The following is a 227,648-nucleotide window of genomic DNA, read 5'->3' on the forward strand; positions in this document are numbered from 1 at the left end:
TCGGACACCGCCGAACCCCCGGTCGTCGCCGCGATCTCGTTGGCGCGGGCGAACATGGCCTCGTCGGGCACGTAGCCGTCGGGTCCGCTGATCCGCACGTGCATGCCCGCCGTTGCGCCCGCGAGCAGCCACGAGTTGCCCATGTTGCAGGCACCGTCACCGAGGAACGCGACGGTCAGGCCAGCCAACGTGCCCTTGTGCTCCTGCACGGTCAGCAGGTCGGCGAGCAGCTGGCAGGGGTGGAAGTCGTCGGTCAGGGCATTGATGACGGGCACGCCCGACATGGCTGCCATCTGGTCGAGGCTCGACTGCGCGTAGGTGCGCCACACGACCTGGGACGCCTGGCGGCCGAGCACCCGGGCCACGTCGGCGATCGACTCCCTCTTGCCGATGCCCGCGAGGCCTCCGTCGACGAGCATCGGGTTGCCACCGAGCTCGGCGATGCCGGCGGAGAAGGACGCCTGCGTGCGGAGCGTCGCCTTGTCGAAGATCATCGCCACGGTGCGCGGACCGGCCAGCGGCTTGTGGTCGTACGGCGCGGCCTTGAGCGTGGCCGCGAGGGCCAGCACCTCGGCCTGCTCGGCCGGGGTCAGGTCGTCGTCGCGCAGGAAGGACCGCGTCATGCCGACACCCCCGCGTCGTCCAGGATCTGCGCCCACGCAGCGATGAAGGCGTCGGCGTCCGCCTCGGTGAGAATCAGCGGCGGCGCCATCCGGATCCGCTCCGGCGTCGCGGCGTTGATGATGAAGCCGGCGTCCTGGGCAGCCGCCGCGACCTCGGCCGACCTCGGCTCGGCCAGGGTGAGCCCGACGAGCAGTCCTGCGCCGCGGGTCTCGGTCACCCGGGAATCGGCGGCCAGGCCGACGCGCAACCGTGCACCCAGCGCCGTCGCATGGGCGAGCAGGCCGTCGGACTCGATCACGTCGAGCACCGCCAACGCTGCCGCAGCGGCGACCGGGTTGCCCCCGAACGTGGTGCCGTGGTTGCCGGGATCGAACAGCTTGGCCGAGCCGTGCGTGGCGATGCAGGCGCCGATCGGAATGCCGCCGGCGAGGCCCTTGGCCAACGTGACGATGTCGGGCACCACCGGTGCGTCGACGAGGTCGGGGTGCTGGTGGGCGAACCATGCTCCGGTCCGGCCGACGCCGGTCTGGATCTCGTCGAGCCACAGCAGGGCGCCGTGCTCGTGGGCGATCCGCTGCGCGGCCGGCAGGTAGTCGCGGGGCGGCACGATCACACCGGCCTCGCCCTGGATCGGTTCGATCAGGACAGCGGCCGTCTGGTCGTCGACCGCCGCTTCGAGGGCCGCCACGTCGCCGTACTCGACGAACACGACGTCGCCCGGCAACGGCTCGAAGGGCTCGCGGTACGCGAGCTTGGAGGTCAGCGCCAGCGCGCCCATCGTGCGGCCGTGGAACGAGCCGGTCGTCGCGACGATCTTCGTCCGGCCCGTGCGGCGGGTCAGCTTGAACGCCGCTTCGTTGGCCTCGGCGCCGGAGTTGGTGAAGAACACCCGGGTCTCGACAGGCTCGACCAGCTTGTTCTGCAGCAGGTCACCGAGCTTCTCGGCGAGGGTGATCTGCGGGCCACTCGCGAAGAAGTTCGAGATGTGGCCGAGCGTCTGGAGCTGCTCCGTCACGGCGGCGACCAGCCGCGGGTGGGCGTGGCCGAGCGCGTTGACGGCGATGCCGCCGAGCAGGTCGACGTACTCCCTGCCGTCGGCGTCCCAGACGTGCGCACCCACGCCGCGGGTGAGGACGAGCTTCGGCGGGCCGAAGGTGTTCATCAGTGCGCCGGCGTACCGCTCGGTCCACTCGGCCTGGCTCCGGGGCGTGCTCATGACTGTGTTCATGACTGGGCCTCCCTGACCTTGCGCGTCTTGGTAGTCACGCCGGGCAGCACCTGGGTGCCGATGCCCTCATCGGTGAACAGCTCGAGGAGTACGGCGTGCGCCTGGCGCCCGTCGACGACGGTCGCGCGCTTCACTCCCCCGCGCACCGCCTGGAGGCAGGCGTCCATCTTCGGGATCATGCCGCTGGCCAGCGTCGGCAGCAGCTCCTCGAGCGCCTCGGGGCTGATCTCACCGATGACCTCCTCGACGTTGGGCCAGTTCAGGTACAGCCCCTCGACGTCGGTGAGGACGAGCAGCTTCTCGGCACCGAGCGCGGCAGCCAGGGCCGCCGCCGCCGAATCGGCGTTGACGTTGTGGATGACGCCATCAATGTCGGGTGCGACGCTGGAGACGACGGGGATCCGTCCGGCCTCGATCAGGTCGAGGACGGCCTCGGGCCGGACCTTCGCGACCTCGCCGACGAGGCCGAGGTCGACCTCTTCGCCGTCGACGACGGTGCCGGTCTGTTCGGCCGTGAAGAGCCCGGCGTCCTCACCGGACAGGCCGACGGCCAACGGGCCGTGCTCGTTGATCAGGCCGACCAGCTCACGCTGGACCTGGCCGACGAGCACCATCCGGACCACGTCCATCGCCTCGGGGGTGGTGACCCGCAGGCCGCCCCGGAACTCGGACTTGATGCCGAGCCGGTCGAGCATCAGCGAGATCTGCGGTCCGCCGCCGTGCACGACGACCGGGCGGAACCCGGCGAAGCGCAGGAAGGCGATGTCCTCGGCAAAGGCACGCTTGAGGGTGTCGTCGGTCATGGCGTTGCCGCCGTACTTCACCACCACGATCTTGCCGTGGTACGCCTTCAACCACGGCAGCGCACCAGCGAGGGTGGCTGCCTTGAACGGGTCTGCGGCGGGCGGCCGCACCTGGTCGGTGTTCGACATCTTCTGACTTTCCCGCTGGGGGTCCATGTGGTCGGTCATGAGCTGTAGGCGCTGTTCTCATGCACGTAGGCATGGGTGAGGTCGTTGGTCCACACGGTTGCCTCGGCGTCACCGGACTTCAGGTCGATGGTGACCGTGACGGCCCGCGGTGACAGGTCGACGAGGTCGCGGCTCTCGGCCGGGCCACTGTTACGGCAGACCCACACCCCGTTGATCGCGACGTCGAGGTTGGCCGGGTCGAAGACCGCGCTCGTCGTACCGACGGAGGCGAGGACGCGTCCCCAGTTGGCGTCCTTGCCGAACACGGCCGCCTTGAACAGGTTGCTCCGGGCGACACTGCGACCGACCTCGACCGCCTCGTCCTCGGTCGCGGCGCCGACCGTCGTGATCGTGATCTCGTGGTCGGCGCCCTCGGCGTCTGCGAGCAGCTGCTTCGCGAGTGACGTGCACACCTCGGTGAGGGCGGCGGTGAAGGCCTCGAGAGAGGGCGTGACACCCGAGGCACCGCTGGCCATCAGGGTCACCGTGTCGTTGGTGGACTGGCACCCGTCGGAGTCGAGCCGGTCGAAGCTCACCCGGGCGGCCGCGCGCAACGCGGTGTCCAGGTCGCCCGCGGGCACGACGGCGTCGGTCGTGATGACCACGAGCATCGTGGCGAGCGCGGGAGCGAGCATCCCGGCACCCTTGGCCATGCCGCCGATGGACCAGGCCGCATCGTCGGGGCCCTGGACGACGACCTGCTTGCTGACGGTGTCGGTGGTCATGATGGCCTCGGCCGCGTCGTTGCCACCTTCGGCGGACAACTGGCCATGGACGGTGTTGACGCCGGCGAGCAGCACGTCGCGGTCGTTGGCCAGCCCGATCAGTCCGGTCGAGCAGACCACGACGTCGATCGCGCCGATGCCGAGCAGGGTGGCGACCTCTTCGGCCACCCGGTGGGTGGTGATGAAGCCTTCCGGACCGGTGTAGCAATTGGCGCCACCGGAGTTGAGGACGACCGCGCGGACGGTGCCGTCCTGGACGGCCTGCTCGCTCCACAGGACCGGGTTGGCCTTGCAGCGGTTGCTGGTGAACACGGATGCGGAGTCGAAGGTGGGGCCCTGGTTGACGACGAGGGCGAGGTCCTTCTTGCCGGTGGACTTGATGCCGACGGCAGCGCCGGCGGCGACGAAGCCGGCGGGATGGGTGACGCTCATGGTGGTGGCCTCTGGAGGTGTGCGACTACTTGGCGGGGACGGCGAGGGCAACGGTGTGCCCCGATCGTCGCCACGCCTCTTCGGCACGATTGGCCTGCGAGGCCGGCACCAGGATCCAGTCGGTGTCGAAGGTCGAGAGGGTGAAGACGCTGATCCCGTCCTCGGCGAGCGGGGTCAGCAACGCGACCAGCACGCCGGCGAGACCGAAGTCGAGCGGACCGTTGACGCTGAAAGCGGTGAAGGGCTTCTCGTGGCGGGCCTTCTTCGGCACGCTCCGTCCAGCGCACACGAGCGAGGTCTCGGTCGCGGTGGCAGTGATCGAGAAGATCGAGGACGACTCGGCCCACTCGGGGATCTCGGCGCCTGCGGCCAGCCGTACGACGGCGAGCGTCTCGGGGAACCTCGAGATGCCGTACGACGTCGCGGACGTCTCGTCTGCCTGGTCGGTCGCTTCGGTCTGCTCGGTCATGGCGCCAGTCCTACCGTGGTGAGGCCCGTGGTCTCATCGAGACCGAGGGCGAGATTCATGCACTGCACGGCGGCGCCGGCGGTGCCCTTCGCAAGGTTGTCGATCGCGCCGACGGCAACGAGCCGGCCGGCGACGGGGTCGACGGTGACCTGGATGTGGACGGCGTTGGAGCCGAGCACGGACTGGGTCTGCGGCCAATGGCCGACGGGCAGCACGTGCACGAACGGCTCGTCGGCGTACGCCTTCGCATAGACGGCGTGGGCCTCGTCTGCGCTGACCTCACGGGCGAGCGGCGCCGAGCAGGTGGCGAGGATGCCGCGTGACATCGGCACCAGCAGCGGCGTGAAGCTCACCTTCACCGAGGCCGGGCCGCCGGGGACGAGCTTGCCGAGGTTCTGGGTGATCTCCGGCGTGTGCCGGTGCACGCCACCGACGCCGTACGCGCTGGCGTTGCCCATCACCTCGCTACCGAGCAGGTGCGTCTTCGCGGCCTTGCCGGCACCACTGGTGCCCGAGGCGGCCACCACGACGACGTCGGGAGTCACCAGCCCTGCAGCGACTGCCGGAGCAAGGGTCAGTGAGGAGATCGTCGGGTAGCAACCGGGTACGGCGACCCGCCGCGCGCCGCGCAGCGCATCCCTGTTGCCGGGGATCTCCGGGAGTCCGTAGGGCCAGGTGCCAGCGTGAGCCGAGCCGTAGAACCGCTCCCAGTCAGCAGCGTCCTCGAGCCGGAAGTCGGCTCCGCAGTCGATGACCACGACGTCGGGGTCGGCGGCCGAGAGCTCCTCGGCGAGCGCGCCGGACTGACCGTGGGGAAGTCCCAGGAACACGACGTCGTGACCCGCCAGGACCTCAGCGGTCGTCGGCTCCAGGATCCGTTCGGCGAGCGGCACCAGGTGGGGCTGCAGCGAACCGAGGGCCTCCCCTGCGTTGCTGCCCGCGGTGAGGGCCCCGATCTCGACGTCGGGGTGGCCGAGCAGGAGACGCAGTACCTCGCCGCCGGCGTACCCACTGGCGCCTGCAACGGCGACCCGAACCTTCTTCATGTGCATGAATATACAGACCTATGCATGTTTTGGTGAATGGGGGGTCGGTCCTCGGGTCACCGCGAGCCCCAGACCGGCGGTGCACTCACCGGCCCCGGCAGACCAGTGAGCTCGTGCGCAGCGCCCAGCTCGTCCCAGGGACCGATGAAGAGCCGGCCGTCGCGGAGGAACGCGATCTCGCTGCCGTCCGGCGACCAGGTCGGGTAGAGAACGGGATCGGCCAGCAGCACCTGTTCATCGGAACCGTCCGGCTTGACCGCGACGATCGCACTGGGCTCGAGCCGCTTGGCCCCCACCGCAAGGAGCAGAAGGCCACGATCACTGGAGTAGTCGGGCTGGCCGTGGAACAGGCCGTCCTCCTCGGTGATCCGGCGCGTCTCCCCGCTGTCGAGGTCGACGACGTGCAGGCCGCTGCCCTTCGCGGTGTCGTACTGCTGGTAGACCAGCTCACTGTCGCTGACCCAGGAAAGCGCACCTTTCAGCGAGCCCGCTGCCGGGACATCGACCTCTTCCGGCTCGGCCACCGTGCCCTGGTCGTCGACGAGGCCCACGAAGAGACCCAACGGCGCATTGGTGGCGTCCACACACACCGCAGCCACCCGGGACCCGTCCGGGCTCCAGCCGACCCGATCGGCCCGCGCGCACGGCCCGGACTCGGGAAAGAGTCGTCGGGCCTGTCCCTTGCTGGCCACGTCGACGACGTAGGGGACCTTGCCACCCGAGTCACCGAGGAGCGTCACGATCCAGCGCCGATCCGGCGAGATCGCCGGGTTCTGGTCCAGCGGCCCGGACGTGATGGGGGTGGCGTCACCCGTCTGGGCGCCAACCCGGTAGACACGGGTCAGGCCGTCCACCTCCATCGCCAGCACCAGCTCGTCGTCACCGATGGCGCCGGGCGCACGGGCGGAGCTGTTGTCGTCGCCCGAGCCTGTCTCGTCAGCATTCGGATCGTCCGTCTTCCCGTCCCCGGATCGCCACCACCACACGCCACCCGCGATCGCCGCCACCAAAGCGACCACGAGCAACGCCGCGAGCAGCCCACGGCCACGGCGAGCCGGCCGCCGTGCATCGAACGGAACCGGGGGCGGCGGCGGGGCCGGGACGGGACGCTGCGCCACGGGCTCCACCGGAAGGGCTGCGGTGCTGGGCGCGACGACCGTCGTGGGCCGGGGTGGACCCGAGTCCGGTGGCGGAGGGGTGCCTGCCCGAGGAGTGACGGCAGGCGGAGGTGGTGGCGGCGTGGGTTGTGTGGACTCCGAGATGATCAGGTCGTTCACCACGGACATCGGCGCCCTCCCCAACGCGTAGCCGATGACGGCCACGGCCCACCGGGATCGGCCGGGGTCGTCGGTGCCGCGGTCGCGAGCAAGGCTCAGGCCCGCTTCGCGTACGGCGGCCGCTGGATCGGCGCCTTGGTCCACGACCGTCAGGAAACGCTGGACGGCGCCGAGGCGAACCGCGTCCACGAGCAGGTTCAGCTCACCGACGGTCGCCTCGTCCTCGCGCAGGAAGTCATCGAGCGCGCCACGGAACTCCTCGGCGTCGGCGATGACTCCCGCGCCCCGCGCAACGATCAGTTCCCGAAGCGATTCGTGCAGCACAGCGCGAGCCTAGTGGGCATCGCTCGTGGCGCGGGGTCTGCTCAGCGCTGCACGGCTCCCGTGCGTTCACCAGCGGCGGCCACGGCGGCAGTCCGGGCGGCGCTGGTCTCGGCCTCGGTCAGGGTGCGATCAGGCGCGCGGAAACGCAGCGCGAAGGCCAGCGACTTGTGGCCCGCACCGATCTGCTCACCGGTGTAGACGTCGAAGAGCCGCACCGACTCGAGCAGCTCCCCCGCACCAGCACGCAGGGCTGCCTCGACCTCCGCCACCGTCACCGTCTCCTCGACGACCAGGGCGACGTCCTCCTTGGCGACCGGCATGGTCGAGAACTTCGGGCCGGGCGTGACGTCGGGAGCAGCAGCCATCAACGCGTCCAGGTCGACCTCGAGGGCCGCACTGCGCGCCGGCAGTCCGAAGGCCTTGCAGACGGAGGGGTGCAGCTCACCGGCATGGCCGATCTCGACCTCGTCGATCGTGATGAGCGCGCAACGGCCAGGGTGCCAGGGCATGCGTGCAGCCGCGCTCACCTCGACGCTGACGCCGATCTCGTCGGCGAGGCGACGGACCACGGCCAGGGCGTCGGACCAGCCGGCCTCGACACCGGCGCCCCACCAGCCCGAACGCGTCCGTTCCCCCGCGAGTACGACGGCGAGGTGCTGTGGTTGCACAGGCAGGGCCTCGAGCAGCTTCTCGAGCTCGGCCTCCGACGGGCCGGCGTGCACGCCGTAGATGGGCGCCGGTCCGTTGTCGGACGGGAACGCGACGGTGCCCGTCTCGAACAGCGCGACGCTGGAGGATCCGCGACCGATGTTGCGTCCCGCGGCGTCGAGCAGGCCCGGCAGCAGCGTGGTGGTGTAGCCCGGTTCCTCGCTGGAGATCGGGTTCGCGAGGGCGACGGTCGAGCGCAGCGGGTCATCCGCCGGCAGCCCGAGCTTGTCGAAGGTGGCCTCGCCCACGAACGGGAAGCTCACGACCTCGACGCAACCGGCTCCGGCGAGGGCCCGGCCGACCTGCCGGCGCAGGCGCTGGGTCCGGGTCAGTCCGCGGCCCGTCGCCCGCCGCGGCAGCACGCTGGGCACCTGGTCGTAGCCGACGATCCGGACGACTTCCTCGACCAGGTCGTAGGGCTCGTTGATGTCCGGGCGCCAGCTCGGGCCGGTGACCTCGATCGTGTCGACACCGTGCTCCGTGACGACGGCGCCGATGGCACGCAGGTGCTCGACCGTCGTCATCGCCGAGATGTCGATCCCGCTCAGGCGGGCGGGCAGGTCGGTGGCCACCTGGATGGTCGGACGCTCAGGAGCGGTGCCGACGAGGGTGAAGCCGGGCTCGGCGGTCGCGCCGCCGTACTCGACGAGGAGCTCGACCACGCGGTCGGCCGCAGCAGCCGGGAGCAGCGGGTCGACGCCGCGCTCGAAGCGCTTCGACGCCTCTGACGGCAGCTTGTGGCGCTTCTGCGCACGGAAGACCGTGGTCGGGTCGAAGTGCGCGGCCTCGATCACGATGGCGGTGGTCGTGTCGCTGATCTCGGTGTCGGCGCCGCCCATCACGCCCGCGATGCCGATCGGTCCGTTGTCGTCGGCGATGACCAGGTCATCCACGGTCAGCTCACGCACGACGTCGTCGAGGGTCGTGATCTTCTCGGCAGCCTGCGCGCGACGGGCGCGAATCGGGCCGGCCAGCTTGTCGCGGTCGTAGCAGTGGGTCGGCTGCCCGAGCTCGACCATGACGTAGTTGGACACGTCGACGGCAAGCGAGATCGAACGCATGCCGTACTGCTCGAGGCGGCGCTTGATGAAGTCGGGCGACGCGGCCGCGGGGTCGAACCCCGTCACCACGCGGGTGGTGAACACCGGGCAGCCGGCCGGGTCCTCGATCAGGACCGGGTAGGCCTTGCCGTCGACCTCGGGGACCACGCGTTCAGCAGGGTCGGTGAACGGCAGGCCGAAGCCGAGAGCCGCCTCGCGGGCAACGCCGCGCAACGACAGCGCGTAGGCGCGGTCGGGGTTGATCTCGAACTCGATGACCTCTTCGCCGAGGCCGAGCAGGTCGAAGGCGTCGTCACCGGGCGCACCGGCATCGGCGGGCAGCACGATGATGCCGTCGTGGTCGTCGGACAGGCCGAGCTCGGCGGCCGAACAGATCATCCCGGCCGAGAGGTGGCCGTAGGTCTTGCGCTCGCTGATCGCGAAGCCACCCGGCAGCACGCCGCCGGGGAGCACGACGACCACGAGGTCGCCGGGCTCGAAGTTGTGGGCGCCACAGACAATTCCCTGCGGCTCACCCGAGCCGTTGGCGGCGCCGACATCGACCGTGCACCAGTTGATGACCTTGCCGTTCTTCTGCGGCTCGGGGTCGCGGGTCAGCACGCGGCCGATCACCAGCGGGCCCTGGATGTCCGCGCCCGCGGCGTGGATCCCCTCGAGCTTGAGCCCGAGCGCGGTCAGCCGGTCGGTGAGGATCTCGGTGGTGACGTCACCCGGCAGGTCGACGTACTCGCGGATCCAGGAAACGGGGGCCTTCACTAGAGCTCACTTCCGAATGCAGTGGTGAACCGGACGTCGCCCTCGAACAGGGTGCGCAGGTCCTCGAGACCGTGGCGGAACATCAGGGTGCGGTCGATGCCCATGCCGAAGGCAAAGCCGGAGTACTTGCTCGAGTCGATGCCGCAGGCCTGCAGCACGCGCGGGTTGACGATGCCGCAGCCGCCCCACTCGATCCAGCCCTCGCCGCGACAGGTGCGGCAGGCATCGCTGTCGACTCCTCGACAGACGAAGCAGATCAGGTCGACCTCGGCCGACGGCTCGGTGAACGGGAAGTACGACGGCCGGAACCGCGTCGTGATGCCGTCGCCGAACATCTGCGCAGCGAAGTGGTCGAGGGTGCCCTTGAGGTGCGCCATCGAGATGTCCTTGTCGATGGCGAGACCCTCGACCTGGTGGAACATCGGGGAGTGGGTGGCGTCGTACTCATCGGTGCGGAAGACGCGACCGGGGCACACGACGTAGATCGGCGCCTCGTCGGTGACGCCACGGGCGAGCATCGTGCGCGCCTGCACCGGGCTCGTGTGGGTGCGCAGCACGAGGTGGTTGTCGGCCGGGGCGGTCCAGAACGTGTCCTGCATGGTGCGCGCCGGGTGGTCCGGGCCGAGGTTGAGGGCGTCGAAGTTGAGCCACTCGGCCTCGATGACCGGGCCCTCGGCGACCTCCCAGCCCATCGCGACGAAGATGTCGGCGATCAGCTCGGCGCCGGTCGTCAGCGGGTGCCGGGCACCCACCGGGTCGCGGTCGGTCGGCAAGGTGACGTCCACGGCCTCCTCGACGAGGATCCGGGCCTCGTTCTCGACCTCGAGGACGGCCTGGCGCGCAGCGAGCGCCTGGTTGACCGCACCGCGGGCCTGGCCGATCCGCTGGCCGGCCTCCTTGCGGGCCTGGGGCGGCAGCGCACCGATCTCGCGGTTGGCGAGGGCCAGCGGCGAACGGTCACCAGCATGCTCGCTGCGCACCGCCTTCAGCGCCTCGAGATCGGGGGCGGCAGCGATCGCGGCGAGAGCGGCGTCGCGCGCAGCCTCGAGCTCAGCAGGGCTCACGGCGGCGACCTCCACGGGGTCAAAGTCAGTGTTCGGTCCAGACATCAGGGGGCAAGTCTAGGAACCGGAGGTGCTCCCCCGCGAACCGGTAACGGTTATGGGAACTGATCGGCGATCGCGGTGAGTCGTGCGACGTAGCCCGGCCAGTCGAATGCATCGGGGATGTTGGTCGATTCGCGGAGCATTCCCGTCGCACCGTCGATCTCCTCGCGGAGCACGTCGGCGTGACCTGCATGACGTGCCACATCGCTCATCACGTGGATCGCGATCCGGTGCAGCGAGGTGGTCGCCCGCTCCTCGGGCCACCACGGCACCCGGCCCAGGGTGTCGAGTGGCAGCTCGTCGAAGGCAGCGTCCGCGAACGCGCCCACCCGGCGGTAGAAGTCCAGGAGGTGGGCCGTGCTGACCTCGGCAGGCACCCACCAGTCGGCCTGCGGGTCGTCGTCGTAGACGTCGAGCGTGAGATACGCAGGATCGTCGGTGTCCGGCCACTCGCGGCCGAAGGTGGGTCCGAAGTAGCCGATCTCGACATTCGCGCAGTGCAGCACGATGCCGAGCAGAGTGGTGCCGGTCCGCGTCCGCGGCAGGCGGACCTCGCGTTCGCTGAGCCCGTCGAGCTTCCACACCAGCGCATCGCGTGACCGTTGCAGATAGGTGCGGAGGACGTCGACTGGTTGCTCGAGATCGGCCACCCGGCCATTGTGCACTCAGGCGTGGACAGCGACCGGCCACGCCGTGAGCACGCTCGCACCGCCACCCGGGCGGTCGTCCACGACAACGGTCCCTCCGTGCGCCTTCACCAGGCCGGCCACGATGTAGAGGCCCAGCCCCGATCCCCCGCCCGTGGCGGCGGTCCAGAACTTGGTGAAGATCCGCTTGCGGAGCTCGAGCGGGATGCCGTCACCTTCGTCGGTCACGGTGACCGCGACGTACGACGGGTCGACCGACCAGAGGCCGACGTGGACCCGCACGGTCCCGCTGCCGTGGCGCACGGCGTTCTCGATGACGTTGGTGATGACCTGCAACACCTTGTCGGGATCGGCGTCGACCAGCGGCAGGTCCTCGTCACTCTCGACCTCGATCGGCGTCGAGGTGATCACCGCGAGCGACCGGTGCACCTGCTCGGTCTTGGCCGCCAGGTCCGTGGGACGCCGGTGCAGCTGGAGCCGTCCGGTGTCGATCCGGGCGACGTCGAGGAGCTCGGTGATCAGCCGGCTCAACCGGTCCGCGTCGGCACCTGCCGTCGTGAGCATCAACAGCTTCTGCTCGTCGGTCAGCTTGTCCCAACGGTTGAGGAGCGCGTGGACGAAGCCCTTGACGCCAGTGAGCGGCGAACGGAGCTCGTGGGCGAGGGTGGCGACCAGGTCGGAGCGGTCGCGGTCCAGGCGGGCTCGCCCGCGGCCCGAACGCAGCGAGATGGCAACCGACTCCACCGCCCGGATCGGACTGGCACCGGAACGCACCGGGCGATGGAGTCGGGCGGCGACGAGGACCTCGGTCCCGTTCGGCAGGAGCCAGGTCTGCTCCGGAATCCCGGTGCGCGTCGGCAGGCCGCCGTAGGGCGCATTGGCGTCGGTCCACGCCTGCGCGTCGTGGTCGGTCAGCGCGAGCACGTCGCCGAGCGGCTTTCCGATGGCCGTGTCCGCATCGGCGTCGAGCATCTGGGCCGCGACCACGTTGAGTGCCGTGACGAGTCCTGCACCGTCGGCAATCACGACGCCGTCAGGCAGCAGGTCGAGGGGGTCGCTCACCCTGCCATCATGGCGCGGGTGCTGGCGTAGAGACAGACCGCCGCTGCCGTGGCGAGATTGAGCGACTCCGCGCGGCCCAGGATCGGGATGCTCACCCGGTGGTCGGCCAGCGCGGCGAGCTCGTCGGGCAGACCCCACGCCTCGTTGCCGAAGAGCCAGGCAGTCGGCTTCGCCAGCACGGCCTCGGCATCGAACAGATCGAGCTCTCCCCCACCGACGGCGGCCAGGACCTGGTAGCCGGCCGCGCGAGCTGCCGCGACGGCAGCCGCGGGATCGCGCTCGAGCGCGATCGGGACGTGGAACGCACTGCCCACCGAGGCGCGAATGGTCTTGGGGTTGTGCAGGTCGACCGCGTCGCCGGCGAGGACGACGCCAGCCGCACCGGCTGCGTCGGCGCAGCGGATCACGGTGCCGGCGTTGCCGGGGTCGCGGACGTCGGCGCAGATGGCGAGCAACGGGAGCGCGGAGGTTTCGAGGCTCGTCGCTTGCGCTCCTCGCACCTCAACCACCGCTGACAGCGGGACGTCGAGGAACCGGCAGACAGCCACCAGCCCGGCCGGGCTGACGCTGTCGCTGAGCCCACCCATCGCCCGGTCATCGACAAGAGTGACGGGAGCGGCGCCGAGCAGCTCGGCGTGCTCGGAGGCTGCCGCGGGAGTCGCGAAGACCTCGATCACGCAGTCGGGGACGCCGAGTGCCCCTTCCACGGCCTTGGGGCCGTCGGCAAGGAAACACCGCCGCCCGGATCTCTCCGGACGGCGGTGCAATTTCCGTGCGTCCTTGACCCTGGTGTTACCAGCGGTCAGGGGAACCATTCGTCAGGCTCCGAGACTCAGGCAGAGACCTTGGGCGCGTTGACGTCCTCGGGCAGAGCAGCCTTGGCCTGCGCAACGATCGCGGAGAAGGTCGCCGGCTCGTTGACGGCGAGGTCGGCAAGGATCTTGCGGTCGACCTCGATGCCCGCCAGGTTCAGGCCCTGGATGAAGCGGTTGTAGGTCAGGCCCTCCGCGCGGGCAGCGGCGTTGATGCGCTGGATCCACAGGCGGCGGAAGTTGCCCTTGTTCTTCTTGCGGTCGTTGTAGCTGTAGACCAGGGAGTGGGTGACCTGCTCCTTGGCCTTGCGGTACAGCCGCGAGCGCTGGCCGCGGTAACCGCTGGCCCGCTCGAGGGTGGTACGACGCTTCTTCGCCGCGTTCACTGCGCGCTTGACGCGTGCCATGTTGTGCTCCTTGTTTCAGTGATCAGTGCGAAGGGCGGTCAGAGACCGAGCATCTTCTTCGCGCGCGGGACGTCGTTCTTGGCAACCTCGACCGTGCCGCTGAGGCGGCGGGTGACCTTGGAGGCCTTCTTCTCGAGGTTGTGGCGCTTGCCGGCCTTCTCCCGAAGGATCTTGCCGGTGCCCGTCACCTTGAACCGCTTGCTGGCACCGGAGTGCGTCTTGTTCTTCGGCATGTCTCTCGTCTCCTTGTTGCGAAGTCAGGTGGTCCCGGTGTGAACCGGACCAGGGGTGTTGCTCAGGCTTCGATCTCGGGGTCGAGGTTCTCCGAGCGACCCCGTTCCTTCTTCTGAGCAGCAGGCTTGATGGCCGTGCGCTCTGCCTGTGCGGCGCGGTCCTCGGCCTCTTCGGCCTCCCGCTCGGCACGACGCTCTTCCTTGGCCGCCTTGACCTCGGCCTTGGCCTCGGCCTTCTTCTTGTGCGGACCCAGGACCATCACCATGTTGCGGCCGTCCTGCTTGGGGTTGGACTCGATGAAGCCGAGCTCCCCGATGTCTTCGGCCAGTCGCTGCAGCAGGCGGTACCCCAGCTCGGGGCGGTGCTGCTCGCGACCACGGAACATGATCGTGATCTTGACCTTGTCGCCAGCCTTGAGGAAGCGCACCACGTGACCCTTCTTGGTCTCGTAGTCGTGCGCGTCGATCTTCGGCCGGAGCTTCATCTCCTTGATGACGACGTTGGTCTGGTTCCGTCGTGCTTCACGGGCCTTCTGGGCGTTCTCGTACTTGAACTTCCCGTAGTCCATGAGCTTGCAGACGGGGGGCTTGCCCATGGGGGCGATCTCCACCAGGTCCAGATCGGCCTCTTGCGCGAGCTTGAGTGCCTGGTCGGTGGAAACGATGCCCACGGTCTCGCCGTTGGGTCCAACAAGCCGGACCTCGGGAACCCGGATCCGCTCGTTGATGCGCAGCTCGGTGCTGATGTGTCCTCCAAACTCGTTCGGTCGGGAGTCCGTCACCGTTTTTCCCGGATGGATCTGGGAAAAGGAAAAGGCTCCCGCTAAAACAAGCGGAAGCCAGTCACGAGCCCCGAACTGCCACTCCGCCCGTTTCACGACACTGTGGTGAAACAACGGAGCTTGGGGCTCTCCATGGACCGGACCCGACAGCCTGGCGGCCGTGCGGGTGGGAGACGATGGTGCTGGTCCCCGCTTGTGGATCTGCCACCTCGTGCGAGGCAGCTGATCGGTCAACACCCGATGGTATCGGAGATGTTCCGCCTGCGACTAATCCGCAACGTGGTCGTTCGAGGCAGTGCCGAGCCAACCCCAGCCGCCGTCCTCGAGCTGGACCGTCGTCCAACCCGAAGCGACGCGGTGGAGGTCGTCGTCGGCCAGCGCGAACGCGTGCGGTCCAGCGACGTCGACGACCACGGCAGCGGCACCTTCCTGGACCGCTGTCGCTGCCGCGAGGTGTGCCGCGACCGGCACCGGTCGGGCCTGCGGGTCCCAGCTGGCGAGCGCTTCGAGGTCGGTGAAGGCGAGCAGCGCGAGCCGGCCGTCGGCTCCGGTCAGCAGTACGGCGGCCATGTCGCTCGACTTGTCGGTGACCAGTGCGGTTCCGTCGGCGCCGACAGCTCCCTCGCCGGTCTCGCCGAGAAGGGCGATCACCGGAACGATCAGGCGCGCGGGTGTGAGGGCGGCGATGACCGCGGGATACGGCGCCGACCCTTCGTCGTACTCCCTGAGGGCGGTGGCGAGTGCGGCATCGGCACTGCCGTCGTCATCGACGTAGGCCGATCCTTCGAGACGGCGGGCATCCGGTCGCTCGTTCGGCGGTTCGGTCACCGGAGGATCATGGCACTCGTGGAACCATGACGACGTGCATCACACGTCTGTCGCGCGCAACCGGCTCGCCGCGCGCCTTGCCACGGCCGTCCAGGCCTGGCCCGACCCGCTGTCCACCCCGACGTTCGTCGTCGACCTCGACGCCTTCGACGCCAACGCCGCCGACTTGGTCCGCCGGGCAGGCGGTACACCGATCCGGGTGGCGTCGAAGTCGCTGCGGGTCCCTGCGCTGATCACCCGGGCACTGGCGATCGACGGCTTCGCCGGGGTGCTGGCCTACACGCTGGCCGAGGCCCTGTGGCTGGCCGACCAGGACATCAGTGATGACGTCGTGGTCGCCTACCCGAGCGTCGACCGACGCGCGCTGTCCGCCCTGGTGGCGTCGCCTCGCGCGGCGTCGCGGATCACGATCATGATCGATGACGTCGCCCACCTCGACGCGGTCGACGCCCTGCGCGCCTCCACGGCGGTCCCGGTCCGGGTGGCGATCGACATCGATGCCGGGCTGCGGTGGGGTGGCCAGCTGGTCGGACCCAAGCGTTCTCCCCTGTACGACGTCGGCTCGGTGAGCGAGCTCGCCCGCACCGTGATCGAACGCCCGGGGTTCCAGCTCGTCGGCGTGATGACCTACGAGGGCCAGGTGGCCGGCGTGCCCGATGCGGTGCCGCACCAGCGTGCGAAGTCGGCCGTGGTGCGCAAGCTCAAGCAGATGTCGGTCGCCCAGCTGACGGTGCGCCGGACGGCGATCAACGAGGCACTGACCGCTCTCGAGGGCCACCGCAACCACACCGGCCCGATCTTCTGGAACGCCGGAGGGTCCGGATCGCTGGAGTCCTCGGCGTCCGACCCGGTCGTCACCGAGGTCACCGCGGGGTCCGGGTTGCTGGGACCGACGCTGTTCGACCACTACGAGTCGTTCCGTCCTGCACCTGCCGCGTTCTTCGGCCTGCCGGTCACTCGCAAGCCGACCAGCGACATCGCGACCGTGCACGGCGGCGGCCTGATCGCCTCGGGCCCGTCGGGCGCCGACCGTGCTCCCACACCGTGGGCTCCAGCCGGGCTGAACCTGACCGGGCTCGAGGGTGCCGGCGAGGTCCAGACGCCGCTGGTCGGCACCAACGCGGCGACCCTCGCGATCGGCGATCTCGTGTGGTTCCGGCACGCGAAGTCCGGTGAGCCGTTCGAGCACGGCACGACCGTCCTGCTCGCCGACGGTGAACGCTTCGTCGACGAAGTCCCGACCTACCGGGGACATGGCCTCGCCTTCTGAGGTCCTGGCTGCCGCACTGGCTCGACCTGTGTCGCTGGGCGCGGGACGGCTGATCTGCATCGACGGCCTCGCCGGGTCGGGCAAGACGACGCTCGCAGCCGGGATCGCTGCGCTCGCTCCCGAAGCCGTCGTGATCGGCACGGACGAGATGCTCGAGGGCTGGCGCGGGCTGCCCGGGCTGGGCACCAGCATCGAGGGGCTGCTCCGTCCGCTCGCTTCGGGAGCGACCGGCCGCTGGCGTCGATGGGACTGGCTGGCGAACGGCTGGGCCGAGACGCGCGACGTCACCCCCGGCCCGCTGTTGGTCCTCGAGGGCGTCGGCTCCGCCGCGGCGTCGTACGACGACCTGGTGACCTTGCTCGTCTGGGTGGAGGCCGACCGGGAGACCCGGCTGGCGCGCGGGCTCGCACGCGACGGGGACGACCAGCGCGGCCACTGGCTGACGTGGCTCGACGACGAGGCTGCGCTGCATGCCCGCGAGGACACCCGCGCTCGTGCCGACGTCGTCATCACCACCTGATCTGGCACCGCGCCCCCGCTAGTGTCCGATGTCGTGAAGCCACCGAGCGGGGACCAGTACGCCATCGAGTCCGCGGGCTACCGGGCCGTGATCACCGAGAGCGGTGGCGCCCTGCGCGGCCTCACCTTCGAGGGGCGCGCGCTGATCGAGGGATTCGCGGAGGACGCGATGGCCGACGGCGGCCGAGGCCAGCTGCTGATGCCCTGGCCGAACCGGATCCGGGACGGCCGCTACTCCTTCGGCGGCAAGGAGCACCAGCTCGCGCTCACCGAGCCGTCGCGGCAGAACGCCTCGCACGGATTGGTGCGCTGGGTGGCGTGGTCGGTCGTCTCACACGAGGTCGATCGACTGGAGCTCGGCTACTTCCTGCCGGCCCAGACCGGCTACCCGTGGGCGCTGGACCTGCGGGTCACCTACGAGGTCGGCCCGGACGGGCTGCAGGTGACCCAGGCCGCGACGAACCTGGCTGACTCCCCCGCTCCTTATGCCTCGGGGGCACATCCCTACCTGGTGGCGGGCCCACCTCCGTGTGACGGTTGGCGCCTGGACGTCGCGGCAGCGACCTGCCTCACCGTCGATGAGGAACGACTCCTGCCGACCGGCCGGGCATCCTTCGACGGGGTCCTCAGCGATCCGCTCGCGAGCACTGTCCTCAACCACGCCGTGACCGACCTCGACCGTGACGACGCCGGTGTCACGACCGTGCGGCTGACGGCCTCGGACGGTGGCGTCGAGCTCTGGGTCGACGAGAACCACCGCTGGCTGCAGGTCTACACCGGTGACGACACGAAGACGCCGCGCGCTTCGGTGGCCATCGAGCCGATGACCGCTCGCCCGGACGCCTTCAACTCGGGTGACGACCTGGTGGTGCTTCAACCCGCCGAGACCTTCGCGGCGACGTGGGGAATCCGCGCGCTCTGATCAGACCTTGTGCTCGGCCACGACGGCCCGCAGCTCGCGGATCGCGATGGCAGCCCGCTGCCCGTCGGAGGAGTGGATGCCCATCAGGGACAGCTTCTCGTCCTCGCCCTGCAGCAGGTGCGGCCACGGTGCGCCCTGCGGGAACCTCACCGCGCCCACTTCGGACCAGGCCAGCTCCCGTTTGCGATAACCGTTGACAACCGTGAGCCCCTCGGCACGGGCGGTGACCCGGGACCGCGCGAGGCCGTTCATCAGGACCAGGCCGAACAGGATGATGCCGATGACGGTGGCCTTCTGCAGGAACCCGACCGAGTCCTTCGTCTCCTGGTCGAAGCCGACCCAGAGCCACGCGAACGCACCGACCAGGAAGACACCGAAGACGGCCGCGGCCATCCGTGGACCGAACGGACGCCAGGTCCGAGGCAACGCAGGTGCTCCCTGGGGCTCCGCCATCAGAGCCGGCAGGCGTGGATGTCGGTGGTCAGGATCGCCCGGGCGCCGAGCGCCCAGAGATCGTCCATGACGCGCTGGGCGGCGGCACGCTGCACCATCGAGCGAACCGCGACCCAGCCTTCACGATGAAGTGGGCTGACCGTGGGGCTCTCGATCCCCGGCGTCAGCGCGATGGCCTGCTCGACCTGCTGGACCGGGATGTCGTAGTCCATCATCACGTACGCACGGGCCACCAGGACGCCCTGCAGGCGGCGGGTGAAGATCTCCAGCGCACCGGCGTCGGCACCCACGCGGGTGATCATCACGGCCTCGGACTCGAGGATGACGTCTCCGAACACCTCGAGGCCCGCAGCACGCAGGGTGCTCCCGGTCTCGACGACATCGGCGATCACGTCGGCCACGCCGAGCTGGATGCTGGTCTCGACCGCACCGTCGAGGCGCACGACGCTGGCGTCGACACCACGCTCGGCGAGGTACCGCTTCAGGACGCCGTCGTACGACGTCGCGACCCGGAGGCCACCGAGGTCGGACAGGTCCTTCGCGGTGCCGGGCACGGCGGCGAAGCGGAACTTCGAGCGGCCGAAGCCGAGCTGCAGGGCCTCGGTGGCGTGCGCGTGGGAGTCGAGGAGCAGGTCGCGCCCGGTGATGCCGGCGTCGAGGGTGCCCTCGCCGACGTACAACGCGATGTCGCGCGGGCGGAGGTAGAAGAACTCGACACCGTTGTCAGGGTCGAGCTTGGTGAGCTGCTTGGAGTCCGAGCGCTGGGCGTAGCCCGCTTCGCGCAACATCGTCGAGGCGGCCTCGGACAGGGCCCCCTTGTTGGGGACGGCGATCTTCAGCATGGTGACCCTTAACCGGGAGAGACTCAGAGGTGGGCGTAGACGTCGTCGAGCGAGAGTCCGCTCGCGATCATGAGGACCTGGGCGTGGTAGAGCAGCTGGCTGATCTCCAGCGCGGTGGCCTCGCGGCCCTCATGCTCTGCGGCCATCCACGACTCGGCGGCTTCCTCGATCAGCTTCTTGCCGATCGCATGGACGCCGGCGTCGAGGGCCGCCACGGTGCCCGAGCCCTCGGGCCGGGTCTGGGCCTTCTCGCTGAGCTCAGCGAACAGCTCGTCGAACGTCTTCACGGGGGTGGAGCCTATCGGTCCCTACTGTCCGTAACCCCGGCGGATGCGCTTGAGCGTCGCCGCGGTCTGCAGAGCGGCCGATGCGGCCTCGTAACCCTTGTCCTCCGAGGAGCCCGGCAGGCCGGCCCGGTCGAGCGCCTGCGCGTCGTCGTCGCACGTCAGTACGCCGAACCCGATGGGCGTCGTGTGGTCGAGCGAGACACGCGTCAGACCGTCCGTCGCCGCGTTGCAGACGTAGTCGAAGTGGGGCGTACCTCCGCGGATGACCACGCCGAGCGCGATCACTGCGTCGTACGACGGCGCGAGGGCCGCCGCAGCCACGGGCAGCTCGAAGGTGCCCGGCACACGTACCACGACCGGCGCCTCGAGCTTGTGGGCCGCGAAGGCGCGCTGGGCGCCGGCGATCAGGCCGTCCATCACCTCGGTGTGCCAGCTCGCGGCGACGACCGCGACCCGCAGGTCGTGGCAGTCGATGGGCGCGATCTCGGGGGCGCCGTGTCCGGCCATGTCAGATGCTTCCTTCTCGTTCGGTCTCGGCGAGTGCGAGATGGGGCAGGTCGTGACCCATCCGGTCCCGCTTGGTGAGCAGGTAGGCCAGGTTGTGGTCGTTGGGGTGCGGCGTGAGCTGCACCCGCTCGGCGACCTTGATGCCGTAGTCCTCGAGGTCGTTGACCTTCTCGGGGTTGTTCGTGAGCAGGCGCACCTCCTCGACACCGAGGTCCTTGAGGATCTGGGTCGCGGCGCCGTAGTGGCGCGCGTCGGCCGGCAGGCCCAGGTCGAGGTTCGCGTCCACCGTGTCGCGACCGCCGTCCTGCAGCTGGTAGGCCTGCAGCTTCGCGACCAGCCCGATCCCACGGCCTTCGTGACCGCGCAGGTAGACCAGCACGCCACGGCCCTCCTGGACGATCCGGTCGAGCGCCTCGTTGAGCTGGGGACCGCAGTCGCAGCGGCTGCTGCCGAACACGTCGCCGGTGAGGCACTCGGAGTGGACCCTGGTCAGGACGGGGCCCTGGTCGTTCAAGGAGTCGAGGTCGCCGTACACGAGGGCGACGTGCTCGCTGCCGTCGACGGTGATCGTGTAGCCGATCGCCGTGAACTCGCCGTGGCTCGTGGGCAGGCGGGTCTCGGCCTCGCGGACGATGTGGCGCTCGACGCGGCGGCGGTACCGGACGAGGTCCTCGATCGAGATCATCGCGACGCCGTGCTCGTCGGCGAACTCGCGCAGCTCGGGCGCCCGCTTCATGGTGCCGTCGTCGTTGACGACCTCCACCAGGACGCCGGCCGGGGTCAGCCCGGCCAGGCGGCACAGGTCGACGGCGGACTCGGTGTGGCCGCGACGGACCAGGACGCCGCCCTCGCGGTAGCGCAGCGGGAACACGTGACCGGGACGGGTCAGCTCCCACGACTCGGTCGCCGAGTCGGCCAGCACCCGCACGGTGTGTGCGCGATCGGCCGCCGAGATGCCCGTGGTGACCCCGTCGCGGGCGTCCACCGAGAGCGTGTACGCCGTGCGGTAGGCGTCCTTGTTGTGCGGGGTCATCAGCGGAATTTCGAGGCGATCCAGCATGTCGCCGGGCATCGGGCAGCAGATCACGCCGCTGGAGTGGCGGATCGTCCACGCCATCAGCTCGGGCGTGGCCTTGCTCGCGGCGAAGATGATGTCGCCCTCGTTCTCGCGGTCCTCGTCGTCGACGACGATCACCGCCTTGCCTGCTGCGATGTCGGCGATCGCTCGCTCGATGGAATCCAGCCTGACGGACATGTCAGTTCTCCTTCAGTGCTGCAGGGGCCGCAGGGGTTGTGTAGGCGCGAACGAGCTTCTCGACGTGCTTGGCGATGACGTCGACCTCGAGGTTGACCCGGCTGCCGGGTGTCCGGAATCCGAGGGTGGTGCGGGCGAGGGTCTCGGGAATGAGGCTCACGGTGAACGAGGTCTCCCCCGCCTCCACGACGGTGAGGGAGATGCCGTCGACGGTGATCGAACCCTTGTCGACGAGGTAGCGGCCCAGCTCGGCCGGCATCGCGATCTCCACGACCTCCCAGTGCTCGCTGGGGGTTCGGGCGATGACCTCGCCGACGGCGTCGACGTGGCCCTGGACGATGTGGCCGCCCAGGCGCTTCTCCGCCGTGACGGCGCGCTCCAGGTTGACCTGCTCACCCACGGCGAGGCCACCGATGCCGGTCTTCTCGAGGGTCTCCGCCATCACGTCGGCAGTCCACGTGGTGTCGGTGCGCTCAGCCACGGTCAGGCAACAGCCGTTGACCGCGATGGAGTCCCCGAGACCTGCGTCGGACAGCGTGATGTCGGATGCGATGGTGAGGCGGATCGCGTCGCCCTGGTCCTCGATGGCGGCGACGGTGCCGAGCTCCTCGACGATGCCGGTGAACATCTGGTCAGTTCCTCTCGGTGGTGGCGGGTCGCAGGGTGAGGCGGACGTTCGCCTCGGTCCCTTCGCCGATGACGGCGGTGTCGACCAGCTCGAACCGCAACGCCTTGGTGATCGTGCCGATTCCCAACCGCCCCACCGCGGCCTTGCCCGCACCGAGCAGGAGCGGCGCGACATAGGTGACGATCTCGTCGACCAGGCCCGCCTTGATGAACGCGGCGGCAACGGTCGGTCCGCCTTCGAGGAAGACGTGGTGGCGGTCGTGCTCGGTGTAGAGGGTCTGCAGCGCCTCGAGCGGATCGCGGGTGCGCAGGTGCACGGTCTCGGCGACGTCGTCGAAGATCCGTCGGTCCTTGGCGAGCTCACGCCGGCCGAGCACCACCCGCAGAGGTTGTACGGCGACGGGCTGGTCGTCCTCGTCGCGCACGGTCAGCTGCGGGTCGTCCACCTCGACCGTGTTCGTGCCGACCAGCATCGCGTCGCAGAGGGCACGGAGCAGGTGGGTGTCGTGGCGCGCGGGGAGTGAGGAGACCCAGCGGGACGTCCCGTCGCTGGCGGCCGACCGACCGTCGAGGGTGGTGGCGAACTTCCAGGTGACGAACGGACGTCCGTGGACGTGGGCGAAGGTCCACGCCGCGTTGAGTGCGACCGCAGCGTCCTCGAGCGTCCCGGAGTCGGTCTCGATGCCCGCTTCGGCGAGCGTCTCCAGGCCACCCCCCGCGATCGGGTTGGGGTCGCGCTGGGCGACCACCACCCGTCGTACGCCGGCAGCGATGAGGGCCTGTGAGCACGGGCCCGTGCGACCGGTGTGGTTGCACGGTTCGAGGGTCACGACCGCGGTGGTGCCCGCAGCACGCTCGCCGGCGACGGCCAGTGCCTCGACCTCGGCGTGCGGGTTGCCGGCGCCGCGGTGGAAGCCCTCAGCGACGATGGTGCCGTCGGGAGCGAGCAGCACGCAGCCGACGCGGGGGTTCGGATGGAGCGGCACGCCGGGGCTCGCCGCCAGCGCGAGGGCGCGACGCATCGCGTCGTACTCGCGGGTGAAGGTCTCTGCCACTGCCGCCTCTTCGTCATCCGTCTTGTTGCTTCACGGACTCCGGGGTCTGGCAGGGCGTACGACTGCGGCAGACCTGCTCCGCTGTCGACGCTCGTGCGTGCACTTCCCATCCGGACTTTGACCGTCGGTCCAGGAATCACACCTGGTCAACCGATCACTGGCTGCGATCGGGTCGCGGACTGTTACCGCCGGCTCGGATTTTCACCGACCCCAGAGCACGCGAGCTCTTGGGGCCCATCGTCGCACAGCGAGGACGTGTGCTGGTTGTGGGTCCCGTCACGCGGAACCGGCTACCGTCGACCGGGTGAACCGCCTCGCGCTCGGTCTCTCCTGCCTGGCTGGCGTGCTGCTGTGGTTCGCCACCGACCGGATCATCCTGCTCATCCTCGGCGTGCTGCTCGGCGTGGCCCTCGGCATCGGCCTCGGCGGCCCCAAGGCCCCGAAGGTGGAATGACACCGGAGGTAGCGTGGCGCCATGTCGTATCCCCCACCCCTGTACGACGGCAACGGCGAGGTCTCGGCCCGCGTCCGGCTCGGCACGGACGCACCCGATGTGGTCTACCCCAACGGGAATCGCGTCCACCACCTCGCTCGCGGCGAGAGCACCGGAGGCCTCTTCGGGCTCTATCGCTGGGAATTCTCCGAAGCCGTCAGCGGCCCCGGCCCGCACTTCCACAAGACCATTGCCGAGTCGTTCTACGTCCTCGACGGCGAGATCCAGATCCACAACGGCGAGCGCTGGACCACGACCAGGTCCGGCGACTTCGTCCACGTGCCACCCGGCGGACTGCACGGCTTCCGAAACGAGTCCCGCGCCACCGCCTCGATGTTGCTGCACTTCTCCCCCGGCGCTCCCCGCGAGCCCTACTTCGAGGGCCTCGGCCGACTCGCCGCCGGCGAACAGTGGACACCCGAGGAGTACGACGCCTTCATGGCCGAGCACGACAACTTCTGGGTCCCCGAGTAGTCCTTGTCCCGCTTCCTCACGCAGCTGGTCCGCTTCGGCTGGCTCGAGCTGCAGTCGTGTGCGTTCGCCATCGGTGTCTTCGCGGGCCTCGCGCTGGCCTTCGTCGTCCCGTTGCCGATCGATCGGTACGACGCCCTGCTGCTCTGGTGCCTGGCCCTGACCTTCGGCTTCTGGGCGATCGGCCTGGAGACGTGGCGCGAGGTGCTGGTGATCTTCGCGTTCCACGCGCTCGGTCTCGGCCTGGAGCTCTTCAAGGTCGCCGAGGGGTCGTGGACCTATCCCGGCGAAGCCTGGACGAAGGTCGGCGGCGTGCCACTGTTCTCCGGGTTCATGTACGCCGCGGTCGGCTCCTACATCTGCCAGGCGTGGCGGCGCTTCGACCTGCGGGTGTCGCACTATCCGGCCCTGCTCACGACGTTGGTGGCCGTGGGGATCTACGCGAACTTCTTCACCCACCACTGGATCGTCGACCTGCGGGTGGTCCTGGCCGTGGTCGGGCTGTGGGTGCTCCGGCGGTGCCAGGTGCACTTCACGGTCGGCGACGCCCGCTACCGGATGCCGCTGTCCCTGTCGTTCCTGTTGATCGGCTTCTTCCTCTGGCTCGCCGAGAACATGGCGACCTTCCTCAACGCCTGGCGCTACCCCGGCCAGGCCGACGTGTGGGAGGCCGTGCACACCTCGAAGCTCGGCGCGTGGGCACTCCTCGTCACGATGAGCTTCGTCCTGGTGGCGACGGTGAAGGCACAGGAGGGGCGGCTCTATCACGTGCCGGGCGAGCCACATGTGACGCGCTGAGGGGCTCGGTCATGGCTCCGAAAGCGTCAGGTCAACGCTCCGCAGGCGGCCCCGCACGTCTGCAACCAGCACGAGGGCGAAGTCGCTCGCACAGGTGCGCGAGTCGTTGACGGGCCTGAGCACGACCAGTCGTCCGCGAGGGGACGGCCCGCTCCTCGTCGGGGCACAGATGACGTCGCCGTAGTCCGCCGTATAGACCAGCGGGTCGTCGTTCACCGCTGCTTCGTCGATCGGACCGAGGAGGTCCACCGGACACAGCGAAGCGCCGTACGCAGTCCAGCCCTCCGGACAAACCTTCCAGGTCGTGCGCTGCACCAACGCTGCCCCGATGTCGTGAACCGAGGCCACCACCTGGCCACTGATCGACAGCGAGACCAACTCACGGTGGGGGAAGGAATCAACGTCGCCGACCGCATACCTGACGAACAACTTGGCCAACAGTTCAAGATCTGGAGTGACCGGTGCCTCCGCGTCCGCCACCAGCCGGGGGCTTCGGTTCGGGCCGTCCTCGGGTGGTTCGACGGAATCCGCCGGCCCGGCGCTCACCTGGCCCTGCTGTGGATCTGAGGGTGCGCCAGTCGGGTCCGTGGTGCGTGACGATTCCGTGGCACAGGCGGACAGCACGCACGCCAGGACCGCGGCTGTCAGCGATGGCTGAACATTGCTGGCCCTCACGATGAACCTCCCGCTGTGCGTCTGCGACGTACGACGTTGACGCCATCGCGGCGTGCTCGGTTGACACGCGGACGCGCGCACCACTGCACCGAGTGGGCGGAAATGGCAGGCTCAAGACGATTCTGGCTGCCATTGGTGCCCAACGTGTGAGGCAGACAAGCCATCGGCTGCGGCCCGGGCTGAGATCCCGATGACGACAGGACCAGCGCATTTTCTCGCGCTCGCGGCATGTCGGTGGCCGCTGGCAGCATCGCTCGCATGACCCAGCTCGCACTGATCATCCGCCACCAGACGCAGCCGGGACGGCGCGACGACGTACAGAAGGTGTGGGAGGCGCACATGGCGCCCGCCGTCGCCGACAACCCCGGCCACGTCGCGTACTTCTACTGCTTCGACAACACCGACCCCGACGCGATCAGCGCCTTCCAGGTCTACGACAGCGCCGAGTCCTCGCAACGGTTCCTGGAGACCGACGCCTACGCCGCCTACCTGCGTGCCGTCGAGCCGTTGCTGTCCGGCCCTCCGCAGGTGACGGCACTGACTCCGATGTGGGCGAAGGGGCCCGTCAGGCGCTGAGGATCAGCCCGCTCGTCGGAACCCCGGTCCCGGCGGTGACCAGCACGTTCTGCACGTCATCGACCGGGTTCACCGAGGTGCCGCGAACCTGGCGGACGCCTTCGGCGATGCCGTTCATGCCGTGGATGTACGCCTCGCCGAGCTGACCACCGTGGGTGTTGATCGGCAGCCGCCCACCGACCTCGATGGCGCCGTCGGCGATGAAGTCCTTCGCCTCGCCGCGGCCGCAGAAGCCGAGCTCCTCGAGCTGCATGAGGACGTACGGCGTGAAGTGGTCGTAGAGGATCGCCATCGGCAGGTCGGCCGGGACCAGGCCCGACTGCTTCCACAGCTCGCGGCCCACGACGCCCATCTCGGGGATGCCGATGTCGTCGCGGTAGTACGACGTCATCACGAACTGGTCGCGACCCGACCCCTGCGCTGCAGCAGTGATGTACGCCGGCTTCTGCTGCAGGTCACGGGCCCGTTCGGCCGAGACCACCACCAGTGCGACCGCGCCGTCGGACTCCTGGCAGCAGTCGAGCAGGTGCAGCGGGTCCGCGATCATCCGCGAGGCCTGGTGCTGCTCGAGCGTGATCGGCTTGCCGAAGAAGAATGCTGCCGGGTTGGTGGCGGCGTGCCGGCGATCGGCCACCGCGACGCGACCGAAGTCAGCCGACGTGGCGCCGAACTCGTGCATGTAGCGCCGGGCCTGCATCGCCACCGTGGCAGCGGGGGTGCTCAGGCCGAGCGGGTAGGTCCAGGCGTTGTCGAGGCCGTTGGTGTTGACCTGGGCGGCTGCCCACGCCGACACCTGACCGAAGCGGTCGCCGGAGCGCTCGTTGAAGCCGCGATACACGACCACGACGTCGGCCACACCAGTGGCGACGGCCATCGCCGCCTGCTGGACGGTGGCGCAGCCGGCGCCACCGCCGTAGTTGATCCGGCTGAAGAAGCGCAGCTCGGGAATCCCGAGCTCGCGGGCCACCGCGATCTCGGAGGAGGAGTCCATGGTGAACGTGACCAGGCCGTCGACATCGGATGGCGCGAGGCCGCAGTCAGCGAGCGCGTGCCTGATCGCCTCGATGGAGAGCTGGAGCTCGGAGCGACCCGAGTCCTTGGAGAACTCGGTGGCGCCGATGCCGACGATGGCGGCCTTGCCGCTCAAGGTCCTGGTCATGCGACGACCTTGACGGTGCCGGTGACGTGGTCACCGAGCGACACCCGACCCACGACAGCGATCGTCGCGATCCCATCGGTCACCTCGGTGACGGTGCCGGAGAAGGTCAGCGTGTCGTAGGGATGTGCAGGAGCGCCCAGACGGATCGCGATTCCCCTGAGCTGGCAGTCGTGACCGACCCAGTCGGCGACGAACTTCTCGACCAGCCCGTTGGTGGTCAGGATGTTCATGAAGATGTCCTTCGACCCAGCGGCCTGCGCGACGTCGCGGTCGTGGTGGACGTCCTGCCAGTCACGCGTCGCGATCGCTGTGCTGACGATCGTCGTCGGGGTCATCGGCAGGCTCCACTCGGGAATGACCTGCCCGGCCTCGAGGGATCTCATGCGTTCCTCTTCTCGATTGCCTCGGTACGACGCCAGATCGGCAGGGTCAGGTCGTCGTCGACGACATTCCAGTCCACGGTGAGCCGGTCCCCGATCGCCAGGCCATCGGGACCCTCGGGCGGAACGCCCGTCACCTCGGCGACCATCCGGACGCCTTCGTCGAGGTCCACGAGCGCGATCACCAGCGGCAGCTGCTTGCCGGGCACCTGGGGTGCGTGGTGGACGAGGTAGGAGAACACGGTGCCGGTACCAGCGGCGACCACCCAGCCCCGGTCGAAGGCACCGCAGTCCGGGCAGGACGGACCGGGTGGGTGCCGCAGCTCGCCGCAGGCGTTGCACTTCTGGATGCGAAGCTCACCGATCGCCGTACCGGTGAAGAAGTAGGCGTTGTCCCGGCTGACGACCGGACGCACGGGGCCGCTCACGAGGAACCCCTCGGGATGAACTTGAGCACCCGGAACAGCATCGTCGCAACGAGCTCGTCGCCCACGTACCAGCGGTTGCGTGAGGTCACGAAGTACCCCAGGCCCATGCCGGTGTTCTTCGGGCCGACCACGGAGTCGAGCGAGGTGGTGACGCGCAGCTGCTCGTCGACCCGGAGGTAGCGCTCGTAGGTCTGCTCGCAGTTGGTGCCGAGTACGGCAGTGAAGCCGGCCCCGGTGAGGATGCCCATCATCGAGTGCAGGGGGTCGTCGTCGGCCCGCTTGCGACCGAGGCCGGGCATCGTCCAGACCTGCGCCATCGACGGCGGCGCCTCGCCGGTCCGGAAGCGCTCGTTGTCGTACTGCATCGCGTCGAGCCAGGCACTGATCGTCGGCTGGTTGACCGGGTGCGGTGCCCAGGTCTCTGACGCCTCGCCGAGCGCCATGATCCGGTCGGCCTCGGCCATGATCTGATCGTGGACCTCGGTCTCGACGAGCTCGACCACCGGGTCGGGCGCACTCATCGGGGCACCCGCGGCAGGCCGAGACCGAACATCGAGATCAGCTCTCGCTGCACCTCCTGCACGCCACCTCCGAAGGTGAGGACGAGGTTGCGCTTGGCCTGCCCGTCGAGGTAGTCGAGCAGCTTCCTGGTCTCCGGCTCCCCCGCGTCACCGTGGCGGTGCACCAGCGAGATGAGGTCAGCCAGCAGGTGCTGCACCTGGTCGGAGGCGAAGACCTTCGAGGACGACGCGTCGGCGACCTTGAGCTCTCCGGTGGCTGCGGCCCGGGCGACCTCCCAGTTGAGGAGCTCATTGATCCGGAAGACCGCGGTCGTCCTGCCGAGCAGGTCAGCCACGTCGGGCAGCTCACGGACCCCTGCGGCGTCGGCCCACCGCACGACCCTGTCGCGCAGTCCTTCGATCCGGCCTGCGGGCCCGAGCATCACACGCTCGTGGTTGAGCTGGGTGGTGATCAGCTTCCAGCCCTGGTTCTCCTCCCCGACCAGCATGTCGACGGGCACGCGGACGTCGTTGAAGTACGTCGCGTTGACGTGGTGCGAGCCGTCGGCCGTGATGATCGGCGTCCAGCTGTAGCCGGGGTCCCTGGTGTCGACGATCAGGATCGAGATGCCCTTGTGCTTGGGGGCGTCCGGGTCGGTACGGACCGCGAGCCACAGGTAGTCGGCCTGGTGGCCGCCGGTGGTCCACATCTTCTGGCCGTTGACGACGTAATGGTCGCCGTCGAGCTTCGCCGTCGTACGCAGGGACGCGAGGTCGGTGCCTGCGTCCGGCTCGCTGTAGCCGATCGCGAAGTGCACGTCGCCGGCGAGGATGCGTGAGAGGAACAGGTCCTTCTGCTTCTCGGTGCCGTAGCGGATCAGGGTCGGGCCCACGGTCTGCAACGTCACCGACGGCAGGTGCACGTCTGAGTACTGCGCCTCGTTGGCGAAGATCGTCTGCTCGATCTCGCCGAGGCCGTGGCCGCCGTACTCCTTGGGCCAACCGACGCCCATCCAGCCGTCGGCGCCGAGCTGGCGGATCAGGCGCTCGTAGGTGGGTCCGTGACGGTTCCACGCCCCCTCGACCGGGTCCGGGTCGTGCAGCCCCTCGAACGCGGCCGCGACTCCCCCGAAGTAGGTCCGCAGGCGGTCCTTGAGGACCCGCTGCTCCTCGGTGAGCTCGAGGTTCTTGGATTCGGCGGTCTCGACAGGAACCTGCGCGGCGGTGGTGTCGAGCGCGTGCGCGAGATCGGTGCCCCAGGTCGTGTAGGCGACGAGGGGGTAGGTGATGTCGACGCCCATGCCGCCGTGCAGGTGGTGGCAGGTCCGGAACGAGCTCGGCGCGACCTGGCTCACCCAGTAGCCGGCGACTGCGAGGTCGTCGCCGGCCGGCAGCCTGGACGCGACGCGCCACACGGCGTTGTCGGCGGCGAGGTCGAGGGTGCGGGAGGTGACGTAGACGTCGGCCATCTGCAGGGACACGGCCTGGAACTCCGCCAGCGAGCGACCGAACTGCTGGCGACCCTTGACGTAGTCGGCGGTCAGGTCGCGGGCTCCGGCGAGCACCCCGGCGGCGGTGACAGCAAGACCCGCCCGTGCGACATCGGAGAGGTACGCCGCCGCTCCGTCCTCGAGGGCTTCGGCAGGGGCGTTGTCGAGCACGATCGTGTACCGAGGCGTGGCACTGGACGCGCTGGCCGGCAGCAGGTTCACGCCAGGGCCGGTCGGGTCGACGAGGACGACGACGTCGCGATCACCTTCGCGGGCGATGACGAGCACACGTGTGGCGCTCTCGGCGTAGGACACGGCGAGTGCGCGGCCGGTCACCGTGCCGTCGTCGTACGACGCCATGCCGCGCAGCGCGGCCGTCAGGATCACGTCGCCGGCGACGATGCCCGGCAGCAGCTCCTTGCACTGCGCCTCGGTGCCGTACGACGCCAGGGTCAGCGCGCCGCAGCAGAGGGTCTCCCACGCGGGGACCTGCACGGCGGCGCGGCCGGCTTCGCGCAGCAGCACGGCGACCTCGGTGAGCCCGAGTCCCTCACCGCCGTACTCCTCGGGAACCGGGAGCGACGTCAGGCCGGCGGCGGCCCAGGCGGACCACTCCCGGGCGTCCGACTCGCGTTCGAGCACCTCGCCGACGACGGCGCGGACAGCATTGATCGCCTCAACATCCACGGGACAAACTGTAACGTGTTCTAGTCTGCTGCGCATGGGGGTCGTCTCACTCACCGATGTCACGCGTCGCCGCGTCCACCTTCCGGCGATCGACGTCCCGGTCGGCCGCATGGTCGACCTGCCGGGTCGCGGCGGTTCGACGTACGTCACCGACACCCCGGGGCCGACCCCCGAGGCGCCGACCATCGTGCTGCTGCACGCCCTCGGCACCACGGGGCTGCTCACGTTCTTCCCGGTGATCCACCCGCTCGCGCAACGCTTCCGCGTGATCACCCTCGACCAGCGCTGGCACGGCCGCGGCATCCAGAGTGAGGAGTTCTCGCTCGTCGACTGCGCCGACGACGTGGCCGCCCTGCTCGAGGTCCTCGAGATCGAGAAGGCGATCATCGGCGGCTACTCGATGGGCTCGATCATCGCCCAGCGCGTGTGGCGCCAGCACCCCGACAAGGTGAGCGGACTGGTGCTGGGCGCCACCACCGACCGGTTCCAGCTCAATCCCGCCGAGCGGGGGTTCTTCCTCGGGATGGGCGGCACCATGCTCGCCCTGCGTGGCCTGTCCCGCTCCCGCACTGCCGTCAAGGCAGCCCGGGCGGCCGGCCGCGGCGTCGACCTCGTGCCCTCGGACATGCACGAGTGGGCCCTGCGTGAGTTCCGCTCCACCAGCCCCTGGGCCGTCGGCCAGGCAGTGGCCGCGCTCGGCCAGCACCACTCCCGACCGTGGCTGGGCCGCATCGACGTCCCGACGGCGGTCGTGGTGATGATGCGGGACCGGGTGATTCCGACGGCTCGTCAGATCGCCCTGGCCCGTTCGATCCCTGGCGCGACCATCCACGAGGTCGACGACGGCCACGCTGGCTGCGTGCTCGGGTCGGGGAAGTTCGTGCCGCGGTTCGTCGAGGCAGCGGCCACCGTCAACGCCCGGAGCCGGGACTTCCGCCAGCGCTAGCGTCTCGATACGCCGCTCACACCTCGCGGCTACTCGACGACCAAGGCTTTCTGCAGGCGTTCCAGCTCGGCCGGGAAATGGCGGACCAACGCGTCTGCGTCCGGCATCGACTCGCGGCACGCGATGACACCGACGTGCATCTTCCCGGCGTTCGACATCACGGTGACGTTGAGGCCGGCACCGTGGAACACCGGGCCGAGCGGGCACAGCGCGTCGATCCGCGCTCCCATGAAGTAGAGCGGGATCGGTGGGCCCGGGACGTTGGAGATGACCAGGTTGTGGACCACCGGGTGCTTCTCGGCGAGCCGCAGGTTCGCATAGGTGCGCACCGCCAGCCCGAAGGTGCGCGGGGCCGCGAACTCAGCCCAGTCCTGGAGGGCGTCCGCACTGATCGCGTTGTGGTGGTCCTTCGCGACCTGGTTGCGCTCGGCGAGCATCTGCAACCGCTCGAGCGGGTCGGCGATGTCGGTGCCGAGCTTGGTGAACATGGCCGAGACCTTGTTCGCGCCGGTGGAACGACGAGAGCTGTCACGCACGCTCACCGGCACGGTCGCCAGCAGGGAGGACGCGGGCAGCTCGTCGCGCTCGGCCAGGTACTCACGCAGCGCTCCCGCCGCGATCGCGAGCACCACGTCGTTGACCGTCGTACCGGTGTCCTTCTTGATCGCGCGGATGTCGTCGAGCGGCAGGTCGACCATCGCGATCGAGCGGTGCGAGGTGATCGTGCCGTTGAAGGACGTTCGTGGAGCGGAGAACGGCGCGGCCATCGCGGTGCCCTGCCGGGCGCGGCCGATCGTCTTGGTGACCAGCTGCGCCGACGGCGCGATCACCTTGGCGAGCGTGATGGGGCGGGTCGCCGTACCGAGGACGGCACGGCCGAACAGCTCCCGACGTCCCGGGCTGCGCGAGTGGCCCTGGCGCTCGGGCAGCGTCGGCGCGATGGCGGCGTCGATCGTGCACAGGTGCGACAACAGGCTCGCGCCGGAGACGCCGTCGACGGTGGCGTGGTGCATCTTGGTGAAGACCACGATCTTCTCGTCCCCGCCGTCGGGGCGATAGCCCTCGATGACCCACATCTCCCAGAGCGGCCGGGAACGGTCGAGCGGCAGCGAAGCCAAGTGGGCGCAGTGGTCCATCAGCTCGCGGTAGCCACCCGGCGTGGGCAGCGCCTGGCGGTGCACGTGGCGCTCGATGTCGAAGGACGTGTCGCGCACCCAGACCGGGTGGTCGAGGCCGAGCGGCACGCCGCGCACCTTGCGGGTGAACTCCGGGACGTCGCGCACGCTCCGGTTGATGCCGCCCTGGAGCGCGGCGAACGAGTAGGGCTCGGTCATCGTCGCCGGGTCGAGCACCATCACCGCGCACACGTGCATCAGCTGATCGGGCGTCTCCAGGTAGAGGAAGCTCGCATCCAGTCCCGAAAGCCGATCCATGACATCCCCATCTCGTCCGGCGACCGTCTGGCCACCACATCTGCAAATCTAGAACACGTATCAGTCTTCACAACGACCCGGATAGGCTCCGGTCATGGGATTCGTACGGCGACAGGCGATCACCGCGGCACTGACCGCGAACGCCATCAGGCCACTGCCAGGGTTTCGTGCCGGCATCCCGGCGTTCTTCGCCGGCTGGATCACCGGTGAGCTCGCGCCTCACGTCCTCGGCCTGACCGTGGCCGACGCGGCCGCGCACGCCGTCGGTCCGCGCCGGAACCTTCTCGGGCTCGCGCTCGCCGGAGTGTCCTCGGCCGGTCTCGCGTACCTGATCCGCCAGAGCCGGCAGGCCGTGACCGAGGCCGAGGACGCCCTCCTCGAGGGACTCGGTGTCGACTACGTCGAGCAGCTCGACGCCAAGCCGTCGCCCGCCGACCTCGCCACTCCCTGGGGCCGGGTCGCGAACCCGTTTGCGTTCGGCCGCGCCGCCCGGAAGGCCGGCATCGAGGTCCACCGTGACATCCGGTTCGCGCCGCACGGCGGGCGCGGCCTGCTGGACGTCTACACCTCCGAGGTGACGCCGGCGTCGGGCGCCCCTGTGCTGCTCCAGGTCCACGGCGGTGCCTGGACCATCGGCAAGAAGGACCAGCAGGGCCTGCCCCTCATGCAGCACCTCGCCGCGCGCGGCTGGGTGTGCGTGGCGATCAACTACCGGCTCGCGCCCCGCGACCCCTGGCCCGCGCAGATCATCGACGTCAAGGCCGCCATCGCGTGGATCCGCGAGAACATCGAGGAGTACGGCGGCGACCCGGACTACATCGCCATCACGGGCGGGTCGGCAGGCGGCCACCTGACTGCTCTGGCAGCCGTCACCCCGAACGCACCGGAGTTCCAGCCCGGTTTCGAAGCCGCCGACACAGCCGTGCAGGCGGCCGTCCCCTACTACGGCGTCTATGACCTCGCCGCGTCCACCGGCCTGCGCAGCGCCGAGCTGATGCGCGAACGCTTCCTCGGCCCGCGGGTGTTCAAGAAGCGCTTCTCACAGGCGTCCGACGTCTTCGAGCAGGCCTCGCCCCTCCTGCGTGTCACCGCCGACGCTCCGGACTTCTTCGTGATCCACGGAGCCCAGGACACCCTGGTCGACGTGCGGCAGGCCCGCGCCTTCGTCGAGGCGCTGCGAACCACCTCGAAGCGCACCGTCAGCTACGCCGAGCTCGCGGGCACCCAGCACGCGTTCGACATCTTCCCGTCGATCCGGTCCCAGCACCTGGTGCGTGCCACCGAGCGGTTCCTGAACTGGCACTGGAACCAATGGCGCCGAGAGCACGCCGCCCCGCTCTCCACAGGTGCCGGCGACCCGGTCGCCTCATCGTCCCGGACGACCTAGATTGGAATCCCAGCCCCTTCCCGGTGAGGAGCCTCCCGTGCCCCTGTCGAATGCCAACCTCGAGCGCCGCATCGAGCGGAACACGAACGACATCGAGGCGATCTACGACATCCTCACCGATCACGGGTCGCAGCTGACCGACATCAAGGACAAGCTCGAGCAGCACGACCGGCGGTTCGACGGCATCGACGGTCGACTCGACGGCATCGAAGGCACCTTGGCCGAGGTGCTCCGGCGCCTGCCCGAGCAGCCTGCGCCCTGACGAGGCCGCTGGCCTCAGCGGGGCAGCCCGAGGATCCGCTCGCCGGCCACGTTGCGCAGGATCTGCGTCGTACCACCGGCGATCGAGAGGCAGCGGGTGTTGAGCTGCTCCCATACGTCCGCGGCCAACGGGTCCTCGGAGAGCTTCCCGATCGGCCCGAGCACGGCGAGGTCATCGCCCTGGAGCTTCACGACCAGCTCCGAGGAGTCCTGGCGGCTACGAACGCCGAGCAGCTTCGCCACGCTCGACTCGGCCCCCGGGCCGTGGCCGCCGAGCGCACGCAGGGTCGTGCGCACGCCCAGCAGGGCGCACACGGTGGCGAGCGCCACCTGGTGACCGATCTGGGTCCGGGCAACCGGTCCGAGGTCGCGCGACGCCGCGATCTCGACCGCCCGCTCGACGCTCTTGGTGAGTCGCGCACTGGCCATCGCCACCCGCTCGTTGGCCAGCGTGGTGCGGGCCAGCTTCCAGCCGTCGCCGGGTTCGGCCACGACACAGTCGTCGGGCACGAAGACGTCGTCGAGGAACACCTCGTTGAACAGCGCCTCGCCCGTGATCTCACGGAGCGGCCGGACCTCGATCCCGGCCGACTTCATGTCCACGAGGAAGTAGGTGATCCCCTTGTGCTGGGGGACGTCGGCGTCGGTACGGGCCAGGCAGATGCCCCAGTCCGCGCGCTCGGCCATCGAGTTCCACACCTTCTGGCCGGTGAGCCGCCAGCCTCCGTCCACACGCACGGCACGCATCCGGAGCGACGCCAGGTCGGAGCCGGAACCCGGCTCCGAGAACAACTGGCACCAGACGAGGTCGCCCAACAGGGACGGCAGCGCGAAACGCTCGCGCTGCGCGTCGGTGCCGTGAGCCAGGATCGTCGGAACCGCCCAGCCGGCGATCACCAGGTCCGGTCGTACGACGCCCGCCCGGCCGAGCTCCTGGTCGATCACGATCTGCGTGGTGGCATCGGCGCCGAGCCCGTAGGGCGCGGGCCAGTGCGGCGTCAGGTAGCCCGCCTCCACGAGTGCCGCGCGCTGGTCGCCCGCCGGCAGGGCGGCGATCCGTTCGGCAGCGGCACGCGCCGCCGGGCGGATCACCTCGTCACGCCCTTCGAGATCGACGTCCACCTGGCGTCGTACTCCGGCAACGGCGGCGGCGGTGAGCCGCTCGGCAGCCTCGTCGGCCGAGCCCACGAGGGCACGCAGGCTGAGCGCGCGGCGGTAGTAGAGGTGGGCGTCGTGCTCGTGGGTGAAACCGATGCCGCCCAGCACCTGGATGCAGCCCTTGGCCACCTCCACGGCGCCGTCGAAGCAGGTCGCCTGCGCGACGTCGACCGCGAACGACCACTGCTCCGGGTCGTCACCGTCGGCGGCGGCCGCGGCGTCCCAGGCGGCGACCGTGATGCTCTCGGCGGTCTCGAGCATCTGCGCGCACAGGTGCTTGATCGCCTGGAACGCCCCGATCTTCTGGCCGAACTGCTCACGCACCTTGGCGTAGTCGACGGCGGTCTCGAGGCACCAGCGCGCGACTCCGGCGGCCTCGGCAGCGGCAAGGGTGACGGCCAACCGACGGCGACGCTCGTCCACGTCAGCCACCTGCCCGGTGACGCCGGCCGGCGCAGCGTGACGTGTGCTGAGGTCGATGCCCGCGTGATGCGTCATCCCGTCCACCGTTGCTCCGGGCGCGAGCAGGAACAGCTCGTCGTCCGACGTACCGCCGTCCCAGACCACCCCACCGGGGCGGACCTGCACGCCGTAGCGACCCGGCCGACCCGTCAGGATGCTGCCGATGGCAGCGCTCAGCAGGCCACCGGGAACGAGTTCGTGGGCACACGCCTCGAGCGCGACCGCTTGGTCGAGGACCGTTCCTCCCCCGCCACCGGCCGACTCGGGCACAGCGATGGCTGCCACACCCATGGCCTCGGCCGCCGACCAGACCTCGTCGAACCGGGCATCGACGTCGCCCTCGGCGGCGCGGGCAGCCGCGATCGGGTCGAGGCTGGCCGCCCACTTGCGCAGGCTGTCGGCCAGCTCGACCTGGTCGTCGGTGATGCCGAGGGACATGAGACTCCTTGAAGTAGAACGTGTTCTAACTCTACTAGAATGAGCCCGTGCCCGACACCATGCCGTCCGACCTGCTGGAACACGCGCGCCGAGCCAAGGGCTTCATGCCCGAGGACGAGGGCGACCTGCTCTACCGCGTGGCCCGCGAGCGCCTTCCGCACGGCCCCGCCCTCGAGGTCGGCACCTACTGCGGGAAGTCAGGGATCTACCTCGGCGCGGCCGCGCGCGAGGTCGTGGCGTCGACAGGCGCGCCCGCCACGGTCTTCACCGTCGACCACCACCGTGGGTCGGAGGAGAACCAGGCCGGCTGGGAGCACCACGACACCAGCGTGGTCGACCAGGAGCTCGGCCTGATGGACACCCTGGGCCAGTTCCGCAAGAACATCGCGCGCGCCGGCCTCGAGGACCACGTCGTCGCGATCGTCGGCCAGTCCACGACCGTCGCCGCGCACTGGCGCACCCCGCTGTCGTTGCTGTTCATCGACGGCGGACACGGAGAACAGCCTGCTCGCGACGACTTCCTCGGCTGGCCGAGGTGGGTCGACGCGGGTGGCCTGCTCGCCATCCACGACGTCTTCCCCGACCCCGCCGAGGGCGGTCGCCCGCCCTACGAGCTCATCTACCTGCCTGCGCTGGCCAGTGGCCAGTTCACCGAGGTCGACGTGGTCGGCTCGATGCGCATCCTGCAGCGGACCTCAGGATCGGCTGGAGACCCGGTCGCCTGAGGGGCAGTCGCACTCGAGGGCGATCTCGTCGAAGTGCGGGGCCAGTGAGGTCCCGCGCATGATCCCGGAGCCCGGCGTCGAGTGCCCGTAGGTCTCCCCCAACGCGTCGACGGCGAGCACCACCGCGGCAGCGGTGTACGTCGTGTGCTCCACCGGCCAATGCACGTTGCGGGGTTCACCGTCCGACGGACGCTTCGGGTCGTCGTACACCCAACCGGTCCAGTACCGACCGTCGTCCTCACGCAGGTGCTGCATCTGCATGAGCAGCGTCAGCGCCCGCCGGACCGATGCGGGGTCGCCGATCACGTCGAGCGCCATCGCGAGCTCGCAGGTCTCGGCACCGGTGACCCAGGGGTTGCTGTCGACGCAGTGGATGCCGAGGCCGGGCACGACGAAGTCGTCCCAGCGCCGGTCGATCAGGTCGCGGGCGGCGTCGCCACGGACGGCTCCCCCGAGGACCGGGTAGTACCAGTCCATGGAGTACGTCGACTTGTCGGCGAACAGATCAGGGTGGGCGCGCACGGCGTGACCGAGACGGCCACCCGCCAGCTCCCACTCCGGCTGCGGGTCGTCCATCAGGTCGGCGAGGGCAACCCCCGCGCGGAGCGAGTGATAGATGCTCGAGTTGCCGGTGAGCAGGCAGAAGTCGTCGACAGGGGTCCAGCGGATCCCGCCGAAGCTCTCCTGGAGCGAGACGACGAAGTCCAGTCCGGCGCGGACCGACGGCCAGTACTTCTCGACGAAGCCGAGGTCGCGGCGCACCAGCCAGTGGTGCCACAGCCCGACGGCGAAGTACGCCGACATGTTGACCTCGCCGCGCTCGTCGTCGGCCACGCCGCCGACCAGCTTCATCGGCCACGAACCGTCGGCGCGCTGCACCGTCGGGATCCACGCGTAGGCACGCTCAGCGGCCTCCACCTGACCTCCGACGAGCATCGCCATGGCGGCCTCGACGTGGTTCCAGATGTCGACGTGCTCACCCGTGGTCCACGGTACGGCGCCCCACGGCTCCTGCATCGCTGCGATCGCCGCGGCGGTGTCGGCCACCTGCTGCGCACTGAGCACGCCGTCGACGTACGGCAGGCGGCTCAGCGGCACCTCGGAGGTCACGCCGGTCACCCCGGTCACCCCGGTCACACTGCGTCCGGCTTGCGGAAGTACAGCACCATGCTCTTGCCGATCATCGGGTCGAGCACCTTGCCGGCCACCTGCAGTGCCTTCGGCTGCTTCATGATCTCCCACACCAGCAGCTTGTGGTACGCCTTCGCGAGCGGGTGGTTGTCGTTCTCGACCCCGACCGCGCACTTGATCCACCAGTACGGCGCATGCAGGCCGTGCGTGTAGCTCTTGCCCTCGAACAGCATCGCCTCACCGGGTGTGCCGTCGTTGAACCGGCCGCCCTTGGTGACCTTGTCGACCAGCTCGTGGTCGGTGTAGATCCTGATGTGGCCGCCCTCGGCATTGTGGTAGTCGGCCGAGAGGCTCCAGTTGATGACCTCGGGCAGCCAGCGGGGCACGGTCACGGCCAGGGTTCCGCCGGGCCGCAGGACGCGGATCAGCTCGCGGATCGCCGCGACGTCGTCGTGGATGTGCTCGAGCACCTCGGAGCACACGATCCGGTCGAACTCACCGTCAGCGAAGGGCAGCGCGAGCGCGTCTCCCTGCTTGACGTCGGCCTCGGCGCTCTCGGGGACCTCGCCGGCCTCCTTCATCGCGACGAACAGGTCACGCACGCCCTCGAGCTCATCGGCGTCGAGGTCGAACGCGATCACGTCCGCACCGCGGCGGTACATCTCGAAGCTGTGGCGACCGGCACCGGCGCCCATGTCGAGGACGCGGTCACCGGCCTGGAGGCCCAAGCGGTCGAAGTCAACGGTCAGCATGTCAGTTCTCCTCAAGCCTTCTTCTCGGCCATCTCGGCCTTGTAATCAGCGATCACGTCCTCGAGGACGGCCGCAGTGCTCACGGCGACAGCGGTCCAGCTGAACAGCTCCTTGACGCGTCGGCGTCCCGCAGCGCCCATCTCGGCACGACGAGCGGGGTCGTCCAGCAGCGCGCCGAGCGCGGTCGTCAGCGCTCCCACGTCGCCAGGCTCCACCACGTCCGCGCAGAGGCCGTCGGGGCCGACGACCTCGGGGATGGCTCCTGCACGCGAGACCACGAGCGGCGTCTCGCAGGCCATCAGCTCGGCGGTCGGGAGCGAGAAGCCCTCGTACAGCGAGGGGACACAGGCCAGCTCGGCCGAGCCCATCAGTGCGACGAGCTCGTCGTCAGTGAGGCCGCTCGCGAACGAGACCCGATCGGCGATGCCGAGGCGGTCGATCAGCTTCTCGGTGACGCCGCCCTCCTTGGGCTTGGTCACGAGCACGAGCTCGAGGTCGCGCTCGACGACCAGCTTGGCAAATGCCTCCAGCAGTACCGAGATGCCCTTCAGGGGCGCGTCGGCGCTGGCCATCGCCAGGACACGGCCGGGCACGCGGGGCTCGGTGGGCGGCACGAAGCGATCGTCGACGCCCAGCAGGATCGTCTCGATCCGCGCCGGGTCGACCTTGAACTCACGCACGATGTCGCGCTTGGACGACTCGGACGGCACCATCACCCGGCGCAGGCGCGGTGCAGTCCGCTTCTGCTGGGCGAGGAAGGAGTACCAGCGCCACACGCCGATCTTCGGCAGCTCGACACGCCACTTCGAGCCGGTCTTGCGCTTGGCCCAGACGGCAGCGGCGAGCTCGATACGGCGGTCCATGGTGATGGGGTGGTGGATGGTCGCGGCGAGCGGGAGGCCGACCACCCCGGGGTCCTCGATGGCGAGCAGGGGCATCGCCAGGGTCTGGTTGTCGAAGACGATGTCGAAGTCGTCACGACGACCCTTGAGCACCTTCACCACGCGCTTGCTGAAGGTCAGCGGCTCCGGGAAGGCGCCGCTGCGCATCGTGAGCCACTCCTCGACGTCGATCAGGTCGCGGTACTCGCTCGGGCGCGGGTTGCGGAACTCGTCGCCGGGCCGGTAGAGGTCGAGGCTCGGCACCTTGGTGAGGGTCACCCCCTCGTCAAGGTCCGGGTAGGGCTGGCCGGAGAACACCTCGACCGTGTGACCCAGGGCAACGAGCTCCCGGGTCAACCGGCGGATGTAGATTCCCTGCCCGCCCACGTGGGGCTTGCTGCGGTAGGACAGCATTGCGATCCGCATTCGGATCTCCTATCTCATCTCACTGGGTACTGCTCAGGCGCTGGCTCATTTGCGCTGAGTCACGGCGCCGAGCTCCCGGTGGAGCAGGGCCGAACAAAACTGGAACGTGTTTCTAATTATGCGCTACCTGCCAGTAGCCTATATCTGTGGTCCCCAGCGGACCGCAACGTCAGACCCACACAGGAGACACGGTGACCATCGCGAACTCGACGTCGACAGACGACCTTGGTTCTGCCGCGCAGCGTGATCGCCGCAAGCGGATCCTCGACGCAACCTACGACCTCGCCACAGCCGGCGGCTTCGACGCGGTCCAGATGCGGGCGGTGGCCGAGCAGGCCGACGTCGCTCTGGGCACGCTGTACCGCTACTTCCCCTCGAAGATCCACCTGCTGGTCTCCGCCCTCGGTCGTCAGTTCGAGGAGACGGCCACGCGGTTGAACGAACGAGAGATCCCGGGCGACACCCAGGCCGACCGCGTCCTGTACGTCCTCAAGCGGATGGCTCGGGGCATGCAGGGCGACCCGAAGCTCACCGAGGCACTCACCCGGGCCTTCATGTTCGCCGACAGCAGCGTCGCCAACGAGATCCACGTCGTCGGCATGTCCATGACCTCGATCGTCACCCACGCCATGCACGGCGGCGTGCCCGTCGAGGGCTCGATCACCGACCGAGACGTCGCCGTGGCGCGGGTCCTCGGTGACGTGTGGCTCTCGGCGCTGGTCGCCTGGGTGACCGGCCGCTCCACCGCAGCGGAGACCGCTGCTCACATGGACACAGCCATTCATCTAATCCTCCGCGACTGACTCAGGCGCCGAAGGCGTGCGTGCTGGTCACGCCGCCGTCGACGGCGATCTCGGCGCCGTTGATGTACGACGACTCCTCGCTGGCCAGGAAGACGTAGAGCGGCGCGATGTCCTCCGGCACACCGACCCGGCGCAGCGGCACCTTGGCGGCGCCGTACTCCATGGCTGCGTCGCCGCCGTGGACACGTGTCATCGGGGTGTCGATCATGCCGGGGTGGACCGAGTTGACCCGGATTCCCTTCGGGCCGAGCTCCATGGCAGCGCACTTGGTCATGCCCCGGATCGCCCACTTGGTGGCGGCGTAGGCGGTGCAGGACGGCATGCCGGCGAGACCCTCGACCGAGGACGCGTTGATGATCGAGCCGCCGCCGTTCTTGCGCATGGTGCGGGCAACCGACTGCATGCCGAGGAAGACGCCGAGCTGGTTCACGCGCCACAGGAGCTCGACCTCTGCCGCCGGCATCCGCTCGATGTCTCCGAAGCGGAGGATGCCCGCATTGTTGGCGAGCACGTTGACCGGGCCGAATCGGGTGTTGGCGTCCTCGACCACCGCGGTCCACGACGCCTCATCGCTCACGTCGTGGTGCATGAAGTGGGCGTTCTTGCCCAGCTCCTCGGCGAGCGCCTGACCGGCTTCCTTCGCCACGTCGGCGATGACGACCTTGGCGCCCTCGGCGACGTAGGCGCGGGCGATGGCCGCGCCCTGCCCCTGCGCGCCACCGGTGACGATGGCGACCTTGTTCTCCAGACGACCCACTGTGTGCTCTCCTAAACCGTCAGCTGCATGATCGAGTCGGCCGCGAAGCCGATGGCGGGGTCGCGCTCGGCGAAGAAGCCACCGAGCTGCTTGTCGAGGTCCTCGCCGGTCCAGAGGTCACCGGCCATGTCGAAGCGCTGCTCGACGACCGGAGCGGCCACCAGGGCCACCATGCCGCCGTACACGACGAAGACCTGGCCGGTGATCCGCTCGGCAGCCGGTGAGGCGAGGTACGCCACCACGGGTGCGACGTGATCGGGCGAGTACGGGTCGACCTTCAGGCCGGACTGGTCCTCACCGAAGACCTGGGCCGTCATCGCCGTGCGCGCCCGGGGGCAGATGACGTTGGCGCGGACACCGATCTTGCCCAGCCCACGGGACGTGGACAGCGTCAGCGCGGTGATGCCGGCCTTCGCGGCCGCGTAGTTGGCCTGTCCCGGCGAGCCACCGAGGAACGCCTCGGAGGCGGTGTTCACGATGCTGCCGTAGGTCGTCCCGGACTCGCTCTCCTTGGCCCGCCCGCGCCAGTACGACGCCGCGTTGCGCGAGAGCAGGAAGTGACCGCGCAGGTGGACGGCGATGACCGCGTCCCACTCGTCATCGGACAGGTTGAACAGCATCCGGTCGCGGGTCATGCCCGCGTTGTTGACGACGATGTCGAGGCTGCCGAATCCGTCGACTGCTGCGGTCATCAAGGCGTCCGCGGTCGACCGCTGGCTGACGTCGCCCTCGACGACGACCGCCTCACCACCGAGCGCCCGGATCTCGTCGACGGCGTCGTCCCCCGCTCCCGCGAGGTCGTTGATGACGACCTTCGCTCCCGCGGCGGCCAGGGCAAGCGCTTCTGCACGACCGAGCCCGGCACCTGCTCCGGTGACGACGGCGACCTTTCCTTCGAGCGAGGTGGCCTCGCCCATGCTCACTCCTCCACCAGCGTGATGGCGGCGCGCGGGCAGGCCGCAACCGCCTTCCGGACGTTGTCGATGTTCTCGTCCGTGGTCTGCTCGGTGTGCATCTGAAGGAAGTCGTCGTCATCCAGCTCGAACACCTCAGGCGCCATGGCCTCGCACAGCCCGTTGGACTCGCAGAGGTCGAAGTCGACCTTGATCTTCATGTCAGTCATGCCTTTCAGGTCATCTTCCGGTGGTCCCAGGAGGCGACCTTGTCCGGGTGGATGATCACGCCCACCCGCTTGGTCGCCTGCTTCTCGACGGTCTCGCGACCGAAGTCTCCGAGCGCCTCGAACGACTCCGCGTTGAGCATCCGGGTCGCCACGGCAGAGCCGATCTCGAAGATCGTTTCGTAGTCGCGCACGATCTCGGCCCGGCCCTCGATCGACACCCCGCGCAGCTCGAAGTAGTCGACGCCGTCCTCCACGAGGGCGGTGACTCGCGGGTCCCGCTCGAGGTTGAGGATCTTCTGGCTGCGACCGTAGGTCCAGAACGCGATCTTGCCCTCGCGCACGACGTAGAAAAGGGTGGTGAGGTGCGGATGGCCGTCGTGGCCATTGGCAGCGACCTGGACCTTGAGGTTCTCCCCCAACAGGGCGGTGACCTCGTCATCGGTCAGCTTCACCTTGGTGCGACCAGTGCTCATGGTCAGCTTCCTTCCGAGGAGTGGCCCGGGAACACGTGGGCACTCGGGTCGATGACGACCGCGGCGTTGTTGACCGCAGTGGCGGCCTCGCCGAATCCGACCGCGATCAGGCGGACCTTGCCGTCGTACTCGGTGATGTCACCGGCGGCGAAGACCCGCGGCAGGCTGGTGCGCATTGCTCCGTCGACCACGATGTGGCGCCGATGGGTCGCCAGGCCCCACTGCTGGAGCGGGCCCAGGTCGGCGACGAAGCCGAGGGCAGCGACGACCGCCTGCGCCGGCCAGGTCTTCGCCACGCCTTCGACGGTGATCTCTACCTCGGCGAGCTGGCCGTCCGTGCCGCCGTCGGCGTCCCGCAGCGCGGTCACCTCCGCCTTGGTGACGAACTGGGTCGAGGAGGCGCGGACCTGCTCGACGGTGCGTTCGTGGGCGCGGAACGCGTCGCGGCGGTGCACCAGCGTCACGGACTTCGCGATCGGTTCGAGGTGCAGGGCCCAGTCGAAGGCGCTGTCACCACCTCCGACGATGACGACGTCCTTGCCGGCGTACGGCGCGAAGCTGGGCACGAAGAACTCGACACCGCGTCCGATCCAGCCCGCGGCGGCGGGCAGCGGGCGGGGGCTGAATTTGCCGATGCCGGCCGTGATGATGAGGGCCTTGGCGTTCACGACCGTGCCGTCGTCGAGAGTCAGGCTGACCCCGGATTCCTCGTTGGTCACCAGATCGAGCGCGGTTCGCCCCAGCAGCTGGATCGGGTCCGCCGTCAGTGCCTGGGCCACCAGACCGTCGACGAGGTCCCGTCCCTTGACGTTCGGGAAGCCCGCGACGTCGAGGATCGCCTTCTCGGGGTACATCGCGGTGATCTGGCCGCCGAGCTCCGGCAGCGAGTCGATCAGCGCGACCCGCAGGCCACGGAAGCCGGCGTAGTAGGCTGCGAACAGCCCGGTGGGTCCGGCGCCGACGATGACGACGTCGCATTCGACGCTCTCGGAGGTGGCCACCACAGAACTGTAACGTGTTCTAGTTGTTCTTGTCTCGCCGCTGGTCCGTGTCGAGCTTGTCGACGAGCCAGCCCTGGTCGGTGTGGACCATCGTGACCAGCACCTTGAAGGGTGTGACCACGGTCTCCGGCTTGCCGTCGCGTTCCCGGGACGTGACCTGATTCAGGAAGACCAGCGCCTGGAGCTTCGTCCGGTTGGCCCGCACGACACCCTGCGCCACGACGTTGGCCTGGACCACCGTCTTCTGGAGCACGAACTGCTCCTTGATGTCGCGAGTCGTGGTGCGGTACTGGGCTTCGAACTTCGCCGTCATCAGCTTCGCTGCGGCGTCGATCTCGGCGTCGTACTTCTGGAAGTCCACCGCCACGATGTCCTGCGCCGCCTTCGCCGCTGCCTCGACACCCTCGACGGTGGCGATCTCGGACGCGACGACCGGACGGCCGGAGGGCACCGTGATCTCGCCGGCCACGTCCTCGGCCTTCGGCGCGGGGTCGTCCTCGGTCAGCTTCAGGATCCCGAACCACACGGCCTGCGCGAAGAGGACCAGGGCGACGACGACAAGCGCGATCACCAACCGGCGAGTGGTCCGCGGGCGAGCCAGCAGGCCGCCGCCGCCGTCGATGCCGTCGATGCCGTCGATGCCGTCGGCCCCGTCGGCGTCATCGGTGCTGGCGTCGACGTCGGGGGTCGGTACGTCTGGCGCGGTGACCCGCTCCTTGCGCAGCCTGAGCCGCGGCTCGCGGACCGCCTCAGCCTCCGGCTCGACGGCAGGGACGATGTCCTCGGCGGCGCCATCCGGGCGCGTCGTCGTCTGGCCGGCCAGCTTGCGCGGACGAGGGGTGGTGCCCCGCGAGCTCGCGGGACGTCGGGATGTGGGGCGACTCATGGCGTGACTCCTCAGCCCAGCTGCACGTACTGGAGATCGCGGGTGAGCCAGCGATCCTTGACCAGGGCCAGTTCGACCTGGATCCGGTAGTTGCGCGCCTCTTCCTTGAACTCCGTGGTCTTGTTGGTGACCGTTCCGCTGGTGGCGACGATGACGGTGGCCGAGTCGTTGTCCCCGGCCACGAGACCCGCCCAGACCACCTCGGCGACCATGCTCGACTGCGCCTCGCCAGCGAGCTTCCTCAGGCCTGAGACGCCCTTGTTGTACTCCTTGAGGAAGTCTCCGGTCGACATCGACTGCACCGACTTGATGGTGGCGTCGGGCTCCTTGTAGCTGAAGTTCATGAACGCGTTGACCATCTTCGTCGCGGCCTCGAGCTGCGCGGCGACGCGCTCCTGCTCGGCGTCCTTGGCCAGCGGGACCGCCTGGACGATGCCGCGGCCGACATCCTGGCCGGCACCGGGCACCACGTCGACGCCGTCGACGCGCGAGTCCAGCTCGGACTTCAACGCGATCGCGACCAGGACAGCCATGCAGGCGAAGATCACGATCGCGGCGTAGAGCGCGATGTTGAGTCTCACGCGGCTGCGTTCCTCGGTCAGAGCCGGGATCACCGGCTCGCCACCGGACCCACCAACAGCCACTTCCACGCATCCCCTCCCAGGACGGACAGGTCCGCCGGCTGCATCAGCTTCACCGGGTTTCCTGCTGTGTCGACCAGTCCGGGCACTGCGCCGGTGGACGGGTCGTAGGTGCCACTGTAGACGCGGCCCGGGGACGCCTTGTTCCCGCGGTTCGCTGGCGCGTACCTGCTGCCGCGCATGGCGTACGGCGGCGGCGCCGTACAGCTCACGTCGGCCGCCTTCACGTCGGTCAGGTCCTGCGTGGATCGCCAGTCCTTGGGCGGTACGTAGCCCTTCGTGCACGGCGGCACGCTGTAGTCGAACTGGAGGTTGACGTGCCCGTAGCCGTCGGCCGTGCTGCCCGACGGCCCACCCGCGATCAGGGCCGGATAGGTGACGAGCAGCTGCTCGATGCCGTCGAGCTCGGTCACCATGATCTGGTCGATCGTGACCAGGTCGCCGAAGAGCACTGGCAAGGTCGGCTCGAGCTCCTTGAGAAGCCGGGTGAGCTCGCGAGCCGCGCCGGGCGTGGCGCTGAGGACGGTGCGCAGGCTGCCGTCGTTCTCGCGCAGCATCGTCGTCACCGTGTTCAGGTCGGCGGCGAACTTGCGGATGTTCTCGTGCTGACCCTGCTGGGTGCGCAGGACGGTGAGGCCGTCATTGAGCAACGCGATCGTCTCGTCGGTGTGCTCGCTCGCCTCGGCGATGAACTTCGAGCCGCCGTCGAGCAGGCGCTGGAGGTCGGCTCCGGTGTCGTTGAACATCACGCCGAGCTCCTCGACGACCTTCTTCAGGCTGTCCTTGTCGACCGACTGGACGAACTGGTTGAGGTCGACCAGCAGGTCGCCCTCGTCGACAGGCAGCGAGTCGGCCGTACCCAGGAACTTCGAGCCGTCCTTCGCGTAGGGGCCCTTGTCGTCGGAAGGCTGGAAGTCGAAGTACTGCTCGCCGACGGCGGACAGGTTGTGCACCGACACCTGCGAGTCGAGCGGGACCTTCGCGTCGTGTGCGAGATCAAGGGTCAGGTCGATGCCCTCCTCGGTCGGCACCACCTTGATGACCTTGCCGATCTTCACTCCGCGGTAGGTCACCTCGCTGCCCTCGAAGATGCCGCCCGAGCCGGGCAGGGTCGCGGTGACGGTGAGATTCCGACCGGTGACCTTGTCGACCAGGCCGAGGTAGCTGGCCGTGATGTAGGTGATCCCCACCGCGCTCAGCACGACGAAGGCCATCAGGCGGATCCGTACGCCGCGGGTCATGCTGTCGCCCCCAGGAGGCTCTCGGTGCTGCGGTTGTTGTACGACGGCTCGACCCCGGCCAGGCCTCGCGTGAGTCCGGCCAATGGGCCGTCCGAGCCCAGCAGGCCGTTCTTGAGCAGGTCGTTCAGGTCAAGGTTCGGCAACGAGTTCAGGAGCTTGCAGACGGGGCTGTTCTTCAGCGCAGCCGTCCTGCACTGGGTCTGCAGGTCCTTGAGCAGGTTGACGTCGTTGAGCACCTTGACGCACGCGGTACCGAGGAGGTTCCCGCCCTGCAGGCACCGCGTCACCTGGTTGAGCACCTCACCGAGGTCGGGCAGCTGGATCTCGGGGAGCCCCAGAGTCTTGTAGAGGTTCGCGATGTCCAGGTCGGCGCGGATGATCGTGTCGGCGTAATCGCCCTCGACGATCTTGTTCGCCGACTGGGGGAACGGGAAGCTCACCAACAGGTTGAGGCCCGGTGCGAGCTGCTCGTCAGCTTCGGTCAGCTTGCGCAGGACGGGGCTGAGGTCCTTGAGGATGCTCAGCACGTCCTCCTTGCTCGCATTGATCACCCGGGTGCCGACCTTGCCCAGCTTGTCGAGCGCAGTGAGCATGGCGATGAGCTCGTCATGCTGCGCAGCGAGGACCTTGATCGCCGGGCCGGTGGCGTCCAGTGCCTCCCCGATCGTGTCCTTCTCCGCATTGAGCTTCGAGGTCAGGTTGTTCATCGACTGGAGTGCGTTGATGATGTCGACCTTCTGCTGGTCGATCGTGCCCACCACGGAGTCCAGGGACGTCAACAGGTTGCGCAGCCGGTCCTCACGGCCCGACATGACCTGGTTCGCCTCGTGCACGATCGTGCCGAGCTGTGCCACGCCGCCGCCGCTGAGCAGGAACGACAGCGCGCCAAGCACTTCCTCGACCTCCGGGTTGCGGCCGGTCGACGCCAGCTGGATGGTGTCGCCATCGGCCAGACGACCGGTGGCCGCCTGCTCCTTGGGCACTTCGAGGGCGACGTACTTCTCGCCCAGCAGGGACACCTGACGGATGTCGGCAATCGTGTTGTCGGGCAGCACCACGTCCTTGCGGAGGATCAAGGTGACCTTGGCGTTCCAGCCGGCCCGCTCGACCTCGGTCACCTCACCGACGACGACGTCGTCGACCATGACCGGCGATCGCGGGACGACGTTCAGGACGTCCTTGAAGTAGGCAGTGATCGCGAACGCGTCATCGGAGTCGACCGGGTGCCCGGGCAGGGGCAGGTCGTAGGCTCCGTCGAAGTCACAGCCGCTGAGCAGCACGGCGCCGGCCAGCAGCGCCGCGGCGCCTCGGGCCCACCCACGCACGACTGGGCCATTCACGAACCGGCTCCTCATGATCCACCTCCGAGCAGGTTCTCGACCGAGGCGTTGTCACCGGTCGAGTAGGAGACCTCGGTGACCTCTGGTCGCCGGATGCCCTGCTTGGTGTCCACCTGCTTGGGCAGGTAGGACTTGTACTCGGGCGGCAGCCAGGGCAGCTGGCTGACGATCGGCTCCAGGAGCTTCTTGAGCAGGTCGCAGGTGATGTCCTTGAGTGGAGCCGGCATCGCGGGCTGCTGCTGGACGATCGCGCAGAGGAAGCCGTCCGCGTCCCAGATCTGGCCGCCGATGCCGATCCGCGAGTTCTGCGAGTCGGTGACGTGGTCGAAGCCCATGTGCAGGTTGCCCATGGCCACGGGCGCGACCTCGATCGCCTTCTTGAGGCTGTCCTTCTCGGACACGATGGTGTTCAGCACGTCGGTCAGCTTCTCCACGTCGGTGACGAAGGCGTCCCTGTTGTTCTTCACGAAGGACTCCACGCCGCCGACAGCCTGGGCGACCGCGGTCACTGCCTGCTCCAGCTCGTCGCTCTCCTCGGCGAGCATGGACGAGACGCCGGTCAGGTCCTGCATGAAGGCCCGGACCAGGGTGTCATTCTCCGCGAGCGTCCGGGTGAACTCGGCCAGGTGGGTCACCGTCTCGAAGAGCGGCCCTGCACCGTCCCCGAACGTCTCGGCTGCCTTCGCCAGGTCACGGATCATCTGGTTTCCCTTGGCGCCCTGCCCGGAGAAGGCCTTCTCCCCCGCTGCCAGCAGGTGGTCGAGGGTGCCGTCGGCGTTGACACCGTTCGGGCCGAGCGCCTGGGTCAGCGACTGCAGGCTCGCGTAGATGCGGTCGAGCTCGACCGGCACCCCGGTCTGCGGCAGCGCGATGTCGGCACCGCTCGCCATCACGTCGCCGCCGACGTACACCGGCGTGAGCTGGACGAAACGGTCAGCGACCAGGGTCGGCGTCACGATGACGGCCTGGGCACCTGCCGGGACCTTGTACGACGCGTCGTACTCCATCTCGACCCGGACCGAGTTGCCCGCCGGCGTCACCGCAGTCACCTTGCCCACGTTGACGCCGAGGATCCGGACGTCGGTGCCCTTGTAGACGCTGACTGCGCGCGGGAAGTGGGCGGTGACCGTCTTCATCTCCTTGGGAGAGTTGAAGACGTTGATCATGACCGCAACGAGCAGGACGACTCCGAGGCCGATCAGCAGCCGTCGGTCGATGCGCTTGAGAATCGTGGACACCATCGTCATCACTCCGGGAATCCGGGCAGGAACTCACCGGTGGGCAGTGCCAGCAGGTTCGCCGCGTAGGCGTCGAACCACGGGCCGGTGCCGATGATGTTGGACAGGATGGAAACGTACGGGCCGAGGGCCGCCAGGGTCTCCTTGAGCTTCTTCTTCTTGCTCACCAGGAAGCTCACCAGGCCGTCGACCTGCTTGAGGGCGGGACCGATCTGCTTCTCGTTGTCCTTGATCAGGCCGCGCAGCTCCTGGGCCAGGAGGCGGGCGTTGACCAGCAGGTCATGGACGGCGTCCCTGCGCTTCGTGAGCTCCTGGAACACCAGGTCACTGCTCTTCATCAGCTTGACGATGTCGTCGCTGCGCTCGGCGAGGACCTTGGTGACCTCCTTCGAGCTCTCGAAGAGGGTCTGGATCTCCTCGTCGCGTGAGGCGACGCTGCGCGAGAGGCGGGCGATGCCGTCGAAGGACGCCTGGATCTCCGGGGCGGAGACGTCCAGGGTGTCGGCCACCGTGTCCAGCGCCTCCGAGAGCTGGCGGGTGTCGATCTCCTCGGTCGTGGTCGTCAGGTCGCTGAAGACGCCGACGATGTCGTAGGCCGACTCGGTCCGCTCGACCGGGATGCGGCCACCCTCGGCGAGCTGACCCTTTCCGACCGGCTGGACGTCGAGGTACTTCTCGCCCAGCAGGTTGAGAACCTCGATCGAGGCGGTGCTCTGCTTGCCGAATGCGACGTCGCCGTCGAGGTCGAACTTCACGAGGACCTTGTCACCGTCGAGGGTGACGTCGCTGACCCGGCCGACCCGGATCCCGCCGACCTGGACGATGTTGCCCTTGTGGATCCCGCTGGCGTCGCTGAACTCCGCGTAGTAGGTGGTGCCGCGGAAGCCCGGGAACTTGCCCAGGTTGAAGGTCGCCGCGGACACCAGTACCAGCAGGACGAGGGTGATCACGCCGAGCCGCAGGACGCGTGCATCGCTGGGGGCGGCCATCAGTTCTGACACCTCGGTGCGCTGGAGTGGAATTCGATGTCGCCGATGTACTTCTGGATCTCCTTGATGATCGGCAGGTTCGCGACCACGGGGAGCCTGATCTTCGCCGAGAACCCGCACACGTAGTACTGGTACCAGGAGCCGTAGGTACCGGTGCGGGTCTGGTCCTGCATCGTTTCCGGCATCCGGTCGAGGAGCTGCGAGAGGTTCTCGCGGTTCTCGGGCTTGTTGAGGAGCTTGGCCAGCGCCCGCAGTGCGGCGATGTCCTCCTTGAGCAGCGGTCGACCACGGCGCAACAGGTCCGCCACGGTCACGGTGAGCTGCGAGATGTTGTCGAGCGAGGACCCGATCGTCTCGCGGTCCTTCGCCAGGTCCGTCATCCAGTCCTTCAGCTCGATCACCAGGGTGCTGAGCTGGTCGTGTCGCTCGTCGACGGTCTTGAGGGTCTGGCTCAGGTTGGTCACCACGTCACCGATCAGCGCGTCACGATCGGCGAGCGCGCCGGTGAGCGATGCCGTGTGCGCGAGCAGGCTCTTCACGGTCCCGCCCTCACCCTGCAGCACCTGCACCAGGTTCATGCTGAGCTCGTTGACCTGCTCCGGGCTGAGCGCGGCGAAGAGCGGCTTGAAGCCGTCGAACAGCACCGTCAGGTCGAGGGCGGGTTTGGTGTGGTCGACCGGGATCGTCGCACCGTCCTTGAGGGGCGGCGCGTCCTCGGAGCCGGTGCCGGCCTCGAGCGCCATGTAGCGGTCGCCGACAAGATTGAGGAACCGGATCTCGGCCCGCGAGGCCGTCGTCATCTTCACACCCACGTCGACCTTGAACGTCACGATCGCGCGGGAACGTTCGTAGTGCTCGACGTTCTTGACCTCGCCGACGTTGACCCCCGCGACGCGGACGTCGTCGCCCTTCGACAGCGACGTCGCGTTGGTGAAGATGGCACGGAACTCGTGGCGGTCGCCGAAGCCGATGTTGCCCATGATCACGGCCAGCAGGCCGGTCACGAAGATCGACACGAGGGTGAAGATGCCGAGCTTGATCGCGGCGGAGATCGTCGGCGCGTTCCGGCGTCGGCGAAGATTCCTGTCGGTGGGCAGGTCGCTCATCCGGCGCTCCTTCCCTCGCGGACGACCGGTCCGTAGAGCAGGGAGCCCAACGCGCCGTAGGACTCCGGGGCGCGGCCGCTGTCACCGGCGAGCATCGCGTTCAGGACCTCCTGCTCGCCGGCGCTGCCGGCGTAGCCACTGTCGATGTGTGCGGCGGGGTTCGGGTTCGGAAGACCGGGGATCGGGAACGGGAGGTACCCGCCCTTCTCATCGATGTCGGAGCCCTGGTCGAGCGTGACTCCCGGAGCCGGCACGGTGAACTTCGGCAGGCCCAGGCACCACGGGCCGTGCCCGACCTCGCCGTAATCCGGCAGGTCGCGCTCGTCGTAGGGCCGGTACTGCGGGTTGCCGAACTCCATGTACTGCTTGACCACGTTGCCCTCGAACGTCTTGGAGAGGATCGGCTCGTAGTTGGCCGCACCACGGATCAGGCAGGGGAACTCGGGTGAGTACCGGGCCAGCAGGGCGACCACGGGTGCCGTGACCTCCCCCATCCGGATGAGGTTCTGCTCGTTGTCACCGAGGATGCGGCGCGCGGTGTTGGCCAGACCTGTGAGGTCGGAGAAGAAGACGTCGAGATCTGCCGCCTTCTCCGTCACCGTCTTGCTGGTCACCGTGACGTTGTCGAGCACGTCCAGGAGGTCGGGGGCTGCGAGGTCGTAGGCATCGGCCACGTCGGCGAGCGCGATCAGGTCCTTGCGCAGGGTGGGCAGGGACTCGTCGATCGCCCCGATGTACTGGCCGAGCTGGTCCATCGTCGCACCGATGTCGTCGCCCCGACCCTCGAGCGCCGTCAGCAGCGCATTGAGGGTCGCGTTCAGGTCGGCCGGGCGAACAGCACGCAACAGGGGGAACAGGTCCGCGAGGATCTGGCTGAGCTCCACGTTGGTCTCGACGCGGTCCGAAGGGATCACGTCGCCGTCCTCCAGCGACGCCGACGAGGGCGCCTCCGGGCGGACCAGGGCGACGAACTTCTGCCCGAACAGGGTCGTGGGCAGGACCTTCACCTCGACGTTCGCCGGGATCTTCTTGGCGGCTTCAGGCTCGAGGGCCAGGGTGATCTCTGCCTGCTCCCCGTCCTGCGAGATCTTGTCGACCCGCCCGACCAACGCGCCGTTGAGCCGCACGTCGCCGAACTTGGCCAGCTGCAGACCAGCCCGGTCGGCCTTCACCGTCACCGTGGTGACGTGGTCGAAGGTCTTGTTGTAGATCGCGATCGACAGCCAGACGAGCAGCGCGATGACGCTGAGGAAGACGACACCGGCCACCAGGAGCCGGTTGTGCTCCTTGGCGCTGTCGTGGTGGATGTTCACCAGCACGCGGAGACCCCCCTCATCCGGTGATCCTGACGGTGGTGGTCGAGCCCCAGATGGCGAAGCTCAGGAAGAAGTCGGCGACGACGATCGTCACGATGCTGGTCCGGATGGCGTTGCCGACCGCACGACCCACACCCGCCGGCCCGCCGGATGCGGTGTAGCCGTAGTAGCAGTGGATCAGGATCACGGCCACCGCGAGGAAGAGCAGCTTGAAGAAGGACCACAGCATGTCGATCGGCGGCAGGAACTGCAGGAAGTAGTGGTCGTAGGTGCCGGCCGACTGTCCATAGATGAAGGTGACGATGAGCCGTGGCGAGAGGTACGACGCGCACAGGGCGACGATGTAGAGCGGGATCACCGCGATGAAGGCCGCGATCATCCGGGTGGTCACCAGGAACGGTAGCGACGGGATGCCCATCACCTCGAGCGCGTCGATCTCCTCCGAGATCCGCATCGCACCGAGCCGGGCGGTGTACCCGCAACCGACCGTCGCAGCGAGCGCGATCGAGGACACCAGCGGTGCGACCTCGCGGGTGTTGAAGTACGCCGAGATGAACGCGCTGAACTTCGCGACGCCGATCTGACTGAGCGAGGCGTAGCCCTGGATGCCGACCTCGGTGCCTGCGAAGAACGCCATGAAGGCGATGACGCCGACCGACCCGGCGATCAGGCTCAGCCCACCCGCACCGAACGCCACCTCGGCGAGGGTGTTGGAGATCTCGCGCGGGTAGCGCCGGATCGCACGCGGCGCCCATGCGAGCGCCTTCACGTAGAAGAGCAGCTGGTCGCCGTACCCCTCGAGGGTGGCGCGACGCGCCTTGACGCTGTCGCTGAAGAACTCACTGGCCGCGGACATCAAAGACCCACCGGCGGTGCGACCTGGAAGTAGATGGCGGTGATCACGGCGTTCAGGAAGAACAGCGCCATGAACGCGATGATGACCGCCTCGTTCACGGCGCGGCCGACGCCGCTCGGGCCACCGCCGGCGTTGAGTCCCTTGTAGGCGCCGATGATCGCCGCCAGCCAGCCGAAGACCGCGGCCTTGATCATGGCGATGTAGAGGTCGGGCAGCGAGGCGAGCTGGGCGAAGGTCGACAGGAAAGCGCCGGCCGACCCGCCCTGGACGATGACGGTGAAGAAGTAGCCACCACCGATACCTGCGGCGATCACGATGCCGTTGATCATCACCGCGACGAAGGTCGTCGCGACCACTCGTGGGGCGACCAGCCTCTCCAGCGGGTTGATGCCGAGGACTTCCATCGCATCGATCTCTTCGCGGATCTTGCGGGCACCGAGGTCCGAACAGATGGCGGAGCCGGCCGCACCGGCAATGATCATCGCCGCGGCCATCGGCGCGGCCTCACGAACCGTGGCGAGCACAGCGGTGGCGCCGGCAAAGGACTGAGCTCCGAGCTGGCCGGTCAGGTTGCCGACCTGGAGCGAGATGACCGCGCCGAACGGGATGGACACCATGATCGTCGGCATCAGCGTCACGGTCGTGACGAACCAGGCCTGCTCGAGGAACTCCCGGAGCTGGAACTTGCGCGTGAAGATGATCTTGGTGACCTCGACCACCATGACCGCGATCTCCCCGGGGCCGCGTACGACCGAAACGGCGTTGAACGCCACGCCCCGTCTCCTCCCCATCGCTGAGTTTTCACCGGCCCCGGAAGGGCCGACAGGCAATACTAGAACACGTTCTCATTGTGACCAACGCGACACACGCCTGGTGACCGAATTCACCCCCTGCTTCACCCTCAACTGGTCCGCTGCACCGCGGGTCACGCTCGACCCCCTCAGGGCGGAATCCGCCGGGTTCCTAGGATCAGTGCGTGCAGTCGACCACTTCCCGTATCCCGGCGTCCCTGCAGGCCGCCGGACGGCATCCCTCCGCGGTCCTGCTGGCGGCGCAACTGCTGGTCGTCCTGGCCTACCCCAGCCTCCAGGGGTCGACGGTGGGCCGCTCCGTGATCGGTGTCGTCCAGATGCTGGTGGTCCTCGTCGCCGTCTGGGCGGTACGACGCACGCCCGTCCTGGCCTGGGTCGGCGCCTGCCTGGGCGTCCCGGCCATGCTGTTGACGGTGGCCGAGGCGATCAGCCCGGACACCGAGTGGATCGTGCTGGCATCGGCCGCGTTCCACGTCCCGTTCTACTTCTTCGTGTCCTACGCGATGCTCCGCTACCTGTTCCACGACGACGAGGTCACCCGCGACGAGATCTTCGCGACCGGCGCGGCCTTCACCGTCGTGGCCTGGGGGTTCGCCTATCTCTACGCGGCCGCCCAGGTGCTGTGGCCCGGGTCGTTCATCGGCTTCAGCAGCCCGGACGGAGCCGATGCCCTGCCCTGGTTCGAGCTGCTCTACCTGTCGTTCACGACGCTGACCAGCGTCGGGCTGTCCGACGTCTACCCGGTGATGGACCAGGCCCGGTCGTTCGTGATGGTCGAGCAGGTGGCCGGGGTGTTCTACATCGCGCTGGTCGTCGCCCGGATGGTTGGACTGGCAGCGCGCAAGCGCTGACAGTCGCGAGGGAGCACGATCACTTCGTGGCTTCCATCATCTGCCTGAGCTCGCGCTTGAGGTCGCTGATCTCGTCGCGGAGCCGCGCCGCGAGCTCGAACTGGAGCTCCGCCGCGGCGCCCTTCATCTGGTCGGTGAGGTCCTGGATCAGCTGGGCGAGGTCGGCGCTCGGCAGACCGGCCAACGCCGCGGCATGGCCGCCGATGTCGGTGCTGCGCAGCTGCGGGGTCGGCGACTTCTTGGGCCGCACTCCCCCGGCCCGACCCTTCACGCCGGCGTCGGCCCAGGTCTGGAGCAGCTCCTGGGTGGTCTCGTCCTCGCGGGCGAGCATCTCGGTGATGTCGGCGATCTTCTTGCGCAGGGGTTGGGGGTCCACACCGTTGGCCACGTTGTAGGCGACCTGGCGCTCCCGACGCCGGTTGGTCTCCTCGATGGCCGACTCCATCGACCGGGTGATCCGGTCCGCGTACATGTGGACCTCGCCCGAGACGTTGCGCGCGGCCCGGCCGATCGTCTGGATCAAGGACTTGTCCGAGCGCAGGAAGCCCTCCTTGTCGGCGTCCAGGATCGCGACGAGGGACACCTCCGGCAGGTCGAGGCCCTCACGCAGCAGGTTGATGCCGACCAGGACGTCGTACAGGCCCAACCGGAGGTCACGCAGCAGCTCGATCCGCTTGAGGGTGTCGACCTCCGAGTGCAGGTAGCGGGTCCGGATGCCGGCGTCGAGGAGGTAGTCGGTGAGGTCCTCGGACATCTTCTTGGTCAGCGTCGTGACCAGGATCCGCTCCTCCTTCTCGGTGCGGACCCGGATCTCGTGGATCAGGTCGTCGATCTGTCCCTTGGTGGGCTTCACGACCACCTGCGGGTCGACCAGCCCGGTCGGACGGATGATCTGTTCGACGACGTCGCCCTGGACCTTGTCGAGCTCGTAGTCACCGGGGGTCGCCGACAGGTAGATGGTCTGCCCGATCCGCTCGAGGAACTCCTCCCAGCGCAGCGGGCGGTTGTCCATCGCGCTCGGCAGGCGGAAGCCGTGGTCGACCAGGTTGCGCTTGCGGGACATGTCGCCCTCGTACATGCCGCCGATCTGCGGGATCGCCACGTGGGACTCGTCGACCACCATGAGGAAGTCCTCGGGGAAGTAGTCCAGGAGCGTGTTGGGAGCCGTGCCGCGACCGCGGCCGTCCATGTGCATCGAGTAGTTCTCGATGCCCGAGCAGGACCCGACCTGCCGCATCATCTCGACGTCGTACGTCGTGCGCATCCGCAGCCGCTGCGCCTCGAGCATCTTGCCCTGCCGCTCGAAGGTCGCGAGCTGGTCGGCGAGCTCGGCCTCGATGCCGTTGATCGCCCGCTCCATCCGCTCGGGGCCGGCGATGTAGTGGCTGGCGGGGAAGACGTGCAGCTCGTTGTCCTCGGTGAGGACCTCACCGGTCACCGGGTGCAGCGTCATCAGCCGCTCGATCTCGTCGCCGAAGAACTCGATGCGGACCGCGAGCTCCTCGTAGACCGGGAAGATCTCCAGCGTGTCGCCCCGGACCCGGAACGTGCCGCGGGTGAAGGCCATGTCGTTGCGGGTGTACTGGATCTCGACGAGACGCCGCAGGACCGAGTCGCGGTCGTGCTCCTCCCCGACACGCAGCCGGAGCATCCGGTCGACGTACTCCTGCGGGGTGCCGAGGCCGTAGATGCACGACACCGTCGACACCACGATCACGTCGCGCCGGGTCAGCAGGCTGTTGGTCGCCGAGTGACGCAGCCGCTCGACCTCCTCGTTGATCGAGGAGTCCTTCTCGATGTAGGTGTCGGTCTGCGGGACGTAGGCCTCGGGTTGGTAGTAGTCGTAGTACGACACGAAGTACTCGATGGCGTTGTTCGGGAAGAGCTGGCGCAGCTCGTTGGCGAACTGGGCGGCGAGGGTCTTGTTGGGCTGCAGGACCAGCATCGGACGTTGCACCTGCTCGGCAACCCAGGCAACCGTGGCCGTCTTGCCCGTGCCCGTGGCCCCCAGGAGCACGACGTCCTGGGCGCCGGCGTTCAGCCGCTTGGTGATCTCCGCGATGGCGGCCGGCTGGTCGCCCGAGGGGACGTAGTCCGACTCGACGTGGAAAGGGGCGACTCGACGCTCGAGATCGGTGACCGGACGCATGGATTCAGCGTACGGGCGGGCACCGACAAGCTGGTCTCGAGACGGTTGCTAGCGCAACCTCCTCGACCTCCGGGGGGAGTCCGGTTGCACACGGAGGGCGTGCAACGCGGTCGCCAGCATCGCGTAGTGCCCGACCAGCATCACGATCTCGATCTTCTCGCGATCGTCGAACTCGTCGCCGAGGTCGGACCACAACGCGTCCGACAGGTCCTGGTCGGCGACCAGCTCGTCGGTGGCGCGCAGCAGCAGCCGCTCCCTGGGCGAGAACCCGGTGTGGTCGGCGTCCGCTTCGATCGCCGCAATCTCCTCGCGCGACAGCCCGGCCCGGCGACCGAGCCTGCGGTGCTGTTCGAGCTCGTAGGCCGAACCGCGCCGGCTGGCGACGCGGATGATCACCAGCTCGGACTCGCGGCGCGCCAGGCGGCCGCCCGGCATCAGCCGGCCGGCGAAGTGCAGCCAGCCCCAGAACAGGCGGCGGTGCCGCCCCAGCGTCAGGAAGACAGCCGGCGGCTCGGTTCCCTGCACGCGGCCGGCGATCCGGGCGAACCCGGCGACGAACGGCCCGACGTCACGCCACCCGCCCGGAGCGACCCGTGCACCGGGCTCCGCGGTCATGCCGGCTCCACCGGTTCGGAACGGCGGGCCTTCTCCACCGACGGGAGCACGCGGTTGGCGCCGTAGTTGAAGAGCCGCATCGCGACGGCATACCCCGGCGGGAAGTACCGCTGCAACCAGTGCACCAGCCTGATGTCGGCCGACGTGTAGACCCAGTACCGGTTGCGCAGCGCGCCCCGCCAGATCGCTTCCGCGGCCCTCTCGGGGCTCACTGCTCGCTTCTGGAAGTGTCCCCGGGCCCGGGTGAAGGCCTTGTTCTGCTGGTCGATCCCGGCGATCCGGATGGTCGCGACCAGGCCGGTGTCGACACCGCCCGGGCACACCAGGCTCACCCCGATCCGGTGCTTGCGCAGGTCGTAGCGCAGCACCTCCGACACCCCGCGCAGGCCGAACTTCGTGGCGCTGTACGCCGCGTGCCAGGGCATCGCAATGATGCCCGCGGCAGAGGACACGTTGACCAGCTGACCGCCGCGTCCGGCGTCGATCATCGGTGGGAGGAACTCCTCGATGACGTGGATCGGCCCCATCAGGTTCACGTCGACCAGTCGTTGCCAGTGCTCGGGCTCGAGGCTGCGCACGGTCCCCCAGATCGCGATGCCCGCGACGTTGAGGACGACGTCCATCGGGCCGGACCGCTCCGTGACGAGGGCGGCCAGGCGTCGTACCTGCGCGTGGTCGGAGACGTCCGCGGGCTCGGCGGTCGCAACCTGACCGCCGCGGGCCCGGATGTCGTCCGCGACCGCCGCCAGCGGCTCCGCCTGGAGGTCGGTCAGGTGCAGCACGGCGCCGCGCTCACCGGCGTACTCCGCCACGGCGCGGCCGATGCCGCTCGCAGCGCCGGTCACGAAGACCTGCTTGCCGGCGAGGTCACGCACCGGGGCTCGGAACCACATGGGGCCTCCTCAGAGGAGTGGGCGAAGGGGGGTCAGCAGCATCTCGGTGAACTTGCGGTGCACGTCGCGCGCCTCCCACTCACCGCTGGTGAGCTCGAGGCAGTGCGACTGGTCGACCTCGAAGATCGCCTCGAGGTCGCGGGCGAACCCCTCGTCGATGATCTCGACGTTGATCTCGAAGTTGCCCTGCAGGCTGAGCCGGTCGATGTTGGCCGTGCCGACCGTGGCCCAGTTGCCGTCGACGGTGGCGGTCTTGGCGTGCACCATCGCGTCGCGATAGCGCAGGATCCGCACGCCCGAGTCGAGCAGCTGGCTGAAGTACCCGCGCGAGATCCAGTCCGCGACGATGTGGTTCGACTTCAGCGGCAGGAGCAGGCGTACGTCCACACCGCGACGGGCGGCGGCCTTGACTGCGTCGATGAAGTCCTCGTCGGGCAGGAAGTAGGCCTGGGTCATCCACACGTTGTGGCTGGCGCGGTTGATCGCCTCGATGTACATCGCACGGATCGGGAACATCCACAGGCGCGGCACGTTGCGCTGCACCCGGACCCGTGGCTCCCAGGTCGACGCCGTCTCCAGCAGCAGCGGCCGCTCGGACGTGCGGATGCGGCGCCGCCGGTTGAGGTTCCAGAAGTCGGCAAAGGCTCGCTTGAGGTCCCACACCGCTGGTCCGGTGATCCGGACGTGGGTGTCGCGCCACTCGGTCTCGTAGCTGGAGCCGATGTTGTAGCCACCGATGAAGCCGACGTTGTCGTCGACCACGAGGATCTTGCGGTGGTCGCGGCCGTAGCGACGGAGGTCGAAGAAACGCCAGCCGGCCGCGTAGACGGGGTAGCGCAGCACCTTGACGTTGACCGGGAAGCGCTTGAAGGCCGGCGAGACCACGAGGTTCGCGAAGGCGTCGTAGATGCAGTAGACCTCGACGCCGCGGTCGGCGGCAGCAATGAGGGCTCGCTTGAACCGCTCCCCCGTCGCGTCGCCCTTCCAGATGTAGGTCTCGAAGAGGATCTGTCGCTCGGCGCCCTCGATCGCGGCCAGCATGTCGTCGTACAGGTCACGACCGAAGGTGTACGTCGTGATCTGGCCGTCGCCCACCGCGACGGTGTGCGGCTCCCTCGTGGGGAACGGCTTGGGCCGCTTTCCGCGCCGACGGTAGGAGTCGATCACGGACATCACGAACGCCACCACGAACGGAACGCCGATCACCGTGAGCAGAACCCGCCGGAGCACCGTTCTCAGCCCGGCGAGCGGGTCCCTGTCACCATGCGCCACGCGCGTCAATCTAGAGCATCGGTCCGGGAGGTCCGACGCACTACTGCACTGGCTCGTTGTTGGTGCCGCTGAGCAGCTCGAGCCGCTCGACCAGCCACTGGTCATCGACCAGCTTCATGGTCATGCTGACTCGCTGTTCCTCGATCTTGATGTCCTTGTTGGTCTCGTCGGTGATCGCCTGGTCGACGAAGGCGAGCACCTCGATCTGGGTCTCGTCGACGACCCGGGCAGCCGAGTCCACGACGGTGCCCTTTGCGGTGACCTTGCCCTTGACGATCTGTTCCTGGAGGAGCGGGACGTTGGGAGCGAGCTTCTCCTTCAGCTCGGCACCCGCGATCTTGTCGAGCCACGCGAACTCGTGGTCACCCTCCTTCCAGGAGTACGTCGTGATCTCGACGAGCAGCGTCTTGGCGGCAGCGAGCGCCTCGTCGGCGGCGGTGTCTTCGGCCGTCAGCTCCTGCACCTTGGCGCGGGCCTCCTTGAGGTCCTTCGCCTGCTGGTCGTCCGCACCGCAGCCCGAGAGCACGGCGCCCGCCAGCACCAGGGCGACGAGCGGACCTGCCGCGCGATGCCGCCTGCTTCCGGCGCTCACCGAACCGGCCCGGGCGCATGGGCCGCACCGCGCTGGAGAGTGGCGAAGGATGCCGCACAGCGCCCGTCCTTCTGCAAGGCACGCCGCTCGGTCTTCACGGGATCGAGGCGTGCGGTGCCGTAGGCGCAGCGTGGCCCCTTGTCTCCGATGATCTGGATACGCAGCTCACCGCCACGGATCTTCTCGATCACCGACCGCAGACCGGGTGAGTAGGACTGCAGGAGCGCACGGAGGTGCGGGTTGTAGGCCTGGAACACATCAGTGAAGCTAACCCCTACCGACAAGAAGCCCGGCAGGACGGTGTCGGCGTCGTTGATCAGACGGACCAGCTCCTTGAGCTGGGCCGGGGTGCGCTTGAGGACGTCGCGCAGCTCGGGGTCGTACTCGCGGAGGAACTGGGCGAACTGCTTCGACGACTGCGCGAGCTGCTGCAGGGAGTCCGCGTTGTCCGTGAAGATCGGCAGCACCGTGCCGGAGTTCGTGATCAGACGGTCCGTCTCGGGCCACACCTCGTTGAGGGTGGCGAGGATCGCCGTGCCCTGGTCGAGGATCTGACCGAGGTCGGTGCCGGTGCCCTTGAGGCCCGTGCTGAGCTCGCCGAGCACGATGCGCAGCTTCTTGTCGTCGATCTGCCGCAGCACGCTGTTGACCGCGATGACGGTGGAGCTCAGGCTCTTGGGGATGTCGGTCGACTCGGCGGGAATCACGTCCCCGGAGGCCAGGAACGGCCCGTCGGTGGTCTTCGGCTGGAAGTCGACGTACTGCTCACCGACCGGCGACAGGCTGCGCACGCGCACCAGCGAGTCCTTCGGGATGTCGGTCTCGGTGGTGATCGCGATCTCGGCCACGACGCCGTCCTGCGAGGGGACGATCTTCTCGACCTTGCCGATCTTGATCCCGCGATAGGTCACCGCCGAACCCTCGAACAGCCCGCCGGTCTGGGCGAGCTCGACCTTGACCGTGACCGGCCGCGAGGTGAGCGGCTGGTCGAGGACCTCGGCGAAGATGTAGGCCGTGGCGAACACCAGGACGAGGCCGATGCCGATGAGGCTGAGGTAGAGACGGTCGCTCAGAATCTTCATCATCGGGATCCTCCTCCGAGCAGGCCGTGCAAGAGGCCGTTGAGTCCCAGCGGATCGGACGTGCTGCCCGATCCGGTCGTGCCGCCGCCACCTGTCGTGGCGCCCGACTTGGTCGGGGCGGGGGCCTTGCCCAGGCCGAGCAGCCCCAGGTCCAGCCCGAGACCTGACAGGTCCACTCCGAGCAGGTTCAGCAGCGAGGCGAGCGTGCCCTCGACCAGACCGGCAGCGCTGAGACCGTCGACGTGCAGCTCGAGCGCGATGTTCAGGTAGTCGGACGGTGCGATCTCGTTGACGGCCGCGGCTCCCTTGATCAGGGCCTGCAGCGACTGGTCGAACACCCCGTTGTTCTTGGCGAACTCCGCGAGGACGGGCTCCACCTCGGTGAGCATCGTCAGGAGCTGCGAACGCGTCGCGTTGACGGTGCTGTTGGCGGCGGCGCTGAACTTCTCGATCTCGGCGAGCAACCGGGTGAAGTCGGGGGTCTTCTCCCGCAGCACCTTCGCCGCGGGTTGGATCTCCTTGACCGCCTTGTTGATCGTGTCCTGCCGACTGACCAGGGTCGTGGACAGCCCGTTGAGGGAGTTCAGGACCTGGTCGATGCTCTGCGTCGTCGCGTTGGCCTGCGTGAGGAAGACCGATGCCCGGTCGAGCAGCGTGCGGTAGTCACCCTCGTTGCCGCTCAGCGCGGTGTTGAGCTCCTCCGTCACGGTCTGGAGCTGCTCCAGGCCACCACCGTTGATCAGGAGCGAGGCCTGGGCCAGGGCGTCCTCGACGGTCGGTGCCGTCTGGGTGTCCTTGAGCTCGAGCGTCGCGTTCTCGCCGAGCTCGGCACCCGTCGCCGGGTTGGTGACGTCGACGAAGAGCTCACCGAGCGGCGTCGTGTAGCGCAGGCGGGCCTGCGCACCGTCCCGCAGCTCGGCGTCGGTCTTGAGGGTCAAGGTGGCCTCGGCGACGAAGTCGTCCACCGTGACCTCCTTGACCTTGCCCATGTCGACGCCGTTGACCTTCACCGGAGCACCGACGGCGAGGTTGAGCGCCTCGTCGAACTGGGCCTTGACCTCGATCGTGTCACCCGAGACCCCGGTGCCCGGGATCGGGAGGTCACGCATGGTCGTACCGCAGGCGGACAGCGAGCCGACGGCAAGCGCCAACACTGCGGCCGCGCCTGCACGGGTCGACGTCGTACGCATCTTCATCATCGCCTTCACGCTCCGGGCTGCGTTCCAAGGAGGACGTCGCACAGATTTCCTGGCAACGCGCCACAGACGTCCTGCAGGACATTTCCGAGCGGCACGAGGATCAACGGGTCGATCCGCACCGGCAGGCGATCGCCCTTGATCATCGCGAGGTTCTGCAGTGCGAGGGGGAACACCCGCAACAGCTCCTCGAGGCGGTCCTGCTTGGAGAGGACCGTCTTCATCAGCTCGGTCCCCCCGTCGAGGTTGTCCACGATCGCCTGGCGGTTGTCGACGGCGAACTTGGCAACGGTGGTCACGGCCGCATCGAGGGACCGCAACGCCTGACGGAAGTTCTCACGCTCGTCGGACAGGAGGTCCGACGCCTCGGCCACCTGCTTGATGAACGTCCGGGCCGTCGACTCGTTCGTCGCAATGGTGCTGAGCAGCACGTCGAGCGACTTGAGCGTCGCCGCGATGTCCTCACGCTGCGAGGAGATGCCGCTGACTCCGTCAGCCAGGGAGTGGATCGTCTGGTTCAGGAGAGGACCACGGCCCTGCAGTGCACTCGTGCCGGCGTCGATGAATCGCTGCACTGCCTTGGTCGTCTTCTCGTTGCCGCCGATGCCGGTGGCGAACTCGTTCAGCGAGTCGAGCACCTGGTCGAAGTCGACCGGCGTCTGTGTGCGCTCGACGTCGATCGTCGCACCGTCGGCCATCTTGGCGCCCTCGCGATACACCGGCGTGAGCTCGATGTAGCGGTCGGTCGCAACCGAGCGGGCCACGACGACGGCCCCTGCGTTCGCGGGGACCGGCTGGTCAGCATCGATCTCCATCGTGACCAGGACCTTGTCGCCGGCAGGTTCGATCGACTTGATCGAGCCGACGTTGACACCCAGGACGCCGACGTCGTTGCCGACGAAGAGTCCCGCGGAATCGGTCAGGTAGGCCTTGACGGTCATCGTGTCGGAACCGCCGACCACGCCGCATCCGGAGGTGAACAGCACGGCACCCGTGGCCACCAGCGCACCCAGTGAGCGGAGAACCTTCTTCGAGCTGGTCACTGGCAGTCACCCCGCAGCTTGCAGGTCGTGTCGTCCGCCGGGATGGCGGGCGGCTTCAGGTAGAGCGGCACGAACGGGCCGCTGCCGGTCGCATTGGCGACGTACCGCAAGGCCGGGGCCATGACCTCGAGGAGGTGCGTCAAATCCTTGTCCTGACTGTTCAGCGTCCTGAGCACCGCGTTGAGGTCGGACAGCGCCGGCTTCAGCTTGCCGTCGGTCGCCTTGACGATCGCGGTCAACGCGTTGGACAGGTCCGTCGTCTCCACCAGGAGGCGGTGGATGGCCTCCCTGCGCGACGTGATCTCGGTGAAGACCAGGTTGGCCTGCTTCATCAGGCCCACGATGTCCTCGCTGCTCTCGGAGAGCTGGTCGGTCACGCTGCGGGTCGACCTCAGCAGGTCACCGACCTGGTCGGAGCGCTTCGAGATGACCTCGGAGAGGCGGGCGACGCCCTCGAGCGCCGGCCCGATCTCGTCCTGGCTGGCGCCCAGGGTGCCGGCCATGGCCGTCAACGCTTCGGCGAGGAGGTTCGCGTCGAGCTTGTCGAGCGCCTCGGTGCCCTCCTCGATGACGTCCTGGAGGTTGTAGGGAACCGAGGTGCGGTCCATCGGGATCTGCTCCCCGGCGAGGGAACCCGTGCCGTTCGGATCGACCTCGAGGTAGTGGCTGCCCAGGAGGGTGGCCACCTTGACCGTGGCGGTGGTCTGGTTGCCCAGGTCGATGTCCTTGTCGAGCACGAAGGTGACCAGCACGTGGTCCTCCTCGAGCTCGATTCCGGTGACCTTGCCGGAGTTGACGCCGTGCACCTGCACGTCCTCCCCCTTGCGAAGGCCGGCCGTGTGCTCGACCACCGCTGTGTAGGTCTTCGTGCCGAACGACGTCACGCTCAGCACGACCACGATCGCGCCGATGATGCCGAGGATGACGAGTGTGATCACGCCGACCCGAAGCGGGTCGCGCTCATTCATGGGCTTCACTTGCACACCGCCGACCAGGGTCCGTTGTTGCCGACAGGGTTGATCCCGCTGCCGTTCTGCGTCACGGCGATCGACAACGAGCACACGTAGACGTTCAGCGCGTTCTCGTACGACGTCGCGCGACCGAGGCCCTCGAAGATGTCCCCGAACGCGGGCAGTGCCTTCGCGAGGCTCCCCCGTGACTTCTCGAGCATGTCGGCCACCGTGACGAGCTGGTCGGTCGCCTTCACGAGCGGGACCTTGACCTCCTTGAGCAGGGAGCTCGTCGCGCCGACAAGCCGGCTGACGCCGTCGATCGAGGCGCCGATCGACTTGCGGTCCTGAGCCAGACCCGTCATCAGTCCCCGCAGCTCACGAACGGTCTGGGTGAGCTCGTCACCCTGGCCCGCGAGGTTGTCGAGCACCGGCTTGAGGTTGGTCATCACCGCGCCGATCACGTTGTCACGGTCAGCGAGGAAGTTGCTCAGCTCCCCGGTCTGCCGCAGGAGCTGCTCGATCGTGCCGCCCTCGCCCTGCAGCACCTTGATCAGGGAGGTCGCCAGCGTGTTGACGTCGCCGGGCTGCAGCACCTTGAACAGGGGCCGGAAACCGTTGAGGAGCTCGGTGAGGTCGAACCCGGGGTCCGTCTGCGTGATCGGCACCGTGGCGCCGTCCTTGAGCTCGGCACCACGCTTCGACCCCTGCACCATGCCGATGTAGCGCTGACCCAGGAGGTTCTGGTAGCGCATCACGAGCTTGGTGTTGTCGAGGATGGCCTGTTCCTCGACGACTTCGAGGGTCACTTCCGCGCCCTCGTCGGTGGCACCGATCTCGGTGACCTGGCCGACCCGGACGCCCGCGGCCTTGACGTCGTCGCCGACGCGGAGGCCGCTGACGTCAGAGAATTCAGCCGTGATCTCCCGGGTGTCGCCATTGACACCGTTCATCATCGTGTTGACCAGCAGGATCAGCAGCAGCCCGCTCAGGGTGCCGAAGGCCGCGAACTTGATCGCGATGGTCTTGAGCCCGGTCATCGGCCCTCCTCCATCAGTGCGCCGATGCCAGCCCGGTCCGTGCTGCCGGTCCGGTAGGTCGGGCGTTGGCCGCTGCCGTAGTACGGCGGCGGCGAGAGCCGGATCGTCCCGTCCGTCCTCACGAATCCTTCTCTCACGGTGGTCGGAACTGTCTTGCCGAGAGCGACGTTGATGGCGATCGCGTCGGTGATGCCTGCCTTGCGGTTGTCGTACACCGCGTCCAGGAGCGACGCAGCACCGTCGATGAAGCGCACCAGGTCCTTCTCGTTCTTCTGGAGGAACCCGCGCGAGGTGCGGGCCAGGGTCGTGCCACCGGCGATCAGGGCGGTCAGCGCGGCTTCCTGCGTGACGATGGTGTTCAGCGTGACCAGCACGTCGTCGGTCGCATCGAGCAGGTCCGGAGCGATCTCGTCGAGCAGCTTTGTCGTGGACGCCAGCGCGTTCAGGTCCGCACGCACCTGCGGCATCCTCGGGTTGAGGCGGTCGAGGTACGAGTTGAGCGTCCGCACGGTCTCGCCGATCTGGTTGCCCCGCCCGTCGAGCGCCTCGGCGGCCGATCCGATGGCGGACGCCAGCTCGGCCGGGCCGAGGGCCTTGACCAACCGGTCGATGTCGTCGAGCGCCTGCTGCAGCTCCAGCGTTCCCTGGCTCGCGTCGGCCTTGACGACCGAACCGGCCTTCAGCTTCCCGGACGCCTTTCCGTGGAGCACCAGGTCCACGAACGTGGTGCCGAACACCGTCGCGGGAAGGACCCGGGCCACGGAGTTGGCCGGAACGGCGTCGATGTCCGCCTCCGACATCTCAATGTCGATGGTCACCCCGCCGCCGGACTTCGCGCGATCGATGGAGGTGACCTTGCCGACGATGGCGCCGTTCATCTTGACGTCGGAGCCTGCGCGCAGCGAACCGCCGGCGTTGGCGACCTCTGCAGTGATGTGCGGCTTGGAACCGAAGGTGCCGTTGCTGCGCAACGTGATGAGCGCGCCGATGACTGCCAGCGCGACCAGCGCGATCAGCCCCCGTCGTGCGAGCTGCTGTCGAGTTTCTTCGCGAGCCATTTCTTCACCTCACCCCGAGATCCGGAAACCTGGGTCGCCGCCCCAGAACACCAGGGTCAGGACCATGTCGAGAACGACGATGGACACGATGGACGCGCGGATACCGGTACCGGTCGCCTCGCCGACAGCCTGGGGGCCACCGCCCACTCTCATGCCGTACCAGCAGTGGATGAGCGCCACGGTGAGGGCGAAGATCAGGATCTTGATGATCGAGAAGACGATGTCGCGACCCTGGACGAACGTCGAGAAGTAGTGGTCGTACTGCCCTGGCGACTGTCCGAAGAGGAACACGACCGACGCCTGCGAAGCGACGTAGCTGCCGATCAACCCGATCAGGTAGAGCGGCAGGATGGCGACCATGCACGCGATCACGCGGGTGGTCACGACGTAGCGCATCGCGCTCACCGCCATCACCTCGATCGCGTCGATCTCCTCGTGGATCTTCATGGAGCCGATCTGCGCCGTGAACCGGCAGCCGACCTGGGCGCCGAGAGCGAGCGCGGCAATCAGCGGCGCCAGCTCACGGGTGTTGACGCTGGCGGAGATGAAGCCGGTAAGCGGTGCCAGACCGACGATCTCGAGGCCGTTGAAGCCCTCGATGCCGATGGAGGTACCGGCCGCGACCGAGAGCAGGACCATCACGCCGACGGTGCCGCCACCGACGAGCAGCGCGCCGCTGCCCCAGGCGATGTCCTTGATCTGGCGAAGGACCTCCTTCGGGTACATGGCGATCGTCGAGGGAATGTTGACGAAGACCTTGCCCGCGAAGGTGACGAACGAGCCGAGCTGCGCGAGCGTCGACATCAGACCGTCGGTCAGGCCGACCAGGGCGTCGGAGAACCGCGCGCCCATGGTGCGGCCGAGCTGGACGTCAGACATCAGGCACCTCCGGGGAAGAGCATCACGTAGGCCTGGGTCAGGCCGACGTTGATCACGGCCAGCAGGATCACGCTGAGGACGACTGCCTGGTTGACCGCGTCAGCAACAGCCTTCGGACCGCCGAAGGCATGCAGGCCCTTGTGGGCAGCGACGATCGTGGCCACGAACCCGAAGATGAACGCCTTGAACTCGGCCAGCACGAGGTCGGCTGGCTGGGCCAGCCCGACGAAGGAGTCGAGGTAGGTGCCCGAGGAGATCTGGCCGGTGCCCACCACGATCGCGAACGCCGTGGTCATGGCGGTCATGGCGACGACGACCGTCAGCAGGACCGACACCAGGAGCGCAGCGAGGATGCGGGGCGCCACGAGGCGCTGGATCGGCGAGATGCCCATGACCTTGAGGGCGTCGATCTCCTCGCGGACCGTTCGCGCGCCGAGGTCGGCACAGATGGCCGACCCGACCGCGCCAGCGATCATCAATGAGGTCACCAGTGGTGCGCCCTGACGGAGCACGCCGATGCCGTTGACCGCACCGATGAAGGACTGGGCACCGATCTGGTTCGCGGCGGCGCCGATCTGCACCGAGGTGATCACACCGAACGGGATCGACACCAGGATCGTCGGCAGGAGCGAGACCCGCGTCATGAACCAGCACTGGAGCAGGAACTCACTCCACGAGAAGCGCCGGGCCACGATGTCGGCGAAGCCCCACTGGAGCGACTCGACCGACAGCTTGACCAGGTCGCCCGTCGTCTCGACACCGTCCTTGAACCGGCCCGTGAAGCTGCTCAGGACCGAACGGCCCCCTGCAACGACGGCGGCCATCAGGCTGCCGCCGTCGGGATGTCGAACGCGGAGTTCAGGCGCAGTGCGGCCACCTTGTCGCCTCGCACCTTCAGTTGTCCTCGCAGCACGCCGGTCACCGCGCTGAGGTGACCGGTCGCCAGGCGCAGGAAGTCCTGGGCCTCGCAGGTGACAGTCGCATCGCGATCGTCCCGGCCGACGGCATCAGCCGCCTCCCCCGCGAGAACAGTCGCTTGACCGTCTCTGAGTCGGAGCACGTAACGGTCCACCTCTCCGTCGGGGCGCCCGGTCAACCTGAAGCCGACCGTGATCTGGACGCCTGCTGCCTTTCGGCCGTTCACGTAGGCCGGCATCCGGTCGAAGATCTCTTCGAGGATGACCGGCCGGAAACCCGAGGCCATGACCGACCGAAGATGGTCGGTGCTGACGCCGGTGAGTGCCCGCGCCACCTGCACCGGGTCGATGTCACGGGGGTTGACGGGCTGACCCGTCAGCGGAGTGGCACCATCGACGGCGAAGAGTGCGGCGAGGGCGAGCGTGGCGTCGCTCGAGCCCTCGAGGTGGAGCGAGTCGCCGAGGTACGCGACGGCCACGTCGAGCTGGCCGGCAACCAGGCGGAGCAACTGGAGCGCGGTGCCCTGCACGACCAGGTCGCTGCTCATGGCTTCGGGAACGCGCTGCGTCGTACCGCTGTGGAAACGAACGCCGTGCCCGCCCGGAAGGCCGATGGTCTCCCACCGCAGGCTGCAGTCCATCTCGGCCAACTGCCCGGGGACCGCGAACTCGCCGATGCGACGCATCACACCCTCCACAACGGCGGACCCTCGTCCTGCGTCATGGGTCACAGCGAGCAGGTCCGCATCGGATGCAGATCGAACCGCGACGATGAGCTCGGCCGCGTCGACGTCGGTGAGGAACCGCAGGAGGTCCTTGGCGGAGGCGTGCTCGAAGGCACCCATCCTGACGACTCCCATGCCAACCCCTTGCCTTCGATCGCGGGCGAAATCCCGCCAGTCGCGGAGCATCGCGACTTCCTGTTGCTCGGTGTAACAGATATCACGCAATTTGGTCACGCGTCCTGAGGTGTTCACGTGGAGCCATCCGTGGACCGTGTCGCGGCCGCCTCAAACCAGCCGCGGAGACCAGGAAGGGGACCCGGCCACGGTGTCCGGGCCAGGCGGCAAGGTACGCGGCGAGTGCGGCGTCGTCGAACTCGGTCCCCGTCAGGGCCCAACCGACGTCCTTCGCCACGTGGTAGTCGCCGAACGACACCGCATCCGGGTCGCCGAAGGCCCGCTGGCGCACCTCGGCACTGGTCCACACGCCGATTCCGGGAAGGCTGCGCAGACGCCGCTCAGCCTCCTCGCCGGGAAGGTCCACCATTCGCTCGAGCGCTTCGGCGTGTCGGGCCGCCGTGACCACAGCGCGCGACCGGGCAGGGTCGATGTGGAGCCGCAGCCACTCCCAGGAAGGGATGGTGCGCAGGGTCGCCGCATCGGGTTGGACCATCAACCGGTGGCCGGCACCGGCCCCCGGCGCCGGAGTGCCGTGACGGCGTACCAGTGCCCGGAAGCCGGCGAAGGCCTCCTGTCCGGTGACCTTCTGCTCGATGATCGCCGGGACGACGGCCTCCAGGACCCGCCCGGTCCGCCCCAGTCGCAGGTGCGGGTGGCGGCGGCGCGCGTCCACCAGCACCGGATGTCGCGCCACGAAGCCGGTCCAGTCGTCGAGATCACCCAGCAGTGCGGGCACCTGGGCCAGCGCCCAGGTGCTGCCCTCGCCCCATGCCCGAACCTCGACTCCGCCGTCTGCACGCTGGCTCGAGATCGCCAGGCTGACCGGACCCTCGGGGGTGCGACTCGCTCGCCAGTGCCACCCGTCCACGTCCAGGAGGAGCGTGGGGTCGCCACCGCCGCGACGCTGCTGGCGAAGCAACGCGGCGACCGGGACCGGTCGTGCCGGGTGCCACACACGGACTCCGTCCGGGGAGGTCATCGCAGCACTGTAAGGCCATTCGCGAGTGCCTCGCAGGCGTTGCTGGTCGCGGGATCGGGTGCCCGACGACTACGCTCTCTCACAAAGGTACGAACCTGTTTCGCCACCACCTCACGCTCCCGGAGGGCAGTTGACCATCGACGCGACCCGCAGCCGCCGCGGCCGGCTCGACCAGGAGGCCGTGCTCCAGGCAGCGGAGGCGCTCGTCGATCGCGACGGGTACGACGCCCTCACGATGACCTCGCTCGCAGCCGAGCTCGAGGCGCGTGTCTCCTCGCTCTACAACCACGTGACCAACCTCGAGGACCTGCGGGCCCTCGTCCAGGTGCGGGCGATGCGGATGCTCGGCGAGCACGTGCGCGCTGCGGCCATGGGCCACGCCGGCGCCGACGGGCTGCGCGCCCTCAGCCACGAGCTGCGCGTCTTCGCGCGCACCCATCCGCAGCGCTACGCGGCGCTGACCCGTCCCCCGATCGACCGCGAAGGCTTCTACGCCGCCGCGCTCGAGGCGATCGAGGCGCTCGCCGTGATGGTGCGCTCGGCGGGCCTGCCCGAGGACCGCCTGATCCAGACGGGCATGGCCCTGTTCGCCGCACTGCACGGCTTCGTCTCGCTCGAGGTCGCCGGTTACTTCGGCGACCTGTCCCTCACCAGTGCCTCCGACGTGAGCCTCGACGAGGTCTACGAGCAGGTCATCCAGGGCGCCGTGTCCGCCGCGGTCCTCGAGGCCACTCACTGATCGGACGGCGCTGTGCTGCTGCTCGATCTCGTCGACGTCTCGGCCGCGGTTGCCGCGACCCGGTCCCGCAGGGACAAGACCCGCTTCCTCGCTGACCTGCTGGCCGCCGCCACCCCTGAAGAGCGCCCGCTCGTCGCGCACTACCTGAGCGGGCGCCTGCGCCAGCGTCGTACCGGACTCGGCTGGCGCAGCCTCCAGACGCTGCCCTCCCCCGCCGCCGCGGCGTCGCTGGAGGTGGGCCGGGTCGACGCGGCCTTCGCCGCGATGTCCGAGCTCGGAGGTGCGGGATCGCAGGGCGCCCGGGCCGCCCTGGTGCACGACCTGTTCGCCGCCGCGACCGCGCCCGAGCAGGACTGGCTGAGGGCCGTCGCCGTCGGCGAGGTCCGTCAGGGTGCACTGGAGGCGGTCGTCACGGACGCCATCGCCCTGGCTGCTGGCGTTCCCCTTGCCGCCGTACGACGGGCCGCCATGCTGGCCGGCGGAGCGACGTACATCGTCGACGCGGCCTTCGACGGACCCGAGGCCCTCGCGGCCGTGGGATTGAGCGTCGGCCGACCGGTGCTGCCGATGCTGGCCTCCTCGGCGCCGGACGTCGCTGCGGCCATCGAGAAGGCCGCAGCGACCGGCGCGGCGTTCGGCGTCGACGCGAAGCTCGACGGGATCCGGATCCAGGTGCATCGCGACGGTGACGACGTGCTGGTCGCGACCCGCAGCCTCGACGACATCACCAGCCGGCTGCCGGAGGTCGTCGCGATCGTCAGGGCGCTGCCGGCTCGCAGCCTGGTGCTCGACGGCGAGGCGCTCACGCTGGAACACGACGGCCGCCCGCGCCCGTTCCAGGAGACGGCGTCACGGACAGCCACCCAGGGCGAGGGTGACGGCGACGGCACCGTGGTGGCGCCGTACTTCTTCGACCTGCTGCACCTCGACGGCACCGATCTCCTCGACCAGCCGGCGACCGAACGCTGGGCGGCGCTCGAACAACTCGTGCCCGAGCAACACCGGGTACGCCGGTGGGTCGGCGCCGATCCGGCTGAGGCCCAGGCCTTCGCGGCCGCTGCACTGGCCGAGGGCCACGAGGGCGTCGTCGTCAAGGCCGCCTCGGCGCCGTACGACGCCGGACGACGCGGCGCGGCCTGGATCAAGGTGAAACCGGTCCACACGCTCGACCTCGTGGTGCTCGCGGTCGAGCGCGGCTCCGGGCGGCGCAAGGGCTGGCTCTCCAACATCCACCTCGGTGCGCGCGATTCCTCGCAGCCCGGCGGCTTCGTGATGCTGGGCAAGACGTTCAAGGGAATGACCGACGAGATGCTGCGCTGGCAGACCGAGCGATTCGGCGAGCTCGCCGTCGACGACAACGGCTGGGTGGTCACCGTCCGCCCGGAGCAGGTCGTCGAGATCGCCTTCGACGGCCTGCAGCGATCGACGCGCTACCCCGGCGGTCTGGCGCTCCGCTTCGCTCGCGTCGTCCGCTATCGCGACGACAAGTCGGCCGACGAGGCCGACACGATCGACGACGTCAGGGCCTTCCTCACCTGAGTGCAGCCGGCCCGGTCAGAAGCCGGCGGACGCGCCCGACGAGGAGTAGGAGAACTTCCCGCACGCGGCGACGACCTTCTGCGCGCCGGGGACTTCGTCCTGGTTGAACGCCGGCCCTTCGCCAATGCCCTCGAGGCCCTTCGCCAGCTCTCCTGACGTGATGAAGTCGTTGGCCGCCGCCTGCGCGCTGCTGACCAGTGCACTGAACTCCGCGTTGAACTGCACACGCGCCACCTCGGCGGCGCTCAACGCTCCGGCCGCCGCGTCAACCCTGGCCGCCGTTCCGGCGGTGACGCCGGACGCCGCCATGCCACGCGCCCTCTGCATGGCGCCGGGCACGGACTTGAGGACCTTGGCCGCTGCCGCGATACCGGGCGAGGCCCTCGTCAGCTCGGCGAGCGGCGCCTTGATGCCCCGGTAGCGGTCGGACATCACCTTGTACTCCGCGTCGTCGAAGGCCTGCGACGCCGCCTTCTCCGCCGCCTTGGCCTCATCCATCGCCTTGGTGATCATGGCTTTGATGACGTTGAGGTCACGCGCGTCGTCCAGGGCTGCGATCTTGGCCTTCAACGAGACCTCGAACGCCTCCTTGGCCTTGCGCTTGGCGATCTCCACATGTCCGAGCTCGTGCTGCTTGAGCATCTCGACCTTGGCGGCGTCGTAGTCCGAGGGCAGCTCGACCAGGAACGCGAGCTCGTAGGACAGCTTGAGGACGGACAGGTCGTTTGCCATGTACACGCCGTTGAACTCCCAGTTCGGCGTCGTCCACGCCGCCACGTTGTGACCGCCCTTCTTGATGGCGATCTCGGCCGACTTGGTCATGGCGTACGTCGGTTCCACCGACCTCCCCGTGACCTGGATCGAGTCGGGCTTCTTCTTGTCCTGGTCGCGTTGGACCGTCGGTGTCCCGACGATCCGTTGGACGGCCCTGTTGCCGGCCGTCCGCTGGAGCGCGAGCATCCGCTTCGGCGTCATCGAGGGGTTCGGATCGCCGGCGGCGGCGAGCCCGGAGTGCCCGCGCAGGCCCACCTCGACGTCGGGACCGGGCGTCGCCAACACCTCCGGGACGGTCTCCGGGCCGTGGGCGCGCTCGGGTGCTGCCACCTTGCTGTCCTGTTCGACCCCCATCGGCGGAGCGTACTCCTGACCGGGGATCCGGATCCGGCGCTGAGGTGGCTCAGCGACCATCCAGGCCGACGCGAACGCCGAGTGCGATCACTCCGACGAGCCACAGTGTGGACGCCAGGAACAGGAGAAGCGCGGCGACGACAGCGCCTGCACCTTCTCCGCCCGAGCCCGCCTGAATCAGGCCTCCGGCGGCAGCGGTCACGAGGCCGCCGACGATGAAGGCCACCGGTTCGGGCGCCCCGGACGATCCCGAGGAACCGGACGCCGGGGGCGACGCGGCGGGCACCGACAACGGGCCGGTGTCGCCGGGCTTTCTCGTCCGGACCTTGGCCTTGCAGTCCGGGCAGAAGAGGGCGTAGGAGTCGGTCACCGGATGTCCGTTGTCGCACAGGAGGAGAGACACGCCGACAACATGCCACAAGGACGACACCGTCACACATGTTGCAACACCGAGTTGCACACGCCGTACACTCTGGACATGGCGACCACCGCACCCCCGAGCGACGGCCGACGCAAGGCAGCGGCTGCGCGCCGTCGGGCGCGCGAGGCGGACATCATCGCCGCGACCCGCGAGCTCTTCGACTCCAAAGGAGTTCGCGACGCGCAGATCGAGGAGATCGCGAGTGCGGTCGGAATCAACCGCGCGATCGTCTATCGACACTTCACGGGCAAGGAGGAGCTCTTCTCCCTGACCCTGGTCGGGTATCTCGACGAGCTGCGCGAGGCGATGATTGCTGCCGCAGGCGCAGCCACGACACATCCCGACCGGCTCGCCGCCATCGTCGGCGCCTTCGTTGACTACGGCGTCGCACATCCGGCGTTCGTGGACTGCGCGCAGTCGCTGATGACCCGACCCGCGGGCGAGCTCTTCGACGACCTGTCCGAGAGTGCGCTCCTACGGCTCGGCCGCGGCATGACGTCCTGCCTCACCATCTTCTCCGACGCTCTCGGCGACGGCGCGGAGTCTGGTGACTTCACCCTCACCGAGGACCCGGTCCTGCTGGCCAACACGCTCTACGCCAGCGGCCTGGGCGCCCTGCACCTGGCCCGCCTCGGCATCCTGGTCAGCGAGGTCGCACCGGGGATCCCGCGGATCAAGGAGGTCTCGGCCGCTCAGGTGCGCTCCTACATGGTGACCTCGGCGCTCGCCCTGGTCTCGTCCCATCGCGCAACGGCCTGAGGGAATCCGCGAGCACGTCGCCGACGACAGACGCAACGACCCGCCACGGATGATCCGTGGCGGGTCGTCGTGCGTAGCGGGTGTGAGCTCAGCGCTCCATGATCGCGACGACGCCCTGACCGCCGGCCGCACAGACCGAGATCAGTGCCCGGCCGCCACCGTTGGCCTTGAGCAGCTTCGCGGTGTTGGCGACGATCCGGCCGCCGGTGGCCGAGAACGGGTGGCCGGCCGCCAGCGAGGAACCCTTGACGTTGAGCTTGCTGCGGTCGATCGCACCCAGCGGCGCGTCAAGGCCGAGGCGCTCCTTGCAGAACACCGGGCTCTCCCAGGCAGCAAGGGTCGAGAGGACCTGCGAGGCGAACGCCTCGTGGATCTCGTAGAAGTCGAAGTCCTGCAGGGTCAGGCCGTTGCGCTCGAGCATCCGCGGGACGGCGTACGCCGGAGCCATCAGCAGGCCCTCGGCGCCGTTCACGAAGTCGACAGCAGCCACCTCGGAGTCGACGAAGTACGCGAGCACCTCGAGGCCGTGCTCCTTGGCCCACTCGTCCGAACCGAGCAGTACGGCGGAGGCGCCGTCGGTCAGCGGGGTCGAGTTGGCGGCCGTCATGGTCGCGGCCTCGCCCTTGCCGAAGACCGGCTTGAGGGTCGCGAGCTTCTCCAGCGAGGAGTCGCCGCGCAGGTTGTTGTCGCGTTCGAGCCCACGGAACGGCGTGATCAGGTCGTCCTGCCAGCCTTCGTCGTACGACGCCGCGAGGTTGTGGTGCGAGGTGACGGCCAGGACGTCCTGGTCCTCACGGGCGATCTGCCACTCCAGCGCCGTCAGCGCCTGGTGCTCGCCCATGGAGAGCCGGGTGCGCGGCTCGCCGTTCGACGGGACCGCGAGGCCCACGTCGCCGGGACGGATGGTGGCGAGGATCGCGAGGCGGTCCTTGGCAGTGCGCGCGTTGTTGAGCTTGATCAGCTTCTTGCGCAGCTTCTCCGAGATCGCGATCGGCGCGTCCGACGTGGTGTCGACACCGCCGCCGATGCCCGAGTCGATCTGGCCCAGCTTGATCTTGTTGGCGATGTAGTTGATCGCCTGGAGGCCGGTGCCACACGCCTGCTGGAGGTCGATGGCAGCGGTCTCGGGGGCGAGGCGGGTGCTGAGGACCGACTCGCGCACGAGGTTGAAGTCGCGGCTGTGCTTGAGCACGGCGCCGCCGGCGACCTCGCCGATACGCTCACCCTCGAGGCCGAACCTGGCGACGAGACCGTCGAGCGCGGCGGTCAGCATCTCCTGGTTGGAAGCGGTGGCGTACGCGCCATTGGACCGGGCGAAGGGAATGCGGTTACCGCCGATGACGGCAGCCCGACGAACTGTGTTGGCCATGTTTCCTATCCTCACGCGCAGGGCCCCTCAAGAGAACGATTTGAGTGGCAGATCACGAAATGTGGACTCAGAGTTACACATCTAGTTACATATGTCTCGAGCGGGCTCGGCCCGTGGACCAACCTTCCCGCATTTCCCAACCTCGCAGAAAGCAGAGGCGGCCGCCATGAGCGACAAGTACCAGGGCTTCGTGACCTCCCCGATCGGCAAGCTGCTCGTCAAGAACCTCGGTCTTCCGAACCCGACCGAGCTCGACCGCTACTCCGACGGCGACCCGCTCGTCCAGGGCACCGTTCTCGTGGGAGGCACCGGCCGGCTGGCCGAGTCGCTCCCGGGCCTGCTCGACCTGCTTGGCATCGCGTCGAAGACCACCCAGGCCGACGGGGAGAAGCTGAAGGGCCTCGTCTTCGACGCCACTGGCCTCAAGTCCGCGGCCGACCTGGTCGCGCTGCGCGACTTCTTCACCCCGGTGCTGCGCAGCCTCGAGTCGTGCTCGCGCGTGATCGTCATCGGTACGCCCCCGGAGCAGACCAAGGGCAGCGAGCGCGTCGCCCAGCGTGCTCTCGAGGGCTTCACCCGCAGCCTCGGCAAGGAGATCGGCCGCGGCGGCACGGTCCAGCTGGTCTACGTCGCCGAGGGCGAGGAGGCCGCGATCACCAGCAGCCTCGCGTTCTTCCTCTCCCCCAAGTCCGCCTACGTCTCGGCCCAGGTCGTCCGCGTCGGCGCGCACGGCAAGGCCACGACCACGAGCGTCGAGGACTGGGCCAAGCCGCTGGCCGGCAAGATCGCCCTGGTCACCGGCGCGAGCCGCGGCATCGGCGAGTCCATCGCCCGCGTGCTGCACCGTGATGGCGCGACCATCGTCGGCGTGGACGTGCCGCAGGCGGCCAGCGAGCTGCAGAGCCTGATGAACGAGCTGGACGGCGACTGGCTGACCATCGACATCACGGCCAAGGACGCGCCGCAGCGCATCGCGCACCACCTCAAGGAGAAGCACGGCGGCGTCGACGTCGTCGTCCACAACGCCGGCATCACCCGCGACCGCAAGCTCGCGAACATGTCGCCCAACGAGAAGGGCGACCGCTGGACCTCGGTCATCGGCGTCAACCTGACCGCTCCCGAGCTGATCACCCGTGAGCTGCTCGACCAGAAGATCATCAACAAGGGCGGCTCCATCATCGGCGTCGCCTCGATCGCCGGCATCGCGGGCAACGTGGGCCAGACCAACTACGCGGCCTCGAAGGCCGGAGTCATCGGTCTCGTCGACAGCCTCGCCGACGAGCTCAAGGACGGCATCACCGTCAACGCGGTCGCCCCGGGCTTCATCATCACGGCGATGACCGCCGCCGTCCCGTTCGCGACCCGCGAGGTCGGACAGCGCCTCAACGCCATGTCGCAGGGCGGCCTGCCCGTCGACGTCGCCGAGACCATCGCGTGGTACGCCAACCCCGCCTCGTCCGCCGTCAACGGCAACGTGGTCCGCGTCTGCGGCCAGATGATGCTGGGTGCCTGACCATGCCTGACTTCGCTCTGCCCGTGATGCTCAAGGCCGCACTGCCTGCGGTCCCCGGCGTGAACCAGCTGCCGGGCGTCAAGAAGACCGCGACCGACCTGCCCGACGTCACCCTCGAGCGCAACGACGTCCTGGTCGAGCGCGCGGCGGTGGATCGGTACGCCTCGGTGTGCGGCTTCCCGGTGCGCGACGTCGCCCCGGTCCCGTACCTGCACATGCTGGCGTTCCCGCTGCACATGCAGCTGATGACCGATGCGAAGTTCCCGTTCCCGGCCATCGGCTCGGTGCACCTGGAGAACTCCATCACCCAGCACCGGCCGGTCGCGATCGGCGAGACCGTGTCGCTCTCGCTCGTCGCCGCCAACCTGCGGGCCAGCACCAAGGGCCGTGCGTGGGACATGAACGTCACTGGCGTCGTCGGTGACGAGGTCGTGTGGGAGTCGACGTCGACGTACCTGCGCATCGGCAAGGGCGACAAGGAGAACGGCGACGCGGGCCTGCAGCTGCAGAGCATCTACGCCAAGGGCCCGGTGTGGAGCGTTCCCGACAACATGGGACGCGTCTACGGCGCCGTGTCCGGTGACCGGAACCCGATCCACCTCTACCCGCTGACCGCGAAGGCGCTGGGCTTCCCCCGGCACATCGCACACGGCATGTGGAGCAAGGCCCGCTGCATCGCCGCGCTGGAGAACCGGCTGCCCGACGCGGTCAACGTGTCGGTCGCGTTCAAGAAGCCGATCTTCCTTCCGGGGAAGGTCCAGTTCGGTGCCGAGCGCAACGAGTCCGGCTACGACTTCACGCTGGTGAACCCGAAGTCGGGCGCACCGCACCTGCTGGGTCGTACGACGGCGCTGTGACGCCCCGTCCGCGCCGCGTCAGCGGTGCGGACGGATCAGCCCCTCCTGCGCCACCGTGGCGACGAGGGTTCCGTCCTGGGTGAAGATCCTGCCCAGGGCGAGCCCTCGTCCGCCGCTGGCCGACGGGGACTGCTGGTCGTAGAGCCACCACTCGTCGGCCCGGAACGGCCGGTGGAACCAGATCGTGTGGTCCAGTGAGGCCATCTGCACCTTGTCGGGTCCGTTGTCGGGGTGCGCCGCCAGGGTCGCCCCCAGCAGGGACACGTCGCTGGCGTAGGTGAACGTCGCCAGGTGTTCGATCGGATCGTCAGTCAGTCGACCGTCGACCCGGATCCACACCTGGGTCCGGGACGGATGCATCGGGTCGGGGTCCAGGCCGTACGCGGAGTTGCCGAGCCAGCGGACGTCGAGCGCTGCCCACTCCGTGCTGAGGCCGTCGTCGTTGCCGCGTTCCTTCATCAGGTCCATGAGGTTCAGGCCCTCGTCGGGACCCTTCACCTCCGGCATGACGTCCTGGTGCTCCAGCCCGTCCTCGAGCTTCTGGAAGCTGAGCGACTGGTAGTAGATCGGCCGGCCGTGCTGGCGGGCGAGCACGCGCCGGGTGGCGAACGACTTGCCGTCGCGGATCCGCTCGACGTCGTAGATGATCGGGACGTTGTAGTCGCCGGCCAGCAGGAAGTACGAGTGCAGCGAGTGCACGTGGAAGCCCTCAGGCACCGTGCGGGAGGCCGCGATCAGCGCCTGCGCAGCCACCTGGCCGCCGTACACGCGCTGACGGATCGTCTCGGGCTGGGTCCCACGGAACAGGTCGGTGTCGAGCTGCTCCAGATCCAGCAGGGCCACCAGCTTGCGGGTCGCCTCACCCATCGTGCGCTCGGTCACGCCTGTCCTCCGGTCTCGTCGGGTCGTTCGAGTCCCGCCAGGAACTGCTCGAACTGCTGACCTATCTCTTCGCCGGTCGGCAACGGCTCGTCGCTCGCGAGCAGGCTGCTGCCCTCGTCCTCGGCGCGGGCGAACGTGTCGTACTGCTGCTCGAGGGCGGAGACGACCTCCTGGACCTCGGCATTCGCCGACAGGTAGCGCCCGATCTCCTCCTCACGCTCGTCGGCGAGCTCGCGCAGCGCCGTGAGGTCGATGGTCAGGCGGGCGGCCAGCTCGACCTGCTCCAGCAGGGCGATCGACGCGGGTGGGTACTCCAGCTGGGCGAGGTAGTGCGGCACGTGGGCGACGAAGCCCTGCGCGTCGCGGCTCCACTCGCCGAGACGGACCTCCAGCAACGCCTGGGCGCTGCTCGGCACCCGGAGCTCGCCGCGCCAGGGGCTGGTGCCCTTGAGCAGGTCGGGGTTGTTGGCGTGGTGGGTGATCGCGATCGGACGCGTGTGCGGCACCGCCATCGGGACCGACCCGATCGACACCACCAGGGCGACGTCGAACCGTTCGACGACCTCCAGCACGGCGCGACAGAACGCCTCCCAGCGGATGTCCGGCTCCGAGCCGTGCAGCAGGAGGTACGGCGACCCGCCCGTGTCGTGCAGCAGGCGCACCACCAGGCGCGGCGCTTCGTAGCCCTCGTAGTGGTCGCGCGCGAAGGTCATCGGGGGGCGGCGGGCGCGGTAGTCATGCAGCTGGTCGACGTCGAAGGTCGCGACCACCACTCCCCCGCCCTCCGGCGAGGCCGCACCCGTGCGGACCAGGTGTCGGCAGGCCAGGGCGCCGGCGCTGCCGGCGTCGAGGAAGCCCTCGAGCGCGACCAGCAGGGGCAGGTCGCTCACACCCTCGAGCTCAGGCACCTCGTCGACGATGTGCACCACGCGCGGAGACGGGCCGGTGGGCTGCGCAGGAGTGGTCACGAGACCAGCCTAGTGGCGGGGAATCAGGGTCAGCGGTCGTAGGTCGTGGTCATCAACGCCACACCCCGCTGGGTGAGCTGGCTGGACGTGATGCCCAACACACCCTGGAGAGCTTCGGCCTGGTTCGCACCGTCCTCGAGACGGTCGAGAAGGAGCAGCAGCAGGTCCTCGCCGTACGCGCTGGCGATGTACTCACAGACCCACCACGAGACGGCGTACCACCCCTCGGCGTCGGGCCCCGCGAACTCAGCTTCCCCCGGGAGGTCGACCGCGCCCGCGCCGACGGACAGCGCACTCGCGGGCAGGCGGCGCTTCGCCGGCGGCAGCGGGCGGACGGAGACGTACTCGGCCAGGCCCTCGTTCAGCCACAGGGGCGCTCCGCGGCCGCGAGCACCGAGCAGGGCGTGCGTGAGCTCGTGCCGGACGAGGCGCCCGATGACCTGGGGCGTCTCGTCGAGGACTCGCGGATTGATGAACGTCCGGTACGACGCCACGCCCTTCGCCGGCGTCCGGGCGTCGATCGGCACCGCGATGGTCAGCCCGTCGGCCCGGTCCGGGTCGCCGACCGTCTGGTTCGCCAGCCCGCGCAGGAAGGTCGGGTCCTGGACGGAGTAGACGACGACCCCGTCCGGTCCGCTGGTGTTGTCGTCGCCGATGACGGCACGCACGTCGTCACGGCCACTGCTCACCGCGTCCAGCACGTCCCTGGCCGAGTCCTCGGTGTGGTCGTCGAACACGCCCAGGACGCCCACGCGCTCCTCGACCCGCACCGCACCCAGGTCCCACGGCTGGACGTTGCCCGGATGGTCGGCCTCCCACTGGTAGTCGGAGGTCGAGGAGATCAGCATCTGCTGGCCGTCCTCGGACGGCGTGAACAGGAACCGGTCGCGCGTCCGCACCGGCGCGGCGTCGTACCCCTGCAGCTGCAGGGCGAGCACCACCTCGGCCCAGTAGTCCTCGGTCCCCTCGACCAGGGTGATCGTGTCGGTCAGCACCCGGTAGCGCAGCAGCTCGATCGGCAGCTGCTCGAGGTTGTCGTAGTAGACCTGCTGGTCGGCGACCAGGCCGGTGTCGGCGTGGTCGAGGGTGCCCCGGAACCGTGCGATGTCGTCACGCTGGAGGGCTGCGGCGCGGGCGTTGACCGTGCTCTGCATGAGCTGGCCGACGTCGGCGAAGGCGTCTCCGGTGTACGTCGGCGGGGGCAGGTCGTCCGAGCAGGCGGTGAGGGAGAGCAGGCCCACGCAGGTCAGGAACAGCAGCGACCGCAGGGCGTCGCGCACCGGACCCCGGCGACGCGACGGACTGCGGTCGGGGTCAGCGCTTCCCGTCCACATCGAGCAGCGTCCGACCCTCCACCGCCGGCTCGGCAGTGATGTCGTGCAGCACGTCGAGCGCAATGGTGGAGGCGGTGAGACCGATCCGTTCGAGGATCGCGGCCCGCTTCGCGTGGGTGAGGAACTCCTGCGGGATGCCGTGCAGGCGCACCGGGGTCCGAACGCCGGCGTCATTGAGGGTCTGCAGCAGCACCGAGCCGACACCGCCGACCCGGCCGTTGTCCTCGATGGTCACGACGCGCCGGTGGTTGCGCGCCAGGTCGATCAGGGCGGGATCGACGGGCTTGACCCAGCGCGGATCGACGACGGTCACGCCGATCCCCTGCGCCATCAGGCGCGCGGCGACGTCGACAGCGAGCGTGGCCATCGAGCCGACCGAGACGATCAGCACGTCGCGAGCGCCTTCGCGGACCAGGACGTCACAGCCACCGGCCTTGCCGACGGCCGCGATGTCGTCGGGCGGCGGCCCCTTCGGGAACCGGACGACCGTCGGTGCGTCGGCGACCTCGACGGCCTCGTCGAGCAGCTCACGCATCCGGGTGACGTCGCGCGGTGCAGCCAGCCGGAGGCCCGGCACCACCTGCAGGATCGACATGTCCCACATGCCGTTGTGGCTCGCACCGTCGTCACCGGTCACACCGGAGCGGTCGAGCACGAACGTGACGCCGCACTTGTGCAGCGCCACGTCCATCAGGACCTGGTCGAACGCGCGGTTGAGGAAGGTCGCGTAGACCGCGAACACCGGGTGCAGGCCGCCCATGGCGAGTCCAGCGGCCGAGGTCGCGGCGTGCTGCTCGGCGATGCCGACGTCGAAGAACCGGTCCGGGAACCGGGTCTGGAACTGGTCGAGGCCGACCGGGTGCGTCATCGCGGCGGTGATGGCCACGACGTCGGGACGACGCTCGCCGATCCCGACGATGTGGTCGGCGAAGTGGTCGGTCCAGATCCGGCCCTTGGGCTTCTCGATGCCGGTCTGCACGTCGAACGGGCCGGGCGCATGGAACTGGTCGGCCTCGTGCCGCTCCGCCGGGTCGTAGCCGAAGCCCTTGCGGGTGATGGCGTGCACGATGACAGGCCCACCGAAGCGCTTGGCCTGGCTCAGCGCCTGCTCCATGGCGCCGCGGTCGTGGCCGTCGACGGGGCCGACGTACTTCAGGCCGAGGTCCTCGAACAGGCCCTGCGGAGCCAGCGCGTCCTTGAGGCCCTTCTTGACCGCGTGCAGGGCGTCGTACGCCGCCGGACCGACGCCGGGCACGGCGTTGAGGCGGCGCCGGGCGACGTCGAGGACCTGCTCGTAGCGGGGGTTGGTGCGCAGGCTGGTCAGCGCGGTGGCCAGGCCACCGATGGTCGGCGTGTAGGAACGGCCGTTGTCGTTGACCACGATCACCAGGCGGCTGCCGTGCTGGATGGCGATGTTGTTGAGCGCCTCCCAGGCCATGCCCCCCGTGAGGGCGCCGTCGCCGATCACGGCGACGACGTGGCGGTCCTCGCCACGGATGGCGTAGGCCTTGGCGAGGCCGTCGGCGTAGCTGAGCGCGGTCGACGCGTGGGAGTTCTCCACCAGGTCGTGCTCTGACTCCTCCTGGCTGGGGTAACCGCTGAGACCGCCCTCGCGTCGCAGGGTGTCGAACGTCGCGGCGCGGCCGGTCACGAGCTTGTGCACGTAGGACTGGTGACCGGTGTCGAAGACGACCTTGTCGCGCGGCGAGTCGAAGACGCGGTGGATCGCGAGGGTGAGCTCGACGACGCCGAGATTGGGGCCGAGGTGTCCCGTGTTGGTCGCGACCGTCCGGATGAGGAGGTCGCGGATCTCGGCGGCCAACTGGGTCAGCTCGTCCTCGGAGAGGGTCCGCAGGTCACGCGGGCCGGAGATCTTGTCGAGGACAGCCATGGTGGGAAGTCTAGGCCGTGGTGGTTGTGATTGCGGAAAGGTCGACGCACGCCACGGCGGCCTCGTGCAGGCTGCCCATCCACAACATTCCCTCGTGCTCCCGCACCCCCGTCACCATGTGGTACGACGCCCCGTGGTCGCCCGGACGAAGGTTCACGTCGTGCACGAGACGGCCTCCGTCGTCGTACGCGACGACCCGAACGGTCTGCTTGGGCTTGGGTTGCAGCGCATCAGGCAGCAGGGTGACGAGCTTGCGCAGCCGCATCGGGCTGCGCTGGACGCGCTCGACGAGCGGGTCGACCGGGCTGGCGATCGTGATCCAGATCAGACCGTCGGAGCCGCGCGCGATGTTGTCGGGGTAGCCGGGCAGGTCGCTGCAGAGCAGGTCCTGCTTGCCCTTGTCGGGGCCGCTGATCCAGAACCGGACCACGGTGCGCGCGCCCGTCTCGGCGACGCACACGAAGTCCTCGGCGGCCGAGAGCGCGACGCCGTTGGCGAAGGCGAGACCGGTGACGGCGGTGGTGATCGTGCCGTCCGGGTCGCGCCGGAGCAGCCGGCCGGTACGGGTGTTGCGGACGAAGTCGTGCTTCCACTGGTGGATGCCGAACTGTGTGGACGAGTCGGACCACCACAGGGTGCCGTCGGACGCGATGGCCGCGTTGTTGCAGAACTTCATCGGTACGCCGTCGACGTCGGCCGTGATCGGTTCGATCTCACCCGACGCGGGGTCGACCCACAGCAGCCCGCGGTTCGCGTCGCACACCAGCAGACGCCCGTCAGGCGACCACTCCAGTCCCAGCGGACGTCCGCCGGTGTTGGCCACGCGGTCGATCCGCGCACCGTCCGGGGAGATCCGGAAGATCGCACCGTCCTCGGTGCCGGTGAAGACACAGCCGGCGTCCGGCCCCGAGGTGGCGACGACGACGTCCTCGGCTCCGGGGCCGGGGACAGGGACGACGGTGAAGGCGGGACCGGTCAAGGGAGCAGCTCCTGGTAGAAGTTCGAGTTGAAGAAGTCGGGCAGGACCTGGGCCGCACTCGCGCCGAGCGGCAGGTGCGGGATCCGGTCGGGATCGACGAAGACGATCTGCCGGCCCTCGCCGACGGTGATGTCCGCATCGGTCGCGTGGGTCAGGGCGACGTAGACCCGAACGATGTCCTCGGTGCCGTAGCCCTCGTGGAACACCGTTGTCTCCCGCCACAGCGTCAGTTCGGGCTCGGCCATGCGGATGCCGGTCTCCTCCTCGAGCTCACGGTAGGCCGCCTTGTCGGGGTGCTCCCCCTCGTCGACGTGGCCGCCCACGAAGCCCCACCGTTCCGGGTCGATCACCGGGTGTTCGTCGCGCTCCTGCAGCAGGATCCAGCCACGGGAGTCGACCAGGATGATCGAAGCGAACTGGTGCACGCGCGCCACCGTATCGGGTCAGTTCAGGGCACCAGCACGTAGAACCTCATGAAGTCGTGCTCGATCGGAGCGGTCCGGACCTCCGAGAAGCCCGCAGCCTCGGCGTACGCGCGCATCGTCGAGGGCCGGAACATCGCACCGGTGCCTGCCGAGCCGGGTTCGGCGAGGCCGACGGGCAGGCAGTGGAGGACGCTGCACGCACCGAGGAGCCGCTCGAGGGGTGACCCGTCGGGAGCGAACTCCTCCTCGGCACGCTCGTCCATGACCACCACACGACCGTCGGGTCGCAGCGCGCGCCGTACGGCGGTCAGGGCCTCGATCGGGTGGGCCATGTCGTGCAGGCTCTCGAAGAAGAACGCGACGTCGTAGGCACTGGTGCCGTGGTCTGCATCGGACGCCGCCACCTCGAACCTCGCCCTGTCGGCGAGACCTGCGTCGACCGCGTTCGCGCGGGCATCCATCACCGATGCCTCGTCCAGGTCGACGCCGACGGCGGACAACCCGGCACGCGCCCCGGCGAGTGCGATCGTGGACCACCCGACGCCGCACCCGACATCGAGCGCCCGGGCGCCGTCCCGGCTGAGCAGGGCGTCGACCTCGGGCAGTGCGGGGAGCCAGTCCTGGACCAGCCGTTCGTCGTAGTCCCCCTTGTTGAACAGGCCCTGTCCTTCGCGGACGTCGTCGCCGTAGGCGCCGAACGACATGCCGGTTCCCGCTCGCCACGCCTCCAGCACGTGGGGCAGCGCCGCCCCGCAGCCCCCGGACAACAGCGCGAGCGACCCCCCGGAGAACGGACTGCTCGCATCGGCCAGGACGAGTCGCTGGGGAGCCGACAGCCCGAATGTCCGGGCGTCGGGGTCGGTGGCCGGCTCCACGACCGAGACCAGCCCGGCGATGGCCTGTTGTTCGAGCCACTCCCGGACGTACCGTTCCAGGACACCCGAGCGCTGGGCCACCTCGGCGGCGGTCCCAGGCGCGGCGAGGGCGTCGTACAGGCCGAGCCGGGTGCCCAGCCAGATCGTCGCCATCTCCAGCGTGGCGATCGTGTGCCCGAAGAGGCGCTCGACGAGCTCGCCGGCCTGCTCGGCCACCGCGGCGTCCAGCTCACCGACCTCGGCGGCAGCGTCGACGGCGGTCATGACGCGGAGCCGGCGGTGATGGCACCCGTGATGGCCGCTTCGGCGGCCTCGTCCCAGGATCCGGCGCAGGTGCAGAGGATCCGGCTGATCCGGCCGTCGGTGACCGTGACGAGCGCCGTGCCCACGGAGAGGTACGACGGCGCGCCGGTCGTGCGCCAGGCGTACTCGAGCGCGAAGCCGGTCGGCGTGGGCTGGACGTCCCAGGTCTCGACGGTCCGCCCCGCAGCGTCCTCGGCCAGCAGTGCCGTGACGGCGTCCGGACCCGTCACGCGGACCAGGGCCTGCGGGAACATGCCCTCGAAGAGGACGTCGTCGGTGTACGTCGAGGAGGTGAGCGCGGACTGCTCGACGTCGTGACGGAACGCGTCGGCCAGCTCGGATCGAGCGTCGTGCGCGGTGACGAGATCGAGGTCGATGTAGGTGACGTCCCCGGTGACGAGGGCCGCGAAGCGCGCGGCGATCGCGTCGGTCTCGGGCAGGGCCGAGTTGACCATCGCCGACTCGTAGGAGGTGAACTCGTTGACAGCGACGTAGTGCGTCGGGTCGTTGCGGTCGACGTACACACGATCGCTGAGGAGCGTACGGCGGCCGGCGGTGTCGCGGCGCCACTGGTCGCCGAGCTCGCTGATCTCGGCGATGTGGTCGGTGTGCAGGTCCTCGATCTGGATGAAGCTCATGGCGGACTCCTGAGGGTGTCGGGGTGGAGAGTGCTGTCACCCCGGAGGCGAGAGGTTCCGCCTCACACCGGAAGGCCACCTCACGGCGACCTTCCTCACAGGAGCCAGGTGACCGGCCGCTCGGGTTCGTACCGACAGAAGGTGCCGGTCTGCACGGCGTGGCGCAGGTGCGTCCCGATGGCCGGGTCGGCGGCCTCGAGTCGCCGGATCGCGTCACGGATCCGCCACGTCACGGCGCTGCGGGCGCGCTCGGCGGTGGCGCCGGTGCGGCGGGCACGACCGCCGAGGCCGTAGGCCGCGCTGAGCTCGGCCAGCAGGAACGAGCGCTCCTCCTCGGCATTCGCGCGACGTTGGTCGTCGCCCGCCAGTGCCGCGCGGTCGAGCTCCTCGTCGAGGACGTCCAGTCGTTGCTTGTAGGCGGCGCGCGCCTGTTCGTCGAGGGCCGGACCGGTGTCGCCCTCGATCACGGCCGCGCCCGGCGCACCCGCGAGGTCCAGCGCATGCACCTCGACGCCGGGCCGGCCGAGCAGCACTGCGAGGTCCGCCATCCCCTTGACGTGCCGGACCACTGCGCTCGCCCCTGCGTACGACACCCGCCACACCTCGCCGTCGCGAAGGAAGGATCCTGTCTCGCCCGCGAAGTGGGTGGAGGGCTCCGGTTCCGCCGATGCCCGCGGAGCAATGGACCTGCGGCGCTGCGCTGCTTCGTCGGCCCGGCGCCCGAGCCCCAGCGCGCGGTAGCCGGACTCGGCCTCGCTCAACAGCCGCTCGGCCGTCTCGTCGTCACCGGGCGCCGCCCGCCGCAGGCAGACCTCGGCTCGGTGTCGGCGCAGGTGGACCCCGCTCAGGACCGCCCCTGCCGCGGCCGCGAGCTCCTCGGCGCGGGCGAAGTGGTCGTCAGCCGCGGAGAGGTCACCCATCAGGATGGAGAGGAGCCCGAGGAACCGGTCCACCGGACCGATCGCCCCGGCAGCGATGCCGTCGACGGCGAAGCGTCCGGCCCAGGGGGCCAGTGCCCGATGGAGCACCGTCGCCGCGGGCGCCGGGTCCTGGGCGTCCCAGGCGGCGAGGGCCACCATGGACAGGTTCGAGACGAGCTCGGCGTCATCGCTCAGGCCGGCCACGACCGCGGCGATGCCGGGCAGCGCCGCGGCCCGTACCTCGGGTGGCTGTCCGAGGAACAACGACATGACCTGCGTGCCGTCGGGTGCCGTTTCAGCGAAGGTGTCGACCAGGTCGGCGAACTCGTCGAGGATGTCCTCGGTCCTTCCCTCCTCGATGGCGATCCAGCAGCGCTGCACCGCAGCCAGGATCGCCGCGTTGTGGCTCCCCGCCCGACGCCCCAGCTGCTCCGCCTCGGCGGCGCAGCTGCGCATCGACTCCACGTCCCCGTCGAGGTGGGCGAGGAATCCTCTGAAGAGCGGGACGTACCAGCCGTAGAGGGGCTGGCGGAGCAGAGCTGCGGCGGCCTCGAACGCCGCCATGTCCGCGCGTGCCGCCGTACCGCTGCCCTGCTCGAGCAGGGCGACGATCCGGAGCCGGAGCCCGAGCAGCTCCAGCCCGAGGTCGCCGACCTGTCGCGCACAGGTGATCACCTCGCCGGCGTCGGACTCCCGTCGTTCCGCGTTGGCCGGCCCGGCCATCGTGTCGCAGCGCGCCGCCAGTGCGTGGGCGATGGCACGTGGATCTCCCAGGCGGCGGGCCAGGACGACGGCTTCCTCAGCCAGCGCCGATCGGCGTACCGGGTCGCCAGCGAACGACATCGCGACCGAGAGCCGGGCCATGACGTCGGCACGGGCGATGACGTCCTTGCCGTCGAGCAGCACCAGCGCTTCCTCGAGAAGGTCCATCTGGGTCCGGTCCCACAGCCGCACCTCGAATCCGGACAACCCGGCCGCGAACCCGAGCGCGGCCTCCGCCATGCCGGCACCGTCAGCGCGGGCGCGGGCAAGACCAGCAGCCTCCAGGAAGTCCTCCCGCGCCGCCTCGAGGTTGTCGAACCCGAGGACCGCCGCGCCGCGCTCCAGCAGCACCTGACGGCGCACCTCACTTCCTTTCTCGCTGGCGCCGAGAGCGGCCGTGAGGTGCTCAGCCGCCTCCTCGTAGGCGTGGACCGCCAGCGCGGCAGCCGCGGCGCGACGGCTCATCGCCACGGCGGCTGCGGGATCGGACAACGGGAGCGCCCGATGCAGGTGCTCGGCCACCTCGGCCGCAGCGCTCGGGTCGACCTCCACCCGTTGCGCGACCAACGTGGCGGCGGCAAGGTGGAGCTCCCGGACCCGGCTGCCCGGAACGGACGCGACGACGGCCGCCCGGATGAGCGGATGGGTCAGCTCGACGCGACCGGGTACGTCGCGCGCGAGTCCGGCGGCGACCGCCTCGTCGAGCAGCACCGCCACCGCGGCCGCCGGCTGCGCGGTCATCTGCGCCACCGTCTCGACCGAGCTCGCCGTACCCGCGATGGCCCCCGCCACCAGCAGCTCGTGGCATGCCTGCGACACGCGCCCGAGACGTCGCCTGATGATCGCGGTCGCCGACTCGGGCACCGCCGAACCGATGACGTCTGTTCCCCTGTCGGCAGCCAGCCTCGCCAGCTCACCGACGAAGAGCGGGTTGCCTCCCGTGCGTTCGTGCAGCAACCGGGCATCCACGTCGCTGAGCTCACCCCCGGTCTCCGCCGCGACCAGCTGGCCGACAGCCGTCGGGTCCAGCCCGTGCAGCACCACCCGGTCGGAACGAGAAGCCAGCTCGTCCGCGAGGCCGGCCACGGTCTCGTCCATCACCGACTCGTGGTCCCGCCAGGCCGCGACGACGAGGACAGGTCTCCTGGCCAGCGAGCGTTCCACGAAGCGAAGCAGCCGCAGCGACCCGGCGTCGGTCCAGTGCAGGTCGTCCAGCACCACCAGCAACGGGCCTTCGCCGGACAGCGTCTCGAGCACCCCGGCGAAGGAGTCGAACAGCGCGAACCGGTTCATGCCGGGCGCAGTGGAGTCCGCGCCACGGTCCGCGGGAGACCCCGGCAGCAGGGCCAGCGCTTCCTGCGACCGCTGACCCCACACCTGCACCAGGGCGGCGGGCTCTGCGCCGGCCGCCGCGTCGCGCAGGACCTGCGCCCAGAGCCAGAGCGGTGGCGTTCCGGGGTCGTCCCAGGCCGCGCCATGGAGCACCCGGAACCCGCGTGCGACAGCGAGCCGGCACGCCTCGCTGAGGAGGGTGGTCTTGCCGATCCCCGCTTCGCCGCTGACCCACACCAGGCCGCCCGCGCCCTGTGCGGCCCGGGCGAGCCTCTCCGAGAGGCGCGCACACACGGCGTCACGGCCCAGGAGCAGCGGCTCCGCCGCGGTCGCCATGGCAGCAGGCTACTCAGGACCGCGCCGTGAGGCACCCGTTCCCGAACGGGATCCTCTGCTTCAGGCCGCTGTGCCGCCGATGCCCGCGAGGTCGTCGGGGTCCACACCGCCGTGGCACGAGGCGAACGGCTCGGGCGCGGTGTCGCCGGCGGCGTACTTCATGACGAAGAGGCGGATCCGGGGATCCTCCGGTCCGATGAGGTCGAGCTGGCGCCCCCACACCGTGATCACGACCGGCGCCTCCTGGCCGGGGTACGGCGACAGGATCCCGTTGTCGGGCAGCTCGTCGCGCAGGCGCTGGACGCCGTCCGCGTCGACCCGGTCCGGTCGATAGGTGATCCACGTGGTGCCGTGCTCGAGGTCGTGCACGACGTTGACCTCGGGCACCGGTTCGTCGTACACGCCGCACTCGAGCCAGTACGGCGCGTGGTCGCCGCCGACCGACGGCGACTGCGGATACTCGATCGATTCCCCCGGCGCCAGGTGCTGGTTGGTCAGGCCATCGAACTCCTGCACGGCCGCCAGGTTGCTCGTGTCGACCCTGGCACCCGTGGGGTCGTCATCGCGACCAGCCGACGAATCGGCGTCGTCCCGGGTGAGCAGGACCGGAACCAGCACAGCCACCGCCAGCAGTACCACTGCCGCCACCACAGCGATCACGACGGGCAGCACCCGTGACCTGCGGGGCGGCGGCCCGAACGCCGGCGGCCCGAACGGCGGCGGCCCGTAGGCGGACTGGTGCGGTGCCGGTGGCCAGCTCGGTGGGGGTGCGTACGGCGGCGGCGCGGGCTGGGTGGGCGGCGTCCAGCCCGGCGGCCCACCCGGTGGCGGCTGGGTCACTGCTCGAGCGCTCTCTCGACCCGCTCCACCTTGGCGGTCAGCTCACCGGTGAAGCCGGGCCGGATGTCGGCCTTGAGGACCAGTCCGACCCGCGGGGAGACGGCGGCCACGACGTCGACGGCCTTCTTCACGACGGCCATCACCTCGTCCCACTCACCCTCGATGTTCGTGAACATCGCGTTCGTCTCGTTGGGCAGCCCGGACTCCCGGACCACGCGGACAGCGGCGGCGACGGCCTCGGAGACGCTGCCGGTGTCATCGGCGGTCGTGGGACTGATGCTGAAGGCGACGAGCATGCGCCAACGGTATCCAGCACGTCCCCGAACGCCGACGGCCCGCCCCTCACGAGGAGGAGCGGGCCGGGGTCTCGAGACGGTTGCTGCGCAACCTCCTCGACCAGCGTGAAGACGGTTGCTGCGCAACCTCCTCGACCAGCGAGAAGGTCAGGCCTTCAGCAGGTTGCGCAGGACGTACTGCATGATCCCGCCGTTGCGGTAGTAGTTCGCCTCACCGGGGGTGTCGATGCGGACGACCGCGTCGAACTCCACACCGGTGTCGGTGCTGACCTTGACGGTGCGCGGCGTGGTGCCCTCGTTGAGCTCGGTGATGCCTTCGAAGGCGAAGGTCTCCTCGCCCGTGAGGCCCAGCGACGCGGCACTCTGGCCCGCCGGGAACTGCAGCGGGATGACGCCCATGCCGATCAGGTTCGAGCGGTGGATCCGCTCGTACGACTCGGCGATGACGGCCTTGACGCCCAGCAGCGAGGTGCCCTTGGCCGCCCAGTCACGCGACGAACCCGAGCCGTACTCCTTGCCGGCCAGCACCACGAGCGGGATGCCCGCAGCCTGGTAGTTCACCGACGCGTCGTAGATCGTCGTGACCGGGCCGTCGGCGACGGTGAAGTCGCGGGTGAAGCCACCCTCGGTGCCGGGCGCGATCTGGTTGCGCAGGCGGATGTTGGCGAACGTGCCGCGGATCATGACCTCGTGGTTGCCACGGCGCGAGCCGTAGGAGTTGAAGTCGCGCTGCTCGACGCCGTTCTCGGCAAGGTACGAACCCGCCGGGCTGTCCTTCTTGATGGCGCCGGCCGGGCTGATGTGGTCGGTCGTGACCGAGTCGGCGAGCTTGAGCAGCACGCGGGCACCGGAGATGTCGGTGACCGGCGTCGGCACGTCGGGCATGCCGTCGAAGTACGGCGCCTTGCGCACGTACGTCGAGTTCGGGTCCCAGTCGAAGATGTTGCCCTCGGGCGTGGGCAGCGAGCGCCACCGCTCGTCACCGGCGAACACGTCGGCGTACGAGTCGTCGAACATCTCGGTGTTGATCGCACTGGCGATGGTCTCCTCGACCTCGGCCGGCGACGGCCAGATGTCCCTGAGGTAGACCGGGTTGCCGTCGGTGTCGGTGCCGAGCGCGTCGTTGAACAGGTCGACGTCCATCGACCCGGCCAGTGCGTACGCGACCACCAGCGGCGGCGACGCCAGGTAGTTCATCTTGATGTCGGGGCTGATCCGGCCCTCGAAGTTCCGGTTGCCCGAGAGCACCGAGACCACGGCGAGGTCGTTGTCGTTGATCGCCTGCGACACCTCGGGGATGAGCGGGCCCGAGTTGCCGATGCAGGTGACGCAGCCGTAGCCGACGAGGTTGAACCCGAGCTTGTCGAGGTACGGCGTCAGGCCGGCCTTGTCGTAGTAGTCCGACACGACCTTCGAGCCGGGGGCGAGCGTGGTCTTGACCCACGGCTTGCGGGTCAGGCCCTTCTCGACCGCCTTCTTGGCGAGCAGGGCCGCACCGATCATCACCGACGGGTTGGACGTGTTGGTGCAGGAGGTGATCGAGGCGATCGTGACCGCGCCGTGGTCGAGCGTGAAGCTCTGGCCGTCGGCGAGGGTGACCTCGACCGGCGTCGACGGACGACCCGCGGTCGTGGCCGGGGCGTCGGATGCCGGGAACGACTCCTTGCCGGCTTCGTCGGCGTCACCGTTGCTGACGTAGTCCAGCACCGACTCACGCCACGACGCCTTGGCGTCGGCGAGCAGGACGCGGTCCTGCGGACGCTTCGGGCCGGCGATCGACGGGACGACCGTCGCGAGGTCGAGCTCGAGCTTCTCGGAGAAGCGGGGCTCGGCCGACGGGTCGTGCCAGAGGCCCTGCGCCTTGGAGTAGGCCTCGACCAGGGCGAGCTGCTCCTCCGAGCGACCGGTGAGCTTGAGGTACTTGATCGTCTCTTCGTCGATCGGGAAGACAGCGATCGTGGAGCCGAACTCGGGGCTCATGTTGCCGATCGTGGCGCGGTTGGCCAGCGGCAGCACCGACACGCCGGGGCCGTAGAACTCGACGAACTTGCCGACCACTCCGTGCTTGCGGACCATCTCGGTGATGGTCAGCACCAGGTCGGTGGCGGTCGTGCCCTCGGGCAGGTCGCCACTGAGCTTGAAGCCGACCACGCGCGGAATGAGCATGGAGACCGGCTGGCCGAGCATCGCGGCCTCGGCCTCGATGCCACCGACACCCCAGCCGACGACACCGATGCCGTTGACCATGGTGGTGTGCGAGTCGGTGCCGACGCAGGTGTCGGGGTAGGCCTGGAGGACGCCGCCGACCTCACGGGTGAAGATGGTGCGCGCCAGGTGCTCGATGTTGACCTGGTGGACGATGCCGGTGCCCGGGGGGACGACCTTGAAGTCGTCGAAGGCACCCTGGCCCCAACGGAGGAACTGGTAGCGCTCGCGGTTGCGCTCGTACTCGATCTCGACGTTGCGCTCGAACGACTCGGGAGTACCGAAGACGTCGGCCATCACGGAGTGGTCGATGACCATCTCGGCGGGCGCGAGCGGGTTGATCTTGCTGGCGTCGCCGCCGAGGTCGGCCATCGCCTCGCGCATGGTGGCGAGGTCGACGATGCAGGGCACGCCGGTGAAGTCCTGCATGATCACGCGCGCCGGCGTGAACTGGATCTCCTTGTCGGGCTGGGCATTCGCGTCCCACCCGGCCAGGGCCTTGATGTCCTCAGCGGTGATGTCCGCACCGTCCTCGGTGCGCAGGAGGTTCTCCAGCAGGACCTTCAGCGAGAACGGCAGGCTGGACACGTCCAGGCCCTCTCCGGTCACCGCATCGAGACGGAAGATCTCGTAGGACTTGCCGTCCACATCCAAATTGCTCTTGGCGCCGAAGCTGTCCTTGCTGGGCATCCGGGTCTCCGTCCTCATCGACTTCGCGGTGTGGGGTACGTCTTCCCTGCATCCTGCCGCCGCCATGCGGGGCGCGGATAGTGAGGTTGACCTAACTTCCCACGGACATCGGTTCTTCGATATCTCTTGACGTCAAGATACATCAGGAGCGACAGGAATTCCATCCGTCTCAGCGAATTGCGTGCGGTAGAGCTCTTCGTAGCGACCACCCTGCGCGAGCAGCTGGGCGTGGGTGCCCCTCTCCACGATCGTGCCGTCCTCGACGACGAGGATCTGGTCAGCAGCACGGATCGTCGACAGTCGGTGTGCGATGACCAGCGCTGTCCGTCCGGCCAGTGCCTCGGCAAGCGCAGCCTGGACCGCCGCCTCCGACGTCGAGTCCAGCGAAGCCGTGGCCTCGTCGAGGATCACCACCCGCGGCTGCTTCATCAACAACCGGGCGATCGTCAGCCGCTGGCGCTCGCCACCGGAGAGCCGGTAGCCACGCTCCCCCACCACCGTGTCGAGTCCGTCGGGCAGCGCCCCGACCAGGTCGGCCAGTCGTGCACGGGTCAGTGCGTCCCAGAGGTCGGCCTCACTGGCCTCGGGACGGGCCAGGAGCAGGTTGCCGCGGATGGAGTCATGGAAGAGATGCCCGTCCTGGGTCACCATCCCGACCACGCCGCGGATCGACTCCGCCGTCAGGTCACGTACGTCGGTGCCAGCAAGCCGCACGGAGCCCGAGTCGACGTCGTACAACCGGGAGACGAGCTGCGCGATCGTGGACTTGCCCGCGCCCGAGGAACCCACGAGGGCGACCACCTGACCGGGTTCGGCACGCAGCGAGATGCCGTGCAGGACCTCCTCGCCGCCGCGCGTGTCGAGAGTGGCGACCGCTTCGAGCGAAGCGAGTGAGACCTTGTCGGCCGAGGGGTAGGCGAAGCGGACGTCGACCAGCTCAACGGCCACCGGTCCGTCAGCGACCTCCCCTGCACCCGGGCGATCGGTGATCAGGGGCGCAAGGTCGAGGACCTCGAAGACCCGCTCGAAGCTGACCAGGGCGCTCATCACCTCGACCCGCGCGCTGGCAAGCGCGGTCAACGGCGCGTAGAGGCGGGTGAGCAGCAGCGACAGCGCGACCACGTCACCGGCGTCCAGGGTGCCCTGCAGCGCCAGGCTGCCGCCCAGGCCGTACACGACGGCCACAGCCAGCGCGGACACGAGCGTCAGGGCGGTGATGAAGGTCGTCTGGACCATCGCGGTGCGGACCCCGATCTCGGCGACCCGTCGGGCGCGGGCGGCGAACTCGACCGACTCCTGCTCCGGACGTCCGAAGAGCTTGACCAAGGTGGCCCCCGGGGCGGAGAAGCGCTCGGTCATCTGGTTGCCCATGGCGGCGTTGTGATCGGCCGCCTCCCGCTGGATCCCGGCCAGGCGCTTGCCCATCCGTCGGGCAGGGACCACGAACACCGGCAGCAGCACCAAGGCCAGCAGGGTGACCTGCCAGGAGATCCCGATCATGACCACGAGGGTCAGCGCGAGCGTGACGAGGTTGCCCACGACACCCGACAGGGTCGAGCTGAAGGCCCGTTGGGCCCCGATGACGTCGTTGTTCAGCCGGCTGACCAGGGCCCCGGTGCGGGTCCGGCTGAAGAACGCGATCGGCATCCGCTGGACGTGGTCGAAGACCGCGGTGCGCAGGTTGAGGATCAGGCCCTCCCCGATCCGCGACGACAGCCAGCGCGACCACAGCCCCATCGCGGCGTCGAGCACAGCAATGCCCGCGATGGCCAGGGCCAGCCGGACCACCACGTCCCGGGGGTCGCTCGCGACGATCGCGTTCACGACCTTGCCTGCGAGCACAGGTGTCGCGACCGCGAGAGACGAGCTCGCGACACTCAACAGCACGAAGCCGATCAGCTGGCGCCGTTGCGGCCGGGCGAAGCGAAAGATCCGGCGAGCGGTCTCCCAGCTGAAGTCCCGTCGCTCCTCCGAGGCGTGCATCGCTCGGAACATCTGGCCCATCGCGACTGATTCCATGCTCATGGACCTGACGGTAGGACCTCAAGCCGACTTGAGGACAAGCCGGGCGCCCTCTTGTCCCGAAAGAAGGTTCAGGTGTGGCTGTCGTATCGACCGGCACCCGTTCGTGGAGAGGATGGAAGCAGCCCCCAACTGACCCAGGAGGTCACCATGCGCACCCTGATCTACACCGCCTTCGTCTCCGTCGACGGCGTCGTCCAGGCACCCGCCCCCGAACCCGACTACCGCAACGGCGGCTGGACCTTCCAGGGCATCGACTTCCTCCAGGAGGTCTACGAGCTCAAGGCCCGGGAGCAGGAGGAGGCGAGTGCGCTGATGCTCGGCCGGGTCAGCTACCAGGCGTTCGCACCGGTCTGGCCGAAGATGACGGTCGAGTTCCCGAAGTACAACGCGATGCCCAAGTACGTCGTCTCGACCACGTTGCAGGACGACGACCTCGTCGACAACTGGGGTGACACCACCATCGTCCGCTCGTTCGAGGACGTGGCGGCGCTCAAGGAGACCGACGGCGGTCCGATCTCGATCCACGGATCCGCCAGCCTGGCCCGCGGCCTCGCGGACGCCGGCCTCCTCGACCGCTACCACCTGCTCGTGTTCCCGTGGGTGCTCGGCGAAGGCAAGCGGATGTGGAGCGAGACTGCCAAGGAGCGCCAGAAGCTCGAGCTCGTCGAGAGTGCCTCCTACGCCAACGGCGTACAGAAGCTCTGCTACGACGTCGTGCGCTGAGCCGGCTCGAGCAGTGCGACGCACTCCACGTGGTGCGTCATCGGGAAGAGGTCGAAGGCACGCAGGCTCGTGAGCCGGTAGCCGTGCTCGGAGAAGATCGCGACGTCGCGGGCCAGCGCGGCCGGGTCGCACGCCACGTAGGCGACCGCACGGGGCGCCCGGCGCACGACTTCCTCGACGACCGCGCGCTTGGCACCTGCCCGCGGCGGGTCGAGCACGACGAGGTCGGCCCGGTCCCAGACCTGGCCCAGGCCGCTGGCCAGCACGGGGCCGACGTCACCGGCCGTTGCCTGGAGCCCCGGACAGTTGGTGAGCGAGAGGAGCGACGCCGCAGCGTCACCCTCGACCGCAGCCACCCGACCGTCCGGTCCCACGGCTTCGAGCAGGAACCGGCTGAACAGGCCGACGCCGGAGTACAGATCGAGCGCCGACTCCCCCGCCAGCGGCGCCAGCGCGGTCAGCACCGCATCCACCAACGCCTCAGGTGCGCCGGGGTGGACCTGCCAGAAGCCGCCGTCCGCGACTTCGAACGCACGCCCCCTGACGTCGTACGACGGACCGGCGGGCGCCGCGAGGAGGCACTCCTCGACGGGGATGACGTCGTGGGAGCGGTGCTTGCGCATGCCCAGGCCACCGCCGGGCAGGGAGACGTAGCGCTGGCGGGTCCGCCAGCCGAGGCCGTCGGTGTCGCCGGGCACTGCTTCGACCTTCACCTCGATGTCGAGGCCGGCGAGACGACGCAGCTGCTCGCGCACGACGTCGCCCTTGAGGCGGCGCTGCGCGTCGAGCGCCACGTGCTGGAAGTCGCATCCGCCGCAGAGCCCGGGGCCGGCGTACCGACAGGGAGCCTCGACCCGGTCGGGCGACGGTGTGCGGACCTCGACGGCGTCGCCCCGCCAGAACCGGTCGCCCTCGGTGCCTTCGGTGATCTCGACGACCACCCGTTCGCCCGGCAGGGTGTGCCGGACGAAGACGACCCTGGTCTGCTCCTCGCCTTCGACCTGAACCCGTGCGACGCAGTGTCCACCGTGCGCGACAGGGCCGACGTCGACCTCGAACCGCTGTCCGACCGCCGAGGCACCGCGGGCCTTGCGGGCTCGGGGACGCCGCGCCGGAGGCCGGCTCACTTGCGGGTCTGCCGGTCCGGGCGGTCACTCACGCGACCACGACGCAGGTCGCCGGGCCGGACCCTCTGCTCCTCGCGCTGCTCGCGCTCCAGCGCGATCTCGGAGGACCGCAGCTGGTACGGCACCGAGATGACCATGACGCCGGGACTGAACAGTAGTCGACCCTTGAGCCGCAGTGCCGTCTGGTTGTGGAGGAACTGCTCCCACCAACGGCCGACGACGTACTCGGGGATGTAGACGGCCACCACGCCGCGCGGGTTGGCTCGGCGGATCGCCGCGGCGTACTCGACGATCGGCTTGACCACTTCGCGGTACGGCGAGTGGAGCACCTTGAGCGGGATGCCGGTGTTGCGGTCGTCCCAGTCCTCCAGGAGCCGCGCGGTGTCCTTCTGGTCGATCGAGACGTAGACGCCCTCGAGTGCGTTCGGTCGGGTCGCCTTCGCGAAGGCAAGCGCGCGCAGGGTGGGCTTGTGCAGCTTGGACACCAGCACGATGGCATGCACCCGCGTGGGCAGGATGCTGTCCTCCTCGTCGGCTGCGAGCTCGCCCTCGACCTTGTCGTAGTGGCCCTTGATCCCCTTCATCACGGCGAAGAAGAACGCCATGGCCAGGATCGTGATCCACGCGCCCGCGAGGAACTTCGTCAGCAGGACGACGACCAGGACCACGGCAGTGAAGCTCAGACCGATGGCGTTGATGACCCGGGACCGGACCATGCGTCGCCGCTCGCCCGGATCGGTCTCGGTCGTGAGCAAACGCGTCCAGTGCCGGATCATCCCGAGCTGGCTGAGGTTGAACGACACGAACACACCGACGATGTAGAGCTGGATCAGCTTCGTGGTCTCGGCATCGAAGGCGACGATCAGGACGATCGACGCGAGCGCGAGGAACACGATGCCGTTGCTGTAGGCAAGGCGGTCGCCGCGGGCGCCGAACGCACGCGGAGCGAATCCGTCCTTGGCCAGGATCGACCCGAGGACCGGGAAGCCGTTGAACGCCGTGTTGGCCGCGAGCACGAGGATGATCCCGGTGACCGTGACCACGAAGTAGAAGCCGGGGCTGAAGTCGTGGAACACCGCCCGCGCGATCTGGGCGATGACGGTGTGCTGGTCGTAGCCCTCGGGCACCGGCACCCCGTTGCGGGTCAGTCGAGCCAGGTGCTCGGGGTGCGGGTCGACGTACCTCAGGCCCATCTGCTTGGCCAGCACGATGACGCTGACCATCATCGTGATCGCGATCATCCCGAGCAGCAGGAGGGTGGTGGCAGCGTTCTGGGACTTGGGGCGCTTGAAGGCGGGTACGCCGTTGGAGATCGCCTCGACGCCGGTCAGCGCCGCACATCCCGACGAGAAGGCGCGTGCCAGCAGGATCACCAGTCCGACGGTGGTCAGCGGCTGCTCCCACCCCTCGACCGGAGTGATGTCGAGGTCGGCACTCTCGGCCATCGGCAACGTCCCGAAGGCCATCTCACCGAAGCCGTAGGCGCACATACCGAGGATCGCGAACATGAAGAGGTAGGTCGGCACCGCGAAGAACGCGCCCGACTCGCGGATGCCGCGAAGGTTCATCGCCATCAGCAGCAGCACCATCACGGTGGCCACGGTCGCCTCGTGGTGCTGGAAGGTCGGGATCGCCGCAGCGGCGTACTGCGCGCCCGACGAGATCGACACCGCCACCGTCAGGACGTAGTCGACGAGCAGCGAGCTGCCGACGACCATGCCCGCCGTCCGCCCGAGGTTGACCGTCGCCACCTCGTAGTCGCCGCCACCGGACGGGTAGGCGTGCACCGTCTGGCGGTACGACGCGATGACCGCAGCCATCACGATCGCGACCGCGACCGCGATCTTCCAGGACCAGACGTACTGCGTGGCGCCGGCGATCGCCAGCATGATGAAGACCTCGTCAGGGGCGTACGCCACCGAGGAGAGCGCATCGCTCGCGAACACGGGAAGCGCGATGCGTTTGGGAAGAAGGGTCTCCCCCAGCTGTGCGCTGCGGAGCTTGCGACCCAGCAGAATGCGCTTCGAGACGTCTCCGACACCCACGATCGACAACCGTAGGGCATCCCCGGTGCTATAGCGTGCTCACCGTGCACGTCGTGATCATGGGATGTGGCCGCGTCGGCTCGACTCTGGCCCGCAGCCTCGAGGACAGAAACCACACTGTGTCGATCATCGACACCGAGCCTGATGCGTTCCGACGCCTCGGGCCCGGCTTCAATGGCGACAAGATCCCCGGCATCGGGTTCGACCAGGAAGTGCTGGAGAAGGCCGGGATCCGCCGCGCCGACGCGTTCGCCGCGGTGTCCAGCGGTGACAACTCCAACATCATCGCGGCGCGCGTTGCCCGCGAGACGTTCGGGATCCAGCAGGTCGTCGCCCGGATCTACGACCCCGGTCGCGCCGAGGTCTACCAGCGCCTCGGCATCACGACGGTCGCGACGGTCAAGTGGACTGCCGACCAGGTGCTGCGCCGGATCCTTCCGGCCGGCGCCGAACCGGACTTCCGGGACCCCTCGGGCACCGTCCGCGTCGACCACATCCCCGTCACCGAGGTCTGGGTCGGCGCCCGCGTCGGCCAGCTCCAGGAACAGGGACGCTGCCGGGTGGCGTGGATCGACCGGCTCGGCGAGGGCATGCTCCCGGACCGCGAGAGCGTCATCCAGGAGGGCGACATGCTCCACCTGGTGACCCGCGAAGAGAACGCACAACACGCTTACGACGTGCTCAGCCGCGGCCCCGAGCACGAAGGCTAGGGAGAACAGACACCATGAGGGTCGCCATCGCTGGAGCAGGTGCCGTCGGGCGTTCGATCGCCCGCGAGCTGATCGAGAACGGTCACGAGGTGCTGCTGATCGACAAGTCGCCGAGCTCCATCAGGCCCGAGCGCGTACCGGACGCGGAGTGGCTGCTCGCCGACTCCTGTGAGCTGTCCTCGCTCGAGGAGGCGCGCCTCGACAAGTGCGACGTCGTCATCGCCGCTACCGGGGACGACAAGGCCAACCTGGTCACCTCCCTGCTCGCCAAGGCCGAGTTCGGGGTCCCCCGCACCGTCGGGCGGGTGAACCACCCGAACAACGAGTGGCTCTTCACCGAGGCCTGGGGCGTCGACGTCAACGTGTCGACCCCGCGCATCATCACCGCGCTCGTGGAGGAAGCCGTCACCGTCGGTGACCTCGTCCGGCTGTTCACCTTCCGCCAGGGCAACGCCAACCTGGTCGAGATGACGCTGCCCGCCGACTCCCCCTACGTCGGCAAGGCCGCGGGGCTGATCCCGCTCCCCGACAACTGCGCGCTGGTCACGATCCTGCGCGACGGGCAGGTCTACACGCCTGCACCCGAGCAGCCGGTCGAGGCGGGCGACGAGCTGCTGTTCGTGGTCCCGGCCGAGGCCGAGGACGAGCTCGAGCGGATGCTCGCGCCGTCGGCGCACCCGGCCAAGTAGCGAACAGCTACTCGACGACCTCGGCGGGAGCCTCCTGCTCAAGGGGCGTGGCGTTGCGGGCCAGCAGCCAGATCATCGCCGACCACGACCCGATCCGGAGCACCCAGCCCAGGCCCGTGCGAAGGACCAGGATCGCCACCACGGCATGGTCGGCGTCGATCGAGCCGTTGTGCCCGAGAAGCCACACTGGTCCCTGCAGCAGGACGCCGAAGGCACCGGGCAGCAGCATCACCCAGGTGAGGCGGTTGCACAGCCTCACGATCTGCTTGTCCTCGTGCCACGCGGTCGCGTCACCCGTGACGCTGCCGAGCATGAACCCCAGCATCGGCCAGCCCGCCAGACAGCTGGCACCCAGGACGATGGTGTAGCCGAGGCTGATCAGGATCCCGGGCAGGAAGAAGGCCAGCGCCTGGTCGGACTCCGATCCACCTGAGTTCTCGGCCCACCGGACGAAGACCCAGCCGATGCCGATGCCGAACACGGCGTTGAGGACGTACTGGGGGCTGCTGCGCTGGACGATCCGGGCCAGCAGGGCCGCGCCGGCCACCACCAGGCTCGCGATCAGCGCCCACTGGAGCTCCTTCGTGGTGAGCCACAGGACCGTGAACACGATGCCGGGTACGGCGGCCTCGACCAGACCGCGCCTGCCCCCCAGCGCGGCGGCCAGCTGGCGCCGCACCAGTGCTTCGACGGTGTCCACCCCGAGGTGGTCGGGTACGGCGCTCACAGCAGCTCGTAGCGCGGGTTGTAGAGGATCCGCGCCCCGTCCTGGGTGCTGACGCGGCCGGACACCTCGATGCCGCGACCCGGGCCGATCCCCGCGATCCGGCGGCGGCCCAGCCAGATCACGGTCACCGTCCCGGTGCCGTCGTACAGCTCGGCCTCGAGGGCGGGCACCCCACCGCGCGGCCGGAGCGTGACCGTCCGCAACGTGCCGCGCAACCGGACCTTCTCGCGGTCAGGGGCGTCGCCGATGCAGACCACCCCGTCACCGGTGTAGGTCTTGCGCAGGTCGCGGGCGTCGGCCTCTTCGGGGTTGGCCCACTTGCTGATCGTCCGGCGCAACCGGCTCTTGTTGGTGCCCACGGGAGTCGTCCTCAGCTCGCGGGGACAGCCTTCGGCTGCGCACCCTCGGGCAACGTCAGCGGGAGTTGCTCACCGACGGGCATGGCGTGCGCACCGCGGCGCACTGCAACCTGGGCGATCGCGGACTCCCAGTCCGCGGCCTCCTCGGGCGTGCGGGCGGGGTCGCCCAGCAAGGTCGCCCGCAGCAGCCACCGGGGTCCGTTGACCCCGATCACGCGGGACGTCTGGGTGCCGGCAGCGCCGTCGGCGCGGGTCATCTTGACCTCGCAGACGAGCTCGGTGCCGAACCGGCCCTCGCGCTCGGTGGCGGTGCCACCGCGGCGGGCGGTGTCGGCCGCGATCTGGGGGCGGATCTCACTCCAGAGGTCGCCGTTGCGCGGCGCGGCGAAGGCACGCAGCTCCAGCGCACCGGAGTCGGTGGCGAGCAGCACGGCGCGGACCGCACCGGACTTCTCGTCGACCTGGACCCGCACCTCGCGGTCGGCCAGCGGCGCAACGAGCAGGGCGCCCAGGTCCAGCCGGTCCACCCCGTCCTCGGGCAGCTCGTCGACGTCGTACGGGCCTGCAGCCTCGTTCTCGTCCGTCGTCTCGACGGATGAGTCGTCAGCGGTCGCCTCGTCGGCGATCGCATCGGCATCCTTGCGCCGCAACCTCACTGTGTCCTCCTCTTCGGGTCCACCGGAACGGACCGTGCGTTCGACCGGCGGGTCTCACGCACCGAACCCTCCAGTAGAACCGTAGCCTCCGCTCCCACGAACGCTGTCGGGAAGGGCAACAACTGCCTGGAATCGTGCTCGCTCGAAGCGCTGGACGACCAGCTGGGCGATCCGGTCCCCCCGCTTGAGGACGATCGTGTCGACCGGGTCGTGGTTGATCAGGAGCACCTTGATCTCGCCGCGGTAGCCGGCGTCGACGGTGCCCGGTGTGTTCACGATCGACAGCCCGTGCCGCGCGGCCAGGCCCGAACGCGGGTGGACGAGCGCGACGAAACCGTCGGGCAGGGCGATCGCGATCCCGGTCGGCACCAGGGCCCGTTCTCCGGGCGCGAGGGTCACGTCGACCGTCGACAGCAAGTCGGCACCGGCGTCGCCGGGGTGGGCGTAGCCGGGCAGGGGCAGGTCGGGGTCGAGCTGCTGGACCGCGATCACGAGGTCGGTGTCGTCGTGGGGCACGGGGAGACCCTAACGACCGGCGGTGTGCACGTGGGTGGGATCATCCTCGGCGTGAGCGAGACTGCCCCGAGGGCGTACCACGAGCGGCTGCGCGTGCCGCTGCGCTGGTGGGCGCAGGGCACCATGCTGGTCGCCACCTTGTGGCTGACCGTGGTCGTGGCCGTTCCCGGGCCCGCTCCCTGGATCATCACGGGCGTCGCGTTGGGAGTGCTCGCCGTCTGCCTGTTCTGGTACGGCGACGCGCGGGTCGTCGTGGGCGACGGCTCGTTCCGCGCCGGCCGCGCCCGGATCGAGGCGACCCACATCGGGACTGCCGAGCCGCTGGACGCCGAGGAGACCCGCCGGGTGTCCGGTCGGGACGCGGACGTGCGGGCCTACCTGCTGCTGCGCCCGTACCTCAAGCGCTCGGTCAAGGTCGAGATCACCGACCCGGCCGACCCGGCGCCGTACTGGCTGGTGAGCTCGCGCCACCCGCAGGCACTCGCTGGTGCCCTCAACGCACTGGCCCGCTCGGGCCAGTAGGCTCGGCGCATGGCAAAGGACAGCTCGAAGATCTGGTCGACGTTCTCGCTCGTCTCCGCACTCGGTGCGGCGGCGGTGGCGAAGAAGGGCCTCGACACCGGCTGGAAGGCCGCGACCGGCAAGAACCCGCCGGTCAACCCCGCCGACCCGGACGTCAACGTCTGGGAAGCCGTTGCCTGGGCCGCCGCGAGCGGGACGTTCGTCGCACTGGCGAAGATGCTCGCCCAGCGCCGCGCCGCTGGCTACTACGTCAAGTCGACCGGCCACCTGCCCAAGCCGCTCCAGAAGGACGCCGACGTCAAGGCCTGAACCGATCACGGACGGGGCTAGATGGCCCCGTCCGGTCGAGCACTACGCCATCAGGCGCAGTCGAAGCAGATCATCTTCTTTGCGTCAGCCAGCTGGCTGCGGTGGTGCACGAGGAAGCAGTTCATGCAGGTGAACTCGTCATCCTGCTTCGGCTTGACCTCGACAGCGAGCTCTTCGTGCGACAGGTCCGCGCCGGGCAGCTCGAAGGATTCGGCCGCCTCCGTCTCGTCCTCGTCGACCTTGCCGGAGTTCTTGTCGTGGCGGCGAGCCTTGAGCTCCTCGATGCTCTCTTCGGACTGTTCGTCCTCGTTCTTGCGTGGTGCGTCGTAGTCAGTCGCCATGACGGATCCCCTCTCCCCTTGACTGGCCGGCTTCCACACTGGTCGTGCGGAGCAGCGCGGCAGATTGTGCACCATCGGGATCGGTTTGCGATACCCGGGTGGTTGCGCGTCGCCAGAACAGCCATCGGCCGCTGACTATTCCCCGAGGAACCCCGCCGATCGTACGGCCGAAACCAGCTCCGCGAAGCCGTGACGAGGGCCACACACCATGGCCTCGGTCCCGGCCGCTCCCACGGTCACCAGGGTCTGTGCTCCGGCCAACCGGGCGATCAGGCCACCGGCGGCGTGGTCCCAGGCGTGGACGCCCTCCTCGACGTACCCGTCGAGCGCCCCTTCGGCGACCCGGCACAGGTCCAGGGCACACGAGCCGGTGCGGCGGATGTCACGTACCTCGGGCAGCAAGCGGGCCGCTGCGGCAGCCTGCACCTCCCGCACCGGGCGGGTGTAGTTGAACCCGGTGGCGATCAGCCGGTGAGCCAGCGGCGCCGGCGGTCGTACGACGACCGGCACGCCGTTGCGGGTCGCGACTCCCCCGACATGACCGGCGTACACGATGTCCCTGGCCACGTTCACGACGACGCCGGCGACCACCTCCCCGTCGACCTCGGCGGCGATCGAGACGGCGTACTCGGGGATCCCGTAGAGGAAGTTCACGGTGCCGTCGATCGGATCGACGATCCAGCGCACGCCGGAGGTGCCCGCGACGTCGTCACCCTCCTCGCCGAGGAAGGCGTCATCGGGGCGGGCGTCGTGGACCAGGCGACGGATCAGCTCCTCGGTCGCCCGGTCGGCGGCCGTGACCACGTCGATGTCGCTGGACTTGGTCGCTGCGACGAGCACCTCGCGCGTCGCGTGCTCCCGGACCAGCGCGGCAGCCTCCTGCGCGACGCCCAGGGCGAGCGCGAGGAGCTCCTCGGCGAAGCTCACGGTCGGCCGGCCGGCGCCGCGGCGGCCAGGCAGCAGTCCACGGGACAGTGGTCGGCCACCGGTCCCCGGGTGCCGAGGAAGGCGCGGGTCACGTCGTCCCCCCGCTCGGCGGCAGCGCGTTCGAGGACCAGGTCGCGCAGCGCGCTCACGAACGCCGGGTGGGTGCCTGCCGACGGAGAGCGCCGGGCAACGATGCCGAGCCGGTCCGCCGTCGCCAGCGCCTCGGTGTCGAGGTCGTAGACGACCTCCATGTGGTCGGAGACGAAGCCGACGGGGATGAGCACGACGGCGGCCGGGCTGTCGGGTCCAGCGGCCAGCTCCTCGAGCCGGTCGTTGACGTCGGGCTCCAGCCAGGGCGTGTGCGGAGAGCCCGAGCGGGAGCAGTAGACCAGCTCGTGGTCGCGCCGGACCCCGGTGCACTCGGCCACGCGCTGCGCCACGACCGCAGCGACGTCCAGGTGCTGGGCGGTGTAGGCGCCCTGTCCTCCCGGACCGCTGTTGTCGTTCATGGCCAGCGGGATCGAATGGGTCACGAAGAGCAGCCGTGCTCCGTCACGGACGTCCTCGGGCAGCTCGGCCAGGGAAGCGAGGACGCCGTCGACAGTCGCCTGCACGAATCCCGGGTGGTTGTAGTAGGCCCGCACCTTGTCGAGCTGCGGCGCGGTGAGACCGTCCGGCACTGCCTCGACCGCGGCCGCGAGGTTGTCGCGGTACTGATGGCAGCTGGACCAGGACGAGTACGCCGACGTGACCAGGCACAGCGCACGTCGTACGCCGTCGGCCGCCATCTGCGCGACGGTGTCGCCGAGGTAGGGCTCCCAGTTGCGGTTGCCCCAGTAGACCGGCAGGTCGATCCCGTGCTCGGCGAAGTCCGCCTCGATGGCCCCGATGAGGGCCTTGTTCTGGTCGTTGATCGGAGACTTCCCGCCGAAGCCGAAGTAGTGCTGGCCGACCACCTCGAGCCGTTCACGCGGGATCCCACGACCGCGGGTGACGTTCTCGAGGAACGGTACGACGTCCTCCGGCTTCTCCGGTCCCCCGAAGGACACCAGCAGCAGCGCGTCGTACGGGTCGGTCGAGCTCTTGATGTCGGGCTCCGGATTCGGCACGCCCCCATCGTAGGGAGCAGGATGCAGGGGCGATGCTCGAGTCCTACCGCCAGATCTTCACGCCCGCCACGGCGCTGTTCAGCCTGACCGGCCTGGTCGCACGACTGCCGATCTCCATGGTCGGCCTCGGCATCGTCCTGCTCGCCGAGCACGAGACGGGGTCCTACGGCTTCGCCGGCTCGGTGTCCGCGGTCGCCCTCATCGCCAACGCCCTCTTCGCGATCCCCCAGGGCCGCCTGCTCGACCGGCTCGGGCAGAGCCGGGTGCTGCCGGCCGTGATCACCGTCTGGGGCGTCGGACTGGTCCTGGCGATGGGTTCGCTGCGCTGGGACTGGCCGGTCTGGACCACCTACGCCTGCGCAGCCGTCGCCGGAGCGGCACTGCCGTCGGTCGGCACCTGCGTCCGTGCACGCTGGTCCCACACGCTCGCGGACCGGCCCGAGCGACTGCACACCGCGTTCTCCTTCGAGGCCGTGGCCGACGAGACCGTCTTCCTGGTCGGTCCGATCGCGGTCACCCTGCTGGCCACCGCCGTGCACCCGCTGGCGGGCCTCGGCGCGGCCCTGGTTGCCGGTGTCCTGGGGACCTACGCGTTCTCTGCGCAGCGTGCCACCGAGCCGCCCGCGCACCCGCCGACAGCCACCGACGGCGTACGACCGCCGATCCCGTGGACGGCCATCGCGCCGCTCACCGTGGTCGCCGGAGCGCTCGGCATCCTGTTCGGCGCGGCCGAGGTGGTCACCGTCGCGTTCGCAGACGAACAGGGGCACAAGTCGGCGGCCGGCTTCCTGCTCGCGGTCTGGGCGCTGGGCAGCCTGGTGGCCGGCGTCGTGTCCGGCGCGATCACGTGGCGTCGTGGCCCCCTCTTCCGGTTGCGCCTGGGCGCCTTCGGGATGCTGCTGGCCATGGCCCCGCTCGCCGTGGTGCCCTCGCTGCCCGTCATGGGCGCGGTCCTGCTGATCGGCGGCTTCGCGATCTCACCGACCCTGATCGCCACCATGTCGCTCGCCGAGCAGGTGCTGCCGTCCGCTCGGCTCACGGAGGGCATGGCCGTGATCGGCACCGGCCTGGCCGCGGGGCTGGCACCCGGTGCCGCGATCGCAGGAGTCCTCATCGACGCCGAGGGCGCTTCGCCGGCGTACCTCGTCTGCGCGGCCGGAGGCGCACTGGCGCTGGTCGGCGCACTGGCCACCCGGGTTCCGGCTACGGTGCCGTCCCATGAGCACGCGTCATCGGACCCGACCGGACAGCTGGCGTAACTGGTCCGGCCTCGAGTCGGCTTCGGGACTGCAGGTCCTGAGCCCGGGCAGCGCCGACGAGGTCCGCGCGGCCGTGGTCGAGGCGCGCGCCGCCGGCCGGAAGGTCAAGGCCGCCGGCACCGGTCACTCCTTCACTGCGATCGCGAAGCCCGAGCACGTCCAGCTCCTGCCCGACGGGATGCGCGGGATCCTCTCCGTCGACCGCGAGGCCATGACCGTCACCGCCCTCGCGGGCACCCAGCTCAAGGTCTTCAACGCGGAGCTGGAACGGCTCGGGCTGAGCCTGCACAACATGGGTGACATCGCCGAGCAGACCCTCGCCGGCGCGATCTCGACCGGCACCCACGGCACCGGTGGGCGGGCCGCGGGCCTGGCCGCCCAGGTGGTCGGTCTGGAGCTCGTGACCGGCACCGGCCAGATCATCCGCACCACCGCCGACGAGAACTCCGACGTCTTCCACCTGGCGCGGGTGGGTCTCGGAGCACTGGGCGTGATCACCACCATCACCTTCGCCGTCGAACCGCTCTTCGTGCTCCGCGCCGAGGAGCGGCCGCTGTCGTGGCACGACGGCATGGCCTGGTTCGACGACCTGACGGCAGCGCACGACCACGTCGACATGTACTGGTTCCCGCACGCGGACCGCCTGTTGACCAAGGGCTACGACCGGATGGGGACCGACCTGACGGTCGCCGAGCCGCTGCCGCGCTGGCGGTCGTGGCTCGACGAGGACCTGCTCGCGAACACCGTGTTCGGCGCACAGACCGCCGCCCTGAACCGGGTGCCACGCGCGATCCCGGCCGCCAACCGCTTCGCCGCCCGGATGATCGGGCCGCGCAGCTATTCGGACGTCGCCCACCGCGTGTTCACGACCGAACGACGTGTGGTCTTCCGCGAGATGGAGTACGCCGTGCCGCGCGAGGCCGGCCTGGTCGCACTGGGCGAGTGCCGCGCCGCGTTCGAGCGCTCCGGGCTGTCGGTGTCGTTCCCGGTCGAGATCCGGGTGGCTCCGGCGGACGAGGTGGCCCTGTCGACGTCGTACGGGCGCGACTCCTTCTACCTCGCCTTCCACACCCACCACCGCGCCGATCACGAGGCCTACTTCGCCCTGATGGAGTCGGTCATGCGCGACCACGGCGGGCGGCCGCACTGGGGCAAGCTGCACTCCCTGGACGCCGAAGACCTCGCACCGCTCTACCCGCGGTTCGGCGACTTCACCGCGCTGCGTGACCGACTGGACCCGGACCGGGTGTTCACCAACCCGTACCTCGACCGCGTTCTCGGCGCCTGAGACGTGAGTACGACGAAGGCCTGTCCCTGCGGTTCCAGCAAGGCGTACGACGCCTGCTGCCGCCCGTTCCACCGGGGCACCGCGACGCCGGCAACCGCCGAGGAGCTGATGCGCTCGAGGTACTCCGCGTTCGTGGTCGGCGGCCCCGGCGAGGTGCGCCACCTGCTCGCGACCTGGCACCCCGCGACCCGGCCCGAGTCGATCGACCTCGACGACGGGCTGCGCTGGACCGGGCTCGAGGTGCTCGCGACCGAGGCCGGCGGACCGGAGGACCGACGCGGCATGGTCGAGTTCCGGGCGTCCTACCTCCGCGAGGGCGTGCCGGGCGCCCTGCACGAGACGAGCAGGTTCCGGCGCGACAACGAGGGCTGGCAGTACGTCCGTGGGCGCGCCGAGTGGTCGTAGTCACCCATCAGCCCACAACCCGCTCACAACCGGCCCACCACCGGCCCACCACCGGCATCGCAAAATGTCGACACGTCGCCACACGCCGGACCGGCAACCCGATCCGGGGGTTCCCCGGGCGTAGGCTCGGCGGAACCGGAGCACCACCCCGGCACCAGGCAGGACTCCCCCAGGCAGACAACCGAGGACACGATGGCGGACAAGGCGGACCAGGCCGGCAACGGCTCGTCCCGACTTGATCTCGCCGGCATCAGTCCCGACCGTCGGCGCCTGCTGCTGGTGGACGACCAGGGCGCCGAGTTCACCCTCGACATCACGCCCGACCTCCGCGCTGCGGTGCGCGGTGAGACCACCCGTCTCGGCCAGTTGGAGATCAAGATGAGCAGCAGCATCCGTCCCCGCGAGATCCAGATCCGCATCCGTGCAGGCGAGACCGCGGACACCGTCGCGCAGGCAGCCGGCACCACGGTGGACGCGATCATGCCCTACATCGCGCCCGTCCTCGCCGAGCGTGAGCACGTCGCCGGTCGCGCACAGAAGGCGTCGATCCGTCGTAGCCCCAGCGAGACGGGGGCCGCCCACACCCAGAGCAGGGTGCTCGGCGACGCCGTGGCCGCCCAGCTGCGTGCCATCGGCGCCGACCCGACCGGTGTGACCTGGGACGCCTACCGCCGCGAGACCGGGCGCTGGGTGCTCACGGGCGCCTACACCTCCGGCGAGCGCAACGGCACCGCCCGCTTCACCTACGACGCTCCCGGCAACTACGTCATCACCGACAACGACGACGCCCGCTGGCTGATCGGCGACGTCCTCGAGGCCCCGGCGGTCCCGGCTGCGCGCGACGAGCTGCGCCAGGTGCGCGAACGCCGGCTGTCCTCGGTGCCGGCCGACGAGCTCCCGCTGGGCGGCGACCTCGGGTCCAGCCTGCCGCTCGGCGACGACGCCCTCGACCTGGTCGGCGGCGAGGCCGCCGAGGCACTGGTCGACGTCCCTGCCGCCCGCGTCGACCACGACGAACCGATCCGCGCGACGGCCGACCAGCCCGTCGTCGCGGACTCCGCGCCGACCGAGGCCGAGCGCGAGGCCGAGGCGGCCCGGCACCGCCGGGCGGTCCAGAAGAAGCGCGGCCGCGCATCGGTTCCGAGCTGGGACGAGATCATGTTCGGCGGTTCGGACCAGGCATAGTCCGGCCGCGCTACTGGGGCGTAACCTGCGCCCATGGCTTATTTCGTCACTGGCGCCACGGGTTTCATCGGCCGCCACCTCGTCGCTGACCTTCTCGATCGCCGCGAAGGGCCCATCTACGTCCTGGTCCGCCCGTCTTCCCACAAGAAGATGGAGGCGCTGATCCGCCAATCGGGTTCCACCAGGGTCCGCCCGGTCCTGGGTGACCTCAGCAAGGCCGACCTCGGCGTCGACCCGGAATGGATCGACGAGCACGCCGGCTCGATCAAGCACTTCTTCCACCTGGCCGCGATCTACGACATCACGGCCGACGACGCGACGAACGACGCGATGAACATCGACGGCACCCGGCACGCGCTCGGCCTCGCCGAGCGTCTCGGGGCCGGCTGCTTCCACCAGGTGTCCTCGGTCGCCGCGGCCGGCGACTACCACGGCCGGTTCGACGAGACGATGTTCGAGGAGGGCCAGCCCTTCCCGTCGCCGTACCACCGCACGAAGTACGCCTCCGAGAAGCTGGTCCGCGACGAGGCGAAGATCCCGTGGCGGATCTACCGGCCGGCGATCGTGGTCGGCCACTCCGAGACCGGCGCGATGGACAAGATCGATGGTCCTTACTACATGTTCCCGCTGATCAAGCGGCTCCGCGACAACCTGCCTTCGTGGTTGCCGTTGGTGGGCGTCGACCTCGGCGACACCAACATCGTGCCCGTCGACTACGTCTCCAAGGCGATGGACCACCTCGCCCACCTGCCCGACCGCGACGGCGAGGCGTTCCACCTGGTCTACCCGGAGCCGCAGCCGGTGGCGGAGATGATCAACGCCTTCTGCGCGGCAGCCGGTGCTCCCCGGTTCGCGACCCCGATCGACCGCAACGTGACCAGCGCTGGTCCGCTGGGCCTGATCCCGCGCCAGCTGCGCCCCAGCAACATCATCAAGGCCGTGGTCCGGTCGACCCCCGGCCAGCTGGCTCTCGACCAGACGATCGGCCGCCTCGGACTCCCGGCCGAGGCGCTGGCCCACACCTCGTTCCCGTCGGTCTTCGACTCCCGGATCACCGAGAAGGCCCTCGCGGGTTCCGGCATCAGCGTGCCGCCGCTGGAGACCTACGCGCGGGCGCTGTGGGCGCACTGGGAGGAGAACCTCGACGACACCCTCGCGCGCGACCCCAAGGCCGTCGCCGCGCTGAAGGACAAGTACGTCGTCATCACCGGGGCCTCCTCGGGCATCGGCAAGGTCGTCGCGTTCAAGGTCGCCCAGGCCGGCGGCATCCCGGTCCTGGTGGCCCGTGGCAAGGAGAAGCTCGAGGAGATCAAGTCCGCCATCGAGATCCGCGGCGGACAGGCCCACGTCTTCCCCTGCGACCTGTCCGACCTCGAGGCGATCGACCGGCTCTGCGAGCAGCTGGTCCGTGACCTGCCGAGCGTCGACTTCGTGATCAACAACGCCGGCCGCTCGATCCGTCGTTCCCTGAAGCTGTCGCAGGACCGCTTCCACGACTTCGAGCGCACCATGCAGCTGAACTACTTCGGCGCGATCCGGCTCCTGATCGGCCTGATGCCGCAGCTCCACGAGCAGCGGTCCGGGCACATCGTCAACATCTCCTCGATCGGGGTGCAGACCAACCCGCCGCGCTTCTCGGCCTACGTCGCCTCCAAGGCGGCGCTCGACGCCTGGAGCAACGTGGTCTCCTCCGAGGTCGTCGGGCACGGCATCACCTTCACCAACGTGCACATGCCGCTGGTGCGGACGCCGATGATCGCGCCGACCAAGATGTACGACAAATTCCCCACCATCTCGCCCTCCCAGGCCGCCGACGTGGTGATCCGGGCCATGGTCGAGAAGCCGCACGAGATCAACACGACCTTCGGGACGGCCGGCGCGCTGGCCCACACCCTCGCCCCGAAGACGGCGTTCCGGGTGCTCAACCTGGCCTACCAGGTGTTCCCGGACTCGGCCGCTGCGAAGGGCAAGAACACCACCTCAGCGGCGGCCGCCGCGGCCGAGGAGGCCCCCGAGTCGAGCCGCCGGGAGACCGAGCAGATGCTGCTCGCGCAGCTGTTCAGGGGCGTCCACTGGTGACCACGGGTCGGGCGGGATCGGCCACCCACTCGCTCCAGCTGCCCGGGTAGAGGGCCGCGGCCACTCCGGCGACCTCCAGCGCGAGGACGTCGTGGGCCGCGGTCACCCCCGAGCCGCAATAGACGGCAACGTCGGCACCGGGGACGGCGCCGACCTCTGCGTAGACGGAACGGAGCTCGGCCGCTGAGCGGAACCGGCCGTCGGGTCCGAGATTGCGCGCCGTCGGCACGTTGACCGCTCCGGGGATGTGCCCGGCGACGGGGTCGATCGGCTCGACCTCGCCGCGGTAACGCTCGGGTGCGCGGGCGTCGATCAGGATCGCGGCCTCGCGGACGCTCTCGACGGTCACGAACCCCTGACTGCCCGGCCTCGCGGTGAAGTCGCCGACGGCTGCGGGGCCGGTACCGGCACCGGTCTCGACCGCGAGACCGGCCGCCGTCCAGGCCGCCCAGCCGCCGTCGAGCACCCGCACGTCGAGGTGACCGTGGTGGCGCAGCAGCCACCAGCAGCGTGCCGCGGCATGGGCCGACCAGTCGTCGTACACCACGACGGGGCGGGCGTCGCTCACACCGGCACGGCGCATCGCTGCCTCGAAGACGGCCGTGTCCGGCAATGGGTGGCGCCCGCGCACACCTGGCTCGGACGCGAGGTCGGCGTCGAGGTCGACGTACGACGCCCCGGGGACGTGGCCCGCGGCGAACTCACCCGGCCCGGGCGGCCCGCCCATCCGGTAACGGACGTCGAGGACGGTCACCCCATCGCCCCGAGCCACCAGGTCGGCGAGGTCGGCAACATTGATCAGGGGGTCGATCAGGGGGTCGGCCATGTCCGCGAATCTACGAGGCCGCCGGTGGCCTGTGGAGGACGGACGCGCAGGTCGGGGTGATCCGGCACGCTGATCCCCATGTCGACGGGCACGGGACTCCAGGAGCCACTGCCGCTCCTCCTGCAACGGGTGTTGCGCGGCGCGGTGATCGACCACGCCCGTGCCGAACACCGGCGCGCGTACCCCGCGGTGCTGCACGTCGGCGTCCCCGGCGGAGAGGTCTGCACCTTCGAGGTCGCTCCGGAGGACGACCTCGACCTGGCTCTGCGCATCGAGGTGCTGGAAGCGATGGCACGCACCAGCCTGAGCCGCGACGTCGTGCCGCTGACCTGGTTGACGCGGGCCGACTCGGGGCCGGACACCGAGGACCTCGCGTGGGCAGCCGCGGCCGGTGCCGCGTCGGGCGAGCTCGGCGTGCGGCTGGACCTGGTGGTGGTCACCCGTCGATCGTGGCGTGACCCCCGGTCCGGTGCCGGGCGTGCGTGGTCCCGGCTCCGTGCGGCCGAGCCGGCAGGCTAGACGGCAGAGTAGGCAGCAGTCAGGTCCGGGTCACCACGTGTGGACGGGCTGGTTGTCGTGCATCCGGGCGCGGTAGTCGCCCAGGACGGCACGCAACACGTCGGCACGGTCCTCGCCCTCGCGCTGCTGGACCTGCCGCACGAACCAGTCCGCGCCGTTGGTCGCCGCCAGGCAGCGCTGCTCGATGACGTCGAGGTACCGGTGCGCCTCCGCCGACCCGACACCCCAGGCGGCGAGCCCGTCGTGCGCCAGCGGCAGCAGGCGTCGTACGACGAGCTCGGTGGCGCGGACCCGGCCCAGACCGGGCCAGTAGACCTCGGCATCGATCCCGTACTGGGCCGCGGTGTGGAAGTTCTCCTCCGCAGCGCTGAACGACATCTGCGACCACAGGGGGCGCTCGTTCTCCGCGAGCGCGCGGACCAGTCCGAAGTAGAACGCGGCATTGGCGACCGTGTCGATGACCGTCGGCCCCGCGGCGAGGATGCGGTTCTCGACGCGCAGGTGCGGAAGGCCGCCGCTGATGTCGTAGACGGGCCGGTTCCAGCGATAGATCGTGCCGTTGTGGAGCCGGAGCTCCGCCAGGTTGGGCGTGCCTCCCGCCTCCAGGACGGTCAGCGGGTCCTCCTCGTCGATCACCGGCAGCAGGGCCGGGAAGTAGCGCACGTTCTCCTCGAAGAGGTCGAAGACCGAGGTGATCCACCGCTCGCCGAACCACACCCGCGGCCGCACGCCCTGCACCTTGAGCTCCTCGCTGCGGGTGTCGGTGGCCTGTTCGAACAACGGGATCCGGGTCTCGGACCACAGGTGCCTGCCCAGGAGGTACGGCGCGTTGGCGCCCACCGCGAGCTGGATGCCGGCGATGGCCTGGGAGGCGTTCCAGTACGACGCGAACCGTTCGGGGCTGACCTGGACGTGCAGCTGGGTGCTGGTGCAGGCCGCCTCCGGGACGATGGTGTCGACCGTGGTCGCCAGGCGTTCGACGCCCTGGATGTCGATGCTGATGTCCTCGCCTCGGGCGCGCAGCACCTGCTCGCTGAGCAGCTGGTAGCGCGGGTTGGCACTCATCGAGTCGGCACCGAGGTGCTCGGGACGCAGCGTCGGGAGGATGCCGATCATCACCAGGTGCGCGCCGAGCGGTGCTGCCTTCTCCTCGGCGGCGTTGAGGCTCGCCCGCAGCTGCGACTCGTAGGACTCCAGCCCGCCGCCCGAGAGCGGTCCCGGCGGCATGTTGAGCTCGATGTTGAACTGGCCGAGCTCGGTCTGGAAGTCGGGATCCGCGATCGCGTCGAGCACCTCGGCGTTGCGCAGCGCCGGGTCGCCGGCGTCGTCGACGAGGTTGAGCTCGACCTCCAGCCCGGTCCACGGGTCATCGGTGTCGAAGGCCGACTCGCGCAGCATCCGCTCGAACACGTCGAGGCAGCGCCGGACCTTCTCCCGGTAACGGGTCCGGTCGGCCGGTGTGAACTCCTGTGCAGCGACGGCGTCACCCATGCACCGACCCTAGACCCAGCGCCCAGTCGAACCCTCCCTCCCAGAACTCGGGCGGCACGGCCTGTTGCAGGAGCGAGCCGAGATACACGGCCAGTGCGTAGTCGGGCTCGACCTGCTCGCACCGATCCAGCGCCACCCAGGCCTTGGCACCGTCGCCGGCCTGCCAGGCGGCCCAGCCCAGCAGCGTCGCTGGCGCCGGGACCAGCGCATCCGGTGTGCGGCGCACCAGCGCGGACCAGAACCGGACGTGCCGATCGGCGTCGCGCCGCGAGATGAGCGACCACGCCGCGTCCCGCACCCGCGATGCCTGGAGCACCCACAGCAGGCGCGCCGCCTCGTCATCGGAGGGCTCGGCGCCAGCGGCGACGAGCTCGGCGACACGCCGTTCGACCCATCTGCCCTCCCGCCGGATGGACCTCCCGTCGGTGGGCGCGTCCTCGTCTGCGAGGCCACTGGAGGCCAGGGCCTCCTCCACGCCGGCCACGGCCTGCGGGTCGCTGTCCAGCGATGCCACGAGCTCGGCCCTGCTGCGATGGGTGAGACGGCCGCTGACGAGCGCCTCGACGACGAACGGGTGGGCCGACACGTCGTACGGCGTCCCGGGCGCATGCCGCCCGGGACCCTCCAGGTCGGCGTGACGCTCGCCGTCGGCGGCGAGCGCAGCCACCACCGTGATCCCCGCCCGCCGGCAGCCGCGACGAAGGGCGCGGTGGGCGGCGAGGGCCGCAGCCCGGTCGGTGGTGAAGTACAGCAGCACCACGTGTTGTGCGTAGTGGCGTCGGGCGGGGCCGAGCAGGAGCTCGTCGAGCTCGCGCTGCACGGCCAGGGTCTGGACCTCGAGCGGCGGCAGGTCGATCCGGGCGTGGAAGGGGCGATCGGCGCCGAAGGTCATCATCACGATGGAGTCCTCGGGCCAGAAGCCCAGCAGGACCGGCGCGATGGCGAGCATGTCCTCGGGGTTGCGGACGGTCAGGGTGGTGGGGCGCGACGGAGAGGTTGTCATGACAGCGACCTTCACCGTCGCGGCCGACGAAGAAGCAGTGCAGGCACGGGGCCTGTGCACCCAGGTCCGGCGGGTCACTGTGTGGGGACAGTTGGCGGCTCTTTTCGTGATGTGAGTGAACCACCGTGACGCATGTGCCGGACCTGGGCACGGGCCCACGAACGGAGCCGGGCGACATGGGGGCCGCCTGGCTCCGTTCGTGGGGTTCTCCTGCGCGACGGTCCTGGGGACACCGGGACCGGCACACGAGGGAAGACGTGCGTCTGGCACGCGGATTACAGCAATCTCGAAATTCCTCGAATCCGGTGGAACGCGTTCCTGTTCCTCTACCCTCGAGGCGTGCGCGCGGAGCTCGCGCACCGGGACCGGGGGGGCCACGGATGGGGGGTGTGCGATGACCGAGATGCTGAACGCGCGCCGACACTTCCGCTTCCGGCACGAGGACCTGGGCTCCTCCAGTGAGGAGCAGCTGCTGGCCCTGGCCCGGGACGGTGACCCCGACGCCTTCGGCGAGCTGTGGGTCCGGCACGAACCGGTCGCGCTCGGGGTGGCGCGCCGCATCAGCCCGACCGATCCCGACGACCTGGTCGCCGAGGCCTTCGCCCGCGTGCTCCGCGCCCTGCGAGCCGGCAAGGGCCCCACCGACGACTTCCGCGCCTACCTGTGTCAGACGGTGCGGGCCTGCTCCGTCGACCACTTCCGGCGGAGCCGGATCCAGACGGTCACCATCGACGACGTCGACCTGCCCGGGGTGGCGCCCGAGCCCGATCCCGGCGACGAGCCCGAAGCGGCGCGACGGGCCTGGGAGCAGCTGAGCAAGCCCCAGCGCTGGCTGCTGTGGGCCAGCGCCGTCGAGGGATACACCGTCGCCGAGATGGCCGAGAAGCTGGACGCCCGGCCCGGCACCGTCGCGGTCTGGCTCTTCCGGGCCCGCGAACGGCTCAGCGCCGCTTTCCTCGAGGGTCACGTCCAGCCCTCCGCGGACGCCACCTGCCAGACGCACCGCGCCCGCTTCGTCCCCTACCTGCGCGGCACGCTCGGCACCAAGCGACGCCTGGCCACCGAGGCCCACCTCGACGCCTGTCCGGACTGCGCGGCGGCCCTCGCTTCGGCGTACGCCGTCAACCACAAGCTGCGGGTCGTCATCTGGCCGGTGCTCCCCGCCGCCGCCGTCCTGGGCCTGGACCTCGCTCACGCGCCGCACCTCGGGACGTGGCTGTCGTGGCAGCACACGCTGGGCCCCCTCGCGACCGCCAAGGGCGCGGTCGCGGGAGCTGCGGCCGCCTCCGTCGCAGCCGCCGCAGTGACGACCGCCCTCGTGGTCACGAACGGGGGGACGCCGCCGGTTGCCGCGCAGGTCCGGCCCCCGTCGCACGGCGTGACCTCGTCGTCGTACTCGACAACTGGCGACCAGGCCCGGCCCGCGCCCGCGACGCTGAGTCCGTCAGCCTCGGCTGCCACCACCGCCGCCACGACCGCGGCCTCCCCGGGAGCCACGACGCCCGGCACCTCCGCCTCCAGCCCTGCGGCCACTGATGCCGCCACCGTCCCGACCGCTGACCCGGCCCCCGAGACCACACCCCCGAGCGGTGACCGGCTGCGCTCACCCGACCCGGCCCCCTGCGCCGGCCAGCTCCTCGTCAACCCGGGCTTCGAGGACGGCACGACCGGCTGGTCGACGAGCAACGCCGGGGTCTACTCCGACGGCGGCTACTCCCGCACCGGCAGCGGCTACGCCTGGCTGGGCAGCCAGGCGGTGCCCGTCACCGAGACGGTCACCCAGACGGTCGCCGTGCCCGCAGGCTGCCGGGCAACGTTCACCTACTGGATGCGCGTCCACACGAACCACAGCGCCAGCACGGCCACCGAGACCCTCAGGCTGACCGCCGACGGCGACACCCTGCAGACCTTCTCCAACCTCAGCGTCAGTGGCTGGGCCATCCGGACGGCGGACCTGTCGGCCTATGCAGGCCAGGACGTCACCCTGACCTGGACCTACGTCCAACCGACCAACACCACCACTGCCTTCTGGATCGACGACACGGCGCTCACCATCAGCTGAGGGCTCGGCCCGCGACGTCGGCGCTGGCGACTAACGTGACGCGCGTGCGCGCCCAGGCCTCGGTCCTCCATCTGGACCTCGACGCCTTCTTCGCGGCCGTCGAGCAGCGTGACAAGCCCTCGCTGCGCGGCAAGCCCGTGATCGTCGGCGGGGTGGGTGGGCGGGGCGTCGTCTCCACGGCGTCCTACGAAGCCCGGGCGTACGGCGTCCGGTCGGCGATGTCGACCCGTGAGGCTCGCGCGCGCTGCCCCCAGGCGGCCTTCCTGTCCGGCCGTTTCGACGCCTACCGGGCCGCCAGCACTGCGGTGATGGCCCTGCTCCGATCGTGCTCGCCCCTGGTCGAGCCGTTGTCCCTCGACGAGGCGTTCGTCGACCTCGAACGAGCCGACCTGCCCGACCTCGAGGTACCGACCGTCACGGCGTTCGCCGAGGACCTGCGCCTGCGGGTGCAGGAGGTCACCGACGGACTGACGGCCTCCGTCGGCGTCGCCTCGTCGAAGTTCCTCGCCAAGATCGCCAGCGAGCTCCGCAAGCCCGACGGCCTGACCGTGATCTCCCCCGGCACCGAGATCGCGCTACTGCACCCCATGCGGGTCTCGGTCATCCCCGGCGTCGGGCCCGCCACCGTCGAGCGGCTACGGCGGATCGGGGTGCACACCGTCGCCGAGCTCGCGGCCATCGGTCAGGAGGAGCTGGTCAGCATCGTCGGCAAGGCGCAGGGTGCCTCGCTCCACCAGCTCGCCCGCGCCGAGGACGACCGCGCCGTCGTACCCGACCGCGAGACGAAGTCGGTCAGCGTCGAGAGCACCTACGAGCACGACCTCACCGACCGGCGCCAGATGGAGTCCATCGTCGTCAAGCAGGCCGGCGAGGTCGCGCGCCGGATGCGGGGCAGCGGCCTGTCGGGTCGCACCGTGACGCTCAAGGTCCGGCTCTACGACTTCACCACCCTGAGTCGCTCCTCGACCCTCCCCGCACCGACCGAGGAGACCGCCACGATCGCCCGGCTCGCCCGCTCCCTGCTCGCCGACCTGGACACGTCCGGCGGCGTGCGGCTGCTCGGCGTCGGGGTGTCCGGGCTCGCCGACTGGGTCCAGGAGGACCTGTTCGCCGACGACTCCGACGACTCCGAGGTGCCCGAAGAAGCCCCCGAGCCGGCGTCCGAACCCGACCAGGCCGGCGCCCGCCCGTCCGACGTCCACTGGGCACCGGGCATGGACGTCATCCATGCCACCGACGGGCGCGGCTGGGTCTGGGGCTCGGGAAAGGGCGTGGTGACGGTGCGGTTCGAGACCGCCGAGACCCCGCCGGGGCCGGTCCGTTCGTTCCGGGTCGACGATCCCTCGCTGGCCCGATGGCGCCCACCCGCTCCGGAGCCACCAGAGGACCAGTAGCGTTCCTGCATGTCCGTCGAGCAGCCCGATCAGCCTGCCCAGCCCGTCCCGCCGCGTACCGAGCAGCGTCCCGTCACCACCACGTTGCACGGTCACCCCCGCACCGACGAGTACGAATGGCTGCGCGCCAAGGACGACCCGGCCGTACTGGCCCACCTCGAGGCCGAGAACGACTACACCCAGGCACGGACCGCCCACCTCGCGGACCTGCGCGGCAAGATCTTCGAGGAGATCAAGGCCCGCACCCTCGAGACGGACCTCTCCGTTCCCACGCGCGTGCGCGGTCACTGGTACTACGGCCGGTCCTTCGAGGGCAGGCAGTACGGCGCCAGCTGCCGCGTCCCCGTCACCGACCCCGACGACTGGGCTCCCCCGCAGCCGGCTGCCGACGCCGACCCGGACCAGCCGGCCCTGCCCGGTGAGGAGGTGCTGCTCGACCTCGATGCCCTCGCTGAGGGACACGACTTCTTCTCGCTCGGCGGGTCCGCGGTCAGCCCCGACGACCTGCTGCTGGCCTACGCCACCGACGTGGTCGGCGACGAGCGCTACACGGTGCGGGTGCTGGACCTGACCACCCGCGAGCTGCTCGACGACGTCCTCACCGACGTGCTCGGCGGCGTGACCTGGGGCGGGTCGCCCGACCACTTCTACTACACGACGGTCGACGAGGCGTGGCGGCCCGACAAGGTGTGGCGGCACCGGCTCGGCACCGCCCAGGCCGACGACGACCTGGTGTTCCACGAGCCCGACGGCCGCTACTTCGTGGGGGTGGGCCGCACCCGCAGCCGGCGCTACGTGATGATCGCCGCCAGCTCCAAGACGACCTCCGAATTCCACGTCCTCGATGCCGAGGACCCGACCGCCCAACCGCTCTGCTTCGCGACCCGCACCGACGGCGTCGAGTACTCCCTCGAGCACGCCGTCATCGGCGGGCAGGACCACTTCCTGGTCCTGCACAACGCGAGCGGTCCGGAGTTCGAGCTCGCGGTCGCGCCCGCCGTACCCACGCCCGTGGCGGACTGGAAGCCCCTCCTGGCGCACGACCCGGCCGTCCGGCTGGAGGACGTCGACGCGTTCGCCGACCACCTGGTCGTCCAGCAGCGCAGCGAGGGCCGCACCCAGGTCCGCGTCCTCGACCTCGGTCCCGATGCCGCAGCGCCGGTCACCTCGGACCGCTTCGTCGAGTTCCCCGGGGAGCTGGCGACGGTCGGGGCAGGCAGCAACCCTGCGTTCGAGCAGCCGACCATCCGGGTCGGGATGACCAGCCTGAGCCGCCCGTCGGCCGTGTACGACCACGACCTGCGCACCGGTGAGCTCGTGCTGCGCAAGCAGGCGCCGGTCCTCGGTGGCTACGACGCCGACGACTACGAGGAGCACCGGCTCTGGGCGACCTCGGTCGACGGGGTCCAGGTGCCGATCTCGCTGGTGGTCCGCCGCGGCGTGCGCGGCCCCGACGGCAGCGCCCCCGTCCCGGTGCACCTGTACGGCTACGGCGCCTACGAGGCCTCCATCGATCCGTACTTCGCCGTCAGCCGCCTGTCGCTGCTGGACCGCGGGGCCGCCTTCGCGATCGCCCACGTCCGGGGCGGTGGCGAGATGGGCCGGCACTGGTACGACGACGGCAAGCTCGAGCACAAGCAGCACACCTTCGACGACTTCATCGCCTGCGCGCGGCACCTCGTGGAGAACGGCTGGACCACGGCCGACCGCATCGTCGCCGAGGGCGCGAGCGCCGGCGGCCTGCTCATCGGCGCCGTGGCCAACCAGGCTCCCGAGGCGTTCGGGGGCTTCGTCGCCGGTGTGCCGTTCGTCGACACCCTGACCACGATGCTCGACGCCGCGCTCCCCCTGACCGTCCCGGAGTACGACGAGTGGGGCAACCCGAGCGACGACCCGGTCGCCTACGAGCGGATCGCCGGGTACGCGCCGTACGAGAACGTCGCTGACCTCCCGTACCCGCCGATCCTCGCCGAGACCTCCCTCAACGACACCCGGGTGCTGTACGTCGAGCCCGCAAAGTGGGTGGCGCGGCTGCGGGAGCGAGCACCGCAGGCCGACGTCCTGCTGCGGACCGAGATGGCGGCCGGCCACGGTGGGGTCTCCGGGCGCTACCGCGCCTGGGAGGACCGCGCGTTCAGCCTCGCGTGGATCCTCGACCGGCTCGGTCTGGCCGACCAGGAGCCTCTTTCCTGAGCGCGAGACTGAGAAGTGGCTGAGATTCGCAACTCCTCGCAACTTCTGGGGCCTGCCGCACGTCATTCGGGGTAACAACCAACTGCACCGTTCGGGAATCCCGGGCACACGGGACGTGTTGGGACCAACGTGCGGACCTCACCCGGTCTGCTCAGCGAAGGAGAACCGCGATGGCCACCGCAACCGCGAGGCGCAACACCGGACGTGAGATCGAAGGTCGCGACAGCGTCGGGCTGTACCTCGACGAGATCGCCCGTACTCCCCTGCTCGACGCCGCCCGTGAGGTCGAGCTCGCCAAGGCCATCGAGGCCGGCCTGTACGCCGAGAGCCTGCTCGCCGAGGGTCGGGTGGGCCGCCGCAAGGGCGGTGCCCCGAAGCTGGCCAACCAGGCCGAGCTGGAATGGATCGCCGAGGAGGGCCAGAAGGCCGTCACGGAGTTCATCAACGCCAACCTCCGACTGGTCGTCTCCATCGCGCGCAAGTACGGCCGGGCGCAGATGCCGATGCTCGACCTGATCCAGGAGGGCAACACCGGCCTGATCCGCGCGGTCGAGAAGTTCGACTACGCCAAGGGCTACAAGTTCTCCACCTACGCCACCTGGTGGGTGCGCCAGGCCATCACCCGCGGCATCGCGCAGCAGGCCCGCGTCGTCCGGTTGCCCGTCCACGTGGTCGAGGAGCTCAACCAGGTCGGCGGCGCCCGGCGCACGCTCGAGCGGCAGCTCGGCCGCGATCCCGACCCCACCGAGATCGCTGCCGAGCTCGGCCTCCCGGTCGACCGGGTGCTGGACCTGATGGCCTGGGGCCGTGAGCACGTCAGCCTGGACACCCCGATCGACGAGGACGGCGACACCTCGCTCGGTGACCTGATGGCGCAGGAGACCACTCCCGGACCCGACCTGACGGTGCTCGACACCGAGGCGCGCGACCGGCTCAACAGCCTGGTCGACCAGCTCGACGAGCGAGCGGCCGACATCATCCGCTCGCGTTACGGCCTGGTCGACGGCCGCCAGCACAAGCTGGCCGACATCGGCGTCAAGCACGGCATCTCCGCCGAGCGGGTGCGCCAGCTGGAGCGGGAGGCGCTGCAGAAGCTGCGTCGCCTCGGCGACCCGGACCTGGCCGCCTGACAGAGCCGCGGCCGCTAGGCCGACAACTCCGCGAAGACCTCCGTGACCCGCGTACGGAGGTCTTCGTGCGTCCCGGTGTTGTCGATGAGGTAGCCGTTCGTCTGCTCGACCACGGCGCGCCGTTCCTCGCGGGTGGCCTGGGCCGCGATCCGCGCCCGGGCCTCCTCCTCGGTCCAGCCCCGGTCGCGGACCATCCGTTCGATCTGGACCTCGGTCGGCGCGTCCACGACGATCACCGCGTCGAACTCCGTGGCCCGGCCCGACTCGACGAGCAGCGGGATGTCGTGCACCACGATGCCGTCCGCGGGCGCCGACGCCTCGAGCTCGGCGTACCTCTCGAAGACCAGGGGGTGCACGATCGCCTCGAGCCGACGCCGCTGCTCCTCGTCACCGAAGACCAGCGCGCCCATCTTCGGGCGATCCAGGTCACCGTCAGCGGTGAGGAGCTCGGGACCGAACGCCTCGACCACGGCCGCGAGTCCGGGCGTGCCCCGTGCCACCACCTCGCGCGCCAGCTGGTCGGCGTCGATGACCACCGCACCCAGCTCCCGCAGGATCGTCGAGACAGTGCTCTTCCCCGAGGCGATCCCCCCGGTCAGTCCGACGCGCACGCGCTGACCCTACTGTGGCCTCGTGGAGGACCTGCCGCTGACCGCCGGTGACCGGGTGGCCCTGCTGGTCCCCGGTTCCCACGAGTACGTCGACGCGGTGCTGCGCCTGCTCACGGCAGGCGTCTTCCCGATCCCGCTGGACCCGCGGCTGACCGACAGCGAGCAGGCGCGGATCCTGGCGGGCCTGGCACCGACCAGGATCGTGCGCTCGGCGCCGGACCTGGCCGAGCTGGTCGACGTACTCCCGGAGGCAGGGTTGCCGCTGGGGCGCCCGATGCACTGCACCAGTGGGACGACCGGGGTGCCGAAAGGCGTCTTCTCGGGGATCCTGACGTCCGACGACGCGCGGGCGCTGCTGGCTGACGAGCGCGAGCTGTGGGGCTTCTCCCCCGACGACGTCAATCTCGTGCTCAGCCCGCTCTACCACTCGGCTCCCCTGCGGTTCGCGATGGGAACACTCCTCGCCGGCGGCCGGATCGTGGGTCTCGACAGGCTCGACCAGCAGCGTGGCTTCGACCCGGCCGCAGTGAGCGCCACGATCGCTCGCGAGCGACCGACGACGATGTTCTGCGTGCCGACCCACCTGCAGCGGCTCTTCGAGCACTGGGACGAACACGGCATCCCCGACCTGTCCTGCTTCCGGCTCGTCGCCCACGCCGGCGCCCCGTGCCCCACCGACCTCAAGCGCCGCCTGATCGCCGCGTTCCCCGAGGGCTCGACCTGGGAGTTCTACGGATCGACCGAGGGACAGTTCACCGCCTGCCGCAGCGAGGAGTGGCTGGAGCGTCCCGGCACCGTCGGCCGGGCGCGCCCCGGGAGGTCGTTGAGCCTCGACCCCGACGGCACCATCTGGTGCACGGTGCCCGACTTCGCCCGCTTCACCTACTTCAACGAGCCCGCCAAGACCGCCGCGACCTGGCGCACCACCCCAGAGGGGCCGGCCTTCACGGTCGGCGACCTCGGTCGCCTCGACGAGGACGGGTACCTCTTCCTCGACGGCCGCCGCGAGGACCTGGTCATCAGTGGCGGCGTGAACGTCTACCCCACCGAGGTCGAGCAGGTCCTCGGCACGTGCCCGGGCGTTGCCGACATCGCGGTCTACGGCGTCGATGACCCGACCTGGGGCCAACGAGTCTGCGCGGCGATCGTCGGCACCGCAACCGTCGACGAACTGGACCGCTTCGCCCGGACGCACCTCGCCCCACCGAAGCGCCCCAAGGACTACGTCCTCCTGGACACGCTCCCCCGCACCCTGACCGGGAAGGTACGCCGCACCGAACTGGTCGCGGCCCATCCGGCCGTCAGCAGCGACCCGTCGCGCGACGCCTGACCGTGATGGTGGCCTGAGGCCCGGCCACAGCGCCCCGCACCGCGCGGATGCGGAACCGCCAGGAACGCTGGAGCGGCAGCCGGACCAGCGTCACCCGCGACCCGGTGGTCCGCACCCCACGGGTCCAGTGACCGTCGACCCGGCGCTGGATCCAGTACGACGTCGCGCCGCTCACCGGTCGCCAGGCCAGTCGTGTGCAGCGCCGGCCGGCCGCGGCACGCATCCAGCCGGGTGCGGTCAAAGCCGGCGCCGGGGGTGGTGGCGGGAGCACAGGGGCGGTCGGGATCACGTCCACGACAGCTGAGAAGACGTCGCCTTCTGGTGGATCATCACCCTTCACCGGTTGCAGGCGGTACTGGTAGCGACGACCGTTGTCGAGTGGGGACAGGGTGCGGACCCCGTCAGTCGGCAAGCCCTCGGCGAGGAGCATCCACTGACCGCCGGCGGTGGCGTCGCGCGCCCAGAGCAGATGGCTGGTCGCACCGGGCGCGCCCTGCCAGGTCAGCGTCGCCGATCCGTCACCGGCCGTCGAGACGAGCGACGGACCTGCTCGCGGACCGACGGGCGGAAGCACCAGTGGCCGGTGTGCGGGGTCCCCGATCCCGAGCGCAGCCAGCGCGTCTGCAACGGCGGCAGCGATCTTGACCTCGCCACGGGCATTGGCGTGGGCGTGGTCCCACGTGTCCTGCAGCTCGTCGTACCCGGCAGCGGCTTCAGCGACCACGACCGGCGACTCCGCCGTCGTCACTGCGGCCGTCACCGGCCCCAGCGCGGCATTGAACTCCGACACTCCGGTGAACCAGTGTTGCGTCGCCTCGGCCACCACGAACGCGAGGTCCGGATCCACAGCCCGAGCGGCGGCGACCAGCCCGGTCGTGTCCTCGGCCGTCGACTGAGGGGAACGCCCGTAGAGGATGTCGTTGACGCCGAGCATGGTGATCACCACGTCGGGTTGGTGGTCGGCGACCAGGGTGCCGATCGGCGTGTCCGGGTACCCGCTCCACATCCCCCAGCGCGCGGCATGGTCCCGGTCGAAGTCGGGATCGACGTACGACGTCGCGCCCGGGCCGCCGGTGCGGAGGTCCCGCAGGTCGCTGCGGGGGCCGACGAAGTCGACGGCGACACCGGACGTCTGCAGGTGCTGCCACAAGCGGTAGCGCCAGGTCCAGTCACCGGAGGAACCCTGGGTGACCGAGTCGCCGACCATCAGGATGCGAACGACGTCGCTCGACGTGTCCTCCTCGACAGCACGCGCCGGCCCCGGCAGGGCCAGTCCGCTCGCAAGACCGAGCACCGCACAGAACGCGCCCAGGACTACCCGCCGGTGGCTCCTTCTCATGCCGTCACCCTGCGCACGGGCCCGCGTCGACGCCGGGCAGGCAGACGTAGACCGGTGCGCTGGTGGTCCGTGCCCCGCTCGCGTCGGTGACGGTGGCGCGCAGCCGGATGACCACGGAACCGGGGGCATGGACGTCGTCGAGCGCCAGTGTCCCGGAGGTCTGGCCGGTGATCCTGCTGGAGGGGTGGGCGTGGAACGTGTCGCCGGTGTAGTGCAGGGAGTCGACGGCCAGCACGACCGTCGACGCGAGATCCGCCGGGTCGTCGCCGTCGGGGTCGCTGACCTCGACGCTCCACGGCACGACACCGTCGGCCGGGACGTGGCCGTTGGCCGGTGCCGTCAACGCGACGCTCGGCGGTCCGCCGGTACGGGTCCACGACACATCCGCGGCTGCAGTGTCTTCATCGCCGTGGAGGTGCTCGACCTGGACGAGGTGCTGTCCCTGCGACAGGACGAGGTCGTGCACGCGGGCATCGCCCCAGAAGGCGTTGGCGTAGAAGTCGTGCACGGGCTGGTTGTCGACCCACAGCCGGATCCATTCGGTGCCGTCCACCTGGAACCGCCAGGTGCCCGCCTCGACGTCGACGCGTCCGCGCCAGGACGTGGCGAACCTGTTCCCGGAGGTCTCGGCCAGCTGCACCGCCGGTTCGCAGGTCGCCTCGCCCAGCGCCGCCGTCGGCACCTGGACTGCGGCGTAGGGGAACAACCATGCATAGGCGGGGTCGCCGTCGTACTCCTGGTCGAAGGCGGAATCGGGGCCGTCGAGGTCGTGGAAGGTGCGCCGGAACGTGCCGACCGGGCACCGGTCGGCAAGCGCGTCGCCGCTCCAGCGGATCCGTCGCAGCGAGCCCGTGGTGATGGACACCGACCACACCAGTCCGTCGGGTCCGGTGAAGAACTTCACCGGACCTTCCGCCGCGGTGGCGTCGGCCAGTCCGGCCACCCCGGTCACGTCACCGCCGTGGTCGACGGCAGCGGTACGGATGAAGGCCTGGGCGTAGTCCCCGAACACGTAGCGGCCCCGCATCGCGGCGGGATAGGCGGTCGAGTCCAGGAAGACTCCGCCACTGACCGAGCCACCGTTCCCGTGATGCGGATAGGAGTACGACGGCGCGCTGGCCCCGCCCTCGGCGCGCACGGCGCCGCACGCGCTCCACGGGCTGTCGAGCGCGGAAACGTCGCCCAGGGCCGTGGCTTCATCACCTTCGAGGCAGGGCCACCCGAAGTTCGCCACCTCCTGCGACGGGTCGAGCTCGAGGACGTCGAGCTCCTCCCACGTCATCTCACCCACGTCGCCGATCACCAGCTGGTCGCCGTGGACGGTGAACCGGAACGGGTTGCGGAGCCCCAGCGCCACCACGCGGGAAGCGTTGCTGGACCCGTCGCCGACGTACAACGGGTTGTCCGGCACACCGCGGCCCGTCGCCGGGTCGATGCGCAACACCTTGCCGGCCAGCACCTCGGGGTCCTGGGCGCGAAGGGTCCGCAGCCGGCCCGCCAGTCCGTCCGCGGTCAGGTACAGCGAGCCGTCTCCGATGCCGGCCAGCAGTCGTCCCTGGTCGTCGAAGCCGAGGTCGCCGATCGTGTGGGCCACCCCGACCATCGGCACGCAGTCCGGCGTACGCACGTTGTCGTCGTCGTAGCAGGCCGGACCGGTGACCGACCCGAGGACGACGTGTCGGCTGTCGGGCTGCAGGTCCGTGCCGTCCCAGGTGAACCGGACGACCTGCTGGGCGTGCCGATCGTCGCCACCGTCGTCCCGGACGAAGCTGACGTAGACGAAGCCGTTGTCGGCGAAGGCGGGGTCCACGGCCAGACCGGTCATCCCGGCGTCACCCTCGTCGAGGACGTCGTCGCGCAGGTCGAGAACCACTCGCGGCAACGACCACTCGCCGTCGTCCGTCGGTTCGACGACCTTGACCAGGCCACCCTTCTCGCTGACGAGGACGAGGCCTTCGGGCGTGCTCGCGGCGCTGGTCGGCAGCTCGAATCCGCTCTGGACGGTGTCCAGCGCGAAGCTCTCGGCGACACCCGAGTCCACACCGAGCGGCGCGGTGGCCCGCTCGAAGGCGCTGGCGGGGCTGAGCACGCTCTCCACCGGGCCGATCGCGCGGGCGACGACGTCGTGCGTGCCGACGGACGGATCTGCCGTGACGTTCCACGGAGCGCTGGTGTCCTCACCGACCAACCGGCCGTCGAGGTAGAAGCGCACCGACCGCACTGCGCCGGTCGTCGTCACCGTGAGCTGCGCCGGATCACCGTCGACGACAGCGGGTACACCGACCGTGGGCGGCAGGTGCACGGGAGACGCCGTTGCAGGCGCGCCACGGTGGGCAGCAACCAGCGCCCGCAGCCGCTTTCCTGCCACCGTCGCGACGGTGGCAGCGTCGTCGATCAGGAGCGTGCGCGACGTGCCGAGCCGGCGGGTCGCAACTGCCCTCCACGTGCCGTCACTTGCTTGCGCTTGCACCTCGACCACCCGTCCCGAGCGGGCATGCGACACGGTGACCCGGGCGTCGACCCGGGCGCTCACGTCCCGGGAGAGGGCGAGGCTGACCGCCTGCGGCGTGCCGCGCACGGCAGCGGGCCGGGACGCGACGGCGGAGTAGTGCCGACCACGGATGCGGGTCGCGGGCGCCAGCACCCGCAGCACGGTGCGGGTGGCCGTGGCCCGGTGGGCGAGGGAGACCGTGCCCCTGCGGCTGCTCACTCCACGGGCCACCGTGACCCAGCGAGTTCCGGACAGCCGCTGCAGCCGTACGGGCCGGGCGACCTGACTGGCGAGCCGGGTGCGCGCGGCGACGTACTCACCGATCATCGGCGGCGCGGGTGACACGACCAGAGGCGGGCGTACGGCGGCGTCCGCGGCTGGAATCGCCAGGGTCAGCGCTCCCGCCAGCGTCGTCACGAGGGCGAGCAACACTCCCAGCACGCCCCGCACCATGGGCCCAGTCTGAAGCGCCTGCACCCGGCAATCAGCCGAACCGGGCCACCCGGGACCAAGGTCCCGGGTATGTCACCCGAACGGCATCCCGGACGTGGGAGACTCCGGACGACTGCGGCAGAGGAGAGCACACATGAAGAGGCAAGCGATCAGCCTGAACGACTCGGGTTGGCTCCGCATGGAGACCGTGGCGACACCGATGCAGGTGGGCATGCTGGCGACGTTCTCGAAGCCGGAGGACGCGGGACCGTCGTACCTCTCTGACCTGGTGGACCGCTGGCGTTCCCATCGCGAGTTCCAGTCGCCGTTCAACTACGTCCTGCACGGATCGGCGGTCCCCCGCTGGGAGACGCTGCCCGACGACGCCATCGACATCGACTACCACTTCCGGCACTCGGCACTCCCCGCTCCCGGCGGCGAACGTGAGCTCGGCATCCTCGTCTCGCGCCTGCACTCAGCCCGGATGGACCGCCGCTACCCGCTCTGGGAGTGCCACGTCATCGAAGGGCTCGAGGGCGACCGCTGGTCGATGTACATGAAGGTCCACCACAGCCAGCTCGACGGCGTGGGCGGAATCCGCGTGCTTCGTCGTACCTTCTCGGTCGACGGCGACCAGCGCGACATGCTGCCGCTCTGGGCGATCGGCGTCCGCGGCCCCGACCAGTCCGGCGTGCCGGCGACCCCGCGCACGAAGACACCGGCGAAGCCGAGCCGCAAGGTCGTCAGGAACGCCGCCGCGGTCGCCGGGTCGCTGCGCCGTACCTATGCGGAATCGCTGTTCGGTTCGAAGGACGAGCTGCGCGCGGTGCCCTACCGCGCACCGAAGTCCATCTTCAACGGCACCATCAGTACGCCGCGCCGGTTCGCGACCCAGCAGTATCCGATCGATCGCCTGAAGGCCGTCGGCACGGCCGCCGGCGGGAGCCTCAACGACGTCTTCCTCGCGATCTGCGGCGGCGCGATCCGGCGCTATCTCCAGGACGTCGACGCCCTGCCCGCGCAGAGCCTGATCGCCAACGTCCCGGTCTCGGTCCGCACCGGCGAGGGCGCCTCCGTGGGCAACGCCATCACGTTCCTCTACACCCAGCTCGGCACCGACGTGGCGGACCCGCTCGAGCGGATCGCACGGATCAAGACCTCCACCCAGCTCGGCAAGGAACGCCTGCCCCAGGTCTCCGGTGCCGCCATGGACGCCTACACGGCCGGCCTGATGGCGCCGTTCATGGGCCAGGCCATCACCCACCTCGGCGGCCACGGCCGACCCGCATCCAACCTGGTCCTCTCGAACGTCCCCGGCCCGACCGAGGCACGGTACGTCGACGGCTCACGCCTCGAGGAGTACTACCCGCTCAGCCTGCTCTTCCACGGCCAGGCCCTGAACATCACCGCGATCAGCTACGCCGGCCAGTTCAACATCGGCTACACCGGCTGCCGCGACAACCTGCCCCACCTGCAGCGGATCGCGGTCTACTCCGGCGAGGCGCTCGAGGAGCTCGAAGCGGCGCTGGGCATCAGCGCCGCGACCTCGGCTGGGTAGTCCCGCGTAGGTACCGCGATGGCACCCGGCGTTGCGAGCTGCGAGGTGGGCAATCCGCCCACTATGGGTCACGTCACCGTGCGTCGTGAGCCTCGATGACCTCCATTGTGAGCAGCGCACCTGCCCAGTCGGCTCGTGCACGAGCGAGCGTTGCTGGATCGGGTTGTGTTGACCCGTACCAGGGCTTGAGGTCTGTCGCGGTTACCAAATGCTGACCGGCTCCTGTGTCGGTGATTGTCCAATCAGACAGGTCGTTTGCAGCTTGGAGGTGCGCGTCGGTGACCACCTGGACACCGTGTGCGTCAGGCAAGTACCGGTCGAGCAGGTGAGCGTTGTATCGCACCTGCGGTTCGCGAATGCCGGGCAGGGGCTGGATGCCGTCGATCTCGAATAGGCCTAGGACTCCCGGGCGAGCTGTTCGTATGAATGCGTAGTCGAGGGGGGCTGGAAGTTGGGTTGCCAGCTCGAGAAGCTCGCTCACGGAATCGGTCCATGACCCGGCGATGTATTGGTAGACGGAGGTCGCGGCGGGGCCTAGAACTGCGTGTCGAGCTCTGTGGGCCGCGCTGTCGTAGACCGCGACGCCCGCACTGCCCGCTGAGCGCAATGCGCGTTCGATGGCCGGCCTGAGGTCGACGTCTTGGACCGTCAGAAAGCAGTCGCCTTGGACCAGGATGGTTTGCCCGGGGTCAGTTTCAGCCCACTCGACGGTGCGTTTGACGGCGTCCTTGGTCTGCGCGGAATCGACCTCCCACCGGGGCCGGCCCGGGGTAAGCATTGGCGGGAGGCGGAACCGGGCAAACAACGTTGGGGCAGGTGGACCGGTCGAAAGCACTTTCGGCATTGGAGCCTGGGGCGCGCCACCGAGACTGCCGCTGACCCCGCGACTTCGCAGCGCGTCGACGAACAGTTCAACCCATCGATCGATCTGTTGGCGGTCGAGCGCGGGACCGATCTCAATGGCGAAGCCCCCGGGACACGGGGTCAACGAGTATGCCTTGAGGTCGTCGATGCCCTGCTGTGCCGCGTTGGCTGCGGCAACAGCACTCTCGATTGCGTCGAGCGCCTCTGTTTGAGTGGTCCGAAGACGTAGCCAGAAGTCGTCGTAGCCGCTGGCTTTCCATGCCCTCTTGATGGAATCCCACTTAACGTCCAAGCCGCTCTGATCCAGCACGATTTCCTCCCTTGTGCGTTGGATTCACCGAATCCTATGACGTTCCCCGGCGTTCGAAGGTAAGTTCGCCAGTCTTGCTCTGGACACGATCCAGTCAGGAACCGGCTTCTTGGGAGGGAAGGCATGGTTTCACATGTACGGCGCCTGTTTGTGGTGCTCGTAGCTGCTCTGTCGATAGCCCTGGTGTTGTGCACCAACCGAGCCGCCGCGGGAATCGCTCCTGACGACGCAGCGGGGTTGATAGCTGGGCCTCTGCCGACCCTGCTCGAAACCGAGGACCAACCGTGTCCTCCGAATGACGACAACGCCGCTGTGGTGAGCGTAGGGAAACGGTGCATCGCAGAACAGCGTCTGACAACCCGCGCCTACCTCACACCGAACTGCTTTGACAGCCGGGGCCTTCAGCCGAACGCGTTGTACGGACCGACCGAATGCAGGAACGCGAAGAGCGATCAGGTCGAGGCGATTGCTCAGGCAAGGGCGATCGTCAAGTTCAATCAGCAAGGGGTCCATGGCGACTCTGCGGTTCTGCCTGGAATCACGCCGAACCTTCAGTGGGAGGTGATCTATGGCCCGCGACCGGACATCGTCATGTACGACCGGAACTACTTCAGGGACCGTGACGTGGAAGGTGCCCCCGCAGTACCGGGCCCCGGCTCCGAGATCGAAATCATCGAGGTCAAGACCGAGAAGAACGGTGGCAACACTGGCGCAGCACGGAGCCTGCGCCAGTACCTGGTCACCAAGGCGTTCCCGTCCGGGCCTCGCGGCCGCCAACTTTACGCCTACGACCTGACTGACTATTCAGACAGCTTTCGGGTGCTTAAGCGTTCATGCGGTCCTGGCGTCGAGACGCGTCGCGAGGATCACTACACGGTGTACCCCGGCGCGACTCAAGGCGCCATGATCGTTTCCCTTCCGAAACCCGTTGAGACGTCATGCGGTGCTGCTGACCCGACTCCGAACCCCGAAGAGGAGGAGAACGAGGAGCCTCGGGACTGCGGGATGATCTGCACAATCCCGATTCCGCCTATCCATTCTGACAATCAAGACCCCGACGACCAAGCCGCCTACGACGCCGCGTTTGACCAGATCGTGGAAGCCTATGAAGACAACGAAGAGGTCCTCGTTGCCGGGGTTCTGGTATCCGCCGCCGTCATCCTGGCCGTCGTGGTCGCTTGTTCGCTGATGCCGCTCGGATGTCCGGCGATATTGACGATGACGGCCGCACCGGGAAACGCCTACGGCATCGGAGCGCTGCTCGCCGTCCTGATCGGCTTGAATGTGTGGGGAGACCCTCACATTGCGACTCTGGATCGCTTCAACTACGACCTGCAGGCTGTAGGCGAGTTTCATCTGCTCCAGGCCCCTGAACAGGGTGTCGACGTCCAGGCGAGATTCCGTCCTTGGAGCAACAGTCGCGACTTGTCGACCCTGACCGCTGTCGCAGTTGAGATCAACGAGAATCAGATCGAACTTGTCGGCAACTCACTCAGAGTCAACGGTGACCTCGTCCCGCTCGCTGACGGTCATGCCTTTGACCTTGGTGAGGGTGCAACGGTCATTCGGGACGGATCGCGCTGGGTTGTCCAATGGCCAGGTTATGGCGACAAGCTTGTGATGATGGTGAAAGGTAGCGACGTCGGGTTCCACGTGCCGAAGGGCACGCAGACCAGCGGACTCCTGGGCAACGGCAATGGCGACGCCAAGGATGACTTGGCCTACCCCGACGGCACCGCAGTTCCAACCAACACCTCGGCGTCGACTCTTCACGGTGCATTCGCGGACGCCTGGCGAATCAGCCAGGTCGAGTCCCACTTCACCTACGCCAACGGTCAGTCCACCGCCGCTTTCACCGACAAGACGTTCCCGCAGCGCGTGGTCACGGTGGCAGACTTTCCGGAGGCCGACATCGCGGCCGCATCCGAGACATGCCTGACAGCAGGCGTCCAGCCGGGCCCGCAGTTTCAGGACTGCGTCTTCGACGTGATCGTCACCGGTGACCAGACGTTCGCGGCCTCTGCGGCGGCCGTGACTGATGTGCTGGTCGATTCAACAACCCGTGCGTTCGATGATTCCGGCACTCTGGCAGAGGACTACGAGGGCACCGTCGGATCGAACTTCGCAGCCCCTCGGTATTCGTCCGATCCAGCGACCAGTCGCCTCGCAGGGCCGCTATTCGATGCCACGCCGTATCACGTCACCGGTGCATCTGTGCCGCGCCACGAAACCGTGCGAATGAGCGCTGAGGTCTACGCGTACGGCCAGATCGGCGACGACACAGTTCCACAGTCTGTTGCGCTCAAGTCCGGGACCAGCACCTTGGGCAGCATCAACTTCGACACCCTGGACGGACCATCGCTCTCGGGCGGGCTCTCGGGATCGATCGAACGCATCGGCGTCAATGTCACACAATCCGGCACCCCGTTTACGAAGTTTGCGTTGAGCGTCGAGGTTCCGCATCAGGCCGACACAATCGACCTGACCCTCGTTCCACAGAACTTTCGCGGCGTTCTCGGAACCTCCTTCGGAATCGACAACGTTCTGCTGCAACTCACCACCGACCCTGCCGATGTCTTCGACGTCAACTTCCCGTTCACAGTAAGCGCTGAGCAGCCATCAACTGGAGCGGGGAATCTCGAGTCCCGAGCGGCTCAGGACGAGTACCACTTTTCGCTACCTGAAGATGACACCAACCTCATGCTGGAGACCCCCCAATGCCTGCCTGGGATCCAGACCCTTGTGTCAAAGCAAACCGGTGCCGTCGTTCCTCCTGACCGCACCGGCTGCAAAGGGCGCGTGTACAAGGCGCTTCCGGCAGGCGACTACCTGTTCAAGGTGACGGCCACTGGCTCACCGTCCACCTACTCGCTCGCCATGGGCGAAGCACCCCAACCCCAGCAGTTTCCGTACGCGATTGGTGACACGGTTGTGCCAGGAAAGCTCGACGGCACCGACACCCCCGGCGTCGGGGCCATCGAGACACCCGGCTCCCTCGACACCTACACATTCACGACCACACAACCCAGCACCCGCGTTCTGTTCACCGGGTCGGGCGGCCCGTGCCCAGCAGCCAGGCTGACCGACCTCGCCACCAACACCGTCCTGGGAGCGGTCTGCGGGAACCGCGAATACAGGCTCACGCAGGGCAACTACCGGATCGACGTTCCATCCACCAGTGCGGACACGACCGGTGAATACTCCTTCCAGTCATACGAACTGACCGAAGGCCAGTTGCCGAGTGTCGATATCGAGCCGGACGGCATCGACCACAAGATCGCCATGGGCAGTGGGCAGGATCAGTTCTTCAACCTCGATGCTGAGGCGGGCCATCGGTATCGGGTCTCGATGCCCAGCACCACCCTCACCGCTTCCTGGGCGCAAGTGGTGCGGATCTACAAGCCCGACGGCACCATGATCCTCGATACCCAGGCCATTACCCCCGGTAGCGCTTGGTACATCGACCCAGCCGTAGCTGGCACCTACAGAATCATGGTGAACCCACTCGAGGGCTGGGCCGGGACCACCACGATCCGAGTGAAAGACGCCAGCGACTTTGAGGTCACACCGAACCTCGACGGGTCCGACAACACCTTCGTTCTTGACCCTGGCCAGAACGCTCAACTGCGATTCACTGCGGTGGCTGGTCGTCGGTACCGGGTCTCGATGCCGAGCACCACTCTCACTAAGGAATGGGCCCAGGTCCTGCGGATCTACAAACCCGACGGCACAGAACTGGTCGACACCGAAGCAATCACTCCGGGACAGTCTTGGTACATCGACCCCGCGGTAGCCGGGACATACCGGGTCATGGTTGACCCGCTCAGCGAATGGTCCGGCACAACCACGATTCGTGTGAAGGACGCCGCCGACTATGAGGTCACGCCGAATCTCGACGGGTCGGACAACACCTTCGCGTTTGATCCTGGTCAGAACGCGCAACTGCGGTTCACCGCAGTAGCCGGCCGCCGGTACCGGGTGTCGATGCCAAGCACCACCCTCATCAAAGCGTGGGCCCAGGTCCTGCGGATCTACAAACCCGACGGCACAAAGCTCGTTGACGTCCAAGCCATCACCCCGGGCGGGTTTTGGTACATCGACCCGGCGGTCTCCGGTACCTACCGGATCATGATCGACCCCCTCGGCGAATGGTCCGGAACCACCACGATTCGTGTGAAGGACGCCAGCGACATCGAGGTCACACCGACGCCCGACGGGCCAGACAACACCTTCACCTTTGACTCTGGCCAGAACGCGCAGCTGCGGTTCACCGCAGTAGCCGGCCGCCGGTACCGGGTCTCGATGCCAAGCACCACACTGATCAAGGAGTGGGCGCAAGTCTTGCGGATCTACAGACCCGACGGAACAAAGCTCGTCGACGTCCAAGCGATCACCCCGGGTGGTTTTTGGTACATCGACCCGGCGGTCTCTGGCACCTACCGGATCATGGTCGACCCACTCGGCGAGTGGACCGGAACCACCACCATTCGCCTCAAGGACGCCAGCGACATCGAGGTCACACCGAACCTCGACGGATCGAACAACTCGTTCACCTTCGACCCCGGTCAGAACGCACAGCTACGGTTCACCGCAGTAGCCGGCCGCCGGTACCGGATCTCGATGCCGAGCACCACGCTCACAAGTTCATGGGCGCAGGTCGTGCGAATCTACAAGCCCGACGGAACCATGATCCTCGACACCCAGGCCATCACCCCGGGTGCCACTTGGTACATCGACCCAGCCGTCGCAGGCACCTACCGCGTCATGGTCGATCCGCTCGGCGAGCGCGCGGGCACCACCACGATCACCACCAAAGACCTCACCAGCACGAACTGAAGGGTCTGCTGATCCGACCGGCGACATCTCAACCTCCCGACCGGCACAGAAACGTAGGCAAGAAAGTTCGCGCTGCCTGATCGCTCCGGGCTATCGAGGTCCCCTAGGTAAATAGGGACCCTTGCGCGCCACGGCTTGTTTACGGATGTTGACCGCAGTAACTAAAACCACTGCAAGGTGACCTGCGCAGATGCAGTAGGGCGATCGTGGCCGTCAGTGCGGGCGGCACGCCACCCACGATCCCCGCATCGGCGATTGAACGCACTGGGTGGCGGACGGCCCCGGCAACGGCAGGGCACGGGGGTCTCCCATCGGGTCAGGCGATCAGGAGCCAGCCTCGACGCCGCGACTCTTGGTAGTTGCCCCGGAGTTCACGTTCGGCAAGCTCCTCCAGGTTTGCTGGAAGTTTGCACCCGCCTCCACCGCCATGCGTGTAGCCCTGCGGCTCCGCGGCTAGGCACCGTAGGTCGGGGTGGACCTCTCGGCGCAGCGGGATGCACACCTCGTGCTGGTGGCCGTTGGAGCAGGTGACCTGGGCGCGGACGGCATGGGTTCCGCCGGTCGCGGGCGGCCGGCGGCTCACTTCTGCCGCCGGTTATACGGGGACTGGTTCGTCGGCTTGAGGGAGATGTTCTTCTCCGATGCCTGCGACTGGACCGCAGCCGGGGTCCGACCCAGCTTGATGCCGATCACGCGCGTTGGCGTGTTCTGTGTCGCCAGCTTCTTGAGCGACTGGTTGTCGGAGGGAGTCCACGGCTTGCCGTGATTGGCGGGCTTCTTCGTCATCTTCGCGTTCCCGTCTGGTCGGCTCAGCCGTTGTACGGGCCGGCGGTGGGCGTGAGCTGGTTGCGGACCTTCACGACCTCCTGGGCGGAGTGGAGCGTGAACCGCACCGGTGCGGCCGCCGGCATCGGCGGCTGAGGGGGCTGCGGAGGCAGCTCGGTCAGCTGGTAGTCGCCCTGCGGGATCTCGCCGGACAGCGCGTGGCCATGCGAGTTCGAAGTGAACGGCTCCCCGACCGGGTTGCCCTGCAGGTCGGCGATCTGGAAGGCGAAGCCGCCCAGGTCACCGCTGACGCGGCTCCCGTTCGCGTCCACGAGCTCCTTGCGGACCGCAACCCTGCCCGTCTTCGACTTCCGCGTCTCCTTGGCGGCCCCGAACATGCCGATCCCGATCGGACCGTCGATGTCGGGCGGCACGAAATAGAAACCCCATTTCTCGATCGTGATCAGGCCGCGCGCCAGGAGTGCGTCAACACCTGCTCCGGGCCGCGGGAAGTCGGGGTTGAGCATCCACCGGTTGAACACCGCGTCGAACTGATCGAGCGAGGCCTGAAAGGAGGCGAACTGCAGCCCCTGCACTACCTGGCCGTCGCGCACCTCGAGGAACGGGAGGCCGCGGCGGAAAATCTGGGTCTCGTCACGGTGCTCGAACCCGCGTGGCCCGACCTTGCGGACGTGGGAGTCGAGGCGCGGGTCATCGGTGGCGAACGACGGCTCGTCTTTCACCTTGGTGCCCTCTGGGAGGTCGAGGCGGCGGCCAGTCCTGTCCCGGCCGATGACTTGGTCCTGATCGGCGGGCGGGATCGCCTGAAACGCGGCCGGGTTCTGCACGATGCGCAGATAGGCCAGGTAGGTGCCGTGGCGCGTCCAGTCGGGCTCCTCGGCGTTGCGGTCGGCGTCGATGAACACGAAGTCGTTACGCGAGGAGACCGGGATATTGCGGACCCCGTCGCGGTACCCGAACGCCTCCTTGTCCGGATAGGACTTGTAGCCCTGCTCCATCGCCAGGCCGGTGACGCCGCTGGCGGCGAGCGCGTTGACGAACTTGGCGATCTCTGCCTCGGCGGTCGCCACGATGTAGAAGCAAACGTCGGCCGGGACGGCGACGCCGTGCGGCATCGCCGGCAACTGTGCGAACCCGGCTGGCGGGGTCACGCCGGCGAAGCGCGCCGTGGCGTCGGCCCGATAGAAGAACGACTGGCCCAACCCCACGGCGATCGTCGCGACGCGGACCACCTCGGGAGTGCATGCAGCACGCAGGGCCTGTCGGGCGGTGTCGATGGTGGTGAGCCAGGAGGTCACTGCGGCCGCGTCCCACTCGCCGGGAAGAGTCGCGAAGACGAACGCGCCGTGCGCGTAGGGCGACTTCATGACGGGGTCGCCCGGCAGGAAGGGGACAACCCCGCGGGCATGTCTGGCCGCACCCGGGGTGCTGGGGGTGAGTTCGGCGGGGTTGGGGTTCTGCTCGGTCATCGGCTGTCTCCTCGAGGCGGGTCGTAGATGCGTGCAAATGTCTCGGGCTGAAGAACCCCGGCACTGGTTCCCGGGGTGGGTCGCGCAAACCTGCCAGGTGGATCGATGGGCGACCGGAGCCACCTCCTCATGTCCACTTGGGCTTGACCTCACATCGTTCGCGGTGTGTCGAGGGCTGGACGACGCTCGCTCAGCCAGTAGGCTTTACCTGATCAGTGTACCCCATCCATCATTACCATTTCGGTAAAGGCATCTGACTTGAAGGTTCTTCCTCTTGGCGACGGCGTCGCTGCGGCGATCACGCCCTCGGCGTTGGCCTGCCTGGAGGACCGGATCCGAGACGACTTGCAGATGGCGCTGCACCTGGTCAAGCACGCCGAGAACCTGGGCCAACTGGCCACGACGAGGGCCGTTGCGCTCACGCGCCTTCCCAATAGCGAAGCGTGCGACTTCCACTACGGAACGAGCGCCACCGGCGTGACCCTCCGCGCCATCGATGACAACGGAGCCAAGATCGCCGTCGACGACACCGCGCTCAGCCTCAACGCTGTGCTCTCAGTCGCTGTACTCGCGGTCGGCCTATCCCTGAAAGAGGCGACTCAAGCATGACCAAGTCCCCGGCACAATCCGCGCGTCCTGCGCCACTGTTGCATGACTACGAGGTCACCCCCGGCGAATACCTCCGCGCCGAACTCAGGGCCCGAGGAATCAGCCAAGCGGACCTCGCCGTGCGAGCCGGCGTCTCGACCAAACACTTGAATCAAGTAGTCCAGGACGTGGTGCCCCTCTCCCCCGATACGGCCCTGCGTCTCGAACGCACCCTCGGCATTTCAGCCGACCTTCTTGCCCAGTTGGATGCGTCACAACAGGCCAAGAAAGGCCGCAACAAGGCCGCAGCCAAGCTCTCGGACTATAGAGCCTGGTTTGCAGAATTCTCCCTACCAATGCTTATCGCGCACCACGTCGTCACCGCGAAAGCCAGTGTCGAGCACCAAATCGAGGAACTGCTTGCGTTCTTCGGGGTCGCCGAACCATCTGGCTACGAGAAGATGTACGCGGAGTCGCTGCAGTCATTCCGACGCGCACAGCACCTCAACATCGATGCCCAGACCACCGCTGTCTGGCTTCGTCTAGCCGAGCGAAGGGCCGAGACCCTCGACCTCGCGCCGTATGTCAAGAACGACTTCGCAGCACTACTCACCGAACTTCCGAAGCTGACGCTCGAACCACTCGCCCAGTCATTCCCACTCCTCCAGCAACGGTGCTCCGCGGTAGGGGTAGCCGTCGTGTACACACCCTCTCTCACGGGAACACGTGCATCCGCAGCCGTGCGCTGGCTCGGTCCCGAGCGCCCGGTAATCGCCCTGACCGGACGCGGCAGGTACGAAGACAGCGTCTGGTTCAGCTTCTTTCACGAGTCAGGCCACGTCCTCTACCACCCCAAACGAAAGAGCGTCATCGAATTCGAAGGGGGCGACGACGGCGACGGCGCCGAGACACTGGCGAACAACTTCGCGAAGAAGGTGCTCCTCAGCGGGCGCGCAAAGGAACTGTCGACCCTCACGACCGCAGCAGAAGTCAGGGCCTTCGCCGAAGACCTCGGCATCCACCCTGGAATCCCAGGAGGCATCCGAGCCTACGAGATCGGCAACGAAGGATTCCGGACCTTCACCAAGCTCCGCCGAAAACTCGACGACGCAGCACTCACCTAGACAAGGCCGGGTCTGCCGCACCGACTGGTGACACCTCGACTCCCCGACCGGCACAGGAGCGGAACCAGAAAGTTCGCGCCGCCTGATCGGTCAGGCCCATCGCAATGCCCTAGGTAGATAGGGACCCTTGCGTGCCACGGCTTGTTTACGGTTGTTGACCGCAGTGAAGCCTCGGCTGTCCCGCGAACAGCGTCATACCGCCGCGTCTGCTGCTCGACCTGTCGCCTGATTCTCAAGCCTGCCCTACCGTCGAAAGACTGAATCGTGAGGTCTTGATCGGAGCGCGCTGTTAGCGTCCCCGAATGACCGGGACTCCGCCTAGTTGGCTGCATGATCCGTTCCGTCGCCACGAACTTCGCTACTGGGACGGGTGGCAATGGACCCACCACGTATCCACACGTGGTCATCAGTCGGTTGACCCTCCCGTCGTCGTCTTGCCGACCTTGGCGCCTGCAGTGACCCAGTCACCGGTGCCCGCGCCAGTAGCCCCAGTAGCGCCACTGCCCCCACCGTCCAACCCGCCACCGGCAACGCAGCCCGCCCCGCCACCGCCGCCGCTTCCGGTGGCGCCGCTGCCCCCGCCGTCCAACCCGGCTCCAGTGAGCCAACCAATTCCACCACCACCGGCGCAGCGCGGCGTGCCGCGCACCGCCGAGAGCCCGATCCTCGCAGCGACACTGCTGGTCGTGAGCGAAAAGGCGAAGCGCGGTAGGTATTCAGTCCACGACGAGCGAGGCCAGGACCTCGGATCATTCGGCGAGGTCCGTCGCAACCTTGGAGTCAAGGCGATGGACAGGCAGCGACACCAAAACGCTGCACGGCGAGCCGCAAGCCGAGAATATCGATACGACGTCACCGACGGATCCGACAGGCCCCTGCTCGGAATGACCAGGCAAGAGCGATCAATGCTGTCGGCGCGCGAGATCGTCGTCGAGGAGTCGAACGGCATCCCCATCGGCTACATCACTCGCGACTCGACCAACACGTTGGACGCAACCTCCGCTCTGAAGTCTGGCGCGGCCACTGCAGCCGGCGTGGCCCTGCTGGGCCTGAAGGGAGTGGGTGGGGTTGCCGGCGGCCTAGCGTTGGGAGGGGTCGCGTCAGGTCTGAGCGGTGCCGTTGGACGACTCGCACGGAACGGCCACTTGCGCTACCACCTGGAGGTGGCAGGACAGCGACTCGCAACGATCCGAACGCCGGACCCCGACGACTGGGGATTTGTCGTTGAGGATCCTGCTGGCTCGAAACTCGCCAGCATCACCAAGGATTGGGACGGTTGGACAACGGCCGGGCTCAAGCCGACCACCCACTACATCGTGCACTTGATCCAACCACTCCACGAACCCCTCCGCTCACTCGTGATTGCGGCCGCGCTCTCAATCCACACGGTCGAAGAACGCACCTAACCGCGTTGCGCCTCCGGCCGCGTGATGTGGTTGATCAGAGTCGAGCGCTTCATTCCGCCGCCTGTCGGACGTCCAGATGTCTGCCGAGTGAGTGCGGCATTCGGCTGCGATGCCTGCATTGGCGGGATCTACGGCTATCGGTCGATCGAGGCCATGTTCGTGTCGTTGTGGCGTGCGCCGGCGGCCGGGGCCAGGTTGTTGAGTCGGTCGATCTGATCGGTCGTGAGGTCGATGCCGTTGGCTGCGGTGTTCTCTTCGACCCGGGTGACTCGGCGGGTTCCGGGGATGGGAGCGATGTCGTCGCCGCGGGTCAGGAGCCATGCCAGCGCGGTCTGTGCCGGGGTTGCGCCGATTTCAGCACCGATAGCTCTGACTTCGTCCACGATTGCGAGGTTGCGCACGAAATTTTCGCCGGTGAAACGGGGGTTTGTCTTGCGCCAGTCGTCGTCCGGGAAGTCGTCGACGGTCCGGATCTGACCGGTGAGCAGGCCGTGGCCGAGCGGCGAGTAAGGGACGAATCCGATACCGAGCTTGCGAAGCAGCGGCAGGATCTCGTCCTCCGGGTCGCGGGTCCACAACGAGTACTCAGTTTGCAGGGCAGCGACGGGGTGGACGGTGTGGGCACGACGGATGGTTTCGGGGGCTGCTTCGGAGAGCCCGAAGTGAAGCACTTTGCCCTCGGCGACAAGCTCGCTGACTGCCCCGGCAGTCTCCTCGATCGGGGTGTTCGGGTCGACCCGGTGCTGGTAGTACAGGTCGATGTAGTCAGTGCCCAGTCGCTTCAAGGAGCCTTCGACTGCGGCGCGGACACTGAGCGGGCTGCTGTCGATCACGCCTGGTGTCGGCTCACTGTCCGTGTGTGACACGAGGCCGAACTTCGTTGCGATGACGACCTGGTCGCGGCGGCCCTTCAAGGCCTGACCGACGACCTCTTCGCTGTGGAAGGGGCCGTAGATCTCGGCGGTGTCGATGTGGGTGACGCCCAGGTCCAGTGCGCGGTGGATGGTGCGGATGGACTCGGAGTCATCGAGCGCGCCTTCGCTCGTGTACGTGCCGGCCATCGTCATCGCACCGAGACCGATGCGGGAGACCTCCAGGCCACCGAGAGAGACGTTCTTCATTGCGTTCCACTTCCTTACTGCTGGACCGATGCTGCCTTCTTGGACACCTCCACAGAACCACCGCATCAGGTCCGCAGGAAGGCACTGTCAAGACAGGTACTGACAGTGATCCTTCCAGGCGCCGACATCCCCAGCCCGACCTGCGAACGTAGGACAGGTGACCCCACCAGGAATGCTTGGCGGCGGGCGACTACGGGCGATGGCGTGCCCGCTTGCTCACGTCTCCGACGAGTGCTTGCTAGCCGTCGCAGTGGACTCTTCGGCGGCCGAATCGCCAGGAAGCTCCGCAGGGGTCGCAGCCCAACTGGCAAGCAGGCCAAGCGCGTCCTGACTAGGGGAACCTGGCTCGGCGGTGTAGATCAGCAGGCTCTGATCGGTATCACCAGGCAACGGCATCGACTCGAACTGGATGTCCAGGTCGCCGACGACCGGGTGGTGCAACAGCTTGGTACCGCTGGTGTGAACCTGGACGTCATGCGCGGCCCATCGGACCCGGAACTCGTCACTTCGGGTCGAGAGTTCCCCGACGAGGTCGGTGAGGTTCTTGTTGAAGGGGTCCCGCCCCGCCTCGGCGCGCAGGATCGCGACGGTATCGGTCGCGACCTTGTTCCAGTCTCGGAAGAACGTTGTTGCACCCGGGTCGAGGAACACGTACCTGGTCATGTTCGGCGGGCTCATTTCGTAGACCGGCGCCATCAGGACCTGCCCCAGTCGGTTGGCAGCCAAGATGTCTCCTCGACTGTTGAGCACGAAGGCCGCCGAACCGGGCATCGAGTCCAAGATCCTCTGCACCGTGGTTCGGACCCGTTGCTGCCCGGGCCGGCGCCGCGGCTGGCGTTTTGTTCCAGCGGTGCGAATGAGCCGCACAAGGTGCTCACGTTCAACGCCGTCGAGCTGCAACGCCCGGGCAAGGGCCTCGACCACGCTCTCAGAGACACCGGTGGCGTTGCCCCGTTCGAGCCGGGTGTAGTACTCGCTGGAGATCCCCGCGAGCAAGGCGACCTCCTCACGGCGCAGACCTGCCACCCGACGGCGCTCACCGCCGTAGTCCGGCAGACCAGCCTGTGCGGGGGTGATCCGGGCACGCCGAGTGCTGAGGAACTCCTTGATCTCCGAGCGCACGTCACTCCTCGAGACAGGGTCGTTCGATTCGGCCATACCCCCACTGTACGAACCTTCAGACGCCCGCGGGGGTCCCTGCCAGTGACCCCCTCGACAGGGTCTCCCGCACCCGCACGCGGCCTGGTTCTGTAGTTGAGGTGACCGTGACACGGCGGTTGCCCGACGAGAGAAGGAGTGAACTCCCATGAGCGAGAAGAAAGTTTGGTTCATCACCGGGGCAGGTCGTGGTCTGGGCGTCGACATCGCACGGTCGGCCCTGGCCGCCGGGCACGCGGTGGTCGCTACCGCCCGCAACACCGACTCCATCACCACCGCTCTCGGTGAGCACGACGACCTCCTGGCCGTACAGCTCGACGTGACCAACGAGGCCAAGGCCGGTGTGGCAGTGCAGGCAGCGGTCGAACGGTTCGGGCGCGTCGACGTGCTCGTCAACAACGCCGGAAGCTTCAAAGCCGGGTTCTTCGAGGAGATCACACCTGAGGACTTCCGCTCCCAGATCGAGACCACCCTGTTCGGACCCGTCAACCTCACCCGCGCCGTGCTTCCCTTGATGCGCGCCCAGCGCAGCGGACTGATCATCACCATCTCCTCGACCGCAGGGATCAACGCCGCCGGCGACTTCATGACCCCCTACGCGGCCTCAAAGTTCGGAGTCGAAGGATTCATGGAGAGCCTGACCTCCGAGATCGCACCGTTCGGTATCAACACGATGCTCGTCGAACCCGGTTTCTTCCGCACCGAGCTTCTCAGCCCCCAGTCGACCCAGTACGCCGTCCCGACGATCGAGGACTACGCCGAACGGTCCGCGGCGACCGCGGCGGCTTGGCAGGGCATGGACGGCCAGCAGGCCGGCGACCCCGCGAAGCTCGCTGACGCGCTCCTACAGCTCGCGGACTCCGATCAGCCCCCGCTGCGCTTCGTCGCCGGAAGCGACGCGGTCGGAGCCGTCGAGGAGAAAGCCCGCCTCCTGCTCGCCCAAGCAGACGCCTACCGCGACCTCTCCGCCACCCTGGCGCACGACAACACCTGACCCCTCATCCCGTAACCAGAGCACCAGGAGATCCGATGCCACTGACCGGCGAGTACGAACCCAGCACCTACCCAGACGCACGGGATCAGGTGAATCTGTTCGAGGACACCAACGGCGCCGAAGGCAACACCCTGATGGGCCTGCCAGTCGTCATCATCACCACGATCGGCAAGTCCAGCGGCAAGCTCCGCAAGACCCCCGTGATGCGAGTCGAGCACAGCGGCAGCTACGTCGCCGTCGCCTCCATGGGAGGAGCTCCAACCAACCCCAGCTGGTACCACAACCTAAGAGCCACACCGCTGCTCGAACTCCAGGACGGCCCGGTCCGCCGCGACTACACCGCGCGCGAACTCGAGGGCTCAGAGCGCGACGAATGGTGGGTACGCGCCGTAGCGGCGTTCGCCGGCTACGCCGACTACGAACAGGCCACGACCAGGATCATCCCCGTCGTGCTGCTTGAGCCGGCCGTCACCGCCTGAGAGGGGATGCCCACTACGGTCCAGGCCGGACGCCGCAGCTACCCACGAGGTCCGGATCTGGCCGCGATCCGGGTGCGTCATTCCGCGCATGAACAAGAACCTCAGCTTGCGTGCTGCTGAACGACGTTGAGCACGTTGCCATCGGGAGCCCTCACGAAGAAACGAGTCACGCCCCATGCCTCGGTTGTCAGGGGATGCACGATCTCGTACCCACGCTCCTGTGCTTGGCGGTAGGCGGCTTCGACGTCGTCCACCATGACCGAGACCACGGGGTCCACGGGCGCGGTGGCATCGCTGGTCATCACCTGGAGCGTCGCCCTGGATACCGGCGACGTGTGGCGGGCCACCCAGCCCAGGTTGAACTCCTCCTCGGCTAACCCGAGGTAGTCGCTGTAGAAGCTCCTGGAGGCGGGAAGGTCGGGAACGTGAAGGTCGGCGATGATCTGCGTGACCCGGATGCGCGACGTGTCGGCACTCCCAGCTGAGCCGGTTGCGCCTGAGGCCTGCTCCGGCGCGGCGCCCAGGAGGTGGATCCAACGCGGATCCTGCTGGCCCGACCGGCGCTCGAGTTCGCACACCAGCGGTTGCGGGCGGCTCGCCATCCGGCGCAGGCACGCTTCGACCTGGCCGCGGTCGGCGAACCCGTGCAACCGCTCCGTGCGGGTGCGCAGCTCACCCGGCGCCTGCGCGCCGCGGAGCAGCAGCACCGTGAGTAGCGCCCGCTCATCGGGCTCAAGGGCGAGATGCTCGTCCAGGATCTGGTGGTACTTCAGTGTCCGGCGCCCGGTGTCGGACCACACGATCCGCAGCAGCCCGCGCTCCTTGAGAGACTTCGCGGTCCGTTCGACGATCTGCTGGTCGAGGTCGGTGACGGGGTCGCGGCTGCTCGACTGGTTGCATGCCGACACCAGTGCGTTCGCGGAGAGGGGATAGGTGGCGGGCACGGTCGTCTGCTTCTCCAGCAGGCTGCCGAGGATGCGCTGGTCAGTTGCATCGAGGACGGGGAGTTCGCTCACGTCACGACCTTAGGTCGGCCTTGGCGCGTTTGCGGATCGAACAGCGTCCTTTCGCCACATACGGATGAGTCACCAACCGACGATCCAATGCTCGCCTCGGTGCCTCGTTGCCGCGCCGTGCGGGTGTAGCCAGCGTGGGAAACTGGCGATATGAGCCGATACCAGCGCATTGCGTCCGGCACGGTGCGTAAGTCGCAGAGCGAGCGGCTGCGCCGTCGCCAGCGGTGGTACCTCACCCTGATGGGCGCGTGCCTGGTCCTCATCCTGCTGGCATGGAATCTCGTCCGGCTGTGGTCGACGACAGCCGCCGTGACCATGTCCGTCATCGCTGCTGTGCTCCCTCCGATCGCCGTGGTCATCGCCAACTGGGACGAGGACCACTGACGATGACCGCACCGGGCGCGTCACCTCGCCGCCGACTCGGTCGATCAGTCCCGAGCCGGCCCGTGACCCCACTCGAGGGGGCTCTCACGGGATCGCGCGCGACCGCGAAGCGGGATGGTTGCCCGAGCGCGTCCCGTCGTACCGCGCTCGGCGGCCCGCCGCGCCCCGGCGACGACGTGCACCCGCTGCTTGAACACCACGAAGCGAGCCTCCTCCGCGAGGCTGCCTGGGGGCGTCACGTCCACCGCGAGCCACAACCCGTCCGGCTCGAAGCCAACGACAGCCTTTCCCGTGCCGGAGCGTTCCTTGCTCACGGCCGTCGAAGTGAGCTGGAGGTCGAACTCGACCGCTCGCGTGTGCGAATCGCGAGTTCTCCGCAGCAGCTGCGTCGCCTCGACGAACGCCCGCTCCTCCGACGAGATGACGCCAGCCGGGATCCATGGCGCCCGTGGGCCGGTCGCGTCGATCCCGGGTCGGACCTTGTCCCCGTTGACCCAGACATCTCCCCAACTCATCCACGTATCCTCGCACCAATCCCCGGCCCGGTCCCGACGAAGCGATGTTGCCGACTGCGCGCGCTCCAAATTGTCAGCCAGTACTACCCGCGAATCACTTGTGTCCTTCCGCCGCGACATCCCCGTGCGGATCGCGGCCTCAGTGGGCGAGGGCACTACAGATCAGGGTTCCAGCACGACCTTGCCGATGCTGCGGCGAGCCTCAATGTGCTCGTGGGCCCGGCTCGCGTCGGCCAGGGGGTACGAAGAGTCGACATGCGGACGCACCCAACCGGACCCGACGCCCTCGAGCACCTGCTCCATCCATCGACGCAGCCTGTCGACCTCGTCCCACATGTGCCCGAGGTTGACCCCGAAGGCACCCTGATTGGCATTCATGAGCGGCACGGGGTGGAACAGAGGCATCAACGCCGCGGTCTTGGCCAGCTGCAGCTTGCCGCGCAGACCTTGGTTGCTGGAGGCGGCGGACACGCCGTACATCCCGAGCCGGCCGGTGGGGCGCAGCACGCTACGGGACCGGCGGAAGCTCTCTCCGCCGAGCGGGTCGATCACCAGCTCTACGCCCCGGTCATCGGTAAGGGCACGGACCTCGGCGGCCCAGTCGCCGGTGCGGTAGTCGACGGCGTGGTCCAGGCCCCGAGCCTGGAGGAAGTCGTGCTTGCCCGCGCTGGCGGTACCGATGGTGCGCGCCCCCACGTGGCGGGCGATGTCGAGAGCAGCGAGGCCGACCCCGGACCCAGCGTTCTGGATGAGCACGGTGTCCCCTTCGCGGAGACCTCCCTGCACCACGAGGAGCTGCCAGGCGGTGAGGTAGGCGACCGGGATCGACGCGGCCTCCGCGTGGCTCAGCACCCCCGGCTTGGCGAAGACCTGGGTCGCTGGGACGTTCAGAGCGCTGCTGTAGCCGCCGAAACGGGTCAGCGCGAGGACGTCCTGCCCAATCAGGGACTCCTCGACCCCCGTTCCGACGGCACGCACCGTGCCCGAAACCTCGTAACCGACCACCAGCGGCAGCGGCGGCGCGTCGGGATAGAGGCCTTGACGGGCGAGGATGTCGGCGAAGTTGATCCCAGCGGCGACCACCTCCACCTGCACCTCACCAGGGGCCGGTGGGTTGAGTCGAGACGTCTGAAGCCTCAGTTGCTCCGGGCCGCCTGCTCGGGTGATGACGACCTGTCGGATGTCCATCCAGCCATTGTCGCCCCGACCTCAGTCCCATCAGCGCCCGACTCCTTGTTGAGCCGGGCTGTTCTTGACCGTCCCTCGGACCGGCACGACGGCGATCACGCTCTTTCACGATGCCCGCCACGGGATCTAGCCTGAGTGGGTGCTCCGACTGGACAGCATCGATCTTGAGGAGATCGCCACCGCGCTGGCTGATCAAGACAACTTCGACCATCGATGGCTGATCGATCCCCGAACCGGCGAGATCGTTTTCTGGACCAGCGACACCGGCATCGATGGAGTGAACCCCATCGAGATCGACGAACTGGACCTCATCGCCATCGAGCCGATTCCGTCGCACGTGTGGTTTCAGGACATGGCCGACTTCGCCGAAGGCATCAGTGACCCGGAGGTCGGCCAACGTCTCGCTCAGGCACTCCACGGGCGCGGTGCATTTCGTCGATTCAAGTACCAGGTCTATGAGCACCACCCTGACCTGATCTCGGCTTGGCACGCCTTGCGGGATGCTCGAGCCGAACGCCGGGCCGTCCAGTGGCTCCAGGACCAAGGACTCGTCGATCTGGAGTCCGCGGAACAGTTCACCATCGACCACCCAGATCCTGATCTCCCGTGAAGTCGGCGCTGCTGCCCAAGCCGTCGATACCTGACCCGTAGCGCAGCGACTGCCTCGTGGCACCTCCAATGACGCTCGCCTTCTGCTCACTGTGCACAACTCTGGTGATTCAAGTGGAACTGTCGGAGGTCGGTGATCCAATACTCGTATGGCAATCGGGTGCGATGACGACGAGCAGGACGAGCTGGTGGACATGTCCGCCGGCAATGTTCTGGCGTACGCCGAGGACGAGCACGCCAAGCGACTCGAGGCTGAGCGCAACATCCTGAAGGCCGCGTACCAGTGGGCTGTCCTGCACAACCCGGACCGGTTGCCGGCGGGTGACAAGCGGGGTCGGGAGCGGGCCAAGCCTGCGGGTGGGGCGGGGACGCCGTTGATCACCGAGCACGCCGCGGCAGCGTTCGGTGCCCGGATCCAGACCTCGCCGTACGGGGCGAAGAAGCTGATCGCGGACTCGGTCGACATCGCGCTGCGGTTGCCGCGGATCCAGGCCGGTGTCGATGCCGGAACTGCCCGGCCTGGTCATGCCCGCCACGTTGCCGAGGCGACCCGGGAGCTGTCGGAGTCCGAGGCGGCGTGGGTCGATGCCGAGGTCGCGGAGTCCTGTGACGGCAGGTTGTCGTGGACCAGGTTTCAGGCGCTGGTGGAGGGCAAGGTCGCCGCCGCTGCCCCTGAGCTGGCGCGGTTGAAGGAAGAAGCCGCCGCTCGGGAGGTGTTCGCCCGGATGTCGCGCGTCAACAAGCACGGCAAGGCGACCTACACGATCCACGGCGACGCCCTCACCATCGCCGGGATCGATGCCGCGGTGAACGCCGTCGCCGAGTCCGACGAAATGAAGGAGGCGATGCCCGACGCGACCCTCAACGAACGCCGCGTCGCCGCGATCGCACTCCTGGCCAACCCGGCCGCGCATGTTGAGCCTTCGGTGGGGCCGGTGAAGGTCAAGGTGAAGGCCTACCTCCACCTCTACGGCGACTCACCCATCGCACGCCTCGAGGGCCACGGACCGGTCACCACCGACTGGGTGGCACACCAGGTTTCGAGGCTCACTGGCGCTCGCACCTCGGCAGCGGCGGCACGGTGCAGATCACGCCCGTGATCGACCTGAACAAACAGGCCCCGGTCGACGCCTACGAGATCCCCTCAAGGATGCGCGAAGCCGTGCACCTGATCCACCCCGGCGACGTGTTCCCCTACGCCGCGAACACCAGCAGGCGCATGGACCTGGACCACGCGATCCCCTACTCCGAGGGCGGGCAGACGGGTGTCGGGAACCTCGGTCCGATGACCCGGACCCATCACCGGATCAAGACCCACAGCGGTTGGGAAGTACGACAACCCTTCCCCGGGATCGTGATCTGGCGAGATCCCTACGGGGCCCACTACCTGGTCGATGCGACCGGAACCCGCAGAGTCACCGGCACCCCCGGCGACCAGAGCCCCACGCCCGCCGAGCTCCACTTCAGCGAGGTCCTCATCAACTACGTCGCCGCCTGAGGCCACCCAGTCAGCAGACCTGGCGATCTGGCCTGCAGCTCAGGCGAGAAGCGCGACCAGCTGCCCGGCCAGCCAGGCCTCATAGTCGGCCGCCGACCAGCCGCGACGACGTACCAGGCGGTCGTAGCAGTCCGGGGAGTTCAGGGTCCAGACCGCGTCGACCAAGCAGCGCAGGCCGTCCTCGTCCGCATGGCGCTGTGCGAGTCCAGTCCGGTCGCGTAGTCCGGTGATCGCGTGGGTGGTGCCGACATAGCGTTCCTGCTCGATGGTCTCGGTGAACTCGAGCAGGGTGGCATCCGTGCCGTGTGCCAGCAGCGCACCGAGCAGCGGACCGACCCGACCCGAGAGCACCCGGACCCACCCCGCGTACGCACGCGCGAACGCAGGCCGGCCGACTGACTCGAACATCGCCCGGAACTCCGGCCGGTCGCTCATCGCCACCTCGGCGTCGTCACCGGCCATCATCTGGTCGTAGACCGCCTTGACGACGGCAGCCTTATTTCCAACCGAGTTGTAGACCGTCTGCGGGCTCACTCCGGCGGTCGCCGCCAGCGAGGCCACGGTCATGCGGGCATATCCGTCATGGAGCAGCAGGTCCCGCGCCGTCTCCACGATCGCCGTCCGCGTCCGCTGGGCACCCTCGACCCGGCCAGCACTGTCGTAGGCCCTTGCCATCTGCCACTCCAATTCATTAGATTGCAATTCCATTGGAATCACGTTCAATCGTATTTGAGGAGTCTAGCCATGAACCCGAATCCGGCGCAGGCGGCGGCACTGCGCGTCTTCGACGCCATCAACGCCCGTGACCTCACCTGCCTCGACGAGGTGGTCACCGACGACTTCGTCGACCACGGCTCGCCGTTCCCCCTCCCGCCCGGCCCCGCCGGCTACCGACAGGTCCTCACCTTCGTCACCCAGGTCCTGCAGGTCCGGTACGTCATCGAGGACGTCTTCTCGACCGAGGACCGGGTGGTGCTGCGGGCGGTGGCGCACGGCGTCGGGGTGGACGCGGTGCACGGACCAGGAGCCGAGGGAGGCACCTACTCGATGTCCACCACGCACATCTACCGCACCGAGGGCGATCGCCTCGCCGAACACTGGGGCGTCCGCGACGAGTACGGCGCCCGCATCCAGCTCGGCACGGTCACCGCGCCGGACGCGCCGGCACTGGCCCGATGACCCCCGGTCAGCAGGCGAACTGGCGACGGTACGCCTGAGGACTGACCCCGCGCACCCGCACGAAGTGGTGGCGCAGCGTCGCCGCGTTGCCGAAGCCGACCTCGCCCGCGATCCACTCCACCGGGTGGTCGGTGCGCTCGAGGAGCTCCTCGGCCGCCGACACCCGCTGGCGGGTGACCCAGTGGTGCGGCGTCGTACCGGTCTCGTCGCGGAAGCGGCGGGCAAAGGTGCGCGGCGACATCACCGCTCGCTTCGCCAAGGCCTCCACCCCGTGGTCCTCCTCGAGGTTCTCGAGGATCCAGGTCAGCAGCGGACGCAACGTGTCGGCGTCGCAGTCCGGGACGGCGCGGGCGATGAACTGGGCCTGTCCCCCGTCGCGGTACGGCGGCACGACGGCCCGGCGGGCCACGACGTTGGCCACGGCGGCGCCGTACTCCTGGCGCCAGATGTGCAGCGCAGCATCGAGCCCGGCCGCACTCCCGGCGCTCGTGACGATCTGGCCGGTGTCGACGTAGAGGACCTCGGGCACGACGATCGCTTCAGGGAACCGCCGCTGCAGCTCGTCGGTGTACATCCAGTGGGTCGTGCACTCGCGCCCGTCCAGCAGGCCGGCCGCACCCAGCGCGAAGGCGCCGCTGCACGCCGACATGATCCGGGCACCACGGTCGTAGCCCGCACGGATCGCCTCGATGACCGCATCGGAAGGCACTCCCCCGCGCGGGATCGCCGGAATGCCGATCAGGTCCGCCTCCGCGACGCGGTCCAGGCCGAAGTCGGTCTGCAGGTTGAAGCCCATCGAGGTCCGCATCGGGCGGTCGTTCTCCGCACAGACGGCGAACTCGAGGGCAGGCACCCCGTCGGCGGTGCGGTCGATCCCGAAGGCCTCGCACAGGATGCCGAGCTCGAACGGAGCCACCCCGTCGAAGGCCAGGACGGCGACGTTGGTCAGCATCGGGCCAGCCTGCCACGAGGGTGGCAGTAAATCAACGCAAACCGGCTTTTCTGCCACTGGTGGCAGGATTCAGCCAGGAGCATGATTACTGCCATGAACCTCTTCCTGATCCTCCTCCTGGCCCTGCTCCTGCGGTCCCTGATCCTCTGGGTTCGCAACGACGACTTCTCCACCCGCCCTCCGACCCCCTGGTTCGCGTGACGCGCGCGCCACTCCCCCGAAAAGCCCGAAGGCCCCCCGACCGTGAGGTCGAGGGGCCTTCGTTGCGTATGCGTCTACACGCGATCCTGACGGATCAGGCGCCGCCGCCGGTGAGCTTCTCGCGAAGCGCCTGCAGGGCCTCGTCGGAGGCCAGCGAGCCGCCGGTCTCCTCGGCCTGCTCGTCACTAGCGCCACCGGAGGAGTACGACGTCGCCTCGCCAGCCTCGGCTTCGGCAACCTTCGCCTCGGCCTGCTGCTTGACGTGCGCCTCCCAGCGAGCGTGCGCCTTGGCGTACTGCTCTTCCCAGATGCCGCGCTGGTCGTCGAAGCCCTCGAGCCATTCGCCCGTCTCGGGGTCGAAGCCCTCCGGGTAGATGTAGTTGCCGGCCTCGTCGTACGTGGCAGGCATGCCGTAGAGCGTCGGGTCGAACTCTTCGACGTCGACCGCAGCGGTGGTCTCGTTGGCCTGCTTCAGCGACAGCGAGATCCGGCGACGCTCGAGGTCGATGTCGATGATCTTGACCATGACGTCGTCGTTGACCTGGACGACCTGCTCCGGGATCTCCACGTGGCGCTCGGCCAGCTCGGAGATGTGGACCAGGCCCTCGATGCCCTCTTCGACACGGACGAAGGAACCGAACGGAACCAGCTTGGTGACCTTGCCGGGCACGATCTGGCCGATCTGGTGGGTCCGGGCGAAGTGCTGCCACGGGTCTTCCTGCGTCGCCTTGAGCGACAGCGACACGCGCTCGCGCTCCATGTCGACGTCGAGCACCTCGACGGTGACCTCGTCGCCCACGGTGACGACCTCGGACGGGTGGTCGATGTGCTTCCAGGACAGCTCAGAGACGTGGACGAGGCCGTCGACGCCGCCGAGGTCCACGAAGGCACCGAAGTTGACGATCGAGGACACGACACCCTTGCGGATCTGGCCCTTCTGGAGCTGGGTGAGGAAGCCGTGGCGAACCTCGGACTGGGTCTGCTCGAGCCAGGCACGGCGCGACAGGACCACGTTGTTGCGGTTCTTGTCGAGCTCGATGATCTTGGCCTCGAGGGTCTGACCCACGTAGGGCTGCAGGTCGCGGACGCGACGCATCTCCACCAGCGAGGCGGGCAGGAAGCCGCGCAGGCCGATGTCGATGATGAGGCCGCCCTTGACGACCTCGATGACGGTGCCCTCGACGACGCCGTCGGCTTCCTTGATCTCCTCGATCGTGCCCCAGGCGCGCTCGTACTGGGCGCGCTTCTTGGACAGGATCAGGCGACCCTCCTTGTCCTCCTTCTGGAGAACGAGAGCTTCGACCTTGTCACCCACCTTGACGACCTCGGAGGGGTCAACGTCGTGCTTGATCGACAGCTCGCGCGAGGGGATGACGCCCTCGGTCTTGTAGCCGATGTCGAGGAGGACCTCGTCGCGGTCAACCTTGACGATGGTGCCGTCGACGATGTCGCCGTCGTTGAAGTACTTGATCGTCAGATCAATGGCGGCCAGGAAGTCCGCCTCGGAGCCAATGTCGTTGATCGCGACCTGGGGCGCGTTGTCGTCGTAGTGGCTCGAGATCGGGGTCGAGAGGGTGCTCGTCATAAGTAGGGACAGTCCTTGGGTGGGCAGATGTAGTTGGGCCGTGAGCGCCGTCTGGGCGGCACGGGACCACCTCCCGACGGGAGGCGGACATTCAAGGGTACGCGCCGCGCTGCACGCACGTCCAACCGGCGGCACTATCCTCGACCCGTGCACCAGGAGTGGCTCCACCCGCCCGTCACCGCCCACCGCCGCCCCGCCGACGAGCACGAGTCCCGGAGCGCCAATGGCGCCGACTGGGATCGGTACGCCGACGAGTACCAGGCCACCCACGGGGAGTTCCTCGGCGACGCCGGTTTCGTGTGGGGTCCCGAGGGGCTGACCGAGGCCGAGGCAGGCATCCTGGGCGAGGTCAGCGGCCGCGACGTGCTCGAGGTCGGCTCCGGTGCCGGCCAGTGCTCTCGATGGATCCGCAGCCGCGGCGGGCGTGCATTCGGTCTCGACCTGTCGCACCGCCAGCTCCAGCACTCGCGCCGCGTCGACGAGGTGACCGGAGTGGTCGTGCCGAGCGTGCTGGGTACGGCGACCGACCTCCCCTTCGCGGACAACAGCTTCGACGTCGTGTTCTCGTCCTTCGGTGCGCTGCAGTTCGTGGCCGACATCGACACCGCTGTCGCCGAAACGGCCCGGGTCCTGCGTCCGGGCGGCCGGTTCGCGTTCTCGATCACCCACCCGACCCGGTGGATGTTCCCCGACGACCCGACCGAGGAAGGGCTCACCGCGACCCAGTCCTACTGGGACCGCACGCCCTACGTCGAGGTCGACGACCAGACCGGCCAGACGTCGTACGTCGAACACCACCGGACCCTCGGCGACTGGGTGCAGCTGCTGGCGGCCACCGGCTTCCGACTGACCACCCTGCTCGAGCCCGAGTGGCCCGCCGACCACGACCGGCTCTGGGGTGGCTGGTCCCGGGTGCGGGGCACGTTGACGCCGGGAACGGCGCTCTTCGGCGCCGACCTTGGTCATTCGGGATGAGGGCGCACAGGACCTAGTCCTGACTTCGGATCGAAGTGGTCCCAAACGCCGACGACGTTGCGAGAGTAAAGGCCTCATCTGGTCCCGCGCTGTCAGGAGCGACTCTCCATGTCTTCCATCCACGCCCTCCGTCGGCTCCGTTCAGCGGCCCTGGCCGGGACGTCCCTGGCCACCGCGGCAGTCCTCGCCGTCGCCGTCCCCTCGGGCACGGCCCACGCCGACCCGCTGCCGGCGACCTACACGGGTTCCGGGCAGGCAGACATCGTCTCGGTGACCACCGGGGTGATCGGTACGCCGCTCGCTGACCTGCGGGTCGGTCGCTCCGCCAGCACCGCGAACAGTGCCGCCGTGAGCAACAACGCGACCGCCACGTCGACCAACATCGGGGTCGCGCTCCCGGGCCTGAGCCTCCCGGTCGCCGGGTCCACGGCCACCTCTCCCCCGGCCGCGATCGACGACGACGGGCCGCTGCCGCCTGTCGCCCTGCCCCCGGTCCTCGACCTGGGCCTGCTCGACACCTACGCCGAGGCCGGATTCGTCTCCGGCACCGAGTGCCCGGCCCTCGCCGGCGGCGTTCGAGTTCTGTCGAAGGCCGACACCAGCCTGGCCAGCCTCAGCCTGCTGTCGGTGGGTGTGCTCGGTCTCGACGTCGCCACCCTCGACGCGAGCCAGTCCACCTCGACGACCCAGCTGGTCGATCCCGAGAGCGACGGCACCTCGGCCGTCCAGACGGTCACCGAGACGACCGTGGGCGACATCGGGCTGCTCGGCAACCTGGTCCAGGTCCACCTCGCCGACCCGATCGTGATGACCTCGACGTCCGACGGCACGACCGGCACCACCACCTTCGTCCCGCCGGCCGTCAACGTGACCATCGGCGGCGACGTGATCGCCCTCAACGACGAGCCGAACCAGACCATCGACCGGACCCTCAACGTGGCCGGTCTGGCGTCGGCGGGCATCCACATCGAGCTCCTCAGCACCTTCGACCAGGACGCGGGCGCCACCGCGCACGGCAGCCTGGCCGCGGTCCTGCGGATCACCGTCGACCTCGACGCGCTGCCCATCCTGGGCGGGATCCCGCTGGCCGACCTCGACCTCGGCGTCGCGCCGATGGAGTCCCAGGCCCTCGCACCCGCTGGCGGCGTCGAGTGCGACGCCCTCGACGACACCGACGGTGATGGCCTCACCGACGACGAGGAGGACGCCCTCGGCACCGACCCGAACGACACCGACAGCGACGACGACGGCCTCGAGGACGGCGCCGAGGTCAACACCCACAGCACCGACCCCCTGGACGCCGACTCCGACGACGACGGCCTGACCGACGGCGCCGAGCTCGACGCCGACGCCGGTGGACCCGACACCGGAACCGGAACCGATCCCAACGATGCCGACAGCGACGACGACGGCCTGACCGACGGCGAGGAGCTCGACACCGACGCCGGTGGACCCGACACCGGAACCGGAACCGACCCCAACGACGCCGACACCGACGACGGTGGCGTCAACGACGGCACCGAGGTGGACAACGGCACCAACCCCGTCGACAACCCGGCCGATGACGACGACCGCGACCTCGACGGCCTCACCGACGCCGAGGAGGACGCCCTGGGCACCGACCCGGCGGACGCTGACTCCGACGACGACGGCCTCGACGACGGCGTCGAGGTCGACACCGACGACGGCGGACCTGACACCGGAACCGGCACCGACCCGACCGACGCCGACACCGACAACGACGGCCTGAGCGACGGCGCAGAGGTCAACACCCACGAGACCGACCCGCTCGACCCCGACACCGACGACGGTGGCGTGACCGACGGCGGCGAGATCGACAACGGCACCAACCCCGTCGACAACCCCGCCGACGACCTGCCGTCCACCGACGGCGACGGCGACGGGCTCACCGACGTCGAGGAAGGCACCCTGGGCACCGACCCGGCGGACGCCGACACCGACAACGACGGCCTGAGCGACGGCGCCGAGGTCAACACCCACCACACCGACCCGCTCGATGCCGACACCGACAACGGTGGCGTCAATGACGGGGCCGAGGTCGCGAACGGCACCAACCCCGTCGGCACCCCGGGCGACGACCTCGCCGCCACCGGCGACACCGATGGTGACGGCCTCACCGACGTCGAGGAGGACGCCGCAGGCACCGATCCTGCCGATGCCGACACCGACAACGACGGCCTGAGCGACGGCGCCGAGGTCAACACCCACGAGACCGACCCGCTCGACCCCGACACCGACGACGGTGGCGTCACCGACGGCGCCGAGGTCGCCAACGGCACGAACCCGGTGGACGACCCGGCGGACGACGTACCGAGCAACGACCGCGACGGCGACGGGCTGACCAACGACGAGGAGACGACGCTCGGCACCGACCCCGACGACTCCGACACCGACAACGACGGCCTCAGCGACGGCGCCGAGGTCAACACCCACGGCACCGACCCGAAGGACAACGACACCGACAACGACGGTGTGCAGGACGGCCAGGAGATCACGGACGGCACGTTCCCCACCGACAGCGACTCGGACAACGACGGCCTCAACGACGGTGCCGAGAAGGCCGCGGGGACCAACCCGCTGCGCGCCGACACCGACCGCGACGGGCTCAGCGACCAGCGGGAGCTGGCCGGTCCGACCGGCTGCACCACCGGGCACACCAACCCCCTGCGTGCCGACACCGACGGCGACACCCTGTCCGACGGCAAGGAAGTCATCGGCATGACCATCCGGCAGACCTACTTCACGAACGCCGGTCGGCCGCGCAACGGCAAGTCCATCGGCCTGGTCAGGACCAACCCCTGTTCCAAGGACACCGACCGGGACGGGCTGACCGATGCCCGCGAGGTCGTGGGCATCGCCATCAACCAGGTGATCGTCCGCTCGAAGGCCAACGGCGGGAAGTACACGATCACGACCCGCAAGACGAACCCGACCAAGAAGGACACCGACGGCGACGGCCTGACCGACAAGCAGGAGGTCACCGGAAGCGCCAACTGGAGGTTCAAGAAGCGCAAGTCCGACCCGACGCGCGCCGACACCGACTGGGGCGGCGGACGCGACGGCGCCGAGGTGAAGAACCGCACGGATCCCTCCCGCCACAGGTGACTGGAGCGGCACGGAGCAGCCACTAGGCTCGGCGCGTGGATGCCGAGGAGATCGCCAAGTCCGCCGCGCTCGAGCGACGGCACTGGTGGTACGCCGCGCGCCGGGCCCTGGTCCGTCGTACGGTCAAGGACTGGCCGGCTGGCCGGGCGGTCGACGTCGGGTGTGGCATGGGCGGCAACACGGTCGTGCTCCGCGAGCTCGGCTGGAAGGCCATCGGTGTCGAGTACACCGACACCGGCGCCGAGATCGCCGCGTCGCGCGGCATCCCCGTCGTACGCGGTGATGGTCGCCGGCTCCCCGTCGCTGATGCGTCGGTGGACCTGGTGATGTCAACGGACGCCTGGGAGCACATCGACGACGACGTCGCCGTGGCCGCGGAGACGTTCCGGGTGCTGCGGCCGGGCGGACGAGCGTTGATCGCCGTACCCGCCGGCATGGCGTTGTGGAGCGGCCACGACGTGGCCCTGGGCCACGTCCGTCGCTACGAACGCGACGAGCTCGCCGAGCGGATCATCGGAGCCGGGCTCGTGATCGAGGACCTGCGTTCGTGGAACGTGCTGCTCCGGCCGGTCGTGAAGGCCCGGCGCCGCAGTCGCCAGGAGTCCGAGAGCGAGATGGAAGCGGTGCACCCGGTGCTCAACGCCGGGCTCCGCGCCGCCGTCGGCCTCGAGCGAGTGCTGCCGGTGCGCCGCCTGCCGGGCGTGAGCCTCGTGGTCGTCGCCCGCAAGCCGTGAACGACTCGAATCGGCCGGCCTGGGTGGCCGACCCCCGCATCGGGTGGCGGATCCTGCTGACCGCCGAGCTCCCCGCACCTGCGGATCCCGCTGCCCTCACCGTGCACCTCGCCAAGCTCGCGTCCGACCAGCGGTGGCCGGCCCTCCCCGCTCCCCGGGCCGACGACTCGCTCGACCGGCTGCAGGCAGCCCTGCTGGCACCCCACGCCGAGCCCCTGCTGGTCGGCGTCTCGGGCCGCCACCTGGTGCTGTCGGCCCATCACAGCGCGGTCGACGGGCTCAGCCTGCTGACGGTCCTCGGTCGCCTCGGACTCGCCCCCGTCACCTCGGCCGCCCGCGGCGTCGGAGACCGTACGACGACCGGCGGCGTCGCGCGTACCGTCGGCCGTCGCCTCGGCGAAGTCGCCTTCCGCCCGCCTGCCGCAGTCACTCCCCCGTCCGGCCCGGTGCCCGAAGCGGGCGACGTCCTGGTCGAGAGCACCGTGCGCGGCAGCCACCGCACCGCCGCAATCGTCGCCGCAGCGGCCCGGGCGGTGGTCGACCACGAAGCAGCGCGGGGGCGCGCCGCGCGGCACGTCGCGGTGGCCGTCGGCGCCGTTCGCGAGCAGAAGGGCGGCGGAGCGATCGGCGACCACAGCGTCCTGCTGCGCCTGCGCGACGTCGAGCGCCTCGACACCGACGGGATCGCCGCAGCGCTTGCGCAGGCACCGGTGCAGACCCCGCCGGTCTCGACCGAGCCGCGCCCCTGGACGCCGCTGACCGCACGTGCGACCAGGACCGGCCTGCGGCTGCTGGCGCCCCGGCTGGGTTCGACCCTGCTGGTCTCGCACCTCGGTGAGGTCACCGCGCCCCACGTCGACCGGCTGGTCTTCCACCCGGTGACGGCCGGCGGCAGCGGCATCTCCCTCGGCGCGGTCGGCCTTCGCGGCGACACGGTGCTGACCCTGCGCGCCCGCGCAGCGTCGTGGAATGACGATGGCCTCGAGCAATTGCTCGAGGCCATCATCTCCCTCCTCAGAGAGGAGTCAGGTGCGTCGGACGGTCAGTGACCGGCTCCGACGAGCGGCTTCTCGTTGACGTCCGTGTGGAGCGGACGGTGCGACCTGCGCGAGAGGAACAGTCCACCGGCGACGAACGCGACGCCGAGCAGCAGGAGCAGGACCGGGAACGCGACCCGCATGCCGCCGAGCACGGACGCGTTGGACTTGGTGTCGTCGACCGACTTCTTCACCTGCGCGTCGGTGTACTGGACCGTTCCGGTGAAGGCGGGCACGGACACGCCGTCGTACCGCAGCTCCTGGACGCGCTCCTCGACCCGGTCGACCGGCGAACCGGTCTGCGGCTCGACGTAGAAGGTGCGGGTCATGCCGTACCACATCTCGGCGTCGACAGCGGCCTCGCTCGAGCCGAACACCTTGCCCGGGACCTCGCGGGTCTCGACGACCTGCGGCTCGATCCGCTGCACGAACTTGTAGACGGTGAGGCCCTGGATCGTCTCCTCACCCTCGAAGGTCGCCTTGGTGGCCTCGCCGACAGTGCCGTCCCAGACGTTGTAGGAACGCTTCTCGGTGGCGAAGGGGAACTTGAAGACCTGACCCTTGCGGGTGACGTCGACCCGGTCGCCCTCGGCGACCTCTTCCCACGATCCGCAGGCGGTGCAGGTGACCGCGGCGCCGCTGACGGCGTCGAACGGTGCCCGCTCCCGCGTCTGCTGGAAGACGGTGTTGTCCGACCGCCTGACCGTCGTCGAGCTGACCCACGTCGCGACGCCGTCGGGCTGCTTGGCGCCGCTGTCAGCGATGGTGAACGCCGAGATGTCCAGGTCCCAGGTCTCGGTCTTGAGCACCTCGGGATCCGAGTTGAAGATCTGGGCGCCGGAGGACTCGAGCTCCGTGACGCCGTCGTAGGTGGCCGGGACGGTGGCCAGGGTCGGGTACGCGTAGAAGCGGACCAGAACCGCGGCGACGATCATGAACACCCCGACCCCAACGGATACGGACGCAAGCTTGCGCATGGCATGGACCTCTCAGACGGCCACGCGAGAATCGCGTGGGTTGTGACAGTCGGGCAGCGCAGGAGCGCGCCCGAGGAGCATTTCGGTGGTCAGGTCGCGCGCGTTGCTGCGCATCTGCGGCCAGTCGAACTGGTGGGCCCACTCGAGGCAGGCAGCCGCACGGAGGACCCGGGCGGAAGGACGAGCGGCCTCGACGAGCGCGTCGCTCAGCGCCGCGGCGAGCCGGCCGGAGACGACGCCGGCGTCACTGGAGTCGGGCACCAGCCACCCGCTCTCGCCGTCGCGGATCGAGTCGCGCAGTCCGGGCACGTCGCGGGCGACGGTAGGTACACCCGAAGCGGCGGCGTCGATGACGGCCTGGCCCCAGCCCTCGGCGTCGGAGCCGCAGACGTGCACGGCGGCCCGTGACAGCAGGTCGTCCTTCTCCGCCCTCGAGACGTAGCCGTGGAAGACGACGCGGTCGGCGAGGCCGAGCGTGGCGGCATGGGCAACGAGGCGCTCGCTGTCGGGACCGTGGCCGATCACGTCGACGTGCAGGTCGCGGTCGGCAAAGGCGGGCCGGGAGCGCAGTTCCGCGACGGCGTCGAGAACCAGGTCGACCCGCTTGTGCGCGACCAGTCGGCCGAGCACCACGATCCGGTCGGCGTCCTTGTGCACGGCGTCCTCGGCGTCGTACGGCGGCAGGTCGGCGCCGTTCTCGAGGATCCGGATGTCGCCGGTCCAGCCGAGCTGGTTGCGCATCTCGGTCGCCGTCGACTCCGAGACCGCAGCCGTCAGCTGCCGGCGGTAGACGCGGCGCATGGCCACGCGCTCCATCCAGCGGCCGAACGCGGCGACCGGAGCCGGGAAGTGCACGGCGAACTGGGCCTGGTGCACGTGGTGCACGATCAGGAAGGCCGGGGTCCTGCGGCGCAGCACCAGCGGCGAGTAGGACGGCAGTCCGCAGGCGGGGTCGATGACCGCGTCGATGCCGCCCCGGTGTCGCAGCAGCCACAGCAGCGCGAACAGGTTGAACCCGATCACGCCACCGCCCCGGTGGATCGCGATGCCGTCGCGCGTCTCGTGGGCCGACTGGCCCTCGTCGCGCCCCGTCACGAACCGGACCTGGGCGCCACCCTCCTGCAGTGCGCGGGCGTACTGCCAGGCGTAGATCTCGGCGCCGCCCGACTGGGAGTGGTCGAGGTCGCGCCAGTTGACGACCACCACGCGCTTGCCCTCGAGGGCGGTCGCGCTGGTCATCGGGCGCTCCAGGACCCGGCCGACAGGGCAGCAGAAGCCGGGAGCGGCATGGGGGACCGCACTCCGACGACCGCCACCCTGCCGGGTACCGGACGCACGAGCTCGCGGTGGCGCCAGGCGATCCGCGCGAGCTCTGCGAAGGCCGCGGCGCCGTGGCGCGCGGGAACGAACGTGGAACCGGGGACGTCGACCCAGGTCACCGGCATCTCCTCGACCTGCGCGCCCGCGGCACGGAGGAGGACGAGGAGCTCGACGTCGAAGGAGAAGCCTGGGGTTCGCATGGCGCCGATGACACCACGAACCACATCGCCCCGGAAGAACTTGAAGCCACACTGGGTGTCGAGGATCCCGGGGGTCAGTCGACCCGCGAGACGACGGTAGGCGGCAGCGCCGGTCGACCGGGTGCGGCAGTGCCGGGCCTCGGTCTCGCTCTCGGCCATGCCTCGCGAGCCGATCACGACGTCGGCGCCTTGCAGCACGCGCCGCCAGGCGTCCTCGATCGCCTCGAGGCCGGTGGCCCCGTCGGCGTCCATGAAGCACACCAGGTCGGCGTCGGTCGCGAGCAGTCCGGCGCGGACGGCAGCGCCCTTGCCGCGACGGTCGCAACGCACCACGCGCACCGGCAGCGCGGCGGAGTCGGCATCGCGCGCGACTTCAGCCGTGCGGTCGGTGCTCGCGTTGTCAACGACGAGCACTTCTACCCGACCGAGCACCCCGCGGTGCTGGCCGACGTGACGACGCAGCTCGCGCAGGGTACGCGGCAAGCGACGTTCCTCGTTGTACGCCGGTATGACGATCTGCAGCATCGGACCCTCCCAAGCCGTCTGCTCATACGTCCCCCTCCCAGAAGACGTGTGGCGGAGAACCGCGTCGGCCGAAGGCTGGACGCGGCGTGGGACCTACTGGTCCGAGTAGCTGTAGAGCTTCTCGTTGCTGACAGGCTTGTGCTCACCCTGGGCGGCGTTGACGCCACCGACGAGGACGGCGGTCGAGGCGAGTGCCCCGATGACAGTTGCGATAATCGTGTTCATGCGCTGATCCCCTCCCAAAGACCGGCACAGAGCGTCCACTCCCCATGACCATCATGTTGTGTGACGCCCGTTACTCCCTGGCTGAAGTATCACGGCGACCCCGACCAAAAGCAAAAGAAACGCCAACAAGTGGCCGATCGCCACGAGGATCTCCCGCGTCGTAGTCATTTCGGGCCATGCCGCCCGGGATCTCTCGGCGGCCGGTCCCGGATCTGACAAGTCGATCAGCTCGAGGCCCGACGCGTCGTACACGGACTTGCCCATGGGCGCAGTGACCTCGCCCATCCCCTGCTCGACCAGTACCCACCGGACCCCGAGGTCCCTCAGTGCTGCGGCGGGGTCGTCCTGCTCGAGGGCCTCCGCGACCGCGCCGACCCGGGGGTCCTCTGCCGGCACGTCACGTCCCTCGAGTCGCACGGTGTCGTCGACGAGCACCAGCCCGGGCAGTAGACGCGGTGCGGGATCGAGCACCGCGCGCCGATGGCTCCAGTCGAATCCACGGTAGGAACCCGCCCAGGGCAGCACCACGGTGGTCTCGTCGGCGTCGATCAGCGCGGCGACGTCGGTCCACGCCTGCGGGTACGACGACCGCTCCAGCTCCCCTGCGGCACCCCACGCCAGGCTCGGCAGCAGCAGCAACGGAGCCACCACGAGCAACGCAACCGCGCTCCACAGCGCCTGCGTGCCGGACCGGATCCGCGCACGAACCGCCGTCACGGCGTACGCGATGCCGACGGCCAGCGCCAGGCCGAACGGCGCGAGGTAACGGTGGGAGTCGCGCAACAACGCCAGACCGGGGAGCCGTGCGCCGACGGACTCCAGGAGGTCGGCGCCACCCGGGATCGCCGGAGCCAACGCGAGGGCCAGGGACAGGCCGGCGATCAGCAACCACCTGGACCGGTCCGCGCCCATCCGCCAGAGTCCGGCCAGGGCTGCCAGTGAGAGCAGACAGGCCAGGAGCACGAGCAGAGCGCTGGTGCGCTCCCCCGGCAGGATCGAGGTCTTCCAGATGCCGCCGAGGGACAGGACGCTCGCCACGACACCGGCTCCGGACTCGGCCCGCGCCGCGAACGCCGCGAAGACGCCGTCGGTCGTCACCCGTGCCGCATCGGCGGTCAGCGCCGGGATCGCCCAGGTCAGGTTGGCCACCACCGCGATGGCCGTGGCGCGCCACCATCCGCGTCGGTCCCGTCCCAGGCCGAGGACCAGCAGGACGCCCGCGGCCATGACACCGCTGGAGGGGCTGCAGATCGCCGAGAGGACCAGCGCGGCGGCAGCAGGTGCCCAGTCCCCCGGCCCACCGCGGCGCAGACGTACGGCGGCCAGCGCGACCCACGGCAGCAGGAAGTAGCCGAGCAGGATCGCCCACTGCCCGATCAGGAGGCGTTCGTAGACCCACGGATTCCAGCAGAACAGGGTGATCGCCGCGGCGCGCGCGAACGACGCCTGATGTGCCACCAACCGTGCGACCCCCAGCCCACCGGCGAGGAATCCCCCGACGAGCAACGCCTTCTGCACGAAGTCGCCCGGCACGACCTGCGTCGCCAGCGAGATCAGGGCATCCATCGGCACCGCCCGCGGCAGCGCCCCGTCCAGGCCGAGCCACGCCGCCTTCCAGGGCTGCTGCGGCACGAACACCATGTCCCCGACCAGCCAGAAACCGCGTCCGGCCAGCAACGGGCCGAGCACCAGGACGGTGACGGCAGCGGCGCAGGCCAGGTCGAGGGCCAGGTCGCGGCGGCGCTCGGTCATCACCCGGCTCACCGCTTCGGGAGACCGACGTCGATGCCGGTCACGCACACCGTGGCGCGCCCGTCATTGCTGAGGTCCACGGCGCTGACCAGGCCCGGCAGGTCCGGGAGGACCAGCCACACCTCGTTCGGTCCACGTCGTGCGAGGAAGGAGTCCTGCCAGTCCCCGGCCGCGACGGAGACGGTCGACTCGTTCGCGGAGTAGTACGAGACACGGACCGCCAGTCGCCCCTCGACCGGAAGCAGGAACGGCACGGGCACCGTGGTGCGATCGACCTCGTACCCGCAGTCCGCGTCGGGACCCGGCTGTGCCGACACCGTGCCGTCGAAGACCAGCGGCACCAGGTGTCCGTCCTCGTCGACGATGCGCATCCGCGGTGACGGCTCATCGAACGCCGGGTGCTCGGGCAACGGGCCGAAGATGTGGGAGTACCGCGAGTCGTCGCCGACCAGCGGCAGGACCAGCTCGGCCGGCGCCAGCTCGTCGAAGATCACCTGGGTCGGGTCCAGCGCCAGATCCGTGCGCAGGTTCGTGACGAACTCCCGGTCTGCCTTGTTCTGGAACTGCGGCACCTGCACCGCCGTACCGAAGACGCACGCGACGCCGTAGCCGCCGACCAGCAGGGTCACCGCTGCGGCGCGCTGGCGGGGCAGCGTGATCCAGCCCAGCCCCGACCAGCCCAGCCCCAGCCCCAGCCAGTCCGGTCCGCCCCGCAGAGCGAGAGCCAGGCACAGGACGGCCGCATGGAGGATGTCGGAGGAGTAACGGGGATCGAGGCCGATGATCGGGCCGAAGGCCGCACGCCCGGACAGCAGCAGCGCTGTGTCGGCGGCGAGGTAGCCGAAGAGCACGGCCACCGCCCAGCGGCGGGCCGGGCCGCCGCGCCACAGCAACGCCACGAGCACCAGGACCACCAGGGCCAGGCTCACGACGACGACCCACGTCGCAGGCCGTACGGCGCCGCCCTCGACCTGCCCCGCCCATGGACCGCCGGTCAGTCCCACCGCTGCGTTCTGGCCGAGGAACGACCACGTGACGCCGAGCAGCTGGGCCGGCGTGCCGCCGCCTCCCTCGACCTCGGTCAGGCGGGCGTGCGCCACCAGGAAGGCGATCGCGACGAGCACCACGCCGACCCACAGCCAGAGGAACTCCCGCAGCGCCGCGGTCAGGCGCCGCCACCCGCGCACCTCGTCGGCCAGCGCGACGGCAACCCCGAAGAGGAGCGGCGGGATCAGCACCGCCCGCTCGTGCCAGAGCAGGGCGACGAGGGTGATCACCACGATGCCGGCAAGGTGCGGCACGGCGCGCCCGCCCTGCTTCCACCGGACCAGCAACCACACGGCGGTCAACGAGCACAGCACGTGCGGCCAGAGGAACATCGAGGCGCTCCACCACAGCGTGGAGACCAGGGTCAGCGGCGCCCACGAGAACATCGCGAGCAGCACCACGCGTGACCACCGACCGGGCAGCAACCGGCTGAGGATCAGCCAGACCAGGACCACCGCGGTGATGTTCACGACCAGGATCCCGATCGCCAACACGGGCCAGTCGTACGGCGTCCCGTGGGCGACCAGCCACAGGGTGAGCTGCTGCAGCGGATTGACGTGGCCGGCGAAGTCGCGGAAGAGGTACTCCCAGGTCAGGTCGGACTCGGCCGCCCGCCCGGTCATGTAGAAGTCGTCCTGGTTGAAGTACGAGCCGGAGAGCAGGACGGCCCGCACCACGAGGGTCACCCCGATGACGCCGACGGCGACCATGCCCTGCGCGCCGCGCCATGCGGCCCAGCGCGGGCTCATGTGGCCACCGCCCTGCGTCGCCCGGTGCGTTGTTCGCGGGGCGGCCGGACCGGTGCGTCGAGCACGACGCCGGCCAGCACCCCGACGGCCAGCGCTGCGCACAGGTCGGCGGCGCCCGCGACGAACGCGGGACCGTCCAGCGCGTCCAGCGTGCCCGAGCCGATGAGGAGCACTGCAGCGCAGGTCGCGGTCAGCTGCCGGCGGGGCAGCAGGCACCCCGCTGCGAGACCGAGCGCGGCGACCGGCCCCAGGAACAGCAGGGTCAGGACGAGCGCCGCGATCGCCCAGGTGCGGCCGGGCGGGCCCGTGGCCGGCCACTCGAGTGGCTCCGGGGCGACGTCGCGGCCGCGGCGACCGAACAGCAGCAGGAGCAGGCTGACGAAGCCGCCGATCAGCAGGAGCCCGCTCACCGCGAGCCCGACCGGGAGGACGACGTCGTAGGCCCGCTCGGGGGTGTAGCGCAGCTGGACGGTCGTCTCGTCGCCGGCAGGCAGCAACCAGCCCTGCTGCCAGCCGTCCACGTGCATCGGAGTCAGCGCGCGTCCGTCGACCTCGGCACGCCAGCCCGTGTTGAAGTTCTCCGGGAGGTACAGCAGGGACTCCGGGCCACCGGCGACCGAGAGAGTGCGCTCGCTGCTCCCCCACTGCTCGATCCGCACCCGCCGGGTGGCGGCCGACGCACTCTTCGCCTGTTCGGGGACCAGGGCGAGGTCGAGCATCTCGAATTCGGCATTGGGCGTCGCGACCAGCCGGTGCTCACCCGCGGTCAGGTTCACGGTGGGCGAGTCGCCGTCCACCCCATCCGGGTCGTCGACGTCGCAGGCCTCGAACGAGAGCGGAGTGCCGTTCACGATGTCGGCCATGGTCCCGGAGACGCGCGTGGGGAGGTCCCGTCCGTCGACCCGAAGCGTCGGACCGAAGCCGCAGACCGCTCCGGTCGATGTCTGGGCGAAGAAGGGCCGGGTGACGTCAGCGCCTCGCAGCTGGATCTCGGGCACCACGACGTGCCCGGATCCCGGGGCCTTCTCGAAGCGCACCTGGAGCCTGCGCGTGCGCACGGGCTCGATCGCGACGAAGTCGTCGTTGCCCAGCGACACCCGTTGCTCGGCGTCGCCGGTCCCGACGACCGCAGCCACGGGGGCGTGGCTGGTGCCGCCCGTCCGCACCGCGAGACCGGTGATCGTGCGGGGTTCGGGCCACTCGAACACCAGGGTCGGATAGAGGTCGGTGTCGTCGGACACCCACGCCGTGGTGGGTTGACCGTCGTAGGCGAATCGCCCGGCGACCCTGGGGTCCTGGCCGAAGGCGGACGTCGCCGTGACCGACAGCGCCCGCTCGAGCGGGTCGAGCAGACGCGCCGCTTCCGGAGTCCCACGCGCCACCACGTGCCCGGACAGGCGCACCTGCTGACGGGCATCGGTGGCGAACGTCCGGTCCAGACCGCCCTCCTCCTCAGCCGTTCGCACCCGCGCGACGTCGCAGTCCGGCGCGGTGAGCGCGATGTTGCAGGCCCGCCGTCCGGGCGTCACCGCGAACTGCAGCGGAGCGCCGTACGACGCCGACCGCGGCAGCACCGCCGTACGGTGGGGACGGAGTCCGTCGACCTCGACCTCGCGCAGCCCGACGCGGGCGGAGCGCGCATCCGTCGCAGCCTCAACGACGCGGACCTCGACATCGGCCACCACGCTGTCGTCCAGGTCGACCACCACCGGCTGCCCGCTCGGCGGCACCTCGGCGCGCACCCGCTGGTCGCCGGCGATCACCTCGATCGTGCGGATCGGAACGATCTGGGGGTCATCGGCGACCGGCGTGACCGTCACCCGTCGTACCGCTCGCGGAGCGTCGAACCGGAGGCGCAGCCACTGTTCGTCCGCTGCGCCGACGATCGAGCTCACCCACTGCGTGTCCAGATTGCCGTCGATCGCGGCGTACGGCGCCGACTGGAGCGTCACGGGGCCGTAGTTGTCGGCGTACCCCTGGGAGGTCGACGCGATGACGGACCTGAGGCCGTCGTACTTCGCGACGACCCGGTCGCGCCCCGGCCCCGCCGGGAAGTCGTGGACGGCCCGGACGAGGCGCCAGGGCTCGTCCTGCGTCATCAGGGCCGAGATGCCCTCGTCGTTGTTCCCGAACGCCCGCTCCCGGAGCTGGTTGCTGTCCGTCACCACGTTGGCGGGAGCCTCCCACCCCGGCTCGCCCTCCAGCACCGTCGGGCGCCGGGGGTTGACGAGCCCGGCAGCCTGCAGTCCGAGCACGCTCTCGGGCGCGCCGCGGACCGTCGCGACGTCATTCGTCGGGACCGCCCGCACGGCCGGGAGGTGTTCGGGCACCTCGAAGACCTCGACGGCCGACTCACCGCTGCCTGCACTGCCGAAGCCCGCGACCCGCTCGAGGCCGGCCCTGGCGAGCGAGACCGCGGCACCGCCGGGGTGCGGTGAGCGGGTGTTCGTCCGCAGCAGGTCGCGGCGCAGTACGACGTACCGGATCCCGGCACGCGCCAGCTGCCCGACCAGCGCCTCCGTCGCCCGGCCCGTGACGATGACCTGGTCGAGCGCGGAGAGGTAACGGATCGACTCGCCCGGGATCAGCGGGACCTGGCTCCGGGTCACGGTGCTCGTGCCGCCGAGGACCACCAGCGGCTCGTCGATCGTCCAGCCCCAGTCCTGCAGGGCGAAGCTCGATCCGGGCACGACGAGTGCCCGACTGGCGGGACCCACCTCGTTCGAGTCCTCGTCCCTGAGGAAGTGGCGCGCCTGCTGCCAGGGCGTGGAGATCGCGTCCCAACCAGGCGTTCGCGTGTCATTGGCGAGGTAGGGCTGGCCGAGCACCACGACGAGGAGCAACGGGGAGAGCAGCAAGGGGCCACGCGCCGGCTCGAGTCGGGGCCGCCAGGCAACCAGCCGCTCGACACCCCACGCGGCGGCGCAGCCGAAGCCGAGCGCCAACGGGAGTCGGACGAGCGGATCGATCTTGTGGACGTTGCGGAAGATCTGGAGCGAGCCGTCGAGCAGGGACCGCATCAGCTCCGCCGACGGCGCGCCCGCAACGCCTCCGTGGGCGACCGTGATGCAGGCGAGTCCGAGCACCGCCGCGAACATCAGTGGGCGCCTGATGTCGCCACGCACCTGGGTCAGTCCGGCGAGCCCGATGGCTGCGACGACGGCCGCCACGACGATCAGCAACGGCTCGGTCGTCAGCCGGTACAGGGCCGGCCACCACGGCTGGCCCCCGGACAACAGGTAGCCGAGCCACGAGGAGTCACCGCGGGCCGCCTCGGACCACCCGATGAGCGAGGTGGTGTCGCCAGCGCTCTCGACGTACTCGTAGAACGGTGGGGTGTAGCGCGCCAGCAGCAACAGGGGCAGCGCCCACCACAGGCACGCAGCACCGACGGCAGCGAACCACCCGACCACGAAGCGTCGGCCGGTCAGCCCGTGGCGGAGGCCCCACAGGACCAGGATCACGGCCAGGGGCAGGCATGCGGCCGTCTCGACGGCGTTGACGCCGCCCATGCAGACGACGGCAGCGCCGCTGAGCAGTGCGGTCGGCCACGGGCCCAGCCGACCACGCAGGTGGAGCACCACGGGCAGCACCAGCCAGGGCATCACGGCGCCGGGCAACGATTCCGCGGTCTGGACGGAGACCGTGCCGAGCAGGCGCGGCGAGAAGGCGAACACGGTCCCGGCCAGCAGTGCCGGCAGGTCCGACATCCCGATCGCGCGGGCGACCCGGCGGGCCCCTTCGCAGGCGACGACCAGGATCAGCGCGGACCAGAGCCGCTGGCTGATCCAGTCAGGCATGCCGAGCAGGTCGGTGAGCACGAACCAGGTGCCCTGCGGGAAGAGGTAGCCGTACGCCTGGTTCTGGAACTCGCCGAAGTTCGACTCGGGGTGCCACAACGTGAACGCACCGGACAGGAAGTCGCCCGGGCGCTGGGTCAGCTCGGCCCGGGTGTCGTAGGTCGTCGAACCGGGCTGCTGCAGCAGCATGAAGAAGGTGATGACGACATAGAGCACGCTCACCACAGCGGCTCCCCTGACCGACTGTTCCGGCCTCTCCCTCATCCCACCTCCTCCGTGGCGGAAGTCACTGTATGCGGGCTGGGGTGCTGCTTCTCGGCAAGGGCGGGCCAAGCCCTAATCTGCTCAGGTGACGACTACCGCCGAGGTCTCGGGCTCTCGACTGGGCCGACTGCTCCGCAGCACCGCGGGCATCGCGATCGCGATGGCCGTGATGAACGTCGGCACCTACGCCTTCCAGATGGTGGCCGCCCGCATGCTCGGCCCGAGTCAGTACGGCGCCGTCGCCAGCATGATGGCGCTGCTGATGGTGCTGTCGGTGGTCCAGCTCGGCCTGCAGGCCACCGCGGCACGCCGGATCTCCGCGGAGCCCGACGACGTCGGCGCGATCGAGCACACGGTGCTGCTCACGACGTGGCGCGCGGCCGGCATCCTCGGCGTGCTGGCCGTGGCTGCGTCCCCCGCGGCCTGGCACCTGCTGCGCCTCGACGGCCTGTGGCCAGCCATCCTGCTCGGCCTCTGCGTCATCCCGGTCACCGTGATGGGAGGACAGGCCGGCGTGCTCCAGGGCGAGCGCCGCTGGCTCCCGCTGAGCCTGGTGTACCTCTGCGCCGGCGTACCTCGCTTCGTCCTCGGTGGCGCCTTCATGCTGGTGTCCCCCACCGAGACCAGCGCGATGCTCGGTGTCCTGGTGGCGTCGTGGGTCCCCGTCGCGGTCGGGTCCTGGGCGCTGCGGCACCGCCCCGACGACGACATCGACCACCACGACACCCACGTACGACGCGACGTGCTGCGGGAGACGCTCGGCAGCTCGGTCGCGCTGCTGGCCTTCGTGGCCCTCTCCAACCTCGACGTGGTGGTCGCCCGCAGCATGCTCGACGAGCACGATGCAGGCCTGTACGCCGGCGGCCTGATCGTGACCAAGGCCGTGCTCTTCCTGCCCCAGTTCGCGGTGGTGATCCTGTTCCCGTCGATGTCGACCGCGCACGAGAGCCGCGGCGCGGTGCTCAAGGGACTCGCGTTCCTGACCGGCCTGGGCGCGGCGGGCGCCGTGGCGACCTACCTGCTCTCGAGCCTGGCCCTGGTCTTCATCGGCGGCGACGACTACGCCGCCGTGCAGGACAAGCTGTGGCTCTTCGCCGTCCTCGGCGGACTGCTCTCGGTGCTCCAGCTGCTGGTCTACGCCGGCCTCGCCAAGCGTGGGCGCGCGACGAAGTACCTCATCGCCGCTGGCGTCGCCGCCCTCGTCGGGTTCGGTTCGACCGCCGACAGCGTCACCGCGCTGGCCGTCACCGTCGCTGTCGTCGACGCGTCCGTGGTCGCCCTGCTCGCAGTGCTCCAGGTGTTCCGGCACAAGCGCGAGGCAGCGCCAAGCAATTAGTGCGCGGCTTCGTGCCAGGAACGTCCCGTACCGACGGACACGTCCAGCGGGACGGTGAGCTCGGCCGCGCCGCCCATCTGCGCGCGGACCAGCGCGTCCAGGGTCTCGCGCTCCCCCTCCGCGACCTCGAACACGAGCTCGTCGTGGACCTGCAGCAGCATCCGTGACTTCAGTCCGGCATCGGCGATGGCCTGCTGGGTGCGCAGCATCGCCACCTTGATCAGGTCGGCCGCCGAGCCCTGGATCGGGGCGTTGAGGGCCATCCGCTCGGCGGACTCCCGCCGCATCCGGTTGTCGCTGGTCAGGTCCGGGAGGAAGCGCCGACGCCCCATGATCGTCTCGGTGAAACCGGTACGCCGAGCCTCCTCGACCACGCCCGCGAGGTAGTCGCGGATGCCACCGAAGGTCTCGAAGTAGTCGTCCATCAGGCCACGGGCCTCACCCGGCTCGATGCCCAGCTGTTGCGACAGCCCGAAGGCCGACAGCCCGTAGGCCAGGCCATAGTTCATCGCCTTGATCTTCGCGCGCATCTCGGGCGTGACGGCCTCGGGCGCGACCTCGAAGACACGTGAGGCCGTCGCAGCGTGGAAGTCATGGCCGGAGCGGAAGGCCTCGATCAGCAGCGCGTCCTCGGAGAGGTCGGCCATGATCCGCATCTCGATCTGGCTGTAGTCGGCAGTCATCAGGCACTCGTAGCCGGTGCCGACGACGAAGCCCTCGCGGATCCGGCGACCCTCCTCGGTGCGGACCGGGATGTTCTGCAGGTTCGGCTCGGTGCTGGACAGCCGGCCGGTGGCGGCGATCGTCTGGTGGAAGGTGGTGTGGATGCGCCCGTCGGGCTGGACGGTCTTGAGCAGCCCCTCGATCGTCTGGCGCAGCCGGATCACCTCGCGGTGGCGCAGCAGGTGCAGCAGGAACGGGTGCGGGTTGGTGACCGCCAGCTTCTGCAGGGCATCGGCGTCGGTGGTGTAGCCCGTCTTGGTGCGCTTGGTCTTCGGCATCGCGAGCTGGTCGAAGAGGACCTCCTGCAGCTGCTTGGGCGAGCCGAGATTGATCTCGCGGCCGATGACGGCGTACGCCTCCTCGGCCTCCTTGCGGACCTCTTCGGCGAAGTGCTGCTCGAGGCCTTCGAGCTGCTCGATGTCGACCGCGATACCGGTCTGCTCCATCGCGGCGAGCACAGCCACCAGCGGCATCTCCACCTCGGTGAGCAGCCGCTCTCCCCCGGCTCGCTCGACCTCGTCGGCCAGCTCGGCCGACAGGTCGAGGGCGGCGCGGGCGTGGACCATCGCGCTGCGCGCCACTCCGCCCTGGCCGGACTCCTCCTCGAAGAGGACCCCCTGGTCGGCGTCGGTGCTCTGCTCGAGCTCGCGGTGGAGGTAGCGCAGGGTCAGGTCGGCCAGGTCGTAGGAACGCTGGTCGGGGGCGACGAGGTACGCCGCCAGCGCGGTGTCCTCGGCCACCCCGGCCAGCTGCCAGCCCTGCGCCGCCAGTGCAAGGCCCTGCCCCTTGGCGTCGTGGAGCACCTTCGGGCGAGCAGTGTCGGCGAGCCACGCCGCGACCGCCGCGTCATCAGCCGGCGTCAGCGCCTCGACGTCGACGTACGCCGCGCGGCCGTCGGCGAGCGCGAGTCCGAGCCCGTCGGCGCGGCCGGTGCCGCTGCCCCACGACCCGCGGACGTGCAGCCCCACGGTCTCCCCGGCCGCCGCATCCAGCCAGCCGGCGACCGCGTCGGGAGCGAGGGTCCCGCCGTCGAGCTCGACACCCGGCTCGACGACGACGTCCTCGGCCGGCGCGACCACGTCGAGGATCCGGGTCCGCAGCTCGCCCCGGATCTCGAGCTCGTCGAGGAGTGCCAGTGCTGCCGTGCGGTCCCACTCCTTGCGGACCAGGTCGTCGGTGGTGACTCCGAGGTCCAGGTCACGCACGAGCGCGTTGAGGCTGCGGTTGCGGATGACGTCACCGATGTGTTCGCGGAACGCCTCGCCCTTCTTGCCCGTGATCTTGTCGGCCTCGGCGATCACGTTGTCGAGGCCGTCGTAGGTGTTGATCCACTTGGCGGCGAAACCCGCACCGACACCGGGCACGCCGGGCAGGTTGTCGGAGACCTCGCCGACGATCGCGGCCAGCTCGGGGTAGCGGTGCGGAGGGACGCCGTACTTGGCCTCGACTGCGGCCGGTGTCATCCGGGCCAGGTCGGACACGCCACGCATCGGGTAGAGCACCGTCGACCGGTCGGTCACCAGCTGCAGCGAGTCGCGGTCGCCGGTCAGGATCAGGACGTCGAGGTCGCTGTCGGCCAGGGTCTGGGTGACCAGGGTGGCGATCAGGTCGTCGGCCTCGAAACCGTCGAGCTTGAGGAACGGGATCGAGAACGTCGTCAGCATCTGCTCGATCAGCGAGAGCTGGCTGCGGAACTCGTCGGGCGTCTTGTTGCGCTTGGCCTTGTACTCGGAGTACTGCTCCAGCCGGAACGTCTGGCGGGAGACGTCGAACGCCACCGCCACGTGGGTCGGCTGCTCGTCGCGCAACACGTTGACCAGCATCGAGGTGAACCCGTAGACGGCATTGGTGTGCTGTCCGGTGGCGGTCGAGAAGTTCTCCACCGGCAGCGCGAAGAATGCGCGGTAGGCCAGCGAGTGGCCGTCGAGGAGGAGCAGGCGCGGACGACGCTGGGGGCTGGTCTCTGGCACCCGGCGACTCTACCGAGGTCGACCGACAGGCCGACCGACAGGCAGCGCCACCGCCGCCCTCGATATCGTCGGGCCATGACGAGCAACGAGGAGATCGCCGCATTCATGCGCGAGAACATGGGCGCGCTCAACCTGCGCATGGGCGTCGAGCTCGTGGAGACCAGTCCCGAACGGGTCGTCGGCACCATGCCCGTCGAGGGCAACACCCAGCCCTACGGCCTGCTCCACGGCGGCGCCTCGGTGGTGCTCGCCGAGACCCTCGGGTCGGTCGCCGCGGCGCTCAACGCCGGGGAGGGCCGCTTCGCGGTCGGTACGGACATCAACGCCACCCACCACCGCTCGGCCCGTCAGGGCCTGGTCACCGGCGTCGCCACCCCGCTGCACCTGGGCCGGACCATGTCGAGCTTCGAGATCGTGATCACCGACGAGGACGGCAAGCGGGTGTGCACCTCCCGGATCACCTGCGCGCTGCTCGCACGCGACCCGTCGTAGCACGCTGGTCGGGCTTGTCGAGACCCGTCAGCCCTGTTCGGTTCCGGCGACGGCGAGCCGCTCGGCCCGTGACCGGCGCATCGAGCGTCGTGCCGCCAGGACCTTGCTGCGTCCCTCGATTCCGGGCTGCACCCGCTGGGGCGACAACCGGGCACGCAGGACGGCAGCGGGAGCGATCCGGTACATCGCGGCCGGCGCCAGGCCGAGCCGGGCCATGAACCGGTTGTCGTCGCGCGAGGCGTGGGGCACGGCCGCCACGACGTGCAGGATGCCGTTCTCCTCCGCGAACGCGGTGGCTGCCTCCATCAACGCGTGACCGACACCCTGCCCGCTGAACTGCTCGAGCACCCGCGGCTGGATCGCCTGGACGCACGGCTCGAGGTTGAGCGGCGTCAGCGTCGTCATCCGCAGGTGTACGGCGCCCGCGAGGTGCCCGTCGTACTCGACGACCACGACGCGGTGCTCGGGCGAGACCAGGCAGTTCTTGATGATCTGCTCGACGTCGGCCACCTGCTCGGAGCGGTCGGCCCGGCGCACGACGTCGCTCCAGAGCTCGGCCAGCACCGGGGCATCCTCCGGGGTGGCACATCGTGTCGTCAGCGAATAACGGCTCACGTGTGGCTCCTGCCTTCCTCACCCCAAGACGGGAACCGCGCGGCGTCGTGCGGTCCGGAGGGAAGACTACGCCTCTCCGAATCCACCCAACAAGGCGTCGGGTCACGATCATGGAACAACCGTGTTGCGGAACGCTCGCGGTCCTCGTGCCGGCTTGGGTAAAGGCCTACAGTGCGGCACATGCACAAGTCACGACTCTCTGCCCTGGCCCTGACGGCCGTCGCCGCACTCGCGCTCGGCGCCTGCGGCTCCGACGACAGCGGCAAGACCGACTCCGGCGCCGACGTGGTCAAGGCCGGCACCCTCACCGTGTGCTCCGACGTCCCGTACCCGCCCTTCGAGGACTTCGACACCTCCAGCGACAGCGGCTTCAAGGGCTTCGACGTCGACATCGTCAACGAGATCGCTGACCGACTCGACCTCGAGCTGAGCATCAAGGACTCGGGCTTCGACGCCCTGCAGAGCGGCCAGGCCCTCAACGCGAAGACCTGCGACCTCGCCGCGTCCGCCATGACGATCACCGACGACCGCAAGAAGAACCTCGACTTCAGCGACGGCTACTACGTCTCGAAGCAATCCCTCCTGGTTCCCTCCGGAAGTGGCATCAAGGGCATCGGCGACCTCGACGGCGTCAAGGTGGGCGTGCAGCAGGGCACCACCGGCAAGACGTACACCGAGGAGAACGCCAAGGGCGCCAAGGTCGTGACCTTCCCGAGCGACGCCGAGATGTTCCAGGCCATCAAGGCCGGTCAGGTCAAGGCGCTGCTGCAGGACCTGCCGGTGAACCTCGACCACGCCAAGGGCGGCGAGTACGAGGTCGTCGAGACCTACGAGACCGACGAGAACTACGGCTTCGCCATCAAGAAGGGCAACACCCAGCTCGTCGAGGACGTCAACGAGGCCCTCGACGAGATGCGCACCGACGGCACCTACGACGAGATCTACAACAAGTACTTCGAGGTCGAGTGATGACGCCGGCTCCGGCCGGGTGTGCGTGAGGTGGCGGCCTTGAAGCGGACCACCAGGACGCGGCTGTGGCGCTACGGCACCAACGTCGCCATCATCCTCGTCCTGGTGGCGCTCGGGATCGCCGCCGACTGGGGCGTGATCGAGCAGAACTTCTGGAACCCGCTCGGCGTCGCGCTGTCGGACGGCAACTGGGGCGACCTGATCACCATCGGCGCCGTCAACACGGTCAAGTACACCGCCATCGCGTTCGCCGGTGGTCTGGCGCTCGCCGTCGTGCTCGCCCTGATGCGGATGTCACCGATCGCGACCCTGAACTGGATCGCGACGGTGTACGTCGAGTTCTTCCGCGGGCTCCCGGCGCTGATCGTGATCCTGTTCATGGGGTTCGGCGTGCCGATCGCCTTCCAGTGGTACCCACCGGGCGGCCTGGTCGGCGCGGGGCTGCTCGCCCTGATCATGGTCGCTGGCGCCTACATGGCCGAGACGCTGCGCGCCGGCATCCAGGCGGTCCCCAAGGGTCAGACCGAGGCGGCCCGATCCCTGGGCATGGGACCGATGTCCACGATGTTCAAGGTGGTGCTCCCCCAGGCCTTCCGGGTGGTGATCCCGCCGCTGACCAACGAGTTCGTGCTGCTCATCAAGGACACCGCACTCCTGTCGGTCATCGGTGCCGAGTTCAACGGCCGCGAGCTCACCACCGTGGCGCGCGACTTCCAGTCCTCCGGCCCGTCCTCCGGGACGGCCACCAGCCTGATCCAGGCGGCGCTGCTGTACCTGGTCATCACCATCCCGCTCACCCAGCTCGTGGCCTGGCTGGAACGCCGGCAGAGGAAGGCGACACGATGACCCACTCTGCGACACCCGAGCTGTTGCCGGAGTTCGCGGTACCCGCGATCGACGTACGCGGGCTGCACAAGTACTTCGGACCGAACGAGGTTCTCAAGGGCATCGACTTCCACGTCGATCCCGGTCAGGTGGTGTGCGTCATAGGCCCGTCGGGCTCGGGCAAGTCCACCCTGCTGCGCTGCGTGAACCGGCTCGAGGAGCCGACCTCGGGCGAGATCCTCATCGAGGGCATCGACATCTGCGATCCCGAGGTGGACGTCGACGACGTCCGGTCCCGGATCGGCATGGTGTTCCAGCAGTTCAACCTGTTCCCGCACCTGTCCGTGCTGAGGAACCTCACCCTCGCCCAGCGGACCGTTCGCGGCCGCGGCAAGGCGGAGGCCGTGGAGATCGCGCGCCAGAACCTTGCCAAGGTCGGCCTGTCCGAGAAGGAGTCCGCCTACCCGGCGCACCTCTCCGGCGGACAGCAGCAGCGCGTCGCCATCGCGCGGGCGCTGTCGATGAACCCCGACATGATGCTCTTCGACGAGCCCACCAGCGCGCTCGACCCGGAGCTCGTCGGCGACGTGCTGGCCGTGATGAAGGACCTCGCCAGCGAGGGCATGACCATGATGGTCGTGACCCACGAGATGGGTTTTGCCCGCGAGGTCGGCAACAAGCTCGTCTTCATGGACGGCGGCGTCGTCGTCGAGGAAGGCCTGCCTGCCGACGTACTGTCGGAGCCGCAGCACGAGCGGACGCAGGCCTTCCTCTCGAAGGTGCTCTAGAGGTCTCCGCCGAGGTAGGCGGCCTTGACGGCCGGGTCCCCGGCCAGCTCCTTGCCGGTGCCCGTGCGAACGATCGAGCCCGTCTCGAGGATGTGGGCGTCGTGCGAGCGCTTGAGCGCCTGCGCGGCGTTCTGCTCGACCAGGAGCACCGTGGTGCCCTGCTGGTTGATCTCGGTGATGATCGAGAAGATCTGCTGGATGAGCTTGGGCGCCAGGCCCATCGACGGCTCGTCGAGCAGCAGCAGGCGCGGGCGCGACATCAGGGCCCGCCCCATGGCCAGCATCTGCTGCTCGCCGCCCGACATGGTGCCGGCGATCTGGTCGATCCGCTCGTCCAGGCGAGGGAAGAGCCCCAGCACCCGGTCGAGGTCCTCGCGATAGGCCGCGGTCTTGCGGTCCTTGCGCGTGAACGCACCCATCTCGAGGTTCTCGCGAACGGTCATGCCGATGAAGCAGCGGCGCCCTTCCGGCGACTGGCTGATCCCGAGCTTGACCCGGTTGTACGGCTCGATCGAGGTGATGTCCTTGCCCTCGAACTTGATGGATCCGGCCCGCACCTTCCGCAACCCCGACACCGTCTTCAGGGTCGTGGTCTTCCCGGCACCGTTGGCGCCGATCAGGGTGGTGACGGTGCCTTCCGGCACGCCGAAACTGATGTCACGGATTGCCTCGATGTGCCCGTAGTTGACACAGAGGCCTTCGACCTCAAGAAGCATCTTCTTCGTCCACTCCCAGATAGGCGGCGATGACCGCCGGGTTGTCACGAATGTCGGACGGGCTGCCCTCGGCGATCTTGCGACCGAACTCCAGCACCACGATCCGGTCGGTCACTCCCATGACCAACCGCATGTCGTGTTCGATCAGCAGCACCGTGAATCCCTGGTCGCGCACCTTGCGGATCAGGTCCATCAGCTCGACCTTCTCCGCCGGGTTGAAGCCCGCCGCTGGCTCGTCGAGGCAGATCAGCTTCGGTCCGGTGGCCATTGCCCGCGCGATCTCCAGGCGACGCTGATCGCCGTAGGACAGGTTCGCGGCGAGCTCGTCGGCCTTGCGGTGGATGCCCATGAAGCGGAGCAGCTCCATCGCGCGGTCGTGGCCCTGCTTCTCCTCCCGCCGGTGCTTGGGCAACCGGAACAGGGCGGTGAGCATGCCCGTGCTGTGTTGGGCATCGGCCCCCACGAGCACGTTCTCGAGCGCCGTCATCGTCGGGAACAGCCGGATGTTCTGGAAGGTGCGCGCAATCCCCTGCTTGGTGATCTGGTGCTTCTTCATCCCGACGATCGACTTGCCCTGGAACAGGATGTCGCCGCTCGTGGGTCCGTAGACACCGGTGATCGCGTTGAAGCAGGTCGTCTTGCCTGCACCGTTCGGGCCGATCAGCCCGAGGATCTCGCCCTCGTTGATGTGGAGCGAGACGTCGTCGAGCGCGGTGAGACCACCGAACTTCAATGTGAGGCTCTGGACATCCAGGATGCGTTCAGACACGGGCTGCCTCCTCTCCCTCGTCGGTGCCTTGTTCGAGCTCGTCGAGCTCCTGCTCGAGCTGCTTTGCCCGCACCGTCCGCCTCGGTGGGATCAACCCCTCGGGACGCAGCGTGGCGAGCAGCACCAGCGCCGCACCGAACGCGAGAACCCGGAAGTCGTCGAACTCGCGGAATCGTTGCGGCAGGTAGGCAACCAGGATGGCGCCCAGCAGCACGCCCCAACGGTTCCCCTGGCCTCCGACGACCACGGCCGCCAGGAACAGGATCGAGTAGAGGAGCAGGAACGACAGCGGGTTGATGAACCCCTGGCGACTTGCGTACAACCCGCCGGCCAGACCACCGACGAACGCGCCGGTGGAGAAGGCCAGCAGCTTGAACTTGAACGTCGGGACGCCCATCAGCTCGGCGGCGTCCTCGTCCTCGCGCGTCGCCTCCCAAGCACGGCCGACCCGGCTGCTCTTGATGAGGATGTCCGCGATCAGCACGATGATGACCGCAGTCAGGCCCATCCAGTAGTACGGCACCTGGTCGATGTAGCCGAAGACCAGGAACTTCGTCGGGTGCTCGGTGTCGACGAGGACCGTGCCATTGCCCCAGAGCAGGTGCGGGATCTCGAACAGGCCGCTCTTCTCGTCACCGATGTTCGGCGGCTTGGCGATGTTCTTGATGCCGCGTGCGTCGCCGAGCCATTCGAGGTTGACCGCGGTGAGACGGATGATCTCTCCGAACCCCAGCGTCACGATGGCCAGGTAGTCACCGCGCACGCGCAGGGTGGGCGCCCCGAGGATGACGCCCGACACCATGGCCGCCACCACCGCGACCGGAATCGCGAGCAGCAGGGGCCAATTGGCGTGGAAGGACGTCAGGATGCCGACGGTGTAGGCGCCGATGGCGTAGAAACCGACGTACCCGAGGTCGAGCAGGCCGGCATAACCGACCACGATGTTGAGGCCCAGCGCCACCAGGCAGTAGATCGTGACCGTGAAGAGCACTCCCCCGAAGTCAACACCGGGAGTGGAGATGATCGGCAGCTCGAGCAGCGGCAGTGCGTAGGCGAAGAGCGCCAGGAGGATCCACAGCAGGATCCGCACGGGCTTCGGGAGCCCGGTCAGCTTGTCCCTGAAACCAAGGTTCTTCATGCTCGTGCCTTTCCGAGCGACTCGCCCAGGAGGCCGGTGGGCCGGACGAGGAGGATGAGGACCAGCAGGACGAACGCGATGACGTCGCGCCACTCGCCACCGAACAGCGCCTGGCCCCAGTTCTCCGCGACACCGAGCACCAGGCCGCCGAGCAGCGCTCCACGCAGGTTTCCGATGCCGCCGAGCACGGCGGCCGTGAATGCCTTGACGCCGAGCAGGAAGCCGACGTCGTACTTGGTCGTGTCGATCTTGAGCATGTAGAGGAACGCCGCCACACCAGCCATCAGACCGCCGATGAGGAAGGTGACCTGGATGGTCCGGGTCGGGTTGACGCCCATCAACGACGCGGTTTCGGGATCCTGCGCGGTGGCGCGAATGCCCTTGCCGAGGCGGGACCTGCGCACGAACTGGTCGAGCAGGACCATCATGCCGATGGCTGCGACGATCACGATGATGTCGATGCTGGAGATGGCGACACCCGCGACGTCGAAGCGTGGCTTCTCGAGGGTGCCGGCCATGCTGTTGTTGATGCGGGCCTTGCCGACGTACTCGCTCAGGTCGTCCTCCAGGCCGAACCAGCCAGCGATCCGGTCGCGCAGGCCCATCAGCTCGGCGAGGACGAACGAGGCGCCGATCGCCGAGATCAGCGCGATCAGGCGCGGTGCGTCCCGCTCGATCAGGCGGCGGTAGGCCACCCGCTCGAGGGCGAGCGCGATGAGTGCGGACAACGCCATCGAGGCGAACAGCGCCACGATCAGGATCGCGATCAGCTTGATGCCGTTCGCATCAGCCGCGTTGAGGGCGATGACCGTCCACAGCGTCGCGAACGTCCCGTACATGAACACTTCGGAGTGAGCGAAGTTGATGAGTTGGAGAACGCCGTAGACCATCGTGTAGCCGAGCGCGATCAGCGCATAGATGGCTCCGAACGCGAGCCCGGTGATGGTGAGCTCGGGAAGGTTGTTGAAGAAGAATTCGAAGTTCACCCAGGCCTCCTGGCCCCTGGTTGTGGACAGCGAGGCGGTCGGGGACTCGAGTCCCCGACCGCCGCACTGTCATGGTTGTGAAACGGTTCAGCCTGCGATCACTTGATCTCGCCCTCGGGCACGATCGCCCCGCCCTTGACCGTGTACGCGTACACGTGGACGTCGGCCGGCTCACCGGTCTTGTCGAACTTCAACTGCTTGGTGATGCCCTTCTCGTCGTAGTCGTTGACGAAGGCGAGCAGGTCCTCGCGGTTGTCGATGCCCGACTCGATGCCGTCGAGGAAGACGTTCGCGGCGTCGTACGCCTCGGCGGCGTAGGTGCCGGGCGCCTCGCTGAACTCCTTCTCGTAGTCAGCAGCGAACGTGGCCACGGCCGGGTCGGTGTCCGGGATGCACGGGCAGGTGATGATGGTGCCCTCGGCGGCGTCCTTCGCGTCCAGGAACGCCGGGTCCTTCACGCCGTCGGCGACGACGAACTTGCCTTCGTAGCCGCCGTCGCGGAGCTGACCGATGAGGATGGTCGCCTCGGCGTAGTAGCCACCGAAGAACACGGCGTCCGGCTTCTTGTCGTTGACCTTGGTGACGGTCGTGGAGAAGTCGGTCTGTCCGGTCTGGATGGTGTCGGTGCCCGTGACCGCGCCAGCAAGGTCCTTCTCGACGATGCCGGCCAGGCCGGCGCCGTACTCGGAGGCGTCATCGATGACGAAGACCGAAGCGGCCTTCAGCGTGTCCTTGATGTACTTGGCGGCGGCGGGACCCTGGGTCGCGTCGTTGCCGAGGGCACGGTGGAAGGTGTCCCAGCCGTTGGTGGACAGCCCGGGGTTGGTGCCCGACGGGGTGATCGTCGGAACGCCTGCCTCGGCGAAGATCGGGCCGGCTGCGGCCCCCTCACCGGAGAAGGCCGGGCCCACGACACCGACGATGGACTCGTCGCCCGCAACCTCGGTCGCCAGGGACGGAGCCTCGTCAGGGCTGCCCTGCGAGTCGTACTTGACCATCTCGACGTCGCAGTCGGCGTCGTCGTTGTACTGGTCGACGGCCAGCTGCATGCCCTGGATGATCGGCTTGCCGAGGCCTGCCGCAGCGCCCGTCTCCGGGCCGAAGAAGGCAAGCTTGAGGTCACACGCTGCGTCGCTGCCGCCGTCGCCGTCCTCAGTGGTCCCACATGCCGTCAGTGAAAGGCCGAGGGTCAGTACAACCGCACCGAGCCCGACTACCTTGTTACGCCTCAAGACAATCCCGCTTCCTATGTCGTTCCAGCGCGCAGCGGTCGCCGCACACGGAGGACGTGTCCTGCCGCGGGAACCTACACCCGCATCCGGGTGGGCGGAAGCAACTCGGCGGCTCTGAGGTCGAATCCTGACGAATCTGTTACCTGAGAGCCGCATCACACGGATTATTTACGAAGAAGTCCCGCCCGGGACGCCGTGAGTGACAATTCCGTCGGCAACCTCGCGCATCGACATCCGCAGGTCCATCGCGGTCTTCTGGATCCACCGGAAGGCGTCACCCTCGGACAGCGAGAGCTGCTCCTGGAGGATCCCCTTGGCCCGGTCGACGGCCTTGCGGGTCTCGAGGCGCTCCTTGAGGTCGGTGACCTCGTTCTCCAGCTCGGTGATCTCGGCGAACCGGCTGACCGCCATCTCGATGGCCGGCACCAGGTCGGTCTGGGAGAACGGCTTGACGAGGTACGACATCGCACCGGCCTCGCGCGCTCTTTCGACCAGGTCGCGCTGCGAGAACGCGGTCAGCATCACGACCGGCGCGATCCGCTTGCCAGCGATCGCCTCGGCCGCCGCGATGCCGTCGAGCACCGGCATCTTCACGTCGAGGATGACCAGGTCGGGGCGGTGCTCCTCGGCCAGCTCGATCGCCCGCTGCCCGTCGCCGGCCTGGCCCACGACGTCGTACCCCTCGTCGGCCAGCATCTCGGCGAGGTCCATCCGGATCAGGGTCTCGTCCTCGGCGATCACCACGGTGCGCGGTCGCGAGGACGAGGGCGGGGGTGTCGCGGCGGTCTCGGTCACGAGGCAAGGCTATCGGGAGCACGCCGACCGTGGAGGCCCAGTCGGCAGACCGATCGCAGGCGGGGCGATGCGACGCCGCCGCAAGGGGTCGGCTAACGTTTTGGGTGACCCAGCCGGGTTGGCGGAACGGTATACGCGATGGTCTCAAACACCATTGTCCGAAAGGGCATGTGGGTTCGAATCCCACACTCGGCACACATCTGCCCCGTGCACTGTCGGGGGTCCAGCCGATGATCGTCGCCATGGACCACGTTCGTCCTCAAGCGACCGTCGAGAGCGCACTGCGCGACTCGGATGGCGGGCTGTCAGATGCAGAGAACGCCGCAAAGCATGGAGTCGCGGTCAAGACCATCCGTCGGTGGCGCCGTGTCTACCAGCGACAAGGCCGACCTCGCGGCCAGACCCACACCGCTGTTGCCTGCCCTCGCTGCGATGACGCGAGCCTGGACTCCGAGGCGTACGCCGAACTTCTGGGGTGGTATCTCGGGGACGGACACATCTCTCGCGGTCGCGGCCGGGTGTTCAACCTCCATGTCGTCAACGATGCCAAGTACGTCGACGACAATGCCCGCTTGGCCGACCTCATGGCACGTGTGAAGCCTGGAGGTCGCCCGCACTCCCGGAGCGCCCCTGGCTGTGTCATCACCACGGCATCGTGGATTCACTGGCCGTGCCTCTTCCCGCAACACGGCCCCGGACGCAAACACGACCGACCGATCATCCTGGAGGACTGGCAGCGCACGATCGTCGAGACTCACCCGGGCCCGTTCCTGCGCGGGCTGTTCCACTCGGACGGCAGTCGCGTGAAGAACTGGGCGCGCAGGCCGGTGGCGGGAGAACCCAAGACCTACTCGTACCCGCGGTGGCAATTCGTGAACGCATCCGCGGACATTCGCGAGCTCTGTTGCTGGGCGCTCGACCTCGTCGACATCCCGTGGCGTCAGTCGAACGTCCGGGTGATCAGCGTGTCGAGGCGGGAGGCGGTTGCCCGGCTGGACGACCTGATCGGGCTGAAGTCCTGAGACTCAGCGCCTTCGGTAGGCGGGGGCGGCCTCATTGATCGCGTCGCCCATCCGGTGGATGCGCAGCGCGTTCGTCGAGCCGGGGATGCCCGGCGGGCTACCGGCCACGATCACCACCAGATCGCCCTCCTGGACCCGGCCGATCTTCAGCAGCTCCTCGTCGACCTGACGGACCATCTCGTCGGTGTGCTCGACCGTGACGGTCTGGAAGGCCTCGACACCCCAGGTGACGGCGAGCTGTGATCGGCAGCGGGCCTCGGGCGTGAACGCGAGCACCGGGATGGGGCTGCGCAGCCGCGCAAGACGACGGGCCGAGTCACCGGACTGGGTGAACGCGACGACGTACTTCGCGCCCACGCGCTGTGCCACCTCCTCGGCGGCCTTGGTGATCACTCCGGCACGGGTGTGGGGGTCCCACTCGATGCGCCCGAACCGGCTGAAGGTGTCGTCGACCAGTGCGTGGGTCTCGGTGGCCACGATGATCCGCGCCATCGTCTCCACGGTGTGGATCGGGTGCTCTCCGACGCCGGTCTCCCCCGACAGCATCACCGCATCGGCGCCGTCGAGCACCGCGTTGGCGACGTCACTGGCCTCGGCGCGGGTGGGCGCGGGGCTGGTGATCATCGACTCGAGCATCTGGGTGGCGACGATGACGGGCTTCGCGTTGCGCCGGGCGGCCACGATTATCTTCTTCTGCAGGAAGGGCACTTCCTCCAGCGGACACTCCACCCCGAGGTCGCCGCGCGCCACCATGAAGGCGTCGAACGCCTTGATGACCTCGTCCAGGTTGTCCACGGCCTGCGGCTTCTCGATCTTCGCGATGATCGGCAGCATGATGCCCTCTTCGCGCATGATCACCCGCACGTCCTCGGCGTCCTGGGCGTTGCGCACGAAGCTGAGCGCGATGAAGTCGACACCGAGGTGCAGCGCGAACCGCAGGTCGGTGATGTCCTTTTCCGACAGGGCCGGCACCGACACCGCGACACCCGGCAGGTTGATCCCCTTGTTGTTGCTGACGGTGCCGGCGACCAGGACCTCGGTGATGACGTCGGTGTCAGTGACCTCGACGACCCGCAGCCGCACCTTGCCGTCGTCGATCAGGATCGGGTCCCCGGGCGACACGTCGCCCGGCAGCCCCTTGTACGTCGTCCCGCTGATCTCGGCGTTGCCGTCGACGTCGCGCGTGGTGATCGTCCAGCGCTGACCTCGCGCGAGCCGCACCGGTCCCTCGGAGAAACGTTCGAGGCGGATCTTCGGACCCTGCAGGTCGGCCAGGATGCCGACACCGTGGCCACTGGCGTCCGACGCCTCACGGACCAGCCGGTAGGCCTCCGCATGCTGCTCGTGGCTGCCGTGGCTCATGTTGAGCCGGGCCACGTCCATGCCGGCGTAGACCAGTTCGCGGATCCGCCGTTCGGAACTGGTGGCCGGACCCAGGGTGCACACGATCTTGGCTCTCCGCACGTGCTCACCCTAGCGGGGCGGAGGGCACCCAAAACGCCGCATCGGCGCAAACTCCGGATGAAGTCTGCGCCGATGCGATGTGATCCTTGAGTCAGACGACCAGCGGCCGCGCGGTCGGCGGGATCGGCGCGGGCAGCTGCGTGCTGCCGGTGAGGAACTCGTCCACCCCAGCGGCGGCCGCACGACCCTCGGCGATGGCCCACACGATGAGCGACTGGCCACGACCGGCGTCACCGGCGACGAACACACCCTCGACCGAGGTCGCGTAGTTGTTCGACCGCTTGATGTTGCCGCGCTCGTCGAGCTCGACACCGAGCTGCTCGACCAGGCCGGGCTGTTCGGGTCCGACGAAGCCCATCGCGAACAGGACGAGGTCGGCCGGGATCTCCCGCTCCGAACCCTCCTTCTCAACGAGCTTGCCGCCCTCGAAGGCGACCTCGACGATCCGCAGCGCGCGGACGTTGCCGTCCTCGTCGCCCAGGAACTCCTTGGTCGACACCGAGTACACCCGGTCGCCAGCCTCTTCGTGCGCCGAGGAGATCCGGAAGGTCATCGGGTACGTCGGCCACGGCTGTCCCGCGGGACGCTCCCCCGGAGGTTCCGGCAGGATCTCGAGCTGCGTGATGGAGGCCGCACCCTGACGCACCGACGTGCCGAGGCAGTCGGCACCGGTGTCACCGCCACCGATGATGACGACGTGCTTGCCGTCGGCCCGGATCTGGCCCTCGACGGTCTCCCCCAGCGCGACGCGGTTGGCCTGCGGGAGGAACTCCATCGCCTGGTGGATGCCGTTGAGCTCGCGACCGGGCACCGGCAGGTCCCGCGCGACGGTCGAACCGATCGCGAGCACGACGGCGTCGTACCGGTCCTTGAGCGCCTGGCCCGTGAGGGAGCCGGTGCCGACCTCGACACCCGAACGGAACACGGTGCCCTCGCGCTTCATCTGCTCGAGGCGCTGGTCGACGTGCTTCTTCTCCATCTTGAACTCGGGGATGCCGTAGCGCAGCAGCCCGCCGGGCTTGTCGGCCCGTTCGTAGACGGCCACGGTGTGACCGGCCCGGGTCAGCTGCTGGGCAACCGCGAGTCCGGCAGGACCGGACCCGACGACTGCGATCGTCTTGCCCGACAACCACTCCGGCGGCTGTGGCCGCACGAAGCCGGAGTCGAAGGCCTTGTCGATGATCGAGACCTCGATGTTCTTGATCGTCACGGCCGGCTGGTTGATGCCGAGCACGCAAGCGGTCTCGCACGGGGCCGGGCAAAGGCGACCGGTGAACTCCGGGAAGTTGTTGGTCGCGTGCAGGCGCTCGATCGCGCCCTCCCAGTCGTTGCGGAACACCAGGTCGTTCCACTCGGGAATGATGTTCCCGAGGGGGCAGCCCTGGTGGCAGAACGGGATGCCACAGTCCATGCAACGGCTCGCCTGGACGTTGATGATCGGCAGCAGTGCACGACCGATCCCGCCCGGGTAGACCTCGTTCCAGTCCTGGATCCGCTCCTCGACCGGACGACGGGTCGCGACCTCACGGTCAGCCTTGAGAAAGCCCTTCGGGTCAGCCATGGAGGGCTCCCATCATCGCGTTGGCCACGCCGTCCTCGTCGAGACCCTCCGCCTCGGCCTTGGCCTTGGCTTCGATCACGATCCGGAAGTCGCGCGGCATGACTTCGGTGAAGCGCGTCAGCGCGGTGGACCAGTCGGCGAGCAGCTCTGCAGCCACGTCCGAATCGGTCTCCTCGTGGTGGGCGCGGACGATCTGCTCGAGCTCGTCGGCATGCGCACCGGTCACCGGACCGAGCTCGACGAGCTCGCCGTTGACACGGTTCTGCTTGAGGTCGAGCACCCAGGCGACACCACCCGACATGCCGGCCGCGAAGTTGCGCCCGGTCTTGCCGAGGACGACCACCCGACCGCCGGTCATGTACTCACAACCGTGGTCGCCGACACCCTCGGTGACGACGGTGGCACCGGAGTTGCGCACGCAGCAGCGCTCGCCCACCCCGCCGCGGATGTAGATCTCGCCCGACGTGGCGCCGTACGCGATCGTGTTGCCCGCGATGATGTGCTCGTTGGCACGGAAGGACGCGTTGCGGTCAGGCCGGATCGCGATCCGGCCGCCCGAGAGGCCCTTGCCGACGTAGTCGTTGGCGTCGCCCTCGAGTCGCAGCGTGATGCCCTTGGGCACGAACGCGCCCAGGGACTGCCCGGCCGAGCCGAGGAACGTCAGGTCGATCGTTCCGTCGGGCAGGCCCGCGCCGCCGTACTTCTTGGTGACCTCGTGGCCCAGGATCGTGCCGACCGTCCGGTTGACGTTGCGGATGCTCAGCTGCGCTCGCACCGGCTCACCGGACTCCAGCGCCGGCTGCGCCAGCGGAAGGATCTCCGTGACGTCCAGCGACCGGTCCAGACCGTGGTCCTGGGACCCGGTGTTGCGCAGGTCCTGGTCAGGGAAGTGGGTGCCCGCGACGTCGACCTTGTGCAGGATCGGCGCCAGGTCGAGACCCGCTGCCTTCCAGTGCGTGACGGCCCCGACGGTGTCGAGCGTCTGCACCTGGCCGACGGCCTCCTCGATGCTGCGGAAGCCGAGCTCGGCCAGCAGCTCGCGGACTTCCTGAGCGATGAACTCGAAGAAGTTGACGACGTACTCGGCCTTGCCGCTGAAGCGCTCGCGCAGGACCGGGTTCTGCGTTGCGACGCCCACCGGGCAGGTGTCGAGGTGACAGACGCGCATCAGGATGCAGCCCGACACCACCAGCGGAGCGGTCGCGAAACCGAACTCCTCGGCACCGAGCAGCGCTGCGATGACGACGTCACGACCGGTCTTGAGCTGGCCGTCGGTCTGCACGACGATGCGGTCGCGCAGGCCGTTGAGCAGCAGGGTCTGCTGGGCCTCGGCGAGGCCGAGCTCCCACGGACCACCCGCGTGCTTGAGCGAGGTCAGCGGCGATGCGCCCGTCCCGCCGTCGTGGCCGGAGATCAGGACGACATCGGCGTGCGCCTTCGAGACACCTGCGGCGACCGTGCCGACACCGACCTCGGAGACCAGCTTCACGTGGACGCGGGCCGACGGGTTGGCGTTCTTGAGGTCGTGGATCAGCTGAGCCAGGTCCTCGATCGAGTAGATGTCGTGGTGCGGCGGCGGGCTGATCAGGCCCACACCCGGCGTGGAGTGCCGGGTCTTGGCCACCCACGGGTAGACCTTGTTGCCGGGCAGCTGGCCACCCTCGCCGGGCTTCGCGCCCTGCGCCATCTTGATCTGGATGTCGTCGGCGTTCGTGAGGTACTCGCTCGTGACACCGAATCGACCCGAGGCCACCTGCTTGATCGAGCTGCGGCGTTCGGGGTCGTAGAGGCGGTCGGCGTCCTCGCCACCCTCACCGGTGTTGGACTTGGCGCCCAGCCGGTTCATGGCGATCGCCAGGGTCTCGTGGGCCTCACGGGAGATCGAGCCGTACGACATCGCGCCGGTCGAGAACCGCTTCACGATCGAGGAGATCGGCTCGACCTCGTCGACCGGGATCGGCGCACGGCCGGACTCGCCCGCGTCCTTGAACCGGAACAGGCCGCGCAGCGTCATCAGCTTCTCGGACTGCTCGTCCACCGCAGCGGTGTACTGCTTGAAGATGTCGAAGCGGCCCGTGCGGGTGGAGTGCTGGAGACGGAAGACCGTCTCCGGGTTGAACAGGTGCGGCTCCCCCTCACGACGCCACTGGTACTCGCCACCGATCTCGAGCTCGCGGTGCGCGGGCGCGATACCTGCCGGCGGGTACGCCTTGGCGTGCCGGGCGGCGACCTCCTGGGCGATGACGTCGAGCTCGATGCCGCCGAGCTTGGACGTCGTACCGGTGAAGTAGCGGTCGACAACGGTCTGCGAGAGACCGATGCACTCGAAGATCTGGGCACCGGTGTACGACGCGACGGTCGAGACGCCGATCTTGCTCATGACCTTCAGGACGCCCTTGCCGAGGCCCTTGATCAGGTTCTTGACCGCCTGCTCGGGCTCCGTCTTGACGTAGTAGCCCTCGCGGGCGAGGTCCTCGACGGACTCCATCGCGAGGTACGGGTTGACCGCGGCCGCGCCGTAACCGACGAGCAGCGCCACGTGGTGCACCTCGCGGACGTCGCCGGCCTCGACCAGCAGGCCGACCTGGGTGCGGGTCTTCTCGCGGACCAGGTGGTGGTGCACGGCACCGGTGAGCAGCAACGACGGGATCGGCGCGAGCTCGGCAGTCGAGTGACGGTCGGACAGCACGATGATGCGCGCACCGTCGGCGATCGCCTGGCTGACCTCGGCGCAGATCTCGTCGAGACGGGCAGCCATGGCCGCGCCGCCACCCTCGACGTCGTACAGGCCACGGGACACGTGGGTCACGAAGCCGGGGTGGTCACCGTCGCGGTTGATGTGACGGATCTTGGCCAGGTCGTCGTTGGAGATGACCGGGAACGGCAGGGACACCTGACGGCACGAGGCCGGGCTCGGCTCGAGGACGTTCGACTCCGGGCCGATGCTGCCGTTGAGCGAGGTGACGAGCTCCTCGCGGATCGCGTCCAGCGGCGGGTTCGTGACCTGCGCGAACAGCTGGCTGAAGTAGTCGAACAGCAGTCGCGGCTTCTCGCTGAGCGCCGCGATCGGGGTGTCGGTGCCCATCGAACCCAGGGCCTCGCCACCGGTGTTGGCCATCGGGGTGAGCAGGATCCGCAGCTCTTCCTCGGTGTAGCCGAAGACCTGCTGGCGACGCGTCACCGAGGCGTGGGTGTGCACGATGTGCTCACGCTCGGGGATGTCGTCGAGATGGATCATGCCGGCGTGCAGCCATTCGCCGTATGGGCGCTCGGAGGCGAGCTGGTCCTTGATCTCCTCGTCCTCGATGATCCGGTGCTCCTCGGTGTCGACGAGGAACATCCGGCCCGGCTGCAGGCGGCCCTTGCGGACCACGGTGGCCGGGTCGAGGTCGAGCACGCCGACCTCGGAAGCGAGCACGACGAGACCGTCCTCGGTGACCCAGTAGCGGGCCGGGCGCAGGCCGTTGCGGTCGAGGACCGCGCCGATCTGGGTGCCGTCGGTGAAGACGACGCAGGCCGGGCCGTCCCAGGGCTCCATCATCGTGGAGTGGAAGCGGTAGAAGTCGCGCCGCAGCTCCGACATCTCGGTGTGGTTCTCCCACGCCTCCGGGATCATCATCAGCACGGAGTGCGGCAGGCTGCGTCCACCCATGTGGAGCAGCTCGAGCACCTCGTCGAAGGACGCGGAGTCCGACGCACCGGGGGTGCAGATCGGGAAGAGGCGGTCGAGGTCGCCCGGGATCGCGTCGGAGTCGAGCAGCGCCTCGCGCGCCCGCATCCAGTTGCGGTTGCCCATGACGGTGTTGATCTCGCCGTTGTGGGCGATGAACCGGAACGGGTGGGACAGCGGCCAGCTCGGGAACGTGTTCGTCGAGAACCGCGAGTGGACGACGGCCAGGGCCGAAGCCATCCGCTCGTCGACCAGGTCCGGGAAGAACTTGTCGAGCTGGTCGGTCGTCAGCATGCCCTTGTAGGCGAGGGTGCGCGAGGACAGCGACGGGAAGTACACGTCGGTCTCGCGCTCGGCCCGCTTGCGCAGGCAGAACGCCAGGCGCTCCAGGTCGAGGCCGCTGACGAGCTCGGCACCGAAGGGGTTGGCCTGCACGAAGAGCTGGCTGAACGTCGGCATGACGCTGAGCGCCATGGTGCCGAGGATCGTCGGGTTGATCGGGACCTCGCGCCACCCGAGGACCGTGAGGCCCTCTTCGACCGCGATCTCCTCGATGCGGGCGCGGGTCTTGGCGACCTGGCCCTCGTCGCCCGGCAGGAAGGCCGTGCCGACGGCGTACCGACCGGCGGTCGGGAGGGTGAAGCCCGCCTCGACCGCGGCGTCACGCAGGAAGGCGTCCGGCACCTGCATGAGGATGCCGGCACCGTCGCCGGAGTTGATCTCGGCGCCGGCGGCGCCGCGGTGGTCCAGGTTGCGGAGGGCCGTGAGGGCCTTCACCACGATGTCGTGGCTGGCGATACCGGTGAGCGTCGCAACGAAAGCGACGCCGCAGGCGTCCTTTTCGTGACGCGGGTCGTAAAGACCCTCCGGCGGCGGGAACGCGTGCGTATAAGGCACCAGGGTTCTCCCGTCGACTACGTCTGTGGGCACTCCACATGAGGGGGCCACAGAAGGTGAGGCGCAAGGGACGTCACTGGCCCACGCGGCGGAGCCTCCAGATTACCACCGTGTGAACCGCACCTGCCCAATCGTTAGTCGCTGGTGGATGCCTCGTCCGTCACATCGGAATCATCCGTGACCGCCTTCTCGGTCGTTGAGACGTCAGTCTCGACCCCCGAGATCCGACCGTCGGTGTACACCGATTCCTCACGCCCCGGGCGATGGCGCAACGACCAGAGGAAGTACGCCGCGGCCGCCACGAAGAGCACGATCGAGGTCCACACGTTGAAGCGCAGGCCGAGCACGTTGTCGAGCTGGACGTCGTCGATCCGGAGGTACTCGATCCAGCCCCGGCCCGCCGTGTAGGCCATGACGTACACGGCCATCACGCGGCCGTGGCCGAGGCGGTAGCGACGCTCGAGCCAGATGATCAGGGCGAACGCGGCGAGGTTCCAGATGCATTCGTAGAGGTACGTCGGGTGGAAGGTCGCCATGTCCGGGACCGGCTGGCCGGCGTCGAAGAGCTGCTGCTCGTAGGAGCTGCTGAAGTGGGCCTTGTCGATCTCCAGGCCCCAGGGCAGGTCGGTGGGCTTGCCGTAGAGCTCCTGGTTGAACCAGTTGCCCCACCGACCGATCGCCTGAGCGACCAGGACACCGGGCGCGAGGGCGTCGAGCATCGGCAGCACCTTGATGCCCTTGCGCCGCGCCCCGATCCAGGCGCCGACGGCGCCCAGCGCCACGCCGCCCCAGATGCCGAGTCCGCCATGCCAGACGTAGAGCGCCGACACCGGGTCGCCGCCCTCGCCGAAGTAGTTCTTCCAGTCGGTCGCGACGTGGTAGAGCCGGGCGCCGACGAGGCCGAAGGGGACGGCCCAGATGGCGACGTCCTGCATCTCCCCGACGGTTCCGCCGCGCGCCGCCCAGCGCTTCTCACCGATCCAGATGGCCACGACGATGCCGAGGATGATGCACAGCGCGTAGCCGCGCAGCGGGAACGGCCCGATGTGCCAGACCCCGTTGGAGGGACTCGGAATCGTGGCGGTGATCAGCTGGGTCAGCACGTCGTTGTCCTAGTCCTCGTCCTGGTTCAGCAGCGTGTGGATGTCGGCGGCGAACTCGGTGCTCGACGTCTCCTGGTTCCACAGTGCAATGGCTTCGTCATCGCCGTCGACGGCGAGCGTGAACGTCGAGTGTCCCCCGAGGTCGTAGCCCCCGGTGGGCAGCTTCTTGCCGTCGTTGACGTAAACGGCCATCGGGTCGCCGACGGCGATGATGGTGTCCAGGTCGCCGGTCAGGCCGATGAAGTCCTTGTTGAAGTTGTCGAGGTACTCGCGCATCACGGCGGGGCTGTCACGAGCCGGATCAGTGGTCACGAGGACCACGTCGACCTTCGCGCGATCGGCGTCGTCGACCCGGTTGAGCGCGGCGGCGATGTTGTTGAGCACCATCGGACAGAAGTCAGGACACTTGGTGTAGCCGAAGAAGACCAGCGTGAGTGGCTTGTCGGTGTCGTCGACGAGCGAGTACGGCTGGCCGCTGGTGTCGGTGAGCGCGATGTCCGGAGCGGCGTACGGGTTCTTGAGCCGGGTCCCGGTGAACTCCTCAGGATCGGCGCTGCAGGCCGTGCCCAGCAGGCCGAGCAGCGTCACGAGAGCGACGAGGCGGAGCGTCCTACGCACGCACGCCCCCGGCCACACCCGCGGCGAGGTCCTCGGTGAGCGCGGTCAGCGCTGCGAGTCCGGCTGCACGGTCGCCCGCGTTGTCGAGCAACGCCCGGACGAAGGCCGAACCCACGATCACCCCGTCGGCGTACGACGCCACCTCAGCGGCCTGCGCGCCGTTGCTGACGCCGAGGCCGACTCCGACCGGAAGCGTGGTGGTCGCCTTCGTCCGGCTGACCAGTGGACCGGCGAGGTCACTGGTCGACGTACGGGCACCGGTGACGCCCATGACAGCGGTGGCGTAGACGAACCCTCGACACGCAGCCGTCGTCATCGCGATCCGCTCGTCGGTCGAGGACGGCGCGACGAGGAAGACCTTGTCGAGGTCGTGCTGGTCGGCGGCCGCGATCCACTCGGGCGCGAAGTCCGGCGTCAGGTCGGGAGTGATCAGACCGGCACCGCCGGCGCTGGCGAGATCGGCCGCGAAGCGTTCCACGCCGTACCGCTCGACCGGGTTCCAGTAGGTCATCACCAAGGTGGGCGTGCCCGTCGCAGCCACGGCCTCGACCGTGCGGAGCACGTCGGCGGTCCGGACGCCGCCCTCGAGGGCCTGCTGGGCGGCCGCCTGGATGGTCGGGCCGTCCATGACCGGGTCGCTGTACGGCAGGCCGATCTCGATGACGTCGCACCCGGCATCGACCATCGCCCTGAGCGCGGCGATGCTGCCGTCGACGTCGGGAAAGCCGGCCGGGAGGTACCCGACGAGGGCGGCCCGGTTCTCGGCGCGCGCCTTGGCGAAGGCGGCACTGCTGCTGGTCACTTCGCTGCTCCTGCGGTGCCGAGGTGGAAGTACTCGAGGGCGGTGCCCATGTCCTTGTCGCCGCGACCGGACAGGTTGATGAGCAACGTCTCGCCCTGGCGTTCCTTCGCTACCTTGAGCGTGCCGGCCACGGCGTGCGCCGACTCGATGGCCGGGATGATCCCCTCGGTGCGGGCGAGCAGGGCCATGGCGTCCATGGCCTCCGCATCGGTCACCGGGAGGTACGTCGCCCGGCGGGCCTGGGCCAGCGCGGCGTGCTGCGGCCCGACCCCGGGGTAGTCCAGCCCGGCAGAGATCGAGTGGGACTCGATGGTCTGGCCGTCCTCGTCCTGGAGGACGAAGGTGCGCGCACCGTGCAGCACACCGATGGAGCCGGCGAAGATCGTCGCGGCGTGCCGCCCGGTCTCCACACCGTCTCCCCCGGCCTCGAAGCCGTAGATGTCCACGTCGGCGTCGTCGAGGAATCCGGCGAACAGGCCGATCGCATTGGATCCGCCCCCGACACAGGCCGTGATCGCGTCGGGCAGGCGCCCGGTCAGGTCCAGGCACTGCTGGCGCGCCTCGTCACCGATGCCCCGCACGAACGACAGCACCAGGCTCGGGAACGGGTGCGGACCCGCGGCTGTCCCGAACAGGTAGGCGGTGTGGTCGACACTGGCCACCCAGTCGCGCAGCGCCTCGTTGATCGCGTCCTTGAGCGTGCGCGAGCCGCTCTTCACCGGGATCACCTCGGCACCGAGCAGCTGCATCCGGGCGACGTTGAGCGCCTGGCGCTCGGTGTCGACCTCACCCATGTAGACCGTGCAGTCCAGGCCGAGGTACGCAGCGGCCGTCGCCGACGCGACGCCGTGCTGGCCCGCCCCGGTCTCCGCGATGACGCGCGTCTTGCCCATCCGCTTGGTCAGCAGGGCCTGGCCCAGGACGTTGCGGATCTTGTGCGCGCCGGTGTGGTTGAGGTCCTCGCGCTTGAGCAGGATCCGGGCGCCCGCGTGCTCGGAGAGCCGGTGGGCGTCGTACAACATGCTCGGGACGCCGGCGTAGTTCTGCAGCAGGCCCTCGAACTCGGCGACGAAGGCCGGGTCGACCATCGCCTTCTGCCAGGCGATGTCCAGCTCGTCGAGTGCTGCGATCAGTGCCTCCGGCATGAAGCGGCCGCCGAAGGCGCCCACTCCCCCGAACCAGCCGAAGTCATCGGCGCCGTACGTGCTCATCCACCCATCCCCGTCATCTGCAGGCCCGTCATCCCAGCGACCGCGTCACGCGGCGCACCGTTCTTCACCAGCGCCTCGCCCACGAGCACCGCGCGGGCGCCTTCGTCGACGAACCGCTGGACGTCATCGCGCCCGGTGATGCCGGACTCCGCCACGAGCACGCGATCGGCCGGCACCAGCGGCGCGAGGCGTCCGAAGGTGTCGGGGTCGACGGCGAGCGTCTTGAGGTTGCGGGCGTTGACGCCGATCAGCTCGGCTCCCAGGTCAACGGCCCGGGCCACCTCGCCCTCGTCGTGCACCTCGACCAGCACGGTCAGACCGAGCTCGCGGGCGTAGCCGTGGAGGCGGGACAGCATCTCGCCCGGAAGGGACGCCACGATGAGCAGTGCGAGGTCGGCGCCGGCAGCGCGCGCCTCGAGCAGCTGGTACTCGGTGACGATGAAGTCCTTGCGGAGCAGCGGTACGTCGACAGCGGCGCGGACTGCCCGCAGGTCGGCCAGGCTCCCGTTGAAGCGCCGCTGCTCGGTGAGCACGCTGATCGCGGCGGCTCCGCCGGCGGCGTACTCCTGCGCCAGCGCGGCGGGATCGGCGATCTCGGCCAGGTCGCCCTTGCTGGGGCTCTTGCGCTTGACCTCGGCGATCACGCTCGACCCGGCGCCACGCAGGTGGGGCATCGGGTCACGCGGTGCATCGACATCTGCGAGGGCGGCGCGCAGGTCTGCTTCCGGAACGGACGCCTGGCGGACAGCGAGGTCCTCGAGCACTCCGGCGACGATCCCGTCGAGCACCGTGGGCTGGGAGGCCTGGGGGGCCGACATGTCGCCTCCGTTACGTCGGTGGAACCTTTGACGACTCTCGCCAAAGGGGTGTGTCGAGTGTGGCACGCGGCCGTTAGGGTTCCACACACAGCCCGATCCTCGGCCGTACCCCATGAAAGGCAGACCACGTGAGCTACAACGAACCGCCCTACGGATCTCCCCCGCCCCCGCCCGGTGGCGGCTACGGCGGCCCCCCAGGTGGTGGCTACGGCGGTCCCGCCGGTGGCGGCTACGGCGGCCCCGCGCAGCCGTACGGCCAGCCCGGCTACGGCGGTGGGCAGCCCGCGAGCAACTCCGTCATGGCGATCATCTCGCTCGTCACCGGCATCCTCGGGATCCTGTGCTGCGGCTGCGGCGTGTTCTCGATCGCCGCGATCGTCCTCGGTGTCCTCGGCAAGAAGGAGATCGCCGAGTCCGGTGGCACCAAGACCGGTGCCGGCCTGGCGCAGGCCGGCCTGATCATGGGCATCGTCGGGATCGTGCTGGGCGTCCTCTACTGGATCCTCAACCTGACGCTCAACTTCGGGTACGACTACTGATAGTCCCGGATCGCGGGGTCATGGCGCGAGCCATGACCCCGCGTTCGTGTTGCGCAGGGCCGTGAAGACCACCGCAGCCAGCGCCAGGGCGATGCCCGCGTTGCGCAGCCAGCGATCCGTGGGGTGCCAGCCGCGACCGGTCCAGCGGCCGGAGGTCCAGAGCCAGAACAGGTAGCCGAGCACCGGGATCGACAGGACGAACAGCAGGTTGCTGCTGGCCGCGTCGACGACCCGGAAGTTGCCGAGGTCGTTGACCGCCCGCAACCCGCCGCATCCCGGGCAGTGGATCCCCATCGCCGCGAGGGGGCACAGGCCCCACGATCCCTGCTCGTGGGGATCGCGGAAGTGCAGCGCCGCCGCAGCAGCAGCGATGCCGCCGACAACGACGGCGGGCGGCACCATCCTGCGCCAGCGAGCCTGCTCGCTGGCCGCAACCGGAGGCGCCGTGAGCGTCACGCGCTCAGTGACTCGACTCGTGCAGGCCCATCTTGACCAGCACGAAGAAGAGCGGCAGGGCCGCCACCGCGATGACGGTGCCGACCCAGAAGAGCGGCCAGTTCAGCGGCGTCACGGACATGCCCACAGCACCGATCGTGAAGCCCACGAGGGAGACCAGGACCGCAGTCCAGGCTGCCGGGGTGTTGCCGTGATCGTCGGCCATGTGGAGCTCCTCGTTCAAGATTGCTGGTGGAACGCGATGATTCTAGGGGGTCACTTGTCCGTGGGGTCGGTGCCCTCGTCCAGTGACTTCCACAGATCGATGTTCGTCTGTTCCTCGGGGTCACCTGTGACCGGCACGTGATCGGTTCCTGGCGCGTCGTAGCGCGAGCCCATCTCGGGCCACGAGCCGACAGATCGAACCGCGACCACGGCCGCCACCAGGGCGAGGAGCGCGGAGGCCAGGCACACCCACAGCCACGGACTCCGCTCGAGCGGCACGGTCGCACCGCCCAGGCCGAGACGGGTGCCGAGATCGGCCGCGGCGTCGTCGTCCTGGACGAATCCCCCGACGACGACCACGACCAGGATCCCGGCCGCTGCCAGCGCTGCGAGGCCGGCCACGATGCGCCGTACGACGCCACGGGTGACCAGCAGCACGCCCCAGCAGGCGAGGGCGACCAGCGCCAGGGCACCGGCGAGCGGGAACTCGACGAGGCTGTCGTCCTGACCGGTGAAGCCGACCAGGCCCGCGGTCTTGAGGAACTCGTCAGGCACCGTGAGCATCGCCCGGTGTCCTCCCACGGCAGCGAAGCCGCTGCCGGCGAGGCCGAGCAGGACCGTGGGGCCGAACGTGCGGCGAAGGTCGCGCTCAGGCACCGAGCAACCCCTCGTCGAAGCAGGTGCGGGCACCGGTGTGGCAGGCGACGCCCACCTGGTCGACCTTGAGCAGCAGTGTGTCGCCGTCGCAGTCGAGGCGCACCTCGTGCACGTGCTGCGGGTTGCCGGACGTCTCGCCCTTCACCCAGTACTCGTTGCGCGAACGGCTCCAGTACGTCGCGCGCCCGGTCGCGAGCGTGCGGCGCAGCGCCTCGTCGTCCATCCACGCCATCATCAACACCTCACCGGTGTCGTACTGCTGCACGATCGCGGGCACCAGGCCGTCCGCGGTGCGCTTCAGGCGGTCGGCGATGGCCGGGTCCAGTACCGGGTCGGGGGAGGTCACGGTTCCATTATCGGGGTCACCCGCGTTGCCGATGACCGCACCCACGATGCATGGAGCCGGGCGTACGGCGTGCCGGGCTGCGCCGCGAGCTCGGCATGGGTCCCGTGCTGGACGATCCGGCCGCGGTCGACGACCACCACGACGTCGGCCGCCTCGGCAGTCGACAGGCGGTGCGCGATGGTGACCGAGGTCCGTCCACTCAGCAGCCGCTCGAGCGCCCGGCCGATGCGCGTCTCCAGCTCCGGGTCCACCGAGCTGGTCGCCTCGTCGAGGACGAGCAGGTCAGGGTCGGCGAGCTGGGCACGCAGCAGGGCGACGAGCTGCCGCTCCCCCGCCGACAGCGACTCACCACGCTGGCCGACGCGGGTCTCGACGCCGTCGGGCAGGCCCGCGAGCCAGTCGCCCAGGCCGATGGCTTCCGCGGCGTCGACGATGTCGCCGGTGGTCGCACCGAGGCGTCCGTAGCGGACGTTGGCTGCCAGCGTGTCGTCGAAGAGGAAGCCCTCCTGTGGCACCAGCACCACGCTGCTGCGCAGTGCGGTCTCCGCGATCCGGCGCAGGTCGATGCCGTCGAGCAGCACCTGCCCGCGGGTGGGGTCCATCAGCCGGGTCAGCAGCTTGGCGATCGTCGACTTGCCGGAACCGGTCTCCCCCACGACCGCGACCCGTTGGCCCGCGGGCACCACCAGGTCGATGTCGGTCAGCACCTCGGCACCGCCCGGGTACGAGAAGGCGACCTGCTCGAAGCGAACGTCGATCGCGCCCCTCGGCAACGACTGTCCGTCCGGACCGGCATCGACGAGGTCGGCCGGGGTGTCCAGGATGCCGATCACCCGCCGCCAGCCGGCGATGGCGTTCTGGGCGTCCGTCAGGATCTGGGTGCCCATCTGGACCGGGCCCACGAAGAGCGTGACCAGGAACGCGAAGGCCAGCACCTCGCCGGCGGTGATGCCCGCGCCCCACGCGAACCCCTGACCCAGCCAGATACCGACGACGAGCACCGCCGCGTTGGCGAAACCGGCCGAGATGCCGCCCAGGCTGAAGGAGAAGGCCGTGAAGCCCTGCGCCCGCGTGCTGGCGGCCTTGTGGGCCTCGACAGCGACGTCGATCCGCTCCTGGGTGCGTGCCTCGATCGCGTACGACTTCACGACCGTGGCGCCGACCACCGGCTCCGACACCGCCGAGAGCAGCGCACCGACCTGGCGTCGTACCGTCCCGTAGGCGGCGGCCAGCTTGCGCTGGAAGAACCGCAGGCTCAAGAAGAGCGGCGCAAAGCAGATCCACACGACCAGCGCGAGCTGCCAGCTGTAGACGATCATGACGACGGTGGCGATCAGCATCTGGCCGATGCTCACCACGAACAGAAGTCCGCCGAACACCAGGAACTGACTGACCTGGTCGACGTCACTGGTGACGCGGGAGACCAGTGAGCCGCGGCGCTCGGTGTTCTGGGTGAGCAGCGGCAGGTCGTGGACGTGGCGGAACGCCTTGACCCGCAGCGTGGCCAGGCCGCGCTCGGCCGTGGAGAAGAGCCGGGCCGTCATCGCGTACGACGCCCAGCTGGTCACCACGATCGCCAGGCCTGCGGCGAGCGCGAGCCAGGTGGTGAACGTCGGGTCGGGACCGCCGGGTCCCCGCAGCCCCTTGTCGATGGTCTGCTGGACCGCGATCGGCACGATCACCTGACCGACCGAGGCGAGGACGGCGAGAGTGAGCGTCCAGCCGATGCCCTGCTTGAGCTCCGGCGAGTGGTGGATGCCGCGGCGGATCGTCGCCCAGGCGCCGATCTCCTCGCCACTGCTGAGGTGGGTCTGCTCGGGTGCGCGCTCGGTGGTGCTCATCCCACGACCTCCGCCGACTCGGTCTCGTAGGCATTGACCAGGCGGGCATAGTCGGCGTTGCGGGCGACGAGCTCGTCGTGCGTGCCGCGGTCGACAATCGCACCGTCGGCCAGGAACAGAACGTCGTCGGCGAGCCCGATCGTCGCCTTGCGGTAGGCGACCACGACCAGGGTCGTGTCGTCCCCACCGAGGCCGGCGAGGATGCGGGCCTCGACCTCCGGGTCGACCGCGGAGGTCGCGTCGTCGAGCACCATCAGGCGCGGCCGACGCACCAGGGCCCGGGCCAGCGCGAGTCGCTGGCGCTGTCCGCCGGAAAGAGTCGTCCCGCGCTCCCCCAGCCGCGCGTCCAGCCCGTCGGGCAGGGCCGCGACGAACCCGTCCGCCTGAGCGGTGCGCAGCGCCTCCCAGACCGCGTCGTCGGTCACGTCGAGGCCCAGCGTCACGTTGCCGCGGACCGTGTCGTCGAAGAGGAACGCCTGCTGCGGCACGACCGCGAGCAACCTGGCGAGACCGCCCGGTTCGAACTCGCGCACGTCGATGCCGTCGACGCGGATCGCGCCGGCGTCGACATCGACGAGGCGGGCGAACAGCGTGGTGAGGGTGCTCTTGCCGGACGCGGTGGCTCCGACGAGGGCCACCGTCCTGCCGGGCTCGACCTCGAAGGTGAGGTCGCGCAGCAGCGGCCGGTCGGCGGTGTAGCCGAAGGCGGCGTGCTCGACCTCGAGTCGGGCGCCTCCCGTGGCGAGCGGGGCCGAGCGGACGCCGTACTCCATGGCGCCGGAGGCGTTCAGCACGGCCGCGACGCGGCGGTAGCCGACCACGCTGCGCGGGAAGTCACCCAGGAGCCAGCCGATCGAGCGGATCGGGAAGGAGACCACGGTGAGCAGATAGGCGATGGTGATCACGTCGCCCGCACCGGTCGATCCGCCGATGACGCGGTGCACCCCGATGACCAGCACGAAGAGCACCGCAAGGTTCGGCAACGCGGCAAGCGTGGGGTCGAAGGCGGCGCGGATCCGGCCGACCCGGATGTTGGCTTCGCGGAGCTCGTGGGCCTTGGCCCGGAAGCGCTCGGTCTCCTCGGGTTCGCGGCCGAGCGTCTTGACGACGAGGGCGCCATCGAAGGACTCGTGGGCGATCTCGGACAGCTCGGCGCGCAGCTGCTGGGCACGGGTCGCCCAGCCCTGGGCGAGTCGCTGGTAGACGATGTTGGTGCCGATGACGAGCGGGAACACCAGCAGTCCGATGACGGCCAGCACGAGATCAGTGAGCAGCATCTGGGCGACGGCGATCACCATCATCGCGACGGTTCCGACAGCCATCGGCAACGGTGCGATCGGGCCCCACGCGGCCTCGACGTCCGAGTTGGCATTGGAGAGCAGCTCCCCCGTGGGGTGCTTCTGGTGCCACGCGAGCGGGAGGCGGAGGTACTGCCGGGTGACGGCGCGGCGGCTGTGCGCCTGCATGCGGTACTGCATGATGCCGGCGCCGAGACGACGCGCCACGATGCCGACCGCCCGCAGGATCGCCACCCCGACGAAGAGTCCGAGCACGGCCCAGAGCAGACCGGCGCCGATCTCGCCGTCGCGGAAAGCCGGCAGCACCACGTGGTCGGTCGACCAGCCGAGCACCCAGGCATCGGCGACGGTCAGCGCACCGAACAGCAGGCTCCCGACGGTCGAGAGGGCGAAGATCCAGGGTTCGCGCTTGATGGCGACCCACAGGACGCCGAAGCCGGCTGACGTCGTACCCGCACCGCTGCTCGCCGTCGCCACGCGCTCCTGCTCCCCGCCTCGTCCCGCGCCTCGCAGACTGCGAGGCGCAACCAGTCACAACCCCTGGTGGGTCGGAGACTATTCCGCGCCGGGGACAAGGGACGCGGGCGGCTGCTGGTCGGTAGCGTCTGGCAGGTGGACGTTGACGAGATGCAGCGGTACTGCCTGGCCAAGCCCGGGGCCTGGCCGGACAACCCGTGGGACCACGAGTTCCCGGTGATCAAGGTCGGCGAGGGCGAGCCGGCAAAGATCTTCGCCTTCCTCGGGCGCGACTCCGTCGGCGTCAAGGCCGGTGCAACCCGCGACGTCGCCGACGAGTGGCTCCAGCGCTACCCCGGCGACGCATCCGTGATGGCCTACATCGGCCGCTCGGGCTGGAACAACCTGGTGCTCGCGGGCGCGATCCCCGACGACGAGCTGCTCGAAGCCGTCGATGAGTCCTACCTGATGGTCGTGTCGAAGCTGCCGAAGTCGCGCCGGCCGGACGGCTGGGACGCCTGACGGATCAGGCCGCCGCGCGAGCTGCCTCTGTCAACACCAGGAGCCGGTCATGAGCGGGACTCGCGGCCTGCTGCGCCCAGGCCGCCCAGACGTCGTACTCCCCCGGCCGCACCAACTGACGACGGGCGTCCGCGAGAGCGCGAGGGAAGAGGGCGGCCGCGGCGACGTACGCCTGCTCGGTCGGATCGATCTCACCGTCGCGTGCCCGGTGCAGGACTCGGTACGCCGCCCGGCTCCCCTCGTCCCTGCCGGACCGTAGCTGGCCCATGACCCGTCCCAGGTCGGCGGTCGCGGTGCCGAACCGGATCAGGTCCAGCTCCTGCACGTCGGTGCAGAGCTCGTAGTCCTCGCGGAGGAAGCACCTCGACGGCGTGCCTGCCTCAAGGGCGTCGGCCAGCGGATCGCGCCAGTTGTCGGCTGCGGCAACGGCGTGGGCGACTTCCGCGGGAACGCCCAGCGGTGGGACGTCGAACATCGGCGTCTCAGCGAGACCGCTCGGCACCAGCCGGCCGAGCACCCAGCCGTCCGCCGAACAGGAGCGCGCACCGAGGTCGAGGACCTCCGTCCAGTCGTCCTGGCCAGCGTCGCGGACCTGCAATCGCGCACCCGGGAGACTGCGACCCATTTCGTAGCCCGACATCCGGGCGCCTGCCCACGAACGCGCGAGGTCGGCATGCTCGGCGAGGCGTCCCGTGACGTGTTCATCGATGAACTCGACGAGACCGCCCGCGTCATGGACCACGATCTGCTGGTAGAGCCAGGACTCGCCCATGACAGTCCCGGCAACCTTGATGGGGTCACCGCCGTCGTCGTAGCAAGCGTCCAGCAGGTCACCGTGCGCGGTCTTGACCACATCGGTCAGGACGCTTCGCATCACTGCGCCGGCGGCACCGTCCTGACACCGCATCGTGAGGTAGGCAATCCACCGCGCCCACACCCATTCGGGCAACTCTTCTCCTGCTGCGGTGAGCCGATCGAGCATGGTCCGGTGGCGTCCGCGGCTGAACATGGGCACCGCGCGATGCCACTCCAGGGCGGCAGTCAGGTCACCAGCACGCTCGGCATCGATCTGCTTGCTGAGGCATGCGTGGAGGTCCGGGGTCATCTGGTCAGCAATACGAGGATGGCGCCGAAAGCCGGCGCGTGAAGGGTTCCGAGACATGGCCTCATCGAACGGCGACGACCATGTTCTGCTCAAGGGGGTCAGACTGATCTGTGGAGAACCTCGGTGCCCGTCCACAGGCTGCCTCGATGAGGTGGCGGAGCGCATTCGGATCGGGATAGCGTCACTGCGCGCCTGGTCCGGGCGCGTTCCATCTCGGGAGGACCCTTTGCGCAAGCCTCGTACCGCTGCCTCGCTGGCGCTCTTCGCCACGCTCACGCTGTCCGCGTGCGACGGAGGCAACGACCCGGCCGATCCGATGTCCACCTGGACGCCGTCGGGGACGGTCGAGACGCCGAGCACGACCGCGCCCACCGTTGATCCCCTGACCGTGGCGCCCGAGGGTGAGACGGCACGGCAGTTCATTCGGCGGTGGGTGACGCTCGGCAACCGGATGCAGGAGACCGGCGAGACGAAAGCATTCCTTGCGCTGGCTGGGCCTGATTGCAAGTCGTGTCGTGACTACGCAGCACAGATCGACGAGATCTACGCGAACTCCGGCTCCATCACGAGCGCGGGATCGAAGGTCATCGCGGCGAAGCACGATGGTGGCGACCAGTGGACGGTGACACTTGAGGGAGCGCCGACCAAGTACGTCGAATCGAAAGGTGCCGAAGAAGAGACCCTTCCCGGTGGGCGCTACGAACTTGTCCTGTACATCGTCGAAGTCGACGGTGCTTGGATCGTCGGGGAGTACGAGGACAAAAGGTGATCCGCCGCGTCGCATCCATTCGTGGGCTGATCCTCGCCGCCTCGAGCATCGTCCTTGCGAATCCAAGCCCCGCGAGCGCTGCGTGCCAGAGCTCGGCGACCTTCCTCGAGATCACTGCGACTTGTTCCAACGCTGGAAGCGCTGCGCTGCCTACCGCAACTGGGGCGCAGGGACCGACAGTCACCCTCTACCCGATGTGCGCGGTCAAGGTCGGCCCTGTGTGTGGGCGCAACCTGGCGTGCACGACCGCTGCCGGAAAGCCCGGCATCTTCTACAGCGTCACGGTCAACGGCGAGCCGTCCGGTCGTCGTTGCATCGGAGAAGCGGAGGCGAACGGTGCTGGAGTCATCACCCCCGGCCAAGTCCTCGAGGCGATGCGCCGACTCGACTGGCCTGCGTCCCCGCTGGTGATCCAGCCTCCCGACGGGCTGACCCTGGTCAACTTCGACACGAACTTCTACACGACGGGGACCGATCCCGTGACGCGCGTCGTCACCCTGCTCGGCCAGCGCGTCACGATCGAAGCGACGCCCAGCGAGTACCGCTGGGGCTTCGGCGACGGCGAGGCGCTCGCAACTACCGAGCCCGGGGCGGCGTACCCGGCCCTCACGATCACCCACAACTACCTCCGGACGGGCACCTACTCGGCCAGCCTCGACACGACCTACTCCGGCCGCTACCGCGTCGGGACCGGCGCGTGGCAGGACGTCCCGGGCACGGTCACGATCGAGGGTGCTCCGGAGAGCCTGCGCGCCATCGAAGCGCAGCCGAAGCTCGTCGGCTACTAGGCCGCCAGACCGAGGCGGCCGGTCCTGCACGACCGACACACCGTTCGAAGCGATGGTCGACCGGGACACGCTCGACGCCCGGGTGAACGCGCGAACGGCGTGTCGCTCATGCACCTCGACCAGCATCTTGCTGGTCCGAACGTCCGAAACCGCCCTATCTGCGCCGCATTCTCCCTTCTCAGGTCGAGGATCAACAACCAGCGAGGCGTCCGCCTGTGGACAACCAGACCTTGTCCACAGGCGCCCTTCTCCTCGGTTGCGAGCAGGTGATCCAGGCTCAACGCTCTTCCTCACCAGCCACCAGAGGAAGGGCCTCCATGAAAACCATCGGAACCCGTTTCGGGATCCTCTGCATCGCTCTCAGCATCTCGCTGAGCGCGTGCGCCGGTTCCGACACAGCAGCACCCGATCGCCGTACTCCCCCGGCCGACCAACCAGTGCACGACAGTCCTGCTGCGCCCGGATCGCCGACCACCCCGCTCGGCGACCTCGCGGGACGAGGCAGCAATGGCTTCTAGTCGCCGACGACACCTCGTCACCTGCGTGGCACTCGCCCTCCTCCTGACCGCTTGCAGCAACACGGACGCGAACGACAGGAACGAGCATCAGCAGGTCGCCGCGGCGGCGCCCCTGTGGACGGACATCAGCATCGATGACGCCGCGAATCCGGACGAGCCGGTCTGGGACGTCCGCGCCGTCCTGAGCTCGCACGACGGGCTACCCGCCCTGCTCGCAGGATCAGTTGCGAATCCGGGCGAGCCGAACCGGGCCGTGATCTGGGACCGCTCGTCGCTGAAGAAGGGCACTCCTCTGCCATTGGACGTCGATGCCGCCGAGTCGTGGGTCGGCAACCTCAGCGTGGTCGGCGAGGACACCTTCGCCGTCGGCTGGACGTGGGAGCGCGGCCAACAGACCTCGTTCGTGCAACGCTCGAGGGATCGCCGATCATGGGAGCCGATTGCGGTTCCCGAAGAGCTGGTCGACCAGGACGTCTACCTCCACACGGTCGTCGACAACGGCGCCGGCGCACCCGTCGCGATCGGCAGTTCGCTGGAGCAGATCGTGGCGGTCGACCTGACGACCGGCGACATCCGCGTGCTCCCCTCAGGCGAGCACCTGACGTCGTACGACGTCGGCGGGGCGGCCACCCTCGGCAGCTCAGTGGTCGTGCTGGTCACAGCCCGTAACGAGAGCGCCGGCGACGTCGTGGTTCCCTACGTCTCGAACGACGGCGGCAGCACCTGGGCCGCAGCAGGGAAGCTCCCCGGGGTCGAGAATTCCGTCTCGGGCGTGGTTGTCACTGCATCCGGCCTCGTCGCGACGGGCGCTCACCTGGTTGGTGACGCGCGCCGCGCTGCTGCCTGGGCGTCGGCCGACGGCCGCACGTGGGTACGGGAGAAGGTGCCCCACCAGCCCACTGCCGGTTGGTCCACGGACCTCGGTGCGCCGGTCGTCGACGACTCGGGTGTCTACGCCGCTGTCGCCGACAGCAACCGTCTCGAGACGGCCATCGTCCGGCGGACCGTTCGCGGCGAGTGGGAGTCGTTCGGTCCACCTGCCGACCAGTGGCGCTACCCCGGGACGTCCGCCGTCCTTGCCCGTGACGGCGACAGCCTCCTCGTCGCTCGCTCGGAGGACGGGCGGCTCCAGGTGGGCCGACAGACACGCACGGCACGCGGGTGGCGGTTCCGCGTGTCGAGGACGACTACGTCGGTGGCCCCCGTCTCGTGGTGGACGTCGATGCGGGTGGACGGAGAAACCGTCCAGGCGGTCGGTGGCCGGACCGTGATGGAGGTGACCGGGACCGACAACGACTGGTACCGATCACACAAGCTGGCCGCGTACTCGGTCATCGACGGCACCCTCCGGGGCGCGACGCTGACGCCACGCGCCGCCACCGGACTCGCCGACCTGTCCGCCGCCACTGCTCCCGACGGAACCCAGGTCGTGGTCGGGGAACGACGCGTGTACAGCTTCGACGGCCCGCGACTCGAACTGGTGGGTTGGCGCAAGCGGCCCGGCGCCACATGGGAGCCGGTCAATGGCCTCGCCGCACCGCGAGTCTCGTACCTGAACTCAGTGGCGTACGTGGGCGGCCGCTGGGTGATCGCGGGGCGTGACGCGGCGAACACCTGGCTGGGTCACGCCTACGGCGCCTTGTGGACGTCCCGGGACGGTCGTACATGGAAGCGCGAGCGCGGGCCGTTCGACGTCGACCAACGCAGTGACTCGTGGATCAAACACGTCTGCAGCCTCCCGGACGGGGATCTGCTTGCAGTCGGCGGCGTCCAGGACGCGAAGACCTCCAGTCGCCCCGTCGCCTTCCGGCTCGACGGGAAGAAGTGGACGAGGTTGTCGCTGACCGGGCTCGGTCCGGACGCCGTGGCGCTGGAGTCGTGCGCGACGACCGGCGATGTCACCCTCGTCAAGGGGTGGGAGCTCACCCAGCAGTTCTGGAGCACCTCCGACGGCACCACCTTCACCCGGCACGACATCGGCGTCGCAGGTGACAACGTTGGTGAGGTCGTGTCGGTGCCGGGCGGGTTCGCCGCGGCGGGGATGGCGCACGACAGGAGCCGGTCCCAGCCGGTCGTCTGGCTGTCCGCGAACGGCACCCGCTGGACGCAGGTACCGATCCCGGCGTCGCGATCGATGTCTCCTGGCGAGGTCGCCCTCTGGGGAGACCGGCTGGTCGTCACGATGGCGAGCGCCAGCGGACCGGGGGTGTACGTCCTCGAGAACCTGGCCGAGCTCCTCAGCACACCAATTGCCTAGACCTTGCCGAGGTGCTCCACGAGCCGCACGCTCATGTGGAAGGTCGCGGTCGCGCCCTGGATGACCACGAGGAACCCGTTGGGGCCGTCGCGGAAGACGTCGCGGCCCTGCGGGGACCACGGGTCGGGCGGGTCGTACTCGAAAGCTGTGCGGCGTGCGGTGGCCAGGGCGTCAGCATGGTTGACGAACTCCGTGCTGCCGATCTGCACGATCGTCGGCGGCTTGGCCTGTCCCTTGTTGGAGTACTCGATGGCGACTCGCCAGGGTCCCGGCTCGGCACCCGCTGCAGGACCCGCGACAGGTTCATACGTCTCGTACGTCATGGCTGGTCCCTGCCCGTTCAGCGGACCGGTACACCCGCCTCGGCGAGCGCACCCTTGACGTCGGCGATGCGCAGCGTGCCGAAGTGGAAGACGGTGGCGGCGAGCACGGCGTCGGCGCCGGCCTCGACCGCAGGAGCGAAGTGTTCGACGGCCCCGGCGCCGCCGGATGCGATGACCGGGATGGACACCTCGGCCCTGACCCTGCGGATCAGGTCGAGGTCGAAGCCGTCGGTGGTGCCGTCGGCGTCCATGGCGTTGAGCAGGATCTCGCCTGCGCCCAGCTCGGCTGCCCGGACGGCCCACTCGATGGCATCCAGTCCAGCCGACTTGCGGCCGCCGTGGGTGGTCACCTCGAAGCCCGAGTCGGTACGGCTGTCGGCGCCGGCGAGGACCCGGCGGGCATCCACCGAGAGCACCAGCACCTGGTTCCCGAAGCGCTGCGCGATCTCCTCGATCAGCTGCGGTCGCTGGATGGCGGCGGTGTTGACCGCGATCTTGTCGGCACCGGCACGCAGCAGCCGATCGACGTCCTCGACCGAGGACACTCCCCCACCGACGGTGAGGGGGATGAAGACCTGCTCAGCGGTCGCCGAGACGATCTCCATCGTCGTGGCGCGGCCCTCGTGGGACGCCGAGATGTCGAGGAAGGTCAGCTCGTCGGCGCCCTCCGCGTCGTACAACCGGGCGAGCTCGACGGGGTCGCCCGCGTCGCGCAGCTCCTGGAAGTTGACGCCCTTGACCACTCGCCCCGCGTCCACGTCCAGACACGGGATCACGCGAACGGCCAGGGTCATACCAGGCCACCCCGGGTCAGCGCGAGCGCGTCCTCGAGGGTGAACTGACCGGTGTAGAGCGCGGTACCGGCAATGGCACCCTCGACCCCGATCGGCACCAGCTGCATCAAGGCGGCGATGTCCTCGAGCGTGGTGACGCCACCCGAGGCGACGACCGGCTTGTCGGTCGCCGCGCACACGTCCTTGAGCAGCTGCAGGTTGGGGCCCTGCAACATGCCGTCCTTGTTGACGTCGGTGACGACGTAGCGGGCACAGCCCTCGGAGTCGAGTCGGGCGAGCGTCTCGTAGAGGTCGCCACCCTCCTGCGTCCACCCGCGGGCGGCCAGCGTCGTACCGCGGACGTCGAGGCCGATGGCCACCCGGTCGCCGTACGTCGCGATGGCGCGTGCGCACCACTCCGGCTGCTCCAGCGCAGCCGTGCCGATGTTGACGCGCCGGCATCCGGTGGCCATCGCGGCCTCCAGGGACTCGTCGTCGCGGATGCCACCGCTCATCTCGACCTTGATGTCGAGCTTGCCGACGATCGCGGCCTGCAGCTCGCGGTTGTTGCCGTGGCCGAAGGCGGCGTCGAGGTCGACGAGGTGAATCCACTCGGCACCGGCTTCCTGCCAGCGCAGCGCGGCCTGGACCGGGTCACCGAAGGCCTTCTCCGATCCGTCGATGCCCTGCACCAGCTGAACGGCCTGGCCGCCCTTGATGTCGACGGCGGGAAGCATTTCCAGGTACCTGCTCACAGCGATGTCACCCAGTTCCTCAGTAGTTGTGCCCCCGCGTCCCCCGACTTCTCCGGGTGGAACTGCGTGGCGCAGAGCGGTCCGTTCTCGACGGCCGCAACGAATCGATCTCCACCGTGCTCAGCCCAGGTCACCCGAGGCTGGTGGCTGTCGGGCGTGCGGTCGTTGGTCTCCAGCGTCCACTTCCGCACCCCGTAGGAGTGCACGAAGTAGAAGCGCTCGTCCTCGATTCCCGCGAACAGCCGGGTTCCGTCGGCGACGTCGACGGTGTTCCAGCCCATGTGCGGGACGATCGGCGCCTGCAGTCGCTCGACGACGCCGGGCCACTCACCGCAGCCCTCCGTCTCGACGCCGTGCTCGATGCCGCGGGCGAAGAGGATCTGCATGCCCACACAGATCCCCAGCACCGGCCGGCCACCCGACAGCCGCTGGCCGATGATCCGCTCGCCCCGGATGGCCCGGAGCCCGCGCATGCACGCCTCGTACGCACCGACTCCGGGCACCAACAAGCCGTCGGCCGCGAGCGCAGCGTCCACGTCCGCGGTCAGCGTCACGTCCGCGCCGGCACGCTCGATCGCACGCACGGCGGAACGCAGGTTCCCGGACCCGTAATCGAGGACGACGACCGACGGTTTGCCCAGGGTCACAGAGCGCCCTTGGTGGACGGAATGCCCGTCTCCCGCGGGTCGATCGCGACGGCGTCGCGGAACGCCCGCGCGAACGCCTTGAACTGTGTCTCCACGATGTGGTGCGGCTCACGGCCGGCCAGGACCCGCACGTGCAGCGCGAAGTGGCCGTGGAACGCGATCGACTCGAAGACGTGCTGCGTCAGCGATCCGAGGTACGACACCCCGGAGCCGCCGAGGGCGACGTACTGCTGACCCTCGGGCTCGCCGGTGTGCACGCAGTACGGACGACCCGAGACGTCGACCACCGCGTGCACCAGCGCCTCGTCCAGCGGGACCGTGGCGTCGCCGAAGCGGCGGATGCCGGCCTTGTCGCCGAGCGCCTGGCGCAGGGCCTGGCCGAGCGCGATCGCGGTGTCCTCGACCGTGTGGTGGGCGTCGATGTGGACGTCGCCCTCCGTCTGCACGGTCAGGTCGACCAACGCGTGCCGGGCGAACGCGGTGAGCATGTGGTCGTAGAAGCCGACCCCTGTGGAGATGTCGTGGCGACCGCTGCCGTCGAGATCGACCTCGACGACGACCTTCGACTCGCTCGTTGCCCGCTCCACACGTGCGCTGCGGCTCATGCTCGTTCTCCGTTCACATCGATGAGGGCGTTGCGGAAGGCTGCCATCTCGTCCGGGGTACCGACCGAGACCCGGAGCCAGCCGTCCGGTCCGGTCTCCCGGATGAGGACGCCTCTGTCCAACAGACCCTGCCAGACAGCATGACGGTCGGCGAATCGTCCGAACAACACGAAATTCGCATCCGAGTCGGCGACGTCGTACCCCTCGGCACGCAGCCAGGTCACCAGCGCGTCACGTTCGACCCGCAGCTCGTCGACCTTGCCGAGCAGCTCCGGTGCGTGGCGCAGCGCGGCCAGCGCGACCGCCTGGGTGACGGCTGAGAGGTGGTACGGCAGGCGCACCACCCGGATCGCGTCGCAGATGGCCGAGTCAGCAGCGAGGTATCCCAGGCGCAGTCCGGCTCCGGCGAACGCCTTGCTCATCGTCCGCGTCACCACCAGGTTGCGGTACGACGGCAGCAGCTCGAGCGCGCTCGGCACCCCGGTGCGGCGGAACTCGCCGTAGGCCTCGTCAACGACGACGATCCCCTCGTCCCCCGCGGCCTCGCACAACGTGCGGATCGCCTCGTGCGGCAGTGCCGTCCCGGTCGGGTTGTTCGGGCTCGGCAACAGGATGACGCTCGGCTGCTCGGTCTTGACCAGGTCCCGCGCCGTGTCGAGGTCGAGCGAGAAGTCCTCGGCCCGGCGCCCGGCGATCCAGCGGGTGTTGGTGTCGCGGGCGTACTCCGGATACATCGAGTACGTCGGCGCGAAGCTGACCGCGGTGCGTCCCGGTCCGCCGAAGGCCTGCAGCAGCTGCAGCATGACCTCGTTGGAGCCGTTGGCTGCCCACACCATGTCCGGCGTGATGCCGGCGGGCGCGTCCCTGGACAGGTAGTCGGCCAGCGCGCCACGGAGCGCGACGAACTCGCGGTCCGGGTAGCGGTTCAACGTGACCGCAGCCTCGGCCACCGACGTCGCGATGTCGGCGATGCAGAGAGCCGAAGGCCCGTAGGGGTTCTCGTTGACGTTGAGCTGGACCGGCACGTCCAGCTGCGGGGCGCCGTACGGCTCGATACCGCGCAGCTCCTCGCGCAGGGGCGGCCAGCTCATCGGCGCACCGTGACGGCGGCACCGTGGCCCGGCAGGTCCTCGGCCTCGGCGAGCGTCACGACGTGGTCGGCCACCTCGGCCAGACCCTCGCGGGAGTACTCGATGACGTGCACCGACTTGGTGAAGGCGCGCACCGACAGGCCCGAGGAGTGGCAGGCACACCCTGCGGTCGGGAGGACGTGGTTGGAACCGGCGCAGTAGTCGCCCAGGCTGACGGGCGCGTACGGTCCGACGAAGATCGCGCCGGCGTTGCGCACCCGGGCGGCCCACTCGGCAGCGTCCTCGGTGTGGATCTCGAGGTGCTCGGCGGCATAGGCGTTGACCACGTCGAGCCCCTGCTCGAGGTCGCGCACCAGCACGATGCCCGACTGCTGGCCGCGCAGCGAGGTGGTGATCCGGTCGGTGTGCTTGGTCGCAGCCACCTGGACCTCGAGCTCGGCCTCGACCTCGGCGGCGAGCCGCTCGGAGGTCGTCACCAGTACCGAGGCGGCCAACGGGTCGTGCTCGGCCTGGCTGATCAGGTCGGCCGCGACGTAGGCAGCATCGCCCGTGTCGTCGGCGAGGATCGCGATCTCGGTGGGCCCGGCCTCGGAGTCGATGCCGATCTTGCCCTTGAGGATGCGCTTGGCGGTGACGACGTAGATGTTGCCCGGCCCGGTGACCAGGTCGACTCCGCGGCAGGGACCGACGCCGTAGGCGAACATCGCGATCGCCTGGGCGCCACCGACGGCGTACACCTCCTCGACCCCGAGCAACGCGCACGCGGCGAGGATCGTCGGGTGCACGGATCCGCCGAACTCACGCTGCGGCGGGCTCGAGAGCGCGATGGACTGCACGCCCGCGACCTGGGCAGGAACGACGTTCATCAGGACGCTCGACACCAGCGGCGCCAGGCCACCGGGGACGTAGAGGCCGACGCGGCCGACCGGCACCTTGCGGTGCGTGACGCGCGCGCCCGGGCCGAGGTCGGTGACCGCGTCCTTCTCGAGCTCGTTGGCACAGGTCGCCCGGAGCCGACGGATCGACTCCTCCAGACCCGCGCGAATGTCCGGGTCGAGCTGCTCCAACGCGGTCTTCAGCGCCTCGGGCGCGACACGGATGTCCTCGACGACGACGCCGTCGAACTTCTCGCCGAACTCGCGGATCGCGTCGAGCCCGCGAGTGCGGACCTCCTCACAGATCGCATGCACCGCCGGTACCGCGGCTTCGATGTCGAAGTCGGCACGGGGCACAGCTGCGCGGTAGTCGACGTTGTCGGCGACGCCACGCAGGTCGATGCGACGGATCATGGGTCGATTCTACGGGCGTAGGCGCTGCGGACCCGTGTCGGCGACGCCAGCCGGACGCTCGCCGGACTAGTGTCGGCACCGTGGCCGACGAGCTCCCGATGTTCCCGCTCAACGCGGTGCTCTATCCGGGAGTCAGCATGCCCCTGCACATCTTCGAGGATCGCTACCGCGCCCTCGTGCACCATCTGCTGAGGATCGAGGATCCCGCCGAACGCGTCTTCGGCACCGTCGCGATCCGCGAGGGCTACGAAGTCGGGGACCACGGCGCCCAGTCCCTGTTCCGGGTGGGTGTACGCGTGCAGCTGACCGAGGTCGAGGCGCACGCCGACGGAACCTTCGACATCGTGGCGGTCGGACGCGACCGGATCCAGCTCAACCGGTTGCGCACCACCGATGCGTTCCCGCTGGGCGAGGTGAGCACACTGCCCGAGGTCGCCTCCGAGGTGCCGGGGGACGTCGTGATGCACGCCCGGGCGGTCTTTGCGGCCTACCGGCACGTGCTCCAGGACATCGCGACCGACCCGCTCGAGGGCGACCTGCCCCGGGACCCGGTCTTCCTCTCCTGGACCCTCGCCGCCTGCACCCCGCTCCCCCTGGCCGAACGCCAGCAGCTGCTCGAGGCGACCGATGCCGCCGAGCGACTCGTGCTGGTGACGGACCTGCTCCGCTCGGAGCTGCGGGTGATGAACGTGATCAGGTCGCTGCCGGCGACGGAGGTCGCGCGGACTCGCTGGTCTCCGAACTGACCGCCACCCGCGCCTGCGAGGGCGTGAGGATGCTGACCATCACGACGAAGTAGCCCAGCAGCGCACCCACCGGCCAGATCAGGTACGGCGTCCAGCCCGCCACGTGCAGGTGCCCGGGCAGGGAGTCGCCGACCTTGTGGCTGGCGACCAGGGTCGCCGGGTCAGGCGGGCTGAAGCTCGTGCCGAACAACACCATCAGCGCTGCGCCGAGGGCTGCTCCGAGGGCGACCGCCACGAGTCCGGCCACGGCGATCCGGCGGCAGAGCACGGCGGCGAGGACGCCGAGGAGGACAGCCAGGACGAGTCCGACGACCACGTACGTCGCCGTACCGCTGAAGTCTCGCGTGATGCCCGGGTCGAACGGGTCGGGGTACCACTTGGCACCGACCCGGGTGTCGTAGATCTTGCCGTCGGGCGCCGGGCCCCACCAGGTCCACCACAGCCAGCCTCCGAGCAGGCCGAGGGCGGCACCGAGGACGACCGGGATCGCCAGGATCGGCCGGAGCAGCGCACTCAACTCAGGCACCCCGGTCCGAGGAGCTGCTTGAGGTCCGCGAAGAGGGACGGGCTGGGAGTCACCCTGAGATTGTCCCCCAGGCGCATGAGCTTGGTGGAGTCGCGGCTCAACAACTGCAGCCGCACCTCGGTCAGACCCGGGTACGTCGACAGGACGTCACGCAGCGACTGGACCACCGGACCGGTGCATCGTGTCGACGGCAGGCTGATCACGACAGGCCCGTCACTGCCGCGCTCGAGGTCGGGAAGGGTGACCTCCTGACCGCGCAGCTGCGCGGTGTCGCGCTCCTTGTCGAGCTGTCCACGAACCCGGATGATCGCGTCGTCGGTGAGGTACGGAGCCGCCAGTCGGTAGGAGCTGGGGAAGAGCAGGACGTCGATCGCGCCCTCGAGGTCCTCGAGGGTGACCGTCGCCCACGGGTCGCCGTTCTTGGTGATCTTGCGCTGCACCGAGGTGACCAGACCCGCCACCGTGACGGTCGAGTTGTGCGGCCGGTCCTCGTCGGTGAGCAGCTGGCCGATCGTGCAGTCGGTGCCGTTGGAGAGCACGTGCTCGAGACCCAGCAGCGGATGGTCGGAGACGTAGAGGCCGAGCATGTCCCGCTCATGGCCGAGCAGCGTCATCTTGTCCCACTCGTCGAGGTCGGGGATCGCGACGGAGACGCCGAAGCCGCCGTCCTCGTCGTCGTCCCCCAGACCGGCGAAGAGTGAGTCCTGGCCGATCGCCTCGTTGCGCTTGATGTCGACGTACTGGTCGACGGCCGTCTCGTGGATCGCGACCAGCGCCCGGCGCTTGTGCTTCATGTCGTCGAAGGAGCCTGCCCTGATCAGCGAGTCGATGACCCGCTTGTTGCAGACCTGGGCCGGGACCTTGGACAGGAAGTCGTTGAAGTCGGCGAAGCGCCCCTTCTCCTCGCGGGCTGCCACGACGCCGTCGACGACGTGCTCACCGACGTTGCGGATCGCGCCCATCCCGAACCGGATGTCGGTGCCGACCGAGGTGAAGTTCGAGACCGACTCGTTGACGTCGGGCGGGAGCACCTGGATCTTCATCCGGCGGCACTCGTTGAGGTAGATGGCCGACTTGTCCTTGTCGACGCGGGTGCTCGTGAGCAGCGCTGCCATGTACTCGGCCGGATAGTTGGCCTTGAGGTAGGCGGTCCAGTAGGAGATGACGCCGTACGCCGCCGAGTGGGCCTTGTTGAAGGCGTAGTCGGAGAACGGCAGCAGGATCTCCCACAGCGTCGAGATCGCCTTCTGGGAGTAGCCGTTGCCGAGCATGCCCGCCTGGAACCCGGCGTACTGCTTGTCGAGCTCTTCCTTCTTCTTCTTGCCCATGGCGCGGCGCAGGTTGTCGGCCTGTCCCAGGCTGAAGCCGGCCAGGACCTGGGCGATCTCCATCACCTGCTCCTGGTAGACGATCAGGCCGTAGGTCTCCCCCAGCACCGTCTCCAGCGGGGCCTCGAGCTCCGGGTGGATCGGGTCGATCGGCTCGCGGCCGTTCTTGCGGCGGGCGTACTTGTTGTGGGAGTCCGCACCCATCGGGCCGGGGCGGTAGAGCGCACCCACGGCCGAGATGTCGGCGAACTTGTCGGGCCGCATGGATCGCAGGAGGGCCCGCATCGGGCCACCGTCGAGCTGGAACACACCGAGGGTGTCACCGCGCGAGAGCAGGTCGTAGGTGGCCTGGTCGTCGAACGGGAGGTCCTCCAGGACGACGTCCTCGCCGCGGTTGCGCTTGATGTTGATCAGGGCGTCGTCGAGGACGGTGAGGTTGCGCAGGCCGAGGAAGTCCATCTTGACCAGCCCGAGTGACTCGCACATCGGGTAGTCGAACTGCGTGATGATCGCGCCGTCCTGCTCGCGCTTCATGATCGGCACGATGTCGATCAGCGGCTGGCTCGACATGATCACGCCAGCGGCGTGCACGCCGGTCTGACGGATCTGGCCCTCGAGTCCCAGGCCCGTCTGGTAGATCGTGCGGACCTCGGCATCGGACTCGTAGAGCGAGCGGAACTCGCCGCCGTCCGAGTAACGCTTGTGGTCGCCGTTGAAGATCTCCTTCAGCGGCACGCCCTTGCCCATGATGTCGGGTGGCAGCGCCTTGGTGATCTTGTCGGAGATGGCGAAGCCGTGGTCCAGGACCCGCGCCGCGTCCTTGACCGCCTGCTTGGCCTTGATCCGGCCGAAGGTCGCGATGTAGGCGACGCGGTCGCTGCCGTACTTCTGCGAGACGTACTGGATGACCTCGACGCGCCGACGCTCGTCGAAGTCGATGTCGAAGTCGGGCATCGAGGGACGCTCGGGGTTGAGGAACCGCTCGAAGATGAGGCCGTGCTCGAGGGGGCACAGGTCGGTGATCCGCAGGGCGTACGCCGCGATCGACCCGGCGCCGGAGCCACGCCCGGGCCCGACCCGGATCCCGTTGTCCTTGGACCACTGGATGAAGTCGGCAACCACCAGGTAGTAGCCGCAGTAGCCCTTCGACGCGACGACACCCAGCTCCATCTCGACCCGGTCGCGCACCGCCTGGGTCAGCTTGTCGCCGGGGTAGCGCGCCTCGATGCCGCGCCACACCTCCTTGGCGAACCAGGACTCCTCGGTCTCGCCGGCCGGGATGTCCGCGGCTGCCATGTAGCCACCGGTGGACTCGGTGAACTCCACGTTGCAGCGCTCGGCGACCAGCAACGTGTTGTCACAGGCCTCGGGCATGCCGAAGCGGTCCGACCACAGCTCGCGCATCTCGGCAGCCGACTTGATGTAGTAGCCACCGCCGTCGAACTTCAGCCGGTTCGGGTCCGCGAGACGCTTGCCCGAGGAGACGCAGATGAGGGCGTCGTGGGCCTCGGCGTCCTCTGGATTGTTGTAGTGCGAGTCGTTGGTGGCGATCGCCGGGATGTTGAGCTGCTTGCCCAGCCGGAGCAGGTCGTCACGGACCCGCTTCTCGATGTCGATCCCGTGGTCCATCAGCTCGAGGAAGAAGCTGTCCTTGCCGAAGATGTCCTGGAACTCCGACGCGGAGCGGACCGCTTCGTCGTACTGCCCCAGCCGCAGGCGGGTCTGGATCTCGCCCGACGGGCAGCCCGTGGTGGCGATCAGGCCCTTGCCGTACTCGTTGAGGAGCTCGCGGTCGGCGCGGGGCTTGTAGTAGAAGCCCTCGAGGCTGGAGCGCGACGACAACCGGAACAGGTTGTGCATGCCCTCGGTCGTCTCGGCCCACATCGTCATGTGGGTGTAGGCGCCACCGCCGGCGACGTCGTTGCCGCCCTCCTCGCCTCCCTCGCCACCGTTGCCCTTGCCCCAGCGGACCCGGCGCCGCTCGGTGCGGTGGGTCTGCGGCGTGAGGTAGGCCTCGATGCCGATGATCGGCTTGACGCCGTACTTCTTGGCCTTGTTGTAGAAGTCGTAGGCCCCGTGCAGGTTGCCGTGATCGGTCATCGCGATCGACGTCATGCCGAGGTCGTTGACGCGCGTGAAGAGGCCGTCCAGGAGCGAGGCTCCATCCAGCATGGAGTACTCGGTGTGGACGTGCAGGTGGACGAAGTCCGATCCCCCGGAACCGACTGCCATCGGGTGTACTGACTCCTCGCGGTGTCGCTAGCGAACGGGTGGTCGGGGAAGAGGATCAGACTACGCGACCCGACAACGCGATGATGACAGGCACCACCGACACGATCCGGACCCGGTCAGCCGGTCCACTCCATCCGGACGTCCGGAGCGCGTTCCTCGTTGGCCGAGCCGTCGGTGTGCTCGCGCTCGACCAGTCCCTGCGCGCTGTAGAAGGCCCGGGCGGGCAGGTTGGAGGTGAACACCCACAGCCCGAAACCGTTCGGGTGCCGGGCCTTCACCAGGTCCAGCAGCGCCAGGCCGATGCCTTCGCGGGCGTGGTCCGGGGCGACGTACAGGTCATCGAGCCAGGTGCGCGTGAACCGGGCGTAGCCGACCACCTGGTCGCCCATCTCGGCCACCCAGATCTCGTCCACTCCGAACCGGGACGCCAACCAGGTCCGTACGTCGGCGTCGGAGTGCACCGGCGCCGGCATGGGAGCTGCCGCGCGTGCGGCCAGGTGCACGTCAGCGATCGCTCGAGCGTCGTCCGGCACGGCCGGACGCAGCTGCAGGTCGAACATGCCTCAGTCGCTGTCCCGGATGACCTCGAGCGCGTGCGCGAGGTCATCGGGGTACGTCGACTCGAAGGTGACGTACTCGCCACCGTCCGGGTGCTCGAAACCGAGCTTGACGGCGTGCAGCCACTGCCGGGTCAGCTTGAGCCGCTTCGCCAACGTCGGATCGGCACCGTAGGTGAGGTCCCCGACGCAGGGGTGCTTGAGCGCGGCCATGTGCACCCGGATCTGGTGGGTGCGACCGGTCTCGAGATGCACCTCGAGCAGGCTCGCGAACCGATGCGCCTCGAGCGTCTCGTAGTGGGTGACGCTCGCGCGCCCGCCCTCGAGGACCGCGAACTTGTAGTCCGCGCCCGGGTGCCGGCCGATCGGTGCGTCCACGGTGCCCGAGAGCGGGTCCGCGTGACCCTGCACGAGGGCGTGGTACGTCTTGTCCACCGTCCGGTGCCGGAAGGCGTTCTTGAGGATCGAGTAGGCATGCTCGGACTTCGCGATCACCATCACGCCGGAGGTGCCGACGTCGAGGCGCTGGACGATGCCCTCGCGCTCCTTGGCACCGGACGTCGAGATCCGGAAGCCGGCGCCGGCGAGGTGGCCGACGACCGTCGGGCCACGCCAGCCGGGCGAGGGGTGCACGGCGACGCCCACAGGCTTGTCGATCACCACGATGGCGTCGTCGTCGTGAATGATCTTGATGCCCTCGACGATCTCGGGCACGACCTCCACCAGGTTCACCTCGGCCGGGATCGACACGTCGAGGACCGACCCGGCCAGGACCCGCTCGCTCTTCCCGCTGACTCCGGCGCCGTCGAGACGGACGTGGTCCTGGGAGATCAGCTCGGCCGCACGGGTCCGGGACAGTCCGAACAGCTGGGACATGGCCACGTCGATCCGCTCGCCCTCGAGCGAATCGGGGACGGGCAGGCTGCGGTGGTCGAGGTTGGTCATGCGTTCTCCTGGCGGGTGCCGTCGATGGCGATGCCACGGAGCACCTGGATCAGGATCAGGCCGACCCCGAGGTTGATGCAGATGTCGGCCACGTTGAAGACCGGCCAATTCGGCAGCATCAGGAAGTCGACGACATGCCCGCGGAAGGGGCCGGGCTCACGGAGGAGCCGGTCGAGCAGGTTGCCGACAATGCCTGCGAGCAGCAGCCCCAGACCCACGGCCCAGACCCGGTCATCGACCCGTCGGCTGAGCCACAGCACGACGAGCGTCGCCGTACAGGCCAGCACGGCCAGGGCGACGGTGAAGCGGGTGCCCAGGCTGAAGGCTGCACCCGGGTTGTACGTCAGGTGCAGCTGCAGCAGGTCGCCGACGACCTGCTTGTCGGGCTCGCCCGCCAGGTGCCGCACGGCAAGGACCTTGGTGATCTGGTCGGTGAGGACCAGGACCACGGCCACCGAGAGGAAGAGGGCCCAGGTGCGGGGGGCGACGACACGTGACGGCCGGACCGGCTGTGACCCGTCGTCGCGGTCGTCTACCGGCGTTCCTCGCGCTGCTTGCATGTCATGCACAGTGTGGCACGCGGAAACGCCATGAGCCGCATCTTCCCGATGGGGTTGCCGCACGACTCGCACACCCCGTAGGTGCCGTCGTCGATGCGTCCCAGGGCCCGGTCGATCTGCGCCAGCTTCTCCCGCTCGTGGTTCAGGACGGTCAGCTCGTGGTCGCGCTCGAAGCTGGTCGCGCCGAGGTCGGCCTGGTCCTGTCCGGCGCCGTCACCGGAGTCGCGCAACAACCCGGTCAGGTCGGCTTCCTGGGCCTCGAGGATCTCGGTGCTGTGGGCGTGCTGCTCGTGGAGCTCTGCCAGCACCTCGGCCAGCTCGGCCTTGGACCAGGCCTCCTCGTGCTCGAGGACCACCAGTGCGGACGGGGCGGACTTCTTCGCCGCCGCCTTCTTCGCGGGGGCTGCCTTCTTCGCCGGAACTGCCTTCGTCACGGGTGCCGCCTTCTTCACGGGTGCGGGAGCTGCTTTCTTGGCCGGTGCGGCCTTCTTCGCGGGCGCCGGGGCCGCCTTCTTGGCCGGTGCGGCCTTCTTCGCGGGCGCCGGGGCCGCCTTCTTCGCCGGAGCGGCCTTCTTCGCGGGCGCCGGAGCCGCCTTCTTCGCCGGAGCGGCCTTCTTCGCGGGCGCCGGAGCCGCCTTCTTCGCCGGAGCGGCCTTCTTCGCAGGCGCCGGAGCCGCCTTCTTGGCCGGTGCGGCCTTCTTCGCAGGCGCCGCGGGCTTCGTAGCCGTCTTCTTGGCTGGCGCCGCTGGTGTCGCGACCGCCGATGCGGCCTTCCGCGGTCGGATCATCTTCCGCGCTGCAGATGCGGCCTGACCGGCCAGAGACTTCTTCGTGCTGCGGGCCATCACGGACTCCTTGGAACGGGCACCACGCGACCGGAAGGCTACGGGCGTGATGCGGAGGGTAACGACTTCCGCCAACCTCACCAAGCAGGCGCACCGCACAACGACAAACCGGCCGGCCCGCGTGATGCGGACCGGCCGGTTGATGTCGTGCTGCTCAGGCCTCTTCTTCGCCGAGGATGGAGCGCAGGCGCTTGGGCGCCGGAGCCTCCTCGACGGGGGCGAGGGTGTCGCCCGGGGTCTGGAGCGATTCGAGCTGCTGCGTGAAGTAGCTCTTGAGCCGCGAGCGGTACTCGCGCTCGAACGAACGCAGCGTCTCGACCTCGGCGGAGAGCTTGTCGCGCTCCTTCTCCAGGTCACCGAAGAGCTGCGTACGACGCTCGGCGGTCTCACCGTCGAGCATCTCGGCGCGCGTGCGGGCGTCGGACTCGAGGCGGTCGGACTTGACCTTCGCCTCGGACTCCAGCCGCTCGGACTTGGTGCGCGCCTCGCCGACGATCTTGTCGGCCTCGTTCTTGGCGTCCTCGACGAGCTCGTCCGCGTTGCGCGTGGCGATCTCGAGGAGTCGCGCCGCGGCGTTGGACGCCTCGGGCACGGTCTCGACGCGGATCGTCTGGATCTTCTGGTCGCCGGCCGGTACGACGGACGGCGCCGCGATCGGCTCGATGGGAGCAGGGACCGCGACCGGAGCAGGCGTCGGGGCGGGCGGCTCGGGAGCAACCTCGGCGACCGGCGCAAGCTGCGTCGGGGCATCGAACGCAGACGAAGATCCGGACTGGGCGGCAGCGAGCTTGGTGCGGAGGTCGTCGTTCTCCTGGGTCAGGCGAGCCAGCTCGGCCTCCACCTCATCCAGGAACTGGTCGACCTCGCCCATGTCGTAGCCCTCGCGCAGCCGGACCGGCGTAAAGCGCTTGTTGCTCACGTCCTCAGGCGTCAGCGGCATGACCTCACCTATCTTCGAAGTACAAGGACAAACTGTCTCGTCAAACTATCTGGTGGAACCTTAGCGCTTGCGGCCGAGAAGGCCGCATCACCCGTCACACAGAGCGCACGAAGGGCGTGTCGCACCACGTCAGGCCAGCAGTCAGGCCATCAGTCAGGCCAGCAGCGTCGATCGATTCACCGACAACAACACGTAGGCCAGGATCATGACCAGGATGAAGCTGACGTCGAGGGCGAAGTTGCCGATCCGGATCGGCTTGATCACCTTGCGCAACGCGTTGATCGGCGGGTCCGTCACCGAGTAGGCCGTCTCCAGGAACACCAGGACAGGTCCGCGCGGCTCCCAGGAGCGGGCGAAGACCTGCACCCAGTCGGTCATGAAGCGGACCCACAGGAACGCAATGAAGGCGAACAGCAGGCCTTCGATGATCCACCCAGCGATACTCACGACACCAATCTATCGGGTGCTCGCGCGGCAGCGCGTCGGGAGCCGCCTCCCGGCAGCTTGCTGCCGCCATCGAGGCGAAGACGCGCTCGCGCCAGACAAACTAGCTCTGGTTGAAGAAACCGTTGTCCGCGATCCGCGCCTTGTCCTCGGCCGCGACCGTGACGTTCGGCGGGGACAGCAGGAAGACCTTGTTGGTGACCCGCTCGATCGTGCCGCGGGTCGCGAAGATCAGGCCGGCCGCGAAGTCGACGAGACGCTTGGCGTCCTGGTCGTTCATCTCGGTGAGGTTCATGATCACCGGAATGCCTTCGCGGTACTCCTCGCCGACCGAGCGCGCCTCGTTGTAGGTCGTCGGGTGCAGGGTCGTGATCCGGGACAGCTCGGCAACGACGGGCTGGGGGGCCACCGCAACGGGACGGCGACGCTCTTCGAGGTCGGCGACGGTGTTGGACGGTACGGCGCGGACGGGACGGGACGCACGCGCCTCGCGGGCCGGT

Annotated in this window: 215 protein-coding genes, 1 tRNA gene, 1 pseudogene and 1 riboswitch (2 of these 218 only partly in view); of the genes and pseudogenes, 65 read left to right on the forward strand and 152 right to left on the reverse strand. The window is 69.1% G+C overall.

Annotated elements, in window-relative coordinates:
* From argF to ASD84_RS00380, 16 genes are all read right to left on the reverse strand, one after another.
* On the reverse strand, positions 1-623 hold the 5' portion of the coding sequence (argF, locus tag ASD84_RS00305; RefSeq protein WP_056705445.1) for an ornithine carbamoyltransferase. 322 nt of this gene lie to the left of the window's left edge; the window shows 623 of its 945 coding nt (coding positions 1-623); the start codon lies at positions 621-623; its stop codon lies beyond the left edge, outside the window.
* Entirely contained in the window at positions 620-1,840 is a 1,221-nt protein-coding gene (locus ASD84_RS00310; RefSeq protein WP_235530900.1) for an acetylornithine transaminase, read from the reverse strand. Before ASD84_RS00310 ends, argF begins: the two co-directional genes overlap by 4 nt.
* Before the next feature lie 8 nt (positions 1,841-1,848).
* Positions 1,849-2,784 (reverse strand): acetylglutamate kinase, encoded by a 936-nt coding sequence (gene argB / locus ASD84_RS00315; RefSeq protein ID WP_056710437.1) that lies wholly within the window; start codon positions 2,782-2,784, stop codon positions 1,849-1,851.
* A 35-nt stretch (positions 2,785-2,819) separates the two neighbouring features.
* On the reverse strand, positions 2,820-3,980 hold the full coding sequence (gene argJ, locus ASD84_RS00320) for a bifunctional glutamate N-acetyltransferase/amino-acid acetyltransferase ArgJ (protein ID WP_056705450.1): 1,161 nt from the start codon (positions 3,978-3,980) through the stop codon (positions 2,820-2,822).
* 25 nt (positions 3,981-4,005) lie between these two features.
* The gene (locus tag ASD84_RS00325) at positions 4,006-4,449 is read right to left on the reverse strand and encodes an ACT domain-containing protein (RefSeq protein ID WP_056705454.1); all 444 of its coding nucleotides are present in this window, start codon (positions 4,447-4,449) and stop codon (positions 4,006-4,008) included.
* Positions 4,446-5,501: an N-acetyl-gamma-glutamyl-phosphate reductase gene (argC, locus tag ASD84_RS00330; protein WP_156391503.1), complete on the reverse strand. Its 1,056-nt coding sequence runs from the start codon at positions 5,499-5,501 to the stop codon at positions 4,446-4,448. Before argC ends, ASD84_RS00325 begins: the two co-directional genes overlap by 4 nt.
* 50 nt (positions 5,502-5,551) lie before the next feature.
* Positions 5,552-7,096 (reverse strand): TolB family protein, encoded by a 1,545-nt coding sequence (locus tag ASD84_RS00335; RefSeq protein ID WP_056705457.1) that lies wholly within the window; start codon positions 7,094-7,096, stop codon positions 5,552-5,554.
* Positions 7,097-7,137: 41 nt separating this feature from the next.
* A complete protein-coding gene (pheT, locus tag ASD84_RS00340) occupies positions 7,138-9,621 on the reverse strand; it encodes a phenylalanine--tRNA ligase subunit beta (RefSeq protein ID WP_056705461.1) in 2,484 nt (827 codons plus the stop codon).
* Positions 9,621-10,730 (reverse strand): phenylalanine--tRNA ligase subunit alpha, encoded by a 1,110-nt coding sequence (gene pheS / locus ASD84_RS00345; protein WP_056705464.1) that lies wholly within the window; start codon positions 10,728-10,730, stop codon positions 9,621-9,623. The genes pheT and pheS overlap by 1 nt, the downstream gene beginning before the upstream one ends.
* A gap of 50 nt (positions 10,731-10,780) precedes the next feature.
* Positions 10,781-11,377 carry a DinB family protein gene (locus tag ASD84_RS00350; protein WP_056705467.1) on the reverse strand — a complete coding sequence of 199 codons (597 nt, stop codon included), beginning with the start codon at positions 11,375-11,377 and terminating at the stop codon, positions 10,781-10,783.
* A 15-nt stretch (positions 11,378-11,392) separates the two neighbouring features.
* Complete coding sequence (locus ASD84_RS00355) at positions 11,393-12,436, reverse strand: PAS domain-containing sensor histidine kinase (protein WP_235530901.1); 1,044 nt, start codon at positions 12,434-12,436, stop codon at positions 11,393-11,395.
* Positions 12,433-13,251: a TrmH family RNA methyltransferase gene (locus ASD84_RS00360; protein ID WP_056705469.1), complete on the reverse strand. Its 819-nt coding sequence runs from the start codon at positions 13,249-13,251 to the stop codon at positions 12,433-12,435. The genes ASD84_RS00355 and ASD84_RS00360 overlap by 4 nt, the downstream gene beginning before the upstream one ends.
* Before the next feature lie 17 nt (positions 13,252-13,268).
* A complete protein-coding gene (rplT, locus tag ASD84_RS00365; protein ID WP_056705472.1) occupies positions 13,269-13,655 on the reverse strand; it encodes a 50S ribosomal protein L20 in 387 nt (128 codons plus the stop codon).
* 38 nt (positions 13,656-13,693) lie between these two features.
* A complete protein-coding gene (rpmI, locus tag ASD84_RS00370; protein WP_056705475.1) occupies positions 13,694-13,888 on the reverse strand; it encodes a 50S ribosomal protein L35 in 195 nt (64 codons plus the stop codon).
* 62 nt (positions 13,889-13,950) lie between these two features.
* A complete protein-coding gene (gene infC / locus ASD84_RS00375) occupies positions 13,951-14,670 on the reverse strand; it encodes a translation initiation factor IF-3 (RefSeq protein ID WP_056705479.1) in 720 nt (239 codons plus the stop codon).
* Positions 14,671-14,937: 267 nt separating this feature from the next.
* The gene (locus tag ASD84_RS00380) at positions 14,938-15,498 is read right to left on the reverse strand and encodes an SseB family protein (RefSeq protein WP_056705484.1); all 561 of its coding nucleotides are present in this window, start codon (positions 15,496-15,498) and stop codon (positions 14,938-14,940) included.
* Positions 15,499-15,532: 34 nt separating this feature from the next.
* On the opposite strand from ASD84_RS00380, the gene ASD84_RS00385 reads away from it, so the two are divergent.
* Genes ASD84_RS00385 through ASD84_RS00395 form a run of 3 tightly spaced genes read left to right on the forward strand, consistent with a single transcriptional unit; the run spans position 15,533 to position 18,209 of the window.
* Positions 15,533-16,768: an amino acid deaminase/aldolase gene (locus ASD84_RS00385; RefSeq protein ID WP_056705486.1), complete on the forward strand. Its 1,236-nt coding sequence runs from the start codon at positions 15,533-15,535 to the stop codon at positions 16,766-16,768.
* Positions 16,752-17,288: a uridine kinase gene (locus tag ASD84_RS00390; protein ID WP_056705488.1), complete on the forward strand. Its 537-nt coding sequence runs from the start codon at positions 16,752-16,754 to the stop codon at positions 17,286-17,288. The genes ASD84_RS00385 and ASD84_RS00390 overlap by 17 nt, the downstream gene beginning before the upstream one ends.
* A 33-nt stretch (positions 17,289-17,321) precedes the next feature.
* A complete protein-coding gene (locus ASD84_RS00395) occupies positions 17,322-18,209 on the forward strand; it encodes an aldose 1-epimerase family protein (RefSeq protein WP_056710447.1) in 888 nt (295 codons plus the stop codon).
* Here the strand turns inward: ASD84_RS00395 and ASD84_RS00400 are convergent, their stop codons facing one another.
* Genes ASD84_RS00400 through ribD form a run of 7 tightly spaced genes read right to left on the reverse strand, consistent with a single transcriptional unit; the run spans position 18,210 to position 23,202 of the window.
* On the reverse strand, positions 18,210-18,602 hold the full coding sequence (locus ASD84_RS00400; protein WP_235530903.1) for a PH domain-containing protein: 393 nt from the start codon (positions 18,600-18,602) through the stop codon (positions 18,210-18,212).
* 59 nt (positions 18,603-18,661) lie between these two features.
* Positions 18,662-19,504, reverse strand: coding sequence for an ATP phosphoribosyltransferase (gene hisG / locus ASD84_RS00405; protein ID WP_056705493.1), 843 nt, complete (start codon positions 19,502-19,504; stop codon positions 18,662-18,664).
* A 23-nt stretch (positions 19,505-19,527) separates the two neighbouring features.
* Positions 19,528-19,791 (reverse strand): phosphoribosyl-ATP diphosphatase, encoded by a 264-nt coding sequence (locus ASD84_RS00410; protein WP_056705496.1) that lies wholly within the window; start codon positions 19,789-19,791, stop codon positions 19,528-19,530.
* A gap of 21 nt (positions 19,792-19,812) precedes the next feature.
* The gene (gene ribH / locus ASD84_RS00415) at positions 19,813-20,298 is read right to left on the reverse strand and encodes a 6,7-dimethyl-8-ribityllumazine synthase (RefSeq protein ID WP_056705499.1); all 486 of its coding nucleotides are present in this window, start codon (positions 20,296-20,298) and stop codon (positions 19,813-19,815) included.
* A 1-nt stretch (position 20,299) separates the two neighbouring features.
* Positions 20,300-21,553 (reverse strand): bifunctional 3,4-dihydroxy-2-butanone-4-phosphate synthase/GTP cyclohydrolase II, encoded by a 1,254-nt coding sequence (locus ASD84_RS00420; RefSeq protein WP_056705500.1) that lies wholly within the window; start codon positions 21,551-21,553, stop codon positions 20,300-20,302.
* A 1-nt stretch (position 21,554) separates the two neighbouring features.
* Positions 21,555-22,181, reverse strand: coding sequence for a riboflavin synthase (locus ASD84_RS00425; RefSeq protein WP_056705503.1), 627 nt, complete (start codon positions 22,179-22,181; stop codon positions 21,555-21,557).
* 4 nt (positions 22,182-22,185) lie between these two features.
* A complete protein-coding gene (gene ribD, locus ASD84_RS00430; RefSeq protein ID WP_056710450.1) occupies positions 22,186-23,202 on the reverse strand; it encodes a bifunctional diaminohydroxyphosphoribosylaminopyrimidine deaminase/5-amino-6-(5-phosphoribosylamino)uracil reductase RibD in 1,017 nt (338 codons plus the stop codon).
* Between the two features lie 126 nt (positions 23,203-23,328).
* A riboswitch (FMN riboswitch) is annotated at positions 23,329-23,458 on the reverse strand.
* Positions 23,459-23,539: 81 nt separating this feature from the next.
* Between ribD and ASD84_RS24935 the strand changes: the two genes are divergently transcribed.
* Genes ASD84_RS24935 through ASD84_RS00440 form a run of 3 tightly spaced genes read left to right on the forward strand, consistent with a single transcriptional unit; the run spans position 23,540 to position 24,997 of the window.
* Complete coding sequence (locus ASD84_RS24935) at positions 23,540-23,689, forward strand: hypothetical protein (protein WP_156391504.1); 150 nt, start codon at positions 23,540-23,542, stop codon at positions 23,687-23,689.
* A 21-nt stretch (positions 23,690-23,710) separates the two neighbouring features.
* Positions 23,711-24,202 (forward strand): cupin domain-containing protein, encoded by a 492-nt coding sequence (locus ASD84_RS00435; RefSeq protein ID WP_056705506.1) that lies wholly within the window; start codon positions 23,711-23,713, stop codon positions 24,200-24,202.
* Between the two features lie 3 nt (positions 24,203-24,205).
* Positions 24,206-24,997, forward strand: a complete 792-nt coding sequence (locus ASD84_RS00440) for a DUF817 domain-containing protein (RefSeq protein ID WP_056705509.1) — start codon at positions 24,206-24,208, stop codon at positions 24,995-24,997.
* 9 nt (positions 24,998-25,006) lie between these two features.
* On the opposite strand, the gene ASD84_RS00445 is transcribed toward ASD84_RS00440, so the two are convergent.
* Positions 25,007-25,543: a hypothetical protein gene (locus ASD84_RS00445; RefSeq protein ID WP_156391505.1), complete on the reverse strand. Its 537-nt coding sequence runs from the start codon at positions 25,541-25,543 to the stop codon at positions 25,007-25,009.
* A 387-nt stretch (positions 25,544-25,930) separates the two neighbouring features.
* Between ASD84_RS00445 and ASD84_RS00450 the strand changes: the two genes are divergently transcribed.
* A complete protein-coding gene (locus tag ASD84_RS00450) occupies positions 25,931-26,248 on the forward strand; it encodes a putative quinol monooxygenase (RefSeq protein ID WP_056710452.1) in 318 nt (105 codons plus the stop codon).
* Here ASD84_RS00450 and ASD84_RS00455 read toward each other — a convergent pair.
* From ASD84_RS00455 to ASD84_RS00475, 5 genes are read right to left on the reverse strand one after another with little or no spacing between them, the layout of a single operon-like run.
* A complete protein-coding gene (locus tag ASD84_RS00455) occupies positions 26,238-27,407 on the reverse strand; it encodes a lipid-transfer protein (protein WP_056705516.1) in 1,170 nt (389 codons plus the stop codon). The genes ASD84_RS00450 and ASD84_RS00455 overlap by 11 nt on opposite strands.
* Complete coding sequence (locus tag ASD84_RS00460) at positions 27,404-27,790, reverse strand: MaoC family dehydratase (RefSeq protein ID WP_056705518.1); 387 nt, start codon at positions 27,788-27,790, stop codon at positions 27,404-27,406. The genes ASD84_RS00455 and ASD84_RS00460 overlap by 4 nt, the downstream gene beginning before the upstream one ends.
* The gene (locus ASD84_RS25380) at positions 27,787-28,215 is read right to left on the reverse strand and encodes a Zn-ribbon domain-containing OB-fold protein (protein ID WP_235530904.1); all 429 of its coding nucleotides are present in this window, start codon (positions 28,213-28,215) and stop codon (positions 27,787-27,789) included. The genes ASD84_RS00460 and ASD84_RS25380 overlap by 4 nt, the downstream gene beginning before the upstream one ends.
* Positions 28,212-28,736: an FAS1-like dehydratase domain-containing protein gene (locus tag ASD84_RS25385; RefSeq protein ID WP_200954375.1), complete on the reverse strand. Its 525-nt coding sequence runs from the start codon at positions 28,734-28,736 to the stop codon at positions 28,212-28,214. Before ASD84_RS25385 ends, ASD84_RS25380 begins: the two co-directional genes overlap by 4 nt.
* A complete protein-coding gene (locus ASD84_RS00475; RefSeq protein WP_156391506.1) occupies positions 28,733-30,892 on the reverse strand; it encodes an acyl-CoA dehydrogenase in 2,160 nt (719 codons plus the stop codon). Before ASD84_RS00475 ends, ASD84_RS25385 begins: the two co-directional genes overlap by 4 nt.
* 34 nt (positions 30,893-30,926) lie before the next feature.
* Between ASD84_RS00475 and ASD84_RS00480 the strand changes: the two genes are divergently transcribed.
* On the forward strand, positions 30,927-31,838 hold the full coding sequence (locus tag ASD84_RS00480; RefSeq protein WP_056705532.1) for an alpha/beta fold hydrolase: 912 nt from the start codon (positions 30,927-30,929) through the stop codon (positions 31,836-31,838).
* A gap of 29 nt (positions 31,839-31,867) precedes the next feature.
* Here the strand turns inward: ASD84_RS00480 and ASD84_RS00485 are convergent, their stop codons facing one another.
* Positions 31,868-33,271: a WS/DGAT/MGAT family O-acyltransferase gene (locus ASD84_RS00485; RefSeq protein ID WP_056705536.1), complete on the reverse strand. Its 1,404-nt coding sequence runs from the start codon at positions 33,269-33,271 to the stop codon at positions 31,868-31,870.
* 94 nt (positions 33,272-33,365) lie between these two features.
* On the opposite strand from ASD84_RS00485, the gene ASD84_RS00490 reads away from it, so the two are divergent.
* Both ASD84_RS00490 and ASD84_RS00495 read left to right on the forward strand, forming a co-directional pair.
* Positions 33,366-34,658 (forward strand): alpha/beta hydrolase, encoded by a 1,293-nt coding sequence (locus ASD84_RS00490; protein WP_056705539.1) that lies wholly within the window; start codon positions 33,366-33,368, stop codon positions 34,656-34,658.
* 37 nt (positions 34,659-34,695) lie between these two features.
* Positions 34,696-34,920 carry a hypothetical protein gene (locus ASD84_RS00495; protein ID WP_056705541.1) on the forward strand — a complete coding sequence of 75 codons (225 nt, stop codon included), beginning with the start codon at positions 34,696-34,698 and terminating at the stop codon, positions 34,918-34,920.
* A 14-nt stretch (positions 34,921-34,934) separates the two neighbouring features.
* Here the strand turns inward: ASD84_RS00495 and ASD84_RS00500 are convergent, their stop codons facing one another.
* Complete coding sequence (locus ASD84_RS00500; RefSeq protein ID WP_056705544.1) at positions 34,935-36,977, reverse strand: acyl-CoA dehydrogenase; 2,043 nt, start codon at positions 36,975-36,977, stop codon at positions 34,935-34,937.
* Between the two features lie 47 nt (positions 36,978-37,024).
* Here ASD84_RS00500 and ASD84_RS00505 point away from each other — a divergent pair, with 47 nt between their 5' ends.
* Positions 37,025-37,702: a class I SAM-dependent methyltransferase gene (locus ASD84_RS00505; protein WP_235530907.1), complete on the forward strand. Its 678-nt coding sequence runs from the start codon at positions 37,025-37,027 to the stop codon at positions 37,700-37,702.
* On the opposite strand, the gene ASD84_RS00510 is transcribed toward ASD84_RS00505, so the two are convergent.
* From ASD84_RS00510 to ASD84_RS00520, 3 genes are read right to left on the reverse strand one after another with little or no spacing between them, the layout of a single operon-like run.
* Entirely contained in the window at positions 37,673-38,830 is a 1,158-nt protein-coding gene (locus ASD84_RS00510) for a prenyltransferase (RefSeq protein ID WP_235530908.1), read from the reverse strand. The two genes, ASD84_RS00505 and ASD84_RS00510, sit on opposite strands and share 30 nt — an antisense overlap.
* Before the next feature lie 5 nt (positions 38,831-38,835).
* The gene (locus ASD84_RS00515) at positions 38,836-39,585 is read right to left on the reverse strand and encodes a class I SAM-dependent methyltransferase (RefSeq protein WP_056705546.1); all 750 of its coding nucleotides are present in this window, start codon (positions 39,583-39,585) and stop codon (positions 38,836-38,838) included.
* A gap of 11 nt (positions 39,586-39,596) precedes the next feature.
* Positions 39,597-40,892 carry a glycosyltransferase family 4 protein gene (locus ASD84_RS00520; RefSeq protein ID WP_056705549.1) on the reverse strand — a complete coding sequence of 432 codons (1,296 nt, stop codon included), beginning with the start codon at positions 40,890-40,892 and terminating at the stop codon, positions 39,597-39,599.
* A gap of 191 nt (positions 40,893-41,083) precedes the next feature.
* On the opposite strand from ASD84_RS00520, the gene ASD84_RS00525 reads away from it, so the two are divergent.
* Positions 41,084-41,695, forward strand: coding sequence for a TetR family transcriptional regulator (locus ASD84_RS00525; protein ID WP_056705551.1), 612 nt, complete (start codon positions 41,084-41,086; stop codon positions 41,693-41,695).
* A 1-nt stretch (position 41,696) separates the two neighbouring features.
* Here the strand turns inward: ASD84_RS00525 and ASD84_RS00530 are convergent, their stop codons facing one another.
* Genes ASD84_RS00530 through ASD84_RS00600 form a run of 15 tightly spaced genes read right to left on the reverse strand, consistent with a single transcriptional unit; the run spans position 41,697 to position 55,384 of the window.
* Entirely contained in the window at positions 41,697-42,452 is a 756-nt protein-coding gene (locus ASD84_RS00530) for a glucose 1-dehydrogenase (protein ID WP_056705556.1), read from the reverse strand.
* A gap of 11 nt (positions 42,453-42,463) precedes the next feature.
* Entirely contained in the window at positions 42,464-43,369 is a 906-nt protein-coding gene (locus ASD84_RS00535) for a 3-oxoacyl-ACP reductase (RefSeq protein ID WP_056705559.1), read from the reverse strand.
* A gap of 2 nt (positions 43,370-43,371) precedes the next feature.
* Positions 43,372-43,575, reverse strand: coding sequence for a ferredoxin (locus tag ASD84_RS00540; RefSeq protein ID WP_056705562.1), 204 nt, complete (start codon positions 43,573-43,575; stop codon positions 43,372-43,374).
* A 5-nt stretch (positions 43,576-43,580) separates the two neighbouring features.
* Positions 43,581-44,048 carry a pyridoxamine 5'-phosphate oxidase family protein gene (locus ASD84_RS00545; protein WP_056705565.1) on the reverse strand — a complete coding sequence of 156 codons (468 nt, stop codon included), beginning with the start codon at positions 44,046-44,048 and terminating at the stop codon, positions 43,581-43,583.
* Positions 44,049-44,050: 2 nt separating this feature from the next.
* Positions 44,051-45,049: an NAD(P)/FAD-dependent oxidoreductase gene (locus tag ASD84_RS00550; protein WP_056710464.1), complete on the reverse strand. Its 999-nt coding sequence runs from the start codon at positions 45,047-45,049 to the stop codon at positions 44,051-44,053.
* A gap of 19 nt (positions 45,050-45,068) precedes the next feature.
* Positions 45,069-45,935 (reverse strand): hypothetical protein, encoded by an 867-nt coding sequence (locus ASD84_RS00555; protein ID WP_056705569.1) that lies wholly within the window; start codon positions 45,933-45,935, stop codon positions 45,069-45,071.
* 11 nt (positions 45,936-45,946) lie between these two features.
* Complete coding sequence (locus ASD84_RS00560) at positions 45,947-46,516, reverse strand: hypothetical protein (protein ID WP_156391507.1); 570 nt, start codon at positions 46,514-46,516, stop codon at positions 45,947-45,949.
* A gap of 29 nt (positions 46,517-46,545) precedes the next feature.
* A complete protein-coding gene (locus ASD84_RS00565) occupies positions 46,546-47,817 on the reverse strand; it encodes an MCE family protein (protein WP_056705576.1) in 1,272 nt (423 codons plus the stop codon).
* Positions 47,814-49,157, reverse strand: a complete 1,344-nt coding sequence (locus tag ASD84_RS00570; RefSeq protein ID WP_235530909.1) for an MCE family protein — start codon at positions 49,155-49,157, stop codon at positions 47,814-47,816. Before ASD84_RS00570 ends, ASD84_RS00565 begins: the two co-directional genes overlap by 4 nt.
* 11 nt (positions 49,158-49,168) lie before the next feature.
* Complete coding sequence (locus tag ASD84_RS00575; RefSeq protein ID WP_162251470.1) at positions 49,169-50,398, reverse strand: MCE family protein; 1,230 nt, start codon at positions 50,396-50,398, stop codon at positions 49,169-49,171.
* A 5-nt stretch (positions 50,399-50,403) separates the two neighbouring features.
* On the reverse strand, positions 50,404-51,384 hold the full coding sequence (locus tag ASD84_RS00580) for an MCE family protein (protein WP_056705584.1): 981 nt from the start codon (positions 51,382-51,384) through the stop codon (positions 50,404-50,406).
* Positions 51,384-52,490: an MCE family protein gene (locus tag ASD84_RS00585; protein WP_056705586.1), complete on the reverse strand. Its 1,107-nt coding sequence runs from the start codon at positions 52,488-52,490 to the stop codon at positions 51,384-51,386. The genes ASD84_RS00580 and ASD84_RS00585 overlap by 1 nt, the downstream gene beginning before the upstream one ends.
* Complete coding sequence (locus tag ASD84_RS00590) at positions 52,487-53,809, reverse strand: MCE family protein (protein ID WP_056705589.1); 1,323 nt, start codon at positions 53,807-53,809, stop codon at positions 52,487-52,489. The genes ASD84_RS00585 and ASD84_RS00590 overlap by 4 nt, the downstream gene beginning before the upstream one ends.
* Positions 53,810-53,822: 13 nt before the next feature.
* Positions 53,823-54,662, reverse strand: coding sequence for an MlaE family ABC transporter permease (locus tag ASD84_RS00595; protein ID WP_056705592.1), 840 nt, complete (start codon positions 54,660-54,662; stop codon positions 53,823-53,825).
* Positions 54,662-55,384, reverse strand: a complete 723-nt coding sequence (locus tag ASD84_RS00600; RefSeq protein WP_162251529.1) for an MlaE family ABC transporter permease — start codon at positions 55,382-55,384, stop codon at positions 54,662-54,664. The genes ASD84_RS00595 and ASD84_RS00600 overlap by 1 nt, the downstream gene beginning before the upstream one ends.
* A 254-nt stretch (positions 55,385-55,638) precedes the next feature.
* On the opposite strand from ASD84_RS00600, the gene ASD84_RS00605 reads away from it, so the two are divergent.
* A complete protein-coding gene (locus ASD84_RS00605) occupies positions 55,639-56,325 on the forward strand; it encodes an ion channel (protein WP_235530910.1) in 687 nt (228 codons plus the stop codon).
* 19 nt (positions 56,326-56,344) lie between these two features.
* Here the strand turns inward: ASD84_RS00605 and uvrB are convergent, their stop codons facing one another.
* The 15 genes from uvrB to ASD84_RS00680 form a co-directional block, all read right to left on the reverse strand.
* Positions 56,345-58,474: an excinuclease ABC subunit UvrB gene (gene uvrB, locus ASD84_RS00610; protein ID WP_056705598.1), complete on the reverse strand. Its 2,130-nt coding sequence runs from the start codon at positions 58,472-58,474 to the stop codon at positions 56,345-56,347.
* A 48-nt stretch (positions 58,475-58,522) separates the two neighbouring features.
* Complete coding sequence (locus ASD84_RS00615) at positions 58,523-59,089, reverse strand: carboxymuconolactone decarboxylase family protein (protein ID WP_056705601.1); 567 nt, start codon at positions 59,087-59,089, stop codon at positions 58,523-58,525.
* Entirely contained in the window at positions 59,086-59,982 is an 897-nt protein-coding gene (locus tag ASD84_RS00620; protein WP_056705603.1) for an SDR family oxidoreductase, read from the reverse strand. Before ASD84_RS00620 ends, ASD84_RS00615 begins: the two co-directional genes overlap by 4 nt.
* A 9-nt stretch (positions 59,983-59,991) precedes the next feature.
* Complete coding sequence (locus ASD84_RS00625) at positions 59,992-61,254, reverse strand: phospholipase D-like domain-containing protein (protein WP_235530911.1); 1,263 nt, start codon at positions 61,252-61,254, stop codon at positions 59,992-59,994.
* A gap of 40 nt (positions 61,255-61,294) precedes the next feature.
* A complete protein-coding gene (locus ASD84_RS00630; protein WP_156391510.1) occupies positions 61,295-61,846 on the reverse strand; it encodes a hypothetical protein in 552 nt (183 codons plus the stop codon).
* Positions 61,843-62,931: an MlaD family protein gene (locus ASD84_RS00635; RefSeq protein WP_082573072.1), complete on the reverse strand. Its 1,089-nt coding sequence runs from the start codon at positions 62,929-62,931 to the stop codon at positions 61,843-61,845. Before ASD84_RS00635 ends, ASD84_RS00630 begins: the two co-directional genes overlap by 4 nt.
* Positions 62,928-64,127, reverse strand: a complete 1,200-nt coding sequence (locus ASD84_RS00640) for an MCE family protein (protein ID WP_156391511.1) — start codon at positions 64,125-64,127, stop codon at positions 62,928-62,930. Before ASD84_RS00640 ends, ASD84_RS00635 begins: the two co-directional genes overlap by 4 nt.
* 5 nt (positions 64,128-64,132) lie before the next feature.
* A complete protein-coding gene (locus tag ASD84_RS00645; protein ID WP_056705614.1) occupies positions 64,133-65,167 on the reverse strand; it encodes an MCE family protein in 1,035 nt (344 codons plus the stop codon).
* Positions 65,164-66,135, reverse strand: coding sequence for an MCE family protein (locus tag ASD84_RS00650; protein WP_056705615.1), 972 nt, complete (start codon positions 66,133-66,135; stop codon positions 65,164-65,166). Before ASD84_RS00650 ends, ASD84_RS00645 begins: the two co-directional genes overlap by 4 nt.
* Positions 66,136-66,140: 5 nt before the next feature.
* Positions 66,141-67,157: an MCE family protein gene (locus ASD84_RS00655; protein ID WP_056705618.1), complete on the reverse strand. Its 1,017-nt coding sequence runs from the start codon at positions 67,155-67,157 to the stop codon at positions 66,141-66,143.
* Positions 67,154-68,215 (reverse strand): MCE family protein, encoded by a 1,062-nt coding sequence (locus ASD84_RS00660; RefSeq protein ID WP_056705621.1) that lies wholly within the window; start codon positions 68,213-68,215, stop codon positions 67,154-67,156. The genes ASD84_RS00655 and ASD84_RS00660 overlap by 4 nt, the downstream gene beginning before the upstream one ends.
* Positions 68,216-68,224: 9 nt before the next feature.
* A complete protein-coding gene (locus ASD84_RS00665) occupies positions 68,225-69,094 on the reverse strand; it encodes an MlaE family ABC transporter permease (RefSeq protein ID WP_235530912.1) in 870 nt (289 codons plus the stop codon).
* Complete coding sequence (locus ASD84_RS00670) at positions 69,094-69,918, reverse strand: MlaE family ABC transporter permease (RefSeq protein ID WP_056705624.1); 825 nt, start codon at positions 69,916-69,918, stop codon at positions 69,094-69,096. Before ASD84_RS00670 ends, ASD84_RS00665 begins: the two co-directional genes overlap by 1 nt.
* Positions 69,918-70,871: an SCP2 sterol-binding domain-containing protein gene (locus tag ASD84_RS00675; protein ID WP_162251471.1), complete on the reverse strand. Its 954-nt coding sequence runs from the start codon at positions 70,869-70,871 to the stop codon at positions 69,918-69,920. Before ASD84_RS00675 ends, ASD84_RS00670 begins: the two co-directional genes overlap by 1 nt.
* An 82-nt stretch (positions 70,872-70,953) precedes the next feature.
* Positions 70,954-71,892, reverse strand: a complete 939-nt coding sequence (locus tag ASD84_RS00680) for a DNA-3-methyladenine glycosylase family protein (RefSeq protein WP_056705630.1) — start codon at positions 71,890-71,892, stop codon at positions 70,954-70,956.
* Positions 71,893-72,022: 130 nt separating this feature from the next.
* On the opposite strand from ASD84_RS00680, the gene ASD84_RS00685 reads away from it, so the two are divergent.
* Together ASD84_RS00685 and ASD84_RS00690 are read left to right on the forward strand one after the other, a co-directional pair.
* A complete protein-coding gene (locus tag ASD84_RS00685) occupies positions 72,023-72,631 on the forward strand; it encodes a TetR/AcrR family transcriptional regulator (protein WP_056705632.1) in 609 nt (202 codons plus the stop codon).
* A gap of 12 nt (positions 72,632-72,643) precedes the next feature.
* On the forward strand, positions 72,644-74,170 hold the full coding sequence (locus ASD84_RS00690; protein ID WP_056705635.1) for an ATP-dependent DNA ligase: 1,527 nt from the start codon (positions 72,644-72,646) through the stop codon (positions 74,168-74,170).
* 15 nt (positions 74,171-74,185) lie between these two features.
* On the opposite strand, the gene ASD84_RS00695 is transcribed toward ASD84_RS00690, so the two are convergent.
* Positions 74,186-75,298 (reverse strand): DUF922 domain-containing protein, encoded by a 1,113-nt coding sequence (locus tag ASD84_RS00695; protein WP_056705638.1) that lies wholly within the window; start codon positions 75,296-75,298, stop codon positions 74,186-74,188.
* A 49-nt stretch (positions 75,299-75,347) separates the two neighbouring features.
* Positions 75,348-75,701 (reverse strand): hypothetical protein, encoded by a 354-nt coding sequence (locus tag ASD84_RS00700; protein WP_056914018.1) that lies wholly within the window; start codon positions 75,699-75,701, stop codon positions 75,348-75,350.
* A gap of 75 nt (positions 75,702-75,776) precedes the next feature.
* Here ASD84_RS00700 and ASD84_RS00705 point away from each other — a divergent pair, with 75 nt between their 5' ends.
* Positions 75,777-76,478, forward strand: coding sequence for a TetR/AcrR family transcriptional regulator (locus ASD84_RS00705; protein WP_056705644.1), 702 nt, complete (start codon positions 75,777-75,779; stop codon positions 76,476-76,478).
* Positions 76,479-76,566: 88 nt separating this feature from the next.
* Here ASD84_RS00705 and ASD84_RS00710 read toward each other — a convergent pair whose 3' ends face one another.
* Complete coding sequence (locus ASD84_RS00710) at positions 76,567-77,847, reverse strand: acetyl-CoA C-acetyltransferase (protein WP_056705647.1); 1,281 nt, start codon at positions 77,845-77,847, stop codon at positions 76,567-76,569.
* Between the two features lie 166 nt (positions 77,848-78,013).
* Here ASD84_RS00710 and ASD84_RS00715 point away from each other — a divergent pair, with 166 nt between their 5' ends.
* Together ASD84_RS00715 and ASD84_RS00720 are read left to right on the forward strand one after the other, a co-directional pair.
* Positions 78,014-79,360, forward strand: a complete 1,347-nt coding sequence (locus ASD84_RS00715) for a 3-oxoacyl-ACP reductase (protein ID WP_056705650.1) — start codon at positions 78,014-78,016, stop codon at positions 79,358-79,360.
* A gap of 2 nt (positions 79,361-79,362) precedes the next feature.
* On the forward strand, positions 79,363-80,217 hold the full coding sequence (locus tag ASD84_RS00720; protein ID WP_056705653.1) for a MaoC family dehydratase: 855 nt from the start codon (positions 79,363-79,365) through the stop codon (positions 80,215-80,217).
* A gap of 18 nt (positions 80,218-80,235) precedes the next feature.
* Here the strand turns inward: ASD84_RS00720 and ASD84_RS00725 are convergent, their stop codons facing one another.
* The 13 genes from ASD84_RS00725 to ASD84_RS00785 all read right to left on the reverse strand — a co-directional run bounded on the left by ASD84_RS00725 (position 80,236) and on the right by ASD84_RS00785 (position 97,918).
* The gene (locus ASD84_RS00725; protein WP_056710469.1) at positions 80,236-81,084 is read right to left on the reverse strand and encodes an acyl-CoA thioesterase; all 849 of its coding nucleotides are present in this window, start codon (positions 81,082-81,084) and stop codon (positions 80,236-80,238) included.
* 11 nt (positions 81,085-81,095) lie between these two features.
* A complete protein-coding gene (locus ASD84_RS00730) occupies positions 81,096-82,067 on the reverse strand; it encodes a proteasome assembly chaperone family protein (RefSeq protein ID WP_056705656.1) in 972 nt (323 codons plus the stop codon).
* Between the two features lie 29 nt (positions 82,068-82,096).
* Complete coding sequence (locus ASD84_RS00735) at positions 82,097-83,401, reverse strand: hypothetical protein (RefSeq protein ID WP_056705659.1); 1,305 nt, start codon at positions 83,399-83,401, stop codon at positions 82,097-82,099.
* Positions 83,382-85,292 (reverse strand): 1-deoxy-D-xylulose-5-phosphate synthase, encoded by a 1,911-nt coding sequence (dxs, locus tag ASD84_RS00740; protein ID WP_056705663.1) that lies wholly within the window; start codon positions 85,290-85,292, stop codon positions 83,382-83,384. Before dxs ends, ASD84_RS00735 begins: the two co-directional genes overlap by 20 nt.
* Before the next feature lie 10 nt (positions 85,293-85,302).
* On the reverse strand, positions 85,303-86,271 hold the full coding sequence (locus ASD84_RS00745) for an SMP-30/gluconolactonase/LRE family protein (protein ID WP_056705667.1): 969 nt from the start codon (positions 86,269-86,271) through the stop codon (positions 85,303-85,305).
* A complete protein-coding gene (locus tag ASD84_RS00750) occupies positions 86,268-86,696 on the reverse strand; it encodes an NUDIX domain-containing protein (RefSeq protein WP_056710471.1) in 429 nt (142 codons plus the stop codon). The genes ASD84_RS00745 and ASD84_RS00750 overlap by 4 nt, the downstream gene beginning before the upstream one ends.
* A 23-nt stretch (positions 86,697-86,719) precedes the next feature.
* Positions 86,720-87,835 (reverse strand): methyltransferase domain-containing protein, encoded by a 1,116-nt coding sequence (locus ASD84_RS00755; protein ID WP_056705670.1) that lies wholly within the window; start codon positions 87,833-87,835, stop codon positions 86,720-86,722.
* Positions 87,832-88,512 carry a hypothetical protein gene (locus tag ASD84_RS00760; RefSeq protein ID WP_056705675.1) on the reverse strand — a complete coding sequence of 227 codons (681 nt, stop codon included), beginning with the start codon at positions 88,510-88,512 and terminating at the stop codon, positions 87,832-87,834. Before ASD84_RS00760 ends, ASD84_RS00755 begins: the two co-directional genes overlap by 4 nt.
* A gap of 95 nt (positions 88,513-88,607) precedes the next feature.
* Positions 88,608-91,862 (reverse strand): AAA family ATPase, encoded by a 3,255-nt coding sequence (locus ASD84_RS00765; RefSeq protein ID WP_056705678.1) that lies wholly within the window; start codon positions 91,860-91,862, stop codon positions 88,608-88,610.
* A gap of 60 nt (positions 91,863-91,922) precedes the next feature.
* A complete protein-coding gene (locus tag ASD84_RS00770) occupies positions 91,923-92,702 on the reverse strand; it encodes a DUF3105 domain-containing protein (protein WP_082573077.1) in 780 nt (259 codons plus the stop codon).
* Positions 92,699-92,998 carry an MTH1187 family thiamine-binding protein gene (locus tag ASD84_RS00775; RefSeq protein WP_056705684.1) on the reverse strand — a complete coding sequence of 100 codons (300 nt, stop codon included), beginning with the start codon at positions 92,996-92,998 and terminating at the stop codon, positions 92,699-92,701. The genes ASD84_RS00770 and ASD84_RS00775 overlap by 4 nt, the downstream gene beginning before the upstream one ends.
* Before the next feature lie 147 nt (positions 92,999-93,145).
* Entirely contained in the window at positions 93,146-95,893 is a 2,748-nt protein-coding gene (acnA, locus tag ASD84_RS00780; RefSeq protein WP_056710473.1) for an aconitate hydratase AcnA, read from the reverse strand.
* Between the two features lie 132 nt (positions 95,894-96,025).
* Positions 96,026-97,918 (reverse strand): ABC transporter ATP-binding protein, encoded by a 1,893-nt coding sequence (locus ASD84_RS00785; protein WP_056705686.1) that lies wholly within the window; start codon positions 97,916-97,918, stop codon positions 96,026-96,028.
* Positions 97,919-98,065: 147 nt separating this feature from the next.
* Here ASD84_RS00785 and ASD84_RS00790 point away from each other — a divergent pair, with 147 nt between their 5' ends.
* The gene (locus ASD84_RS00790) at positions 98,066-98,641 is read left to right on the forward strand and encodes a dihydrofolate reductase family protein (protein ID WP_056705688.1); all 576 of its coding nucleotides are present in this window, start codon (positions 98,066-98,068) and stop codon (positions 98,639-98,641) included.
* Here ASD84_RS00790 and ASD84_RS00795 read toward each other — a convergent pair.
* Together ASD84_RS00795 and ASD84_RS00800 are read right to left on the reverse strand one after the other, a co-directional pair.
* Positions 98,623-99,768: a class I SAM-dependent RNA methyltransferase gene (locus ASD84_RS00795; RefSeq protein ID WP_056705690.1), complete on the reverse strand. Its 1,146-nt coding sequence runs from the start codon at positions 99,766-99,768 to the stop codon at positions 98,623-98,625. The genes ASD84_RS00790 and ASD84_RS00795 overlap by 19 nt on opposite strands.
* Positions 99,765-101,813 carry an APC family permease gene (locus ASD84_RS00800; RefSeq protein WP_235530913.1) on the reverse strand — a complete coding sequence of 683 codons (2,049 nt, stop codon included), beginning with the start codon at positions 101,811-101,813 and terminating at the stop codon, positions 99,765-99,767. Before ASD84_RS00800 ends, ASD84_RS00795 begins: the two co-directional genes overlap by 4 nt.
* Before the next feature lie 44 nt (positions 101,814-101,857).
* Here ASD84_RS00800 and ASD84_RS00805 point away from each other — a divergent pair, with 44 nt between their 5' ends.
* Positions 101,858-102,523 (forward strand): potassium channel family protein, encoded by a 666-nt coding sequence (locus ASD84_RS00805; RefSeq protein ID WP_056710475.1) that lies wholly within the window; start codon positions 101,858-101,860, stop codon positions 102,521-102,523.
* 14 nt (positions 102,524-102,537) lie between these two features.
* The gene (locus ASD84_RS00810) at positions 102,538-103,212 is read left to right on the forward strand and encodes a potassium channel family protein (protein WP_056705696.1); all 675 of its coding nucleotides are present in this window, start codon (positions 102,538-102,540) and stop codon (positions 103,210-103,212) included.
* 7 nt (positions 103,213-103,219) lie between these two features.
* On the opposite strand, the gene ASD84_RS00815 is transcribed toward ASD84_RS00810, so the two are convergent.
* The 4 genes from ASD84_RS00815 to dut are packed head-to-tail and all read right to left on the reverse strand — an operon-like array spanning position 103,220 to position 105,470.
* Complete coding sequence (locus ASD84_RS00815) at positions 103,220-103,939, reverse strand: DUF3159 domain-containing protein (RefSeq protein ID WP_056705700.1); 720 nt, start codon at positions 103,937-103,939, stop codon at positions 103,220-103,222.
* A complete protein-coding gene (locus tag ASD84_RS00820) occupies positions 103,936-104,298 on the reverse strand; it encodes an OB-fold nucleic acid binding domain-containing protein (RefSeq protein ID WP_200954376.1) in 363 nt (120 codons plus the stop codon). Before ASD84_RS00820 ends, ASD84_RS00815 begins: the two co-directional genes overlap by 4 nt.
* 11 nt (positions 104,299-104,309) lie before the next feature.
* Complete coding sequence (locus ASD84_RS00825) at positions 104,310-104,954, reverse strand: DUF3710 domain-containing protein (RefSeq protein WP_056705705.1); 645 nt, start codon at positions 104,952-104,954, stop codon at positions 104,310-104,312.
* A gap of 54 nt (positions 104,955-105,008) precedes the next feature.
* A complete protein-coding gene (dut, locus tag ASD84_RS00830) occupies positions 105,009-105,470 on the reverse strand; it encodes a dUTP diphosphatase (RefSeq protein WP_056705707.1) in 462 nt (153 codons plus the stop codon).
* Positions 105,471-105,521: 51 nt separating this feature from the next.
* Here dut and ASD84_RS00835 point away from each other — a divergent pair, with 51 nt between their 5' ends.
* Both ASD84_RS00835 and ASD84_RS00840 read left to right on the forward strand, forming a co-directional pair.
* Positions 105,522-105,992, forward strand: a complete 471-nt coding sequence (locus tag ASD84_RS00835) for a DUF3093 domain-containing protein (protein WP_056710478.1) — start codon at positions 105,522-105,524, stop codon at positions 105,990-105,992.
* Between the two features lie 9 nt (positions 105,993-106,001).
* Positions 106,002-106,301 carry a DUF4235 domain-containing protein gene (locus tag ASD84_RS00840; protein WP_056705718.1) on the forward strand — a complete coding sequence of 100 codons (300 nt, stop codon included), beginning with the start codon at positions 106,002-106,004 and terminating at the stop codon, positions 106,299-106,301.
* A 50-nt stretch (positions 106,302-106,351) separates the two neighbouring features.
* On the opposite strand, the gene ASD84_RS00845 is transcribed toward ASD84_RS00840, so the two are convergent.
* The 3 genes from ASD84_RS00845 to ASD84_RS00855 all read right to left on the reverse strand — a co-directional run bounded on the left by ASD84_RS00845 (position 106,352) and on the right by ASD84_RS00855 (position 108,678).
* Positions 106,352-106,642 carry a DUF4193 domain-containing protein gene (locus tag ASD84_RS00845; protein WP_056705721.1) on the reverse strand — a complete coding sequence of 97 codons (291 nt, stop codon included), beginning with the start codon at positions 106,640-106,642 and terminating at the stop codon, positions 106,352-106,354.
* A gap of 135 nt (positions 106,643-106,777) precedes the next feature.
* Complete coding sequence (locus ASD84_RS00850; protein WP_056705724.1) at positions 106,778-107,569, reverse strand: inositol monophosphatase family protein; 792 nt, start codon at positions 107,567-107,569, stop codon at positions 106,778-106,780.
* Positions 107,566-108,678 (reverse strand): ferrochelatase, encoded by a 1,113-nt coding sequence (locus ASD84_RS00855; RefSeq protein ID WP_235530914.1) that lies wholly within the window; start codon positions 108,676-108,678, stop codon positions 107,566-107,568. Before ASD84_RS00855 ends, ASD84_RS00850 begins: the two co-directional genes overlap by 4 nt.
* Before the next feature lie 32 nt (positions 108,679-108,710).
* Between ASD84_RS00855 and ASD84_RS00860 the strand changes: the two genes are divergently transcribed.
* The 5 genes from ASD84_RS00860 (at position 108,711) to ASD84_RS00880 (ending at position 114,894) form a co-directional block, all read left to right on the forward strand.
* A complete protein-coding gene (locus ASD84_RS00860) occupies positions 108,711-109,937 on the forward strand; it encodes an MFS transporter (RefSeq protein ID WP_056705728.1) in 1,227 nt (408 codons plus the stop codon).
* Entirely contained in the window at positions 109,897-111,225 is a 1,329-nt protein-coding gene (locus ASD84_RS00865; RefSeq protein ID WP_056705732.1) for a D-arabinono-1,4-lactone oxidase, read from the forward strand. The genes ASD84_RS00860 and ASD84_RS00865 overlap by 41 nt, the downstream gene beginning before the upstream one ends.
* Positions 111,226-111,228: 3 nt before the next feature.
* On the forward strand, positions 111,229-111,630 hold the full coding sequence (locus ASD84_RS00870; protein WP_056705735.1) for a YchJ family protein: 402 nt from the start codon (positions 111,229-111,231) through the stop codon (positions 111,628-111,630).
* Between the two features lie 192 nt (positions 111,631-111,822).
* A complete protein-coding gene (gene sepH / locus ASD84_RS00875) occupies positions 111,823-112,815 on the forward strand; it encodes a septation protein SepH (RefSeq protein ID WP_056705738.1) in 993 nt (330 codons plus the stop codon).
* A 33-nt stretch (positions 112,816-112,848) separates the two neighbouring features.
* Positions 112,849-114,894, forward strand: a complete 2,046-nt coding sequence (locus ASD84_RS00880) for an SDR family oxidoreductase (RefSeq protein WP_056705741.1) — start codon at positions 112,849-112,851, stop codon at positions 114,892-114,894.
* Here ASD84_RS00880 and ASD84_RS00885 read toward each other — a convergent pair.
* The gene (locus tag ASD84_RS00885; RefSeq protein ID WP_056705744.1) at positions 114,875-115,720 is read right to left on the reverse strand and encodes a sulfurtransferase; all 846 of its coding nucleotides are present in this window, start codon (positions 115,718-115,720) and stop codon (positions 114,875-114,877) included. The two genes, ASD84_RS00880 and ASD84_RS00885, sit on opposite strands and share 20 nt — an antisense overlap.
* Positions 115,721-115,798: 78 nt before the next feature.
* On the opposite strand from ASD84_RS00885, the gene ASD84_RS00890 reads away from it, so the two are divergent.
* Positions 115,799-116,239, forward strand: a complete 441-nt coding sequence (locus tag ASD84_RS00890) for a hypothetical protein (RefSeq protein ID WP_056705748.1) — start codon at positions 115,799-115,801, stop codon at positions 116,237-116,239.
* A gap of 30 nt (positions 116,240-116,269) precedes the next feature.
* Here ASD84_RS00890 and ASD84_RS00895 read toward each other — a convergent pair whose 3' ends face one another.
* Together ASD84_RS00895 and ASD84_RS25255 are read right to left on the reverse strand one after the other, a co-directional pair.
* Positions 116,270-117,730, reverse strand: coding sequence for a glutamate-cysteine ligase family protein (locus ASD84_RS00895; RefSeq protein ID WP_056705751.1), 1,461 nt, complete (start codon positions 117,728-117,730; stop codon positions 116,270-116,272).
* Positions 117,723-118,733: a DUF4192 domain-containing protein gene (locus ASD84_RS25255; protein ID WP_162251472.1), complete on the reverse strand. Its 1,011-nt coding sequence runs from the start codon at positions 118,731-118,733 to the stop codon at positions 117,723-117,725. Before ASD84_RS25255 ends, ASD84_RS00895 begins: the two co-directional genes overlap by 8 nt.
* Positions 118,734-119,127: 394 nt before the next feature.
* Between ASD84_RS25255 and ASD84_RS00905 the strand changes: the two genes are divergently transcribed.
* From ASD84_RS00905 to ASD84_RS00920, 4 genes are all read left to right on the forward strand, one after another.
* Entirely contained in the window at positions 119,128-120,795 is a 1,668-nt protein-coding gene (locus ASD84_RS00905; protein WP_056705757.1) for a sigma-70 family RNA polymerase sigma factor, read from the forward strand.
* A gap of 44 nt (positions 120,796-120,839) precedes the next feature.
* Positions 120,840-122,189 (forward strand): DNA polymerase IV, encoded by a 1,350-nt coding sequence (locus ASD84_RS00910; RefSeq protein ID WP_056705760.1) that lies wholly within the window; start codon positions 120,840-120,842, stop codon positions 122,187-122,189.
* Positions 122,190-122,198: 9 nt separating this feature from the next.
* A complete protein-coding gene (locus ASD84_RS00915) occupies positions 122,199-124,382 on the forward strand; it encodes a S9 family peptidase (RefSeq protein ID WP_056705762.1) in 2,184 nt (727 codons plus the stop codon).
* A gap of 170 nt (positions 124,383-124,552) precedes the next feature.
* The gene (locus ASD84_RS00920) at positions 124,553-125,512 is read left to right on the forward strand and encodes an RNA polymerase sigma factor RpoD/SigA (protein ID WP_056705765.1); all 960 of its coding nucleotides are present in this window, start codon (positions 124,553-124,555) and stop codon (positions 125,510-125,512) included.
* A gap of 14 nt (positions 125,513-125,526) precedes the next feature.
* Here ASD84_RS00920 and coaE read toward each other — a convergent pair whose 3' ends face one another.
* The gene (coaE, locus tag ASD84_RS00925) at positions 125,527-126,123 is read right to left on the reverse strand and encodes a dephospho-CoA kinase (protein ID WP_056705767.1); all 597 of its coding nucleotides are present in this window, start codon (positions 126,121-126,123) and stop codon (positions 125,527-125,529) included.
* Between the two features lie 22 nt (positions 126,124-126,145).
* Between coaE and ASD84_RS00930 the strand changes: the two genes are divergently transcribed.
* Positions 126,146-127,453 carry a class I adenylate-forming enzyme family protein gene (locus tag ASD84_RS00930; protein ID WP_056705770.1) on the forward strand — a complete coding sequence of 436 codons (1,308 nt, stop codon included), beginning with the start codon at positions 126,146-126,148 and terminating at the stop codon, positions 127,451-127,453.
* Here the strand turns inward: ASD84_RS00930 and ASD84_RS00935 are convergent.
* Positions 127,425-128,792 (reverse strand): GDSL-type esterase/lipase family protein, encoded by a 1,368-nt coding sequence (locus tag ASD84_RS00935; protein ID WP_162251473.1) that lies wholly within the window; start codon positions 128,790-128,792, stop codon positions 127,425-127,427. The two genes, ASD84_RS00930 and ASD84_RS00935, sit on opposite strands and share 29 nt — an antisense overlap.
* A gap of 4 nt (positions 128,793-128,796) precedes the next feature.
* Positions 128,797-131,736, reverse strand: a complete 2,940-nt coding sequence (locus tag ASD84_RS00940) for a PQQ-dependent sugar dehydrogenase (RefSeq protein WP_056705777.1) — start codon at positions 131,734-131,736, stop codon at positions 128,797-128,799.
* 133 nt (positions 131,737-131,869) lie between these two features.
* On the opposite strand from ASD84_RS00940, the gene ASD84_RS00945 reads away from it, so the two are divergent.
* Positions 131,870-133,273: a WS/DGAT/MGAT family O-acyltransferase gene (locus tag ASD84_RS00945; RefSeq protein WP_056705782.1), complete on the forward strand. Its 1,404-nt coding sequence runs from the start codon at positions 131,870-131,872 to the stop codon at positions 133,271-133,273.
* A gap of 73 nt (positions 133,274-133,346) precedes the next feature.
* Here ASD84_RS00945 and ASD84_RS00950 read toward each other — a convergent pair whose 3' ends face one another.
* Positions 133,347-134,447 carry a hypothetical protein gene (locus ASD84_RS00950; protein WP_056705786.1) on the reverse strand — a complete coding sequence of 367 codons (1,101 nt, stop codon included), beginning with the start codon at positions 134,445-134,447 and terminating at the stop codon, positions 133,347-133,349.
* Positions 134,448-134,570: 123 nt separating this feature from the next.
* Here ASD84_RS00950 and ASD84_RS00955 point away from each other — a divergent pair, with 123 nt between their 5' ends.
* Positions 134,571-139,283: a VWD domain-containing protein gene (locus tag ASD84_RS00955; protein ID WP_082573079.1), complete on the forward strand. Its 4,713-nt coding sequence runs from the start codon at positions 134,571-134,573 to the stop codon at positions 139,281-139,283.
* 579 nt (positions 139,284-139,862) lie between these two features.
* On the opposite strand, the gene ASD84_RS24610 is transcribed toward ASD84_RS00955, so the two are convergent.
* A complete protein-coding gene (locus tag ASD84_RS24610) occupies positions 139,863-140,069 on the reverse strand; it encodes a hypothetical protein (protein WP_082573080.1) in 207 nt (68 codons plus the stop codon).
* A gap of 23 nt (positions 140,070-140,092) precedes the next feature.
* Positions 140,093-141,538 carry a Dyp-type peroxidase gene (locus ASD84_RS00965; RefSeq protein WP_056705795.1) on the reverse strand — a complete coding sequence of 482 codons (1,446 nt, stop codon included), beginning with the start codon at positions 141,536-141,538 and terminating at the stop codon, positions 140,093-140,095.
* Between the two features lie 258 nt (positions 141,539-141,796).
* Here ASD84_RS00965 and ASD84_RS00970 point away from each other — a divergent pair, with 258 nt between their 5' ends.
* From ASD84_RS00970 to ASD84_RS24940, 4 genes and pseudogenes are all read left to right on the forward strand, one after another.
* Positions 141,797-142,147 (forward strand): hypothetical protein, encoded by a 351-nt coding sequence (locus ASD84_RS00970; protein WP_056705798.1) that lies wholly within the window; start codon positions 141,797-141,799, stop codon positions 142,145-142,147.
* On the forward strand, positions 142,144-143,250 hold the full coding sequence (locus ASD84_RS00975; protein WP_056705800.1) for a helix-turn-helix domain-containing protein: 1,107 nt from the start codon (positions 142,144-142,146) through the stop codon (positions 143,248-143,250). The genes ASD84_RS00970 and ASD84_RS00975 overlap by 4 nt, the downstream gene beginning before the upstream one ends.
* Before the next feature lie 302 nt (positions 143,251-143,552).
* Positions 143,553-143,645, forward strand: a pseudogene (locus tag ASD84_RS26140) (DUF2510 domain-containing protein); the annotation flags it as partial.
* 291 nt (positions 143,646-143,936) lie between these two features.
* Positions 143,937-144,656: a hypothetical protein gene (locus ASD84_RS24940; RefSeq protein ID WP_235530916.1), complete on the forward strand. Its 720-nt coding sequence runs from the start codon at positions 143,937-143,939 to the stop codon at positions 144,654-144,656.
* A 134-nt stretch (positions 144,657-144,790) separates the two neighbouring features.
* Here ASD84_RS24940 and ASD84_RS00985 read toward each other — a convergent pair whose 3' ends face one another.
* Together ASD84_RS00985 and ASD84_RS00990 are read right to left on the reverse strand one after the other, a co-directional pair.
* The gene (locus tag ASD84_RS00985; RefSeq protein ID WP_056705806.1) at positions 144,791-145,777 is read right to left on the reverse strand and encodes an aldo/keto reductase; all 987 of its coding nucleotides are present in this window, start codon (positions 145,775-145,777) and stop codon (positions 144,791-144,793) included.
* 216 nt (positions 145,778-145,993) lie between these two features.
* A complete protein-coding gene (locus ASD84_RS00990; protein ID WP_235530917.1) occupies positions 145,994-146,899 on the reverse strand; it encodes a helix-turn-helix transcriptional regulator in 906 nt (301 codons plus the stop codon).
* Positions 146,900-147,083: 184 nt separating this feature from the next.
* Here ASD84_RS00990 and ASD84_RS00995 point away from each other — a divergent pair, with 184 nt between their 5' ends.
* Together ASD84_RS00995 and ASD84_RS01000 are read left to right on the forward strand one after the other, a co-directional pair.
* Positions 147,084-147,929: an SDR family oxidoreductase gene (locus ASD84_RS00995; protein ID WP_056705812.1), complete on the forward strand. Its 846-nt coding sequence runs from the start codon at positions 147,084-147,086 to the stop codon at positions 147,927-147,929.
* Between the two features lie 35 nt (positions 147,930-147,964).
* Positions 147,965-148,408 carry a nitroreductase family deazaflavin-dependent oxidoreductase gene (locus tag ASD84_RS01000; RefSeq protein ID WP_056705814.1) on the forward strand — a complete coding sequence of 148 codons (444 nt, stop codon included), beginning with the start codon at positions 147,965-147,967 and terminating at the stop codon, positions 148,406-148,408.
* Between the two features lie 101 nt (positions 148,409-148,509).
* Here ASD84_RS01000 and ASD84_RS25660 read toward each other — a convergent pair whose 3' ends face one another.
* Positions 148,510-149,424, reverse strand: coding sequence for a DUF480 domain-containing protein (locus tag ASD84_RS25660; protein WP_082573081.1), 915 nt, complete (start codon positions 149,422-149,424; stop codon positions 148,510-148,512).
* Between the two features lie 150 nt (positions 149,425-149,574).
* Between ASD84_RS25660 and ASD84_RS01010 the strand changes: the two genes are divergently transcribed.
* Positions 149,575-149,808, forward strand: coding sequence for a DUF3099 domain-containing protein (locus tag ASD84_RS01010; RefSeq protein ID WP_056705817.1), 234 nt, complete (start codon positions 149,575-149,577; stop codon positions 149,806-149,808).
* 44 nt (positions 149,809-149,852) lie between these two features.
* Here the strand turns inward: ASD84_RS01010 and ASD84_RS01015 are convergent, their stop codons facing one another.
* Positions 149,853-150,323 carry a hypothetical protein gene (locus ASD84_RS01015; RefSeq protein WP_056705822.1) on the reverse strand — a complete coding sequence of 157 codons (471 nt, stop codon included), beginning with the start codon at positions 150,321-150,323 and terminating at the stop codon, positions 149,853-149,855.
* 162 nt (positions 150,324-150,485) lie between these two features.
* Positions 150,486-151,511 (reverse strand): synaptic vesicle VAT-1 family membrane protein, encoded by a 1,026-nt coding sequence (locus ASD84_RS01020; RefSeq protein ID WP_082573082.1) that lies wholly within the window; start codon positions 151,509-151,511, stop codon positions 150,486-150,488.
* Positions 151,512-151,650: 139 nt separating this feature from the next.
* Between ASD84_RS01020 and ASD84_RS01025 the strand changes: the two genes are divergently transcribed.
* The 3 genes from ASD84_RS01025 (at position 151,651) to ASD84_RS01035 (ending at position 153,618) form a co-directional block, all read left to right on the forward strand.
* On the forward strand, positions 151,651-152,121 hold the full coding sequence (locus tag ASD84_RS01025) for a UPF0158 family protein (RefSeq protein ID WP_056705825.1): 471 nt from the start codon (positions 151,651-151,653) through the stop codon (positions 152,119-152,121).
* Positions 152,122-152,269: 148 nt separating this feature from the next.
* Positions 152,270-153,220, forward strand: a complete 951-nt coding sequence (locus ASD84_RS01030; RefSeq protein WP_056705829.1) for a hypothetical protein — start codon at positions 152,270-152,272, stop codon at positions 153,218-153,220.
* Entirely contained in the window at positions 153,202-153,618 is a 417-nt protein-coding gene (locus tag ASD84_RS01035; protein WP_156391516.1) for an HNH endonuclease signature motif containing protein, read from the forward strand. Before ASD84_RS01030 ends, ASD84_RS01035 begins: the two co-directional genes overlap by 19 nt.
* A 39-nt stretch (positions 153,619-153,657) precedes the next feature.
* On the opposite strand, the gene ASD84_RS01040 is transcribed toward ASD84_RS01035, so the two are convergent.
* On the reverse strand, positions 153,658-154,293 hold the full coding sequence (locus tag ASD84_RS01040; protein WP_082573083.1) for a TetR/AcrR family transcriptional regulator: 636 nt from the start codon (positions 154,291-154,293) through the stop codon (positions 153,658-153,660).
* Positions 154,294-154,362: 69 nt separating this feature from the next.
* Between ASD84_RS01040 and ASD84_RS01045 the strand changes: the two genes are divergently transcribed.
* Positions 154,363-154,797 carry an ester cyclase gene (locus ASD84_RS01045; protein ID WP_056705834.1) on the forward strand — a complete coding sequence of 145 codons (435 nt, stop codon included), beginning with the start codon at positions 154,363-154,365 and terminating at the stop codon, positions 154,795-154,797.
* A 7-nt stretch (positions 154,798-154,804) separates the two neighbouring features.
* Here the strand turns inward: ASD84_RS01045 and ASD84_RS01050 are convergent, their stop codons facing one another.
* Positions 154,805-155,749, reverse strand: coding sequence for a helix-turn-helix domain-containing protein (locus ASD84_RS01050; RefSeq protein ID WP_056705837.1), 945 nt, complete (start codon positions 155,747-155,749; stop codon positions 154,805-154,807).
* 295 nt (positions 155,750-156,044) lie between these two features.
* On the reverse strand, positions 156,045-157,535 hold the full coding sequence (rpsA, locus tag ASD84_RS01055) for a 30S ribosomal protein S1 (protein WP_056705841.1): 1,491 nt from the start codon (positions 157,533-157,535) through the stop codon (positions 156,045-156,047).
* A 147-nt stretch (positions 157,536-157,682) separates the two neighbouring features.
* On the opposite strand from rpsA, the gene ASD84_RS01060 reads away from it, so the two are divergent.
* From ASD84_RS01060 to ASD84_RS01075, 4 genes are all read left to right on the forward strand, one after another.
* Positions 157,683-158,510: a class I SAM-dependent methyltransferase gene (locus tag ASD84_RS01060; protein WP_056705844.1), complete on the forward strand. Its 828-nt coding sequence runs from the start codon at positions 157,683-157,685 to the stop codon at positions 158,508-158,510.
* 108 nt (positions 158,511-158,618) lie between these two features.
* On the forward strand, positions 158,619-161,636 hold the full coding sequence (locus ASD84_RS01065; RefSeq protein ID WP_056705847.1) for a binary toxin-like calcium binding domain-containing protein: 3,018 nt from the start codon (positions 158,619-158,621) through the stop codon (positions 161,634-161,636).
* Between the two features lie 35 nt (positions 161,637-161,671).
* Complete coding sequence (locus ASD84_RS01070) at positions 161,672-162,370, forward strand: class I SAM-dependent methyltransferase (RefSeq protein WP_056705851.1); 699 nt, start codon at positions 161,672-161,674, stop codon at positions 162,368-162,370.
* Complete coding sequence (locus tag ASD84_RS01075) at positions 162,367-163,419, forward strand: hypothetical protein (protein WP_056705854.1); 1,053 nt, start codon at positions 162,367-162,369, stop codon at positions 163,417-163,419. Before ASD84_RS01070 ends, ASD84_RS01075 begins: the two co-directional genes overlap by 4 nt.
* On the opposite strand, the gene ASD84_RS01080 is transcribed toward ASD84_RS01075, so the two are convergent.
* From ASD84_RS01080 to ASD84_RS01105, 7 genes are all read right to left on the reverse strand, one after another.
* Positions 163,413-164,384: a DUF3068 domain-containing protein gene (locus ASD84_RS01080; RefSeq protein ID WP_056705857.1), complete on the reverse strand. Its 972-nt coding sequence runs from the start codon at positions 164,382-164,384 to the stop codon at positions 163,413-163,415. The genes ASD84_RS01075 and ASD84_RS01080 overlap by 7 nt on opposite strands.
* 12 nt (positions 164,385-164,396) lie before the next feature.
* On the reverse strand, positions 164,397-165,623 hold the full coding sequence (locus ASD84_RS01085; protein ID WP_056705860.1) for a glycosyltransferase family 4 protein: 1,227 nt from the start codon (positions 165,621-165,623) through the stop codon (positions 164,397-164,399).
* On the reverse strand, positions 165,620-166,429 hold the full coding sequence (locus ASD84_RS01090; RefSeq protein WP_056705864.1) for a dolichyl-phosphate beta-glucosyltransferase: 810 nt from the start codon (positions 166,427-166,429) through the stop codon (positions 165,620-165,622). Before ASD84_RS01090 ends, ASD84_RS01085 begins: the two co-directional genes overlap by 4 nt.
* A 93-nt stretch (positions 166,430-166,522) precedes the next feature.
* Complete coding sequence (locus ASD84_RS25955) at positions 166,523-166,654, reverse strand: hypothetical protein (protein WP_268788452.1); 132 nt, start codon at positions 166,652-166,654, stop codon at positions 166,523-166,525.
* Positions 166,655-166,705: 51 nt separating this feature from the next.
* Positions 166,706-168,406 (reverse strand): hypothetical protein, encoded by a 1,701-nt coding sequence (locus tag ASD84_RS01095; protein ID WP_056705869.1) that lies wholly within the window; start codon positions 168,404-168,406, stop codon positions 166,706-166,708.
* An 8-nt stretch (positions 168,407-168,414) separates the two neighbouring features.
* A complete protein-coding gene (locus ASD84_RS01100) occupies positions 168,415-170,202 on the reverse strand; it encodes a hypothetical protein (protein ID WP_156391517.1) in 1,788 nt (595 codons plus the stop codon).
* The gene (locus tag ASD84_RS01105) at positions 170,199-174,266 is read right to left on the reverse strand and encodes an alpha-(1->3)-arabinofuranosyltransferase domain-containing protein (protein ID WP_082573084.1); all 4,068 of its coding nucleotides are present in this window, start codon (positions 174,264-174,266) and stop codon (positions 170,199-170,201) included. The genes ASD84_RS01100 and ASD84_RS01105 overlap by 4 nt, the downstream gene beginning before the upstream one ends.
* A gap of 85 nt (positions 174,267-174,351) precedes the next feature.
* Here ASD84_RS01105 and ASD84_RS01110 point away from each other — a divergent pair, with 85 nt between their 5' ends.
* On the forward strand, positions 174,352-175,602 hold the full coding sequence (locus ASD84_RS01110; RefSeq protein WP_056705878.1) for a lipopolysaccharide biosynthesis protein: 1,251 nt from the start codon (positions 174,352-174,354) through the stop codon (positions 175,600-175,602).
* On the opposite strand, the gene polA is transcribed toward ASD84_RS01110, so the two are convergent.
* Positions 175,599-178,295, reverse strand: coding sequence for a DNA polymerase I (gene polA, locus ASD84_RS01115; protein ID WP_056705881.1), 2,697 nt, complete (start codon positions 178,293-178,295; stop codon positions 175,599-175,601). The two genes, ASD84_RS01110 and polA, sit on opposite strands and share 4 nt — an antisense overlap.
* Before the next feature lie 75 nt (positions 178,296-178,370).
* On the opposite strand from polA, the gene ASD84_RS01120 reads away from it, so the two are divergent.
* Positions 178,371-178,787 (forward strand): hotdog fold thioesterase, encoded by a 417-nt coding sequence (locus ASD84_RS01120; protein WP_056705884.1) that lies wholly within the window; start codon positions 178,371-178,373, stop codon positions 178,785-178,787.
* A 27-nt stretch (positions 178,788-178,814) separates the two neighbouring features.
* Here the strand turns inward: ASD84_RS01120 and ASD84_RS01125 are convergent, their stop codons facing one another.
* The gene (locus ASD84_RS01125; protein ID WP_235530918.1) at positions 178,815-179,351 is read right to left on the reverse strand and encodes a GNAT family N-acetyltransferase; all 537 of its coding nucleotides are present in this window, start codon (positions 179,349-179,351) and stop codon (positions 178,815-178,817) included.
* Positions 179,352-179,582: 231 nt separating this feature from the next.
* On the opposite strand from ASD84_RS01125, the gene ASD84_RS01130 reads away from it, so the two are divergent.
* From ASD84_RS01130 to ASD84_RS01140, 3 genes are read left to right on the forward strand one after another with little or no spacing between them, the layout of a single operon-like run.
* The gene (locus ASD84_RS01130) at positions 179,583-180,371 is read left to right on the forward strand and encodes an ABC transporter substrate-binding protein (protein WP_056705886.1); all 789 of its coding nucleotides are present in this window, start codon (positions 179,583-179,585) and stop codon (positions 180,369-180,371) included.
* A gap of 39 nt (positions 180,372-180,410) precedes the next feature.
* The gene (locus ASD84_RS01135; RefSeq protein ID WP_082573332.1) at positions 180,411-181,217 is read left to right on the forward strand and encodes an amino acid ABC transporter permease; all 807 of its coding nucleotides are present in this window, start codon (positions 180,411-180,413) and stop codon (positions 181,215-181,217) included.
* Positions 181,214-181,984, forward strand: coding sequence for an amino acid ABC transporter ATP-binding protein (locus ASD84_RS01140; protein WP_056705889.1), 771 nt, complete (start codon positions 181,214-181,216; stop codon positions 181,982-181,984). The genes ASD84_RS01135 and ASD84_RS01140 overlap by 4 nt, the downstream gene beginning before the upstream one ends.
* Here the strand turns inward: ASD84_RS01140 and ASD84_RS01145 are convergent.
* From ASD84_RS01145 to ASD84_RS01170, 6 genes are all read right to left on the reverse strand, one after another.
* Positions 181,981-182,700: an ABC transporter ATP-binding protein gene (locus ASD84_RS01145; protein WP_056705893.1), complete on the reverse strand. Its 720-nt coding sequence runs from the start codon at positions 182,698-182,700 to the stop codon at positions 181,981-181,983. The two genes, ASD84_RS01140 and ASD84_RS01145, sit on opposite strands and share 4 nt — an antisense overlap.
* A complete protein-coding gene (locus tag ASD84_RS01150) occupies positions 182,690-183,469 on the reverse strand; it encodes an ABC transporter ATP-binding protein (protein ID WP_056705896.1) in 780 nt (259 codons plus the stop codon). The genes ASD84_RS01145 and ASD84_RS01150 overlap by 11 nt, the downstream gene beginning before the upstream one ends.
* Positions 183,462-184,607: a branched-chain amino acid ABC transporter permease gene (locus ASD84_RS01155; protein WP_056705900.1), complete on the reverse strand. Its 1,146-nt coding sequence runs from the start codon at positions 184,605-184,607 to the stop codon at positions 183,462-183,464. Before ASD84_RS01155 ends, ASD84_RS01150 begins: the two co-directional genes overlap by 8 nt.
* Positions 184,604-185,593, reverse strand: coding sequence for a branched-chain amino acid ABC transporter permease (locus ASD84_RS01160; protein ID WP_056705902.1), 990 nt, complete (start codon positions 185,591-185,593; stop codon positions 184,604-184,606). The genes ASD84_RS01155 and ASD84_RS01160 overlap by 4 nt, the downstream gene beginning before the upstream one ends.
* Before the next feature lie 98 nt (positions 185,594-185,691).
* Positions 185,692-186,825 (reverse strand): branched-chain amino acid ABC transporter substrate-binding protein, encoded by a 1,134-nt coding sequence (locus ASD84_RS01165; RefSeq protein ID WP_082573085.1) that lies wholly within the window; start codon positions 186,823-186,825, stop codon positions 185,692-185,694.
* A gap of 168 nt (positions 186,826-186,993) precedes the next feature.
* Positions 186,994-187,620: an ANTAR domain-containing response regulator gene (locus ASD84_RS01170; RefSeq protein ID WP_056705905.1), complete on the reverse strand. Its 627-nt coding sequence runs from the start codon at positions 187,618-187,620 to the stop codon at positions 186,994-186,996.
* Between the two features lie 112 nt (positions 187,621-187,732).
* On the opposite strand from ASD84_RS01170, the gene ASD84_RS01175 reads away from it, so the two are divergent.
* A tRNA-Leu gene (locus ASD84_RS01175) sits at positions 187,733-187,815 on the forward strand.
* A 35-nt stretch (positions 187,816-187,850) separates the two neighbouring features.
* Positions 187,851-188,642, forward strand: a complete 792-nt coding sequence (locus ASD84_RS01180; protein WP_235530919.1) for a transcriptional regulator — start codon at positions 187,851-187,853, stop codon at positions 188,640-188,642.
* Between the two features lie 3 nt (positions 188,643-188,645).
* On the opposite strand, the gene pyk is transcribed toward ASD84_RS01180, so the two are convergent.
* From pyk to trpC, 8 genes are all read right to left on the reverse strand, one after another.
* A complete protein-coding gene (pyk, locus tag ASD84_RS01185) occupies positions 188,646-190,106 on the reverse strand; it encodes a pyruvate kinase (RefSeq protein ID WP_056705907.1) in 1,461 nt (486 codons plus the stop codon).
* 91 nt (positions 190,107-190,197) lie between these two features.
* Positions 190,198-191,667: a glutamate synthase subunit beta gene (locus ASD84_RS01190; RefSeq protein WP_056705910.1), complete on the reverse strand. Its 1,470-nt coding sequence runs from the start codon at positions 191,665-191,667 to the stop codon at positions 190,198-190,200.
* Positions 191,660-196,234, reverse strand: a complete 4,575-nt coding sequence (gene gltB, locus ASD84_RS01195) for a glutamate synthase large subunit (RefSeq protein ID WP_056705913.1) — start codon at positions 196,232-196,234, stop codon at positions 191,660-191,662. The genes ASD84_RS01190 and gltB overlap by 8 nt, the downstream gene beginning before the upstream one ends.
* A 134-nt stretch (positions 196,235-196,368) precedes the next feature.
* On the reverse strand, positions 196,369-197,337 hold the full coding sequence (lgt, locus tag ASD84_RS01200; protein WP_235530921.1) for a prolipoprotein diacylglyceryl transferase: 969 nt from the start codon (positions 197,335-197,337) through the stop codon (positions 196,369-196,371).
* A 9-nt stretch (positions 197,338-197,346) separates the two neighbouring features.
* Positions 197,347-197,955, reverse strand: coding sequence for an SCO family protein (locus ASD84_RS01205; protein WP_056705916.1), 609 nt, complete (start codon positions 197,953-197,955; stop codon positions 197,347-197,349).
* Entirely contained in the window at positions 197,948-198,757 is an 810-nt protein-coding gene (trpA, locus tag ASD84_RS01210; RefSeq protein ID WP_056705921.1) for a tryptophan synthase subunit alpha, read from the reverse strand. Before trpA ends, ASD84_RS01205 begins: the two co-directional genes overlap by 8 nt.
* A complete protein-coding gene (gene trpB / locus ASD84_RS01215) occupies positions 198,754-199,968 on the reverse strand; it encodes a tryptophan synthase subunit beta (RefSeq protein ID WP_056705923.1) in 1,215 nt (404 codons plus the stop codon). Before trpB ends, trpA begins: the two co-directional genes overlap by 4 nt.
* Positions 199,965-200,786 (reverse strand): indole-3-glycerol phosphate synthase TrpC, encoded by an 822-nt coding sequence (gene trpC / locus ASD84_RS01220; RefSeq protein WP_056705926.1) that lies wholly within the window; start codon positions 200,784-200,786, stop codon positions 199,965-199,967. The genes trpB and trpC overlap by 4 nt, the downstream gene beginning before the upstream one ends.
* Before the next feature lie 128 nt (positions 200,787-200,914).
* Here trpC and ASD84_RS01225 point away from each other — a divergent pair, with 128 nt between their 5' ends.
* Complete coding sequence (locus ASD84_RS01225) at positions 200,915-201,325, forward strand: DUF4190 domain-containing protein (RefSeq protein ID WP_056705929.1); 411 nt, start codon at positions 200,915-200,917, stop codon at positions 201,323-201,325.
* A gap of 18 nt (positions 201,326-201,343) precedes the next feature.
* Here the strand turns inward: ASD84_RS01225 and ASD84_RS01230 are convergent, their stop codons facing one another.
* From ASD84_RS01230 to ASD84_RS01255, 6 genes are read right to left on the reverse strand one after another with little or no spacing between them, the layout of a single operon-like run.
* A complete protein-coding gene (locus ASD84_RS01230) occupies positions 201,344-201,781 on the reverse strand; it encodes a DUF2752 domain-containing protein (RefSeq protein WP_056914020.1) in 438 nt (145 codons plus the stop codon).
* Positions 201,782-201,785: 4 nt separating this feature from the next.
* A complete protein-coding gene (locus tag ASD84_RS01235; RefSeq protein ID WP_056705935.1) occupies positions 201,786-201,986 on the reverse strand; it encodes an HGxxPAAW family protein in 201 nt (66 codons plus the stop codon).
* Between the two features lie 50 nt (positions 201,987-202,036).
* A complete protein-coding gene (locus ASD84_RS01240) occupies positions 202,037-202,642 on the reverse strand; it encodes a Trp biosynthesis-associated membrane protein (protein ID WP_056705938.1) in 606 nt (201 codons plus the stop codon).
* On the reverse strand, positions 202,635-202,988 hold the full coding sequence (gene hisI, locus ASD84_RS01245; RefSeq protein ID WP_056705942.1) for a phosphoribosyl-AMP cyclohydrolase: 354 nt from the start codon (positions 202,986-202,988) through the stop codon (positions 202,635-202,637). The genes ASD84_RS01240 and hisI overlap by 8 nt, the downstream gene beginning before the upstream one ends.
* Positions 202,985-204,829, reverse strand: a complete 1,845-nt coding sequence (locus ASD84_RS01250) for an ABC transporter ATP-binding protein (protein ID WP_056705945.1) — start codon at positions 204,827-204,829, stop codon at positions 202,985-202,987. The genes hisI and ASD84_RS01250 overlap by 4 nt, the downstream gene beginning before the upstream one ends.
* A complete protein-coding gene (locus ASD84_RS01255; protein WP_056705948.1) occupies positions 204,826-206,604 on the reverse strand; it encodes an ABC transporter ATP-binding protein in 1,779 nt (592 codons plus the stop codon). The genes ASD84_RS01250 and ASD84_RS01255 overlap by 4 nt, the downstream gene beginning before the upstream one ends.
* A 135-nt stretch (positions 206,605-206,739) precedes the next feature.
* Here ASD84_RS01255 and ASD84_RS01260 point away from each other — a divergent pair, with 135 nt between their 5' ends.
* Positions 206,740-207,105, forward strand: coding sequence for an MmcQ/YjbR family DNA-binding protein (locus ASD84_RS01260; RefSeq protein WP_156391518.1), 366 nt, complete (start codon positions 206,740-206,742; stop codon positions 207,103-207,105).
* A 4-nt stretch (positions 207,106-207,109) separates the two neighbouring features.
* Here ASD84_RS01260 and ASD84_RS01265 read toward each other — a convergent pair whose 3' ends face one another.
* Positions 207,110-208,210 (reverse strand): hypothetical protein, encoded by a 1,101-nt coding sequence (locus tag ASD84_RS01265; protein WP_056705951.1) that lies wholly within the window; start codon positions 208,208-208,210, stop codon positions 207,110-207,112.
* 55 nt (positions 208,211-208,265) lie between these two features.
* Between ASD84_RS01265 and ASD84_RS01270 the strand changes: the two genes are divergently transcribed.
* The 4 genes from ASD84_RS01270 (at position 208,266) to ASD84_RS01280 (ending at position 212,542) form a co-directional block, all read left to right on the forward strand.
* On the forward strand, positions 208,266-208,979 hold the full coding sequence (locus ASD84_RS01270) for a DUF6318 family protein (protein WP_156391519.1): 714 nt from the start codon (positions 208,266-208,268) through the stop codon (positions 208,977-208,979).
* A 194-nt stretch (positions 208,980-209,173) separates the two neighbouring features.
* Entirely contained in the window at positions 209,174-209,767 is a 594-nt protein-coding gene (locus ASD84_RS01275; protein WP_056705955.1) for a PKD domain-containing protein, read from the forward strand.
* A gap of 317 nt (positions 209,768-210,084) precedes the next feature.
* Positions 210,085-210,285: a hypothetical protein gene (locus tag ASD84_RS24945; protein ID WP_156391520.1), complete on the forward strand. Its 201-nt coding sequence runs from the start codon at positions 210,085-210,087 to the stop codon at positions 210,283-210,285.
* 25 nt (positions 210,286-210,310) lie between these two features.
* Positions 210,311-212,542 (forward strand): hypothetical protein, encoded by a 2,232-nt coding sequence (locus tag ASD84_RS01280; protein ID WP_056705958.1) that lies wholly within the window; start codon positions 210,311-210,313, stop codon positions 212,540-212,542.
* Here the strand turns inward: ASD84_RS01280 and ASD84_RS01285 are convergent.
* From ASD84_RS01285 to hisD, 7 genes are read right to left on the reverse strand one after another with little or no spacing between them, the layout of a single operon-like run.
* Entirely contained in the window at positions 212,539-212,865 is a 327-nt protein-coding gene (locus ASD84_RS01285; protein WP_056705961.1) for a hypothetical protein, read from the reverse strand. The two genes, ASD84_RS01280 and ASD84_RS01285, sit on opposite strands and share 4 nt — an antisense overlap.
* Positions 212,866-212,882: 17 nt before the next feature.
* Positions 212,883-213,659, reverse strand: coding sequence for an imidazole glycerol phosphate synthase subunit HisF (hisF, locus tag ASD84_RS01290; protein WP_056705965.1), 777 nt, complete (start codon positions 213,657-213,659; stop codon positions 212,883-212,885).
* Complete coding sequence (priA, locus tag ASD84_RS01295) at positions 213,656-214,393, reverse strand: bifunctional 1-(5-phosphoribosyl)-5-((5-phosphoribosylamino)methylideneamino)imidazole-4-carboxamide isomerase/phosphoribosylanthranilate isomerase PriA (protein ID WP_056705967.1); 738 nt, start codon at positions 214,391-214,393, stop codon at positions 213,656-213,658. Before priA ends, hisF begins: the two co-directional genes overlap by 4 nt.
* Positions 214,390-215,034 carry an imidazole glycerol phosphate synthase subunit HisH gene (hisH, locus tag ASD84_RS01300; protein ID WP_056710501.1) on the reverse strand — a complete coding sequence of 215 codons (645 nt, stop codon included), beginning with the start codon at positions 215,032-215,034 and terminating at the stop codon, positions 214,390-214,392. The genes priA and hisH overlap by 4 nt, the downstream gene beginning before the upstream one ends.
* 2 nt (positions 215,035-215,036) lie before the next feature.
* Entirely contained in the window at positions 215,037-215,645 is a 609-nt protein-coding gene (gene hisB, locus ASD84_RS01305) for an imidazoleglycerol-phosphate dehydratase HisB (RefSeq protein WP_056705970.1), read from the reverse strand.
* Positions 215,642-216,736, reverse strand: coding sequence for a histidinol-phosphate transaminase (locus ASD84_RS01310; RefSeq protein ID WP_056705973.1), 1,095 nt, complete (start codon positions 216,734-216,736; stop codon positions 215,642-215,644). Before ASD84_RS01310 ends, hisB begins: the two co-directional genes overlap by 4 nt.
* Positions 216,733-218,025 carry a histidinol dehydrogenase gene (gene hisD / locus ASD84_RS01315; protein ID WP_056705976.1) on the reverse strand — a complete coding sequence of 431 codons (1,293 nt, stop codon included), beginning with the start codon at positions 218,023-218,025 and terminating at the stop codon, positions 216,733-216,735. Before hisD ends, ASD84_RS01310 begins: the two co-directional genes overlap by 4 nt.
* An 80-nt stretch (positions 218,026-218,105) precedes the next feature.
* On the opposite strand from hisD, the gene ASD84_RS01320 reads away from it, so the two are divergent.
* Entirely contained in the window at positions 218,106-218,771 is a 666-nt protein-coding gene (locus ASD84_RS01320; protein WP_056705977.1) for an LON peptidase substrate-binding domain-containing protein, read from the forward strand.
* On the opposite strand, the gene ASD84_RS01325 is transcribed toward ASD84_RS01320, so the two are convergent.
* The 9 genes from ASD84_RS01325 to ASD84_RS01370 all read right to left on the reverse strand — a co-directional run.
* The gene (locus ASD84_RS01325) at positions 218,719-219,297 is read right to left on the reverse strand and encodes a hypothetical protein (RefSeq protein WP_056705978.1); all 579 of its coding nucleotides are present in this window, start codon (positions 219,295-219,297) and stop codon (positions 218,719-218,721) included. The genes ASD84_RS01320 and ASD84_RS01325 overlap by 53 nt on opposite strands.
* Complete coding sequence (gene dnaE, locus ASD84_RS01330; protein WP_056705979.1) at positions 219,285-222,857, reverse strand: DNA polymerase III subunit alpha; 3,573 nt, start codon at positions 222,855-222,857, stop codon at positions 219,285-219,287. Before dnaE ends, ASD84_RS01325 begins: the two co-directional genes overlap by 13 nt.
* A 116-nt stretch (positions 222,858-222,973) precedes the next feature.
* The gene (locus tag ASD84_RS01335; RefSeq protein ID WP_056705981.1) at positions 222,974-223,417 is read right to left on the reverse strand and encodes a GNAT family N-acetyltransferase; all 444 of its coding nucleotides are present in this window, start codon (positions 223,415-223,417) and stop codon (positions 222,974-222,976) included.
* 3 nt (positions 223,418-223,420) lie between these two features.
* Positions 223,421-224,359: an RluA family pseudouridine synthase gene (locus tag ASD84_RS01340; RefSeq protein ID WP_056705983.1), complete on the reverse strand. Its 939-nt coding sequence runs from the start codon at positions 224,357-224,359 to the stop codon at positions 223,421-223,423.
* Positions 224,356-224,919 carry a signal peptidase II gene (gene lspA / locus ASD84_RS01345; RefSeq protein ID WP_056705985.1) on the reverse strand — a complete coding sequence of 188 codons (564 nt, stop codon included), beginning with the start codon at positions 224,917-224,919 and terminating at the stop codon, positions 224,356-224,358. Before lspA ends, ASD84_RS01340 begins: the two co-directional genes overlap by 4 nt.
* A complete protein-coding gene (locus tag ASD84_RS25400; protein WP_082573086.1) occupies positions 224,892-225,764 on the reverse strand; it encodes a TraR/DksA family transcriptional regulator in 873 nt (290 codons plus the stop codon). The genes lspA and ASD84_RS25400 overlap by 28 nt, the downstream gene beginning before the upstream one ends.
* A gap of 154 nt (positions 225,765-225,918) precedes the next feature.
* Entirely contained in the window at positions 225,919-226,704 is a 786-nt protein-coding gene (locus ASD84_RS26080) for a DivIVA domain-containing protein (RefSeq protein ID WP_056705986.1), read from the reverse strand.
* 153 nt (positions 226,705-226,857) lie between these two features.
* Positions 226,858-227,151 carry a YggT family protein gene (locus tag ASD84_RS01365; protein ID WP_056705988.1) on the reverse strand — a complete coding sequence of 98 codons (294 nt, stop codon included), beginning with the start codon at positions 227,149-227,151 and terminating at the stop codon, positions 226,858-226,860.
* A 100-nt stretch (positions 227,152-227,251) separates the two neighbouring features.
* Positions 227,252-227,648, reverse strand: partial view of a cell division protein SepF gene (locus ASD84_RS01370; protein WP_056705990.1) — the 3' portion only. Its footprint extends 89 nt past the window's final position; 397 of the gene's 486 nt are visible here — the last part of the coding sequence; the start codon falls outside the window, past its right edge; it ends in the stop codon at positions 227,252-227,254.

This window comes from Nocardioides sp. Root682, from assembly GCF_001427795.1.
In the GTDB taxonomy this organism is placed as follows: Bacteria; Actinomycetota; Actinomycetes; order Propionibacteriales; family Nocardioidaceae; genus Nocardioides.

What these genes read in the sequence shown, in the direction of transcription:
- ASD84_RS01155 (WP_056705900.1), bottom strand. Translation starts at nt 184,607, where the DNA reads ATGAAGAACCTTGGTTTCAGGGACAAGCTGACCGGGCTCCCGAAGCCC.
- ASD84_RS00940 (WP_056705777.1), bottom strand. Translation starts at nt 131,736, where the DNA reads ATGGTGCGGGGCGTGCTGGGAGTGTTGCTCGCCCTCGTGACGACGCTG.
- ASD84_RS01340 (WP_056705983.1), bottom strand. Translation starts at nt 224,359, where the DNA reads ATGACCAACCTCGACCACCGCAGCCTGCCCGTCCCCGATTCGCTCGAG.
- ASD84_RS00810 (WP_056705696.1), top strand. Translation starts at nt 102,538, where the DNA reads ATGAGGGTCGCCATCGCTGGAGCAGGTGCCGTCGGGCGTTCGATCGCC.
- ASD84_RS00775 (WP_056705684.1), bottom strand. Translation starts at nt 92,998, where the DNA reads ATGCTCGTCGCCTTCAGCATCAGTCCCACGACCGCCGATGACACCGGC.
- hisF (WP_056705965.1), bottom strand. Translation starts at nt 213,659, where the DNA reads ATGACCCTGGCCGTTCGCGTGATCCCGTGTCTGGACGTGGACGCGGGG.
- ASD84_RS01235 (WP_056705935.1), bottom strand. Translation starts at nt 201,986, where the DNA reads ATGGCCGACGATCACGGCAACACCCCGGCAGCCTGGACTGCGGTCCTG.
- ASD84_RS24945 (WP_156391520.1), top strand. Translation starts at nt 210,085, where the DNA reads ATGAAAACCATCGGAACCCGTTTCGGGATCCTCTGCATCGCTCTCAGC.
- ASD84_RS00720 (WP_056705653.1), top strand. Translation starts at nt 79,363, where the DNA reads ATGCCTGACTTCGCTCTGCCCGTGATGCTCAAGGCCGCACTGCCTGCG.
- ASD84_RS00705 (WP_056705644.1), top strand. Translation starts at nt 75,777, where the DNA reads ATGGCGACCACCGCACCCCCGAGCGACGGCCGACGCAAGGCAGCGGCT.
- ASD84_RS00665 (WP_235530912.1), bottom strand. Translation starts at nt 69,094, where the DNA reads ATGTCTGACGTCCAGCTCGGCCGCACCATGGGCGCGCGGTTCTCCGAC.
- ASD84_RS00755 (WP_056705670.1), bottom strand. Translation starts at nt 87,835, where the DNA reads ATGACCGCCGTCGACGCTGCCGCCGAGGTCGGTGAGCTGGACGCCGCG.
- ASD84_RS00860 (WP_056705728.1), top strand. Translation starts at nt 108,711, where the DNA reads ATGCTCGAGTCCTACCGCCAGATCTTCACGCCCGCCACGGCGCTGTTC.
- hisB (WP_056705970.1), bottom strand. Translation starts at nt 215,645, where the DNA reads ATGAGCCGCAGCGCACGTGTGGAGCGGGCAACGAGCGAGTCGAAGGTC.
- hisD (WP_056705976.1), bottom strand. Translation starts at nt 218,025, where the DNA reads ATGATCCGTCGCATCGACCTGCGTGGCGTCGCCGACAACGTCGACTAC.
- ASD84_RS01050 (WP_056705837.1), bottom strand. Translation starts at nt 155,749, where the DNA reads ATGCTGACCAACGTCGCCGTCCTGGCCTTCGACGGGGTGGCTCCGTTC.
- ASD84_RS01275 (WP_056705955.1), top strand. Translation starts at nt 209,174, where the DNA reads ATGTGCGCGGTCAAGGTCGGCCCTGTGTGTGGGCGCAACCTGGCGTGC.
- ASD84_RS01065 (WP_056705847.1), top strand. Translation starts at nt 158,619, where the DNA reads ATGTCTTCCATCCACGCCCTCCGTCGGCTCCGTTCAGCGGCCCTGGCC.
- ASD84_RS01285 (WP_056705961.1), bottom strand. Translation starts at nt 212,865, where the DNA reads ATGACGTACGAGACGTATGAACCTGTCGCGGGTCCTGCAGCGGGTGCC.
- hisG (WP_056705493.1), bottom strand. Translation starts at nt 19,504, where the DNA reads ATGCTGAAGATCGCCGTCCCCAACAAGGGGGCCCTGTCCGAGGCCGCC.
- ASD84_RS00575 (WP_162251470.1), bottom strand. Translation starts at nt 50,398, where the DNA reads ATGGTGTCCACGATTCTCAAGCGCATCGACCGACGGCTGCTGATCGGC.
- dnaE (WP_056705979.1), bottom strand. Translation starts at nt 222,857, where the DNA reads ATGGCAGTCGGTTCCGGGGGATCGGACTTCGTCCACCTGCACGTCCAC.
- ASD84_RS00400 (WP_235530903.1), bottom strand. Translation starts at nt 18,602, where the DNA reads ATGGCCGCGGCCGTCTTCGGTGTCTTCCTGGTCGGTGCGTTCGCGTGG.
- ASD84_RS00840 (WP_056705718.1), top strand. Translation starts at nt 106,002, where the DNA reads ATGGCAAAGGACAGCTCGAAGATCTGGTCGACGTTCTCGCTCGTCTCC.
- ASD84_RS00585 (WP_056705586.1), bottom strand. Translation starts at nt 52,490, where the DNA reads ATGAGCGACCTGCCCACCGACAGGAATCTTCGCCGACGCCGGAACGCG.
- ASD84_RS00455 (WP_056705516.1), bottom strand. Translation starts at nt 27,407, where the DNA reads ATGACCAGGACCTTGAGCGGCAAGGCCGCCATCGTCGGCATCGGCGCC.
- ASD84_RS00535 (WP_056705559.1), bottom strand. Translation starts at nt 43,369, where the DNA reads ATGGGCGAGGCCACCTCGCTCGAAGGAAAGGTCGCCGTCGTCACCGGA.
- ASD84_RS00955 (WP_082573079.1), top strand. Translation starts at nt 134,571, where the DNA reads ATGGTTTCACATGTACGGCGCCTGTTTGTGGTGCTCGTAGCTGCTCTG.
- ASD84_RS00540 (WP_056705562.1), bottom strand. Translation starts at nt 43,575, where the DNA reads ATGACTGACATGAAGATCAAGGTCGACTTCGACCTCTGCGAGTCCAAC.
- ASD84_RS00480 (WP_056705532.1), top strand. Translation starts at nt 30,927, where the DNA reads ATGGGGGTCGTCTCACTCACCGATGTCACGCGTCGCCGCGTCCACCTT.
- ASD84_RS00660 (WP_056705621.1), bottom strand. Translation starts at nt 68,215, where the DNA reads ATGGCTCGCGAAGAAACTCGACAGCAGCTCGCACGACGGGGGCTGATC.
- ASD84_RS00595 (WP_056705592.1), bottom strand. Translation starts at nt 54,662, where the DNA reads ATGTCCGCGGCCAGTGAGTTCTTCAGCGACAGCGTCAAGGCGCGTCGC.
- ASD84_RS00765 (WP_056705678.1), bottom strand. Translation starts at nt 91,862, where the DNA reads ATGGCGACCGCGGCGGAGCCGCTGCTCCTGGGCCGTGACGCCGTGTGT.
- sepH (WP_056705738.1), top strand. Translation starts at nt 111,823, where the DNA reads ATGGCGGACAAGGCGGACCAGGCCGGCAACGGCTCGTCCCGACTTGAT.
- ASD84_RS01015 (WP_056705822.1), bottom strand. Translation starts at nt 150,323, where the DNA reads ATGAGTTGGGGAGATGTCTGGGTCAACGGGGACAAGGTCCGACCCGGG.
- ASD84_RS00995 (WP_056705812.1), top strand. Translation starts at nt 147,084, where the DNA reads ATGAGCGAGAAGAAAGTTTGGTTCATCACCGGGGCAGGTCGTGGTCTG.
- ASD84_RS25400 (WP_082573086.1), bottom strand. Translation starts at nt 225,764, where the DNA reads ATGGCCCGCAGCACGAAGAAGTCTCTGGCCGGTCAGGCCGCATCTGCA.
- ASD84_RS00920 (WP_056705765.1), top strand. Translation starts at nt 124,553, where the DNA reads ATGGCCACCGCAACCGCGAGGCGCAACACCGGACGTGAGATCGAAGGT.
- ASD84_RS00945 (WP_056705782.1), top strand. Translation starts at nt 131,870, where the DNA reads ATGAAGAGGCAAGCGATCAGCCTGAACGACTCGGGTTGGCTCCGCATG.
- ASD84_RS01040 (WP_082573083.1), bottom strand. Translation starts at nt 154,293, where the DNA reads ATGGCAAGGGCCTACGACAGTGCTGGCCGGGTCGAGGGTGCCCAGCGG.
- rpmI (WP_056705475.1), bottom strand. Translation starts at nt 13,888, where the DNA reads ATGCCGAAGAACAAGACGCACTCCGGTGCCAGCAAGCGGTTCAAGGTG.
- ASD84_RS01265 (WP_056705951.1), bottom strand. Translation starts at nt 208,210, where the DNA reads ATGACCCCGGACCTCCACGCATGCCTCAGCAAGCAGATCGATGCCGAG.
- ASD84_RS01250 (WP_056705945.1), bottom strand. Translation starts at nt 204,829, where the DNA reads ATGAGCACCACCGAGCGCGCACCCGAGCAGACCCACCTCAGCAGTGGC.
- ASD84_RS01335 (WP_056705981.1), bottom strand. Translation starts at nt 223,417, where the DNA reads ATGTTCGACCTGCAGCTGCGTCCGGCCGTGCCGGACGACGCTCGAGCG.
- ASD84_RS00650 (WP_056705615.1), bottom strand. Translation starts at nt 66,135, where the DNA reads ATGAATGAGCGCGACCCGCTTCGGGTCGGCGTGATCACACTCGTCATC.
- ASD84_RS00310 (WP_235530900.1), bottom strand. Translation starts at nt 1,840, where the DNA reads ATGAGCACGCCCCGGAGCCAGGCCGAGTGGACCGAGCGGTACGCCGGC.
- lspA (WP_056705985.1), bottom strand. Translation starts at nt 224,919, where the DNA reads ATGCAAGCAGCGCGAGGAACGCCGGTAGACGACCGCGACGACGGGTCA.
- ASD84_RS01020 (WP_082573082.1), bottom strand. Translation starts at nt 151,511, where the DNA reads ATGGACATCCGACAGGTCGTCATCACCCGAGCAGGCGGCCCGGAGCAA.
- ASD84_RS00965 (WP_056705795.1), bottom strand. Translation starts at nt 141,538, where the DNA reads ATGACCGAGCAGAACCCCAACCCCGCCGAACTCACCCCCAGCACCCCG.
- argC (WP_156391503.1), bottom strand. Translation starts at nt 5,501, where the DNA reads ATGCACATGAAGAAGGTTCGGGTCGCCGTTGCAGGCGCCAGTGGGTAC.
- ASD84_RS00710 (WP_056705647.1), bottom strand. Translation starts at nt 77,847, where the DNA reads ATGGCCAACACAGTTCGTCGGGCTGCCGTCATCGGCGGTAACCGCATT.
- ribD (WP_056710450.1), bottom strand. Translation starts at nt 23,202, where the DNA reads ATGCGTCGCGCCCTCGCGCTGGCGGCGAGCCCCGGCGTGCCGCTCCAT.
- rpsA (WP_056705841.1), bottom strand. Translation starts at nt 157,535, where the DNA reads ATGACGAGCACCCTCTCGACCCCGATCTCGAGCCACTACGACGACAAC.
- ASD84_RS01190 (WP_056705910.1), bottom strand. Translation starts at nt 191,667, where the DNA reads ATGGCTGACCCGAAGGGCTTTCTCAAGGCTGACCGTGAGGTCGCGACC.
- ASD84_RS00675 (WP_162251471.1), bottom strand. Translation starts at nt 70,871, where the DNA reads ATGGGAGTCGTCAGGATGGGTGCCTTCGAGCACGCCTCCGCCAAGGAC.
- ASD84_RS00635 (WP_082573072.1), bottom strand. Translation starts at nt 62,931, where the DNA reads ATGATGAAGATTCTGAGCGACCGTCTCTACCTCAGCCTCATCGGCATC.
- ASD84_RS00565 (WP_056705576.1), bottom strand. Translation starts at nt 47,817, where the DNA reads ATGACCCGCGGCGTACGGATCCGCCTGATGGCCTTCGTCGTGCTGAGC.
- argB (WP_056710437.1), bottom strand. Translation starts at nt 2,784, where the DNA reads ATGTCGAACACCGACCAGGTGCGGCCGCCCGCCGCAGACCCGTTCAAG.
- ASD84_RS00905 (WP_056705757.1), top strand. Translation starts at nt 119,128, where the DNA reads ATGACCGAGATGCTGAACGCGCGCCGACACTTCCGCTTCCGGCACGAG.
- ASD84_RS25255 (WP_162251472.1), bottom strand. Translation starts at nt 118,733, where the DNA reads ATGACAACCTCTCCGTCGCGCCCCACCACCCTGACCGTCCGCAACCCC.
- ribH (WP_056705499.1), bottom strand. Translation starts at nt 20,298, where the DNA reads ATGGCCGGACACGGCGCCCCCGAGATCGCGCCCATCGACTGCCACGAC.
- ASD84_RS00935 (WP_162251473.1), bottom strand. Translation starts at nt 128,792, where the DNA reads ATGAGAAGGAGCCACCGGCGGGTAGTCCTGGGCGCGTTCTGTGCGGTG.
- ASD84_RS01310 (WP_056705973.1), bottom strand. Translation starts at nt 216,736, where the DNA reads ATGAGCTGGCCGCCCCTGCGCGAGGAGCTGCGCGGTATCGAGCCGTAC.
- uvrB (WP_056705598.1), bottom strand. Translation starts at nt 58,474, where the DNA reads ATGCGTCCGGTCACCGATCTCGAGCGTCGAGTCGCCCCTTTCCACGTC.
- ASD84_RS01090 (WP_056705864.1), bottom strand. Translation starts at nt 166,429, where the DNA reads ATGCTGCAGATCGTCATACCGGCGTACAACGAGGAACGTCGCTTGCCG.
- ASD84_RS00715 (WP_056705650.1), top strand. Translation starts at nt 78,014, where the DNA reads ATGAGCGACAAGTACCAGGGCTTCGTGACCTCCCCGATCGGCAAGCTG.
- ASD84_RS00460 (WP_056705518.1), bottom strand. Translation starts at nt 27,790, where the DNA reads ATGAGATCCCTCGAGGCCGGGCAGGTCATTCCCGAGTGGAGCCTGCCG.
- ASD84_RS00580 (WP_056705584.1), bottom strand. Translation starts at nt 51,384, where the DNA reads ATGGCCGCCCCCAGCGATGCACGCGTCCTGCGGCTCGGCGTGATCACC.
- ASD84_RS24610 (WP_082573080.1), bottom strand. Translation starts at nt 140,069, where the DNA reads ATGACGAAGAAGCCCGCCAATCACGGCAAGCCGTGGACTCCCTCCGAC.
- ASD84_RS00895 (WP_056705751.1), bottom strand. Translation starts at nt 117,730, where the DNA reads ATGGGTGACGCCGTCGCTGCACAGGAGTTCACACCGGCCGACCGGACC.
- ASD84_RS00620 (WP_056705603.1), bottom strand. Translation starts at nt 59,982, where the DNA reads ATGTGGTTCCGAGCCCCGGTGCGTGACCTCGCCGGCAAGCAGGTCTTC.
- ASD84_RS01085 (WP_056705860.1), bottom strand. Translation starts at nt 165,623, where the DNA reads ATGACCAGCGCGACCGCCCTCGAGGGCAAGCGCGTGGTGGTCGTCAAC.
- ASD84_RS00450 (WP_056710452.1), top strand. Translation starts at nt 25,931, where the DNA reads ATGACCCAGCTCGCACTGATCATCCGCCACCAGACGCAGCCGGGACGG.
- ASD84_RS01270 (WP_156391519.1), top strand. Translation starts at nt 208,266, where the DNA reads ATGGCCTCATCGAACGGCGACGACCATGTTCTGCTCAAGGGGGTCAGA.
- ASD84_RS00425 (WP_056705503.1), bottom strand. Translation starts at nt 22,181, where the DNA reads ATGTTCACCGGCATCGTCGAGGAGCTCGGCACCGTCGCCGCCATCGAG.
- ASD84_RS00785 (WP_056705686.1), bottom strand. Translation starts at nt 97,918, where the DNA reads ATGAGCATGGAATCAGTCGCGATGGGCCAGATGTTCCGAGCGATGCAC.
- pheS (WP_056705464.1), bottom strand. Translation starts at nt 10,730, where the DNA reads ATGTCTGGACCGAACACTGACTTTGACCCCGTGGAGGTCGCCGCCGTG.
- ASD84_RS00490 (WP_056705539.1), top strand. Translation starts at nt 33,366, where the DNA reads ATGGGATTCGTACGGCGACAGGCGATCACCGCGGCACTGACCGCGAAC.
- acnA (WP_056710473.1), bottom strand. Translation starts at nt 95,893, where the DNA reads ATGCCCAGCAAGGACAGCTTCGGCGCCAAGAGCAATTTGGATGTGGAC.
- ASD84_RS01145 (WP_056705893.1), bottom strand. Translation starts at nt 182,700, where the DNA reads ATGCTTCTTGAGGTCGAAGGCCTCTGTGTCAACTACGGGCACATCGAG.
- ASD84_RS00435 (WP_056705506.1), top strand. Translation starts at nt 23,711, where the DNA reads ATGTCGTATCCCCCACCCCTGTACGACGGCAACGGCGAGGTCTCGGCC.
- ASD84_RS01140 (WP_056705889.1), top strand. Translation starts at nt 181,214, where the DNA reads ATGACCCACTCTGCGACACCCGAGCTGTTGCCGGAGTTCGCGGTACCC.
- ASD84_RS00695 (WP_056705638.1), bottom strand. Translation starts at nt 75,298, where the DNA reads ATGGGGGTCGAACAGGACAGCAAGGTGGCAGCACCCGAGCGCGCCCAC.
- ASD84_RS00555 (WP_056705569.1), bottom strand. Translation starts at nt 45,935, where the DNA reads ATGAGTCGCCCCACATCCCGACGTCCCGCGAGCTCGCGGGGCACCACC.
- ASD84_RS00485 (WP_056705536.1), bottom strand. Translation starts at nt 33,271, where the DNA reads ATGGATCGGCTTTCGGGACTGGATGCGAGCTTCCTCTACCTGGAGACG.
- ASD84_RS01080 (WP_056705857.1), bottom strand. Translation starts at nt 164,384, where the DNA reads ATGCGCAAGCTTGCGTCCGTATCCGTTGGGGTCGGGGTGTTCATGATC.
- ASD84_RS00680 (WP_056705630.1), bottom strand. Translation starts at nt 71,892, where the DNA reads ATGACCTCCCCGGACGGAGTCCGTGTGTGGCACCCGGCACGACCGGTC.
- ASD84_RS01045 (WP_056705834.1), top strand. Translation starts at nt 154,363, where the DNA reads ATGAACCCGAATCCGGCGCAGGCGGCGGCACTGCGCGTCTTCGACGCC.
- ASD84_RS01010 (WP_056705817.1), top strand. Translation starts at nt 149,575, where the DNA reads ATGAGCCGATACCAGCGCATTGCGTCCGGCACGGTGCGTAAGTCGCAG.
- ASD84_RS01130 (WP_056705886.1), top strand. Translation starts at nt 179,583, where the DNA reads ATGCACAAGTCACGACTCTCTGCCCTGGCCCTGACGGCCGTCGCCGCA.
- ASD84_RS00845 (WP_056705721.1), bottom strand. Translation starts at nt 106,642, where the DNA reads ATGGCGACTGACTACGACGCACCACGCAAGAACGAGGACGAACAGTCC.
- ASD84_RS00790 (WP_056705688.1), top strand. Translation starts at nt 98,066, where the DNA reads ATGCGCACCCTGATCTACACCGCCTTCGTCTCCGTCGACGGCGTCGTC.
- ASD84_RS00615 (WP_056705601.1), bottom strand. Translation starts at nt 59,089, where the DNA reads ATGACCGCGGAGCCCGGTGCACGGGTCGCTCCGGGCGGGTGGCGTGAC.
- trpB (WP_056705923.1), bottom strand. Translation starts at nt 199,968, where the DNA reads ATGAGCACGTACGGCGCCGATGACTTCGGCTGGTTCGGGGGAGTGGGC.
- ASD84_RS00885 (WP_056705744.1), bottom strand. Translation starts at nt 115,720, where the DNA reads ATGGCCGACCCCCTGATCGACCCCCTGATCAATGTTGCCGACCTCGCC.
- ASD84_RS00655 (WP_056705618.1), bottom strand. Translation starts at nt 67,157, where the DNA reads ATGACCGGGCTCAAGACCATCGCGATCAAGTTCGCGGCCTTCGGCACC.
- ASD84_RS00515 (WP_056705546.1), bottom strand. Translation starts at nt 39,585, where the DNA reads ATGCTGACCGTTGACTTCGACCGCTTGGGCCTCCAGGCCGGTGACCGC.
- ASD84_RS00985 (WP_056705806.1), bottom strand. Translation starts at nt 145,777, where the DNA reads ATGAAGAACGTCTCTCTCGGTGGCCTGGAGGTCTCCCGCATCGGTCTC.
- ASD84_RS01105 (WP_082573084.1), bottom strand. Translation starts at nt 174,266, where the DNA reads ATGAGGGAGAGGCCGGAACAGTCGGTCAGGGGAGCCGCTGTGGTGAGC.
- ASD84_RS01120 (WP_056705884.1), top strand. Translation starts at nt 178,371, where the DNA reads ATGACGAGCAACGAGGAGATCGCCGCATTCATGCGCGAGAACATGGGC.
- ASD84_RS25955 (WP_268788452.1), bottom strand. Translation starts at nt 166,654, where the DNA reads ATGAACACGATTATCGCAACTGTCATCGGGGCACTCGCCTCGACCGCC.
- ASD84_RS01100 (WP_156391517.1), bottom strand. Translation starts at nt 170,202, where the DNA reads ATGAGCCCGCGCTGGGCCGCATGGCGCGGCGCGCAGGGCATGGTCGCC.
- rplT (WP_056705472.1), bottom strand. Translation starts at nt 13,655, where the DNA reads ATGGCACGCGTCAAGCGCGCAGTGAACGCGGCGAAGAAGCGTCGTACC.
- ASD84_RS00725 (WP_056710469.1), bottom strand. Translation starts at nt 81,084, where the DNA reads ATGGGTGAGGCGACCCGCAAGCTGGTGGCCCTGCTGGATCTGGAGCAG.
- ASD84_RS00915 (WP_056705762.1), top strand. Translation starts at nt 122,199, where the DNA reads ATGTCCGTCGAGCAGCCCGATCAGCCTGCCCAGCCCGTCCCGCCGCGT.
- ASD84_RS25385 (WP_200954375.1), bottom strand. Translation starts at nt 28,736, where the DNA reads ATGAGTGCGCCCGACCCGGTGGTCGAGCTCGTCGAGACCGAGGTCCAC.
- ASD84_RS00735 (WP_056705659.1), bottom strand. Translation starts at nt 83,401, where the DNA reads ATGTGGACGGGAAGCGCTGACCCCGACCGCAGTCCGTCGCGTCGCCGG.
- ASD84_RS00760 (WP_056705675.1), bottom strand. Translation starts at nt 88,512, where the DNA reads ATGAGCTTCATCCAGATCGAGGACCTGCACACCGACCACATCGCCGAG.
- ASD84_RS00880 (WP_056705741.1), top strand. Translation starts at nt 112,849, where the DNA reads ATGGCTTATTTCGTCACTGGCGCCACGGGTTTCATCGGCCGCCACCTC.
- trpC (WP_056705926.1), bottom strand. Translation starts at nt 200,786, where the DNA reads ATGTCGGCCCCCCAGGCCTCCCAGCCCACGGTGCTCGACGGGATCGTC.
- dxs (WP_056705663.1), bottom strand. Translation starts at nt 85,292, where the DNA reads ATGGCTGTCCTCGACAAGATCTCCGGCCCGCGTGACCTGCGGACCCTC.
- ASD84_RS01000 (WP_056705814.1), top strand. Translation starts at nt 147,965, where the DNA reads ATGCCACTGACCGGCGAGTACGAACCCAGCACCTACCCAGACGCACGG.
- ASD84_RS00545 (WP_056705565.1), bottom strand. Translation starts at nt 44,048, where the DNA reads ATGAGCACTGGTCGCACCAAGGTGAAGCTGACCGATGACGAGGTCACC.
- ASD84_RS01095 (WP_056705869.1), bottom strand. Translation starts at nt 168,406, where the DNA reads ATGACCGAGCGCCGCCGCGACCTGGCCCTCGACCTGGCCTGCGCCGCT.
- ASD84_RS01180 (WP_235530919.1), top strand. Translation starts at nt 187,851, where the DNA reads ATGATCGTCGCCATGGACCACGTTCGTCCTCAAGCGACCGTCGAGAGC.
- ASD84_RS00325 (WP_056705454.1), bottom strand. Translation starts at nt 4,449, where the DNA reads ATGACCGAGCAGACCGAAGCGACCGACCAGGCAGACGAGACGTCCGCG.
- argJ (WP_056705450.1), bottom strand. Translation starts at nt 3,980, where the DNA reads ATGAGCGTCACCCATCCCGCCGGCTTCGTCGCCGCCGGCGCTGCCGTC.
- ASD84_RS00360 (WP_056705469.1), bottom strand. Translation starts at nt 13,251, where the DNA reads ATGGTTCCCCTGACCGCTGGTAACACCAGGGTCAAGGACGCACGGAAA.
- ASD84_RS00865 (WP_056705732.1), top strand. Translation starts at nt 109,897, where the DNA reads ATGAGCACGCGTCATCGGACCCGACCGGACAGCTGGCGTAACTGGTCC.
- ASD84_RS00640 (WP_156391511.1), bottom strand. Translation starts at nt 64,127, where the DNA reads ATGATGAAGATGCGTACGACGTCGACCCGTGCAGGCGCGGCCGCAGTG.
- ASD84_RS26080 (WP_056705986.1), bottom strand. Translation starts at nt 226,704, where the DNA reads ATGCCGCTGACGCCTGAGGACGTGAGCAACAAGCGCTTTACGCCGGTC.
- ASD84_RS01030 (WP_056705829.1), top strand. Translation starts at nt 152,270, where the DNA reads ATGGCAATCGGGTGCGATGACGACGAGCAGGACGAGCTGGTGGACATG.
- ASD84_RS00520 (WP_056705549.1), bottom strand. Translation starts at nt 40,892, where the DNA reads ATGCGGATCGCAATGCTGTCCTACCGCAGCAAGCCCCACGTGGGCGGG.
- ASD84_RS00975 (WP_056705800.1), top strand. Translation starts at nt 142,144, where the DNA reads ATGACCAAGTCCCCGGCACAATCCGCGCGTCCTGCGCCACTGTTGCAT.
- ASD84_RS00670 (WP_056705624.1), bottom strand. Translation starts at nt 69,918, where the DNA reads ATGGCCGCCGTCGTTGCAGGGGGCCGTTCGGTCCTGAGCAGCTTCACG.
- ASD84_RS00600 (WP_162251529.1), bottom strand. Translation starts at nt 55,384, where the DNA reads ATGGTGGTCGAGGTCACCAAGATCATCTTCACGCGCAAGTTCCAGCTC.
- ASD84_RS00390 (WP_056705488.1), top strand. Translation starts at nt 16,752, where the DNA reads ATGGCCTCGCCTTCTGAGGTCCTGGCTGCCGCACTGGCTCGACCTGTG.
- ASD84_RS00420 (WP_056705500.1), bottom strand. Translation starts at nt 21,553, where the DNA reads ATGTCCGTCAGGCTGGATTCCATCGAGCGAGCGATCGCCGACATCGCA.
- ASD84_RS00500 (WP_056705544.1), bottom strand. Translation starts at nt 36,977, where the DNA reads ATGTCCCTCGGCATCACCGACGACCAGGTCGAGCTGGCCGACAGCCTG.
- ASD84_RS00890 (WP_056705748.1), top strand. Translation starts at nt 115,799, where the DNA reads ATGTCGACGGGCACGGGACTCCAGGAGCCACTGCCGCTCCTCCTGCAA.